Raw genomic sequence first — 227449 nt, 5'->3', positions numbered from 1 at the left:
CGGTCGTACCCCGGTTGACCAGGTCGTACGTGATGCTGTGGGCGTGCACGGCGAGATGCTCGACGGTCAGCGCGGCGAGCGCCGGACCGCCGACCCGGAGCCGGACCGGCACGCTCACGGTGCGCCCCTTCGCGTCCCGTACGACGACGGCGCCGGAGCGGACACCGGGCGCGTCCCCGGCCGGCACGGTCACCGTGAAGGGCACCTCGGCGCGAGTGCGGGCGGGGACGCGCAGCGTCGGCCGGGCGAACACGGTCCGCGGGCCGGTGCCGGAGAACCGGACGTCGAGCGGCGCACGCCCGGAGTTGGTGACGGACACCGCGTCCTGCAGGACCGTGCCGGGCGCGCCCTCGGCGTAGAAGGACGGCCGGCCGCCGCCGACGGGCGCGACGGACCAGCCCGGGTCCGCTGCGGCTGCGGGCGGCGGCGCGCCCAGCACGGCGAGCAGCAGACAGGCGGCCAGGGGCAGGGAGCGGGTCAGGGCACGGGCGGCGGACGGCATGGGCGGCTCCAGCGGTGGCCAGGGGGCGGCGTACGGCTCGACCGGGGTCAGCGGCGTACGGACTGCCCGCGGCGGGTCAGCCACAACGTGCCGGCCGCACCGGCGAGGAACACCGTGGCGCCGAGCGTGCCGAGGGCGACCGCCGAGTCCTCGGGGCCGGTCTGCGGGAGCTGTCCGGCGGAGGTGCCGCCCGAGGCGGACGACGAGGACGACCCGGCCGAGGACGATCCGCCGGAGGACGAGCCGGTCGAGCCGCCGGCCGCCGTCACGTCCAGGGTCAGGCCCGGCCCCGGGCTGTTGGTCGGCGTGCAGGTCGTCGTCGTACCGAGCGCCTTGATGGTGAGCGTGCCCGGTGTGAAGGTGACCTTGCCGGTCCTGTTCGGTGTGTACGTCCCGCTCAAGTCACTGATCTTGATAGGGGTGTTGGCGGGGATCGCGGCCGCGTTGGGGGGCCCGCTGACCGGGAGCGAGCCGCTGTCGGCACCGCCCAGCCGGATGGTGGCGCTCGGGGTCATCGCCCCCTTGCCCAGCTCGACCGGGCTGGAGGAGACGCCCTTCTGCCAGGACATCGTGATCTTGTAGTTGCCGCCGCTCCTGACGCCCGTCATGTTGATGGGCGAGACGGCGCTCTTGACCCCGATCGGCGTCTGACAGCGGTAGTTGACGTCGACGACATCGGCATGGGCCGCGGGCGCCGCCAGCAGCACCACCGATCCGGCGAGGGCCGCGGCGGACGCGAGCGCCGCGGTTCGTTTCGGGTACGACACGATCGGTCCACCCCATTCCTGACGGTTCATCAGATGAGCCGTCAAGGTACGCCGGGGCGCGTGAGGAAGGAAGAGACGGTACGGGGGAGGATTCGTGACGGAGGCGGTCCGCGGCCAGCAAGCCCGGGGAGCTACGCGAGCCCGACGGCGCTCACAGCGGAGCGCCCAGCTCCGCCCACACCGTCTTCCCCGCCCGCCCCGGGGTCCGGACGACCCCCCAGTCCAGGCAGAGCCGCTGCACGATGAACATCCCGTGGCCACCCGGGCGGCCGGCCCGGTGCGGGGTGCGCGGGGCCGGCTGGCCGGTGCCGCGGTCGGACACCTCCAGCCGGATCACCTTGTCGTCGCGGACGAGGACGAGTTCGTCGGGGCCCTCGGCGTGCAGGCAGGCGTTGGTCACCAGTTCGGAGACGACGAGCAGCACGTCCTCGGCGGCGGCGCGCCGGTCGGCGGTGGCGGCGGGCAGCCAGCCCCACGCGTACAGCGCCTGGCGCGTGAAGTCGCGGGCGAGCGGGACGACCCCGCTCTCGCCCTCCAGGGTCAGCCTGCGGGTCTGCCGCCCGCCGGCGCCCTGCGCGCCGTCGGCGTCCCCGGCCGGCGCGTCCGTCTCCGCCGGCACGTCCGTCTCCGCCGGCGCGTCCGCCTCCGCCCGCGCGGGCATGCCCGTCGCCGCCGGCGCGGCGGCCGCCGCCACGGGCGCGTCCGTGCTCGGCGCACCCTCCTCGGACGCCCCGGAAGCGCCGCTGGACTCCGGGCCGCGGTCGCCCGGCGAGCAAGGCCGGGTGGTGCTCATCAGCGCTTCACCTCACCGATCCACCAGTTCACGTTTCAAAGGACGACAGCGGTCCGCACCGACCGGCCGCCACCTGCCCATTCCTGCTTGCTTCTGCCCACTCCCGTGCCCACTTCCGCCTCCTCCTGCCCTCTCCTGCCCGGCCGATCCGGCGGAACACCCCCCGATTTCGCCACAAGGGGTGCGCGGGGCCCGCACGCCCTCCGCCGGAGCGGCGGGCGGGAGCGCGGGCGGGGCGGGGCAGGCCGGGAGAGCGGGGCCCGCGGACTCAGTCGGCGCCGGGCGCCAGGGCCGCGGCCACGGAGTCGTGCACGGTGAAGACCGCTTCGGCTCCTGTGATCTCGAACACGCGGGCCACCACCGGCTGCATCCCCGCCAGATGGATCCCGCCACCGGCGGCCTCGGCCTTCAGCCGGGCGCCGAGCAGGACGTTCAGGCCCGTGGAGTCACAGAACTCCAGGCGTGTGCAGTCCACGACGAGGCGCGAGAAGCCCTTGGCCAGAAGGTGGTCGAGGGGCTCGCGCAGCAGATCGGCGGTGTGGTGGTCAAGCTCACCCGCCGGCTGGACGACGGCACTGGAGCCCTCTTCCCGCACCTCCACCAGGAGCCGGCCCGACTGTGCGCTGCCGACCATCCCGTGGTCCATGCCGTTCTCTCTCCCGAGGTCGTGGCCGCTGATGCCCTCGAACATTACGCCTTCCGAACGCACTCCGACACCTGAACAACTTCACATATTCGGACATATACGAACGGAACGCACTTGCGATCGCCTCACGGAAGCCGGTAGGGCTAGTAAGGACACAAACCCCACCGGGCCGCGACGGGCCCACGTCGGCTTTGGAGGCGCCGCACTCCGCAGTGCACGCACGGCATCGGCAGCCATATGCCGAGAACGATGGAGGACACCATGTCACCCCGGCTCGACGCATCGCATACCCAGTCCGCGACGTCGACACCCCCACCGGAACAGCTGGATCGGACCATCGACCCCCTCGACCCCGTCGAGGGACTCCCGGAGATCCCCCCGTACGACGAGATCGGCCCGGTCGACGCGCGGGCCCTGTCCAAGACCCTCTTCGAGCGTCTCGCGACGCTGGAGGAAGGGACGCACGAGTACGCGTACGTCCGCAACACCCTCGTCGAGCTGAACCTCGCACTCGTCAAGTTCTCCGCCTCGCGCTTCCGCTCCCGCAGCGAGCCGATGGAGGACATCATCCAGGTCGGCACGATCGGGCTGATCAAGGCGATCGACCGGTTCGAGCTGTCGCGCGGGGTGGAGTTCCCCACCTTCGCGATGCCGACGATCATCGGCGAGATCAAGCGGTTCTTCCGTGACACGTCGTGGTCCGTGCGCGTCCCGCGCAGGCTTCAGGAGCTGCGCCTCGACCTGGCCAAGGCCGGGGACGAGCTGGCCCAGAAACTGGACCGCTCCCCCACGGTCGCGGAGCTGGCCGAGCGGCTCGGCCTGAGCGAGGACGAGGTCGTCGAGGGCATGGCCGCCTCGAACGCCTACACCGCCTCCTCGCTGGACGCCCAGCCCGAGGAGGACGAGACCGAGGGCGCGCTGGCGGACCGGATCGGGTACGAGGACCACGGGCTGGAGGGCATCGAGTACGTCGAGTCCCTCAAGCCGCTGATCGCCGAACTCCCGTCCCGGGACCGGAAGATCCTCTCCCTGCGCTTCGTGGCGAACATGACCCAGTCGGAGATCGGCGACGAACTCGGCATCTCCCAGATGCACGTGTCCCGGCTGCTCTCCCGCACACTGGTGCGCTTGCGCAAGGGGCTGACGGTCGAGGAGTGAACTCCGCGACCGCCGCCCCGCGCCTCCGCGACGCCGTACCGGGGTGACACCGCCGCAGCAGCGGCCCGGCCGCCGGCCCGCACCGGCCCCGGGCCGCTGCGGCATGTGCGGGCGGGGTGACGCGTGTGCCCCCAACCGTTATCCGGTTACCCCGGGAAACCTCTTTTCCCGCCCGGCCCCCTCCACCACCATGGGCCCACAAACCGGCCGGTAGGTCGGACAGGGGCCCGGGCGGCGCGATCGCCCGGCGTCGCGAGGAGGCGGGACGATGGCTCAGGGGGACGGCGCCGAGGACGCGGCGGGCGGGGCCGGAGCGGACAGGGCCGTGCCGGACGTCGGCATGCCCGAACGGCCCCTGCCGGAAGGGGACGTGGAGGACGTCCCGGACTCACGCCTCGCCGAACTGCTCCGCACCCCCGCCCCCACGGCGTACCCCGCGTTGCAGGAGCTGCGGCGGCGGCACCACCCGGCGGTCCTGGCCTACGCCCGGCTGTGCGCGGCGGGCGAGTCCGCCGCCCGCCGGCTGGCGGCCGAGACCTTCACCACGGCGGCCCGCGAAACGGCACGCGGCGTGGACCCGGCCGTCCCGCTGCGCCACCGCCTCCTGCTGCTGACCGCCCGGCTGGCGGCGGCCTGGGCGCACGACGAGCGCTCCACCGGCGTCGACCCAGGCCTGCTGCTCGTACGGAACGCGTCCGGCCTGCCCGACGGCTCCGCGCCGCCCCTCCTCCCGGCGTTCCGCTCGCTGCCCTCCCGCGCCCAGGGCCTGCTCTGGTACGGCGTGGTGGAACAGGAGCCGCAGGAGCGCACCGCCGCGTTCCTCGGCCTGAGCCGCGCGGACGTGACGTACGGCACCCCGCAGGCCCTCACCTCCCTGTCCCGGGCCTGCCTGCGCCTGCGCCTGGCCGCCTCCGACGACCCGCGCTGCGCCGACTTCCGCCGGCTGATCGAGGAGGCGGTACGGCCGGACGGCCCGCGCCACAGCGCCGACCTGGACGCCCACCGGGCGCGCTGCCCGCACTGCACGGCCGCCTACGAGGACCTGCGGGCCCTGCGGGACGCACCGCGGCAGACCCTGGTGGAGGGCCTGCTGCCCTGGAACGGCACGGCGTACCTGCGCACCGGGGAGCCGACGGCCACCGCGGACCCGCCCGCCGTCCGGCCGAGGGCGACGTGGCCCGCCGGGCGCCGCGCCCTGCTGACCTCGGCGGCCCTGGGCGTGGCCCTGATCCCGCTCCTGGTCCTCCTGCTCGCCCCGGACCGCACCCGGGGGCAGGAACCGGCGGCGGCGACCCCGACCCCTCCGCCGGTGACCGTGACGGCGACGGTCTCGCTGACCCCGTCCCCGCGCCCGTCGCCGTCCGCGTCCCCGTCACCCTCCGCGGACTCCCAGTCCCTCAGCGGGACTTCCGCCGGCCCGACCACGCCGGCTCCGGCGCCCACTCCGCGTCCCACGCCCTCGTCCACGCCCCCGGGAACGTCGTTCGCCCAGGTGGTGAACCTCGCCACGGGCCGCTGCCTGGACATCCGCGACGGCAACCCGGAGCAGGGCAACGACGTCGTCACGGCTCCCTGTTCCGACTCCCCGACCCAGCGCTGGCGCGTGGACACCCGCCTGGGTGTGCTCCGTTCGGCGGCCGACGACTCGTTCTGCCTGGACAGCCGGGGCGCGACCGACCGGGGCGTCGGCGTCTGGACCTGCGACTCGGTCTACGGCCGCAACGGCGACAACCTCCGCTTCACCGTCACCCCCGACGGCACGATCCGCCCGGCCATCGCCCCGGACACGGCGGTGACCCCCGACGGCCGCCACGACGTCTCCCTGGACCCGCTGGACGGGGGCGACGAGCAGCGCTGGCGGGCAGGGGCCGCCTGAACTCCGCGGACGGAACGGGCCGTTCAGACCACCCGCGCCCCCCGCCGCCACACCCCGCTGACCAGCGGCACCCCCGGCCGGTAGGCGAGGTGGACGTGGCTCGGGGCGTCCAGGAGGGTGAGGTCGGCGCGGGCGCCCGGGGTGAGGCGGCCGATGTCGGTGCGGCGCAGGGCCGCCGCACCGCCCGCCGTGGCCGACCAGACCGCCTCGTCCGGGGTCATCCGCATGTCGCGGACGGCCAGGGCGATGCAGAAGGGGACGGAGGAGGTGAAGGACGAGCCCGGGTTGCAGTCCGTGGACAGGGCGACCGTCGCACCGGCGTCGAGGAGACGGCGGGCGTCCGGCCACTGCGCGCGCGTGGAGAACTCCGCGCCGGGCAGGAGGGTGGCGACCGTGGAGCTGTTCGCGAGGGCGTCCACGTCCGCGTCGGTGAGGTGCGTGCAGTGGTCGGCGCTGGCCGCGTCGAGTTCGACGGCGAGCTGGACGCCGGGTCCGTAAGAGAGCTGGTTGGCGTGGATGCGGGGGTGCAGGCCCTTCGCCCGGCCGGCCGTGAGGATCGCGCGGGCCTGGTCGCCGTCGAAGGCGCCCTTCTCGCAGAACACGTCGATCCAGCGGGCGTGCGGGGCACAGGCGTCCAGCATCTCGCCGGTGACCAGGGCGACATAGGCGGCGGGGTCGTCGGCGTAGTCGGGGGAGACGATGTGCGCGCCGAGGTACGTCACCTCGTCGGTGTGCCGCGCGGCGATGCGCAGGGCGCGGGACTCGTCCTCGACCGTGAGGCCGTAGCCCGACTTCGTCTCGAACGTGGTGGTGCCCTGGCGGAGCGCCTCCGCCAGGTGGTGGGTCAGGTTCGCCTCCAGCTCCGCGTCGCTCGCCGCCCGGGTGGCCGCGACGGTGGTGCGGATGCCGCCCGCCGTGTAGGAGCGGCCGGACATCCGGGCGTTGAACTCCTGGGTGCGGTCGCCCGCGAAGACCAGGTGGGAGTGCGAGTCCACGAAGCCCGGCAGCACCGCCCGGCCGCCCGCGTCGACCCGGTTGTCAGTGGCGGGTGCTTTGCTGGATTCACCGGTCCACGCGACGCGGTCGCCGTCGATGACGACGGCCGCGTCCTGGATCAGCCCCAGAGGGGAGCCGTCACCGAGGGAGGGGTCGTTGGTGACCAGCGTGGCGATGTTGGTGATGACGGTGCTGCTGCTCATGGTGTCCTCGTGGGTGGTGGTCAGGAGCGGAGGGCTTCGACTGCCCGCGCGAGGGCCTGCGGCACATCGGGTACGAGGGTGTGCGCCCCGTCGCGTACGACCTGCCGCCCGCCCACGACCGTATGCCGTACGTCCGCCCCGGTCGCCGCGAATACGGCCGTCTCGGCGCCCAGCCGGGGCAGCGGGCCCGCTGTCCTGACCGAGTCGAGGGCGATCGTCGTGAAGTCGGCGAGGGCGCCCGCCGCCAGCGTGCCGGCCTCGTCCCAGCCGAGGGCGGCGTGGCCGTCGGCGGTGGCGGCCCGCAGCAGGGAGTTCGCGGTCCAGTGGCCCCGGGTGCGGGTGCGCAGCCGCTCGTTCAGCTCCATCGCGCGCGCCTCTTCGAGCAGGTCGATGACGGCGTGGCTGTCGGAGCCGAGCGAGAGCGGGGAGCCCGCCCGCTGGAGGGCGACGGCCGGGCCGATGCCGTCGGCCAGGTCGCGCTCGGTCGTCGGGCACATGCAGGTACCGGTCCGCGAGTCGCCGAGCAGCGCGATGTCCTCGTCCGTGAGGTGGGTGTTGTGCACCCCGGTGGTGCGCGGCCCGAGGACGCCGTGGTCGGCGAGCAGCCGGGTGGGCGTGCAGCCGTGGGCGGCCTGGCAGGCGTCGTTCTCGGCGGTCTGCTCCGACAGGTGCACGTGCAGCGGGGCCCGCCGCTCCTCGGCCCATCCGGCCACCGTCGCCAACTGCCCGGCGGGCACGGCCCGTACGGAGTGGATCGCCGCCCCGATCCGTGCGTGATCCCGTTCCTTGAGAACTGCACAGCGTTCGGCCCAGGCCTCCGCGCTGCCGTCGGAGAAGCGGAGCTGATGGGCGTCGGGGGCCTTGCCGAAGCCGGAGGACAGGTAGCAGGTGTCGAGGAGGGTGATCCGGATGCCGGCCTCGGCGGCGGCCGCGATCAGCGCCTCGCCCATGGCGTTGGGGTCCGCGTAGCGGGTGCCGCCGGGCGCGTGGTGCACGTAGTGGAACTCGCCGACGGCCGTGATGCCGGCGAGGGCCATCTCGGCGTACACCGCGCGGGCGAGCCGGTGGTAGGTCTCCGGGCTCAGCCGGTCGGCGACGGAGTACATCACCTCGCGCCAGGTCCAGAAGGTGCCGCTGCCGACCTGGACGGTGCCGCGCAGCGCCCGGTGGAAGGCGTGGCTGTGGGCGTTGGCCAGGCCGGGCAGGGTCAGGCCGCGCAGCACCTCGGCGCCGGGCGGCGGTGCGGTGGCACCGGTGCGGACGGCGGCGATCCGCCCGCCCTCCACGTCCAGGGCGACGCCCGGCTCGACGAGGGAGTCGAGCCAGGCGTGCTCCAGCCAGTAGGTCGCCTTGGTCACGTGCGGGCCAGCCCTTCCAGTACGTCGGCGAGCGCGTGCACCCCGGCCAGGCAGTCGTCCTCGGCGGCGGACTCGGCCGGGGAGTGCGAGACCCCGGTGGGGTTGCGCACGAACAGCATGGCGGTCGGAATGCTCCCGGAGAGGATTCCGGCGTCGTGTCCGGCGCCGGTCCCGAGGACGGGCACGGTCAGGCCGGTGTCCTTGCCGAGGAGGCGGCCGAGTTCGTCGCGCAGGGCGTGGTCGAACTCGACGACGGGGGTGAACGACTCCCGGACGACGTCGAGGTCGATGCCGTGGGCGTCCGCGTACTCCCGGGCCGCCTTCTCGATGCCGCCGACCACCGTGTCCAGGGTGCCCTGGTCGGCGGCGCGGGAGTCGAGCCAGCCGCGCACGAGGGAGGGGATGGCGTTGACCCCGTTGGGCTCGACGGAGATCTTCCCGAAGGTGGCCACGGCACCGGCGAGCGCGGCCTCCCGGCGGGCGGCGAGCACGGTCTCGGCGTAGGACAGCATCGGGTCGCGCCGGTCCACCAGCCGGGTGGTGCCGGCGTGGTTGGCCTCGCCCCGGAAGTCGAACCGCCAGCGTCCGTGCGGCCAGATGGCACTGGCGATGCCGACCCGGTCGCCGGACAGGTCCAGCGCCCGGCCCTGTTCGACGTGCAGCTCGACGAAGGCGCCGATCCGGGCCAGCCGCTCGGGGTCGGCCCCGATGGCGTCGGGGTCGTACCCGGCGGCCTCCATGGCGCGCGGGAGCGTGACCCCGTCCGCGTCGGTCAGCCGGTGCGCCTGCTCGACGGTCAGCTGCCCGGCGGTCAGCCGCGACCCGACGCAGGCGAGCCCGAACCGGGCGCCCTCCTCGTCGCCGAAGTTGACGATGGCCAGGGGCTTGTCGAACCGCGTTCCCCGGCCGCGCAGTTCATCGAGCGCGGCGAAGGAGGACACGACCCCGAGGGGCCCGTCGAAGGCCCCGCCGTCCGGCACGGAGTCGAGATGCGAGCCGGTGACGACGGCGTCCCCGGCCGTCGGGTCCCCGAGCCAGGCCCACTGGTTCCCGTTCCGGTCGACCTCGTAGGCCAGCCCGCGTGCCTCGGCCTGCTCCTTGAACCAGGCCCGGCACTCGGCATCGGCCCCGGTCCAGGCGTACCGCCGGTAGCCGCCGGAGTCGGGGTGCCGGCCGACGGGGAGAAGCTCGCGCCACATCTCCTGGAAGGAGGGCGTGCGGTGGCCGGCGGGGCCGACGGACGGTGCGCCGTCGGCCCGCACCGGCCGGGGCGCGGCGGAGCGCTGGGTCACGCGCCGTCACCCTCACGCATCGGCACCCGGACCCCCCGCTCGGCGGCGACCGACTCGGCGATGTCGTACCCGGCGTCCACGTGCCGGATGACGCCCATGCCCGGGTCGTTGGTGAGCACGCGGCGGATCTTCTCGCCGGCGAGCTTCGTGCCGTCGGCCACACTGACCTGCCCGGCGTGGATGGACCGGCCCATGCCCACGCCGCCACCGTGGTGGATGGAGACCCAGGAGGCACCGGAGGCGACGTTGACCATGGCGTTCAGCAGCGGCCAGTCGGCGATGGCGTCGGAGCCGTCGAGCATGGCCTCGGTCTCGCGGTACGGCGAGGCCACGGAGCCGCAGTCCAGGTGGTCGCGGCCGATGGCCAGCGGGGCGGCCAGCTCGCCGGAGGCGACCATGTCGTTGAAGCGCTCGCCGGCCCTGTCGCGCTCGCCGTAGCCGAGCCAGCAGATGCGCGCGGGCAGGCCCTGGAAGTGGACGCGCTCGCGGGCCATCGTGATCCAGCGGGCCAGGGACTCGTTCTCCGGGAACAGCTCCAGGATCGCCTTGTCGGTCTTGGCGATGTCGGCCGGGTCGCCGGACAGCGCGGCCCAGCGGAAGGGGCCCTTGCCCTCGCAGAAGAGGGGACGGATGTAGGCGGGGACGAAGCCGGGGAAGGCGAACGCGCGGTCGTACCCGGCGAGTTGGGCCTCGCCGCGGATGGAGTTGCCGTAGTCGAAGACCTCGGCGCCGGCGTCCATGAAGCCGACCATGGCCTCGACGTGCTGCGCCATGGACTCGCGCGCACGCGTGGTGAAGCCGGCCGGGTCCTTGGCGGCGGCGTCGGCCATGTCCTCGAAGGCCACGCCCACCGGCAGGTACGACAGCGGGTCGTGGGCGGAGGTCTGGTCGGTGACGATGTCGATGGGGGCGTTCATCGCGAGCAGCTGCGGGACCAGCTCGGCGGCGTTGCCGAGCACGCCGATGGAGAGCGGACGGCGGGCGTCGCGGGCCTCGGTGGCGAGCTGGAGGGCGTGGTCGAGGGAGTCGGCCCTGACATCCAGGTAGCGGTGCTCGATGCGGCGCTCGATGGCGCGCGGGTCGCAGTCGATACAGATCGCGACGCCGTCGTTCATGGTCACGGCGAGCGGCTGGGCGCCGCCCATGCCGCCGAGGCCGGCGGTGAGGGTGATCGTGCCCGCGAGGGTGCCGCCGAACTTCTTCGCTGCGACGGCGGCGAAGGTCTCGTAGGTGCCCTGGAGGATGCCCTGGGTGCCGATGTAGATCCAGGAGCCGGCGGTCATCTGGCCGTACATGGTCAGGCCGAGGGCCTCCAGGCGGCGGAACTCCTCCCAGTTGGCCCAGTCGCCGACCAGGTTGGAGTTGGCGATGAGGACGCGCGGGGCCCACTCGTGGGTCTGCATGACACCGACCGGGCGGCCGGACTGGACCAGCATGGTCTCGTCCTGCTTGAGGGTCCTAAGGGTGCGGACCATCGCGTCGAAGGAGCGCCAGTCACGGGCGGCCTTGCCGGTGCCGCCGTAGACGACGAGCTTGTCGGGGTGCTCGGCGACCTCGGGGTCGAGGTTGTTCTGGAGCATCCGCAGGGCGGCTTCCTGCTGCCATCCCAGGGCACTGAGTTCCGTGCCGCGCGGGGCTCGTACGGGGCGGGGTCCCGACATCGTCTGCCTCCTCCTGTTGCTACGTCTATTCACATCCTGACTTCCTGAATAGAACTAGTCAATACATCGGGGGGAGCGCGTTCACGCGCCGTCGGTGTTTGGCTGGAAGCACCTGAGGCCGACCTGATGGGAGACGCCGTGGAGCGGGATGCCGACGCCGAGGCGCGCGAGCGCGCCGCCCGGCGGGACGAGGCGGTACGCGCGGCCGTGGAGCAGGGGCTGCTCGGTCCGGACGCGGCCGTGGTGGGGCTGCTGGACGTGACCGGGATCCGGCGGTCGGCGGCGGCGCTGCGGGCCGCGTTCGACACGGCCGTACCGCCCGGCACGCCGGTGCTGCACGCCTTCGCGGTGAAGGCCACCCCGCTGGTGCCGGTGCTGCGGCTGCTGCACGAGGCCGGGCTCGGCGCGGAGGTGGCGAGCCCCGGCGAGCTGGCGCTGGCGCGGGCGGCCGGGGTGCCGGCCGGGCGGACGGTGCTGGACGCGCCCGCGAAGACCCCGGCCGAGCTGCGCGAGGCGCTGGCCCTCGGCATCGCCGTGAACGCCGACAACCCGCAGGAGCTGGACCGGCTGGACGCACTCGTGCACACGGGGTCCACCCGCTCCCCGCTGGGCCTCAGGGTCAATCCGCAGCTCGGCGGCGGCTCGATCCGGGCGACGTCCACGGCGACGGCGACCTCGAAGTTCGGGGTGCCCCTGCGGGACGAGGGGGCGCGCGACTGGGTCGTGCGGGCGTTCCTGGCGCGGCCGTGGCTGACCCGCCTGCACGCGCACACCGGCTCGCAGGGGATCCCGCTGCCGCTGCTGGCACGGGGCGTGGCGGAGACGTACGCGCTCGCGGAGGAGATCAACGCGCGCGCCGGACGGCGGCAGGTCGACACGCTCGACATCGGCGGCGGGCTGTCCGTGGACTTCGCCTCGGAGGCGGCGGAGCCGACGTACGCGCAGTACGCACGCGCGCTGGCCGATCGAGTGCCGGGACTGTTCGACGGGCGCTACGGGCTGGTGACCGAGTTCGGGCGCTCGCTCATGGCCCGGCACGGGACGGTGGTGGCGCGGGTGGAGTACGCCAAGAGCGCGGGCGGCCGGCGGATCGCGGTGACGCACGCGGGCGTGCAGGTGGCGACGCGGACGGTGTACGCGCCCGAGGCGTGGCCGCTCAGGATCGCCGCGTACGACGCCGAGGGGCACCCCAAGCGGGGGCCGGAGGTGGTGCAGGACGTGGCCGGCCCGGCCTGCTTCGCGGGCGACCTGCTCGCCGAGGGGCGCGCGCTGCCCGCGCTGGAGCAGGGCGACCACGTGGCGGCGCTGGACACGGGCGCGTACTACTTCGCCCACCACTACGCCTACAACTCCCTCGCCCGGCCCGGCATCTACGGCTTCGCGCCGGACGGCGCGGGAGGCGTCGCCCTCACGGTCGTACGGGAGCCGCAGACCGTCGCCGAGGTGGTGGCGGAGTCCGGAGGGGCGCACACGGCCGCGCTCACCGCGCTGGGGGCACCCGGGAGCCGTTGACGCGCGCCCGCTCCCCCGCGCACAACTGGACCAACTCACCTGTCACAGAGGTCAGTTGACCCACATTAGTACGCCGGACGCATGTTCCACTGGAAAATGCCAAAGGCCTCACCCGCGGCGCGCACGGTGCGTAGTGTCGACGTCACTCAGCCGGAGTCCCAGGCGGGAGGGGAGCCACGGTGCCCGGAATCGACGAGTGCCTGCTGGAAGCGATGCGGTTGCCCGGTGCGCGGGGCGCCGCGCTCGTGGACTGGACGAGCGGACTGGCGCTCGGCACGGTCGGGGAGGCGCCCGGCGGCGATCACGAGACGACCGCCGCCGAGGCCGCCGAGCTGGCCCGGATGGCCGCCGAGCACGGCGCGTTCGCCCTCCACGGCGACGGCGCCGACGACGGGCGGCCACCCGTCGAGGACATGATCGTCAGCAACCGCGACAGCTACCACCTGCTGCGGTTCCTGGACACGTCCTTCGACAGCACCGTCTTCCTGCACCTGTGGCTCGGCCGCGAGGACGGCAACCTCGCGCTCGCCCGGATCCGCCTCGGCGAGATGGCCGCCCGGCTGGTGCTGGGATGACCGTGACGCACATACCTCCGCTGCCGGTGCGCGACAAGGCGGCCGGCCGGGCCCTGTCGCCGATGCTGACCCGGCTGGCCGAGGAGCGCGCCACCGGCGTCCTGGTGCGCGAGCACGGCGTCCTGCACCTCGCCGAGGGCCGGGTGGTGCACGCCGAGAGCCCCTGCTCCCCGGGCCTCGGCGTGCTCCTCACGGCCCACGGCACCCTCGCCACCGCCGCCTGGCAGCAGGCCGCCGCGCACACCACGAGCCCGCCCCGGGCCGCCGAACTCTTGCTGGAATCAGGGCTGTTGCCCGTCGGCGCGCTGGAGCTGTGCCACCTGGACGCGCTGTACGACGCCGGGTACTTCGCGCTGGCCCCGAGCAGCACCCCGGGCCGCTTCCGCTACGACCACACCCCCCGGCCCGGACCGCTGCCCTCGGTGCCGGTCGTGGCGTTGGAACGCGAGACGCTGCGCCGTCGGCTGCTGCTGCACCGGCTGTGGCCCGACCCGGCCGCCGACAGCGCCCCGCTGATCCGGGCCGACCCGCCGGCGCCGGCGCCTCTCACGCCCCGGCAGCGGGCGGTCCTGGACCGCGTGGACGGCGTCCGCACGGCCACCGGGATCGCCCTGGACCTGGGCCGGCAGGCCTTCCACACGCTGGTCGACGTGCGCCGGCTCGCGGCGGCCGGCCGGCTCGCGGCGGCGCCCGGCGCGGTCCCGGACCCCGTACCGCCGTACCCACCCCCGGTCGCCGACCCCGACATCGCGCTGCTGAAGAGGCTCAGGGATGCGCTGGAGGCGCTTTGAACGGCACCGCCCCGCCGAGCGGCAGCCCGCCGAGCACCGACCCGCCGAGAGGAGAGAGCTGATGGTGTCCGAGGAGGACCTCCAGGCGGTCCTGGAGGAGCTGCGTCGGCTGCGTACCCGAGTGCCGCAGCTCACCGGCGCTCTGGCGGCCGGCGTCGACGGACTCGTCGTCGCCCACGACACCCCCGGGGTCGACCCCGAGGGCCTGTCCGCGCTGACCGCCGCCGCGCTCGGCGTGGCCGTCCGGGTCAGCGACGCCACCGGACACGGCGGCTTCCGCGAGCTGCTCGTACGCGGCGAGGGCGGCTACGTCGCCACCTACGCCGCGGGCCGCACCGCCGTACTGACCCTGCTCGCCGAGGGCCGGGTCAACGTCGGGCGGCTGCACCTGGAGGGCCGCCGGGCCGGCGCCCGGATCGGGGAGCTGCTCGACGCCGCCGAGGCCACCGCCCGGGTCGGCCGCCCGCCCCGCAGGGCGCTCGGCGCCGTCAGCCCCGCACCCCCGACCCGCCCCCGTACGACCCGCACCCCGAGCGCCGACGTGCGCACCGCAACCGACGGTTGAACGATCCGAGAGGACCCACCATGGCCAACACCGAGACCGCGCTGAAGGAAGCCCTCACCACCATCGAGGGCGCCACCGGCGTCGCACTCGTCGACTACACCAGCGGGATGGCGCTGGGCACGATGGGCGGCAGCAAGAGCTTCGACCTGAACGTCGCCGCCGCCGGCAACACCGACGTGATCCGCGCCAAGATGCGCACGATGGAGATGCTGGGCCTCAAGGGCGAGATCGAGGACGTGCTGATCACGCTGACGGACCAGTACCACATGGTCCGTCTGCTCAAGAGCCGCGGCGGCAACGGCCTGTTCCTCTACCTGGTCCTGGACTCCTCCCGGGCCAACCTGGCGATGGCCCGGCACCAGCTGAAGCGGATCGAGGAGCAACTGGAGGTCTGAGACCTCGTAGGCCCTGTCGGACCTAGACGAGTGCCGCGCTGCGGCGGCGGGCTCCGCCCGGGGCCGCGTCGCCGGCCGCGATGCCCGTGCCGCGCAGGCCCGTCACGGCCTTGCCCACCGGATTCCCGCCGCGCGGGCCGAGCCGGTCGACGCGCACCCACAGCAGCGTCTGCTCGGCCCGCTCGCGCCGCCCGATCCAGGCCGCCTTCAGCCGCAGTCCGGTGCCGAGCCCGGCGAGCAGCAGGCCGCCGGCCGCGGGGAGGACGAAGGCCGAGCCCAGCGCCAGGGCGAGGGCGAGCAGCAGCCACCAGCGGTGGCCCCGGCGCCAGACGCGCACGGTCACCGCGCGGTCCTGGAGCACGTCGTACTTGCCGGCGCGGGCCGCGCCGCGCGCGAGGACGTCGTACCGCCCCCGCCGCCCGAGCGGCACGGCGGCCGCGGCCACGAGGAACAGCGCGGCCCCGGCCAGCATCCCGGTCCGGCGTCCGGTCAGTCCGGGCGGCAGCACCCCGATCCCGGCCGCGACCACCCCGGACCACCACAGCGGCGCGGCCCCGGCCCGTACGACGACGGCCACCCGGGCCAGTCCGCGTCCGCCGCGTCCCTCTCGTCCCGCGCGCGCCACGTCGGCCTCCCGTGTCACGTGTTCCCACAGCGCCTGTATGTCGCAGGGAAGCTAGCGGGCGAACGTGAGACGAGTCTGAGAGCAGCCTTGAGAGCGCGCAGGCGGGTCACTCCACGAACAGGCCCCGGGCCGCCGCCTTCGCGTCGAACTCCTCCAGCCGGGCCTGTGCCTGCGGCAGGTCGTCACAGACCGCCTCCAGCAGGACCCGGCCGAGGAGCATCGGCGCGCACGCGGTGTCGAAGGCGAGCCCGGTGCCGACTGCCGCGGGGAGGAGGAGGTCGGAGTACTTGGCGACCGGCGCGAACGCGGAGTCGGCGACCGTGACCGTGGTCAGCCCCACGTCCCTGGCGTAGGCGAGGGTGTCGACGACCTCGCGCGGATGCCGGGGCAGCGCGAAGCACAGCAGGGCCGAGGCGCCCGCGCGGACGGCGGCGTCGATGCGGTCCTGGAGCATCGTGCCGCCCTCGTCGAGCAGCCGGACGTCCGGGTGGACCTTGGCGGCGAAGTAGGAGAAGCCGTACGCCTGCGAGGCGGCCGCGCGCAGCCCGAGCACCGGGAGCGGGCGGGAGGCGGCCAGGACCCGGCCGGCCTTCTGCACCGGGCGCGGGTCGGCGAGCAGTTCGGCGAGGTGCCGCAGGTTCTCGATCTCGGCCTCGACGGCCTGCTGGTACTCGTTGAACGCGCCCGCCTCGGCGGCCGGTTCGGCGGGCACGACCTCGCGCAGGTGCCTGCGCAGCGCCGGGTAGCCGTCGAAGCCGAGCGCGACGGCGAACCGCGTCACCGACGGCTGGCTGACCCCGGCCAGTTCGGCCAGCTCCACGCTGGACAGGAAGGCCACGTCGGCGGCCCGCCGGACCATGCTGTGCGCGATCCGGCGCTGGGTCGGGGTGAGCCGGTGTCCCTCGAAGAGGGCCTGCAGCCGGCCCGCGGGGCTGTCCGGGGTGCCGGGCGCTGTGCCGGACGCCGCCCCGGAGGCCTCGCCGGTACTCCTGTCCACGCTCATGACGCGCTCCCCCTCCAGATGTCCGTGAACCGGTCGAGCAGCGCGGCCGCCGCCGCCACGTCGTCCGTGAGCGGCCGGTCGGCCGCGTCGGTGCCGAGGACCGGCTCGGCGAGCGCGAAGGCCCGGCCGGCCGGCAGCCCCGGATCGGGCCGCAGGTCTCGCAGGCGCAGCGCGCGGACGGCGGCGACGAGTTCGCAGCCGACCACCAGACGATACGCACCGCACGCGCGCAGGGTCTGCCGCGCGGCGAGCGAGGCGAAGCTCGCCTGTTCCTCGACGCCCCGGGAGAGTACAGCGTGGCCGAGCGAGGCGGGCGCGGAAAAGGCGCGCAGGTCACCGAGGGCGGCGGCGGCCGCGTACTCCAGGATCATCACGCCGGAGGCGGCCGGCTCGGCGTCCGCGAGGAAGGGCCGCAGCCGGGTGTAGGCGGGCTCGTTGAGGGTGGACAGGCGGGAGGTCGACAGCCGGGCCACCTGGGTGAGGGCGAGCCTGAAGTGGTCGAGGGCGAGGGCGAGTCGGGCCGCGTAGAAGCCGCCGTGATGGTAGGCGGCCTGGTCCTCGGGGACGATGAGCGGGTTCTCGGCGGCCGCGTTGATCTCCACGTCCAGCACCCGCTCCAGGGCGTCGGCGGCGTCGTACGCGGGGCCGTGGATCTGGGGCAGGCAGCGGAAGCCGTAGGGGTCCTGGATCCGGCCGAGCGGCGGGGTGGGCCGGTCGGCGGCGCCGATCAGCGCGCGCATCCGCCGGGCCGCCTCGGCGCTGCCCCGGTCCGGGCGGGCGGCGTGCACGGGGGCGGCGTAGGCCTCGTGGGAGCCGTCGACGGCGAGCAGCGACAGCGCGGCGACGACCTGGGTGGCGCCGACGAGCCCGCGCAGTTCGTGCAGGGCGAGCGTGGACTGGCCGAGGGTCAGGGCGTTGCTGCTGATCAGGGCGAGGGCGTCGTTGTTGTCGAGGCGCCGCGGGGCGGGGGCGCCCGCGCCCCGCCACGGGTGTTCCCCGGCGAGCGCGAGGCCGACCTGGGCCAGGCCCGCGATGTCTCCGGTGCCGACCGAACCGAACTCGTTGACGACCGGGTACGCGCCCGACTCCAGCGCCTCGCACAGCGCGGTGACCACGCTCGGCCGCAGCCCGGCACCGCCGGCCAGCAGCTGGTTGGCGCGGACGGCGAGGGCGGCGCGCACCTGCCGGGCGGGGAGTTCCTCGCCGACCGCGCCGGCGTGGCTGCGCAGCAGCCGCATGCCGTGATCGGCGGCGGCCTGCGGGGGTCCCCCCTGTGCGGGCGGGGCGGAAGGCGCGAGGGAGGGCACGTCCTCGTTCCGGTTGGCGCCGACGCCGGTGGAGCGGCCGTAGACGCGCCCGGTGGCGGCGAGCCGCCGGGCGGCGTTCCAGGACTCCTCCACCCGCCGCATCGCCTCGGGCGCGGGGACCGGCCGCGCGCTCCCGTCGGCGAGGCGTACGACGTCCTCGACCCCGAGTCCGGACCCGTCCAGCACCACGGTCGCGGAGCGCGTGGCCGGCACGGACGGCGACGCATCCACCATGCGAGACGACAACACGCACACTCCCCTCGATCCCGACAGCCGGTCCTGCCCGTCGGTCGTCCGTTGCCGCGGACGGACACCGACCCCGTTGACAGGCTATTCACACACCAAGAACTGTGCATGAGACTATGCAGTCGAGCAAGGGGCATCCCGACGGGTCCGCCCCACTGTCCCCGCCCCGGACAGGGGGGCTATCCCCAGTGCGGCGCAGGCGGCCGCTCCCTAACCTGAACGGCATGAGCACTCTGGACCCACAGGACGTGGACCTGCGCAAGGATCTCGACGCCACGGTGCGGGCCCGCCGCGAGCTGGGCGAGGACTACGACGCCGCGCTGCTGGACTCCTTCATGGAGAAGGCCGAGCGGCGCATCGACGACATCGTGGCCCGCCGGGTGCAGCGGCACCTGGCCGAACAGCGGATGGCGAGCGTACGTGGCGCGCGACGGCCGAAGGACGCCGACACCTGGGGGGAGCGCTTCGGGTTCGCGATCATCTCGCTGGTCCTCGCGATCCCGCTGACCGCCGTCTGCGGCGGCATCGCGGGGACGACCGGGACGATCGCCGCCTGGGTGGGCATCGTCGGCGTCAACTTCGCCCAGGCGGTCCGGCTCAACCCCGAACTGCTCTCCGGCCGCCGCGACCGCTCCCGCGACGACGGCTGACCGGACGCCGGGACCGGATCAGGCCTGCCGGGTCGGAAGGACCATGATCTGGCGGAGGTTGACGTGCCGGGGACGGCTGGTGGCGTAGGCGACGACGTCCGCGACCTCCGCCGCCGTCAGGCTGCCGATCGCGTCGAGCATGCCGTCCAGCTGGCCGGAGAGTTCCGTGCTGTCGATGTGCGTCGCCAGCTCGGTCTGCGTCAGCCCCGGCTCGATGTTCGTCACCCGCACGTCGCGCGGCCCGAACTCGCCGCGCAGGGACTGCGAGAGATAGGTGACCGCGGCCTTCGTGGCGCCGTACACCGCGTAGTTGGGGAACGGGACGTGGGCGCCGATCGAGGAGATGTCGACCAGGTCGGCGGCGCGGCCCTCGCCGGCGGCGGCCACCAGGTCGGCGCCGAAGGCGCGGATGACCCGCAGGACGCCGCCGACGTTGGTGTCGAGCATTCGCTGCCACTCGTCGATCCGGCCGTCGGCGACGGGGTTCGGGAGCATGACACCGGCGTTGTTGACGACGAGGTCGACGGTTCCGAACGTCTTGTGCACCAGGTCCCGGGCGGCGTCCACGGACGCGTCGTCGGTGACGTCGGCGGCCACGGCGAGCGCCTCGCCCCCGTCGGCCCGGATCTTCTCCACCAGCGCGTGGAGCCGCTCGGCGCGCCGGGCGAGCAGCGCCACCCGGGCGCCCTCGGCGGCGAGCTGGACGGCGATCGCCTCGCCGATGCCGCTGGCGGCTCCGGTGACGACGGCGGTGCGGCCGGACAGGTTCGTGTACGACATGGGTGTTCCCCCTGGGGATCGGCGCCGGGGCTGCTCCCCGGCGGCTGGCACCACCCTCGCCGGGCCCGGCGGCCGTATCCAGGGATGCGCTTTTCCTGGGTATGCCAGTACCAGGTTCGCGGCCGCCCGCTCCTCTACGATCGAGCCATGAACGGGGACTGGCTGGACGGGGAAGTCGGCGACTTCCTGCGCTCGCGACGTGCACGGATCCAGCCCGAGGAGGTGGGGCTGCCCAGCCATGGGCGGCGCCGCGTACCGGGCCTGCGCCGCGAGGAGGTGGCCCAGCTCGCGGGGGTGAGCGTCGACTACTACATCCGCCTGGAGCAGGGCCGGGGGGCTGGGGGCACCTCCCGGACGAAGTCTGGGGGAGTCTCCGACGCCGTGCTGGACGCGATCGCGCGGGTGCTGCGGCTGGACGAGACCGAGCACGCCTACCTGCGGACGGTGGCCCGCCCGCAGCACCGGCACAAGGGTGAACGGTCCCCGCGCCGGCCCGCGCCCCAGGTCCGCCCCGGCGTGCAGAGCCTGCTCGACGGCATGGAGCACAGCCCGGCGTTCGTGCTGGGCCGCCGCATGGACGTGCTCGCGTGGAACGCGCTCGGCGACGCGGTGAACGGCTTCAGCCGCGTCCCCGCGGCCGGGCGGAACATGCCCCGGCAGGTCTTCCTGAACCCGTCCGCCCGTGAGCTGTACCCGGAGTGGTCGGCGGTGGCCGCCACGACGGTGGCCAATCTGCGGCTCGCCGCCGGCCGGCACGCCGACGACCCCGAGCTGTGCGCCCTGGTCGGCGAACTCTCCCTGAAGAGCGAGGACTTCCGCCGGCTGTGGGCGGACCACGAGGTCCGGGAGTGCGCGTACGGCGTGAAGAGGATCCGGCACCCGGTCGCGGGCCTGCTGACGCTGCCGTACGAGACGCTGACGGTCGGCCAGGAACCGGAGCAGACGATCGTGGTCTACACCCCGGAGAAGGGCTCGGAGACGGCGGAGCGCCTGGCGCTGCTGGCGAGTTGGACGACCGTCTAGAGAGCTGACGGCCGTCCGGAAAGCTTTCGCGGGGACCGCCGCACCCCCGTTTCCGGGGGGCGGGACGACGGCGGTCCCCGCGAGGGACGCGGGCCGGGTCAGGGCCGGGCATCACGCGTCCGTGGCGTCCATGGAGGTCCGGGAGCCGCTCCGGAGGTCCTTGGCGCCGTTCGGCGCCGGCCTGGGCGGGGAGCCGCTCCCACCCCTGCCGACGCCCACTAATGTGCCGGACCCGTGTTAAGCGTGTGCTGCGTGGACGTGACACGCTCGTACCACTTCCGCGAAGTCCGCCCGACCGGCAGACCACCCGCAAGTGCCGCACGGAAACCGGCGGTTCACCGCGCGTTCGGCTACTGCTTGCCGCCCTGGGCGAGGAAGGCCAGCAGGTCCTGGCGGCTGACCACGCCGGTCGGCTTGCCCTCGACGAGGACGATCGCCGCGTCCGCCGAGCCGAGCACCTGCATCAGGTCGCCGACGGCCTCGCCGGAGCCGACCTGCGGGAGCGGCGGGCACATGTGCTTCTCCAGCGGGTCCTCCAGGGAGGCTCGCTGGGAGAACAGGGCGTCCAGCAGCTCCCGTTCCACGACCGAGCCGACGACCTCGGCGGCCATCACGTCCGGGTGACCTGCGCCCGGCTTGACGACCGGCATCTGCGAGACGCCGTACTCGCGCAGCACCTCGATGGCCTGGCCGACGGTCTCCTCGGGGTGCATGTGCACGAGGGAGGGGATGGTGCCGCCCGCCTTGTGGTTCAGGACGTCGGCGACGCGGGCGCTGGGGCCCTCGTCCTCCAGGAAGCCGTAGTCGGCCATCCACTCGTCGTTGAAGATCTTGCTGAGGTACCCGCGCCCGCTGTCCGGCAGCAGCACGACCACGACGTCGTCCGGGCCGAGCCGCTCGGCGACCCGCAGCGCGGCGACGACGGCCATGCCGCAGGAGCCGCCCACCAGCAGGCCCTCCTCCTTGGCCAGGCGGCGGGTCATCTGGAAGGCGTCCTTGTCGGACACGGCGACGATCTCGTCGGCGACGGTGCGGTCGTAGGCGGTCGGCCAGAAGTCCTCGCCGACGCCCTCGATCAGGTACGGCCGCCCGGAGCCGCCGGAGTAGACGGAGCCCTCCGGGTCGGCGCCGACGACCTGGACCGTGCCGTCACTGGCGTCCTTCAGGTAGCGGCCGGTGCCGGAGATGGTGCCGCCGGTGCCCACGCCCGCCACGAAGTGGGTGATCTTCCCCTCGGTCTGCTCCCAGAGCTCGGGGCCGGTCGAGTGATAGTGGGAGAGCGGGTTGTTGGGGTTGGAGTACTGGTCCGGCTTCCACGCGCCCGGGGTCTCGCGGACGAGCCGGTCGGAGACGTTGTAGTAGGAGTCGGGGTGCTCGGGGTCCACTGCGGTCGGGCAGACGACGACCTCCGCGCCGTACGCGCGCAGCACGTTGATCTTGTCGGTGCTCACCTTGTCGGGGCACACGAAGATGCACTTGTACCCCTTCTGCTGAGCGACGATCGCGAGCCCCACACCGGTGTTGCCGCTGGTCGGCTCCACGATGGTGCCGCCCGGCTTCAGCTCGCCGCTCTGCTCGGCGGCCTCGATCATGCGCAGGGCGATGCGGTCCTTCACGGAGCCGCCGGGGTTGAAGTACTCGACCTTGGCAAGGACGGTCGCCTGGATGCCCTTGGTCACGTTGTTGAGCCGCACCAGCGGGGTGTTGCCGACGAGGCTGATCATCGAGTCGTGGAATTGCACCGTTGTCTCCGGTTGCTGTGCACAAAAACAGTGGTCGTAGTGGTTCCGCCAGCCTACGGCCCAGGCGTGCGACGTGGTGGTCGTTCACTCCCCGTTGAGATTGGCGCACGGGCTGTACGGGGCAAGGAGTGGGTGTACGGCTACGAGGGAGGTGGCGGCGACGCATGACGAGCATGTCGAGGGCACGGGTGGCCCGGCGCATCGCGGCCGGAGCGGCGTACGGCGGCGGCGGGGTCGGCCTGGCCGGCGCGGCCGCCGTCGGCCTGCTGCTGGCGGAGGTACGGCTGGCCCGGCGCCATGTGGGCAACGGCAGCGGCGGCCGGGTCCCGACGGCCGACGGGATCTACGGCCACGCCTACGACGTCCCCGGCGAGCCGCCCCTCAGGCTGGCCATGCTCGGCGACTCGACGGCGGCCGGGCAGGGCGTGCACCGGGCGGGCCAGACCCCGGGGGCGCTGCTGGCCTCGGGGCTCGCGGCGGTGGCGGAACGCCCGGTGGAGCTCCGTAACGTCGCCCAGCCCGGAGCGCAGTCGGACGACCTGGACCGGCAGGTGGCCCTGGTCCTCGGCGCCCCCTCCCCCGTCCCCGACATCTGCGTGATCATGGTCGGCGCGAACGACGTCACCCACCGGATGCCGCCGACCCGTTCGGTACGGCACCTGTCGTCGGCGGTACGGCGGCTGCGCACGGCCGGGGCCGAGGTGGTGGTCGGCACCTGTCCCGACCTCGGCACGATCGAGCCGGTGCAGCAGCCGTTGCGCTGGCTGGCCCGGCGGGCCTCACGGCAGCTGGCGGCGGCCCAGACGATCGGCGCGGTGGAGCAGGGGGGCCGCACGGTGTCGCTGGGCGACCTGCTGGGCCCGGAGTTCGAGGCGAACCCCCGGGAGCTGTTCGGCCCGGACAACTACCACCCCTCGGCCGAGGGCTACGCGACGGCGGCGATGGCCGTCCTGCCCACGGTGTGCGCGGCGCTCGGCCTGTGGCCGGCGGAGGAGGAGCGCCCGGACGTGATGCGGCACGAGGGCTTCCTGCCGGTGGCCCGGGCCGCGGCCGAGGCCGCCTCGGAGGCGGGTACGGAGGTCACCGCGGCGATGCCGACAGGCCCTCGCGGCCCCTGGGCCCTGCTGAAGCGCCGACGCCGCCGCCGCGTCCCGGAAGCCGAACCGGCGACTCCGTCAGCGTGACCTCGGGCCGATGGACGATCAACCCAAGCAAGCGCTTAGTAAATTGCGGCCAGTGTCACACCACCACACACGTGACCCGGACCATACGGAGCGGTAACTTCCCAGACGGCCCTGCCCGAAAGCACCAAGTCCACTGGAGCCGTGATGCCCGAAGCCGTCATCGTCTCGACCGCCCGCTCCCCCATCGGCCGCGCCGGCAAGGGTTCCCTCAAGGATCTGCGCCCCGACGACCTGACCGCCACGATCATCCAGGCCGCCCTCGCCAAGGTCCCCGAGCTGGACCCGAAGGACATCGACGACCTGATGCTCGGCTGCGGCCTCCCCGGCGGCGAGCAGGGCCACAACCTCGGCCGCATCGTCGCCGTGCAGATGGGCATGGACCACCTGCCGGGCTGCACGATCACCCGGTACTGCTCCTCCTCCCTGCAGACCTCCCGCATGGCCCTGCACGCCATCAAGGCCGGCGAGGGCGACGTCTTCATCTCGGCCGGTGTCGAGACGGTCTCCCGCTACGTCAACGGCAGTTCGGACATGCCGAGCGGACGCAACCCGCTCTTCGCCGAGGCCGAGGCCCGTACCGCCGCCGTGGCCGAGTCGACCGGCTCCACCTGGCACGACCCGCGCGAGGACGGCCTGCTGCCCGACGCGTACATCTCGATGGGCCAGACCGCCGAGAACCTGGCCCGGATCAAGGGCGTCACCCGCCAGGAGATGGACGAGTTCGGCGTCCGCTCGCAGAACCTCGCCGAGGAGGCCATCAAGAACGGCTTCTGGGAGCGCGAGATCACCCCGGTGACGCTGCCCGACGGCACGGTCGTCAGCAAGGACGACGGCCCGCGCGCCGGCGTCACCATGGAGGGCGTGTCCGGGCTCAAGCCGGTCTTCCGCCCCGACGGCCTCGTCACGGCCGGCAACTGCTGCCCGCTCAACGACGGCGCCGCGGCCGTGGTCATCATGTCCGACACCAAGGCCCGCGAGCTGGGCCTGACCCCGCTCGCCCGCATCGTGTCCACCGGCGTCTCCGGCCTGTCCCCCGAGATCATGGGCCTCGGCCCGGTCGAGGCCAGCAAGCAGGCGCTGCGCCGCGCCGGCCTGGGCATCGGCGACATCGACCTGGTCGAGATCAACGAGGCCTTCGCCGCCCAGGTGATCCCCTCCTACCGGGACCTCGGCATCGACCTCGACAAGCTGAACGTCAACGGTGGCGCCATCGCCGTCGGCCACCCCTTCGGCATGACCGGCGCGCGCATCACCGGCACGCTCATCAACTCCCTCCAGTGGCACGACAAGCAGTTCGGCCTGGAGACGATGTGCGTCGGCGGCGGCCAGGGCATGGCGATGGTCATCGAGCGCCTCAGCTGAGCCACCATCCGTAACGGGACGGGCGCGTCCCGTCATGAAACGGCCCGGAACCGAGGAAACGCCTCGGTTCCGGGCCTTTTCGTGATCCAATCTCCCCCAGGATGTGACCTATCTCGCCTGACGGTCACATCAGTGCAGGTCAACGCAGGTCAGTGCGGTGCCGGGGGAGTCCACGAGGCCAAAGTCCTGTCCGTTTCGTGACGTTACGCACTGACAGCTGGATAGTCCACCCTTCAAGCTGATGTAGGAAGTCGGGGGTCGACTTTGAACCGGGAGTACGTCAGTGAGCGCCATGCCGATCGCCCTGCTGCTCACCACGGTCGCCACCGGCGCCGTGGGCGTCGCCGTCCTGCGCACCGTTCTGCAGCTGCGCCGCCAGCTGACGGCGCTGCAACAGCGGCTCGCCGAGGACCGGGCCGCCGCCACGCGTGCCCTGCTGCCGAGTGCCCGCACGCATGCCGACGCCGAGCAGATACGTGCCGCCGTGGCCGAGGCGCTCGCCGAGGAGCGGGAGCGCGAGCTGGCCGAGGCGCGCGCCTTCTGGGCCGCCCAGGAAGCCCGTGACGCCTCCGACGCGCCGCCCCTGCTCGGACTGGGCGACACCGAGCTGTTCCTGCCCCGGCAGAGCGACTTCGCCGGTCTGGAGCCGGTGTCCGAGCCGACCGCCGAGCCCGACGAGTTCGCGGGAGAGTCCCCGGAGCTGGCCGCCGCCCGCCGCCGGCACCCCTCGCACCCCGACTTCGTCCCGGTGCAGTCCCCGGTCATGGGCGACCACGAGCGCACGGTGACCACGCTGGAGCAGCTGGCCGCCGACCGCGTCGAACTGGCCGACGTCCGCCCGGGCCCGCTCGGCACCCTCGACGTCTACGTCTTCGCCGACGGCACCACCCTGTGCATGACCCCGGGCCACCGCGAGACCGCCGAACGCCTGGCCACGGCCGTGGAGTCGGGCGACACCCCCTACCTCCTGGGCGGTTCGGGCATCTCCGGCGCCTACACCCTCACCTTCGCCTGCGGCGAGGAGATGGTGTACATCCTGGCGGACCGGGTCATAGCGTCCCTGTGAGGCTCCTCGCGTCCCTGCGGGGCGGCTCCTTCGGCGCGGACCGCTAGACGCCCGCCTTCTGCCGCGCCTCCTCCACCAGCCGCACCGCTTCGGCGACCTCGTCCTCGGTCCGCAGCACCAGTCCCACATCATGTGCGGCCACGAGAATCTGGTCGGCGGCGGCGAACATCCCCGCATCCGGCATCTCCCGGGGCTCGCTCCCCGGCTCCTCGACGCGCTGCGCCCACCGGGCCAACTGCCGGGCCAGCGCCAGCGCCTCCGCGGCCGCGCCTCGTTGCAGCCGGCTCTGCGGAGCGGCCCGCAACCGGTCGGCGAAGAACTCCACTGCTTGGGTCAAGGGCGTCGTATCAACCACGCGCCGAGCGTAACCCGCCGCACTGTTGCCAACACGCGAACGCTCAGGCACGGTGACGTGAAGGACCGGCTTACATCCCCTTTGCGTTCGGAGGCGCCGATGTCCCAGCTCTTCTCCGAGGAGACCCACCGCAATCTGCTCGCCCGCATCCCCCACTGCACCGGTCGTGAAGTCTCCGACTGGCTGCGCACCGTAGAAGAAGGCCCCGCCCTGTTCCGCTTCGAGGAGAAGGTCAGCTGGCTCAGGCACGAGTACGACCTCGCGTACGGCCACGCGAAGGCGATCGTGCACGAGTACGACTTGAGGAGGGCGGCCCGCAAGCTGCTCTGAACGTCGAAGGGCCCCGGGCGGTGAAGCCCGGGGCCCTTGCCGACGTGGTCGTCAGTCCCTGCTGAAGATGGCGACCAGTCGCAGCATCTCGACGTAGATCCACACCAGGGTCATGGTGAGACCGAACGCGGCGAGCCAGGACTCGTTCCGCGGAGCGCCGTAGGCGATGCCGTCCTCGATCTGCTTGAAGTCCAGCGTGAGGAAGAACGCGCCGATCAGGATGGCGATGATGCCGACCAGCGCGCCGAGCGGGCCGAAGCTGCGCAGGCCGCCGTTCTCGGCGACGCCGAACGCGACCAGCAGCAGGTTGATCGCCATGACGACCATGAAGGCCATCGCGATGGCGAGGCCCATCCGGGCGTAGCGCGCGGTGACGCGGATCCAGCCCGCCTTGTAGACGAGCAGGGTGGCGCCGGCGACCGCCATCGTGCCGAGCACCGCCTGGAACGGGGCGCCGCTCCAGCGGCTGTTGTACATCTCGCTGATGACGCCGAGGAAGACGCCCTCGAACGCGGCGTACCCCAGGATCAGGGCGGGGGACGGGGTGCGCTTGAAGCTCTGGACCATCGCCAGGACGAACGCGATCAGCCCGGAGCCGAAGGCCAGGCCGTAGCTCGTCAGCGTCACCGGCAGCAGCGCCCAGGCGAGGACGGCGCCGAGGGCGACCGTGCCGAGCGTCATGGCCGAGCGGACGACGACGTCGTCCATGGTCATCCGGTCGGTGGTGACCGGGGCCTGCGGGGGCGCGCCCTGCTGAAGGCCCTGTTGGGCATACGGGTTCTGCGCGTAGGGGTTCTGCGCATACGGGTTGCCCTGTGCGTACCCGGCCTGCGGTGCGGTGTTGAAGCCGGCGTAGCCGTTGTCGCGGCTGAACCCCCGTCGCGAGAAGACCGGGTTACTGCTCCTCATCTCACTCCTCCATGGCTGCCGAGCGCAGCCTTGGCTCAAAGCGTAATGGATTCGCAAAGGATCGACCATGATACCTGAGGAGGATCTTTCCCCTGCTGTGCTGCGCAACACGCTACGCGTGCAGGCGATTCCCGGCCACAGGTGATCGCGTTCCATGACAAACCTGGGACCTAACCGAGAGGAAACCCCGTGTACGCCTCGGCCAGATCGGTCTGTGCCGCGCGCGAGGAGGCGATCCGCGCCAGCCGCGCCCGCTGGATCCCGGCGTCGAAGGGCGTGGCGTCCGGGGCGGGATGGAGCAGGGTCGTCATGTCGTAGGAGAAGCGCTCGGCCTGCCACACGCGGCGCAGGCAGGTCGCGGAGTAGGCGTCGAGGAGGTCCGGCGAGCCGGTCTCCCGCTCGTGGATGAGTGCCCGGGCGAAGGTGACGACGTCACCGACGGCGAGGTTCAGCCCCTTGGCGCCGGTCGGCGGGACGATGTGAGCGGCGTCACCGGCGAGGAAGAGGCGGCCGTGGCGCATCGGTTCGTGGACGAAGGAGCGCATGGGCGTGACCGACTTCTGGGTGATCGGCCCGCGCCGCAGCCGCCAGCCGTCGTCCGTCTCCAGCCGCCGGTCGAGTTCCGACCAGATCTCGTCGTCGGTCCACTCCTCGGCCCGCGTCCCCGCCGGCACCTGGAGGTAGAGGCGGGAGACGGACGAGGACCTCATCGACAGCAGGGCGAAGCCGCGGTCGTGGCGGGCGTAGACGAGTTCGTCGTGCGAGGGCGGGACGTCGGCGAGGATGCCGAGCCAGGCGTAGGGGTACGTGCGCTCGGACACGCGGGCGACCGCGGCCGGTACGGCGGCCCGCGCCACGCCCCGGAAGCCGTCGCAGCCGACGACGTAGTCGCACTCCAGCACGTCCTCGCGCCCCTCGCGGCGGAACCGCACCCGCGGGCGCTCGCCCCCGGCCCCCTCGACGGCGAGCGCCTCCGCCTCGAACAGCAGCGGTCCGCCCTCCTTCAGCTGGAGGGCGATGAGGTCCTTGCAGACCTCGGTCTGGGCGTAGACCGTCACGGACCGTCCGCCGGTGCGGGCGGGGAAGTCGACGCGGTGGCGGGTGCGGTCGAAGCGCAGCTCGATGCCGTCGTGCCGCAGGCCCTCGCGGTCCATCCGCTCCCCGGCGCCCGCCGCGCGCAGCACGTCCACGGTCCCCTGCTCCAGGATCCCGGCGCGCTGGCGGTGTTCGACGTAGGACCGGTCGCGGCTCTCCAGGACGACCGCGTCGATGCCCGCGCGGTGCAGCAGCCGTGCGAGCAGCAGCCCGGCCGGCCCCGCTCCGATGATCCCGACGGTGGTGCGCATGGATCCTGCCCCTTCCCACAGTGACGAGCCCGTTGTCCGCCATTGGCCACGTTGTTCGTCTGGTGAAATTTCCTTCACCGTCTGGCGGGCATGAGTCTCCGCCGGGGTGTGGGTGATGTCAATGGCTGAACGCCGAAGGGGGAGAGAGGCGCGGTGGTGCCCGGAGCCGGACTTGAACCGGCACGCCCGCGAAGGGGCAGCGAGGTTTAAGCTCGCCGTGTCTGCATTCCACCATCCGGGCAGGCCATGGGCTCCGCGTCGAGGATCCGAGCCTATCGGGGCCCATCCCCCGAACAGCGGAAGGGCAGACCGATGTTGTCTTATTTTATTGACGTCTGAGGGTGCATCAGCCCATGGAACGCGCCATCCGCACTTGCCAGACAGCGTGGCGCGAGGGGGGCACGCGTGTACGTGAAATGACGGAATTTCACCGTCCGAACGAGGGCGCTCCACCCGTTCTCGACATGGTCGGGACCACCACGCGCGCGTGCCTCCTTCGACTCGGTTCCTCAGGGTCCGCCGTCCTCCCCAGGTATGACACGGCGCCCTCGCGTCCGACCCGAGTCCCCCTCAGGAACCGGAACAGCGACTGACGCCACGCGCCGCTCGCGCCGAGACGATGGAGCAGTCCCCACGAACACACGTCGTCCCGACAGGAGCACCTTCCCGTGACCACCACACCCACCGCAGGCCGGACCACCGCCGTGGCCGCACGCGCCACGGAGCTGTCGAAGATCTACGGGCAGGGTGAGACCCGGGTGGTCGCCCTGGACCGGGTCTCCGTCGAGTTCCGGCAGGCCGAGTTCACCGCGATCATGGGCCCCTCCGGCTCCGGCAAGTCCACGCTGATGCACTGCGTGGCGGGCCTGGACACCTTCTCCTCGGGTTCCGTGCGCGTCGGCGAGACCGAGCTGGGCTCCCTGAAGGACAAGCAGCTCACCAAGCTCCGCCGGGACAAGATCGGCTTCATCTTCCAGGCCTTCAACCTGCTGCCGACGCTGACCGCGCTGGAGAACATCACCCTCCCGATGGACATCGCGGGCCGCAGGCCCGACAAGGCCTGGCTGGAGAAGGTGATCGAGATGGTCGGGCTGTCCGGGCGGCTCAGCCATCGGCCCTCCCAGCTCTCCGGCGGCCAGCAGCAGCGCGTGGCCGTCGCCCGCGCCCTCGCCTCCCGGCCCGACATCATCTTCGGCGACGAGCCGACCGGAAACCTCGACTCCCGCTCCGGCGCCGAGGTGCTGGGCTTCCTGCGCAACTCCGTGCGCGAGCTGGGCCAGACCGTCGTCATGGTGACCCACGACCCGGTGGCCGCCGCCTACGCGGACCGTGTCGTCTTCCTCGCGGACGGGCGGATCGTGGACGAGATCCACGGCCCGACCGCCGACGCCGTGCTCGACCTCATGAAGCAGTTCGACGCGAAGGGCCGTACCAGCTGATGTTCCGCACCGCCCTGCGCAACGTCCTCGCGCACAAGGCCCGGCTCCTGATGACCGTGCTCGCCGTCATGCTCGGCGTGGCGTTCGTGTCCGGGACGCTGGTCTTCACCAACACCATCTCCGACGCCTACCAGAAGAGTTCGGCCAAGGGCTTCGACCAGGTCGACGTCGCCGTACGGGCCACGTACCAGGACTCCGAGGGCGACAAGGTCGGCAGGACGCCGGATCTGACCCAGGCCGTGCTGGACAAGGCCGCGAAGGTCCCCGGCGCCGCCTCCGCGACCGGTGTCGTCAGCGGCTTCACCGCCGTCGCCGACAAGGACGGCAAGCTGGCCGGCGGCGACTGGCAGTCCGCCGGCGGCAACTACTGGGGCACCGAGGACGCCCGGTACCCGCTGGTCAGCGGCCACGCCCCGCACGGCAGGGGCGAGGTGCTGCTCGACTCCGGGACCGCGAAGCGGGCCGGCTACAAGGTCGGCGACACCGTGCGGCTCTCCGTCGACGGCCCGGTCCTCACCCCGACCGTCGCGGGCATCTTCACCACCGACGACGGCAACGTCGCCGCGGGCGGCAGCCTCGCCCTGTTCGACACGCCGACCGCGCAGCAGCTCTTCGGCAAGAAGGGCGGCTACGACGAGATCGACGTCAAGGCGGCGGCCGGCACCAGCCAGACCGCGCTGAAGTCCGCGCTGGACTCGGCGCTGCCGAAGCACCTGGTGGAGACCACCACCGGCAAGCAGCTCGCCGACGACCAGGCGAAGATGATCGCCGACTCGATGAGCGGTCTGAAGCAGGCCCTGCTGGTGTTCGCCGGCATCGCGCTGTTCGTCGGCACGTTCATCATCGCCAACACCTTCACCATGCTGGTCGCCCAGCGCACCCGGGAACTGGCCCTGATGCGCGCGGTCGGCGCCTCGCGCCGCCAGGTCACCCGCTCGGTGCTGATCGAGGCGTTCGCGGTCGGCGCGGTCGCCGGTGTGGCCGGTCTGGCCGCCGGTATCGGCATCGGCGCGGGCCTGCGTTCGCTGCTCGGCTCCTTCGGCGCGAGCGTGCCCGACGGGCCGCTGGTGATCAGCTCCGGCACCGTGGTGGCCGCGCTCGCGGTCGGCGTCCTCGTCACCATGCTGGCCGCCTGGCTGCCCGGCCGCCGGGCCGCGAAGATCCCGCCGGTGGCGGCGATGAGCAGCGTGCACGCCAAGGCCACCACCAAGTCGCTGGTGCTGCGCAACACGTTCGGCGCGCTGTTCTCCGGGGCGGGCATCGCCGTGGTCCTCGCGGCCACGTCGATGAACGCCGACTCCGCCCAGGGCCCGATGGGCATCGGCGCGGTCCTGCTCATCATCGGTGTGTTCATCCTGACCCCGCTGCTGTCCCGCCCGCTGATCGCGGCCGCCGCTCCGGTGCTGCGCGTCTTCGGCGTCTCGGGCAAGCTGGCCCGGCAGAACTCGGTGCGCAACCCGCGCCGTACGGCGGCCACGGCCTCCGCGCTGATGATCGGCCTGACCCTGATCACCGGCATGACGGTGATGGCGGGCAGCCTGCAGACCGCCATCGACAAGATGGCCTCCTCGGCGATCCGCGCGGACTACGTCGTCTCGATGGCCAACCGCTCCCCGCTCTCCCCGGAGGTGGCGACGAAGCTCGCCGCGGCCGACGGCGTCACCGCCAGCAGCCCGCTGCGCAACGCCCCGTCCCGCATCGACGGCAAGACCGAGTTCCTGACGGGTGTCGACGGCGCGTCCATCACGAAGCTGACGGACCTGAAGGTCGACGACGGCACGTTCAAGGTCGGGGGCTCGCAGGTCGTCGTGGACAAGGACCGGGCCAAGGAGTACGGCTGGACGCCCGGTTCGCACTTCACCGCGCACTTCGAGGACGGCAAGGCCCGGCAGCTGATCGTCGCCGGTGTCTACGAGGGCAACGACATGATCAACGGGATCATGCTCGACAACAAGGTCCTCACCCCGCACCTGAAGAACCCGGCCGACATGCAGGTCATGGTCAAGACGGCGGACGGCGCCTCCGAGGCGACGAAGGACCGGCTGACCAAGGACCTGGGCACCAACCCGGCGATCAAGATCCAGGACAAGAAGGACATCTCCAACCAGATCGCCCAGATGTTCACGACGATGCTGAACATGCTCTACGGCCTGCTCGGCATGGCGGTGATCGTCGCGGTCCTCGGCGTCATCAACACCCTGGCGATGTCGGTCTTCGAGCGCTCCCAGGAGATCGGCATGCTCCGCGCGATCGGCCTGGACCGCAAGGCGGTCAAGCGGATGGTCCGCCTGGAGTCCCTGGTGATCTCCCTGTTCGGCGGCGTGCTCGGCATCGGGCTGGGCGTCTTCTTCGGCTGGGCGGCCGGCCAGCTGCTCGGCACGAAGATGCCGACGTACGAACTGGTCCTGCCCTGGGGCCGGATGGCGCTCTTCCTGCTGCTGGCGGGCACGGTCGGCGTGCTGGCCGCCCTGTGGCCGGCCCGGCGCGCGGCCAGGCTGAACATGCTGGCGGCGATCAAGGCCGAGTAGCCGTACGGCACCGGACCAGGAACGAGGGGGCCTCGCGGCTGCGAGGCCCCCTCGTCGTACGCACCGCCGGACAGGCACTCAGGCGGTGTTCCAGGTGCGGGTGCGCGGCGGCAGCCCCGAGGCGCCCGACTCCGGGGTGCGCACGGCCAGGACCTGGTTGACGCCGATGCGGTTGCGCTCGAAGGACAGTGCGGAGGCGGCCATGTAGAGCCGCCAGACGCGGGCGCGGCCTGGACCGGTGAGGCGGACCGCGCGGTCCCAGTCCGCCTCCAGGTTGGCGACCCACCGGCGCAGGGTGCGGGCGTAGTGCTCGCGGATCGCCTCCACGTCCCGCACCTCGAACCCGGCACGCTCCAGCTGGGTGACGGTGGTGCCGACGGGGGCGAGTTCGCCGTCGGGGAAGACGTAGGCGTCGATGAAGTCGTCCACCTCGTACGCCGTCTCGTCGCGCTGCGGGCGGCGGGCGATCTGGTGGTTGAGCAGCCGTCCGCCGGGCTTGAGCAGGGCGTACAGCTGGCTCGCGTACTCCAGATAGCGTTCGGCGCCGACGTGCTCGGCCATGCCGATGGAGGAGATGGCGTCGAAGGGGCCGTCCGCGACGTCCCGGTAGTCCTGGACGCGGATCTCCACCAGGTCGGTCAGCCCCTCGTCGGCGACCCGCTTGCGGGCGTAGGCGGCCTGCTCCTGGGAGAGGGTGATCCCGACGACGCCCACGCCGTGCTCGCGGGCCGCGTGGATCGCCATCGAGCCCCAGCCGCAGCCGACGTCCAGCAGCCGCTGCCCCTCCTTCAGGCCGAGCTTGGCGCAGACGAGTTCGAGCTTGTCGCGCTGGGCGGACTCCAGGGTCCCGCCGTCCTCCCAGTATGCGCAGGAGTAGACCATCGAGGGCCCGAGGACCAGCTCGTAGAAGTCGTTGCCGACGTCGTAGTGGTGGCTGATGGCCCGCCTGTCGGTGTGCCGCGTGTGCAGACGCCGGCGGGGCCGGCGGGCCTCCTCGCGCGGCGGGGCGGGCGGCAGCGGGGGCCCGGCGAGCCGGAGCAGGTCGCGGGCGCCGGCGCGTACGACGGGGTCACGCAGGGCCTGGCGCAGGGTACGGGCGTCCTCGCCGCGCTCCCACACCAGGGACGCCATCGCCTCCAGCGCGGAGTACAGGTCGCCCTCGACGTCCAGGTCACCGGCCACCCAGGCGCGGGCGAGGCCCAGTTCACCCGGTTTGAACAGGATGCGGCGCAGGGCACGGCGGTTGCGCACGACCAGCGCCGGGGCGCCCGGCGGCCCGGCCTGCGATCCGTCCCAGGCCCGGATCCGCACCGGGAGCGGAACTCCCAGCATCTGCTCGGCAAGACGACTCAGCCGCGACGCGGCGTCGGCCATGGCGCACACCTCCAAGACGACGATCCCGGATGCCGGTTACCACGTAAACACCACGACGGCCTCGGCGCAGTCCCGCAAAGGAGTTACGACTGGGCAAAAACGGTGTAGCGGCCATGCAGTTGCCGGGGTCCCGGTCCGGGTCCCCGCGCGTACCCGGGAACGCCGAAGGACCTCCCGCACCACGGATGGCGGGAGGTCCTTCGGGGTGTGCTCAGGTGACCCGAGGTCAGGAGGCCTTGGCCTTCTCCTCGGTCTTGGCGGCGACCGGAGCCGGCTTGGCGGCCTCGTAGAACTCCTCGCGCGGGTTCTCCATCGCACCGAGGGAGACGACCTCGCGCTTGAGGAACATGCCGAGGGTCCAGTCGGCGAAGACGCGGATCTTGCGGTTGAAGGTCGGCATCGCCATGCCGTGGTAGCCACGGTGCATGTACCAGGCGAGGCGGCCCTTGAGCTTGATCTTCATCTTGCCCATGACGATCATCGCCACGCCCTTGTGCAGGCCGAGACCGGCGACCGCACCCTTGTTGGCGTGCTCGTACTCCTTCTGCGGGAAGCCCCGCATACCGGAGACCACGTTGTCGCCGAGGACCTTCGCCTGGCGCAGCGCGTGCTGGGCGTTCGGCGGGCACCAGGCGTTCTCGTTGCCCGCCTTGCGGCCGACGAGGTCCGGGACCTGCGCGTTGTCGCCGGCGGCCCAGATGTAGTCCGTGCCCTTGACCTGGAGCGTGGGCTCGCAGTCGACGTGGCCGCGCGGGCCGAGGGGCAGACCGAAGCGGGCGAGGGCCGGGTTCGGCTTGACGCCGGCGGTCCACACGATCGTGTTGGAGTCGACCTCGAGGCCGTTCTTCAGCACGACGTGGCCGTCGACGCAGGAGTCCATGGAGGTGGAGAGGTAGATCTCCACGCCCCGGCTCTCCAGGTGCTCCTTGCCGTACTGGCCGAGCTTCGGGCCGACCTCGGGCAGGATCTTGTCGGCGGCGTCGACGAGGACGAACCGCATGTCCTCGCGGGAGACGTTCTTGTAGTACCTGGCCGCGTCCCGGGCCATGTCCTCGACCTCGCCGATGGTCTCCGCACCCGCGAAGCCACCGCCGATGAAGACGAAGGTGAGCGCCTTGCGGCGGATCTCCTCGTCGGTGGTGGACTCGGCCTTGTCGAGCTGCTCCAGCACGTGGTTGCGCAGGCCGATGGCCTCCTCGACGCCCTTCATGCCGATGCCCTGTTCGGCGAGGCCGGGGATCGGGAAGGTGCGGGAGACCGCACCGAGGGCGATCACCAGGTAGTCGAAGGGCAGTTCGTACGCCTCGCCCACCAGCGGGGCGATCGTGGCGACCTTGCGGTCCTGGTCGATGGTGGTGACCCGGCCGGTGAGGACCTCCGCCTTGGGGACCACGCGTCGCAGCGGGACGACGACATGGCGCGGGGAGATGTTGCCGGCGGCGGTTTCGGGGAGGAAGGGCTGGTAGGTCATGTACGACCGGGGGTCGACGACCGTGACGGTCGCCTCTCCGAAGCGCATCTTCTTGAGAATGCGCCGAGCTGCGTACAGGCCTACGTACCCACCGCCTACTACGAGGATCCTGGGACGCTCCGTGGTGCTCATGGCATCGAGTATCCACCCGCTCCTGGAGGGGTGCTCGTGCGCCCCTTCACAAGGTTCGACAGTGCCCGTGCTACACTCCGCGGCTCGCGTGACGCAGGTCATGACGGGCGAGGGGAACCGCAGCACCCCGATGTCCGTTGTCAAGGCCGCGTGAGCTGCTCCTCCGGGTCCCGACCGAGGGCGCGAGCCGGTCGGAACACCCCCCTCGGTACGCGATCCGAAGGCAGCGTACGGCCTCCATCTGAACACGTTCAAAGGGCTCTTCGGCCCCCGAAAGGCCCAACAAGACCCCTTGAACGCCCCGGCCGGGCCCAATTCCTTGTGAAGAACTTCACGAAGTTTTCCGACGGCATGTCACCGGGGAGCCCCGACGATCCCGGGAAGCCGCTCAAACGTTATCCGACCTGCTCAGCAGAAGGCTACCGGGGAGTAATAAAAGAGAGCCGCGCAACAGCGCATCACCCGGGCGGCCCGCCGTTCACCCGTCAGCCACGCACCGCGCGAGAGCCGACAGAAGCTCCCCTAGCGTGCCAAGCATGAACACTTCACAGAAGGCCTCCCGGAAGGCCACGAAGCGTGTAGGCGCGATCAGCGCGGTCCTGGGTATCGCTCTTGCCTCGGGGGCGGCGACGGCCGCATCCGCCGTGGCGGCGACACCCGCCTCCCACCCCACCACCCAGGCGGCCGCCCCGGCCGGCGGGCACGGAGGTTGCCACGCTCTCATCGGCATCCTCTGCGCGTGACGGTCGTACCCGTGACCGAAGCGGCGGCCCTGGCTCCTCCCCCGGGCGGAACCGGGGCCGCTCCGCGTCACCGCGGCCCTACTGGAGCTCCTGCGCCACCGCCCACGCGATGCCGTCGAGGATGTCGTGCTCGCTCACCACGACCTCCTCGGCGCCGATCCGCTCCATGATCGCGAGCAGCACGAGGGCGCCCGCGCCGATGACGTCGACCCGGCCCGGGTGCAGGGACGGGATCGCGGCGCGCTCGGCGTGCGTGGAGCGCAGCAGCGACTCGGTGATCTCGCGGACCCGGTCGTAGGAGACCCGGGAGTGGTGGATGCGCGCGGAGTCGTACTCCGGCAGGTCCTGGGCGATGGCCGAGACGCTGGTGACGGAACCGGCGAGACCCACCAGGGTGTGCGCCTCGCGCAGCGGGACGGTCTGTTCGGCGAGGTCCAGGGCGGCCTCGATGTCGGCCCTCATGGCGGCGATCCGGTCCGCGGCGGGCGGGTCGGAGACCTCGCCGCCGTGCACCAGGTGGCGCTCCGTCATCCGCACACAGCCGACGTCGACCGAGCGCGCGGCCCGCACGTGCTCCTCGCCGACGACGAACTCGGTGGAGCCGCCGCCGATGTCCACGACCAGGTACGGCCGGGCCAGGTCGGCGCGGCCGGTCAGCTCCTTCGTGGCGCCGGTGAAGGAGAACTCGGCCTCCTGGTCGCCGGTGATCACCTCCGGCTCGACCCCGAGGATGTCCAGCACACCGCGCACGAACTCGTCGCGGTTCTCGGCGTCGCGGGAGGCGGAGGTGGCGACGAAGCGGAGCTTCTCGGCGCCGTGCTCCTTGATGATCGCGGCGTACTCGCGGCAGGCCGCGAACGTCCGCTCCAGCGCCTGTGGCGCGAGCCGCCCGGTGCGGTCGACGCCCTGGCCGAGCCGCACGATGGTCATCCTGCGGTCCAGGTCGACCAGTTCGCCCGTGGCCGGGTCGCAGTCCGCGACCAGCAGCCGGATGGAGTTGGTACCGCAGTCGACGGCGGCGACCCGCGTCACTTCTCGTCCCCCTCGGTGACCTGGGTGGCCTCGGCGGCCCCGGTGAGCGTCACACACGTGCCCTTGCGCCACCACTCCGGCAGCATCGCCAGGGCCTCGTCACCGAGCGGGTTCACGCCCGGGCCGGCGGCCAGCGAGTGGGCCACCAGGACGTGCAGGCACTTGACCCGGTCCGGCATGCCGCCCGCGCTCGGGAAGCCCTTCAGCTCCTCGATCTCGTCCCGGCGCCGGATGTAGTCCTCGTGCGCGGCCCGGTAGGCGGCGGCCAGCTCCGGGTCGGTCGCCAGGCGCTCGGTCATCTCCTTCATCACGCCGTTGGCCTCCAGCGTGCCGATGGCGGAGGACGCCTTCGGGCACGTCAGGTAGTACAGCGTCGGGAAGGGCGTGCCGTCGGGCAGCCGCGGCGCCGTCTCCACGACGTCCGGCTGGCCGCAGGGGCAGCGGTGCGCGATGGCCCGCAGGCCCCGCGGCGGGCGGCCGAGCTGCTGCTTGAAGGCCTCGACGTCCGCGTCGGTGGGCTCGGTGCGCGAAGTGGGCGGCGGAGGGGTTTCCATGACTGCTTTCAGAGCGGCTTTCTCAGAAGGGATGGTGGAGAAGGGGCGTGCCGTCGGTTCACTGGTCGGAGGCGTCGGACTTGTCGACCCCGTCCCATACATTGGCGTACCAGGGCCGCTGGGCGGCCTTCAGGTCGGCGCGGGACTGCCTGGCCGTGCCGGGATCGACGACCGTGTACCCGGTCTCCCCCGGCATCACATAATGCAGCCGGCGCCGGATCTCCTGCTCGGCGTAGGCGTCGTCCTGCCAGCGTGCCTTGAGGTCGCGCAGCTGCTCGACGCGCTGCTCGGCCTGCTGCTTCTGGCGCTGGAGGTCGGAGATCTGCGCGCGCTGGGTGACGTACTGGCGCATCGGGTACGCGAGCGCGACGATCATCGTGCACAGCACCAGCACGAGCAGCGCCGCGCGCCCGGTGAGCCGGGAGCGGCGGGCCTGCCGCTTGGTCTGGGAGCGGTAGACCCGGGCCGCCGTCTGCTCACCGAGCAGCCGCAGCCTGGTCGCGGTGGAGAAACGGTCCCGGTCCCTCGCGGCCATCTGGCTCTCCGCCTCCCCTTGCCCTGTGCCTGGCACGCTGCACACGTGCGTACGTCCCCGGACACGGTACGGGACCGGTACGGGGACGTACGTACGACTGGCTAAGACTTACCTCTTAACGGCTCAGCCCTTGAAGCGGGGGAAGGCGCTGCGGCCCGCGTACACCGCGGCGTCGTCGAGGATCTCCTCGATGCGCAGCAGCTGGTTGTACTTGGCGACGCGCTCGGAGCGGGCCGGGGCACCGGTCTTGATCTGGCCGCAGTTGGTGGCGACGGCCAGGTCGGCGATGGTGACGTCCTCGGTCTCGCCGGAGCGGTGCGACATCATGCACTTGAAGCCGCTGCGCTGGGCCAGCTCCACGGCGTCCAGGGTCTCGGTCAGGGAACCGATCTGGTTGACCTTGACGAGCAGGGCGTTGGCGGTGCCCTCCTCGATGCCTCGGGCGAGGCGCTCGGGGTTGGTGACGAACAGGTCGTCGCCGACGAGCTGGACCTTGTCGCCGAGCTTGTCGGTGATGACCTTCCAGCCGGCCCAGTCGTCCTCGAACAGCGGGTCCTCGATGGAGACGAGCGGGTACGCGGAGACGAGCTCCTCGTAGTACTCCGTCATCTCGGCGGCGGAGCGCTCCTTGCCCTCGAAGAGGTACTTGCCGTCCTTGTAGAACTCGGAGGCGGCGACGTCGAGCGCGAGGGCGATCTGCTGGCCGGGGACGTAACCGGCCTCCTTGATCGCCTCCAGGATGAGGTCGAGGGCGGCGCGGTTCGACTCCAGGTTCGGGGCGAAGCCGCCCTCGTCGCCGAGGCCGGTGGACAGGCCCTTGTTCTTCAGGACCTTCTTCAGCGTGTGGTAGACCTCGGCACCCCAGCGCAGCGCCTCGGAGAAGGACTCCGCGCCCACGGGAGCGATCATGAACTCCTGGATGTCCACGTTGGAGTCCGCGTGGGAGCCGCCGTTCAGGATGTTCATCATCGGCACCGGCAGCAGGTGCGCGTTCGGGCCGCCCAGGTAGCGGAACAGCGGCAGGTCGCTGGCCTCGGAGGCGGCGTGGGCGACGGCGAGGGAGACGCCGAGGATGGCGTTGGCGCCGAGGGAGCCCTTGTTGTCGGTGGCGTCCAGGTCGAACATGGCCTGGTCGATCAGGCGCTGCTCGGTGGCGTCGTAGCCGACGAGCTCCGGGCCGATCTGCTCGATGACGGCGAGGACGGCCTTCTCGACACCCTTGCCCTGGTAGCGGTTCGGGTCACCGTCGCGCAGCTCGATGGCCTCGAAGGCACCGGTCGAGGCGCCCGACGGAACGGCGGCACGACCCGTGCTGCCGTCGTCGAGGCCGACCTCGACCTCGACCGTGGGGTTGCCTCGGGAGTCCAGGATTTCCCGGGCTACGACGACGTCGATGGACGGCACGAGCATCTCCTTCTTGGATGTGACGCTGGAAGTGCGGGGCGGTGCGCCTTACGGCGGCGCCGTGCGACTAGAGCCTAACCGTCTCCGGGGGATCGGCCCGCGACCGACCGCCCCGTGGACGCGGTGGGACACGCAGACGGTACCCATTGTTCACCCTCGGAACAAAGGGGGGTGTCGATGAGGCCCGACTGAAATGCGGGGAAACAGAAAGCCCCGCCCCGGCGCGTACGGGGGAACACGCGCCGGGACGGGGAGCCCGTGGGGACGGGGGTGACCCTCACGGGGTCCTCGGTGTGGGGGGCGGGGACGTGAGGGCGCTGTGCGTCCGGCCGGAGCCGGATGTCACTTCAGGTGCAGCTGCTGACCGGGGTAGATGAGGTTCGCGTCCTCGACGATGTCCTTGTTCAGCTCGAACAGCTTCTGCCAGCCGCCGGCGACGTGGTGCTTCTCGGCGATGGCGCTGAGGGTGTCACCCGTGACGACCTTGTACTCGCCGTCGCCCTTCTTGACCTTCTTGCCGGTCGGGGTGGTGACGGTCTTGCTCGCCTTCGGGGCCGTGCGCTCGGTGGAGCGGGTGGCGGCCTGCTGGTCGGCGGAGCGGGTGGCGGTGCTGCCCGACGAGCTGCTGCCGGCGGAGGAGCCGCTGCCGGTGGAGCCGGAGCCGGCGCTCGGGGCGGAGCCGTTGTACGCGGCGGAGGACAGGCCCGTGCCGCAGACCGGCCAGGCGCCCTTGCCCTGCGAGGCGAGGACCTTCTCGGCGACGGCGATCTGCTGGGCCTTGGTGGCCTGGTTGGCGGTCGAGGCGTAGGCGGAGCCGCCGTACGCGGCCCAGGTGGAGGCGGAGAACTGGAGACCGCCGTAGAAACCGTTGCCGGTGTTGATGGACCAGTTGCCACCCGACTCGCACTGGGCGACGGCGTCCCACTCGGAGGCGGTGGCGGCGGAGGCGTTGCCGGCCGCCATCAGCGGGGCGGCGACGGCGGCACCGGTGACACCGGCCAGCGCGACGACGCGGACGGCCTTGGACGGACGACGGTGCTTGCCCTTGCCGGAAAACAGCATGGATCGATCCCCTCACCGACGCCTGCGAGGTGAGCTGTCGGGTTCGGGCCGGTTGAGTTGCCCGGCCGCACGCCCGCTTTCACGGGCCTGCGGCTCCACCCCAAGCCGGTTCCGGCGTCAACTGCCGGTTCCAGCACCTACCTTGGGTCCCCCGCTCCTGCCTACGGCGCTTGACGCGACGACTGTTCCCGGACGGCCGCTGGCAGGATTCGGCGTTGCGGCAGCCGGGGCTCGTGGTGACGAGCGGTCCTGACCGTAGACAGGCGATCGACGGAATTTCAAAGACGATCAGGGCTTCTGAGACTCATCCCACACTTTCGCCAAAACGGACATTAGCGATCAAGCGGGGCGTCAACTCGCCCTACTCCGCGTCCGTTTCGTGACCGACTTCCAGGGTCTGACCGGCGGTGATCTGGTTCGGGTCGGCCCCTATCACCTTCTTGTTGCCGTCGTAGAGCGCACGCCATCCGCCGTCGACGCCGAGCGAGTCGGCGATGGAGGCGAGCGTGTCGCCCTCGCGGACCGTGTAGGTGTCCGTCGGGTGGCCCGCGTGGCGACCCGGGGACGCGGCACCCTGACCGTTTGTCACCTTTTCGTCCGCACTTCCGCCGCGGTGACGTCCGCCACTGCTGAGCGCCCCCGTGTCGACGAGACTCCAGGAGCCGGCGCCCTGTCCGTAATTGTCCGACTCATCGGTTCCGGGGGTGGCGCTGGGAGAGCTGTCGCCGCCCTGCGAGTTCCCGCCACCGGTGGAGCCAGAGTCGGACGTACCAGCTTTGTCGGTCTTGTCGGACTTGGGGGAGCTGGAACCGTGCGACGCACCCGGCGCCTTGCCCGCGCCGCCGCCCTCGCCCGTGCTCGGGCCGGGCGTGGCGCCGGGAGCCGAGGAGGAGTCCGAGCCGGAGCCGGACTTCGAGCCGGAGGGGGAGCCCGAACCGGTGCCGGAGCCCGCACCGGATCCGGATGAATCCGACAGGCCGGACGAGTCGGAGTTGCCGGCTGCCGTGGAGTCACCACCCGCAGCCTTGCCGTTCCCGGAGTTCCCGACACCCGTGTCGACGTCGACCGAGCCCGAGTTGGACGTCAGCCCGGCGGTCAGCGCGCACATGGTCCACGGCTTGGTGCCCTGGTCGGCGAGGATCTTCTCGGCGACGGCGATCTGCTGGTTGCGGCTGGCCTGGTCGGCGCTGTCGGCGTACTGCGTGCCGCCGTACTTGTCCCAGTCGTCCTGCGATATCTGGAGACCGCCGTAGTACCCGTTGCCGCTGTTCTGGCTCCAGGAGCCGCCGCTCTCGCACTCGGCGACCTTGTCCCAGGTGGTGCCGTCGGCCGCGTGGGCGCTCGCGGCGCCGAGCAGCGGGAGGGCGATGGCGGAGCCGGTCACGCCGGCCGCGACGAGGAGGGCCGGAGCCTGACGGGGGCGACGGTGACGACCGTTCCCGGTGAGCATGCGGAAACCTTTCGTGCGACAGCAGGACCGGCGCGGCGGTGGACGGTGCCGGTCGCCACGCTGATGGGTGAACGTATCGGCACTCGATCACTTGTCACAAGTTAATGCCGCGCAGATCACGTGAAGATCACAGAGTTGAACCCCTGTCATGATCCGCTCTCCACAAGGCCGTTACGCCGGTTTCGCCCACCCCTACGACGCTTCTGCGACAGCCGCGGTTCCGCCGCCCGCGGGGGCCGGGGTGAACTCCACCGGCAGGGTGCGCAGCCCCCGCATGATCAGCCCGCCGCGCCAGCGCAGATCGGCCGGATCGGCGGCGAGCCGCAGGTCGGGCAGCCGGGTGAACAGCGTGGCGAGCGCGCTCTGGCCCTCCAGGCGGGCGAGCGGAGCGCCGAGGCAGTAGTGGATGCCGTGGCCGTAGCCGAGGTGCTGGTTGTCCCGGCGGGAGAGGTCCAGCACATCCGGCGCGGCGAACCGCTCCGGGTCCCGGTCGGCCGCCGCGAGCACCACGAGCACCGGGTCGCCGGGCGCGATGTCCTGCCCGCCGATGACGAGCGGCTCGGTGGCGAACCGCCAGGTGGCCAGCTCCACCGGGCCGTCGTAGCGCAGCAGTTCCTCGATACCGGTCTCCAGCAGGTCCCGCTCCCCGCGCGCCAGGGAGTCCTGGAGGCGCCGGCGCTGCTCGGGGTGGGTGAGCAGGGCGTAGGTGCCGTTGCCGATCAGGTTCACCGTGGTCTCGAAACCGGCGAACAGGAGGATGAAGGCCATGGCGGCGGCCTCGTTCTCGGTGAGGTGCTCGCCGTGGTCGGAGGCGCGGATGAGGCCGGAGATCAGGTCCTCACCGGGCACGGGCTCGGCGGGCAGCGCCTCGCGCTTCTTGTGGATCAGCTCGGCGAGGTAGCCGCGCATCTTCTTGACGGAACGCGCGACCCCGCCCCTCGGCCCGCCGCCGTGCCGGATCATCATGCCCGCCCAGTCCCGGAAGTCGTCCTGGTCCTCGCGCGGGACGCCGAGCATGTCGCAGATGGCGTAGATGGGCAGGGGGAAGGCGAACTCGTGGATGAGGTCGGCGGACCCCCTTTCCGCGAACCGGTCGATGAGGTGGTCGGTCAGCTCCTGCACCCGGTGCGCGAACTCGGCGACACGGCGGGGTGTGAAGGCCTTGCTGACCAGCCGGCGCAGCCGGGTGTGGTCCGGCGGGTCGATGTTCAGCAGATGTGTCATCAGCTCGGCCTTGCGCTCGCCGGGGATACCGGTCTTGCCCTTGGCGTGCGCGGGCTCGTCGTGATGTGCCGGGTTCTTGCTCAGCCGCTGGTCGGCGAGGGCCTGCCGGGCATCGGCGTACCGCGTGACCAACCACGCCTCGACCCCGCTGGGCAACCGCGTCCGGTGCACGGGGGCGTGCTCCCGCAGCCAGGCGTACGCCGGGTACGGGTCGGTGGCGAACTCCCAGGAGAACAGCTCGGGAACGGGTCCCGGGGCGCAGGTCGCGGCGGAGTCGGCCGGGGTGCCCGGGCTGCCGGGGGCGGTCGGGGGGTGGTGCTGGTCGGTCACCCCTCGACGGTATCCGGACCCGCCCGTCACCCCTGCTCCGGTGCCGTGCCTTCCGCCTGGCGTATCGCGTCCCGGTACACCCGCGCCACCGCGCGCAGGGCCGCCTCCGGGTCGACGCCGGCCGCCTCGGCGCGGACCGCCAGGGCCAGCAGCTCGTAACCGACGCCCTCGCCGCGCGGGAGGGGGACGTCCAGGCCCGCCGTACGGGCGCGGGAGGCGAGCTTGGCGGCGAGGGCCAGGCCGGGCTGGCCGAGCGGGACGCCCTCCGTGACCGAGGTGCGCCGCTTCTCCTCGGCCTTGGTGCGCAGCCAGTGCTCCTTGACGTCCTCCGGAGTCTCGGCCTTCTCGTCGCCGAAGACGTGCGGGTGGCGGTGGACGAGCTTGGCGACGATGCCGCCGGCCACGTCGTCGACGGAGAACGGCGCGTCCGGGTGCTCCTCGGCGATCCGGGAGTGGAAGACGACCTGGAGGAGGACGTCGCCCAGCTCCTCGCGCAGCTCCTCGCGGTCGCCGGCCTCGATCGCCTCGACCAGTTCGTACGCCTCCTCGATGCCGTACTTGGCGAGGCCCTCGTGGGTCTGCCGGGAGGACCAGGGGCATTCGACGCGGATCCGGTCCATGACCTGCACGAGGTCCAGCAGGCGGGCGCCGGGCAGGTCGTAGGAGGCGGGCAGCAGCTCCAGCTCCGGCATGGCGACGCGGCCGGAGCCGGCCAGCCGGGCCAGGCCGTCGGTGAGCGCGGGCTCGCCCTCGCCGGTGGCCACGACCACCACCGTCCGCCCGCCGGCGCACGCGTCGACCAGCTCCTGCGCGGCGGGGGACGCCTGCGCCACCGCTATCCCGGCCTCGCGCAGATACGGCAGCTGCGGATGCGCGCCGTCCGCGCACAGCACGGCGTCGGCCGCGCGCAGGGCCTGCCAGGCGGGCCAGGACAGCAGGCCGGGAGCGACGCGGTGGCTGGTGGTGAGCAGGACGATGCGGCCGGGGCCGGCCATGGGGGCGAGGTCGGAGCTGGATGCGTTCACGATCCGAACGTAACCCACGGCGCCGACGAGCGGATTCGGTTATCCACAGGCTGAGGAGAGTCGTGTGATCGTATGCCCGACACGCCGACGCCTGTGGACGGTGGGTCCGCGGGCCCGTACTACGCCGTCACCGGCTCCCCGCCCCCGGCGCTCGTCGTGACCTCCCGCACCCAGGGCGTCCTGGCGTCCACCCGGCTGCTCTTCTGCACGTCCCAGGTGCCGTAGCGCGGATTGAGATCGATGCGCAGTTCCTGGGACGCCTTGGACAGCGCCTTCCAGAAGGCGGGCTGGCTGGTGTCGGTGCCCAGCTGCTTGGCCAGCTGCTGCGCCTCCAGCTGGAGCCGGAGGTTGTCGTCGAGGCGGGCCGGGGCGATGCCGTACTTCTGGAGCCAGGCCGTCTCCAGCGCCGTGGCGCCGCCCGCCTGCTGCTCCAGGTTCGTACGCATCTGCTCGACCTGGTGACGGGTCACCGAGATGCCCTGGTCCTGGGCGGCGCGGTGCAGCACCTGGTCGAGGACCATGTTGTGCAGGGTGTCGCGGGTGAGGCTGCTGGTGGAGGCGAGGACCTGCTGGTACTGCGCCTCGTCCGGCACCGCGGCCCGCTGTGCCCTGCGGACCTCGTCGACCCGGTTCTCCAGCTGGGAGACGGTGATCCGCTGTCCGCCGACGACGGCGGCGGCGCCCGGGTGCGCATCGCTTCCGCAGGCGGTCAGCAGGGGTGCCGCGGCGGCGATCGCGGCGGTGAGGACGAGCGCGGTGCGACGGCGGCGGTGCAAGGAAACCTCCAAGGGGAGATTGTGCGACGGAGCACAAAGTCTTGCGGTGATCGATGGTAGGCAGTGGGAGGGCCGGGGCCAACCCATGGGACCAACGATTCACGCGCGCTTCGGGCACCGGCGCACACGCCCCTTGTGCCGCAGGGCTCAGCCGACGATGGCCACGGGCGCGTCCCACGCGTCCCGGTCGACGGTGAGCGTGACGCCGCCGTGCGCCTCCTTGCTGTCGACCATGTACTGATGGCCGCGGCTGTGACCGGTGAACCGGCTCGTCCCCCACGGCCAGTCCGCGGTGGTCGTGTTCTGCTTGTCCCACAGCGCGTACCAGAGGTTGCCCGGCAGGTCCGTCCCGTCCTTGGCGGTCGCGATCGCCTTGGCGCTGGAGCTGGTGAAGCCGTAGAAGCCGGTGCGGTACGTCTTGGCGCGCAGCCCCTTGTCGAAGGCGCGCACGTACGTCAGCACGGCGTTGTCGCACGACGTGTTCGTGGTGTCGTACGCCTCCATGTCGAGGTAGACCGGGCTGCCCGCCTTCATGCCGAGCGCGGAGGTCTTGGCCACGGCGTCGGCGGCGTCCCGTGTACCCAGGGAGGCCGCCGTCGACGCGGTCAGCTTCTCCGGGTTGGAGCCGGACTGGCAGGGCGGCTGGGCACCGACGTAGATCGGGATGAGCTTCCAGCCGAGGGAGTCGACCGACGTCACCCAGGAGGCGGTGAGGTTGGGCTGGGCGCAGCCGCGGTTCGCGCCGCCCACGTAGACGGCGGCGGCGCCGTAGAAGCCGGTGTGCCAGGCCTTCATCGCGGACAGCGAGGGCGCGGTGCACGTGTCGAACGCGCGCCCGGTGAAGGTCCGCTGCGCCGGCCAGGCGGTCGCGGCCATGGAGGTCTGCGCGGCGATCCCGGCCCCGGCGACCACGGCGGCGCCGACCGCCGCCCACGTGATGTGTCTGCGCTTCTTCGACTTCCGGTGACCGGCCATGATTCCCCACCCCTTGCGTGTGTCGCCCCTGCCGCACCCGGCAGAGCGAAGCGCAAGGTATCAACTGCTCCCGCTAGCCGCGCACCTGGCCCAGCCATTGCAGGGTGCGCCGGATCTCCAGGGCCATCGGGTAGCCGGGGCCGTGCAGCCGCTCCACGTCCATCAGCAGGCGCGCGAGCGTGTCGTGGGCGGAGGGCCGGTCGCCGAGCGCGAGCAGGAGATGGCCGACGCGCCGGCGTACCTCGTGCGCGAGCTTGGGGTCGCCGGAGACGTACTGGTTCTCGTAGTACGGCAGCAGCGCGCGGAACTCGGCGAGCGCCGCGGCCGGTTCGCCGAGCTGTTCCAGACACTGCGCGGACTCGTAGCGGTAGCGCAGCGACTGCGGGTCGGCCTGGCCGGCCTCGGCGGCGCGCTCGGCGGCCAGGCGGCGCAGTTCGGGCAGCGCGCGCCGGTACTGGCCGTCGTCCATGAGCGTGGCCGCGTACTGCTTGCGCAGGGAGCGCACGACCGGGGAGTGCTCGCCGTGCTGTGCGGCGGCAGCGGGCAGGATCGCGCCCAGGATGTCCACGGCCTGGGTGATGCGCCCCTCCCCCAGCAGCCGCTTGACCTCGTCCACGGCCGCGGCGACGTCGGGCTTCCCGTCCACCGGGGGCGCGGGCGCGACGGGGGCGGGCTGGGGCGCGGGCGTCCGCGCGCGGTCCGGCCAGGGGGCGTGCGGGCGCAGGAAAGGACGTGTGGGGTCCAAAGGCGCCCCCGTGGGCGTCCCTCGCGCGGGCAGGAGCGGCGCCAGGTCCTCGTACACCTCCTGCGCGGAGCCCGGCCGGTGCTGGGGGTCCTTGGCGAGCAGCCGCAGGACGAGCGTCTCCAGCGCCTCGGGGACCTCGGGGCGGATCCGGCGCACCGGCTGCGGGGGCTCGTACAGATGCCGGTGCAGCACGCCGAGCGCCGTGGAGCCCGCGAACGGCACGTCCCCGCTGAGCAGTTCGTGCATCAGCACCCCGAGCGCGTACAGATCGGTGTACGGGCCCACCGCGCCGCCCATCGCCTGCTCCGGCGCCATGTAGGCGGGTGAGCCGATCGGGGAGCCGGTGTGGGTCAGGCGGGTGGTGTCGGAGTCCATGACCGAGGCCACGCCCAGGTCGAGCACGGTGACCGTGCCGTCCTGCTTCACCATCACGTTGCGCGGCTTGAGGTCGCGGTGGACGATCGGCACGGCGTGCACGGCGCTCAGCACGGCGCACAGTTGCGCGGCCACCGCGACCGCCCACGGCCACGGGTACGGGTCGCGCTCGGCGAGGTGGTCGGACAGGTCGGCACCGTCGACGTACTGCATGACGAGGAACAGCTCCTCGCCCTCGCTGCCCGCGTCGTGCACGGTGACCAGGCCGGGGTGGTCGACCTGCGCGGTCACCCGGCACTCGCGCAGGAACCGGCGGCGCAGCTCGTCCGCCTCCTGGCCCGCCACCTTGTCGGGGCGCAGCAGCTTCACCGCCACGCGCCGGTCCAGCCGCCGGTCGTACGCCGTCCACACCTGGCCCATGCCGCCCTGCCCGATGAGCGTGGACAGTTCGTACCGGCCGGCGACGACTCGTCCTGTCGCCACGCTCACCTTCCGCCCTCATGCCCGTCGTGCCGGCCGTCGTGCTTGCGCAGGTAGTCGCTCAGCTCGTCCAGTTCGGCGCGGACCTGCTCGATGTGGCTGGGCGCCGGGCGCCGGGGCGGTGCGGGGACGTGCGGCTGGGGCGGCACGGGCGCGTGCGACAGGGGCGCGGCGGAGTGCGGTACCGGGCCGGGGGCGTACGGGAGTTGCGCCGTGGTCGGGGCGGTCGGGGTGCCCGTCGCGCTGAACGGCCCCATGGGCCGCGGGTATCCGTAGCCCGGCGCCGACGGCACCCGGCCGGCGTAGGCCCGGCGGAGTCCGTGGAAGTGGCGTATGTCCGCGTAGAGGTAGTAGCCGGCGCAGGCGACGGCGTTCAGCAGGATCATGCTCATGCCCAGGTTGCCGTTCGCCGAGCTGAAGTCGTCGGTGTGGTCGGTGCTGAAGAGGCCGAAGCAGATGCCGAGGACCACCAGGGAACCACCGAAGAACCACCACTCGGCGGGCCTGCGGGACACGATCGCCGCGCGCAGCGGCGCCACCCACGCCAGGAATCCGAGGCTGCCGAGCGCCACCACCACGAAGATCACGCGCAACACGACCAGCACCCCGGTCGAGGGTGGCTTCGGCGGAGGCGGCGCGTAGCCGTGGCCGTGCATGGCTGCTCCTGGAGACCTGATACGTGCGGACGTGTGTGCTGTGTCCGAGCGTATAGGCCGACACGGACAGCCGGTCCCGGGTGTACCGAACCGTTGCCGCAGCGCCCGCTCGAACGCGTCGCACGGGAGACACGCGCCCTCACACCGCGTGCCGCATCCACACGTTGGGCTCGACGTAGACGCCGTACCCGCGCTCCGCCTCGCAGCGGACCGGGACGAGCGCGCCGGGGACCTCGACGTCCCCGGTGGCGTCGAACGGCAGCCCGGTCCAGCGGCGCCACTCCTCCAGTGCGGCGCCGACCGTCATGGAGGCCGGGGCGACGGAGTCGATCGTGCCGCCCACGCGCGCGTGCACGCGCAGCCACGGGTCCTCCGGCAGTCCGTCGGGGCGCACCCGGGAGGCGTACTCGGTCATCGGGGTGTGCGGTTCGAGGTGTTTGGCGCTCGGGCGGACGGGGGCGACGAGCTCGCGGAAGCCGTGGGCGCGGGCGTTGTCGCGCATCGCCGAGAGCATGACGGCGGACAGGCCGTGGCCCTGGGCGTGCGGGGCGATGGTGACGGCGATGGCGCTCACCGTGTCCGGGCGGGTGCCGCGGCGCAGGTCGGCGAAGGCCCACAGCAGGACCTGGTCCCAGCCCCGCGCGGGCAGCGCGCCCCGGCCCTCGGCGCCGAGGGCGAAGGGCACGCTGAAGGCGTGGGCGAGGATCTCGCCGTGCTCGTCCTCGGCGAACAGCGCGTGCTGCGGCAGCTCGGCGGCGATACGGCCGTAGTGCGCGGTGCCCACGGGGTCGTTGGTCACGAACTCGGGCCACGTGTCGGCCATCTCGAACATCTCGCGGAGCCGGTCGGGCCGTTCGGCGATGCTGCTCACCCTGACATCCATGCCGGCCACGGTAGGCGGCACCCCGCCCGGCCCGGTACCGGATTACCCGCCGCACGGCGTACGGCGCCGCCCTCGCTCGCGCGTACGCCGGGTCCGGCTCACTTCGCCGTGAAACGCCCCGGCGCCCTGGTCGGGTTGCCGCCGGAGGGGAGAGTCTGGCTCGGGCAGCCGGCCAGGACCTTCTTCATGGCGGCCTTCTCGGCGTCGGTGACCCACAGGCCGTACTTCTTCTTCACGGCGACCTGGGTGGCCACATAGGTGCAGCGGTACGCCCCGTTCGGCGGCAGCCAGGTGGCCGCGTCGCCGTCGCCCTTGCCACGGTTGGTGCTCGCGTCCACCGCGACGAGGTTGAGGGGGTCGTTGGCCAGCGCGATGCGCTTGCCGGCGTCCCAGTACTCGGCGCCCTTCTGCCAGGCGTCGGAGAGCGGGACGACATGGTCGATGTCGACCTGGCTGGCGCCGCGCCGGTAGGTGATCTCCTTGCCCGAGTAGGGGTCGGGTTCGAGCAGGCCGTACGTGACCTTGCAGCTGCCGCCGGTGGTCTTCACGCTCTTCAGGTCCCGCTTGAGGATGTCGTCGCGGGTGTCGCAGGAGTTGGAGTCGGTGTCCGCCCAGGCGGTGCCGAACCGGGCACGGGAGTAACCGGTCTTCGGGGCACGCCCCTTGACGGTCAGTGAGTCGACGGCGGCCATGACCGCGCCCCCGCCGCCGGACCGCTCGGACCCGGAGGCCCCCTTGGTCCTGTCCGTGTTGCAGCCGGCCACGGCGGTCACCACCACCACGGCGGCGGCCGCGACCGCCCCGCCCCTCAGACGCGTCACGGTACGTCCCCCTCGCTCGCTCACCCCGGCCCGCTCGCGGACACAGGCGGAATCGTTCCTTCCCTTACGGTAACCGCCCTACGCGCAAGGGAAGATGGGGCCCAAAGGGGCGTATCCGCGCAATTCGCAAGCGAGTTGGGGCATACGGGCGCCTCTCGGGGGGAGTACGGCCGCGGCACCCGTGCGCCCGGTCACCCCGCACCCCGCCCGCCCGGCCTTGACGCCGCCCTCGGGGTCCGCTCGCTACGACCCGAGGACCGAGGCGAGGAACTCGCCGACCCAGCCCAGCAGTTCGCGGCCGACCAGCGGCTTGCCGCCGATCTTCGCGGGCTTCGGGCGCGGGACGAGCACCTGGTGCACGGCCGGCTTGATGACCGTGCCCGGGTAGAGGCGCTTGAGCCGCAGTTCCTGGGACTCGCGCAACTCCACGGGCGCGAAGCGGATGTTGTTGCCCTGGAGCACGATCTCGCCGACGCCGCACGCGCGCGCGAGCATCCGCAGCCCGGCCACCAGCAGCAGGTTCTCCACCGGCTCGGGCAGCTTGCCGTAGCGGTCGGTGAGTTCCTCGCGGACGGCCTTGATGTCCTCGCCGCTGGTGGCGGAGGCGATGGCGCGGTAGGCCTGCAGGCGCAGGCGCTCGCCGGGCGCGTAGTCGTGCGGGACGTGCGCGTCGACGGGCAGCTCGATCTTGACCTCGAGCGGTGCCTCCTCCTCGATCTCCCCCGTCTCCAGCTGGCGCCGGTAGTCCGCGACGGCCTCGCCGACCATGCGGACGTACAGGTCGAAGCCGACGCCCGCGATGTGGCCGGACTGCTCGCCGCCGAGGAGGTTGCCCGCGCCGCGGATCTCCAGGTCCTTCATCGCCACGTACATGCCCGCGCCCATCTCGGTGTGCTGGGCGATGGTGGCGAGGCGTTCGTGCGCGGTCTCGGTCAGCGGCTTCTCCGGCGGGTACAGGAAGTACGCGTACCCGCGCTCGCGGCCTCGGCCGACGCGGCCGCGCAGCTGGTGCAGCTGGGAGAGGCCGAAGGTGTCGCCGCGCTCCACGATGAGGGTGTTGGCGTTGGAGATGTCGATGCCGGACTCGACGATCGTGGTCGAGACGAGCACGTCGAACTTCTTCTCCCAGAAGTCGACGACGACCTGCTCCAGCGCCTGCTCGGACATCTGGCCGTGCGCGGTGGCGATGCGGGCCTCGGGGACGATCTCACGCAGCCGGGCCGCGGCCCGGTCGATGGACTCGACGCGGTTGTGGATGTAGAAGACCTGGCCCTCGCGCAGCAGTTCGCGGCGGATGGCGGCGCCGATCTGCTTCTCCTCGTACGGCCCGACGAAGGTGAGCACCGGGTGGCGCTCCTCCGGGGGCGTGGTGATCGTGGACATCTCGCGGATGCCGGTGACCGCCATCTCCAGGGTGCGCGGGATGGGCGTGGCCGACATGGTCAGCACGTCGACGTTGGCGCGGAGCTTCTTCAGCTGCTCCTTGTGCTCGACGCCGAAGCGCTGCTCCTCGTCGACGATGACCAGGCCGAGGTCCTTGAACCGGGTCTCGGAGGAGAAGAGGCGGTGGGTGCCGATGACGACGTCCACCGCGCCGTCCTTGAGACCCTCCAGGACGGCCTTGGCCTCGGTGTCGGTCTGGAAGCGGGACAGGGCCTTCACGTTGACCGGGAACTGGCCGTACCGCTCGGAGAACGTGCCGAAGTGCTGCTGCACCAGCAGGGTCGTCGGCACGAGGACGGCGACCTGCTTGCCGTCCTGCACGGCCTTGAAGGCGGCCCGCACCGCGATCTCGGTCTTGCCGTAGCCCACGTCGCCGCAGATCAGGCGGTCCATGGGGACCGTCTTCTCCATGTCCTCCTTGACCTCGGCGATGGTGGTGAGCTGGTCCGGGGTCTCGGCGTAGGGGAAGGCGTCCTCCAGCTCGCGCTGCCAGGGCGTGTCGGCGCCGAAGGAGTGGCCGGGGGCGGCCATGCGCGCGCTGTAGAGCTTGATCAGGTCGGCGGCGATCTCCTTGACGGCCTTCTTGGCGCGGGCCTTGGTCTTGGTCCAGTCCGCGCCGCCCAGGCGGTGCAGGGTGGGTGCCTCGCCGCCGACGTACTTGGTGATCTGCTCCAGCTGGTCGGTCGGGATGTAGAGCCGGTCGCCGGGCTGGCCGCGCTTGGCGGGCGCGTACTCCACGACGAGGTACTCGCGCGTGGCGCCCTGCACGGTGCGCTGCACCATCTCGATGTAGCGGCCGACGCCGTGCTGTTCGTGGACGATGTAGTCGCCGGACTCCAGGGTCAGCGGGTCGATCGTCTTGCGGCGGCGGGCCGGCATCCGCGCGCCCTCGCGGCCGGCGGTGCGCTGGCCGGACAGGTCGGTCTCGGTGAGCACGGCGAGCTTGAGGCCCGGGTCCACGAAGCCGTACTCGATCGAGCCGCAGGAGACGTGCACGATCGACGGGGTCGGTTCGGTGAGGTCGGCGTCCAGGCGGGCGGCGATGCCCTCGCCGCCGAGGACCTCCACCGTGCGGGAGGCGGGGCCGTGGCCCTCGGTGACGAACACCGCGCGCCAGCCGTCGGCCAGCCAGCCCTTGGTGTCGGCGAGGGCCCGCGCGGTGTCGCCGCGGTAGGTCTCGGGCGCGTGCATGCCGAGCTTGAGGGTGTCCCCCGCCGCGTCAGCGGCAAATGGATCCGTCAGCTCTTCGTCGGCGGCGAACGGGGAGACCGACCACCACATCATGTCCAGCTCGCGCGCGCGGTCGCGGACGTCGGCGATGGACCACAGGGAGGCCGCGCCGACGTCGATCGGGGCCTCGCCGCCGCCGGCCGTGGCCGCCCAGGAGGCCTGCAGGAACTCCTGGCTGGTGGCCACGAGGTCGGCGGCGCGCGTGCGGACCCGCTCCGGGTCGCAGACGACGGCCATCGAGCCCTTGGGGAGGACGTCGAGCAGCAGCTCCATGTCGTCCACGAGGACCGGCGCGAGGGACTCCATGCCCTCGACCGCGATGCCTTCGGCGATCTTGTTCAGCAGCTCGCCCAGCTCCGGGTGCTCCTCGGCGAGGGCACGCGCGCGTGCGCGGACGTCGTCGGTGAGCAGCAGTTCGCGGCACGGCGGGGCCCACAGGCCGTGCTCGGCGACTTCGAGGGAGCGCTGGTCGGCGACCTTGAAGTAGCGGATCTCCTCGATGTCGTCGCCCCAGAACTCCACCCGCAGGGGGTGTTCCTCGGTGGGCGGGAAGACGTCCAGGATGCCGCCGCGCACGGCGAACTCCCCGCGCCTCTCGACCAGTTCCACGCGCGCGTAGGCGGCCGCGGCGAGGGCTGCCACGACGTCGTTCAGGTCGGCGCTCTGCCCGGTCCGCAGGGACACGGGCTCCAGCTCGCCGAGGCCCTTGACCTGCGGCTGGAGCACGGAGCGCACGGGCGCGACGACGACGGAGACCGGGCCGGTCTCGGGGTCGTCGGGGCGGGGGTGGGCCAGGCGCCGCAGGACGGCGAGGCGGCGGCCGACGGTGTCGCTGCGCGGGCTGAGGCGCTCGTGCGGGAGGGTCTCCCAGGAGGGGTACTCCACGACGCCCTCTTCGGGCAGCAGGGAGCGCAGGGCTGCGGCCAGGTCCTCGGCCTCGCGGCCCGTCGCCGTGACGGCCAGCACCGGACGGCCCGCCTCGCGGGCGAGGGCGGCGACCGCGAAGGGGCGGGCCGCCGGAGGGCCGACGAGGTCGACGTGCATGCGGTTGCCGTCCGCGGCCGCCGTGATCGCTTCCGCGAGGGCGGGGTCCTTGACGAGGGCGTCGAGCAGACCGTGCAGGCTCATGTGGGCTTTCCGTCCGAGGGGTGGGCAACGTCCCCCAGCGTACGACGCTGCCGACGTCGCCGTCGGGCCTGTGGACAACCCGGTGCCGGGGAGTCCCGCAGAACTCCCCGGCACCGGGTCTTTCCCCCGCAACCCCCGTATGCGGTGGTCGTAGGACCAGCTGCGGCGCAGCTGGTCGCCCCTGTGGGCGCTAGGTCCAGTCGTCAGACTCCCGCCGTCCGCCCGGAGGGGCGGGCCTCGCGGCGTCAGGTGCGTGCTGTCGGCGTGCCGGGCCTTGGCCCTCGTACTGGATGTACTTGGGCCGGGGCCCGGTGCGGCGAGTGGGGGCACCCCCGGCCGAAGGCTGGGGGAGCGTGCATGGCGTCGCGGGGCACGCGGGAGTGTGACGACAGGGCCTAGTCCGTCGCGATGGCGTTCAGGACGTTCATGCGGCCCGCGCGGAACGCCGGGATCAGGGCGGCGAACAGGCCCACGAAGGCCGAGGCGACGAAGACCGTGATGATCGTCGGCCAGGGGATCTCCAGGATCTTCAGGCCCTGGAGGGCCAGGAGTTTCTGGGCGGTCGCGCCCCAGCCCATGCCCAGGCCGAGGCCGAGCAGGGCGCCGAAGAGGGCGATCACCACGGACTCCAGGCGGATCATGCGGCGCAGCTGGCGGCGGGAGAGTCCGATGGCCCGCATGAGGCCGATCTCCCGGGTCCGCTCGACGACCGACAGGGCCAGGGTGTTCACCACGCCCAGGACGGCGACGATGATCGCGAGGGCGAGGAGGCCGTAGATCATGTTGAGCAGCTGGCCGATCTGGTCCTTCAGGGCCTTCTTGTAGTCGGTCTGGTCGCGCACGGTCAGCTGCGGGAAGTCGTCGTGCAGGGCCGACTTCATCGCCTTGTAGGCGGCCGCCTGCTGTCCGTCCCTGGCGGTGGCGAAGACCATCTGGTCGAGCGGCATCCGGTCGGCGGGGACGTGCCGCGCGAGCGTGGTGATCGACGTGTACATGGCGCCCTGGTCGATCACGTCGTCGCTGCTGGTGACCGCGCGGACCGTCAGGCGGGCGGCGGAGCCGTCCTTGAACGCCACGGTGATCTTCGAGCCGAGGTGGATGCCGTGCGCCCTGGCGAACTTGTCGTGGACGGACATCGAGTCGGGCCGGTAGGCGTCCTTGAGGTCTCCGGCGACGGTCTTCTTGCGCAGGTCGGTCGCGTACGTCGGGTCGGCCGCCGTGATCTCCGTGTCCTTGAGCGTCCGGCCGTCCGGGGTGGTGAGGTCGGCCTGGGCCGGCCGGTACTCGGTGACCCTCGCGAGCTGCGGGGTGGCCTTGATGAGCCTGACCGCCTGGGGGGTGATGAGCTGCTGGTTGTCCGGCTGGACGATGAAGTCCGTGCCGACGGTCTTGTCGAGCTGGTCGGTGGCGGAGGCGACCATGGAGGAGCCGACCACCGACAGGCAGGCCACCAGGGCCAGGCCGATCATCAGGGCCGCGCCGGTGGCGCCGGTGCGGCGCGGGTTGCGCAGCGCGTTGCGCTCGGCCATGCGGCCCACCGGGCCGAAGACGCGCAGGACGACCGCGCCGAGGACCCGGACCAGGCCGGCGGCGAGCAGCGGGCCGATGACGACGAAGCCGATCAGGGTGGCCACCACGCCGAGGCCCAGCCAGCCGGAGCCGGCCTTGGCCTTGTCGGCGGTGGCGGCGACGTACAGGCTGTAGCCGCCGGCGCCGGTGAGCAGCAGGCCGAGCACGGCGCGGACCGCACCGGCCTTGGCGTCGGCCGGGGTGCCGGCGTCGCGCAGGGCGGCCATCGGCGAGATCTTGCCGGCGCGCCGGGCGGGCAGGTAGGCGGCGAGGACGGTGACCACGACGCCGAGGAGCAGGCCGACCGCGGGAGTCGTCCAGGCGATGGTCAGGTCGTCGGTGGACAGGTGCATGCCCATCTGGCCCATGAGCTTCATCAGGCCGACCGCGATGCCGACGCCCGCGCCGACGCCGAGCACGGAGCCGATCACCCCGAGCAGCAGGGCCTCGATCAGCACGGACCGGTTGACCTGCTTGCGGGAGGAGCCGATGGCGCGCATCAGGCCGATCTCGCGAGTGCGCTGGGCGACCAGCATCGAGAAGGTGTTGATGATGAGGAAGATGCCGACGAGGAGGGCGATCCCGGCGAAGCCGAGCATCGCGTACTTCATGACGTTCAGGAAGCTCTTGACGCTCTTCTGGTTGGCGTCGGCGACCTCCTTGGCGGTCTGCACCTTGTAGCCGTGGCCGAGGGCGGCCGTGACGTTCGTCTTCAGCTGGTCGTTCGTCACGCCCTGGGCGGCGGTGACGTTGACGTTGGTGTAGACACCGGTCCGGCCGACCAGGGTCTGCTGGGCGGTCTTCGTGTCCAGGTAGAAGATGGCCGCGCCCGGGTTGGTGACCTTGAAGGCGGCGATGCCGGACACGCGCGCGTGGTGCGTGCCGACGACCGAGATCATCCCGATGTCGGAGCCGATCCTCAGGTGGTGCTTGTCGGCGGTGTCCTTGTCGACCATGACCTGGTCCGGGCCCCTGGGCGCCGCGCCCTCGGTGATCTGCATGGTGCGGGCGTCGTTGCCGTTCCAGCTGCCCACGATGGTCGGGGCGCCGCTGCTCGGCGACAGCTTGTCCTTGTTCGCGTCGATCACGGTGACCGACGTGGAGAACACGGTGCCCTCGGCGGACCGCACGCCCCGGGCGCCGCGGACCGTGCCGACCACGGCGGCCGGCAGGACCGGGGGCTTGCCGGTGGCGGAGGTCGTCTGGCCGGTGTCGGAGGAGCCCTTCGCGCTGACCGTCACGTCCGAGGCCGTGGCCTGGAACAGCTTGTCGAAGGTGGTGTTCATCGTGTCGGTGAAGACGAGGGTGCCGCACACGAACGCCACCGACAGCAGGACCGCGACCGCCGAGAGCGCCATCCGGCCCTTGTGCGCGAAGAAGTTGCGCATCGAGGTCTTCAGAACGGTCATGACGTACGTCCCCGGGCGTCGAAGTCCTTCATGCGGTCCAGGACCTGATCGGCCGTCGGCTGGTACATCTCGTCGACGATCCGGCCGTCGGCGAGGTACAGCACGCGGTCCGCGTAGGAGGCGGCCACGGGGTCGTGGGTGACCATCACGATGGTCTGGCCGAGTTCGTCCACGGAACGGCGCAGGAAGCCGAGCACCTCGGCGCCCGCGCGCGAGTCGAGGTTTCCGGTCGGCTCGTCCCCGAAGATGATCTCCGGGCGGGCGGCGAGTGCGCGGGCCACGGCGACGCGCTGCTGCTGCCCGCCGGAGAGCTGGGTCGGCCGGTGCCTGAGCCGCCCGGCGAGCCCGACGGTCTCCACCACGCGGTCCAGCCAGGCCCGGTCCGGCTTGCGGCCGGCTATGTCCATGGGCAGCGTGATGTTCTCCAGCGCGTTCAGGGTCGGCAGCAGGTTGAACGCCTGGAAGATGAAGCCGATCCGGTCGCGCCGCAGCCGGGTGAGCTTCTTGTCCTTGAGGCCGGTGATCTCGGTCTCGTCCAGGTAGATCTGCCCGGACGTGACGGTGTCGAGGCCGGCGAGGCAGTGCATCAGGGTGGACTTGCCGGACCCAGAGGGGCCCATGATCGCGGTGAACTGGCCGCGGGCGATGTCCACGTCGACGTGGTCGAGGGCGACGACACGGGTCTCTCCGGACCCGTACGCCTTCACGACCTGCCGCGCCCGCGCGGCAACGGCCGTAGTCCCTCCAGTACCCCCGTGCCTGGGAATGGTCACAGCCGATGTCACTGTATGTCTCCTATGTCGGTTGACAGGTCGGTGCGGGGTGCCCCGCGGTGCGGTGCGTCGTCCTGAGTACGTCGATGAGTCTCGCGGTCGGAGGCGGTGCCTCGCGCTGGTGCGAAGCCCCGTCTTTCCCGGGGGTAAACCCCACCCCCGCCGGTCCGGCCGGCCGCCCCCCAGCGGCGTAAAGCCAGGTTAAGGAAGGCTCCCGGTCCCTCTCCTCCTCCGCCCGGACGAACCCTCCCCGAGCCTTGGTACGGAGACACCCCTAGGGGTCCTCCGCCCTGCGGCGGAGACGGTCTCGGGGTCGTCTCCACCCTTCGACGCCCCGAGCCTCCACCCTCCCGTCGCGTCAGGGTCAAGTCCGCCGGCGCGCGGGGGCCTCGCGGAGGCCTCGCTGAGCGCAGATGGTTGCAAGGGGCACGGGGTAGGTTTCCCGGGGATCCGGGGACTCCCGGGTGCCCGGGACACGTGGGGAGGGGTCAGCGGTGGGGAGTGCACAGCCCGCGATACGCGGCGGCACCGGCGAGCGGCACGGCACCCGGCGGCGAGGGGCGGTCGTCGCCGCGCTGATGCTGTCGATGGCGCTGGCGGCGCTCGACTCCACCATCGTCTCCACGGCCGTACCGCAGATCGTCGGCGACCTCGGCGGGTTCTCCGTCTTCTCCTGGCTGTTCTCCGGCTATCTGCTCGCCGTGACCGTCTCGCTGCCCGTCTACGGCAAGCTCTCCGACACCTTCGGCCGCAAGCCGGTGCTGGTGGTGGGCTCGGCCGTGTTCCTGCTGGGCTCGCTGCTGTGCGCGGCCGCGTGGAACATGGCGGCGCTGATCGCGTTCCGGGTCGTGCAGGGCCTGGGCGGCGGGGCCTTGCAGGGCACCGTGCAGACCCTGGCCGCCGATCTGTATCCGCTGCAGGAGCGCCCGAAGATCCAGTCGAAGCTGTCCACGGTGTGGGCGGTGTCGGCGGTCGCCGGGCCGGGGCTCGGCGGACTGCTCGCCGCGTACGCCGACTGGCGCTGGATCTTCCTGGTCAACCTGCCGATCGGCGCGGCCGCACTGTGGCTGGTCGTCCGCCATCTGCACGAACCCGCGCGGGAGTTGCCGAAGACCGCGGAAGAGGCCGGGGGCGCGGAGAAGAGGGCACGCGCGCGCGTGGACTGGGCCGGGGCGCTCGCGGTGTTCGCGGCCGGCGGGGTGCTGCTGACCGCGCTGGTGCAGGGCGGGGTCGCCTGGCCGTGGCTGTCGGCGCCCTCGCTCGCGCTGTTCGCGGCGGGTCTCGCGCTGGCCGGGGTGGTGATGTGGGTGGAGCGGCGGGCGGCGCAGCCGATCATCCCGGGGTGGGTGTGGCGGCGCCGGACGATCGCGGCGGTCAACCTGGCGCTCGGCGCGCTGGGGCTGCTGATGGTGGCGCCGAGCGTGTTCCTGCCGACGTACGCGCAGTCGGTGCTCGGACTCGCGCCCGTGGCGGCCGGGTTCGTGCTGTCGGTGTGGACGCTGAGCTGGCCGGTGTCGGCGGCGCTCAGCCAGCACGTCTACCGGCGCATCGGCTTCCGCGACACCGCCCTGCTCGGCATCGGCCTGGCGACGCTGATCCTGTTCGCGTTCCCGTTCCTGCCCTATCCGGGGTCGTGGTGGCAGCCGACGCTGCTGATGCTGCTGCTGGGCGGCGCGCTGGGGCTGTTCCAGCTGCCGCTGATCGTCGGGGTGCAGTCGACGGTGGGCTGGTCGGAGCGGGGCACCACAACCGCGTCCGTGCTGTTCTGCCGGCAGACCGGACAGACCCTCGGCGCCTCGCTGTTCGGCGCCGTCGCCAACGGGGTGCTGGCCGCGCGGCTGGGCGGCGCGGGCGATCTGGACTCCGTCACGCGCGCGTTGGACGCCGGTACGGCCCCGGGCGCGACCCGGCGGGCGATCGCGGACGCGGTGCACGCGGTGTACCTCGGCGCGGCGTGCGCGGCGGCCCTGGCCTTCCTGGTCCTGCTGTTCCTCGCGCCGCGGCGGTTCCCGGTGCGCACCGAGTGAGCGACAGTGCCCGGCAGGGCAGGGCACGGCCTGGTTAACGCGGGTAACACCCCAGGTCGGAAACGTTTTTGCGAAGTAAGCGCATACCGACCGGCCAGTTCGGTGAAAACACCGCGCGGCCCGGGACCCGCGAGTAGCGTGCGTGGCTCCGCACGCCCCCCACCTCCCTGCGGTCCGCCGCCACGGACCCGAGCCACGCAAGGAGCCCCGGGATGTCCCACGACCCGTCGCACTCCCCACAGCCGCCCTACGAGCCGCGGCCCTCCGCCCCGCTCACCTACCCCTGGCAGCCCCCGCTCCCCGAACCGGCGCACGTCCTCCACCGCCCGCCCCGCACGCCCGTCGGCCACCATCGCGATCTGCGCGTCCTGCGCGGCGCCTACCGCTGGCAGCGGCGCACCGCCACGCTCACCGCGCTGGGCTACTTCACGCTGTTCCTGGTGCTGTCCGCGGGCGCGCCTGGCGTCATGACCCGGCCGGTCGTCGACGGCATCCCGGCCGGCCTGCTGCTCGCCCTGCTCCAACTGCCCGTCACCTGGCTCGCGATCGCCCTGTACGAGTACACCGCGCGCGTGCACGTCGATCCGCTCGCGGACCGCATCCGCGCGGAGGCCGCGCTGGACGCCCGGCGCGGAGCGGTCCGATGAGCGCGGCCCCCGTCTCCCCCGCCGTGTGGGGCCTGACCGCTTTCAGCGGCCGGACTCAGACCATGTCCCTGGTCGCCTTCTCCGCCGTCGCCACGGTGACCCTGCTGCTGTGCGTGATGACCGGCCCCGACCACGACGACCTCGACGAGTTCTACACGGGCTACGGCTCGCTGTCCCCGCTGCGCAACGGCCTCGCCATCGCCGGCGACTACATCTCCGCGGCCACCGTCCTCGGCACCGGCGGCGTGATCGCCCTGTGCGGCTACGACGGGCTCGTGCTCGCCCTCAGTACGGCGCTGTCACTGATGCTGCTGATGTTCCTGCTGGCCGAACCGCTGCGCAACGCGGGCCGGTTCACCATGGGCGACGCGCTCGCCCGGCGGCTGCCCGGACGCTGCGTGCGCGTCACGGCCTGCGTGGTGACCATCGCCGCGCTGCTGCCGCTCATGCTGGTCCAGCTCGCCGGAGCGGGGCAGCTGATGGCGTTCATCCTGGGCTTCTCGGACGCGTCGCTGAAGACCGCGTGCGTCGTGGCGCTGGGCGCCCTGATGATCGCGTACGCGGCGATCGGCGGCATGAAGGGCACCGCCCTGATCCAGATCCTGAAGATCGTGACGCTGGTCGGTTCGGGCGCCGTGGTCGCCGTACTGATCCTGCGCCGCTTCGACTGGGACCCGGGCGCCCTGTTCTCCGCCGCCGCCCGGCAGAGCGGTGCCGGGCCCGCCTTCCTGCACTCCGGGCTGGAGTTCGGCACGTCGGGCCGCTCCCGGCTCGACATGATCGCCTCCGAGCTGACCGTGGTGCTCGGCGGCGCCTGCCTGCCCCACATCACCATGCGCATGTACACCGCCTCCAGCGCCCGCCAGGTGCGCCGCTCGATGTCCTGGGCGGTGTCGATCGTCGCCCTGTTCGTGCTGGTCATCACGGTGGTCGGGGTCGGCGCCACCGCGCTGCTCGGCCGCGGCGTGATCGCCGGGGCCGATCCGCAGGGCAACACGGCGTACCTGCTGGGCTCCCGGGCGGCGTTCGGGGCGGACGTGTCGATGCCGGAGACCTTGCTGTTCACCCTGGTCACCACCGCGATCTTCCTGACCCTGCTCGCCTCGGTGGCCGGGATGATCCTCGCCTGTGCCAACTCCCTCGCCCACGACGTCTTCGCCGCGCGCGTGCGGGAAATGCCGCCCCGGCGCGAGATGGCCCTCGCGCGCGTTTCGGCACTCGCGATCGGCGTGCCGACGATCCTGCTCGCCACCCTGGTGCAGCACCACAGCCTGCAGCCCCTGGTGACGCTCTCCTTCTGCCTGGGCGCCTCGGCCCTCGCGCCCGCCCTGGTCTACGGCCTGTTCTGGCGGCGCTACACCCGTGGCGGACTGCTGGCCACGCTGATCGGGGGCACGCTGAGCGTGCTGCTGCTCATGCCGGGCACCAAGCTGGTCTCCGGCTCGCCCCTCGCGGCGTTCCCGCACGCCGACTTCGTCTACTTCCCGTTCACCACGACCGGCATCGTCACCATCCCGGCCGGCTTCCTGTTCGGCTGGCTCGGCACGCTGGCCTCCGGGCGGGCGAAGGCGGAGCAGCAACGACGCCAGTACGAGGCGGTGGAGGGGTGGATCCTCGCAGGGGCCGTACGCAGGGAAAGTTGACGGAGAGTCACATATTTTCAGCCACCGAGGCATGTGGACGTTCGGTGATGACCAGTTAAACAGCAACAGGTGCAAGCTTGTTGACACCTTGTGACTGATACGATCATGCCACTTTTCGGTAGGCTGACGGCGCGTCGTGATGACGTGCACGGGGGAAGTCTGCAAGGCCCCGTCGCTAAGGAGTGGATGTTGGTCCGCCTGTAGGACTGAGGCCTGTTCCCCCGCGCGACGCGACTTGAAGAGAGTCTCATGACGTCATTGATCCAAGATCCACTCCTGTGGATCTTGATTGTTGTGCTCGCCGCTGCGGTGATCGCAGTACTGCGGGCCAGGAGAACCAACCAGGCTCTCCGAAGAAAGAAGAACGACCTCGAAGCCGGCCTCACCGCCGCCCGCGGCGAGGCCGGCCACCTGCACGCGCACATCGCGACGCTGAGCGCGCAGCACGACCACGACCTGGCCGGCGTCCGCGCGGACGCCGAGGCGGCGACCAAGGCCGTGCTCAAGTCCGCGATGGGTACCCTGCAGTCCCTCGCGGAGGAGCAACAGGTCCTCCTGGACGGGCTGTTGAAGAAGTACGGCGACGACACCGGTGTGCTCGCCGACCTGATGTCCGTCGACCACACCGGCAGCCAGTTCGGCCGCCGCGCCAAGGGCATCTCGGTGCTGTGCGGCGGCTGGCTGGGCCGCCGCGACAGCGCCGCCAGCGTCTACGACGTCGCCCGCAGCGCCCAGGGCCGCATCAAGGACTTCAGCCGCGTCGGCGTCCACTCCCAGGTCAGCATCTCCATCGCGAACAAGGCCGTGGAACCGGTGGCCGTCGTCCTCGCCGAGCTGCTGGACAACGCGACCAACTACAGCGCCCCCGGCACACCGGTCGAGGTCAACATCCAGGCCGTCCCCACCGGCGTGTGCTTCATCGTCGACGACGCGGGTCTCGGCATGGACCAGGAGACCAAGGACCGCGCCGCCGCCCTGCTCTCCCCCGACCGCCCCGTGGACATCACCGCGCTCGGCGACCCGCCCCGGTTCGGCTTCGCCGTCTGCGGCATGCTCGCCGCCCGCTACGGCTTCGCCGTGTCCGTCGGCTCGGTCTCGCCCTACGGCGGTGTGCGCGCAGTGATCCGTGTCCCGGAGGACCTCCTGACCCCCGACGTCCCGCAGCCCGAGCCCGTCCAGGAGCCCGGCATCGAGGAGACCCCCGCCCCGCAGCGGCTGGCCCCGGTCCCGGTCGTGGGCCCCTCGCACGTGGTGGGGACCACACAGGGCGGTCTGCCCAAGCGCCGCCGGCGCAAGGGTCCCGTGTCGGTGGCGGCCGTGCCCGACGCCGTGGCCCCCGCACAGGACGGCACGTCCGTACCCGCCAGCGAGGTGACGGCGTCGCGGATCGGAGCGTTCGCCCGCGGCACGCTGCTCGGCCGGGACAACACCACGGAAGGACCTCAGAACCAGTGAACACCGACCTGTCGTGGGTGCTGAACGACGTGCTCGAGGTGCGCGGGGCCCGCCACGCCATCCTCGTCTCGGGCGACGGCCTGCTGCTGCAGCGCTCCGACGACATCAGCCGGGACGACGCGGAGACCAACGCGGCCGCGATGAGCTCCATGCAGTCGCTCAGCCGTGCCGTCGCCCACTTCGTCGGGGCGGGTCACGGGATCTGGAAGCAGACGCTGCTGGAGTACGACGGCGGCTGGATCTTCCTCAGCGCCGCCGGCCAGGGCTCCTACCTGGCGGTCTCGGCCGCGCTGGACGTCGACATGGAGGCGGTGTCGTTCCGGATGCAGAAGACGGTGAACGCCCTCAGCAAGGCGATGAGCGTGGCGCCCCGCTCGGAGAGCGGTGCCCGCTCATGAGGACGCCCGGCGAGGAAGCGGTCACCAGCGACTTCGTCCGCTCCTATGTCATCACCGGCGGCCGGAGCCTGCCCACGTCCGAGGACCTGGCCCTGCACACCCTCGTCACCCTGGCTCCCGAGCGGACCCTTCCGCTGGGGGCCGGTCCCGAGGTCCGGGCGATCTGGGAGCTGGTCTCGGGGGGATACCTGTCCGTCGCCGAGGTGGCCGGCCACCTCGAACTGCCCGTCGGCGTCGTCCGGTTGCTGCTGACCGATTTATCGGCGCAGGGGCATCTGCTGCTGCGCGCCGCCCCGCCCCGACACCAGAACGTAGACAGAGCGACCCTCGAAAAGGTTCTGAATGGACTCCAATCCCTCATCGGCTGAGACGGCGGACGGGAGCACAGGCGGCTCCATCTACGTCTCCAGCGAGGTGACCAGCGCGGCGAAGATCCTGGTGGTAGGGCACTTCGCCGTGGGCAAGACGACCCTGATCGGCTCGCTGTCGGAGATCACCCCGCTGCGCACCGAGGAGAAGATGACGCAGGCGTCGCTCCACGTGGACGACCTGCACGGCGTGACCGGCAAGACCACCACCACCGTGGCCCTCGACTTCGGCCGGCTCACGCTGAGCGACGAACTCGTGCTGTACCTGTTCGGCACCCCGGGCCAGCAGCGGTTCATGCAGCTGTGGGAGGACATGGCCCGCGGCGCGCTCGGCGCCCTGCTGCTGGTCGATCCCGGCCGGCTGGAGGAGACGTTCCCCGTCATCGACCTCATCGAGAGCTACGGGCTGGAGTACGCGATCGCGGTCAACACCTTCGAGGCCGACCGGGTCTACGCGGAGGCGGAGGTCCGCGAGGCGCTCGACCTGCTCCCGGACACCCCGGTCGTCTACTGCGACGCCCGCGACCGCCAGTCCTCCGGCCACGCGCTGATCGCGCTGGTCCGTCATCTGCTCGACCGCGCGGCCTGACCAGCCCGCCGGCCCACCCCCGGCCCCCGTGCCGGGAACTGGAGGAAGAAGTCTCATGGACAGCCCGATCGCATCCGCCGCCGTCGGCGGCAGATGCCCCATGCACGACGCCGCGTTCGCCGCCGACCCGCACGAGGTCTACGACCGGCTGCGCGCGAAGGCGCCGGCCGGACCCGTCGAACTCGCGCCCGGGGTCGACGCCACCCTGGTCGTCGGGTACGAGACGGCGCTGCGCGTCCTGCAGAACCCCACGCTCTTCGCCCGCGACGCGCGCCGCTGGAAGGCCCTGGCCGAGGGGCGCATCGGCCTGGACAACCCGGTCCTGCCGATGATGGCGTACCGGCCCAACTGCCTGTTCACGGACGGCGCGGTGCACCTGCGACTGCGCAAGGCCGTCACCGACAGCCTGGGGCGGCTCAACATCAGCCGGATCCGCCGCGACGTCGAGCCGATCGCCGACTACCTGATCGACCAGTTCAGCGAGCGCGGCCGGGCCGACCTGCTCAACGACTACGCCAAGCTGCTGCCGCTGCTGCTGTTCAACAAGCTCTTCGGCTGCCCGGCGGACATCGGCGACACCCTCACCAGCGCCATGTCGGCGATCTTCGACGGCAAGGACGCGGTGCGCGCCAACGAGGAACTCACCGCCTGCCTCATGGCGTTGATCGCCCTCAAGCGCCGCCAGCCCGGCGACGACGTCACCTCCTGGCTCATCCAGCACCCGGCGGGCCTGACCGACGAGGAACTCAAGGACCAGCTGGTCATGCTGATGGGCGCGGGCGTCGAACCCGAGCGCAACCTCATCGGCAACGCCCTGCTCCTGCTGCTCGCGCCCGACGAGGACCACGGCGCCGGCATGCTGGTGGAGGAGGCGATCGACCATGTGCTGTGGCACCAGACGCCGATCGCCAACTACGCCACCCACTACCCGCTCCAGGACGTCGACCTCGGGGGCGTGGTGGCCGAGACCGGCACCCCGGTCGTCATCAGCTTCGCCGCCGCCAACAGCGACCCCGTGCTGGCCGAGGCCCGGCGCGCCCACGGCAAGGGCGCCCACCTGGCCTGGGGCGCGGGCCCGCACGCCTGCCCGGCCAAGGACCCGGCACAGGTCATCGCGGTCACTGCGGTCGAGCGGCTGCTCAACGCGCTGCCCGACCTGACCCTGGCCGTGGCCGAGAAGGACCTCCAGTGGCGGCCGGGCCCCTTCCACCGGGCGCTGGCCACCATGCCGGTGGCGTTCAGCCCGGCGCCGGCCACCCGGATGGCGGCGCACCTCCAGAAACGGTCCGCGCACGTCCCGGCGGAGCAGCCGCACCCGGTCGCGCCGGCCGTCGCGGCCACGCGTCAGGAACCGGCCAGGAAGAAGGGTTTCTGGAGCTCGTTCCTGGACATTTTCCGCGTCTGATGCGGAACCGGGCGCCGCGCTTGTGGCGGAAAAGTGACGGCGGTGAAATCCGGCCACCGCATGTGACAGGAGCAACACACAGAGGCGCATGATGCGGGGGAGGGGAAGGGTAGGTTCCGGCGGTATCGGTAGCGCCCATGCCACAAAGGAGCTTCGCGTGACCGCCGTTGGCGACATACGCGGTACCACGACCGACCGCCGGGCCGTCATCTCCCTCCTCCGTCGCCTGCGTTCCGGTGAGGGGCAGGCCAACCCCCTCCCCGTCTGGGCCGGTTTACGCGCTCTGGGCGATGTGGTCCCCGCTCCCTGGGGCGGCTTCTTCGTCACCGGATTCGACGCCTGCAACCAGGTCCTGCGCGGCAGGAACTGGCTGGTCCCGGACTTCGCCTGGCAGCAGCGGCAGCCCGACACCAGGCGTTGGCATGCGCCTGCCACCCAGGAGATGACCCGGACCCTCTCCCGGCTCAACGCGCCCGCTCACACGAGTCAGCGCCGCGCCCTGGGCAACCTCTTCGACCGCCGCACGCTGGAGGTCATGGAGCCGCAGATCACCGCCCACGTCACCCGGCTCCTGGACCGCCTCGACGACGAACTGCGCACCCGGGGCGAGGCCGACTTCGCCGCCGTCGTCGGCGAACAGCTCCCCCTCCACACCGTCGGCCGGTGGCTCGCCGTCCCCGAGGAGCACTATCCGCGCATCCTGAGCTTCACCCACCGCCAGGTGCACGCCCAGGAACTGCTGCCGACCAAGAGCGAACTGGCCGTGTCCGCGAAGGCCACCCTGGAGATGCGGGCCTTCTTCACCCGCCTGATCAGCGAGCGGCGCGCCCGCCCCGGGGACGACGTCCTGTCCGGCTGGATCCGCTACTGGGACGCCGTGCACGCGGGCGACCGCACGGCCGCCGACCAGATCCTCTACGACCTGACGATGTTCGTCACCATCGCCTCCCTGGAGACCACGGCGACCCTGCTGGCCAACGCCGTCTGGCTGCTGACCGGCGAGCCCGCCCGGGCCGAGCGGCTGCGCCGCCACCCCGAGGACCTCGACGACGCCATCGACGAGGTCCTGCGCTACGACCCGCCGATCCACCTCAACTCCCGTGTCGCCGCCGACGACACCGTCCTCGCCGGAGTGCCGATCGCCCGGGACACCACCGTCCACGTCCTGTACGGCGCCGCGAACCACGACCCCCGCCGCAACCCCGAGCCGCACGTCTTCGACATCCGGCGCCGCGGCGGCCACCTCACCTTCGGCGGCGGCGCGCACTACTGCCTCGGCGCGGCCCTCGCCCGGCTGGAGGCCCGCGTCCTGCTCACCGAACTGCTGCGCCGTTTCCCCGCGTTGCGGCCCACCGGGCCACCCGTCTACGCCCCTCGCATGGTCTTCCGACGCGCCGCCTCCCTGAAAGTGACGACATGACGCCCGCCCCGCCCCTCAGCGCGCTCCCGGCCGGCCGGATACTCAAGACCCTGCGCACCGACCGGCAGGGTCCCGTGCTGACCATCGAACTGAACCTCCCCGAACAGGGCAACGCCGTCACCGACGCGATGCTGGACGACCTGCTGACCGTCCTCGGCGACGAGGACCCCGCCGTCCGGGTGCTGGTGCTCCGCGCGGCCGGCCCCGACTTCTGTCTCGGCGGCGACCGGAGCGAGTTCGCCGAGCACCTCGCCGCCGACCCCGCGGCGAGCGGCATCCGCCTGTCCGGCACCAAGGCGCGCCGCGTCTGCGACGCGCTCACCGCCAACCCCGCCGTCACCATCGCACGCGTCCAGGGCAAGGCCATCGGGGCCGGCCTCGCCCTGGCCCTCGCCTGCGATCTGCGGGTCGGCGCCGACGACGCGACCTTCCGCCTCCCCGAACTCGCCCTCGGCCTGCCCACCGCCTGGGGCGGCCTGCTCCCGCGCCTGATCAGCGAGGTCGGCGCCGCCCGCGTACGCGAACTCATCCTCACCGGACGCGTCTTCGGCGCCGCGGAGGCCGCGACCCTGTCCGTCCTCCAGAAAACCGTCCCCGCCCGCGAACTCGACGCGGCCGTGAGCGCCTGGGCCAGGCCCATCGTCCGCCGCCCCCCGACCGCCCTGAGGGTCACCAAGACCCTCCTCAACTCCCTGTCCGCCGCCACCCGCCTCGCCGACGCCTCCGCCTTCGACGCCGAGCTGATGGCGGCGGTGGTGGCGGAGCAGTTCCGCTCCCACGACACCCGCTAGTCCACGGCTCGCCCCGTCAGCATCATCAGGCGGTTGCGCACGGTGTCCATCTGCGCGTGCACGACGTCCCAGGCCTCGCCGTGCTCGCGCAGCACCTGTTCGGTCTCGCCGGCGATGCGTTCCTCGCGCACGCGCGCGTGCGCGAGAATCTCGTCGGCACGCACGCGTGCCTCCTCCTGGTTGCGGACCGCCGCCTCCTCGACCTCTCGCAGGGCCCGCTCGGCCGCGGCCAGCTCGGCCTCGGCCCGGCTCATCCGCTCGGTGTACCGCGCGTCCAGCGCGGCGGCCCGCTCGGCGTGCTCGCGCTCCATCTCGGCCCAGCGCTCGGTGTGCTCCCGGGACTGCTCGCCGAGCATGCCCTCGGTGCGCCGCCGTACCTCGCGCACCGCCGAGAGCGCCTCCGTACGGCCCGCCTTCACCGCGCGCCGGCTGCCGATGCGGAAGTCGTCGGCCTCGGCGCGCGCGGCGAGGAGGAGCCGGTCGGCGTAGTCGTCGGCCTCCGCGCGGAGCGCGTCCGCGGCGTCCCGCGCCTCCTGGAGCGTACGCGCGGCGTCCGCCTCGGCCTGCGCGATCCCCTCGTCCGCCGCACGCCGCGCGCGCTCTCGCAGGTCCGCCGCCTCCTGCTGCACGACCTGGAACAGGCGCTGCGCGGACTCCCCGAGCGTCTCGTACGTCTGCGGTGCGAGCCGGGCGACCCTCTCGCGCGCGCGGGCGGCCTCCTCCCCCATCTCCCGGGCGAGCACGGTCAGCCGCGCGGCGCGTTCCCACGCGGCGTCCCGGTCGTCGAACAGCGCCCGCACGAAGGCCTCCACCTGTTCGGGACGGTAGCCGCGCCCCCGGACGGTCACGAAGCCGTGCGGCGGCATCGATGCACTGCTCACCGTGGGAACCCCTCTCCACCAGACATCCATGACATACCCGACAGGTTGATTTCGCGCACATCTTGATGGATCGGGCGTAAGTGTTCATAACGCGACACTCCGCAGCCACGTCACGCTCGAATACCCGCACACCGCGATCGGCGTCGTACGGACGGCCGTTCCCCGCGCCTCCCCGGCACGGCAGACGATCAGGCCGGGAACCCGTTCGGCCGACGGGCTCCCGGGCACAGCGCGAAACGGCCGTACAACGCGGGATGCCCTTCACGCACGCGTGAAGGGCATCCCGGATTCACCACCGGACGGCGTCCGCTACAGCAGGCCGTCCCACATCTGCTCCAGCAGCACCGACCACCAGCTCTCCGGCGAACCGAGCGCCGCCGGGTCCAGCGCGGCCAGCTGCGCCTGGAAGTCGACGGTCCAGCGGCCCGCCTGCTCCTGGTTGAGGCCGTACCGCAGCCGCCACATCCGGCCCAGCAGGGCCAGACAGCGGGCGAACTCCGGCAGCCCGGTGTTCACGAACTGCGGCGGCACCGGAGCACCGCCCGGCCCCGCCTCCACAGGGACGGCCACGATGTTCGCCGTGCCGTACTGCACACAGATCGCCCGGCCGAAGTCGGTGCCCATCACGAGGTACGAGCCCGCGTCCGCCGCCGGCTGCACCCCCCGCTCGGCCGCCAGCTCCGCCAGCGTCGGCACCGGCCGGCCCGGCTGGGCCTGCGCCCAGAAGAACGGCCCCATGTCCACCGGCAGCCCGGCCACCACCAGCGTGTGCGCCACGACCGGCGGCACGCCCTGCCGCGACACCGCCTGCTGCTCGAACCGGAACACCGCCGGCCCGAACGCCGCCGCCAGCTCCTGCGCGATGGCATCCGGCGGGACGGGCGGCGCGGCCTGCACCGGCGGTAGCGGCGCGCGCACCGGCGCGGGCCGCGCGGGCCCGTCCGCCACCTGGTGCAACTCGCCCTGGTGCGCCAGCAGTTGCTGCATCCCCTGCTGCCGGCTCGCGTGGTCCGTGCCGTACGGCGCGATGCTCGCGATCCGTGCCTGCGGCCACTGCTCCCGGATCATCCGCGCGCAGTAGGCACCCGGCAGCTCGCACGACTCCAGCTCCGTGTGCAGCTCCAGCACCTGGTCCGACGGCACGTTCATCGCCCGCAGCTCATGGAAGATCTGCCACTCCGGATGCGGCGTGCCGGGCGCCGAACGCCGGATCAGCTGCTGCTCCGAGCCGTCCTGCGCGCGGTAGCGCAGCACGGCCTGGTAGCCGGGGCCGACCGTCGGCTGCCCCTGCGGCGGATACCCGTACGCCGGCTGCTGCCCCGGGACGGGCCCGCCCGGCGGCATCGGCTGCGGAGCGCCCGGCGGCATGCCGGGGGCGCCCGGACCGGGCGGGGCGGGCGGCACGGGCGCGCCCGGCCCGCCCACCGGCGGCGCGGCGAGCATGGTCTCCGCCTGGTGCACGGCACCCCGGCCGCCACCGGGCGCACCGGGTCCGGCGGGAGCACCCGGGGACTGCGGAAGGCCGGGGGCACCAGGGGCCCCGGGGGCTCCCGGAGGCTGGGGCGCGCCGGGCGCGGGAGGCACACCCGGAACGCCGGGGGCACCCGGTGCGCCCGGCGGCTGCGGCGCACCCCCGCCCAGCTGGCTGGGATCGGCCAGCATCGTGGCCGCCTGGTGCACGTTGCCCCCCGGCGGGGCAGGCGGGGCAGGCGGGTTGGGGGCACCCGGCGCATTCGGCACACCCGGAGCACCCGGGGCACCCGGGCCCCGGAGTCCCTCCGGACCGAGCGCCGGCGCGAACTGCGTCGGCACATAGGCGTTCGCGGACGCACCCGGCGCGGGCGGCGGCATCGGACCCCCCGGGCGCGCACCCGGTGTGCCCGGCGCACCCGGCGGCGGAGGCGGCGCGCCCGCGCCACCACGCGCCTTCCTCGGCGGCGGTGCGGCCTTGCTCGTCGCGGCGTCCGCGATGTCCCCGGCGTTCGGCGCGAGCGACCGCCCGGACGTGCCGGAGTCCGCCGACATCAGCGACGCGTCCGAGGCACCGCCCGGCGCCTGCGGATAGCCGTACGAGGGGCCGCCCGGAGGCGGCGGGGACGGGTGGGCGCCCGGGGGCGGGAACGGGGCGCCGGACGCCGGCGCCTGAGCCGGTACGCCCGGCGGAGGCGTGCCGGGTGCGCCCGGCGCCTGCGGGTAGGCGTACGGCGGCGTACCGGGCGGCGGGGGCGGGGGCGTGCTGGTCTGCGCGGCACCCGGCGCGGCAGGAGCCGCGGGCCCCCCGGGCGCACCCGGCGCACCACCCGGAGCGGGCGGACCGCCCTGCGCGCCCGGCACTCGGGAAGCGTCGAGCGCCGGCGCGACCGCCGTCGGCGGCAGCTGGCTTCCTCCCGACATCAGCGCCGTCTTCGCCTCCGGCGTGGACGCCGGAGGCCGGGGAACGTCGGGCTCGCTCAGCGGCGGCGCGAACACCGTCGCGGGCAGCGGAACGGAACGGTCCTCCTCACCGGGGTCCGCGTTGGTGTCCGTACCGGCCCACGGCGTCGACCCCACCGGCACCTCGGCAGCAGGCACACCCGGGGCAGGCGCGGCCGCGGGGGGCGCGGCCGCCGGCACCCCGGCCTGCGTCTCCGCCAGCCCCGCACCACCGGCGGCCGAAGCCCCGGCACCCGCACCCGCACCGGACCCGGCCCCCGGGCGCCGTTCGCCGATGCCCAGCTTGTCCGCCGCCTCCTGCAGCCACTCCGGCGGAGTCAACAGGAACGACGTCTGGTTCAGGTCGACACGGGCGGGCGCCGGTGCCGGTGCCGCGCCCTGCGGACCGTCGGGACCGCCGTACTCCTCCTCGAAGCGGCGGATCACCTCGCCCACCGGCAGCGCCGGCCACAGCGTCGCCTCCCCACTGTCCCGGGCGATGACGAGCCGCTGCCCGCCCCCGTCCGAACGCGGACCCTCCGCCCGGTCCTCGCCCCACACCACGAAACCCAGCTCGAACTCCCGCACCCGCACCTCACGATGCTGGTACGCGGGCACGTCGCCGTTGATCCACTCCTCGGCGCGCTCCTGCGCCTGCGCGTAGGTCACCATCGCCTGAAGCTCACTCCCCCACCGGACCGGACGACGCCGAACCGGACGACACCGGGACGACATGGGCGAAACCGCCGTCGACCATCAGATTCGCCACCGTCTCCAACTCCGGCGGACTACCCGCCAACCGGGACAGGAACGCGTCGAAGTCGTCACCCGCGGGCAGCAGCAACCGCTCCACCCGCTCCGCCGGCGACCACGACGGATCCACATCCCGCACATCGTCGTACGCGCAGAACCACACCGAACCCGGCCGCGCGCCCTTCACCTTCACCGCGAGCAGGCCGCCCTGGACGAAGGCCACACCGAGGTAGTCCTTCGTCAGGTGGTCACGCAGACACTTGTTGACGTACACGAGGTCGTTGACCGCCGCCTCGTCCCGCACCGTGAAGAACGGCTGGTCCACCAACAGACCCAGCTCGGCGTCCAGCGCCGTGCCCACCGGCGCGCAGCCGCCCGCCGCCTTCAGGAACGAGCGGTACGCGCCCGGCAGCCGGTAGCCGAGATCCTCCTCGACCCCCAGCACCTGCGCCTCCGACACCGCCACACCCGACTTCGGCAGCCCGAAGTGCGCCGGCCGCGTCTCCTGCAACGGCCGCGTACCGCGCTTGCCGTGGTCCACCGGCGCCGTCGCGATCCCGCCGTGGTGCCGCAACAGCGCCTTCACCTCGACCGGGACCAGCTCCAGCCGCCGCGTACCCGCGACGTGGTGCCAGGTCCAGCCGTGCGGCGTCGCCACGTCCGGCACCGTGTCCCACAACTCGTGCCGGTCCGCGGCCAGCGCGGCGTTCGCCGACACGAAGTCCGTCAGCCGCAGCTCGTCCACCCCGAACCCGTCCGGCGGCTCGGCGATCTCCACCGCCACACGCGCGTACGGAGCGAAATCCGGGTAACCGCGCTCGTCGACCCGTACTCCTCTCGGGTGACGCGCCGCCCGGACCGGATCCGGGAAATGCACGACCTGCCCGGCATAGGCCGCGTTCGGCGGCGCGGCTTGCTGCCCGAGCCGACCTGTCGTCATGGCGGTAGCCCCCTGGGCGTTCTCTCAGGCCTCAATCGGCGGTATCGATCGGCGGATGGCGACAGCCTATGCGGTACACGCACCCCGGTCACCGGCCCACCGCAACCCCACGGAAACCACGCCTCCGCTTCCGTGACCCGCCGTCACTCCACCGTGACGACCAGCCCCGGTCCGGGCGTGTCGCACCGCCCCAGCTTCCGCACCAGCCACGGCATTTGGCACCCTGTGTCCTTCGGGGGGATGCCCGGGAGGGGAAGACGATCATGAATACCTTGCACCACGGAGGTACCGACGTGCGCTCCGGCGACCCCCGGATCGGCTGGAGCGGACCCGACACACCCCCCGTCCCCGCGCTCCGCCACCGCCGCGACGGCATCCTGCCCACCGTCGCCGCCGCCCTCTCCGTCCACGGCGCCACCCTCACAGGCACCGCCGCCCGCGGCGACACACCCCCCGCCCTGCACCCCCTCGTCCAGGACTTCCTCGACACCCTCACCAGCGCCCAGCGCGACCGCTTCACCGGCCGCTGCGCCGAGACGATCCTCATCTCCCGGCACATCACCGCCGCCGACGCGACCCGCAGCAAACGCGCCGCCCGCAAACCCATGACCAACAGCGAGGCCCGCAAAGCCCTCAAACACGCCAAACTGACCGCCCGCCGCATACGCGAGGACGGCGACCCCCTCCACGGGAGCTTCGCCACCCCCTGCCGCGCCTGCACCGCCCTCAGCTCCCACTTCGGCGTCCGCATCGTCGACCCCACGGCAACCGACGACTGACCCGCGGCAACCGACGGCCGAAAACCGCCGTCACACCCCGTACCAACGCCGCACCACCGCCGGCACGACGAACGAAGGGCAGATGCACCCCGACCACGCCACCACCCCCAAGCTCCCCCGCCCAGCCGCCGAGCACGGGGCAACCGCACCACGCTTCTCCGTCCCCGTCGACGCGGCCCTGCGCTCCGCCGGCTGGCAACCCGGACGCTGGGACATAAAACAAGCCGAGTTCTGGGCCGACACCCTGCGCGAGCACACCTCACCCGCCGGCCACCGGCACACCGTCTTCCCCGCCGCCGTCGAAGCCTGGGCCGAATTCGGCGGACTCCGCATCACCCCCGGCGGACCCGGCCGCCAGATCGCGCCCGCCACCCTCCACCTCGACCCGCTCCACGGCCGCCACCTCGCCCGCACCCTCGGCGACCTCGGCCTCGCCCTCGGCACCGAACTGTGCCCCCTCGGCCAGGAGACCGACACCACCGCCGCGCTCGCGATCGACGCCGAAGGCCGCGTCTACACCCTCGACCACACCGGCGACTGGTACGTCGGCCCCGACATCGACCACGCCCTCGCCACCCTCATCACCGGCATCGAACCGGTACGCCTGACCGCCGGCTGACACACGGGAGCGGGGCAGCCCCCGGGCAGGCGCCTACGCCGCCGGAATCACCGCCGACACCCGGAAACCCCCCGCATCCGTCGGACCCGACACGAACACGCCGCCCAGCGCCGCGACCCGCTCCCGCATTCCCACCAGACCGTTCCCGCCCGACGGCAGCCCCGCCGCGGACGCGGAACCCGGCTCCGGCGGCGCCTCGTTCTCCACCTGCATCGCGATCTCCGACACCCGGTGCGCCAACCGCACATGCGTCTTCGCACCCGCCGCATGCTTGTGGACGTTCGTCAACGCCTCCTGCACCACCCGGTACGCCGTCTGCTCGACCTGCGCCGCATACGACCGCACCTCCCCCATCACCGACAACTCCACGACCATCCCCGCCGCCGCCGACTGCCCGATCAACTCGTCCAGCTCGGACAGGCACGGCCCGTCCCCGGACACCGTCTCGCCCACCGCCCGGTCCGCCGCCGCCGCGGCCGCCTCCCCCACCGCCGCCAACGGCACCCCCGCACCCCGCCGGCCAACCACATCCTCACCGGCCCGCAGCACCCCGAGCATCTCCCGCAGCTCCGTCAGCGCCTGGCGCCCCATGTCCCCCACCAGAGCCGCGTTGCGCACCGCCTTCTCCGGATCCTTCCGCGCCACCGCCTGCAACGCCGCCGCATGCACCACCATCAGGCTCACCCGATGCGCCACGACGTCGTGCATCTCCCGCGCGATCCGCGTCCGCTCCTCGCCCCGCGCCCACTCGGCCCGCTCCTCCGCCCGCTCCGCGAGCAACTGGAGCTCGCGCTCCAGACTGTCCGCCCGCTCCCGCAGGCTCTCCATCAACCGCCGCCGCGCACCCACGTACAGCCCGAACAGCAACGGCGGAGCCGTCAGCCCCAACGACGTCGTCACCGCCGCGAACGGCACGAACCAGTCGCCCAGCGTCAGATCCCCGCTCGCCATGCTCTGCCGCACCCGCACGAACGTCACGATCATCGTGCCCAGCAACGACATCCCCGCCAGCGCACCGATGACCCGCCGCGGCAGCTCGCAGGCCGCCAGCGTGTACAGACCGACGATGCCCATCAGGAAGCCCATCTCGGCCGGCGTGATCGCGATGGCGACCAGCACGACGGCGATCGGCCACTTCCGCCGCACCAACAGCACCGAACCGGCGATCACCCCGAACAGAACCCCGAGGAACACCGGTATCCCCGCGTCCCGAGCGAACGGCACCCCCTCGGCACCGCACTCCACAGCCGACACCAGCGCGAGACTCCCGTCGAGCACCGCACCGCGCCACCTGGCCCACCACCAGGGGCCGGTCGGGCCCCCGGTGTGCTCTTCCCCCGTCGTGGTCATGCATCCAGCCTACGGGCGACCGGTCCGCCGTTTCCGGCGACTTTCGCCTACCGCAACACACCACACTCCGTGACCGAGCGACCTCGAAACGATCCGATATCCCTCGAACTGGTGAACCACACCCGTTCACGTCCGGAACGGATCATTCCGCCAGGACGATATGCCTATGACACATACACATGGCAAATACGCCGACTTCGAGGGATTACGGGAACAGGCGGTGGCCTTGCGGCGGGCGGGCTACAGCCTCCGGCAGATCCGGGACGAGCTGAAGATCTTCAACAACGACATCCTCAACCAGCTCGTGAAGGGCGAACCGCCCCCGGGGTGGACAAAGCGCCCGAACGCGAAGGACGATCTGCGGGCAAAAGCCCGGGAGCTACGGCTCCAGGGCTGGACGTACGACCAGATCGAGGCGGAGCTGGGCTGCTCGCGCAGTTCGGTGTCGCTGTGGGTGCGGGACCTGCCGAAGCCGGAACCGCGCTACACACCCGAAGCGCAGAGGGCTCTCATGCACGAGGGGCTGGCGCACAAGCGCGCTGTCCAGGACCTCGAGCGAGAAGCGGCCAAGCAGGCAGCAGCGGCAGCAGTCGGCAAGCTGTCCGACCGTGAACTGTTCCTGTTGGGCGTCGGCCTGTACTGGGCAGAGGGCGGCAAGGACAAGCCGTACGACCGCCGAGAGAACGTCGTTTTTGTCAACAGCGACCCTGGCATGATCCAGGTCTTCCTGGCCTGGCTCGACCTGCTGGGCGTTGAGCGCGAGCGCCTCCGATACACCGTCATGATCCACGAAAACGCGGACGTCACAGCCACCGAGAACTACTGGGCAGACCTCGTCGGCGCTGACCACTCCGCGTTCAACAAGACAACGCTCAAGAAACACAACCCCAAGACCGTCCGCAAGAACGTCGGCGACTCCTATCGAGGCTGCTTGGCCATCAAAGTCCTGAAGGGTGCGGACTTGTACCGTCGCATCGAAGGCTCCTGGTGCGGCATAGTGGTCTCTGTGCGCGAAGCCGATCAATCAAATCGGACATAGCGTGCTATTCATCCCGGATCGTCTAAGGGCAGGACAAACGGTTTTGGTCCGTTGAATGAGGGTTCGAATCCTTCTCCGGGAGCCACAGCACACAAGACCAGGGTTCGGGTCCTGACCGGTGTCATCACCGTCAGGGCCCGCTCTCATGTCCTCCACGAAACGCCCCGGTATCCTGCGGCTGTATCCCCACCCATCCAGAGCCGAAGGGCAACCCCGTGAGCGCCATTCGCCCGGCCGCCGTCGTCGTTCTCGCAGCGGGTGAGGGCACCCGTATGAAGTCGGCCACACCGAAGGTCCTGCACCAGATCTGCGGCCGTTCCCTCGTGGGCCATGTGCTGGCCGCCGCCCGTGAGTTGGACCCGCAGCACCTCGTGGTCGTCGTCGGTCACGCCCGTGAGCAGGTCGCCGCGCACCTCGCCGAGATCGACCCCGGCACCAGGACCGCCGTGCAGGCGGAGCAGAACGGCACCGGGCACGCCGTGCGGATGGGTCTGGAGGAGCTGGGCGGGACCGTGGAGGGGACCGTCGTGGTCGTCTGCGGGGACACGCCGCTGCTCACCGCCGACACCCTGAAGCAGCTCGCCGGGACGCACGCCGCCGACGGCAACGCCGTGACCGTGCTGACGGCCGAGGTGCCGGACGCGACGGGGTACGGGCGGATCGTGCGCGACGAGGCCACCGGCGCGGTCACCGCGATCGTCGAGCACAAGGACGCGTCCGAGGCCCAGCGGGCGGTCCGGGAGATCAACAGCGGGGTGTTCGCGTTCGACGGGCAGCTGCTGGCGGAGGCGCTCAAGAAGGTGCGGACGGACAACAGCCAGGGCGAGGAGTACCTGACCGATGTGCTCGGGATCCTGCGGGAGGCCGGGCACCGGGTCGGGGCGTCGGTGGCGGGCGATCACCGCGAGATCGCCGGGATCAACAACCGGGTGCAGCTCGCCGAGGCGCGCCGGATCCTCAACGACCGGCTGCTGACGGCCGCGATGCTCGACGGGGTCACCGTCGTCGACCCGGCGACGACCTGGGTCGACGTGACCGTGACCTTCGAGCGGGACGCGGTCGTGCATCCGGGTACGCAGCTGATTGGTGCCACGCACGTGGGCGCGGGTGCGGAGGTCGGGCCGAACAGCCGGCTGAAGGACACCGAGGTGGGCGCGGGTGCGCGGGTGGACAACACCGTGTCCGACTCGGCCCAGATCGGTGCGCACGCGACGGTGGGGCCGTATGCGTATCTGCGGCCGGGGACGCGGCTGGGTGCCAAGGGCAAGATCGGGACGTACGTCGAGACGAAGAACGCTTCGATCGGGGAGGGGACGAAGGTGCCCCATCTCTCGTATGTCGGTGACGCGACGATCGGTGAGTACACGAACATCGGCGCGGCGAGTGTGTTCGTGAACTACGACGGGCAGGACAAGCACCACACCACCGTGGGGTCGCATTGCCGGACGGGTTCGGACAACATGTTTGTGGCTCCTGTCACGGTCGGGGACGGTGCCTACACCGCCGCGGGGTCCGTGATCACGAAGGATGTGCCGCCCGGTTCGCTGGCCGTGGCCCGTGGTCAGCAGCGGAATATCGAGGGTTGGGTGGCCCGGAAGCGTCCGGGGAGTGCCGCGGCGAAGGCGGCTGAGGCGGCGTCCCGGCAGGGCGAGAGCGAGGACTGACCGGAAACGTGTGCGCCAAACACGGCGTACCGTGATAAGTGCACATCCGCACGCGTGCATCCGACCCCTACCAGCTGGTTCGGCCTCTCATGCCCAGACGGGAGGCCGTACGAGCAGCCGGCTGGATGAGACAACCTCTGAGGAGACAGTGCTGTGACCGGGATCAAGACGACCGGCGAGAAGAAGATGATGTTCTTCTCCGGCCGCGCCCACCCCGAGCTTGCCGAGGAGATCGCCCACGAGCTGGGTATCGGGGTCGTCCCGACCAAGGCCTTCGATTTCGCCAATGGTGAGATCTATGTCCGGTACCAGGAGTCGGCACGTGGTGCGGACTGTTTCGTGATCCAGAGCCACACGGCTCCGATCAACCAGTGGATCATGGAACAGTTGATCATGCTGGACGCGCTGAAGCGTGCGTCGGCGCGTTCCATCACGGTGATCGTGCCGTTCTACGGTTACGCGCGGCAGGACAAGAAGCACCGGGGTCGTGAACCGATTTCGGCGCGTCTGATCGCCGACCTGATGAAGACGGCGGGTGCGGACCGCATCCTGACCGTGGATCTGCACACCGACCAGATCCAGGGTTTCTTCGACGGTCCTGTCGACCATCTGTTCGCGCTGCCGCTGCTCGCCGACTACGTGGGCGACAAGGTGGACCGGGACAAGCTGACGGTCGTGTCGCCGGACGCGGGCCGGGTGCGGGTCGCGGACCGCTGGTGCGACCGGCTGGGCGCGCCGCTGGCGATCGTGCACAAGCGGCGTGACAAGGACGTGGCGAACCAGGTGACCGTCCACGAGGTCGTGGGTGAGGTCAAGGGCCGCGTGTGCGTCCTGGTGGACGACATGATCGACACGGGGGGCACGATCTGCGCGGCCGCGGACGCGCTGTTCGCGCACGGCGCCGAGGACGTCATCGTGACGGCCACGCACGGTGTGCTCTCCGGTCCTGCTGCGGACCGGCTGAAGAACTCGCGGGTGAGTGAGTTCGTGTTCACGAACACGCTGCCGACGCCGGGTGAGCTGGCGGCGGACCTGGACAAGATCAAGGTGCTGTCGATCGCTCCGACGATCGCGAGCGCGGTGCGTGAGGTCTTCGAGGACGGTTCGGTGACGAGTCTGTTCGACGAGCAGTGAGTCGCTGAAGATCCTTTTGGGTGCGGCCTCTCCGCCGAGTAGACTGTCCGGGTTGCTCGGCGAGGGAGGCCGTACTCGTGTGTACGGCGGTCCGTTATCGACGCGCTCTTCGTAGCAGGCCGTTCGTGGCCGGGTGACCCCGTCCGTCCTACCTCTACGAGGAGTGATCAGTATGTCCGAGGTGAAGCTCGCCGCCGAGAGCCGTACCGAGTTCGGCAAGGGTGCCGCCCGTCGCATCCGCCGCGAGAACAAGGTTCCGGTTGTCCTGTACGGCCACGGCACCGACCCGGTCCACCTGACCCTGCCGGGCCACGACCTGCAGATGGCGCTGCGTACGCCGAACGTCCTGATCTCCCTGGACATCGACGGCAAGACCAACGAGCTGGCGATCCCGAAGGCCGTCCAGCGTGACGCGATCAAGGGCTTCCTCGAGCACGTCGACCTGCTGCTGGTCAAGCGTGGCGAGAAGGTCACGGTCGAGATCCCCGTGCACACCGAGGGCGAGCTGGCCCCGGGCGGCAACCTGCTGGAGCACGTCCTGTCCGCGCTGCCGGTCGAGGCGGAGGCCACGCACATCCCCGAGTCCGTGACGGTGTCCGTGGCGGGTCTGGAGGCCGGTGCGTCCGTCCTGGCCAAGGACATCGCGCTTCCCAAGGGCACCACGCTGGCCGTCGAGGAGGACGCGGTCGTGCTGCAGGTCCTGGCCGCGCAGGCCGAGGAGACCGAGGGTGAGGCCGCCGCGGGCGAAGAGGCCGCCGAGGCCTGAGCGCCGTAGGCGTCGTCAACTGTTCAGCCGTCGCTCCCTTGTCCGGGGGCGGCGGCTGGCGCGTATCAAGGAGACATGGACGTGACCACCGCCGCCAGTGACCCCTGGCTGATCGTCGGGCTCGGCAATCCCGGGCCGGAGTACGCCATGAACCGGCACAACGTCGGCTTCATGGTGGTGGACCTGCTCGCGGCGCGGATCGGGGGGAAGTTCAAGCGGGCGGGCAAGGCGCAGGCGCAGGTGCTGGAGGGGCGGATCGGGCCGGCGGGGCCGGCGAGCCGTCGGGTGGTGCTGGCGAAGCCGACGTCGTACATGAACCTGTCCGGCGGTCCGGTGAACGCGCTGAAGGACTTCTACAAGGTGCCGGTGGCGAATGTCGTCGCGGTTCATGACGAGTTGGACATCGACTACGGCGTGCTGCGGCTGAAGCTGGGCGGCGGGGACAACGGGCACAACGGTCTGAAGTCGATGACGAAGGCGATGGGCGCGGATTACCACCGGGTGCGGTTCGGGATCGGGCGGCCGCCGGGGCGGATGCAGGTGGCGGACTTCGTGCTGAAGGATTTCTCGTCGGCGGAGCGCAAGGAGCTGGACTACTTCGTGGACCGCGCGGCGGACGCGGTGGAGTGCCTGCTGGCGGAGGGGCTGGAGCGGGCGCAGAGCGCGTACAACTCCTGACATGTACTTCTACGGCGGACAGGCGGGTTGACCTGTCGCGTGGGTATGGCCAATGATCCCGGCCATGCCTGCCACCGCCACCACTGCCCGCCAGGTGTCCGTGTCCGCGTTGCGCCTCGGGCGGGTCGCGGCGATGGGCGCGGTCGCCGTGTTGATCGTGTTCGCCGGGGTGTGGGGGTCCTGGGGGACCGCGCAGCACGTGATGCTGTCCAGGGGGCGGGAGGCGGGCACGGTGCGGGTGGCCTCCTGTGCGGGGAGCACGTGTGCCGGGCCGTTCACGCCGACGTCGTCGGGTTCGCGGGCACGCGCGCGCGTGGAGTTGCCGGAGTCGGTGGCGGTGCGCGCGGGGCAGACGTACGACGTGGTCCTGAAGCCGGGTACGACGGACGCGGTGCGCTCGGGGCCGGCAGGGATCCTGTACGCGTGGGTGCCGCTGGGCGGGGCGCTGCTGCTGGCCTCGGTGGTGGTCGCGGGCGGGATGCGGCTGACGCGGGTGGCCTGGGTGCTGGGGCTGTGCGGCGCGGGGCTGCTGACGGCGGCGTTCGTGGCGATCCAGTGAGCTGGGGAAGATGCTGAGGGAGAAGAGGGTGCCCCCGGGGTCGTACGACCTCGGGGGCACCGTCTGTCTCGGGGCGCCGGGTCAGCCGGTGTTGCGCAGGCCCGCCGCCACGCCGTTGACGGTGAGGAGCAGGGCGCGGGAGAGCGTGGGGTCGGGTTCGGTGCCGGCGGCGGCCGCGTCGCGCTGGCGCTTGAGCAGGGCGACCTGGAGGTAGGAGATCGGGTCCAGGTAGGCGTCGCGGATGGTGAAGGTCTGGCGCAACGCGGGCTGGGCGTCGAGGAGTTCGCGTTCGCCGGTCACCCGCAGGACCTCGCGGACGGTGAGCTCGTGTTCGGCCCTGATGGTGTCGAAGACGTGCTTGAGGTCGTCGGGGACGAGGGTGTCGACGTAGTGCTGGGCGATGCGCAGGTCGGTCTTGGCGAGCGTCATCTCGACGTTGGAGATGAAGTTCTGGAAGAAGTGCCACTGCTCGTGCATCTCGTCGAGCACGGTGTCGAGGCCCGCCTCGCGCAGGGCCTTCAGGCCGGAGCCGACGCCGAACCAGCCGGGGACGATCTGGCGGGACTGGGTCCAGCCGAACACCCACGGGATGGCGCGCAGGCCGTCGAGCCCGGCGCCGGAGTCGGGCCGCCGCGAGGGGCGTGAGCCGAGGTGCAGGTCGGCGAGCTGGTCGACGGGGGTGGAGGCGAAGAAGTACGCGGGGAGGTCCGGGTCTTCCACGAGCCTGCGGTAGGCGCTGTGGGCGGCGTCCGAGACGACGTCCATGGCGGCGTCCCAGCGGGCGAGGGCCTCGTCGGACTGGCGGGGTGCCGTGTGCAGGGCGGAGGCCTGGAGGGTGGCCGCGACGGTCAGTTCCAGGTTCTCCCGGGCGAGGGAGGGGATCAGGTACTTGTCGGAGATGACCTCGCCCTGCTCGGTGACCTTGATCTCGCCCTCCAGGGTGCCCCAGGGCTGGGCGAGGATGGCGTCGTGGGAGGGGCCGCCGCCGCGGCCGACGGTGCCGCCGCGGCCGTGGAAGAGGCGCAGGCGCACGCCGTAGCGGTGGGCGACGTCGCGCAGTCGGCGCTGGGCGCGGTGGATCTCCCACTGGCTGGTGGTGATGCCGCCGAACTTGGAGGAGTCGGAGTAGCCGAGCATGACCTCCTGGACGTCCCCGCGCAGCGCGACCAGGCGCCGGTAGGACGGGTCGGAGAGCATGTCCTCCAGGATGGTGTCGGCGGCGCGCAGTTCGTCGGTGGTCTCCAGCAGTGGCACGATGCCGATCTTGGCCCAGCCCGCGTGCAGGTCGATCAGGCCGGCCTCGCGGGCGAGGACGGCGGCGGCGAAGACGTCGTCGGCGCCCTGGCACATGGAGATGATGTACGACTCGATGACTTCGGGGCCGAAGACCGCCAGGGCCTTCTTGACGGTCTCGAAGACGCCGAGCGTCTTGGCGCCGGCCGCGTCGACGGGGGCCGGGGTGGGCGCGAGCGGCCTCCTCGACCTGAGCTCCTTGGCGAGGAGCTTGGCGCGGTACTCGCGGGGCATGTCGGCGTAGCACCAGGACTCCTCGCCGAGCCGGTCGAAGAGCTGGCCGAGGGCGTGGTGGTGGGCGTCGGCGTGTTCGCGGACGTCCATGGTGGCGAGCTGGAGTCCGAAGGCGGCCAGGGTGCGGATGACGCGGCCGAGGCGGCCGTCGGCGAAGAGGCCGCCGCGGTGCTCGCGCAGCGAGGTCTGGACGAGGCGCAGGTCGCTCAGCAGCTCGCCGGTGCCGAGGTAGTCGCGGCCGTCCTCGTGCGGGGTGCCCTTGGCGAGGCGCTCCTTGGTGTTCTCCAGCTTCTGCCGGATGCAGGTGGCCTTGAGCCGGTAGGGCTCCTCGGCGTTGAGGCGCTTGTAGCGGGGGCTGATCTCGGGCAGCCGCTCCAGGTCGGTTGCGAGGGAGGCCAGCAGTTCCTCGGTCGCGCCGGCGTAGCGGATGGAGTTGGAGAGCAGGCCGCGCAGTTCGTCGATCGTCTCCAGGGCGTCGTTGATGCCGTGCTCGTGCTGGAGGATGAGGACGTCCCAGGTGACCTGGGGGGTGACGTTGGGGTTGCCGTCGCGGTCGCCGCCGATCCAGGTGCCGAAGGTGAGGGGGCGGGTGTCGTCGGGCAGCTTCACGCCGACCCGCTCCAGCTCGGCGGTCAGGTCCTCCAGGACGTCGCCCACCGCCTCGGCGTGCAGCTCGTCGAGGTAGTAGATGGCGTTGCGGGCCTCGTCCGCCGGTTCCGGCCGTACGACGCGCAGTTCGTCGGTCTGCCAGACCAGGTCGATGTTCTCGGCGAGGCGGACGTCGTGGCGGCGGCGGTCGGAGTCCAGGACGGGGGTGTCCAGGAGGGCGGCGATGCGCCGGAGCTTGTTGAGGACGGAGCGGCGGGCGGCCTCGGTGGGGTGCGCGGTGAAGACCGGGCGCACGTTGAGGTGCTGGACCGTCTGCTTCAGGTGCTCGGGGTCGGCGTCCTTGAGCCGGTCGGCGGTGCGGGCGAGCAGGCCGCCCTCGGCGGCGCGGCGGGCGCGCAGCTCGCGGCCGCGGTGCACCTGCTCGGTGACGTTGGCGAGGTGGAAGTAGGTGGAGAAGGCGCGGACCAGCTTGGCCGCGGTCTGCAGTTCGGTGCCGCGCAGCAGCTCGGCGGCGGCCTCGCCGTCCTCGCGGGTGAGGCGGCGGACCTTCTCGACCAGGTCGAGCAGCTCCGGTCCCTCCTGCCGTACGAGGGTCTCGCCCAGGAGATCACCCAGGCGGCGGATGTCGGCGCGCAGCTCGCTGCCGGTCGTGGTGGTCTGGTCGTCGGCACTGCTCACAGGTGCGGCTCCTTGCAGTGTGGAACGTCTGGCGGGAACCCGGCGGTCTGCCATGCGGCGGGGAGCCGCATACGGGCCGGAGCGTCCGGGAAGGAAACTTCAGCGGACCGCGCTGTCCGACCGAGACCAAGGATAGGTGTCGCTACGGACGCGCAGGCTGTGGGGCTCTTGCCGCCGTGTGACACGCTGCCATACTTACGACGCCGTAGGTTACGGAACCGTAGGGAATACCGTCGAGTCCGTCCGGTTCCGGCCGCCCGGCATCCGCCCCGGCCCTCGACCCCACAGGGGACGCGCATGACCTCCAGTTCCGATGTGATCGACGAAGCCCGTAAGGCCACCGACACCGCCGCTCCCTCCGCCACGCTGGGCGGCGAGCAGAAGCGTTCGATCGAGCAGATCACGCTGCTCCTGTTCATCGTCGTGCCGTTCCTGGCACTGGTGGCGGCCGTTCCGCTGGCCTGGGGCTGGGGGGTGAGCTGGCTCGACCTGGGTCTGCTGGTCTTCTTCTACTTCCTGGGGTGCCACGGCATCACGATCGGTTTCCACCGGTACTTCACGCATGGTTCGTTCAAGGCGAAGCGGCCGCTGAGGATCGTGCTGGCGATCATGGGGTCGCTGGCCGTCGAGGGCCCCCTGGTGCGGTGGGTCGCCGATCACCGCCGGCATCACAAGTTCTCCGACGCCGAGGGCGACCCGCACTCGCCGTGGCGGTTCGGGGAGACGGTGCCGGCGCTGATGAAGGGCCTGTGGTGGGCGCACATCGCCTGGATGTTCGACGAGGAGCAGACCCCGCAGGACAAGTACGCGCCGGACCTGGTCAAGGACCCGGCGATCCGGGCGATCTCCCGCCAGTTCGTGCTGTGGACGGCCGTGTCGCTGGCGCTGCCCGCGCTGATCGGCGGTCTGGCCACGATGTCCTGGTGGGGTGCGTTCACCGGGTTCTTCTGGGGTTCACTCGTCCGGGTGGCGCTGCTCCACCATGTGACGTGGTCGATCAACTCGATCTGTCACGCGGTGGGCAAGCGGCCGTTCCGGTCGCGGGACCGCTCGGGCAACGTGTGGTGGCTGGCGGTGCTGTCCTGCGGGGAGTCCTGGCACAACCTGCACCACGCCGACCCGACCTCGGCGCGGCACGGGGTGATGCGCGGCCAGCTCGACTCCTCGGCCCGCTTCATCCGGATCTTCGAGCTGCTCGGCTGGGCGTACGACGTGCGCTGGCCGTCACGCTCCCGTATCGATTCGCGCCGTAACACCGGTGATGACGGCTCCCGGCGCCGGAAGGTGAGCGCCGAGGCGGCATGATGGAGGCCGTGGCGACCGACTCCAGCAGCACTTCCAGCACCGACAAACCGCGGCGGACCCGCCGGACCCGTATGACCGGCGCCGAGCGCCGCCAGCAGCTGCTGGAGATCGGCCGCACCCTCTTCGCGGCGAAGGGCTTCGAGGGCACGTCGGTGGAGGAGATCGCGGCGAAGGCCGGGGTGTCCAAGCCGGTGGTGTACGAGCACTTCGGCGGCAAGGAGGGGCTGTACGCGGTGGTGGTGGACCGCGAGATGCGCCGCCTGCTGGACATGGTCACCGGCTCGCTGACCGCAGGCCACCCGCGCGAACTGTGCGAGCAGGCCGCCTTCGCCCTCCTGGACTACATCGAGGAGTACACGGACGGCTTCCGCATCCTGGTCCGCGACTCCCCCATCCCGCAGTCGACGGGCTCCTTCGCCTCGTTGATCTCCGACATCGCCACCCAGGTGGAGGACATCCTGGGCCGCGAGTTCAAGAGCCGGGGCTTCGACCCCAAGCTCGCTCCTCTCTACGCCCAGGCGCTGGTCGGCATGGTCGCGCTGACCGGGCAGTGGTGGCTGGACGTGCGCCGCCCGAAGAAGGCGGAGGTCGCGGCCCATCTGGTGAACCTGGCGTGGCACGGCCTGGACGGACTGGAGCAGAAGCCGCGGCTGATAGGGCACCGCAAGGCGTAGTCCTGGGCGGTCACCGGGGCTGGAGGAACTCCAGCCGGTTGCCCACCGGGTCCTGTGAGTAGAAGCGCAGATGGCCGGGGAGGTTGTCGTCCCAGGTCACCGGGGCGCCGAGCGATTCGAGGCGGGCGGCGTACTCCTCGATCCGCGTGACCCTGAGCCCCGGATGCGCCTTCTTCGCCGCCCGGAAGTCCTGCTCCATACCGACGTGCAGCTGGACGTAGCCCGCCTCGAACCAGCAGCCCCCGCGCGCCGCCAGCACCGGCGGCTTGGGGATCTCCGTCATGCCGAGGACGCCGACGTAGTACGCCCGCAGCGCGTCCTCCGACCCGGGCGGGGCCGCGAGCTGGACGTGATCGACCGCGACGAGCATGCTCAGGCCTCCTTCACGGCGACGGCGAACAGCCGGCGGAACGGCATGACCGTGCCGTACGGCGCGCTCGGGTAGGCCTCGCGCAGCAGGTCCCGGTACTCGGCGAGGAACGCGTCGCGCGCCTCGGGGTCGTCGGCGAGCACGGTCAGCGCGGGCCGCAGTCCGGTGCCCTTCACCCAGTCCAGGACGGCGTCCTCGCCCTGCAGGACGTGGCAGTACGTCGTCTGCCACACGTCGGTGGCGCAGCCGAGGCGGGCGAGCCGGTCGAGGTAGGCGACGGGGGTGTGCACGGAGTCGGTGCGGCGCAGGACCTCGGCGAGGCGTGCCTTCCAGCGGAGCGTGGCGGCGAGGTCGCGCATCAGGGCGTGCAGCGGGGCGTCGATGTTGTCGGGTACCTGGAAGGCGAGGGTGCCGCCCGGCTTCAGGGCGCCGATCCAGTCGGCGAAGCGGTCGGCGTGGCCCGGCACCCACTGGAGGGTGGCGTTGGAGACGATCAGGTCGCACGGCTCCGCGGGCGTCCAGGTGCGCGCGTCGGCGGCGGCGAAGTCCAGCAGGCCTCCCTGGGCCGTGGGGCCCGCGTGGTCGGCGTGGGCCGCGTCGAGCATCGCGGGCGAGTTGTCGTACCCGGTGACGTGCGCGCTCGGCCAGCGCTCGGTGAGCTGCACGGTGACGTTGCCGGGGCCGCAGCCGAGGTCGGCGATGCGCGGGTCCGGTGTCGGGAGGGCGGGGACGCGGGCGAGGAGGTCCGCGAAGGGGCGGGCCCGATGTCCGGCGTGGCGCAGGTACTGACAGGGGTCCCAGGTGGGGTTCGTCATGCCCCTTACTCTCCTCCCCGATTTATCTCGATGTCAAGAGACTTGAAGTCAAGAGACTTCATGTCGACACAACCACTACACTGATCGCATGGAGGACGAGGTCGATCGGCTGGTCGCAGCGTGGCGCCGGGAGCGCCCGGACCTCGACGTGGAGCCGCTGGAAGTGCTCAGCCGGGTGAGCAGACTGGCCCGGCACCTGGACCGCGCACGTCGACTCGCCTTTTCCGAGCACCAGTTGGAGCCCTGGGAGTTCGACGTGCTGACCGCGCTGCGCCGCGCGGGAACGCCGTATCAGCTCTCGCCCGGGCAGCTGCTGACGCAGACCCTGGTCACCTCGGGCACCATGACCAACCGGATCGACCGGCTGGCCCAGAAGGGCCTGGTGGAACGGCTGCCCGACCCGAGCGACCGGCGGGGTGTGCTGGTGCGGCTGACCGAGACCGGCCGGGACCGCGCCGACCAGGCGCTCGCGGGCCTGCTGGAGCAGGAGCGGGCGATCCTCGCCGAGCTGTCCCGCACCCAGCGCGCCGAACTGGCCGGGCTGCTACGCCAGTTGACCGCCCCGTTCGACAACATCCCCGGTTAGGTCTGCCGGGCCGACGCCCGCACGCCGGGCGAGCGCCACGGCGGCCAGCGTGGAGTGGACCCCCAGCTTGCCGAGGACGTTCTGCATATGGGTGCGCACGGTGTGCGGGGAGAGGAACAGCCGCTCGGCGACGGCCTTGCGGCCCAGCCCGGCGACCATGCAGCGCAGCACCTCCCGCTCGCGCGGGGTGAGGGACTGCACCAGCCGCTCGCTCTCGGTACGGTGCCGGCGGGCCGCGGTGAGTTCACGCAGGACGCCGGTGAGCAGGGCGGGCGGCAGATGGGTCTCGTCGCGCAGCACGCCCCGGATCACGGTGAGCAGCCGGGACAGCGAGCAGTCCTTGGCGACCCAGCCCGAGGCGCCGGCCTGGAGCGCGAGCGCCGCCCGCCGGGGATCGTCCTTCTCGGCCAGCACGACGATCCGCACGGCCGGCTGAGCGGTCCGGACCCCGCTCACCAGCGAGATCCCGTCGACGAGCCCCTCCGCGTTGCCCTCCTGCACGGGCACGGCCGGGCGGCTGCCGGGCACGTTGCCGCCGAGGTCGGCGTCGACCAGCAGGACGTCGAAGCGGCGCCCCTCGCCCGCCGCCCGCTCCAGGCAGCGCAGCGCGGCGGGACCGCTGCCGGCGGCGGAGACCTCGACGTCGGGCTCGGCGGCCAGCGCGGCGGCCAGCGACTCGGCGAAGATGCGGTGGTCGTCCACGACCAGGACTCGGATGCGAACCACGAAACCCCCTTCCCCAGGCTCCGCACGGAGCAGGGGATACCCAAGGTTGGGAAAACCCGGCCGACCGGCCAAAGTCCGGCGAACGCCGGCCCACGTCGGGCACGACACTCACGGAGTACGACACCCGCGGAAAGGACGCCCCGCACGGCCGCCGCCGTCGCGGGACTGCTACCCCCACCGCGGGCGCCGTACCCGCATGTCTCGCCCCCTGATCGACACCGGCCCCCACCGGTGCTGCTCCTCAGAGTACGGATGCGAGCACGCAGCGGAAGGAGATTTACAGAACTGGCCGTCCGGCGCGTTTATCGTGTGCCGCATGTTTCGTATTGAGGCGGAAGTCGACAAAGCCCGACGCGATCTGCTCCGCTCCCGGCTGCGGGACACCAACACGGCGGCGTCCCCGGTGCTGGCCGCCCTGCGCGGCACCCCCGGCGCGCGCGAAGTCCCCCTCCACGTCTGGGCGTTGGACGAGACCGGCGGCCTGGCGGGCGGCCTGGTCGGCCACACCTGGGCGACCTGGCTGCACGTGACCTATCTGTGGGTCGACGCGGTCCACCGCGGTGCGGGCCTGGGTTCGCACCTGCTGGCCAGGGCGGAACGGATCGCCGCCACCGACCGCGCCTGCACTTCCGCCCGCCTGGAGACCTGGGACTTCCAGGCCCCGCGCTTCTACCGGAAACAGGGCTACGAGGTGGTCTGCGTGATCCCGGACTATCCGCCGGGGATCACGGAGTACACGCTGACGAAGCAGCTACCGGTACGGTGAAACCCTCACCGTGAAGGGAGTCCTGACCGTCATGACCGCAGACCCGGCAGCCTCCGGCTCGTCCCGTCTCCCTGCCATGCGCACCATCGGTGAACTCCGTGCGGCCCTCACTCTGGGCTACGGCTTCCCCGGCGACGCCGATGACTTCGAGGCCGAGCTGGCGCGCGAGATCAACCACGCCGACCCGGCCGATCTCAGCGGCGTCGTCCGTCTGGTCGAGGAGTTCCGCGGCCGGATCATCGCCCGGCAGGATCCCGGTTTCGATTCCGCCGTGGCCGCGGCTGTCGCCGAGATCCGGGCCGCCCGAGGATCCGACCGTTGACCGAGAACCAGCAGCCGGTCGTCGCCGAGATCACGCATGAGGCCCTCGCGCGCTGTCGGGCCATCGGCCACGGGGCCCTCGGAGCCGTCGAAGCCCTCCGCGCCGAACTGGAGAAGAGCCCGGCCCTCGGCCGGCAGGCTCGCAGCGCGGTCGGCGGCATGAAGCTGTACACGACACGCATCGAAGCCACAGACACCCGCCCGGCGCTCACGGTCACATACGTCTACGACGCCCCGCCACCCGAGCCCGGACTGATCCGTATCGCCCTCGTTTCACCGGTCCGCTTCGCGGGCGGCGACGCCGGCTTCTGACACCGGCGCCGTCGCACCCCGGGGCTGCGGAACTCAGACCACCCGCCGCGCCCCCGCCGACGGCACCGCCTCGAAGACCCGCGGAGCCGTGAAGCCGGCCCTGGCGAAGGCCTCTTCGACCGTCTTGGCCAGCGTGTCCACCTCGGTGGCGTCCGCCAGGACGATCGCCGAGCCGCCGAAGCCGCCGCCCGTCATACGGGCGCCCAGGGCGCCGGCCGCGAGCGCCGTGTCGACGACCAGGTCCAGCTCCGGGCAGGAGATGCGGAAGTCGTCACGCAGGGAGGCGTGGCCCTCGGTGAGGACGGGGCCGATCGCGCGGGTCTCACCGGCGCGGAGCAGGCCGACGACCCGCTCGACCCGCTGGTCCTCCGTCACCACGTGGCGGACCAGACGGCGTACCTCCTCCTCGTCGCCCAGCCGCTCCAGCGCCGCGTCCAGCTCCGCGTACGGGATGTCCCGCAGGGCGTCGACACCGAGCAGGGCCGCGCCCTTCTCGCAGCCGGCCCGGCGCTTGCCGTACTCGCCGCCGCTGTGCGCGTGCTTGACCTGGGTGTCGACCACCAGCAGGCGCAGTCCCTCGGCCCCGAGGTCGAAGGGAATCTGCTGCTGGGACAGGTCACGGGTGTCGAGGAAGAGCGCGTGCCCGGCCTCGCAGCAGGCCGAGGCCGTCTGGTCCATGATGCCGGTCGGCGCGCCGACGTAGACGTTCTCGGCGCGCTGGCACAGTCGGGCCAGCTGCCAGCGCTTGAGGCCCAGGTCGTAGAGGTCGTTCAGGGCCAGGGCGATCACCACCTCCAGCGCCGCCGAGGAGGACAGGCCGGCGCCCGTCGGGACGGTCGAGGACAGGTGGACGTCCGCGCCCGTGATCGGGTGGCCGGCCTCGCGCAGCGCCCAGACCACCCCCGCCGGGTACGCCGTCCAGGCCGCGTCGCTCCCGGGGGCGAGGGCGTCCAGCCGCAGCTCCACCGCGTCGCCCTCGACGTCCGCCGAGTGCAGGCGCAGGACGCCGTCGTCCCGGCGCGAGACCGCGGCGGTCGCCCGGTGCGGCAGCGCGAACGGCATGACGAAGCCGTCGTTGTAGTCGGTGTGCTCGCCGATCAGGTTGACCCGGCCCGGCGCCGCCCACACCCCCTCGGGCCCGGCGCCGTACAGCTCGGCGAAGCGCTCCACGGCCTGCTGTGCCCCCACGGGTGTCACTCGTGCTCCTCGGCGATGTGCTGCGCGAACTCCCAGGCGTCCGCGACGATTCCCGCGAGGTCCGCGCGGGTCGGGTTCCAGCCCAGTCTCTCGCGGGCCGTGTGCGCCGAGGCGACCAGGACCGCCGGGTCGCCGCCGCGGCGCGGGGCCGCGACCTCGGGGACGGGGTGGCCGGTGACCCGGCGGACGGTCTCGATGACCTCGCGGACCGAGAAGCCGTTGCCGTTGCCGAGGTTGCAGATCAGGTGCTCGCCCGGGCGGGCCGCCGCGACGGCCAGCAGGTGGGCCTCGGCCAGGTCCGCCACGTGGATGTAGTCGCGGACGCAGGTGCCGTCCCCGGTCGGGTAGTCGTCGCCGTAGACCGAGATCGCCTCGCGGCGGCCCTGGGCGACCTGGAGGACCAGCGGGATCAGGTGCGACTCGGGGTCGTGGCGCTCGCCGAAGGCGCCGTACGCGCCCGCCACGTTGAAGTAGCGCAGCGACACCGCGGCCAGGCCGTGGGCGGTCGCCTCGCTGGTGATCATGTGGTCGACGGCGAGCTTGGTGGCGCCGTAGGCGCTGGTCGGCCTCGTCGGGGCGGTCTCCGGGATCGGGACCTGCTCCGGCTCGCCGTACGTGGCCGCCGTGGAGGAGAAGACCAGGCGGCGCACGCCCGCCTCGCGCATCGCGCCGAGCAGGGCGAGGGAGCCGGCGACGTTGTTGTCCCAGTACTTCTCCGGCTTCACCACCGACTCGCCGACCTGCGAGAACGCGGCGAAGTGGAGGACGCCGTCGTAGGAGGGGTCGAGCCACTTGGCGGCGTCGCGGACGTCGCCCTCGATGAAGGCGGCCCCGGCCGGGACGCCCTCGCGGAACCCGGTCGAGAGGTTGTCGAGGACCGTCACCTCGTGGCCGGCCTCCAGCAGGTGCTGGGCGACCACGCTGCCGACATAACCCGCTCCGCCCGTCACCAGGTACTTCATGAACTCGCTACCTCTCGCAGTCGCTCGGCCGCGCGCTCCGGCGGCACGTCGTTGATGAACACACTCATGCCGGACTCGGAACCCGCGAGAAACTTCAGCTTGCCGGAAGTGCGGCGGACGGTGAAGAGCTCGAGGTGGAGCGCGAAGTCGTCGCGCGTGACACCGTCGAACTCCTCCAGCGCGCCGAACGGGGCCTGGTGCCAGGCCATGATGTACGGCGTACGCGGCTCAGCCGCGGAGTCCTCCCCTCCGTCCCGCCCGTCGAAGATCCGGTCGAAGCGCCTCAAGAGTTCCAGATAGACCTGGGGGAACTCTGTGCGTGCCGCCTCGTCGAGCGCGAGCAGGTCGGGCACGCGACGCTTGGGGTACAGGTGCACCTCGTAGGGCCAGTGCGCCGCGTACGGCACGAAGGCGATCCAGTGTTCACTCTCCAGGACGACCCGCTCACCGGCGAGCTCCCGCCCGACGACCGCGTCGAACAGGTTCTCCCCGCCGGTCGCCTCCTTGTGGGCGGCGAGCGAGCGGAGCATCAGCGCGGTGCGCGGGGTGGTGAAGGGGTAGGCGTAGATCTGCCCGTGCGGGTGGCCCAGGGTCACGCCGATCTCCTCGCCCCGGTTCTCGAAGCAGAAGACCTGCTCGACGGCGGGCAGGTGGGACAGCTCCGAGGTGCGGTCCGTCCAGGCGTCCAGCACCAGGCGGGCGTGGTCCTCGGTGAGGTCGGCGAAGGAGGCGTCGTGGTCGGAGGTGAAGCAGACGACCTCGCAGCGCCCGGAGTCACCGGCGAGCGAGGGAAAGCGGTTCTCGAAGACGACGACGTCGTACGACGAGTCCGGGATCTCGCTGAGCCGCTCGCCCCGCGTCGGGCACAGCGGGCACTCGTCGGCCGGCGGGTGGTACGTGCGGCCCTGGCGGTGCGAGGCGATGGCCACCGCGTCGCCGAGCAGGGCGTCCCGGCGGATCTCGGACGTGGTGACCGTACGGTCCAGGGGACGGCGGTCGACGGCGTCGCGGACGGTGTCGTCCCTGAGGTCGTAATAGATCAGCTCACGACCGTCGGCCAGCCGTGTCGAGGTCTTCTTCAACGCCGGACTCCTCTGCGTCCCACTGCATCCCGCACCCAATCACTCAACACAATCAAACATAACAGACCACAACCCACCACCCCCAGGATCATCACAATCAAACAAAGAACACCAACAGAAGTGTTCAATTACTAAACGCGGAGGCGTAGGTTCCGCTGAGGATCAGTTCGCGCAACGAAGCGAGTACTCATGCAAACCCCCACATACGGACCGACGTATCTGGCGGCGGGGCTACAGCTCCCCGTCAACTGGCTGGACTACACGATCCTGGCGATCTACTTCGTCGTCGTGCTCGGCATCGGCTTCGCGGCCCGCCGCTCGGTCAAGACCAGCCTCGACTTCTTCCTCTCGGGACGCTCGCTGCCCGCCTGGATCACCGGCCTCGCCTTCATCTCGGCGAACCTGGCGGCCACCGAGATCCTGGGCATGGCCGCGAACAGCGCCCAGTACGGTGCCTACACCGTGCACTGGTACTGGATCGGCGCCATCCCGGCCATGGTCTTCCTGGGCCTGGTGATGATGCCCTTCTACTACGGCAGCAAGGTCCGCTCGGTCCCCGAGTTCCTGCTGCTGCGCTTCGACCGGGCCGCCCACCTGCTCAGTTCCATCCTGTTCGCGCTCGCCGCCATCCTCATCGCGGGCGTGAACCTCTACGCCCTCGCGATCGTCGTCGAGGCGCTGCTGGGCTGGCCGCAGTGGGTCGCGATCGTCGTCGCCGGCGCGTTCGTCCTCGCGTACATCACCCTCGGCGGCCTCTCCTCGGCGATCTACAACGAGGTGCTCCAGTTCTTCGTGATCCTGGCCGCCCTCATCCCGATCGTCGTGCTGGGCCTGAAGAAGGTCGGCGGCTGGGGCGGGCTGACCCACAAGCTCACCGAGACCCACGGCGCGAACTTCACCACCGCGTGGGGCGGGACCGGCATCGGCAGCGTCAACCCGCTCGGCGCGAACTGGCTGACCATCGTCCTCGGCCTCGGCTTCGTCCTCTCCTTCGGCTACTGGACGACGAACTTCGCCGAGGTGCAGCGCGCCCTGTCCGCGAAGAACCTCTCCGCCGGCCGGCGCACCCCGCTGATCGCCGCCTACCCGAAGATCTTCATCGTCTTCCTGGTGATGATCCCGGGCCTGGTCGCCGCCGCGGTCGTCCCGCACTTCGGCACCGCCGCCTCCGGCTACCAGTACAACGACGCCATCCCCTACCTGATGCAGGAGCTGCTGCCCAACGGCGTGCTCGGCATCGCGGTCACCGGTCTGCTCGCCGCCTTCATGGCCGGCATGGCGGCCAACGTGTCCTCGTTCAACACCGTGTTCACGAACGACATCTGGGCCAAGTACGTGGTGCGCGGCCGCGAGGACGCCTACTACGTCCGCTTCGGCCGCCTGATCACCGCGATCGGCGTGGCCGCCTCGGTCGGCACGGCGTTCCTGGCGTCCTCGTTCTCGAACATCATGAGCTACCTCCAGACGCTGTTCTCCTTCTTCAACGTGCCGATGTTCGTCGTCTTCATCGTCGGCATGTTCTGGAAGCGCGCCTCCGCCAAGTCCGGCTTCTGGGGCCTGCTCGCCGGCACCGTGACCGCGATGGTCAACTACTTCGTGCTCTACAAGAAGGGCATCATCTCGCTCCCCTCCGACCAGGGCGCCAACTTCGTCTCCGCGATCGCGGGCTTCGTCGCCGGAGCGGTCGTGATGATCGCGGTGTCCTTCTTCACGAAGCCGAAGCCGGCGGAGGAACTCCAGGGCCTGGTCTACGGCACCCGCTCCCCCGGCATGGCCGAGGCACCCGCCGCCGGCGACGACGCCTGGTACCGCAGGCCGGCCCTGCTGGGCTGGGGCGCGGTCGTCCTGGCCGCCGCCTGCTACATCCCGTTCTCGTTCTGACGCGGAAGGACCGAGGAAACCATGAGCGACAACGCGCACGACGGCTTCCACTACAGCGAGCAGGACGTCCAGCGGGAGGTCACCGAGCTGGAGGGCAAGTCCGCGACGGCGGCCCGCATCTTCGACCTGCGGCGCATCATCGGCGGCCTGTTCGTGCTGTACGGCGTGATCGTCACGATCACCGGCATCACGGACTCGCAGTCGGCCATCGACAAGGCCCAGGGCGTCAACATCAACCTGTGGACCGGGATCGGGATGCTGCTGCTGGGGCTGTTCTTCCTGGTGTGGCTGAAGTTGCGCCCCACACAGACGCCTCCGGCGGTTTCGCCGCAGGAGAAGCAGGGGGAGTAGCACCGCTTTCGTCCGCCGCCGCGTGGGGGCCGGTCGCGCCCACGCGGCGGAGCCGCACACCAGCACAGCCCCGCACCCCTTCGGGGCGCTGCCCCAACGCGCTTACTCCGGGGCGGCGTTCAAAGGGCCCGCGCGGTCCAGCAGCCCCGTCCTCGCGGCCAGCGCCGCCGCTTCCAGCCTCGACCCCACCCCCAGTTTCATCAGCACCCGCTGCACATGCGTGCGTGCGGTGCTCGGGGCGATGCCCATGCCGGCGGCGATCAGGCGGGTGTCCTCGCCGTCGGCCACCCGGACCAGGACCTCCACCTCGCGCGGTGTGAGCATCTCCAGCAGCCGCTGCGCCTCGTCGTCGGGCTGGGCCGCCGGGTTGAGCAGGTCCCCGAACGCGCCCTGGAGAAGCTGCGGAGCCACCGCGGCCTCCCCGGCACGGGCCTTCATGATGGCCCGCTCGACGCCCTCGATCCGCTCGTCGTGCCGGACGTACCCGGACGCACCCGACGCGAACGCCGCCGCGATGCCGCGCGGCGACGGCACCGGGCCGAGCACCACCACCGCCACCTGCGGCCGTTCCCGCTTGATCTTCACCACGGGGTCGAAGACTCCCGGTTCGGCCGGTGCCGCCGTACCCAGCAGGCACACCTCGGGCGCCCGTGCGATCACCAGGTCCGCCGCGCCCGCGGCCGGCGCCGCGGCGGCGAGCACCCGGTGCCCGCGCAACTTGAGCGCCGACGCCAGCGCCTCCGCGAGCAGGCGATGGTCGTCGACGACCATGAGCCTCACTCCCATAGAGCCACCCCCCAGTCCCCCCATGGATGCCCCACTATGGACGCCCACCGGTCCGCAAGGACAGAGGGCCCCCCGGCACCTCGCCCTTCATGCCCCCGGAAGCTACACGCTTGTTCGACGTATTGCTGCCCCTCTTGATGAGAAGTGCCCCGGATCGATGAAATCCGGGGCACTTCTTGGTATGTCACCCATTCGGGCGAAGGTGCGAGAGGCTCAGCCCTTGGTGCCGAACGCCGTCACCAGATACTGCTTGCCGGCCCCCGCGTACGGCTTGTTGGCGAACACCGCCGACATGAACAGCCGGCCGTCGCCGAAGAGGATCTCCGCGGAGTCCGGCAGCATGCTGGTCTCCGCGTTCCGCACGTCCTGGGCGGAGGGGTTCTCCAGCAGCTCGGTGGCCTTGGAGCCGACGCCCTCGATGCTGACGATCTGGCCGCCCTTGTTGTACGGCGGCCGCTTGTAGGCGAGCAGGTTCGGGCCGTCCATGCGCAGCGGGGAGAGCGTGTAGCCGTCCCCGGCCTCGACGCGCTGACCGGTCGGCTTGCCGGTGGTCAGGTCGAAGGAGACGATCTCGTTGGTGCTGCCGAGCTCGCCGTTGCCGTCGTGCTCCGCGGTCGGCAGGTACAGCTTGCCGCCGCCGACGACGATCTCCTTGCAGCTCTCGACGGTGGTCGTCTCGCACCGGCCGCCGTAGGTGTCGTTCGGCGCGGAGATGTGCGCGAGCAGCTTGCCGGTCTTGTCGTCGAGGGAGAAGTACTCCAGGGACTTGCTGTCGGCACCGGCCTGGGCGGCCACCACCAGCGGGTCGGTGGAGACGACGGACGCGTAGTCGATGCCCGAGTCCATCGTGTAGTCGGCGATCACCTTGCCCGACCGCGGGTCGATGTTCTGGATGTGCACCTGCTGGCTGCCGAAGTCGCCGCACTTGCGCACCGCGACCAGCTTGGCGCCGCCGCCGTAGCCGGCGTCGTAGCAGGTGTCGTCCGTCTTGGGCTGCCACAGCAGCTTGCCGGAGTCCAGGTCGAGCGCGGCGCCGCCGCTGGTGCTGCCGACCGCGACGGTGTGCTGAGCGACCGTCACATTCTCGAAACTGATCGGAGAATCACCCGAGTTGACGGTCTTCGTCCACAGCTTCTTGCCCGCGTCGAGGTCGATCGCGGCGATCTGGCTGCAGCCCGCGAAGGAGTTCTTCGCGGGCATCTTCGGCTGGTAGGCGATCGCCGTCAGGTCGTTCGCGCCGATGTGCTCGCTGGCCTGGCAGACCGGGCCGGGCAGCTTGATCGTCCACCGCTTGGCACCCGTGGCCGGGTCGTAGCCGACGACCTCGGCGATGCCGCTCTTCGCGTACACCTTGTCGGTCAGCCATGAGCCCGGGGTGCTGACCAGGTCGTCCGTCGTGGGCATCGGGACCTGGAACAGCACGCTGGAGGCGGGGTCGGCGGGCACCTTCTCCTTGGCGTCGCCGGTGCCGCCCGAGCCACTGGTAGCGCCGGTGCCGCCGGTGCCGTTCTTGCCGCCGCTGGAGGCGGTGTCGCTCTTCTTGCCGTCGCCGCCGGAGGAACCGGCGTACCAGATGCCGCCGCCGACGATCAGCGCGATGGCGACGACCGCCGCGACGACGATGAACAGGGCGGTGTTGTTCCGCCCGCCACCGGCCGGCGCCGGCTGTATCGGCACGGTCTGCGGCTGGCCCGGATAGCCGTAGCCCGGCTGCGCACCCTGCATCGGCGGCGTGGGCTGCGCGTACGGGTTCTGCGCTCCGGGAGCGCCGTAGGGGGCGGCGGCCGGCTGCCCGCCCGGGTAGCCGTACCCGGACTGCGGCGGCTGCGGGGCCGGAGGCTGCTGCGGATAGCCGTAGCCGGGCTCGGGCTGCTGCGGGTAGCCGTATCCCGGCTGCGGCTGCTGGACCGGCGGGGCGGGGGGCGCCGGCGGGGCGGCCGGCTGGTCCGGGGGCGGGGTCGGGGTCGGGGGGCCGAAGCCGGGCTGCTGCGGGGGCTGGTTCGGCGGCGGAGGGGGCGGCTGGGTCATGACGCGGGTACCTCGGTGAGGCTCGGAAGGCCGGACGGCACAGCGGACGTGGGCGAAGAGGAAGGAGAGGCAGAAGAGGCCGCCTCGGCGGTTCAGTTGCCGAAGGCCATCATCAGCTTCTCCTTCGTCTGGTTGTTGCCGGTCAGCTGGCCGGTGGAGATGAAGAACCGCCCGTCGGCCCAGTCGATGTCGCTGCTGAAGAAGGTGTCCTCGATCTGCGCCGTGCCCGAGGGGTTCTGGAGCAGCTTCGTGGTGGTGTGCGTCGAGCCGCCGAGCGGGATCGAGACCACCTGGCCGCCCGTGTCGTACGACGGCTGCACATAGGCGATGAGCTTGCCGCCCTCGATCTTCATCGGGGACATCGGCTCGGCGGCCGGGGACTTGACCCGCCACTTCTCCTTGCCGGTGGCGAGGCTGATCGCGACGATCTCGTTGGCGCTGCTGGTGGTGTCCGTCGGCAGGTAGAGCGTGTCGGCGTCGGCGGCGACGCCCTGGCAGCCCTCCAGACTCTGGCTGAGGAAGCCGCAGCGCGGCGCGAACTTCTCGTTGACCTTCACCTCGGAGCGGAACTTGCCGTCCTTGGTGAACGTGGAGATGTTCCAGGCCTTCTTGTCCTGGTTCGTCAGGTACACCACCAGCGGGTCCAGGGAGTACACCTTCGCCACCTGCCAGCCCTTCTTGACCGGCTGGGTCCACTTGACCTTGCCGGTGGCCGGGTCCAGCTCCTGGATCTCGTCGTGCTCGTCGGGCTGGAACGCGGCGCAGGATTCCGTCTGGATCAGCCGCCCGGCACCGCCCGCGTACCCGGACGGACCGCAGGACCCGCCGTCCTGCCCCGTGTTGTACAGCTTCCTGCCGCTGTCGACGTCGTACGCCGTGCCCGCCCCCGAGCGGCTCGCCATCAGCGTCTTGCCGCTGATGGCGAGGTTGATCTCGACCTGGATGTCGAACGCCCCGTGGTGGTCGAGCGTGCCGCTCCAGCCCTTCTGACCGGTGTTCAGGTCGATCTGCTGCAGCTGGTTGCACTGGGCGTTGTCGCTGACACCGCTCATGTACGCCACGACGACCTTGTCGTCGGCCGACTTCTGCGGGGTGACCGCGCAGATCTTCTGCGGGAAGCTGATCGGGCTCCAGGCGGGCTTGCCGTCGCCGACGCCGTAGGCGAAGACCTGCTTGTACGCCGCCTTCACCGCCACCTTGTCGGTGATCCACATACCGGGTGCCTCGGCGCCGGAACCGGGCGCCTGAGGGGCCGACTGGTACCAGAGCACCTTCGCCTCGCCGGCCTTGCGGCCCGCGTTGAGGTTCTCCGGGTCGTCGCCGCCGCTGCTGGAGGGGCTCGGCGAACCGGAGGCGTTCTTGGGGTCGTCGCTGTGCTGGGCGACGGGCTTCTTCTTGCCGTCGCCGCCACTGGTGACCGCGTACACGGTGCCGCCGATGACGGCCAGCGCGGCCACCGCGGCGCCGACGATCAGCGCCGTCCGCTTCCTGCCGCCCCCGGCGCCCGGCGCGGGCGCGCCCGGGTACGGCGGCTGCTGCGGGTACCCGAAACCGGGCTGCTGCGGCTGCTGCGGGTATCCGTAGGGGCCCGGGGCGCCGGGCGGCGCCGGGGCGTTGTACGGGTTCTGGGCGCCGGGTGCGGCCGGGGCGCCGTACGGGCCGGGCTGCTGGGGGTAGCCGTAGCCGGGCTGCGGTCCGGCCGGGGGCTGCGGCGGGGCCGCGGGCGGCGGAGGGGTGCCCTGCGGGGCGGCCGGAGGTGTCGGCGGAGTGCTCGGGGGGCCGAAACCGCCCTGGGCCGGCGGCGTTTGCGGGGCTCCGAATCCACCGCCCTGCGGCGGTTGATCCTGCGGCGCTCCGAAACCGCCCTGCGGCGGCTGGTTGGGCGGCTGAGTCATCAGCGCTCTTCCCCCTCGTTCACTGATTTTTAGCCACGCCCTGAGGTTCTTGACGGACCCTGGGTCGTTACTCAGACAGTTCTCAGACGGCCCTTTCTATCACCCGCCTCTGACAGCGCACGGGCCCGGATCCGCCGCTGTTCCCAAGGGAGAACCGGCCCGTGATGCCGCCGTTACGCGCCTTCACGCCCCCTTCACGCGGTGCGCGCGAGGTGGGGGCGTGAGGTGGCTGGTTCACGTCAGGGACGGGGAGGGCGTCCGCACTGCTCCTCCCCGCTTCCCGCTGACCGCGCTACGCGTCCTCGGCCAATTCCAGCCAGCGCATCTCGAGTTCCTCGCGCTCTGACGCGAGGTCGCGCAACTGGGCGTCCAGGTCGGCGACCTTGGCGAAGTCGGTCGCGTTCTCGGCGATCCGGGCGTGCAGTGCGGACTCCTTCTCGGAGATCTTGTCCAACTGGCGCTCGATCTTCTGGAGTTCCTTCTTGGCGGCGCGCTGGTCGGCGGCGGTCTTCTCCGGCGTGGCCGCCTTGGGCGCCGCCGCGGAGGCCTGCGCGGCGACCGTCTCCTCCATGCGCCGGCGCCGCTCCAGGTACTCGTCGATACCGCGCGGCAGCATCCGCAGGGCACCGTCGCCGAGGAGGGCGAAGACACGGTCCGTGGTGCGCTCGACGAAGAACCGGTCGTGGGAGATGACGATCATCGAGCCGGGCCAGCCGTCGAGGACGTCCTCGAGCTGGGTGAGGGTCTCGATGTCGAGGTCGTTGGTGGGCTCGTCCAGGAAGAGGACGTTGGGCTCGTCCATGAGGAGGCGCAGGAGCTGGAGGCGGCGCCGCTCACCACCGGAGAGGTCGTCGACCGGCGTCCACTGCTTCTCCTTGTTGAAGCCGAACGTCTCGCACAGCTGCCCGGCGGTCATCTCGCGGCCCTTGCCGAGGTCCACGCGCTCGCGTACCCGCTGCACGGCCTCCAGGACCCGCCAGGCGGGGTCGAGTTCGGCGACCTCCTGGGAGAGGTAGGCGAGCTTGACCGTCTTGCCGACGGCGACACGGCCCCCCGCCGGCTGCGTCTCGCCCTCGGTGCGGGCCGCTTCGGCCATGGCGCGCAGCAGCGAGGTCTTGCCGGCGCCGTTGACGCCGACGAGGCCGATCCGGTCGCCCGGGCCGAGCTGCCAGGTGACGTGCTTGAGCAGCACCTTCGGCCCGGCCTGCACGGTGATGTCCTCGAGGTCGAAGACGGTCTTGCCGAGCCGCGAGGAGGCGAACTTCATCAGCTCCGAGCTGTCCCGGGGCGGCGGCACGTCCGCGATCAGCTCGTTGGCGGCCTCGACCCGGAAGCGCGGCTTGGACGTACGGGCGGGGGCGCCGCGGCGCAGCCAGGCCAGCTCCTTGCGCACCAGGTTCTGCCGCTTGGTCTCCTCGGTGGCGGCGATCCGCTCGCGCTCGGCGCGGGCGAAGACGTAGTCGGAGTAGCCGCCCTCGTACTCGTACACGTCGCCGCGCTGGACGTCCCACATGCGGGTGCAGACCTGGTCGAGGAACCACCGGTCGTGCGTCACGCACACCAGCGCGGACCGCCGGTTCTGCAGGTGCTGGGCGAGCCAGGCGATGCCCTCGACGTCGAGGTGGTTGGTGGGCTCGTCGAGGACGATCAGGTCCTGTTCCTCGATGAGCAGCTTGGCGAGCGCGATCCGGCGCCGCTCGCCACCGGACAGCGGTCCGATGACGGTGTCGAGACCCTTCGGGAAGCCGGGCAGGTCCAGCCCGCCGAACAGGCCGGTCAGTACGTCCCTGACCTTGGCGTTGCCGGCCCACTCGTGGTCCGCCATGTCGCCGATGACCTCGTGCCGGACGGTGGCGGCGGGGTCGAGGGAGTCGTGCTGGGTGAGCACGCCGAGGCGCAGCCCGCCGGAGTGCGTGACACGTCCGGTGTCGGCCTCCTCCAGCTTGGCGAGCATCCGGATGAGGGTCGTCTTGCCGTCGCCGTTGCGTCCGACGACCCCGATGCGATCACCCTCCGACACGCCGAGTGAGACGCCGTCCAGCAGCGCACGGGTGCCGTACACCTTGCTGACGTTCTCGACATTGACCAGGTTGACGGCCATTTCACTCCTGTGCGCGGGGGTCGGTCAGCCTTCTAGCGTAGGGCAGCGAGGGGTGAGGGCGGGGCGTGAGGAGGTTGTCACTCTTTGTGATGACGTGATTCCGGAAGCAGCCGCTACGGTGGAGGGCAGGCGCCAGGATCTTGCCCATGGGAGGAACCATGACAGCCCAGCGTGCTGAGCAGCCCGGATGGCGAATGCCCCCGCTGGACGGCTACACCGTCGACGATCTGCTCACCTTGCCGGATCTCCCGCCGCACACAGAGTTGATCGACGGGAGCCTGGTCCTCGTGAGCCCGCAGCGCTACTTCCACTTCGCCACGATTGACTTGCTGGTGAGCGGCCTGCGCCAAACCGTGCCGTCCGATCTGAAGGTCGCTCGTGAGATGACGGTCGTACTGGATCGCCGCAATGGCCCCGAGCCCGACATCTCCGTGATCAAAGCCGCCGCGAAGAAGGGACCGGACCAGACGTACTTCGAGGGAAAGGACGTGGTGCTCGCCGTAGAAGTCATCTCTCCGGAGTCCGAGGCCCGCGACAGGCTCACCAAGACGCACAAGTACGCGGCGGCAGGTATCCAGTACTACTGGCTGGTCGAGATGACCGAGCCGCACGACCACCCTGTCATCGAGGTCTTCGAACTCTCGGCGGACACAGGCACGTACCGGTCGACCGGCACCTACCGGGACCGCGTCAAGGTCGACAAGCCCTACCCCATCGACATCGACCTGACGGCGATCGACGAACTCTGAAGCCCTAGAGAACCGTCGCCCCCGCCACCGGCCCCTCCGCCGTCCGTACGGCCCTGCACGTCCCCGACGACCGCAGGGCCGCCGCCACTTTCTCCGCCGACCCGGCATCACGCGCGAGGAACGCCGTCGTAGGCCCGGAACCCGAGACCAGCGCGGTAAGCGAACCGGCCCCGCGCCCCGCCTCCAGCGTGTCCGCCAGCTCCGGGAACAGGGACAGGGCCGCAGGCTGAAGGTCGTTCGACACGGCCGCCGCCAGCGCGTCCGCGTCCCCCTTCGCCAGCGCCTCCAGCAGTTCCGCCGACGCCACCGGCTCCGGAACGTCCCGTCCCTCCGCCAGCCGGTCGAACTCGCGGAAGACCGCCGGGGTCGACAGGCCCCGCTCGGCCATCGCGAACACCCAGTGGAAGGTGCCGCCGGTCTCCAGAGCCGTCAGCTGCTCGCCGCGCCCGACCCCCAGAGCCGCGCCCCCCACGAGGCTGAAGGGCACGTCACTGCCCAACTCGGCGCACACGGCGAGGAGTTCGGCCCGCGACGCACCCGTGCCCCACAACGTGTTGCAGGCGAGCAGCGCGCCCGCGCCGTCCGCGCTGCCGCCCGCCATGCCGCCGGCGACCGGGATGTCCTTGGCGATGTGGATGTGGACGTTCGGTTCGATGCCCCGGCGCGCGGCGAGCGCGATCGCGGCGCGCGCGGCGAGGTTCGTGCGGTCCAGGGGGACCTCGGCGGCGTCCGGGCCCTCGCAGGTGACGCGGAGCTCGTCCGCGGGGGTCACCGTCACCTCGTCGTACAGGCCGACGGCGAGGAAGACGTTGGCGAGGTCGTGGAACCCGTCGGGGCGCGCGGCGCCCACCGCGAGCTGGACGTTGACCTTGGCCGGGACCCGTACGGTGACGCTCACTTGCCGCTCTCCCCCTGCTGCTTGTGCTCGGCGATCCGCGCGAACTCCTCCACCGTCAGCGCCTCCCCGCGCGCCTGCGGCGAGACCCCGGCCGCGACCAGGGCGGCCTCGGCGGTAGCGGCGGACCCGGCCCAGCCGGCGAGCGCTGCGCGCAGCGTCTTGCGGCGCTGCGCGAAGGCCGCGTCGACGACCGCGAAGACCTCGGCCTTGGAGGCCGTGGTCCTGATCGGCTCGGTCCGCCGGACCAGCGAGACCAGGCCGCTGTCGACGTTCGGCGCGGGCCAGAAGACGTTGCGGCCGATGGCCCCGGCCCGCTTCACCTCGGCGTACCAGTTGGCCTTCACGGACGGCACGCCGTACACCTTGGAGCCGGGCGCGGCGGCCAGCCGGTCGGCGACCTCGGACTGCACCATCACGAGGGTGCGCTCGATGGTCGGGAACGTGGCCAGCATGTGCAGCAGCACGGGGACGGCGACGTTGTACGGCAGGTTCGCGACCAGGGCCGTCGGGGCCGGGCCGGGCAGGTCGGTGACGTGCATCGCGTCGGAGTGGACCAGCGCGAACCGGTCGGCGCGCGCCGGCATGCGCGCGGCGACGGTCGCGGGCAGCGCGCCGGCCAGGACGTCGTCGATCTCGACGGCGGTGACCCGGTCGGCGGCCTCCAGCAGCGCGAGCGTGAGGGAGCCGAGCCCCGGGCCGACCTCGACGACCACGTCGTCGGGGCGGACCTCGGCGGTGCGGACGATGCGGCGGACCGTGTTGGCGTCGATCACGAAGTTCTGGCCGCGCTGCTTGGTGGGACGGACACCGAGCGCGGCCGCCAGCTCGCGGATGTCGGCGGGGCCGAGGAGGGCGTCGGGGGTGGGGCTGCTCACGGGACAAGGGTACGGGGCGGTGACCCCTGGTCCGCCCGCTGATCCGAACGCGGCTGCCCAAGCGCTCCGCCGGAGGTGCCGCAATGCGCCGTCGGTCATCCGCCGGTCCGTCGTGCCTGGTCGCGCCACGCGGCGGAGCCGCACATCGGGGAGCCCCGCGCCCCTCCGGAGCGCCGCCGGACCGCGCCGGACTTCGCCGGACCCGCTCAGCCGTGCAGCTTCGCCCCGCAGTGCGGCCAGGGTGTCGTCCCCCGCCGCGTGTAGAGCTTCTTCGCGCGGAACGTCTGTTCCTCGGCCGACGCGTCCTGGGGGCGGCCGTTGCCGCCGAGGCTGTGCCAGGTGTGGTTGTCGAACTGGTAGAGCCCGCCGTACGTCCCCGAGGCGTCGACCGCGTCCGGGCGGCCGCCGGACTCGCAGGCGGCGAGGCCCTGCCAGTTGAGGCCGTCGGCGCCGTCCACGGAGGCGGGCGGTTTCTTCGTGCCCACCTTCACGATCTGCGGCCGCGGCTTGCGGACGATCTCGGAGGTCTCCCGGCGCGGCTTCTCCTGCACCCCGTTGACCGTGCGCAGCAGGTAGACGTCGCGCCGCAGTCCGGGCCGGCCGGGCTGGGTGACGACCTCGGTGCCCTGGAAGAGGGTGGGGTCCTCGGTCCGCTCGGTCGCGAAGGGGATCTGTTCCTCGCGGATCTCCCGGACGCCGCTGACCCGCAGCACGGTGATCGTCTGTCCGTCGCGCGGGAAGCTGTCCAGCGGGACGGAGGTGGTGTCCTGGCCGCTCAGGGTGACCCCGGCCTCCTCGACCACCTGCCCGGCGGTGGCCGCGTTGGTGCGGATGGTGCGGGCCTGGCCGTCGGCCATGACCGTGACGGCGCGCTCGGTGCGCACGTCGAGCGCGAGCCCGGTGCGCCCGATGGGCTGGGCGCGCGAGGTGGACAGGTACGCGCCCTCGGCGCGTACGCCGAGCTCCGCCAGCGCTCCCGCCACGGTGTGCGCCGTCGTCCACACCTCGCGCTGTTCGCCGTCCAGCGTGAGCCGGACGGGGCGCCCGTAGCGCACGGCGATGGCATCGCCGCTGGCGAGCACGGCGTCGGGGGCGGGCGCGACCATGTCGTGCGACCCCACGCGTACGCCCTGGTCCTCCAGCAGCTCGCGCACGTCGTCGGCGAAGGTGTGCAGGGTGCGCGGCTTGCCGTCGACGGTCAGCTCGACCGCCTTGTCCTTGGCGATGAACGCGGTGGTGCCGCCGGCCAGGAAGGCCACGACCAGCGCCTGCGGCAGCAGACGGCGCGCGGTGGACTCCGGGCGCGCGGCACCGCGCCCCCTGCGTCGGCGCGCGGCACGCCCGCCCGCTCCGGCGGGCTCCTCGGTGTCGCACTCCGTCGTGTGCGCCTCTTCCTCCAGCGCACTCCCGGCGCGCACACCACCCGCGTCCCTGTCCGCGTCCCAGCCCGCGCCGCCGCCCTGCCGGGGCAGCACCGGCTCCGTGACGTAGTACGCCTGCGCCTCGTAGGCGGGCCGGTAGGTGTCCTCGTACGGCCCGTACGTCAGGGTCTCCGCGTGGTGCACGGAGGCACCTCGGCCGTACACCAGGGCGGAGACCCTGTCGTACGGGCCGTACGGCGGGGCGGAGACGTCAGGGCCGTACGGCTGCTCGTACTGCTCGTACTGCTCGAACGCCTCGTACTGCGACTTGCTCACACCGACACGCTCCAGAGGTGCCAGAGGGGTCCGGATCGGGCCCCCAGAACCTAGCGGAGCGGTCGTCACTCTCCAAAGCGACGCGACTACGCACAGTTGGCCGTACGCGCGCGTGTGCCGTGCGCGCTCAGTAGCCGAAGGCGCGGGCGGTGTTCGCGGCCAGGGCCGTGGCCAGCGTGTCCTCGTCGATACCGCGCACGGCGGCCATGGCACGCACGGTGACCGGGATCAGATAGGGCGCGTTGGGTCGGCCCCGGTAGGGCGCCGGGGTCAGGAAGGGCGCGTCGGTCTCCACGAGGACCAGTTCCAGCGGGGCGACGGCGAGGGCGTCCCGCAGGTTCTGGGCGTTCTTGAAGGTGACGTTGCCGGCGAAGGACATGAAGTAGCCCTCGCGCGCGCAGATCTCCGCCATCTCGGCGTCGCCGGAGTAGCAGTGGAAGACGGTGCGCTCGGGGGCGCCCTCCTCCTTCAGGACGCGCAGGACGTCGGCGTGCGCGTCGCGGTCGTGGATGACGAGCGCCTTGCCGTGCCGCTTGGCGATCTCGATGTGGGCGCGGAAGGAGCGCTCCTGGGCGGCCTTGCCCTCGGGGCCGGTGCGGAAGTGGTCCAGGCCCGTCTCGCCGACGCCCTTGACCTGCGCCAGCCCGGCCAGCCGGTCGATCTCGGCGAGGGCCTCGTCCAGCGCCGCGTCTCCGCCCGGCTCGCGGGCACCCTGCCGCGACCAGCCGTCGGGATCGCCGTGCACGATGCGCGGGGCCTCGTTGGGATGCAGGGCGACGGTGGCGTGCACGCTGTCGTGGGCGGCCGCGGTCTCGGCGGCCCACCGCGAGCCCTTGATGTCGCAGCCGACCTGGACGACGGTCGTCACCCCCACCGACGCGGCCTTCGCGAGGCCCTCCTCGACCGTGCCCGACTGCATGTCGAGATGGGTGTGGGAGTCGGCGACGGGCACCGTGAGGGGTGGCGGCAGCGGCGGTGCGCTGTTCTTGTCGTCCTTGGTGCTCTGGCCGGCGTTCGAAGGCATGCCCCGATCCTACGAAAGGGGCATGCCGTCGGCCGCCGGCGTCCGCTCAGCCCGCCTTGCGCTGGAACGGGTGCAGGAGATCCGACAGATGCCAGTGGTGCGGCTCCCGCGGCACCCTGGGCACCGCGGGCGTCACGGCCCCGGAGGGCACCGCGGGCGTCTCGACCGGGCCCGCCTGCGGCACGCTGTGCCCGCGCTCCGCCGTGCCGCACACCGAGGAGACCTGCCCGGCGCGCATGATCCGCACGACATGGCCGTCGCAGTTGAGGCAGCTGGGCCTGCTCAGCGGCGACGGCACGACCCGGCCGTCGGCCACGTAGAGCACGAACTCCTGCCCGTCGGCATCCTTGTGGTGCTCTATCTCGTACGACTGCTCCCAGCCGTGCCCGCAGCGCATGCAGGCGAACGAATACGACTCGTGAACGACGGCTGTGGCCGTACCGCGGAGGCCGGTCTGCCCTGCGATCTCGCTCATGCCAGCTCCTCTGGTCCGCTGGACGAGGGACCCTTGTGCGTCCCTTCGACCAGTGGACGCTTCCGCGGAGCCGAATGCATCCGGCCTGTCGAGTGTTGGAGGCGATTTGGCGCTTCCTTGCCGAATACGCCCCGTCCGGTCCCTTTTCGCTTTGCCATCGGCGACAGCCTTTTGCCGTCCCATGGCCCGCCCGCTCACCCGAGAACACCCCTGCTCAGAGGGGGTTTTCCCGCAGGTGGGGGCGTGTTCGCGAACGCCTCACCCGGCGGCGCGCTTGGCCGCCACCACAGCGTCGAAGACGATCCTCTTCGGCAGCCCCGCCTCCACCGCCACCGCCGCGATCGCCTCCTTGCGCCGCTCCCCGGCCTCCTCCCGCACCCGCACGCGCCGCACCAGCTCCTCCGCGTCGAGCTCCTCGGGCCCGGCCTCGGGCGCCCCCTCGACCACGACGGTGATCTCCCCGCGCACCCCCTCCGCGGCCCACCGCGCCAACTCGCCCAGCGGACCGCGCCGTACCTCCTCGTACGTCTTGGTCAGCTCGCGGCAGACGGCGGCCCGCCGCTCCGTGCCGAAGACCTCGGCCATGGCGGCGAGGGTGTCGTCGAGCCGGTGCGGGGCCTCGAAGTACACGAGGGTGCGGCGCTCGTCCGCGACCTCCCGCAGCCGGGACAGCCGCTCGCCCGCCTTGCGCGGCAGGAAGCCCTCGAAGCAGAACCGGTCGACGGGCAGCCCGGACAGGGCGAGCGCGGTGAGCACGGCGGACGGGCCGGGCACGGCGGTGACCTTGATGTCCTTCTCGACGGCCGCCGCGACGAGCCGGTAGCCCGGGTCGGAGACGGACGGCATCCCGGCGTCCGTCACGAGCAGCACGCGCGCGCCGCCGAGCAGCTCCTCGACCAGCTCCGGGGTGCGGGCGGTTTCGTTGCCCTCGAAGTACGACACCACGCGCCCCTTGGGCGTGACGCCGAGCGCCTGGGTGAGCCGGCGCAGCCGCCGGGTGTCCTCGGCGGCGACCACGTCGGCGCCGGCCAGCTCCTCGGCGAGCCGGGGCGGCGCGTCCGCGATGTCGCCGATGGGGGTACCTGCGAGGACAAGGGTTCCAGTCACACCCCCATCCTCCCAGGAACCACTGACAGTCCGGCCCGGGAAGCCGGCCGCGTTCCGTCCGGTACCGCACATGCACGGGACTCCCACAGAACCGTTCCCTACGATGGCGCGGTGACCAGTACCGCGTCCTCCATGGACCTCCGGCAGGGCCAGTCGCCGCACGACCGGCGGCCGGCGTGGCAGCAGCGGCTGCGCCGATTCGGGTACGTACCGGCCAAGGACGCGCCGTCGGGCGACGTGCGCGACCGTCTGGTGCCCCCGTACGCCGAGCCGAGCCCGCGGCTGTGGCAGGCGCTCGGGGTGCCGCCGGTCCTCGCCGGGCGGATCACCCGCTGGGCGGCCTGGCTCGGGCCGCTGCTGGTGACGCTGGTGACGGGCCTGACGCGGTTCTGGAACCTGGGCAGCCCGCGCGCGGTGATATTCGACGAGACGTACTACGCCAAGGACGCGTGGGCACTGGTCCACCGCGGTTTCGAGGTCAACTGGGACAAGAACGCCAACGACCTGGTCCTGCAGACGCACGGCCACCTCGCGATCCCGACGGACGCGTCGTACGTCGTGCACCCGCCGGTCGGCAAGTACGTCATCGGGCTGGGCGAGCTGCTCTTCGGGTTCAACCCGTTCGGCTGGCGGTTCATGACCGCCCTGCTCGGCACGCTGAGCGTGCTGCTGCTGTGCCGGATCGGGCGCCGGATCTTCCGCTCGACGTTCCTCGGCTGCCTCGCGGGCGCGCTGATGGCGGTGGACGGGCTGCACTTCGTGATGAGCCGGACGTCGCTGCTGGACGGCGTGCTGATGTTCTTCGTGGTGGCCGCGTTCGGCTGCCTGGTCCTCGACCGGGACCGGTCACGGGCGCGGCTGGCCGCGGCCCTGCCCGCAGACCGCGACGGCCGGGTACGCCCGGACGCGCGCGTGGCCGACACGTTCCGCTTCGGCCCGCGCCCCTGGCGCTGGGCGACCGGACTGATGCTGGGCCTGGCCATCGGCACCAAGTGGAACGGCCTGTACATCCTGGTCGCGTTCTGTGTGATGGCCGTCCTGTGGGACGTCGGCGCCCGGAGGACGGCCGGTGCCGATCACCCGTATGCCGCAGCTCTCAAGTACGACACCGGCCTCGCCTTCGTCGCGACCGTTCCGGTGGCGATCGCCGTCTACCTGATGTCCTGGCTCGGCTGGATCCTCTCCCCGTCCGACGGCACCGGCGGCTACTTCCGCAACTGGGCGGCCACCGACGGCAGGGGCGGCAGCTGGACGTTCCTGCCGGACTGGCTGCGCAGCCTGTGGCACTACGAGCACGAGGTGTACGAGTTCCACGTCGGGCTGACCTCCCCGCACACCTACCAGTCCAACCCCTGGAGCTGGATCGTGCTGGGCCGCCCGGTGTCCTACTTCTACGAGTCCCCGAACCCCGGCGCGGACGGCTGCCCGGCGGACGCGGGCCAGAAGTGCGCGCGCGAGGTGCTGGCGATCGGCACGCCGCTGCTGTGGTGGGCGGCCTGTTTCGCGATCCTCTACGTGCTGTGGCGCTGGGCGTTCCGCCGCGACTGGCGGGCCGGCGCCATCGCCTGCGGCATCGCGGCCGGCTGGCTGCCCTGGTTCATGTACCAGGAGCGGACGATCTTCCTCTTCTACGCCGTCGTCTTCCTGCCGTTCCTGTGTCTGGCGGTGGCGATGCTGCTCGGCGCGATCATCGGCCCCCCGGGCTCCTCCGACACCCGCCGCGTGATCGGCGCCTCCGCGGCGGGGGTGCTGGTGCTGCTGATCATCTGGAACTTCATCTACTTCTGGCCGCTCTACACCGGCACGGCGATCCCCATCGACCAGTGGCGGGCGCGGATGTGGCTGGACACCTGGGTCTAGTCGCGGACCGCGCGGGACGCTCCGAGTGCGGCGAGCGTGAAGCCGTCCCGCAGTTCTCCCGCGCGGATCGCCTGTGCGATCTCCCGGGGGCTCCACCAGCGCGCCGCGGCGATCTCGCCGTCGCCGACCGCGCCGGGGCGCAGCCGTGCGTCGCCCTGGACCGAGACCTCGACGACGGCGACCTCGCTCTCCAGCAGGCCGGAGTCGACGTCCAGGTAGGCCACCGCGGCCGCCGCGGAGCCGACCAGTCCCGTCTCCTCGACGAGTTCGCGCAGGGCGTCCGAGAGGGGATCGGTCTCGCCGAAGCCGCGCGGAAGTTCCCAGGCCCACCGGCCGGTCGTCGGCCGCCACTGGCGGACCAGCAGGATGTCCTCACCCCGTCGGGCCAGCACGACGACTCCTGTGCGGCCCCCGCCGACGCGGACGCGGTGCCGGACGGTCTCGGCGCCGGAGGGCAGGCGGTAGGTGTCGAGGTAGACCTCGCACCATCGGCCGCCGTCGGCATCGGTGTAGGCCTGGTGGCTGTGTGTGCGCGGTGCCTCGATGTCCATCAGGCCGTCCTCCCCAGGATTCCTGGAAGCTCTATCACGTCGTACCGCCCGCGGAAGTCGGTCAGGCGGGTCACCCCGGCCGCCACGGCCGCGACGACCACCGGCGCGAGCGCGCCCCCCGCGCCGGCCGCGAACACCCCGGGCGTCCCCTGGCCGAGCAGGCTGGTCGCCAGGCTCATTCCGCCGCCCGCGACCATCTGGGCGGTGACGCCACGTGCGCCCTGGGCCATCCGCTGGAGCCGGGTCACCGGCACCGCGTCCACGGCACCGGCCGGCGGCTCCTTCGTGCGCTCCGCGAGCAGGTCGCCCACCTCCTGGAGCGCGGCGAGGTCGCGCCGGTGCCACCAACGGGCGAGGGCGTCGGCCGCGTCGTCCGTGTACCGCTGCCACTGCTCGCCGCTCATCAGGCCGAGGCGCAGTTCGAAGCGGGTCGGATAGGTCACGACCGGTGTCTGCTCCACGAGCGTGGCCGCCTCGCGGCGCCGGACGCCGCGTCGCGGCGAGGTCAGCCCGAGCATGCAGCCCTCGCTCGCCGCGATGGCTCGGTAGTAGGTCTCGTCGAAGGCCTCGCGCAGCGTCTGTGCGTCCGTTCTGGCCGCGGGGTCGCCGGAGTGCAGCAGGGGGTCGAGGCTCTCGTACAGGCGGCTGCGGCTGGGCATGCCGTTCACGTCGAAGTCCCCGCCGGTCCAGGCGGCGAGCACCGCCCGGCCGTCGTCACCGGCCATTTCCTCCGGGCGCGGGGCGGGACGCTGCGCGTACGCGGTGGCGTAGTCGGCCGGTGTCAAAGGGCTGACCTCGATCAGGCCACGCTCGGCGGCCTCCAGCCAGTCGGCCCACCGGGCGACCGTGCGCCGCCGCAGCGGCGTGTCGAGAACGCCTGTGGCCGCCAGCAGCCGGTCCGCCATGCCGACCGGTCCCTCCGCGGCGAGGGCCGCGACGGCGGCCTCGGCGTCCGCGCGGACGGCCAACTCCCGCTGGAGCCACAGGCACTGTTCGTCGGGGATCGGGAGGGAGGAGAACAGGAAGCCGGTCGAGAGCATCGCGATCAGCTGTCCGGCCAGGTCCGCGTTCCGGGAGTTCACCCGGATCGGCAGCACTGCGCCGCCGCCGATCGCGCGTATCGCCAACTCGTCCAGGAGCGCGGCGGGCCGCAGCACGGCGAAGACGGCGCCGTCGAGCAGTTGGGGATAGGTCAGGAACAGGGAGCCGCCCTGGATGACTTCCCAGCGCAGCCGCCCGAGCAGTTCCGCCCGCCTGAACACGGTCAGCCGCTCCAACGGTGCGCCGGTCCCGGGCACTTGGGGGCTGAGCCGGGCCCGCTGCCGTACGCTGTCCCATCCTGTGCTGAGCACCGCGGTCATGCGCCGGCCCTCTCTGTGGCGTCCCTGGGGGAGCCAGTTCAGCATGCGCGGACGGGCGGAACAACGCGGAACCCGGCGGCCCACATCACGGTTTCGACAACACCGGTCACAACTTCCCCACAAGCTCGTAGAGTTCCCCCTGCGACCATTTTTGAACGCGTTCAACTCAGTTCGGTTCACGGGGAACGGGTAACAGGGAAGGGGATGCGCGCGATGCGCAACGGGGTGAAGGGTGCCGTCATCGGCACCGTGTGCGCGCTCATGCTGGGCGGTGCCGGCTACGGCGCCTACAACGTGCTCACCACACTGAGCGGCGGGGGTACGAGCGGCCACGCGGGCGTGCGGACCGGCCCGCCCAGCGGCTCCGAGGTCGCGGAGGCCGCCAAGGGCTTCTTCGCGGCCTGGGAGAAGGGCGACGCGGCGACGGCGGCGTCGTACACGAACTATCCGCAGGCCGCCCAGGAGTTGCTGACGGCCTACGCCGGCGCCGCGCACATCGGCACGGTGCGCGTCACGCCGGGCACGGCGGCCGGCACGCGCGTGCCGTTCACGGTCCGGGCGACGGTGTCCTACGGCGGGAGGAGCCGGCCGCTGTCCTACCGGAGCACGCTGACCGTCGTACGCGGCGAGACCTCGCACCGTCCGCTGGTCGACTGGCGGCCGTCGGTCGTCCATCCGCGGCTGCGCCCTGGGGACACGCTCACCACCGGCGAGTCGGCGGCCCCGCCGATCGAGGCGGTGGACCGCGACGGCACCGTGCTGACGAAGGAGAAGTACCCGTCCCTCGGTCCGATCCTGGACCAGCTGCGCGAGCGGTACGGCGACAAGGCGGGCGGCACGGCCGGCGTGGAGCTGGCGATCCGGCACGGGGGAGGCGACGCCGACACCCCGCTCCTCACACTCGCCGAGGGCATACCGGGCCGGGTGCGCACGACGCTCAGCGCGAGCGCCCAGGCGGCGGCCGAGACGGCTGTGCAGAAGTACGCCGAGTCGTCGGTCGTGGCGGTCAAGCCGAGCACGGGAGAGGTGCTGGCCGTCGCCAACCACCGCGCGGACGGCTTCGACGCGGCCTTCCTCGGCGCTCTCGCGCCCGGCTCCACGATGAAGATCATCAGCGCCGCGACCCTCATCGACACCGGCCTGACCACCGCGAACGGCCCGGCGCCCTGCCCGCCGTCGGCGGTCTGGCAGAGCCAGACCTTCCACAACCTCACGGGCCTCGCGCCGGACGAGCACGCCACCCTCGCGGAGAGCTTCGCCCGGTCCTGCAACACGGCGTTCGTGAAGTTCGCCGACTCGGTGAAGGCCGACTCGCTCACCCGGGAGGCCGAGCAGCGCTTCGGGCTCGGCGGCGACTGGAAGGTGGGCGTGCCCTCCTTCGACGGCCGGGTGCCGGCCTCCGGCGGCCCGGACACGGCGGCCGACCTGATCGGCCAGGGCCAGGTCCAGATGAACCCTCTGAACATGGCTTCCGTGACGGCAACCGCGGCGACCGGAACGTTCCGCCAGCCGGTCCTCGTACCGCTCTCCCTGGACGGCCGCGAACCGGCACGCGCGCGTGGGCTGTCACCGAGCACGGTCCAGCAGCTGCGCGCCATGATGAGCCGCACCGCGCACAGCGGCACGGCGGCCGGCGTCATGGCCGGGCTCGGCGGCGACATCGGTGCCAAGACCGGCTCGGCGGAGGTCGACGGACAGGCCAAGTCCAACAGCTGGTTCACCGGGTACCGGGGCGACGTCGCCGCCGCCGCGATGGCCCAGGACGGCGGGCACGGCATCGACGCGGCCGGGCCGATTGTCGCAACCGTGCTACGAAATGCCGACTGACGTCACCCTCAGAGGTGGGGACTTTAAGGTGATTGCCGTCGTTGGGGAGAGTGAAGGGGTGGCGGGGACCCTGGGGATCGCACGGAGGAACTGAGGCTGTGGGCAACAGAAGGCGCGTCGCCGAGCGACGGAGGACGACGAAGCCGGCGGTGCTCGGCGGGATGATCGCCGTGGTCGCGGCCGGTGCCGGATTCGCCGTCTACGCGGTGGCGGACGGCGGCGCGGCGGCCGACGAGCGCACGTCCGCCTCGGCCGACCACAAGGCCGTCAGGACCGGTCCGCTCAGCGCCGCCGAGGTCCACACGGCCGCCATCCGCTTCCTGACAGCCTGGCAGCAGGGCAAGGCCGCCGAGGCGGCAGACGCCACGAACGACACCTCGGCCGCCACCGCCCTGCTCACCGGCCTCACCAAGGACGCCCACCTGACGGGCGTCACCCTCACCCCCGGCGCGGCCACGGGCGCGAAGGTGCCGTTCTCCGTCAAGGCGACGGTGTCGTACGACAAGCTCAGCAAGCCGCTGGCGTACGGCAGTTCGCTCACCGTGGTGCGCCGGGCGAGCGACGGCAAGCCGCTGGTCGACTGGCACTCCTCCGTCGTCCAGCCGGACCTGCAGGACGGCGACACCCTGGTCACCGGCGCGTCGGGCACCCCGCCCGTCAAGGCGCTGGACCGCGACGGCGGCGAGCTGACGGCCGCCAAGTACCCGTCTCTGGGCCCGGTGCTGGACGGGCTGCGCGCGAAGTACGGCAAGTCGGCGGGCGGCAAGGCGGGCATCGAACTGCGCGTGGTGCGCGGCAAGGCCTCGCAGAAGGCCGAGCTGTCCGACAAGACACTCGTCGCGCTGAGCCAGGGCACGCCGGGCACGGTGCACACGACGCTGAACCCCACGCTCCAGGCGGCCGCCGAGCAGCAGGTGAACAAGCAGCAGAAGGCCTCGGTGGTGGTCGTGCGGCCGTCCACGGGCGAGATCCTCGCGGTCGCCAACAGCGGGCACGGCTTCAACGTCGGCTTCCAGGGCTCCCTCGCGCCCGGCTCCACGATGAAGATCGTGACGTCGACGATGCTGTTCGAGAAGAACCTCATCACGCCGGACGCCTCGCACCCCTGCCCCAAGACATACAAGGTCGCCGGCTGGACGTTCCACAACGACGGCGACTCCGAGATCAAGAAGGGCACGTTCCGGCAGAGCTTCGGGGCCTCCTGCAACAACGCCTTCATCGACTTCGCGCCGAAGCTGTCGAACGACGACCTGACGAAGGAGGCGCAGCAGGTCTACGGCCTCGGCATGGACAACTGGGCCATCGGCGTCCCGTCGTTCGACGGCTCCGTGCCGGTGCAGAGCGGCGCGCAGATGGGCGCCTCGCTGATCGGCCAGGGCGCGGTGCGGATGAACCCGCTGAACATGGCGTCGGTGGCGGCGACGGTCGAGGCGGGCTCCTTCCACCAGCCGTACCTGGTCGCGCCCTCGGTGGACCACCGCACGCTGGCGAAGGCCGCGCGCACGATGTCGGCGAAGACCCAGTCCCAGCTGAAGGACGTCATGAAGTTCACGGCGGACTACGGGACGGCGGCCAAGGCGATGGCGGGCATGAGCGGGGACTACGGCGCCAAGACGGGCTCCGCCGAGGTCGACGGCCAGAAGAAGCCGAACGGCTGGTTCACGGCCTACAAGGGCGACCTCGCCGCGGCGGGCGTGGTCGAGGCGGGCGGCCACGGCGGCGACACGGCCGGGCCGATCGTGGCGGCGCTGCTGAAGACGGGCGGCTGATCAGGTCCGCACGGGTTCCGCGGTGTAGGTGCGCCGCAGGAACCTGAGCAGCGCCTTCGACTCGAACTGGACGACCTCGACACCGTTGTCCGAATGGAACTCCACGACGGCCTGCACGCGCCCGCACGGCCACACACGTACGTCGCCGCTCTCGGCCGGGGTCCGCAGTCCCTGCTCCAGCAGGGAGCGGGAGAAGGTCCACTCGTGGGTACCGGGCAGGTCGATCCGCACCGAGCGCGGATCACTGTCGGGGTCGTACCGCAGCAGCACCGGTACGGCCTCCGGATCCTCCTCGTCCTCTTCCGTGACGATGTGGACGCGCGCGTACTGTTCGACCACAGACATCGGACTGCCCTCTCACCCTGAGTGACCTTCACGGAAGCCCCGAATCCGCTTTCTCTCCAATGTGCCACATTTTCCGGTTTGCACACTTTTGGGGCACGAGGGGGCGGGCAGGTGCTTCGGGACGCGCGCCGCTCGGCGCGTCACGCGTCCGCGAGAATGGGGCGCGTGACGCCTCAAGACGACCGAGACGACAAAGGGGCCGCCGGGTCGCTGCTGCTGGACGACCAGCTCTGCTTCGCGCTGTACGCCGCACAGCGCGCCGTGACCGCCGCATACCGTCCACTTCTGGACGACCTCGGGCTCACCTACCCCCAGTACCTGGTGCTGCTGGTGCTCTGGGAGCACGGCGAGACCAGCGTGAAGGAGCTGGCGAGCGCCCTGCGGCTGGACTACGGGACCGTCTCGCCGTTGCTGAAGCGGCTGGAGGCGGCGGGTCTGGTGCGCAGGGAGCGCGCGGCGGACGACGAGCGCTCGGTGCTCGTCGCGTGCACCGGGCGCGGGGAGGAACTCAGGGAGCGCGCAGCGCGGATACCCGGCGCGCTGCTCACCACGACGGGGCTCGGCGCCGAGGACGTCGCGCGGTTGCGCGCGGAGTTGCGGGACCTCGCCGAACGCGCCACGGCGGCGGCCGACCGGCACCGGGCGCACTGAGCTCGCCTTACCCGCGGTCGCCCACCCTGACGGCACGCACCGACGTACCGGCCAGTACCTTGTGCACGATGTATCTGTGCGCCATGTATTCCGGGGAAGGCCGGCCATGACTGAGGACTCCGCCGTCGACACGCGTCCGACGAAGATCATGTATGTCGCCGAAGCCACCGCCCACGGCGGCCGGGACGGCCATGTCACCAGCCAGGACGGCCGCCTCGCACTGAAGGTCGCGATGCCGCCGCAGCTGGGCGGCGACGGCGACGGCACCAACCCGGAGCAGTTGTTCGCGGCCGGATACAGCTCCTGCTTCCACAACGCGCTGATCCTGGTCGGCAACCGCGCGGGCTACGACCTGACCGGCTCCACGGTGGCCGCGAAGGTCGGCATCGGCCCGAACAGGCAGCGCGGCTACGGCCTCGCCGTCGCCCTCAGCGTCTCCCTGCCGGTCCTGGACGCCGGCCTGGCGGCCCGGCTGGTGGACGCGGCGCACGAGGTCTGCCCGTACTCCAACGCGACGCGCGGCAACATCGACGTAACGATTCTGCTGGGCTGATCCCGCCGAGGAATCGCAGGCGCACGGGCGGCGTTGCACGCACTGTCGCAGGGGATGGGACCGTACGGGAAAGGACGGCGGACGTGGACGTGGACGTGCACGGCGCAGTGGCCGAGGGCTTCGAGCCGGTCAGGGAGGCGTTCGCCGCGAACTTCGCGCTGCTCGGCGAGCGCGGCGCGGCGGTGGCCGTGTACCGCGACGGGCACAAGGTCGTCGATCTGTGGGCCGGCGCGAAGGACGTCGACGGTACGGCCGACGGGCCGGCCTGGGAGCGCGGAACGGCGCAGATCGTGCGCTCGGCGACCAAGGGCGTCGCCGCCGCCGCGCTGCTGCTCCTGCACCAGCGCGGCGAACTGGACCTGGACGCCCCGGTCGGCGCGTACTGGCCCGAGTACAAGGCGGCCGGCAAGGAACACACCCTCGTCCGGCATCTGCTGGCGCACCGCGCGGGCATACCGGCGCTGGACCGCCCGCTGACCCCGGCCGAGGCCGCCGACCCCGACCTGGGCGCCGCCGCGGTCGCCGCGCAGCCGCCGGTGTGGGAGCCGGGCACGGACCACGGCTACCACGCCCAGACCTACAGCTGGCTCGCCGGCGAGCTGATCCGGCGGGTCACCGGCCGCCCGGTCGGCGACTGGATCGCGGACGAGATCGCCGGACCCGTCGGCGCGGACCTCTGGCTCGGGCTGCCGGAGTCGGAGCACGCGCGCGTGGGCTGCGTCGGGCCGGTCGAGGCGCCGGAGACCGCGGGCACGCTGAAGACGCGCCCCAAGCGCGCGGTGGCCGAGGCCTACGCCGATCCGGACTCGCTGACCCGGCGGGCGTTCGCCGCCATCACCCCGCTCCCCGACGAGAACGACCCCGCCTACCGCGCGGCCGCCCTGCCCGCCTCCAACGGCATCGCCACCGCCGACGGGCTGGCCCGCGTCTACGCGTCCCTCATCGGCGACGTGGACGGCGGCACGCGCCTGTTCACCGCCCGGACGACGGAACTGGCCCGCGCCGAGCAGTCCGCCGGACCGGACCGGGTCCTGGTGGTGGGCACCCGGTTCGGCCTCGGCTACATGCTGCACGGCAGCGCGTCCCCGCTCCTCGCCCCCGGTTCCTTCGGCCACCCGGGCCGCGGCGGCGCCCTCGCGTTCGCCGACCCGGAGTCCGGCATCTCCTTCGGCTACGTCACCAACGGCTTCCGCACCAGCGTGACGGCGGACCCGAGGGCGCAGGCGCTGGTCCGGGCGCTGCGCACGGCGCTCGCGTAACGCGCGCCGCCGGGCCCGCCCGGCGTCACACGTTGATCGGGTGCGAAGTCCGTCCGGACGCCGCGTCGATCTCTCCGTGGGCCTTGGTGAGCAGTTGCATGGCCAGTTCGTTGAGGGCGCGCGCGCCCGCGATCTCCTCGCCGACCCTGGGCTGGTTGGCGTCGACGGTGTGCCTGCTGGCCCGGCCGTGCGCGCGCATCTCCGAGCCGTCGGGCAAGCGCACCATGGCCACCGCGCGCGTGTGCAGATCGTCCTCCACGAACTCCATCTCGACATGCCATCCGACAGCGGTTTGCAACATGACGACCACCTCCGAAGACCGCTGCTTCCAGGGTGCGCCCTGGAAGCCCCGGCCGTCATGTCGGCGTCTGCGCGCCCTTCTCGTCGAAGCTGGCGAAGTACGCGGCGGCCATGTCCTCGTCGGCGTGGCCCTGGGCGGCGGCGCGGGCGAACCGCTCGGCGGTCGCGGCGGCGACGTCGAGGCGTACGCCGCCGCGCTCGCCGGCCTGCACGATCAGCCGGGCGTCCTTCTCTGCGGTGGTCACGGCGAACGACGCCGGTGACAGCTTGCCGTCGAGCACCAGCGCGGCCTTGGCGCGCAGATAGCCCATGTCGAGCGGGCCGCCCTCGATGAGGTCGAAGAAGCCCTGCGGATCCACGCCGAGGGCCCGGGCGAGGGCGAGCACCTCGCCGGTCGCGGCCGTGGCGGCGAGGACCCAGCTGTTGGCCACCAGCTTCAGCCGGCTGGCGCTGCCCGAGGCACCGTCGTCCCCGGTCCACACGGTCTTCGCGCCGACCGCGTCGAAGACCGGCGCGAGTGTGGCCCGCCCCTCCTGCGGCCCGGCGGCCAGCACGGTCAGCTGACCGGCCTCGGCGGGCTGGCGGGTGCCGAGGACGGGAGCGTCGTAGAAGACCAGCCCGTGCTCGCGGGCGAACGCGGCCAGGTCGCCGACCAGGTCGGTGCCGGCGGTGGTGCACTGCGCCCACACCGTGCCGGGGCGCAGCGCCGGGGCGGCCTCGCCCAGGGTGTCCAGGACCGTCCGGCCGTCGTAGAGCATCGTCAGGACGACGTCGGCGCCCTCGACGGCCTCGGCGGGCGTGGCGGCGACGCGGGCACCGTCGGCGGCGAGCGGTTCGGCTTTCTCGCGCGTCCGGTTCCAGACCCGCACGTCCAGCCCTGCCCGGCACAGATTGCGGGCCATGGCGGCCCCCATGATGCCGGTGCCCAGCACGCTCACGGTCGGCTTGTCGCTCATTGACGGCTCCCTGTCGTCGTCCGGCTGCTGTCTCGTGGTCCCCTGCCATCTTCGCGACGCCGACGGACACACGCACGCGTGCGTACCACCCGGCGTGCGGCATCGGTCCGGACCGCTCCCCGAAGAACAGTGCTCCGATCGGCGCGTCGCCGACGAGTGCGGGCGTGACCAGGGCGGACAGTTCGCCGGGGTCCTCGCGAACTCCCGTGCCGCATACCGTAACTTGGCTCCGTTCGGGGCCAGTCGGCCCCCTCTGAAAGGCGACGACTTCATGGGCTCGTCCTCGTCACACAGACCCCGCCCCAGGCGCACCACCACGACGACGGCAGCGCTCGGCCTGCTGATAGCCGCGGGGATCGTGCAGTCGACCGCTGCCTCGGCCACGACACGGGACAACCCCCCGGCCGTTCCAGCCGACTTGAGCACCTCGCCGGCCACCTCATGCCAAGGCGACACCCTCGTGGGCGACGGCGACGTCACCCTGTACGCGAAGGTCTCCGACCCCGACGGCGGCACCCTGGGCGCCGATTTCCGCCTGTCGCCGCACGGCAGCGAATCCGGCGACGCGACCGCCGAATCGGACCCGGCGAAGCTGACCGTGCAATCCGGCGACAGTGCCGTCTACGTCATCCCGAAGGCCACCCTGGAGTCGGCGGCAGGAGGTTCCGTCACCGAGTTCGACTGGAAGGTCCGGGCCACCGACCTCCACCGCACCGGCGACTGGTCGACCGTCTGCCACTTCTCGTTCGACCCGACGCGCCCGGGTACGCCCGTGATCGCCCCGCCAGGGGCGTCCACCGTCGGGCGGCCGTTGAGCGTCGCCGTCACCGCGCCCAGTGGCGGGACCGTACCGAGCAGCTACCGATACCAGCTCGACGCGGGCGCCCCGGCCACCGTGACCGCGGACGCCTCCGGCAACGCCACCATCACGGTCACCCCGACCAGCCGCACCAACACCCTGTCGGTCACCAGCATGTCCGCGGGAGGCAACTTCGGCGGGACGACGACCATTGCCTTCGACTCCACCGCGCCGACGACCGGTCAGGCCGACGGCGACCTGACCGGCGACGGCATCCCTGACCTGCTCACCGTCGGCGCCCGCAACGGACTTCCCTCGGGGCTGTGGCTGGCCCCCGGTACGGGTGACGGGCACGTCGGTACCGCGCCGAGAGACATCGGCGTCAACGGCAACGGCTTCAACACCGTCGGCTCGCCTTCGGACTTCGACGGCTCGGATGTCGTCGCCGGACGCTTCACCGGCGGCACCGAACAGGACGTGCTGGTCTACTACCCCGGTGGCAACGACGCGGGCGGCGGCGAGATCGTCAAGGGCAACGGAGACGGCTCGCCGCTCAACCCGGTCAGCGGGACTGCTGTCGGCATCCCGGCCGGTGCGTTCCAGGACATCAACGGCGACAACCCCGTCCAGCTCGCCGACGCCGGAAACACATCCGGCGGCAACACCGGGTTCCCCGACCTCGTCGGTGTCTCCGGCGACAGCGTCAACGGTTATGCCCTCGACCTCTACCCGAGCGGCGCCGGCGCCGGCGTCTACCAGTTCCCCGTCGCGCTCAACGCCCACACGCCCGACGGCACCGCGGACTGGAACAACTGGACCGTCGCCACCACGCAGCTGCCCACCACGGGCGGCGCAAGCAGCACCGCGATGTTCCTGTGGAAGAAGTCCACCGGCGAACTCGACCTGTGGAAGAACCTGGCCGCCGACCCCAACACCGGCAACCTCACCTACACCGCCTACCCGGTCGCCACCGGGTGGAACACCGGTGCCGCACTGGACCTGCAGGCCGCCGACGCCAACAGTGACGGCGTACCCGACCTGTGGACCGTCTCCGCGGGTGGGACGGTCACGGCCAACCTGTTCACCGACCTCTCCACCACCGCCCCGGCCACGGTGACGCGCGTCACCGAGGCTCTCACCGCCAACTGAAATCCGGGGGCCGGGGCGCTGATCGGGCCGGCCGTGGCAGCACGGCGGGCCCACCGGACGGCGGCCGTGACGAGCGGCGTCACGCGGTCTGCTCGCGCACGTCCACCACGGTCGCACCGGCGTGTGCCACCAGCGCCTCCGGCCCGATCGGGAAGACGGTGTGCGGCGTGCCGGCCGCCGCCCACACCTCGTCGTGCGCGAGCAGCGAGCGGTCGGCGAGGACGCGCGTGCGCGTGCGGTGTCCGAAGGGCGGGACGCCGCCGATGGCGTACCCGGTGGTCTCGCGCACGACACCGGCGTCGGCCCGCGTGACCTTGCCCGCTCCCAGTTCCGCGCGCACGCGCTCCACGTCCACGCGCGAGGCACCGTCCATCAGGACGAGCACCGGGACACCGTCGGCGGCGAAGATCAGCGACTTGCAGATCTGGCTCAGCCCGCACCCGATCGCGGCTGCGGCCTCGGCGGCCGTCCGGGTGGCCTCCGGGAACCGCCGGGTCCGCGCGAGGACGTCCTCCAGCCCGCGCGCACGCATCGCTTCGGCAAACCGGGGGTGGGCACCGGACTCCCCGGTGCCCGTGGCGGTCGTCGTCATGCCCGGCACGCTACGGCATCGATCCGGCCGCGCTCACGGGGTTTTCGGCCGCCACCGGGTGCCCGCCGCGGGCGAGGCGAAGCAGCCGGTGAGGGTGCAGCCCCGTCCCCACGGGCACCCTCACCGGCCGGTCGTACCGGCCGGGGCCGATACGGGCTAGACGCGGTACGTCACGCGCGTACCAGCTCCCGCTCCCCGTCGGGGTCCGTGTCCCTGCCGTCCGCGGCGGACCGCGTGCGCAGGCCCTCGCCCTCGACGTCGACGTTCGGCAGGGCGCGGTCGAGCCACCTCGGCAGCCACCAGGCCCGCTTGCCGAGCAGGGCGAGCACCGCCGGGACGATCGCCATGCGGACGATGAACGCGTCGAAGAAGACGGCGATCGCGAGGCCGAAGCCGATCATCTTGATCATCGACTCGCTGGAGCCGATGAAGCCCGAGAAGACGGCCATCATGATGACCGCGGCGGCGGTCACGACCCGTGCCCCGTGCCGGAAGCCGGTGACCACGGCCTGGGTCGGCTTCTCGCCGTGGACGTACGCCTCCCGCATCCGGGTGACGAGGAAGACCTCGTAGTCCATGGCGAGACCGAAGACGACGCCCACCATGAAGATCGGCATCATCGACATGACCGGGCCGGTCTCGGAGACGTTGAACAGGCCGGACAGCCAGCCCCACTGGAAGACCGCGACCACGGCGCCGAGCGCCGCCGTCACGCTGAGCAGGAAGCCGAGGGCCGCCTTCAGCGGGACGAGGACGGAGCGGAAGACCACGATCAGCAGGAGGAAGGCGAGGCCCACGACCAGGGCCAGGTACGGCAGCAGCGCGTCGTTCAGCTTCTGCGAGACGTCGATGTTCATCGCCGTCGAGCCGGTGACCAGGATCTTGGAGTCGGTCTGCCGCGCGACCTCCGCGCCCTTGCCGCGGATGGCGTGCACCAGGTCCTCGGTCGTCCTGGACGACGGCTTGGACCCGGGGACGACCGTGATGGTCGCGGTGTCGCCGGCCTTGTTGGGCACGGCCGGCGTGACCGTGACGACGTCCTTCAGGCCCTTGATCTCGTCGCCGACCCTGGTGAAGGCAGCCTTCGCGTCGTGGCTGCCCTTGGCGTCGACGACGACCATCAGCGGACCGTTGAAGCCCGGCCCGAAGCCCTCGGAGAGCAGGTCGTAGGCGCGGCGCTGGGTGGTGGAGGTCGGCTGGGAGCCGTCGTCCGGCAGGCCGAGTTCGAGGGAGGCGGCCGGGACCGCCGCCGCGCCGAGGCCGATCACACCGAGGAGGAGGACGGCGACCGGACGGCGTACGACGAAGCTCGCCCAGCGGGTGCCCATGTTGGGCCTGCCCGGATTCTTGGGCTTACGGCCGCCGCCGAGCAGCTTGCTCTTCTCGCCGGCGGGCTTGACCCTGCGGCCGGCGTAGCCGAGCAGCGCCGGGATCATCGTCAGCGCGATGAGGACGGCGATGGCGACCGTGCCGGCGGCCGCGATGCCCATCTTGGTCAGCATCGGGATGTTGACGACTGACAGGCCGACCAGGGCGATGACGACGGTCAGGCCCGCGAAGACCACCGCCGAGCCCGCCGTGCCGACGGCGCGTCCGGCCGCTTCCTCGCGCTCGCGGCCCTCGGCCAGTTCGGCGCGGTAGCGGGAGACGATGAACAGGGCGTAGTCGATGCCGACGGCCAGGCCGATCATCGAGGCCAGGGTGGAGGTCGTGGAGCCCAGGTCCAGGGCGCTGGCGAGCGCGGTGATCGTGGAGACGCCGATGCCGACGCCGATGATCGCGGTCAGCAGCGGGAATCCGGCCGCGAGCAGCGAGCCGAAGGTGATGACGAGGACGACGGCGGCGATCGCGATGCCGATGACCTCGCTGGAGCCGGTCTCCGGGGTCGCGGTGAGCGCGTCACCGCCGACCTCGACGGTCAGCCCGGCGTCGCGCGCGTGCTGCGCGGCCTCCTTCAGGGCGTCCTTGGAGGAGGCCTTGAGCTCCATCCCGGAGACCTTGTACTTCACCGCGGCGTAGGCGATCGAGCCGTTCCGGCTGACGGCGTGCCCCGCGTACGGGTCGGCGACGGAGACGACCTCGGGACCGCTGCCCAGCTCCTTGACGGTCTTCTCGACGGCCGCCTTGTTGAGCTGGTCGGTCATCTTCTCGCCGGCCGGCGCCTTGAAGACGACGCGCGCGGTGGCGCCGTCGGCGCTCATCCCGGGGAAGCGCTGTTCGAGGAGGTCGAAAGCCTTCTGCGCCTCGGTGCCGGGGATGGAGAAGGACGTGCTGCCGGCGGGCGGCGCGGAGGCGGCGCCGACCCCGGCGAGGGTCAGCAGCGCCACCCATATGAGGGCGACGAAGTGCCGTCGCCGGAAGGCGAGACGGCCAAGTTTGTACAGGAATGTGGCCACGGAGGCGTACTCCCGGTCAGGTCGTGGGGTTGATCAGGGCAGGGGTGGTCAGCCCGACGACGTGAGCGGTGACGTCAGAAGGTGGGCTTGCTGGGGAGAGAGGTCAGTCGGTGGGAACGCCGAGGGCGGGGAGGACCACGGCGTCGATGTACGACATGAGGAAGGACTGCGTCGGCGGCAACTCGTCGATCATGGTGCGGGCGGCGAACCCTCCGAGCATCATGTGCATCATGAACTCGATCGCCGGGTTGTCCGGCCGGATCTCACCCCGGTCGACGGCCCGCTGCACCACGCGGCGGAACGACGCCATCTCGGGCTCGATCAGATGGTCCCGGAACGCCCGCAGGAGGTCCGGGTTGCTGTGCACCGCCATGGCCAGGCCCCGCATCAGCGCGGAGTTCTGCTCCATCTCGCAGTCGTCCGAACGCAGGGTGAGAGCGCGCAGGTCGCCCTTGAGCGATCCCGTGTCGATCCCGTCGAGGCCCATGCCGCCCGGCTTGTTGTGCCGCACCGCCTTCGCCACCAGCTCGGCCTTGCCGCCCCACTGGCGATAGAGCGTCGCCTTGCTGGACTTGGTACGGGCGGCGACGGCGTCCATGGTGAGGGCGTCGTAGCCGACTTCGCGGAGCAGGTCGAGCACGGCCTCGTACAACTCGGCCTCCCGCTCGGGCGTGATCCGACTGCGGCGCGCCGTTGCGACCACCTCGGTCATGCCACTCACCCTTCCGCTCCGGAGCCTCCTGTTTCGTACTCCATGAAGATACCCCGAGAGCGAGCGAAACGAAACCGTTTCGTACGTGGGTTGGATCACGGTTGTCTGCTTTCCATAAGCAGCGACGACGAGCGTACGAGTTGCTCGTGCCGTTTGCCCGGAAAAGCATAGGGAGGTGAGCTATCTGCGCCTTCCCCACCTCAGCGGCGATCTGCTGTGCTTCGTGGCCGAGGACGATCTCTGGCTGGCCCCCCTCGACGCGCCGGGCCGCGCCTGGCGCCTCACGGCGGACCGCACCAAAACCGGCCACCCGCGCTTCTCGCCCGACGGCCGCCGTATCGCCTACACGACCTGGCGCAGCCTCGACCCCGAGATCCACCTGGTCGGCGTCGACGGCGGTCCCGCGCGGCAGCTGACGTACTGGGGCAGCTCCGACACCCGGGTCTGCGGCTGGACGCCCCCCGAGAACGGGGAGAGCGACATCCTCGCGGTCGCCTCGCACGACCAGCCCTTCTCCTACTTCACCTGGGCCTACAAGGTCCCCACCGCCGGCGACCCCGGCGCGCGGCTGCCCTGGGGCCCGGTCACCGACATCCAGGTCGCCGACGTCGACGGTGAACACAGGACGCTGCTGCTCACCGGCACCCCGCCGCACGAACCGGCCTCCTGGAAGCGCTACCGCGGCGGCGCCATGGGCCGCCTGTGGCTGCACGGCACGCAGCTCGTGCCCGACATCGGCGGCCATCTGGCCTGCCCCATGTTCGTCGCCGGCCGCGTCGCCTTCCTCTCCGACCACGAGGGCGTCGGCAACCTCTACTCCTGCGCGTACGACGGCACCGACCTGCGCCGCCACACCGACCACGACGCCTTCTACGCCCGGCACGCCGCCGGCGACGGCACCCGGGTGGTCTACCAGTGCGCGGGCGACCTGTGGCTCGTGGACGACTTCTCCCCGAACGCCGTACCGCACAAGCTGGACATCCGGCTCGCCGGACCCGCCACCGGCCGCCGCCGCTATCAGGTGCCGGCCGCGCAGAACGTCGACGGCATCTCCGTGGACGAGACCGGCCGGGCCAGCGCCGTCGTCGTCCGCGGCAGCCTGTACTGGCTCACCCACCGCGACGGCCCGGCCCGCACCATCGCCGACACGCCCGGCGTCCGGGTACGGCTGCCGGAGATGCTGGGCACGACCGGCAAGGTCGCGTACGTCACCGACGCCGACGGCGAGGACGCCGTCGAGATCGCCCAGCTGCCGCGCGCGTCCGGCGACCGCGCCCCGCACCGGCTGGCCTCCGGGGCGCTCGGCCGGGTCCTGGAGATGGTCTGCGATCCGCTCGGCGAACGGCTCGCCATCGCCTCGCACGACGGACGGCTGCTGCTGCTCGACACGGGAGAGGGGGAGGGCGGCGAGGCCGCGGAGACCCCGGCCGCGGAGGCCGCCGAGGGCCCCGCGAACGCGGAGGGGGCCGAGGGGGCCGAGGAGACCGGGCAGGGCGAGGTGCCGGGAGGTGCGGCCGGCCAGGTGACCGAGCTGATCCGCTCCGTCAACGGCCCCGTCCGCGACCTCGCCTTCTCCCCCGACGGCGCCTGGCTCGCCTGGTCCCACCCGGGCATCGGCCGCTCCCTGCGCGAGATCAAGCTGGCCCGGATCAAGGACCGGCTCATCGTGGACGTCACCAACGGCCGCTTCGAGGACGAGAACCCCGTCTTCACCCGCGACGGCCGCTACCTCGCCTTCCTCTCCTGGCGCGGCTTCGACCCGGTCTACGACGTCCACACCGGCGACCTCTCCTTCCCGCTCGGCTGCCGCCCGTACCTCGTCCCGCTGAGCTCGGCGACCCCCTCCCCCTTCGCGCTGAACCCCGAGGGCCGCCCGGCCGCCGGCGGGCTCGACCCGGTCGAGGAAGAGGAGACCGGCGAGGCGGGCACGGTGACCGTCGAGGTGGAGGGCCTGGCGAACCGGGTCACGCCGTTCCCGGTCATCGCGTCCAAGTACTCCGCGCTGCACCCGGTCGCGGGCGGCGGCCTGGTCTGGCTGCGCTGGCCGATCTCCGGCGCGCTCGGCGAGACCTTCGCCAACCCGGCCGACACCAGCGGCCGTCCGACGCTGGAGTACTTCAACATCACCAAGGCCAAGAAGTCCGAACTGGTCGACCACCTGGACTGGTTCGCGGTGAGCGGCGACGACACCCGCCTGGTCGTCGTGGACGAGGGCGAGCTGCGCGCGGTCCCGTCCACGGAACCGGGCGACGGCGACACGACCGTGTGGATCGACCTGCGCCGCATCCTGCACGAGGTGGACCCGCCCGCCGAGTGGCGCCAGGCCTACGAGGAGGCGGGGCGCATCATCCGCGGCTACTTCTGGGACCCGGGCATGTGCGGCATCGACTGGGACGCGGTGCTCGACCAGTACCGCCCGCTGGTCGAACGCGTCGCCTCCCCCGACGAGTTCGCGGACCTCCTGCGCGAGGTCCTCGGCGAACTGGGCACCTCGCACGCGTACGTCACCGCCGCCCGCCGCAACGAGGGCCCGCCGCACTACCAGCGCCGGCAGGGCCTGCTCGGCGCCAACTTCGTCCGCCGCGAGGCCGGCTGGGCCCTCCGGCGGATCCTGCCCGGCGACTCCTCCGACTCCCGGGCCCGCTCACCGCTGGCCGGCACGGGCATCCGTGAGGGCGCCGTGCTGACCCATGTCGACGGCCGCCCGGTCGACCCGGTGACCGGGCCGTATCCGCTCCTCGCCGGCGCCGGCGGGACGACCGTGGAGCTGACGTTCGTACCCGCGGACGGGGGCGCCGAGCGGGCCCGGCGGGTCGCGGTCGTCCCGCTCGTCGACGACCGCCCCCTGCGCTACCAGGACTGGGTCGCCAAACGCCGCGGTGTCGTACGGGAGTTGAGCGGCGGCAAGTGCGGCTATCTGCACATCCCCGACATGGGCGGCTCCGGCTGGGCCCAGTTCAACCGCGATCTGCGCATGGAGGTGTCCCGGCCCGCGCTGATCGTGGACGTGCGCGGCAACGCGGGCGGGCACATCAGCGAACTCGTCATCGAGAAGCTGACGCGGACGATCCTGGGCTGGGACCTGACCCGGGACGCCCAGCCGGTGTCGTACACCTCGAACGCGCCGCGCGGTCCGGTGGTGGCCCTCGCCGACGAGGCGACCTCCTCGGACGGCGACATGATCACGGCCGCCTTCAAGCTGCTGAGGCTCGGCCCGGTGGTCGGCCAGCGCACCTGGGGCGGCGTGGTCGGCATGACCGGCCGCCACCGGCTGGGCGACGGCACGGTCATCACGGTCCCGATGAACGCGGCCTGGTTCGACGCCTACGGCTGGTCCGTGGAGAACCACGGCGTCGCCCCCGACCTGGAGATCATGCGCACCCCCCTGGACTGGGCCGAGGGCCGCCATGCCCAGATGGACGACGCGATCCAGCTCGCCCTGGACCTCCTGACCTCCACCCCCGCGGCCGTCCCCCCGGACCACAGCGACGTCCCGAACCGCTCCCGCCCGAAACTGCCGCCGCGGAAGAACGGTTAGGGCGCCCTCCGCGAGCGAAGGGCGCCCCATGCCGACAGGCCGGCCGAAGCCGAGCGCAGCGGCTACGCGTCGTAGTCCCGGTCGAACCGGTCCTTCATCTCCTGGTCCGAGTCCTCGATGTCACGCATGTTCTCGTGCTTGAGTCCCCGCTCGGACGAAGCCTGCTGCTTACCGCGCTGCCCGGCCTGCTGACGGGCCTGGTCGCCCTTGCCCTTCGCCCGCTGCTTCAGCTCGCCGGCCTTGTTCTGGGACTGGTCCTTCATACCCATGAGGGTTCACTCCTGTGGTGAGTGAGAGGGAATTCGGGGGAAACGGCCCCGCTGGGGCCTCGACCAGACTCACACGGCGGACCGGGGAACGCATGTGGATCAGTTACGGTGCGTAGCCCGCGCCGCTTCGTCCGCCGCGCCGCCCGCACCCACGAGCCCCGAGCTCATCCCCTGCAGACGGGGCGCGAACCGCTTCATCTCGCGCTGGCCGACGGTCCCGATGAGCGCCGGCAGATATCCGCGCACGCCCTGCATGCCGCGCAGCCACCACTGTCCGTACACATGCGCCGAGCGCCGCTCGATGCCCTCCACGATCCGCTCCACGGCGGGGCCCAGCGGGTACGTCTTGTTCGACGGCCACGGCAGACGCTGCCTCAACTCCCGCATGACGTCGTCCTGGTCGGCACCGCGCACCATGTCGGTGTCGGTCCAGGACAGGTAGCCCACGCCGACGCGCACGCCCTGGTAGCCGACCTCGGCGCGCAGACTGTGCGCGTACGCCTCCACGCCCGCCTTGGAGGCGCAGTACGCCGTCATCATCGGCGCGGGCGTGATCGCGGCGAGCGAGGCGATCTGGAGCAGATAGCCCCGGCTCTCGACCAGCACCGGCAGGAACGCACGCGCGGTCACCGCCGAACCGATCAGGTTGACCTCGATCACCCGCCGCCAGGCCCGCGGATCGGAGTCGACGAACGGCCCGCCCGTCGCCACACCGGCGTTGGCGACCACGATGTCCACCTTCCCGAACCGCTCCTTCACCTCCCGCGCGACCCGGTCCATCGCCTCGTGGTCGGTGACGTCGGCGTACCAGTACGCGCTGTCGCTGTGCAGCCGCCCGGAGACCTCCTTGAGCGCCTCCTCCTCCAGCCCGACCAGCGCGACCTTCGCGCCGCGCGCCGAGAGCTTGCGCGCCAGCAGCTCACCGACGCCGCGCGCGGCCCCCGTGACGACCGCGACCTGCCCTTCGAGGCTGACCCTGCTCATGCGCCCTCCTTGATCTGCGCCGTGACATACGTGGTGACGAGTTCCCGGATCCTGCCGATCACCAGGTCGGGAGCCTCGATCGGGGTCATGTGCCCGACGCCGGTCAGCTCGGTGAGACCGACGCACGCCGGCAGCGCGGCGGCCAGCGCGCGGGCGTGCACCGGGGGCGTGAGCCGGTCGGACGCGCCGTGCACGATCGCGGTGGGCGTGTGCAACTCCCGTACGCCGTGGTCGAGATCGAGCGTCGCGAGCACACCGGCCCACGCATGGCGCACGGCACGCGGGCAGGCGTGCACGATCCGCGCGCACGCCTCCACCATGTGCGGGGCGGAACCGGCGCCCATGGTGGCGTACTTGAGGATGCTCTTCGCGACCGGCGTGACCGGCCCGAGGGGAGCGCGCGACCCCAGAATGTGCCCGGTGATCCAGGTGCGCACGCGCCCGGCGCGCATCGGCACCACACGCGATTCCGCGACCAGCCGCGAACTGCCCGTGCTGCACAGCAGGACGGCGGCGGCGTGCTCCTGGAAGCGGGGGCGCGTGGCCGCGGCCATGACCGTCATGCCGCCCATGGAGTGGCCGACGACCAGCGCCTTCTCCCCGCGTGCGAGCGTCCGCGCGAGCACCGCTTCGAGGTCGTCCGCCAGCGCCTGGGTAGTGCACGCGGAGCTCGCGGGACTGCGCCCGTGCCCCCTCTGGTCGTACGCGATCACGCGGTGGTCGGTCGCCAGGTCCCGTATCTGCGCCGCCCAGAAGGCGGTCGAGCAGGTCCAGCCGTGGGAGAGGACGACCGGGGGCGCGTTCTCGGGGCCGTGCACCTCGACGTGCAGCGGCGCGCCGTCGGCGGAGACGACGGTGAGTTCGCGGGCGGGGGCGGGCGGGACGTAGCGGCCGTCGGTGGCAGGGGCGGTCGCGGGGACGGGCCGGCTCATGCGGCGCCCCCGCTCTCCGTGACGGCGGCCGGCGTCTGCGGCACGGCCGTACCGGCCGGCTTGCCGTCGCTCTTCCGGAGGACCTCGTACTCCGCCAGGTCCACACGCCGGGTCGCGGTGCGGAACTCGGACGTCGTACCGGGCCAGATCGTGGTGTTGCGGCCGCTCGCGTCCAGGTACCAGCTGGTGCAGCCGCCGGTGTTCCACACGGTCCGCTTCATGCGCTCCTGGACTCGGTGGTTCCAGGTCTCGACGGCGGCGGGCCGGGCGTCCAGGGCGGTGCGGCTGCCGAGGACGTCGAGCTGGCGCAGATAGTCGGCCATGTAGTTCAGCTGAGACTCGATCATGAGGATCATGGAGGAGTTCCCGAGGCCGGTGTTGGGCCCGATGATCGTCATGAAGTTCGGGAACCCGGCGGCGGTGGCACCGCGCAGCGCCTGCATGCCGTTCTTCCAGGAGTCCGCGAGCGTACCGCCCTCCGCGCCCACCACCCGCTCGGCGATCGGCATGTCCGTGACGTGGAAGCCCGTACCGAAGACGATCGCGTCGGCCTCGGCCTCGGTACCGTCGGCGGCGACGAGCGTCGAGCCGCGGATCTCGCTCAGCCCGCTGGCGACGACGTCCACGTTCGGCCTGGCCAGCGCCGGGTAGTACGCGCTGGACAGCAGGATCCGCTTGCAGCCGATGCGGTAGTCGGGGGTGAGCTTGGCGCGCAGGGCCGGGTCCTTGATCGCGCGGGCCATGTTGCGCTTGGCGAGCTGCTCGACCAGGCCGAGTTCGTCGGGGTGTTTGGTGAACGCCTGGACCTGGAGCTCCCGGATGCCCCACAGCAGTCCGCGCCGCACCTGGGTCGTGAAGGGGAGCAACCGGTGCAGCCCGCGCTCGGCGGCGCTGATGGCGCGGTCCACGCGGGGCATCACCCACGGCGGCGTGCGCTGGAAGAGGGTGAGCCGGCCGACCTGCGGCTGGATGGTGGGCACGATCTGGATCGCGGAGGCCCCGGTGCCGACCACCGCGACGCGCTTGCCGCGCAGGTCGTAGTCGTGGTCCCAGCGGGCGGAGTGGAACACCTTGCCGGGGAAGGACGCGAGGCCCGGGATCCCGGGGATCTTCGGGTCCGACAGCGGTCCGGTGGCGGAGACGACGACGTCGGCGGTCAGCGTGCCGCGCGTGGTCTCGATGGTCCAGCGCAGGTTCTCGGTGTCCCAGGTCATCAGCTTGACCTCGGAGTCGAGGCGAAGGTGCGGGCGCAGTCCGAAGAGGTCGGTGACGTGCTCCAGATAGGCCCGGATGTGCTGCTGGCCCGAGAAGGTGCGCGGCCAGTCCGGATTGGGCGCGAAGGAGAAGGAGTAGAGGTGGGAGGGCACGTCACAGGCGCACCCGGGGTAGCTGTTGTCCCGCCAGGTGCCGCCGACGCTGTCGGCCCGCTCCAGGACGGCGAAGTCGGTGATCCCCTCGCGGCGCAGCCGCACGGCGGCCCCCAGCCCGCCGAACCCGGACCCGATCACCGCCACCCGTACATGCTCGTGCTCGGCCATCCCGAAGCCTCCACGCATCGCCTTCGACTCTGCCAGTGAACACTGGCGCAATGGGACTGTAGAGCAGCTCCGTACCGAGCGGTAGGGGGCGGGGCCACGAAAGTTACCGGCGGTACAACATAGGCTGCGGACGTGGCAGAGGACGCAGAACACTCGGGGGCACGGCCGCGGGAACGGCGCGAGTACCGCATGGAGGAGCTGGCCCGGCTCGCCGGGATCACCGTGCGCACCCTGCGCTTCTACCGGGAGCGCAAGCTGATCCCGCCGCCCCGGCGCGAGGGCCGTATCGCCTGGTACGACGACCACCACCTGGCGCGCCTGCGCACCATCGCCGCCATGCTGGAGCGCGGCCACACACTGAACGGCATCGCGGAACTCGCGGAGGCCCTCGACCAGGGCCGCGACGTTGCCGACCTACTCGGCGTCGGCACCCCCACCGAGGAGGAGCCGGTCCGCCTCACCCCCGAGGAACTCGCCGCCCGCTTCGAGGGCGAGGTCACCCCCGAGAACCTCGCCGCGGCCATGGCACTGGGCTACCTCGGCACCGACGGCGACGAGATCGTGCACATCAGCCGCCGCCTGCTGGACGTCTCCTCCGCCCTGGTCCGCGAGGGCATCCCGCTCGGCGAGGTCCTCACCGCCGCCGCCCGCGTCCGCGAGCACGCCGACGCCCTCGCCGAACTCTTCGCCGACGTGATCCTGCGCCACGCCCCCGAGGAGGACCTCCACCGCCTGCGCCCACTGGCCCGCAGCGTGGTGGAGGCGGAACTCTCCCTGGCCCTCGACCGCCGCCTGACCAAGAAGTCCGGCGAACGCGACATCTGATCCCGCCCGCCACCGACGGGCGGGGCCGACGGGCGGGGCCGCGCCTACAGGTCGTAGACGACGGTCACCGGCGCGTGGTCCGACCACCGCTCGGCGTGCGTGGCCGCGCGCTCCACGAGCGCCTTGACCGCCTTGCCGGCGAGCCCGGGCGTGGCGACGTGGTAGTCGATGCGCCACCCCGAGTCGTTGTCGAAGGCCCGACCGCGGTACGACCACCAGGTGTACGGCCCCTCGACGTCGGGATGCAGGGCGCGCACGACGTCGACGTAACCGCCGTCCCCGGCGGCGAGCACCCGGCCGAGCCACTCCCGCTCCTCGGGCAGGAAGCCGGAGTTCTTGGTGTTGCCGCGCCAGTTCTTGAGGTCGGCCTGCTGATGGGCGATGTTCCAGTCGCCGCAGACGACCACCTCGCGCCCGTCGGCGGCGGCCCGCGCGCGCAACTCCTTGAGATGGACGAGGAACTCGTCCATGAAGCGCACCTTCTCGTCCTGCCGCTCGGTGCCGACCTCGCCGGAGGGCAGATACAGGGAGACGACGGTCACACCGGGCAGGTCGGCCTCGACGTAGCGGCCGCTGCCGTCGAACTCGTCCGAACCGAAACCGACCCGGACCCGGTCCGGCTCCCGCCGCGTGTAGAGGGAGACGCCCGCGCGCCCCTTGGCGGCGGCCGGGGCGTGCACGACGTGCCAGCCGTCGGGCTCCCGGACCTCCTCGGGCAGCTGGTGCGGTTCGGCGCGCACCTCCTGCAGGCAGACGACGTCCGCCTCCGTCCGGGCGAGCCACTCCACGAAGCCCTTCTTGGCGGCGGCCCGCAGCCCGTTCACGTTCACCGAGGTCACAGTCAGCACCAGGGCACGATACCGGCACACTGGACGGAGTCCGCCCCCACCGTCCGACGAACACCGTCCTGCATAGAAGTACGATACAAAGTATGAATATACGCCGCGTCCGCTTCGATCACCCCGACGCCGTCACGCTCAACGACGAAGTCCAGGCCGAGTACCAGCTGCGCTACGGCGACGGCGGAGACGCCACGGTTCTCGACACCATGGACTTCGACCCGCCGCGCGGCGCGTACCTGATCGCGTACGACGAGCTCGACCGCCCCGTCGCGACGGGCGGCTGGCGCAGCCAGGACCTCAACAGCGAGGGCAACGAGAACGGCGACGCCGAGCTCAAGCGCATGTTCGTGATCGAACGGATGCGGGGCCATGGCCTGGCGCGCCGCATACTCTCGGTCCTGGAGGAGGACGCCCGCGCCGCCGGCCGGGTCCGCATGGTGCTGGAGACGGGCAGCAAGCAGCCGGAGGCCGTCGCTCTGTACACGTCGAGCGGTTACGAGCCGTGCGCCAAGTTCGGCTACTACCGCTTCCACGAGGAGAGCCTCTGCTTCGCGAAGAAGCTCTGAGCCGGTAACTCGGATCACACCAGGCCCGCTTGAGCCCCGGCAGGCCTGGCCGCGGTCCGACACTCCGTCCGGACACACGATGAAGCCCCTGTCGACTACTGCCGACAGGGGCTCCATGCTGCGTGGACCTGAGGGGATTTGAACCCCTGGCCCCCTCGATGCGAACGAGGTGCGCTACCGGACTGCGCCACAGGCCCTTGCAACGAGTGAAACTCTAGCATCCCCATCGGGGTGCTTGGAAATCCGTTCCGTGACTGGTCACGGCGGGGGTCTCCGGAGGGGGCGCGCCCGACGGGGAGCGCGCCGAGGGGCGTGCGAGCGCGGTTACTCGTTCGCCGCGCGCGGGCGGTCGCCGTCCTCGTACTGATCGAACAGGGGCGTGCGTCCGCGCTCACGCGCCCGGCGCGCGGACGCGGCGCGGCGCGCGTCGCTGCGGCCGCCCACCGGCTTGTCCTCGGTCACGGGCGCCTGCTCGCCGGCGCCGGACTCCGGCGCGTGGACGGCCTCCTGCCCCGGCGCGACCGAGCTGGAACGCGCCGAGCTCCAGGTGTCCGGCGCCCCCAGGTCCACGTCGGAGGTGGCACGCGGCGCCACCGGCGCGGTCACATAGGTCGGCAGGGGAACCGGCACGGGCTCCCAGCTGTCCCCGCCGGGCCGCCGCTGGCGCTCACGCTGCTGGTCGACCCACTCGGCGTGGTCGGTCTGCTCGACCAGGGCACGCCGGTCCGCGGCGAGCGCGGAGAGACCGGGATCCGTCTCGGCCTCCTGGACCTCCTCCGCTTCGTCCGCGCCGGCGCTCGTCGCGTCGAGGGACACGCGCCGACGCGGCTGACGCTCGCGCTCCCGCAGCCGCTGCGCGGCGACCTCGGCCCGCCGGCGGTCCATCTGGTAGGCGAAGCGACGGCGCTCCTGGGAACGCAGATACGCGATGTACCCGCTGAGCATCACGGCCGGTACGGCGGGCGCCCACAGGAAGGCGAGCCCGCCGACGGCGGCGACGATCGCGCCGAGTGTGAAGCCGAGGAAGAGCATCACGGTGGTGCGTCGGCGGCGCGCCAGGACCTTCAGGCGCCGGTCGCGCGCCGCGGCCGCCTGTGCCGAGGCCGAACGTCGCGCGGCCGGCACCGGCCGCTGCGGGGGCGCGGGCACCGACTTGGGCGCCCGTGCGGGCTCCTGTTCACGTGCCGCTTCCGCCCTTCCGGGTGACTCGCCCCCGGCGTCCGCGTGCGCCTGACGGCGGGTCGGAGGCATGGCGAAGGCCCGGACGTCCACCGAGTCGGTGGCGGCGTCCGGGTCGCCGGCGTCCGGCTCCCCCTCCTGGGCGGAGCGCGCCCGCAGGTCCCTGGCGTACCGACGCTCCATGCCCGCCCGTCCGGACAGCAGCCGGATGGCGGTGCTGAAGCGTTCCGTCGGACGGGCCTCGTTCAGCTCGTCCTGCCTACGGAGCCACATAGGCACCAAGTAGGCGGCCCAGGCCCCGACAATGACTGCGTAGATGAGGCCGCTGCTGCTCACGTCTCACACCGTAGAGGGGTTTGCCTGAGGCCATCCGCCAATTGAGCCGGTGTGTCGCACGATCTGGCTGATATTTCCAGCTTTTTTTGCGATCCATGCGATCAGAGGACCGCCTCAGTCGCGAATTCAATGCCCCGAGACGGTCAGCATCCGATCAATTTCGAACACATATTCCATTTCCGGGGCCTAGGCGGGATTCCCCGGCGTGTTCTGCGGATTCCACGACGGATCCGCCTCGTCCGCCGGACGCTCGATGTACCGCTCCCTCTGGGAGCGTGCCCGCTGCCAGCGCGCGAGCAACCCCTCGGGCACCTCTTCCGCGGTGAGCGCGAAGACCAGATGGTCGCGCCAGGCCCCGTCGATGTGAAGATAGCGCGGCCGGAGCCCCTCCTCGCGGAATCCGAGTTTCTCCACGACCCGCCGGCTGGGCCGGTTCTCGGGCCGAATGCAGACCTCGATGCGGTGCAGCCCGACAGCGCGGAAACAGTGGTCCACCACGAGCGCGACCGCCGTCGGCATCACGCCGCGGCCGGCCACCGCCTCGTCCACCCAGTACCCGACGTGCCCCGAGCACATCGACCCCCAGGTGATCCCGGCGACCGTCAACTGCCCGACGAGCCGCCCCTGGTACTCGATGACGAACGGCAGCATCCGGCCCGCGTTGGCCTCCGACCGCAGGTGCCGGACCATCTGGCGGTACGTCGGCCGGTGGGTGATCGGCCCGCTCGGCGTGGGCGGCGGAATGGTCGCCTCCCACGGGCGCAGCCAGTCCCGGTTGCGCCGGTTCACCTCGCGCCAGGCTCGCTGGTCGCGCACCTTTATCGGCCGCAGGACGACATCGCCGTCCGCCAGCACGACGGGCCAGTAAGGGCTGTTCAGCTCGCACCCCCGCTCCTGGGTCTGGGGTGGTCGCCGCCGCGGATCTGGTCGACGGCGTGGACCAGCAGGGGCTCCAGCACGGCGAGGCCGTCGCGCACCCCGCCCGTGGAGCCCGGCAGATTGACGATCAGGGTCCGTCCCGCCACCCCGGCCAGGCCCCGGGACAGCACGGCGGTCGGCACCTTCTCCCTGCCGAACGCCCGGACGGCCTCCGCGATGCCCGGCACCTCGTAGTCGATCACCGCACGGGTCGCCTCGGGCGTGCGGTCGGTCGGCGAGATGCCGGTGCCGCCGGTGGTGACGATCGCGTCGTACCCGGCCGCCACGCCCGCGCGCAGGGCCTCGCGCACGGGATCCCCGTCGGGCACGACCCGGGGGCCGTCCACGGCGAACCCGAAGCCCGTCAGGCCGTCGACGATCAACGGGCCGCCCTTGTCCTCGTAGACACCGGCCGCGGCCCGGTTGGAGGCGGTGACCACCAGAGCCCGGTAGCTCATGCCCGGCTCCAGTCGCCCGATGCGCCGCCCGTCTTCTCCTCCACCCGTACGTCCGTGATGACCGCTCCCTTGTCGACCGCCTTGACCATGTCGATCACGGTCAGCGCGGCGACCGTGACGGCGGTGAGGGCCTCCATCTCGACGCCCGTGCGGTCCGTCGTCTTCACGGTGGCCTGGATCTCCACGGCGTCGTCCGCGACCGACAGATCCAGTTTCACACCGGACACCGACAACGGGTGGCACAGCGGGATCAGGTCCGGGGTGCGCTTGGCGCCCATGATGCCCGCGATCCGCGCGGTGGCGAGGGCGTCCCCCTTGGGTACCCCCTCGCCGCGCAGCAGCTCGACCACGCGGGGCGAGACGAGCACGCGGCCGCTGGCACGGGCGGTGCGCGCGGTCACGTCCTTCCCGGATACGTCGACCATACGGGCGGCGCCCGCCTCGTCGATGTGCGTCAGTCCGTCCTGCGTACTCATGCTCTGTGCCGCTCCCGGTCCGGGCCCGTCACAGTGCGGTGCGCGGGCCTGTTGTGCGCGCCACGGTACCGCCAAGTCGGCGCACGCACCGGGCCAGGACCCCCGTGGGTCCCGTCGCGCGCTCACGCGCGCGTGCGTCAGCCGAGCAGGACGACCTCCACCTCGTCGCCGGGCTCGACGCGGTCCGCGTCCTCGGGGACGACGATCAGCGCGTCGGCGTGCGCCAGCGCCGCGATCAAGTGCGAGCCGACGCCGCCCACCGGGGTCACCTCGCCGTCGGCGTAGGCGCCCCGCAGGAACTGCCGGCGCCCCTTGGGTGAGCGCAGCGCCTCGTCCGCCTTCAGGGTCGCGCGCGTGCGGGGCCGGTGCAGGTCCGCGAGACCCATCAGGGCGCGGATGGCGGGGCGGACGAACAGCTCGAAGGAGACGTACGACGACACCGGGTTGCCGGGCAGGGCCAGCAGCGGCGTGTGGTCGGGGCCGATCGAGCCGAAGCCCTGGGGCTTGCCGGGCTGCATGGCGAGCTTGCGGAACTCCACGCCCGCGCCCGCCTCGTCCTCGTCGCCGACGTGCGACAGCGCCTCCTTGACCACGTCGTACGCCCCGACGCTCACGCCGCCCGTGGTCACCAGCAGGTCGGCGCGGACGAGCTGGTCCTCGATGGTCGAGCGGAGGGTGTCGGCGTCGTCGGCGACCGCGCCCACCCGGTAGGCGATGGCGCCGGCGTCCCGCGCGGCGGCGGTGAGGGCGAAGCTGTTGGAGTCGTAGATCTGGCCGGCGGCCAGATCCTCGCCGGGCTGGACGAGTTCGCTGCCAGTGGACATGACGACCACGCGCGGGCGCGGGCGCACGCGTACCGTGCCGCGGCCGATCGCGGCGAGGAGCGCGATCTGCGGCGGGCCGAGGATCGTGCCGGCCTCCAGGGCGCGTTCGCCCGCCTTCACGTCGCTGCCCTTGGCGCGCACGTGCGCGCGTGCCTCGGCGGGACGGTGCACGCGCACCTGTCCCTCGGCGCCCTCGGGAGCCAGGCTGCGCGCCCGCATGCCGCTCACCGGTCCCTCGCCGAGCCCGCCGTCGGTCCACTCGACGGGGACCACGGCCTCGGCGCCGGGCGGCAGCGGCGCGCCGGTCATGATGCGGGCGGCCTGCCCGGGACCGACCCGGACCGGATCGGCCGCACCGGCCGCGACGTCCCCGACGACGTCCAGGACGGCCGGGAACTCCTCACTGGCGCCCTCGACGTCCGCGACCCGCACCGCGTACCCGTCCATGGAACTGTTGTCGAACGGCGGCAGGGACACCGGCACCATGACGTCGTCGACCAGGACGCAGCCCTGGGCGTCGAGCAGGTGCAGCTCGATGGGCTCCAGGGGGCGGACGGTGGAGAGGATGTCCTCCAGGTGCTCGTCGACCGACCACAGATGGTCCGGGCCGGCGGGGCGGGTCACGGCGCTGCTCAAGACTGCTGCATCTCCTCGGCTACGTAACTGCGAAGCCAGGTCCGGAAGTCCGGGCCCAGGTCTTCACGTTCGCACGCGAGTCTGACAATGGCACGCAGATAGTCGCCCCGGTCGCCGGTGTCGTAGCGGCGGCCCTCGAAGACGACGCCGTGCACCGGTCCGCCGACCTTCTCGTCCTGCGCGAGCTGCTGGAGGGCGTCGGTGAGCTGGATCTCGCCGCCGCGGCCGGGCTCGGTCCGGCGGAGTACGTCGAAGATGTGCGGGTCGAGGACGTAGCGGCCGATGACCGCGTAGTTCGAGGGGGCGTCCGCCGGGTCCGGCTTCTCGACCAGCCCGGTCACCTTGACGACGTCGCCGTCGGCGGTGGCCTCCACGGCCGCGCAGCCGTAGAGGTGGATCTGCTCGGGCGCGACCTCCATGAGGGCGATCACGCTGCCGCCGTGCTGTTCCTGGGTCTCGATCATGCGCCGGAGCAGCGGGTCGCGCGGGTCGATCAGGTCGTCGCCGAGGAGGACGGCGAAGGGCTCGTGGCCGACGTGCGGGGCGGCGCACAGGACGGCGTGGCCGAGGCCCCTGGGGTCGCCCTGGCGGACGTAGTGCATGGTGGCCAGGTCGCTGGACTCCTGGACCTTGGCGAGCCGGCCGGCGTCGCCCTTCTTCTGCAGGGCCGACTCCAGCTCGTAGTTGCGGTCGAAGTGGTCCTCCAGGGGACGCTTGTTGCGTCCGGTGACCATGAGCACGTCGTCGAGCCCCGCCGCCACGGCCTCCTCGACCACGTACTGGATCGCCGGCTTGTCGACGACCGGCAGCATCTCCTTGGGAGTGGCCTTCGTGGCCGGCAGGAACCGGGTCCCGAGGCCTGCCGCAGGGATGACAGCCTTGCTGATCCTGGGGTGCGACTGAGTCATGCCCGCCACCTTAACCGGTGCCTTTGTACGGAATCCGTAGCCCCGATTGGCTGGCCCTTTATGACTGCATCGAACAATCAGGAAGGACGCGAGACGACCCGTGGAACACGAGGGACGCATGAGCGAGCCTGACAAGCGGACGTTGCGACGGGAGCTCCTCACGGTGAGGAACAGGTTGACACCGGATGACGCCGACGCGACGGGGCGCGCGCTGGCGGAGCGCGCCCTGGAGCTGCCCGAACTGGCGCGTGCGCGCACGGTGGCGGCGTACGTCTCCGTAGGGAGCGAACCCGGCACGCGGGCGCTGCTGGACGCGCTGCGCGCGCGGAGCGTGCGGGTCCTGCTCCCCGCGCTGCTGCCGGACAACGATCTCGACTGGGGCGAGTACACCGGCCCGGACTCTCTCGCCCGGGTCCAACACGGCCGAAAGACGGCGCTCTTCGAGCCCGCGGGCGCGCGCCTCGGACCGGACGCGGTGACGGGCGCCGACGTGGTCCTGCTGCCCGGGCTCGCGGTGGACGCGCGCGGGATGCGCCTGGGGCGGGGCGGAGGGTCGTACGACCGTGTGCTGGCCCGCCTGGAGCGCGCGGGCGTACGGCCGCGACTCGTGGTCCTGCTCTACGACACGGAGGTCGTCGCACACGTCCCGGCCGAGGCGCACGACAAGCCGGTGCACGCGGTGGTGACGCCCTCCGGCGTGCGCCGCTTCCCGGGCGCCTGACCCGACGGAAGGAGAACGGCCCTCCACGCGTGCGTGGAGGGCCGTTCCCGGGTGCCGTGCTGCCGTCAGGTGCTCACGGCTTCAGGGTGAGCGTGTCGCTCGTGTTCTTGTCGACCGCCCCGGCCGAGAACGACCAGGACAGCAGCTCGCCCTTGGCCCACAGGCTCGTCTGGTCCGTGTAGTGCGCGCTGAAGGCGTGCCCGGAGGCGCCGGTCAGGTTGATCCACTTGGACTTGTCGAAGTCGGCGAGGTTCACGACCATCCGCATCGACGGCACCCAGACGACCCCGTAGCCGCCCGCGGCGTTCCAGCCGGTCGCGTTGACCGTGGCCTCGCCGCCGCTGAGCCTCCAGGGGCCGCGGTTGAGGATGTACTGCAGGATCTGGGGGCCGTCGGTGCCGAGCGTCTGGTTCTTCAGGAACAGGCGGTGCAGCCGGCCCCAGCTCCAGGTGTCGATGTCCTTGCCGAGCTTGGCGGTCAGCTCCCAGCGGGCGTCGATCATGGCCCGCGCGAAGAGCTGGTCCATGTTGTTCGCGGCAGGGCGGGTGCCCGACTTGGGCGTCTTCCACCAGTCACTGTCCGGCTTGTCCATCAGGGTGCGCACGACCTCGAACCAGCGGTCGCCGCCGTCCGGCTGCGCCTGGTCGGCGTCGCGCTCACCGCACTCGCGCACCTTTGTGTTGTCGTCGACCGGACCGGTGCTGTCGATCCTGTCGACCCACAGGCACTGCCCCTTGACGCGCAGCTCCTTGGGCATCTTGTTGCCGAAGGCGAGCTTGAGGACGTTGCGCCAGACGGCGTTGAAGTACGCGGCCGCCGCGGAGTCGGAGTCCTGGGTGTAGTCCCAGCCCTCCAACAGCTTCTGCGCCTGGCGCACGTTCTTGTCGTCCAGGTTGATCTTCAGCAGCTTCGGCACCAGGAGCTTGGCGATCTCACTGCTGTTGTCCAGCTGCATCTGCCGCATGTCGTCGGTGGAGATCTTGCCGCCGTCCTTGATCTTGGACTCGATCAGGTCGGTGATGCGCTGGCTGCGCGTGCCGTAGCCCCAGTCGGTGGTCAGCGTGTACGGGTACTTGTCCTTGTCGACCACGGCCTGGTTGGCGGTGACGATGTAGCCGCGCTTGGGGTTGTACTCGTAGGGGAGCTCGTCCTGCTTGACGAAGCCGGTCCAGCGGTACTTCGACTCCCAGCCCGGCGCCGGGACGGAGCCGTCGTCCACCGAGGAGCGCGTGGGGATCTTGCCGGGCAGCGTGTAGCCGATGTTGTTGTTGGTGTCCGCGTAGACCAGGTTCTGGGACGGCACGTCGAACAGCGCGGCGGCCTGGCGGAACTGGCTCCAGTCGGAGGCCCTGTCGAGGGCGAAGACGGCGTCCATGGAGGTGCCCGGGTCGAGCGCGGTCCACCGCAGGGCGACGCCGTAGCCGTCTCCGCGGTCGGGCGCGGCGGTGTTGACCGTGGCCTTCCTGCCGACCTGGACGAGTTCGTCGTCGCGGTCGGACAGCAGCGGCATCCCGTCCTGGGTCTGGCGGACGACGATCGTCTTGGACGAGCCGCCGGCGACCTCGATGGTCTCCTCGCGGGTCTTGAAGGGCCGGACCTTGCCGTCGTACAGGTATCCGTTGGCGGTGACCTTCTCCAGGTACAGGTCGGTGACGTCGACCCCGGAGTTGGTCATGCCCCAGGCGACGTCGGCGTTGTGACCGATGATCACACCGGGCATGCCGGCAAAGGTGTACCCGCTGACGTCGTACTGGCACTGCGCGGAGACGGTCCGGCAGTGCAGGCCCATCTGGTACCAGACGGACGGCAGCGACGCCGACAGGTGCGGGTCGTTGGCGAGCAGGGGCTTGCCGGTGATGGTGTACTTCCCGGCGACGACCCAGGAGTTGGAACCGATGCCCTGGCCGTTCACGCCGACGGCGGTCGGGACGTTGTCCAGGACGTTGTAGAGGCCCCCCAGCTGGCTCGTGAGCGACGATCCGGTCGCGCCCGAGGCGGTGGCGCCGGTCGCCCCCGTCGTGCCCGCAGAAGCGCCCGTGGAGCCGGCGGAGCCCGTGCCGCCGCCGGCCGCGCCGGTCGTACCCGTGGTGCCGGTCGTACGCGTCGCGCCCGTGCCCTGGGAGGTGCCCGTGCCGCCGCTCTGCTGGAAGGTCTTGGTCAGCTCGTTGTACTGACCCTCCTGCACGATCGGCTTGTTGCGGCTGTAGGGGTACTCGGGGTACAGGTCCTTGATCTGCTGCGGGCCGAGCCGGCTCGTCATCAGCGCGCGGTCGATCTCGTCCTGCATGTTGCCGCGCAGGTCCCAGGCCATCGCCTTCAGCCAGGAGATGGAGTCGACCGGAGTCCACGGCTGCGGCGTGTAGTCGTTGGTGAAGCCCAGCGCCGCGTACTCCAGGGAGATGTCCTTGCCGTCCTTGCCCTTGAGGTAGGCGTTGACACCCTTGGCATACGCGTCGACGTACTTCTTCGTGGAGGCCGACAGCTTGGTGTCGTACTCCTGCTTGGCGATCCGGTCCCAGCCGAGGGTGCGCAGGAACTCGTCGTTCTTGACCTGGCTCTTGCCGAACATCTCCGACAGGCGCCCGGAGGTCATGTGCCGGCGCACGTCCATCTCGTAGAACCGGTCCTGCGCCTGGACGTAGCCCTGCGCCATGAACAGGTCCTCGTCGGAGGACGCGTAGATCTGCGGGATGCCGTTGCCGTCCCGCTTCACGTCCACCGGCCCGGACAGGCCCTGGAGCGTGAGCGAACCCGTGGTCTGCGGGAAGGAGGCGCGCACGGTGCTGATCGACCAGTACGCCCCGTAGGCGATGCCGCCGATGATGGCCAGGACCAGCACCAGCACGATCAGTCGGGCTCTGCGCCCCTTCTTCCTGCCGGACTTGGCGGGCTTGTCACCCGTTGTGGCGGTGGTTTTCGGGGGCATCGCTGTCCTTGCTGTCCTAACGCGAGCGGCAGGTCGGGCTGTGACTTTGAATGAGCGCTGGAGCAACCATAGGCGCAGGGCCCTGTCCCGCTTGACGCGGAGTGGGGAACCAGCGTGCACGAACGTTCGATCTTGCCTCGACGAGCGTCAAGAAAGCGTCAAGAGTTAGGTAAGGTAACGAAGTACTTGGGTGCGGCGTGCCGCAGCCTCGGGTCTTGTGTACGTGCGTCCGCGCGCCTCGCGCGCGGGCCAAGGAAGGGAACCGCCGCTGACTGTCCACCACCTCGACCAGCTCCTGCTCGTCTGCTCCCTGGTCCTGCTCGTCGCCGTCGCGGCCGTCCGGATCTCCTCCCGCAGCGGGCTCCCCAGCCTGCTCGTGTACCTGGGGATCGGCGTCCTCATGGGCCAGGACGGCATCGGGCACATCCACTTCAGCAGCGCGGCGACGACCCAGGTCATCGGGTACGCGGCCCTGGTCGTGATCCTCGCCGAGGGCGGTCTCGGCACGAAGTGGAAGGAGGTCCGCCCGGTCCTGGCCTCCGCCTCCGTCCTGGCGACCGCCGGCGTCGCCGTCAGCGTGGGCGTCACGGCGGCGGGCGCGCACTACCTGGTCGGGCTGGAGTGGCGGCAGGCGCTCATCGTCGGCGCGGTGGTGTCGTCGACGGACGCGGCGGCGGTCTTCTCCGTGCTGCGCAGAATTCCCCTCCCCGCGCGCGTGACGGGCACGCTGGAGGCGGAGTCCGGCTTCAACGACGCCCCGGTGGTCATCCTGGTCGTCGCCTTCTCCACGGCCGGACCCGTCGACCACTGGTACGTCCTGCTGGGCGAGATACTCCTGGAGCTGGCGGTCGGCGCCGCCATAGGGCTCGCCGTGGGCTGGGCCGGCTCCTGGGCGCTCAAGCGCGTGGCCCTGCCCGCCTCGGGCCTCTACCCCATCGCCGTGCTGGCCATCGCCGTCACCGCGTACGCCGCCGGCGCCCTGGGGCACGGCAGCGGCTTCCTGGCCGTCTACCTGGCCTCGATGGTGCTCGGCAACGCCAAGCTCCCGCACTGGCCCGCCACGCGCGGCTTCGCCGAGGGGCTCGGCTGGATCGCCCAGATCGGCATGTTCGTCCTGCTCGGCCTTCTGGTCACCCCGCACGAGCTGGGGGACGACATCTGGCCCGCCCTGGTCATCGGCCTGGTCCTGACCATGGTGGCCCGCCCGCTGAGCGTGACCCTCAGCCTCGCGCCGTTCCGCGTGGCGTGGCAGGAGCAGACGCTCATGTCGTGGGCGGGACTGCGCGGCGCCGTGCCCATCATCCTGGCGACCATCCCGATGGTGAACGGCGTCGCCGGCAGCCGCCGCATCTTCAACATCGTCTTCGTCCTGGTCGTGGTCTACACCCTGGTCCAGGGGCCGACCCTGCCCTGGCTGGCGCGCATGCTGCGCCTGGGCGAGAAGGGCGAGGCCGCCGACCTCGGCATCGAGTCCGCGCCCCTGGAGCGGCTGCGCGGACACCTGCTGTCCGTCTCGATCCCCGAGGGTTCCCGGATGCACGGCGTCGAGGTCAACGAACTGCGGCTGCCGACCGGGGCCGCCGTCACGCTCGTCGTCCGCGATGCAAAATCGTTCGTTCCGATGCCGACGACCGTGCTGCGCCGGGGTGACGAACTGCTGGTCGTCGCCACCGACCCGGTGCGCGACGCGACGGAACGGCGGCTGCGCGCGGTCGCCCACGGCGGCAAGCTGGCGGGGTGGCTGGGCGTGAGCGGGGCGACCGCCTGGCGGTGAGCGCGGGGGCGGTGAGTGCGGGGGCGGTGAGTGCGGGGGCGGTGAGCGCCTGGCGGTGAGCGCGGGGCGGTGAGCGCGGGGCGCACGGGATGGGGAAAGCGTGCGTTACGGGTGCGTTTCGCGTGATTCACACTCGCGTCAATCACAGGTGAACAGGCCCGGCCGTGCTCATTTTCACAGGTGCACAAGCCCTTGCTCCCTGTAGTATCAAGGCACCCAGATCGAACCAACTCTGTCTGATGCAGAGCTGGCGCGACCGTATGGCGGCCGGAACGCCCTCCGCAGTGGCACCGGTATCTACCGCAGTTCCGCGCAAGAGGACAGCTCTCGGCGCCCCCGCACGGGCGCGCTACCAGGCGGAAGAAAGGCACGGGCCGTGGAATCCACGGTCACCACCGAGTCGGCGGAGAACCCGTCGGCGTCGTCCCGCCCGGGCTACGGACAGCTGCTGCGCACCCGCGGCGCCTGGACGTTCCTGCTCCCCGGTTTCGCCGCGCGCCAGCCGTTCGCGATGCTCACCCTCTCAATCGTGCTGCTCGTGCAGCACACCACCGGCTCCTACGGTGCGGCGGGCGCCGCCGCCGCGGCGACCGGTGTGTCCATGGCGCTGTTCGCGCCGTACAGCGGCCGGCTCGCCGACCGCTACGGCCAGCGCGCCGTACTGGTCCCCGGCGTTCTGGTGCACACGCTGTCGGGCCTGTCCCTGACGGCGCTCGCGCTGGCGCACGCGCCGCTGTGGGCGCTCTTCCTGGCGGCCGTCCCGACGGGCGCCTCGGTGCCGCAGGTCGGCCCGATGGTGCGGGCACGCTGGGGCGTGAAGCTCCAGGGTTCGCCCCTGATGACCACCGCGGCGGCGTTCGAGTCGGTCACCGACGAGCTGACCTTCGTCTTCGGTCCTCTGCTGGCGACCGCGCTGTGCACCGCCGTGACACCTGCGGCGGGCCTGGTCACGGAGGGCGCGCTGACGCTCGTCGGCGGTCTGCTGTTCGCGGCGCAGAAGAGCACGCAGCCGCAGGTCACCGCGGACGGCGGGCACACGCGCGTGAAGCACGCCTCCGCGCTGCGCGTGCCGGGCGTGCGCGTGCTGGTCGTGACATTCCTCGGGATCGGTTCCGTCTTCGGCGGCATGCAGGTGTCGCTGGCGGCGTTCACCGAGTCGATCGGCGAGCCCGGCCTGAACGGCGTCCTGTACGGCGTCTTCGCGGCCGGAAACATGCTGTCCGGCATCGTCTGCGGCGCCATCGCGTGGAAGATCGCGCCCCAGTACCGCCTGGTCGCCGGCTACACGGCGCTCGCGATCACCGCCTCCGCCCTGTGGACGGCGCACTCGGTGCCGCTGCTCGCCGGTCTCGGCCTGCTCGTCGGCATGTCCATCGCACCGGCGCTGATCACCGGCTACACGCTGGTCGAGGGCCTGGTACCGGCCGCTGCCCGCACCGAGGCCTTCACCTGGCTGACCGGCGCGGTCGCGCTCGGGCAGGCGGCCGCCGTCACCGTCGCCGGCCAGCTCGAGGACCGGCTGTGGAACGGTGCCGGATTCCTGGTGCCGGCGGCGGGCACCGTGCTCGCGCTGGTGACCCTGGTGACGCTGCGATCGCGGCTGGTCGCCCGCCGGCGGAACGTCACCGTCGCACGTGGCGTCGGTCACCGCGTGCCGGTGACGGTGGACTGATCCCCGGGAATACGTCACTATGGACCGTCGTTAGCACTCATCGAGTCAGAGTGCCAGGAGGAAGACAGTGCCGACCTACCAGTACCAGTGCACCGAGTGCGGCGAGGGCCTCGAGGCGGTGCAGAAGTTCACCGACGACGCCCTGACCGAGTGCCCCACCTGCGGTGGCCGCCTGAAGAAGGTGTTCTCCGCGGTCGGCATCGTCTTCAAGGGCTCCGGCTTCTACCGCAACGACTCCCGCGGCTCCACGTCGAGCAGCAGCGCGCCGTCCAAGCCGTCCGGCTCGTCGTCGGCCACTGCCGCCTCGTCGAGCACCACGTCCTCGTCGTCCGACGCGAAGCCGTCCTCCTCCTCGTCGAGCTCCGCCAAGAGCTCCGCCGCCTGACCCGCTCGCACCGCACCCTGCCGTCGCACGACGGCAGGGTTCTCGGCGTTTCCGGGCACCGCCTCCCCCGCTCTTTCGTCGACGGCTACTGTGCTGACCATGGCGAACGCAGAGATCGGTGTAATCGGCGGCTCGGGCTTCTACTCGTTCCTCGAGGACGTGACCGAGGTCCAGGTGGACACTCCCTACGGGCCGCCCAGTGACTCCCTCTTCCTCGGCGAGATCGCCGGCCGGCGAGTCGCCTTCCTGCCCCGGCACGGCCGCGGCCATCACCTTCCGCCGCACCGCATCAACTACCGGGCCAACCTGTGGGCGCTGCGCTCCGTCGGCGCCCGGCAGGTGCTCGGTCCGTGCGCGGTGGGCGGGCTGCGCCCCGAGTACGGCCCCGGCACCCTGCTCGTGCCGGACCAGATGGTGGACCGTACGAAGTCCAGGGCGCAGACGTACTTCGACGGGCTGCCGCTGCCCGACGGCACGGTGCCGAACGTCGTGCACGTCTCCATGGCCGACCCCTACTGTCCCGCCGGACGCGCCGCCGCGCTGAAGGCGGCCCGCGGCCGGGACTGGGAACCGGTGGACGGCGGCACGCTGGTCGTGGTCGAGGGGCCGCGCTTCTCGACGCGCGCCGAATCGTTGTGGCACCAGGCGCAGGGCTGGTCGGTCGTGGGCATGACGGGCCACCCGGAAGCGGCGCTCGCCCGGGAACTGGAGCTGTGCTACACGTCGCTGACCCTGGTCACCGACCTCGACGCGGGCGCCGAGACCGGCGAAGGTGTCTCGCACGAGGAGGTGCTGGAGGTGTTCGCCGCCAACGTGGACCGGTTGCGCGGCGTGCTGTTCGACACGGTGGCGGCGCTGCCCGGGACCGGCGAGCGGGACTGCCCGTGCGGGAACGCGCTCGGCGGGATGGACCCGGGCTTCGAACTGCCGTAGCGCACCAGCCGGTTACGGGCCGGTGCACGGCCGAACCTGTGGACAACTCAGTGACCAACCCGGTGGCCAGCACGCCGGAATTCCCCGTTCGGGCGGCCGAGTTGTCCACAAGCCGTCCGTCGTCCACCGACTCCGACGGGATTCGGCGGGATGTCCCATCGTGGCATCGCAAACCGAATTCCTCGTCGCAGGCGGTGGTTTCCCATGCCCTGGCCCTCGTCCTCCCCCACTCCGTCGTCACCTCCTCCCGCTCCTCCCGCTGCTTCCTCCTTCCCGTTTCCCGTCCGGCTCCCGCGTCCGCTGGGCACGGACGCCCCCGCGACGTGTGAGGTCCCGCAGTTCCCTCCGGTGCGGGTGCGCGGCGGGCGGTATCAGCTGCAACGGCTCGTACGGCACCGCAGGCGGGCCATCGCGGCCGGCCTCGCGGTGACCGCGGCCGCCCTCGTCGCGGCCGGACCGCGCACGGCGGCCGAACCGCACCGCGCGGAACAGCCCCGCGGTCATCCGGTCACCGCCCCTGTACGACGGCACGCACCGGTGGACGTGGTGACGGCACCCGTGCGGATCGCCGACGCCGCCACGGTCCGGCTGCTGCGGCCCGGCGACCGCGTCGACGTGATCGCCGCCGAGGACCCGTCGGCCGGGGGCGTCGCCCGCGTGCTCGCGCGCGCTGTGCGCGTGACCGAAGTGCCGGAGCCTTTGGCCGGCGGGGGCGAGAGCGGGGCGCTGGTGGTGCTGTCGGCACCGCGCGCCACGGCGGCCCGGCTCGTCGGCGCGAGCGCCACGGCGCGCCTGGCGGTGACGCTGTGCTGAACCGACTGGGACGCTTTTCCGGCGGCTTGCTGTCACGTCGCTCGATCAAGCGACGCGACTGGACACAGGGGCGGCACCGTGCCGTAGGTTGCGGAGCGTTTCGTTCCACAACCTGTGCATGCGAGGAGTGTCCCCGAGGTGAGCGCGAAGCAGGAACCGAGCGTCTGGCAGGGCTTCAAGACCTTCCTGATGCGCGGCAACGTCGTCGATCTGGCAGTCGCGGTGGTTATCGGCGCGGCCTTCACGAGCATCGTGAACTCGGTCGTGAAGGGGGTCATCAACCCGCTGGTCGGCGCCTTCGGCACCAAGAGCCTGGACAACTACAGCTCCTGCCTGACCGACACGTGCACGGGCGGCCGGGGCATCCAGATCATGTGGGGCTCCGTCCTCGGTGCGACACTCAACTTCCTGATCACCGCGGCGGTCGTGTACTTCCTGATGGTCCTGCCGATGTCGAAGTACCTGGCCCGGCAAGCGGCGCAGAAGGCGGCTCGGGAGGGCACGAAGGAGGTCATGGAGGTGACCGAGCTGGAGGTGCTCAAGGAGATCCGCGACGCGCTGGTCGCCCAGCGCGGGTCGGGGCACGACGAGCGCTAGCGGCGCCGCCGCGGACGGCTCAGAGGTGGTGGGGCGGCTTCTCGTCGAGGAAGCGCTTCAGGTCGGCGGCGCTGTCACCATCCGTGCGCTCGCCCCATCCGCGGTCGGTGTCGTCCGAGGACTGCTGGTCCAGCGGGTCGTCGAAGACCAGAGCGGGCTTCGGGGCGCGGGGCTCGGATTCGGGGGCGGTGCTCATGCCCCAAGGGTACGGCCCCGCTCCCGACGGCCCCGCAGTCCGCGCGCGGGGAAGGCATCTGGCCTGGGCCTTCGGCCGGGACGTTGAACCCCAGCGCGTTTGTGAACTCGTTCACAAGATATCGGACCGGTTTTCTGCTGTCCTGGGAGGCATGACGTCGAGTTCCGCTCCGGCGCCCGCTTCCCCGGGCGCACCCCAGTCCCCCGGACTCCTGCGCCGGCTCACCTCGCGCGGGCGCGACGAAGCGCACCGGGTCTCCTCGCCGCTAGAGCTGTTCTTCGACCTGTGCTTCGTCGTGGCGATCGCGCAGGCGGGCGTACAACTGGTGCACGCCGTCGCCGAAGGGCACGCCGGCGGCGGAATCCTCAACTACGCCATGCTGTTCTTCGCCATCTGGTGGGCCTGGATGAACTTCACCTGGTTCGCCTCGGCGTACGACAACGACGACGCCCTCTACCGGGTCGTCACCCTGGTGCAGATCGCCGGTGTCCTGGTGCTGGCCGCCGGTGTGTCCCGGGCCTTCCAGCACCACGACTACCTGGCGGTCTGGCTCGGCTACCTGATCATGCGACTGGCGATGGCCGCACAGTGGCTGAGAGCCGCGAGAGCGGCCACGGGCACAGAGAGAACCATGGCGCTCCGTTACGCGTGCGGCGTGCTGCTGTGCCAGGTCGGCTGGACCGGGCTGGTGGTACTGCCCGGGCCCGCCCGGCCCTGGGTGTTCCTCGTGATGGCGATCGCGGAAATGTGCGTGCCGCTGTACGCCGAGAAGGACAGCACGACCGCCTGGCACCCGCATCACATCGCCGAGCGGTACGGCCTGTTCACCATCATCGTGCTCGGCGAGACGATCTCCGCGGCGACGGTCGCCGTGAAGTCGGCGGTGGACGAGCACAGCGCGCTGGGCGAGCTGCTGCCGATCGCGGCGGGCGGCCTGCTGATCGTCTTCTCCGCGTGGTGGATCTACTTCGTGGTCCCCATCCACGGTCACCTGCGCTCCAACGGCCAGGCGTTCCTCTGGGGTTACGGCCACTACCTGATCTTCGCGTCGGCCGCGGCGATCGGCGCCGGCCTGGAGGTCGCGGTGGAGCAGGCGGTCGGCAGGACCCACATCTCCACGCTGGCCGCCTCGGCCGCGGTGACCCTGCCCACGGCGCTGTACCTGCTGACCGTCTGGGCGCTGCATTCGCGGCACTTCAAGGTCGGTATCGCGCAGCAGCTGGTACTGCCGGTCACGGCGCTGCTGATGATCTGCTGTACCTTCCTGGGCCACTGGGCGGTGTTCGCGGCCGGGCTCGTGTCCGCCGCCGCGGTGGCGACCGGAGTGACGCTGACGGCGCGCATGGCCGGCCGGGAGCGTGCGGCGAGCGCGGGCGCATCGGCGGACTGAGCCCTCGCCGGTGCCCGGGCGGGCCACACTTGCCCCCATGACAGTTGACGCATTGACGGACGTCACCGGGGTGCGGGTGGGGCACGCCACCCGCCGGGGGGACGGCTGGCTCACCGGCACCACCGTCGTTCTCGCTCCCGAGGGCGGCGCCGTCGCCGCCGTGGACGTGCGTGGCGGGGGCCCGGGCACGAAGGAGACCGACGCGCTCGACCCGCGCAACGTGGTGCAGCGGGTCGACGCGATCGTGCTGACCGGGGGCAGCGCGTACGGGCTCGACGCGGCGTCCGGGGTGATGGCCTGGCTGGAAGAGCAGTCGCGCGGAGTGCGGGTGGGGCCGGATCCGGCGCACGTCGTGCCGGTCGTGCCCGCCGCGTGCCTCTTCGACCTGGGGCGCGGGGGAGACTTCCGCGCGCGGCCCGACGCGGCGACGGGCCGCGCGGCGGTGGAGGCGGCCGCGGTGACCGCCCCGGGCGCTCGTGTGCCCGAGGGGTGTGTCGGGGCCGGTGCGGGCGCCGTGGCGGGGCGGCTCAAGGGCGGTGTGGGCACCGCGAGCACGGTGCTCGACTCGGGCATCACCGTGGCCGCGCTGGCGGTCGTGAACGCCGCGGGCGCCGTGGTGGATGCCGGTACGGGGGCGCTGTACGGGGAGTTGTTGGTGCAGGGACGGGTGGAGTATCCGCAGGAGCGCGTGGTGGAGGCCGCGCGCCGACGGCTCGACGAAGCCGCCGCCAAGAACGCGCCGCCGCCGCTCAACACGACACTGGCGGTGGTCGCGACCGACGCGGAGCTCTCCAAGGCGCAGGCGCAGAAGCTGGCCGGGACGGCGCACGACGGCATCGCGCGCGCCGTGCGTCCGGTGCATCTCCTGCACGACGGGGACACCGTGTTCGCGCTGGCGACCGGCGCGCGCCCGCTCGACGGACATCCCCTGGCGCTCAACGACATCCTGGCCGCCGCCGCGGACCTCGTGACGCGCGCGATCGTCCGGGGCGTGCGGGCCGCCGAGTCGGTCGACGGGCCAGGCGGAGTGTGGCCGTCGTACGGGGAGTTGTACGAGGAGCCGTAGGGCGGTGCCGGGCGTCGGGCGAGCCCGATTGTCGCGGTTCTGTCACGTGATGGCGTTCAGGGAAGCCGGCGGGAACCTACCCGGGGCTCTGTGCACTCTTTCTCCACGCACTGGAACGGATCACGCACATCACATGAACCTGGAGCAGCCCGTGACAACGCCGGACATTGCAGCGCGGCGCGTACTGGGGGCCTGTGCCGCCCTGATGGTCGGCACCCTCACCCTGACCGCCTGCGGTGGCAGCGCCAACGCCACCGACGACAAGGGCGGCAAGGACTCCCCCAAGACGTCGACCGCGAAGATCACGATCTCGGCGAAGGACGGTTCGACCAGCGCGTCCATCAACGCCACCGGCGTGAAGGTCAGCGACGGCAAGCTGACCGACGTGAAGATGACCGTGTCGGGGTCCGGGCAGACCGTGGCCGGGGCGATATCCGCGGACGGCAGCACCTGGAAGCCGAAGGAGCAGCTGGACCGCGGGACGAAGTACCAGATCGCCGCGACCGCGAAGGACGCGAACGGGCTGACCGCGGCGGCCAACTCCATCTTCACCACCGTCACCTCGGCGAACAGCTTCATCGGCACCTACACGCCGGACGACGGCAGCACGGTCGGGGTGGGCATGCCGGTGTCGTTCACCTTCGACAAGGCGATCACCGACAGGAAGGCCGTGCAGTCGCACATCACGGTCAACTCCAGCAGCGGTCAGCAGGTGGTCGGGCACTGGTTCGGGAACCAGCGCCTGGACTTCCGCCCGCAGGACTACTGGAAGGCCGGCTCCAAGGTCACGATGAAGATCGACCTGGACGGGGTCCAGGGCGCGAACGGTGTCTACGGGGTGCAGAAGAAGACCGTCTCCTTCACCGTCGGCCGGTCGCAGGTGTCCACCGTCGACGCCAACACGCAGACGATGACGGTCGTGCGGGACGGCCGAACGATCAAGTCGGTACCGATCTCCGCGGGCAGCGCGGAGCACACGACGTACAACGGGCAGATGGTGATCTCCGAGAAGTTCGTGCAGACGCGCATGAACGGATCGACGGTCGGCTTCGGCGGGGAGTACGACATCCCGGACGTGCCGCATGCGATGCGGCTGACCTCGTCGGGGACGTTCATCCACGGCAACTACTGGTACAACAAGGGCAATCCGCCCTTCGGCCGCTCGGGCACCAGCCACGGCTGTGTCGGGCTCGCGGACGTGCAGGGGGCGCAGGGTGACACCCAGGCCAAGTGGTTCTTCGACAACACGCTCGTCGGGGACGTCGTGATCGTGAAGAACTCTCCGGACACGACGGTCTCCCCGGACAACGGGCTGAACGGCTGGAACATGTCGTGGAGCGCCTGGACCGCCGGAAGTGCCGTCTGAGCGGCGACTTTTGACGAGATGTGGGGCCGCGCGGGAACTTCTCGCGCGGCCCGCGCGTTTTCCCGGCGTACGTTTTCTCGGTTCCCGGACATGATGTCCGACCGAGGGGCTACGGTATGCACCCACAAGGTGACATGCAGCAACGCCGGGAGATGTCTTGAGCGTTCCGTACGAGACGGCAGCGTACGAACCAGCCGAGTCGCCCGAGTCTCCGGAGGAGCATCTCGCGCGACTCCTCGGCCGTGCCCTGAACTCCTTCGAGCTGCCCGACGAGGTGATACGGCAGCTCGACTGCGCGCTGGCGCACGACAGTTCGCTGCACTCCGCGTACCACAGCGCGGGGCTGCACCGGGAGACGTACCGGCACACCTGGCTGCTCGCCGACGGCTCGGCGGTCACGCTGTGGGAGCTCGTCCACAACCCTGCCCCGGGCAGCGCACCGGAACACGAGGTGTACGTCGACGACGAGGAGCTGCAGACGGCCACGGCCCGGCTCGGGCTGCCGCCGGACGCGCCGGAGTTCGAGCTGCCCGCGCTGATGCGGCTGTGGGCGATTCCCGAGCCCCGGCACGTGTTCGCCTCCGGCGACTCCGCGGACCACGCGCGCCGGCTGCTGCGCCGCGCGGAGAATCCGGACCGGCCCGGCGCGGAGACTGCGGCGCTGCTGGCGACGGCGACCGCGCACGAGATCACGCAGGCGTTCGGGCGCCCGGGGCGGGCCGGACGCGTCGGTTTGAGCTACGCGCTGTACGAGCACGCGTTCCTGCTGCCGGACGAGAGCGAGATCTCCCTGTGGGAGACCGAGCACACAGCGACGCCCGACGGACGGCACATGTGCGAGGTCTACATGTCGGAGGACGAGGCGCGGGACGCCATGGAGCGGCGGGCGGCGCGGCAGGGGTAGCCCCGTAGGGGGTGCGCGGGCAGCGGAGGTGACGTGTGCCGTCAGCCGTCGGCGAGTTGCCGTGCCAGGCCCGCGAACGCGGCCTGTTCCGCGGGGGTCAGCTCGACGGACTCCAGCTCGGGGCCGACCCGGGTCTGGCGCGGCAGGGCCGGCAGCGGGGTCGTGGCGCGCCCGGCGGAGGGCCGCAGGCCGGCGCGGTCCAGCAGGCGCAGCAGGGTGAGGGCCCAGATGACGGCCGCCACGGCGAGGACGGCCACGCCGATCAGCTGGAGAATCGGGACGTGCTCAGGCATGCGTCCCAGTACACACCACGGTCCGGGACTTTGATCCCGGACCGTGACGTATCTCGCAGGTGCCGTGAACAACTCACAGCGAACTAAAGGGACAAGGCGCGGGGCAGGGCGCGACCGGCGGTCAGGCCGCCACCGGCTGCTTGGCCCCCTTCGCGGTCGTGGTGTCCGCGGGGCCGCCGGGCGTGGACTCGGGGGTCTGCCTGCGCATGCCCTTGAGGAGGACGACCAGGGCCGTGGTGGCGCAGACGCCGGCCGCGATGGCGACCAGGTACAGGAACGGGTTGCCGATCAGCGGGACCACGAAGATGCCGCCGTGGGGGGCGCGCAGCGTGGCGCCGAAGGCCATCGACAGGGCGCCGGTGAGCGCGCCGCCCACCATCGAGGACGGGATGACCCGCAGCGGGTCGGCCGCGGCGAACGGGATCGCGCCCTCGGAGATGAAGGAGGCGCCCAGGACCCAGGCGGCCTTGCCGTTCTCGCGCTCGGCCGGGGTGAAGAGCCTGCCGCGCACGGTGGTGGCCAGGGCCATCGCCAGCGGCGGGACCATGCCGGCCGCCATCACCGCGGCCATGATCTTCATCGCGGAGTCGCTGGGGTTGGATACCGCGATGCCGGCGGTGGCGAAGGTGTAGGCGACCTTGTTGACCGGGCCGCCCAGGTCGAAGCACATCATCAGGCCGAGCAGGGCACCGAGCAGGACGGCGTTGGTGCCGGTGAGGCCGTTCAGCCAGTCGGTGAGGCCCTTCTGGGCGCTCGCGATGGGCTTGCCGATCACGACGAACATCAGGAATCCGACGATCGCCGAGGAGATCAGCGGGATCACCACCACCGGCATGATGCCGCGCAGCGCTGCCGGGATCTGCACCTTCTGGATCGCGATCACCACGCCACCGGCGATCAGACCGGCCGCCAGGCCGCCGAGGAAGCCCGCGTTGATGGTCAGTGAGATCGCGCCGCCGACGAAACCGGGGACCAGGCCGGGCCGGTCGGCCATGCCGTAGGCGATGTAGCCGGCCAGGACCGGGACCAGGAAGCCGAAGGCCACGCCGCCGATCTGGAAGAGCAGGGCGCCCCAGCTGTCGGCCTGGGTCCACACGAAGTGGTCCATCACCGACGGCGCCTTGTTGATCTTGTAGCCGCCGATCGCGAAGCCCAGGGCGATGAGGAGGCCGCCCGCGGCGACGAACGGGACCATGTAACTGACGCCGGACATCAGCCACTTGCGGAGCTTGGTGCCGTAGCCCTCGGTGGAGTCGCCCGTGCGCTCGACCGGCGTGCCGCCGGACGCGGACGCCGGGGCACTCCTCTCGCCGCGCGCTGCCTTCTCGCGCACCTCGCCGATGAGTTCGGCGGGGCGGTTGATGCCGGCCTTCACACCGACGTCGACGGTCGGCTTGCCGGCGAAGCGGTCCTTGTCGCGTACCGGGACGTCGTGCGCGAAGATCACGCCGTCCGCCGCCGCGATCGCCTCCGGGTCGAGCCGGGCGAAGCCGGCCGAACCCTGCGTCTCGACGACCAGCTCGACGCCCGCGTCGCGACCGGCGTTCTCCAGGGACTCGGCCGCCATGTAGGTGTGGGCGATACCGGTCGGGCAGGAGGTGACGGCCACGATACGGAAGGGGCGCGCGCCGGAGTCCGGGGCGGACGCGCTCTGCTCCCGCCCCGTCGTGGTGACCGCTGCGGCGCCGGCGGAGGCCGCCACCGGCGTCGCAGCGGTGTCCTGGGAGGCGCTCACGGCGCCCTCAGCAGCGCCCGGGGCCGCCTTCGTGCCCCCATCAGCGCCTTCGCCGGCTCCCGCGCGCCCGGCGCTCGCCGTAGCGGCCGCGCCCTCCCCCGAAGGAGTCGCCGTCCGCGCCGCCGACGGCTCCTCGTCCCCGCGGATCAGTGCCGCCGCCGTCTCCGCGTCCGACACCGCCCGCAGCGCCGAGGTGAACTCGGCGTTCATCAGCTGGCGGGCCAGGGAGGAGAGGATCGTGAGGTGGGCGTCGTCCGCGCCGGCGGGGGCCGCGATCAGGAAGATCAGGTCGGCCGGGCCGTCCGGGGCACCGAAGTCGATACCGGCGGCGCTGCGGCCGAAGGCGAGGGTCGGCTCGGTGACATGGGCGCTGCGACAGTGCGGGATGCCGATGCCGCCGTCGAGGCCGGTCGGCATCTGGGCCTCGCGGGCGGCCACGTCGGCGAGGAAGCCCGCCAGGTCGGTCACCCGGCCCTGGGCCACCATGCGCTCGGCGAGGGCACGGGCCGCCGCTTCCTTGGTGTCGGCGGACAGGTCGAGGTCGACCAGGTCCGCGGTGATCATGTCGCTCATCGCGGGCTCCAATGCACGCGTATCGCCCGGGGGAAGGGGTGGGCGGAAAGGGGGACGGGGGTGCGGTGGGGGCATGGGACCGGGCGGGAGGCGGGGCCGGGGAAACCTCGCCTCCCGGGGGTGGCACCGTGGCTCGGCCGGTGGTGCCGCCCGGTGGCCGCGGCGAGTGACGGGGAGTCCCGCCGCTTCGGGGCCGGTGGGGTGCGCGCTTCCGGGGGTGTCGGTCGGGGGCGCGCGCCAAGGTGCCGGGTACCGGGGCGTGCGCCATGGAGCGCGATCCAGGTCATGACACCGGATCCGTCAGTTCGCGGTCGAGGGGGATCTCGGCCGTGACGGTCACCACCGACGGGTCCAGGTCGGCGGGCGTCGGCATCACACTGCCGGGGAGCTGGACGGCGGCGGCGCCGTGGGCGACGGCGGAGGCGAGGGCCTCGGGGCCGCTGCCGCCGGCGATCAGGAAGCCGGCGAGGGAGGAGTCGCCGGCGCCGACGTTGCTGCGGACGGTGTCCACACGCGCGTGGGCGAACCAGGCGCCCGTGTCCTCCACGAGGAGCTGCCCGTCGGCACCCAGGCTCGCGAGCACGGCGCGCGCGCCCATGCCGCGCAACTCCTCGGCCGCCTTCAGCGCGTCACCCACGGTGGCCAGGGGGCGCTCGACGGCCTGCGCGAGCTCCTCGGCATTCGGCTTCACCACATCGGGCCGCGCGCGCAGCGCCTCCAGCAGCGCACGTCCCGAGGTGTCCAGGGCGATGCGTGCGCCCCCCGCGTGAGCCCGCGTGACGACATCGGCGTACCACGAGGGCGCGAGACCCCGGGGCAGACTGCCGCAGCACGCGATCCAGTCGGCGTCGCGCGACTGGTCCCGCACCGTGTCCAGGAGGAGTTCCTGCTCCGAGGGCGACAGCACGGGCCCCGGCGCGTTGATCTTGGTGAGCACCCCGTCGGACTCGACGAGCGCGATGTTGGAGCGGGTGGCTCCGGCGACCGGGACCGGCGCGACCTCGATGCCCTGCGCGTCGAGCAGCTCGGCGATGAGCGCCCCCGGCGCACCTCCCAGGGGCAGGACCGCGACCGTGCGCTGTCCGGCGGCCGCCACGGCGCGCGAGACGTTCACGCCCTTGCCGCCCGGGTCCATGCGCTCACCGGTGGCGCGGATGACCTCGCCGCGCTCCAGCGTGGGGACCTCGTAGGTGCGGTCGAGGGAGGGGTTGGGGGTGACGGTGAGGATCATGCGCGCACTACTTCCGTGCCGCCGCGCTCGATGGCGGCGGTGTCTTCGGGGCTCAGCCCGCTGTCGGTGATCAGCAGGTCCACGTCGCTCAGGTCGGCGAAGCGGGCGAAGTGCTCCTGGCCGTGCTTGGCGGAGTCGGCCAGGAGCACCACGCGGCGGGCGGCGGCGACCGCGGCCCGCTTCACCGCGGCCTCGGCGAGGTCGGGGGTGGTCAGGCCGTGCTCGGCGGAGAAGCCGTTGGCCGCCACGAAGAGCACGTCCGCCCGGATCTCGCCGTACGCGCGCAGCGCCCAGGCGTCCACGGCGGCGCGCGTACGGTGCCGTACGCGCCCCCCGACGAGGTGGAGCTGGATGCCGGGGTGGTCCGCGAGGCGGGCCGCGATCGGCAGGCTGTGCGTGACGACGGTGAGCGAGGACTCCAGCGGGATGGCGGCCGCCAGCCGCGCAACCGTCGTACCGGCGTCGAGGATCATCGTGCCCTCGGTCGGCAGCTCCGTGAGGGCCGCCTTGGCGATGCGGTCCTTCTCGTCGGCGGAGGTGCCCTCGCGCTCGGCGAGGTCCGGTTCGAAGTCGAGGCGCCCGGCGGGGATGGCGCCGCCGTGGACGCGGCGGACCAGACCGGCGCGGTCGAGGGCCTTCAGGTCACGGCGGATCGTCTCCGCCGTGACCTGGAACTCCTCGGCGAGCGACAGCACGTCCACCCGGCCGCCGTCACGGGCGAGCCGGAGGATCTCCTGCTGCCGTTCCGGTGCGTACATCCCGCTCGCCTCCGCCTCGATGTCCGTTCACTTCCGAGTAATGCCCGAACGTGTGGTTTCACTGCGAGGCTACGCGCGGCTTTCCGGAATGTAAACAGGTTCAGACTCCAATCGGGCATGAACGGACTTCCGGACCAACAGAAAGGCCCGGCACCTGACCGGTGCCGGGCCCGTCACGTCGCGGGTCGGGACATCTCACCGCCCGGTCAGGACACCAGCTCGGGTTCCTTCTCCAGCGCGGGCAGTTCCCCGTCCTCCGCGCCCTCGACGTGCTGCGCCGGCCGCTTCGGCAGGGCGGACATCAACAGGAAGATCGCGCCCATGATCCCGGCAACCCACCACAGCGCGTACTGGAAGGCGTGCACGAAGGCCGGGCCGACCTGGGCCGGAGCCAGCCGGTCGCCGATCCGCCCGAAGAAGACGACCGACACGAGCCCGAGCCCGAGCGCGTTGCCCATCTGCTGCACGGTGTTGATCAGCCCGGACGCGGAACCGGCGTGCTCGCGCGGCACCTCCGAGAGCACCGCGTCCGTCAGCGGGGCGACGATCAGGCCCATGCCGGCGCCCATCACGACCAGCGGCAGGGCCATCTGCCAGGACGCGATGGCAAGGCCGTAGCGGTGGGCCTCCCAGAGGTAGAGCAGCACGCCGGTGCCCATCACGAGCGCACCCGCCTGGAGCACCTTGCGGCCGAAGCGCGGGACCAGTTTCTGCACGGACATCCCGGCGGCCACGGACACCGCGATCGAGAAGGGCACCCCGGTCAGCCCGGCCCGCAGCGGGCTCCAGCCCAGGCCGATCTGCATGTACAGCGTCCAGACCAGGAAGAAGATGCCGAGCGCGACACCGAAGACGGTCTGCACGGCGATGCCCGCGGCGAAGCTCTTCACCCGAAAGAGGGACAGTTCGATGAGCGGGGAACCGTCCCGAACGGCCTTCCGTTTTTCGTACGACAGCAGGGCGGCGAAGACGACGAGGGCGCCGGCCATGCAGAGGTACCCCCACAGCGGCCAGCCCAGCTCCCGGCCGCGGGTGAGCGGGTAGAGCAGCATCAGCAGGCCCAGCGAGACCAGGGTGACACCGACGAGGTCCAGCTTCAGCGCCTTGGGCGCCTTGGACTCGGTGATGAAACGGCGGCCGAGGAGGAAGGCCGCGATACCGACGGGGAGGTTGATGAGGAAGATGGGCCGCCATTCGAGGCCGAACAGGTTCCATTCCGTCAACAGCGCGCCGAGCAGCGGACCGGAGACCGCGCCCAGACCGACGACGGCGCCGAACAGACCGAAGACCTTGCCGCGCTCATGAGCCGGGAAGGTGGCGTGCACGATCGACAGCACCTGAGGCACCATCATCGCCGCCATGCTGCCCTGAAGGATGCGGGAGGCGACCAGCATGTCCGGGTTCACGGCGAAACCGCACAGAGCGGAGGCGAGTGTGAAGCCGCCGATGCCGACCAGGAACAGCCGCCTGCGGCCGTGGATGTCGCCGAGCCGGCCGCCGGTGATCAGGGCCGCGGCGAAGGCGAGGGCGTACCCGGCCGTTATCCACTGGATCTGGCTGACGGACGCGCCGGCGTCCCGCTGGATGGACGGGATGGCGATGTTGACGATCGTCACGTCCACCAGGTCCATGAAGGCCGCCGTCATGACGATGGCCAGGGCGAACCAGCGGCGCCGGTCGCCCGGAGCCGGCGCGTCGTCCGGAGACGGCCGAGGGGTGAGGGTCTGTTCCGAGGAGGTCATGTCCGAAAAGTTAGGAGGCCATTAGGCCAGATCGTGTCCTAGTCGTACGGCATTCTCATCCGTATGACTACCGACACACCGGCTCGGCTGTTGCAGTTGCTCTCACTCCTCCAGACCCCGCGCGAGTGGCCCGGCGGGGAGCTGGCCGAGCGGCTCCGGGTGTCGCGCCGCACCGTGCGGCGGGACATCGACCGGCTGCGGGAGCTGGGCTATCCGGTGCAGGCGACGAAGGGCGCGGACGGCGGGTACCGGCTGGTCGCGGGCAAGGCGATGCCGCCGCTGGTACTGGACGACGAGGAGGCGGTGGCGATCGCCGTGGGGCTGCGGGCCGGAGCCGGGCACGCGGTGGCGGGCGTGGACGAGGCGTCGGTGCGCGCCCTGGCCAAGCTGGAGCAGGTGCTGCCTTCCCGGCTGCGTCACCGGGTGTCCACCTTGCAGGCCGCGACCACACCGCTGACCAGCGGGGACGGCGCGAGCATCGCGCCGGAGACGCTGACCGTGATGGCGTCGGCGGTGGCGGGACACGAGCGGCTGCGGTTCGCCTACCGCGACAAGGAGGGCGGCGAGACGCGGCGGCTGACCGAGCCGCACCGGCTGGTGTCGACGGGAAGGAGGTGGTACCTGGTCGCCTATGACCTCGACCGGGCGGACTGGCGCACGTTCCGGGTGGACCGGGTGAGCGAGCCGTTCGCGACCGGAGTGCGGTTCGCGCCACGGGAGTTGCCGGCGGGGGACGCCGCCGAGTATCTGCGGCGGTCCATCAACCGGCGGCAGGAGACGTACGAGTTCACGGTGGGCTTCGCCGCGCCGGCCGGGCAGGTCGCCACGCGGGTGCCGGCCTGGCTCGGGGAGCCGGAGGACGACGGGAAGGGCGGCTGCGTCCTGCGGGGCACCTCCGGTGATCCCGTGGAGTGGCTGGCGGTACGGCTCGCGATGGCCGGGTTCGAGTTCACCGTACGGGGACCTGGGGAACTGGCCGAGTGCGTACGGGAGTTGGGCGGACGACTGAGCCGGGCGGGGCGGGGGGAGGGTGGGCGGGGGGAGGGGGAAGGGGAGAGGGAAGAGCGAAGGGCCGAGGAACCCGACTCCGGGTCCGCGCAGCCCTGACCCCGGCTCCGCCCCCTATCGGACGCCCCGGCTCCACCCCCGTCAGATGGCCCGGCCCTGCTCGCCGCCAGGTGGCCCGGCCCTGCTCGCCGTCAGTTGGCCGGGCCGTGCTCGCGCCAGTCGAATCCGCTCAGCGCTCTGAGGTTGTGCAGTGCCAGGGCCGCCGGGCCCTCGGGGCCGGTCGGCGGTGAGGAGGTGGCCGCCCAGGACTCCACGGCCACGCGGACAGCCGCACCGGCGACGGCGGCGGCGAAGCGGAGCGCAGGGGCGATGGTGGCCGGTCCGTCGGGCGCCAGGCGCGTCGCGAGGATCTCGACCAGGGTCGCCTCCGACGTCTGGCACACCTCGGCCCAGACCTTGCGCAGGGCCGGGCTGCTGTCGGCCAGCCGGATCAGGGTGCGGACCCACTCCCAGGAGGCCGCCGAGACCCCGGCACCGGGAGTGAGGGTGTGGCGGACGGCGTGTTCCAGTGCCTGCGGGACGCCGAGGTGGGCCGGAGCCGCACGGACCGCTTCCGCCCAGCGCTGGGCGCCGGCGGCGTAGAGCGGGGCGACCGCTTCCTCCTTGGTGGCGAAGTAGCGGTAGAAGGTGCGGGGTGCGATGCCCGCGGCCTGCGCGATGTCCTCGGCGCGGGTCGCCCGCAGGCCCTGGCGGACGAACAGCGCGCCCGCCGCCCGGGCGATCTCCATCCGGGTCTCGGCCTTCCGGCGCTCGGTCAACGAGACCGGTGGGGAGGCGGAAAACTGCTGGTGGGAGTCGCTGGGGGTGGTGCTCATTCCGGCAGGCTATGCCCATGTGGCAGAATCTGCCATCCGCGCGGTCCACCCCGGGGTTCAGGTACGGGGTGGGCCGCCGTTCCAACGTTTTCCGCCGTTCCAACGTTTTCCGCCGTTCCCGCAGTCCCCGTTCGCACGTGTCCCGCCGGCTGTTCCCACTTGTCCGCCGTGTGCACGTGTCCCGCCGTCGTCGGCGCGTGTGCTCTAGGTGTTCAGGGGCTAACCGGACTACGCCTCAGTCACCACCACGTAGAAGGTGACCGTGGCGAGGAACGGCTCCCGGCCGAGGTGGCTCAGCCAGGATTGCGCCGCCTCGCCGGGGACGGTGAAGCCCGCGTCGGCCGCCAGTCGGGCGGCCTGCAACTCGCCCTCCCGCACACTTGATTCTCCCCCGGAGGGAGACCGGAAGGTGGGTCCATGCGCGACGGCACCCCGCACGCGTCGTGCGGCTCGATGTACTCGATCGGTGAGCCGGCCCGGCATACCGGGCTGTCGGTCAAGACGATCCGCCTGTACTCCGACCGCGGTCTCGTCGTACCGGCGCACCGCACCGCGGCAGGCCATCGCCGGTACGGGCCGGACGCCCCGGCCCGGCTGGCGCTCGTACGGGCGCTGCGTGAACTGGGCCTCGGGCTGGAGGTGATCCGGCAGGTGCTGGACCAGCCGAGCAGGCGGCGGCGCTGGATGTGCAGATCAGCGTGCTGCGCCTGCGCCGGGCGGTGCTGTCGGTCGTGGCCGGACGCGCGCCCACCCTGGAGGAGACGGGACTCATGCACCGGTTGGCGACCCTGTCCGAGAACGAGCGGCGACGGCTGATCAACGGCTTCCTGGACGCCGTCTTCGACACCCCCGAAGGCGGCCCCGGAGGCGGTGACTCCCCGGTGGCGACTCCGGCCCGTGGTGGCCCTCATGCCGCGGTCCGCCGTTCCACGACCCCCGAGTTGCCCGCCGAACCGACGGACGAACAGCTCGCGGCCTGGCTGGAGTTGGCCGAGTTGGCCCTCGACGACGGCTTCCGCGCGGCCGTGCGGCGGCTGGTGCACGAGCACGCGCGGACGCAGAGGCAGACGCAGAGGGGAGATGTCTCAAGTCCGCCGCGTCCGGACCCCGTTGCCCTCGCTCGCGAACTGGCCGGACCCGCCCTGACCGCCTGTACCAGGCCGGACGCGCCCCGGGCGGAATCCGTCGTCACGGCTCTCCTCGCCCGGTGCCAGCCGACCGAGCAGACCGGGCCGAGCGCGCAGACCGGGCCGACCGAGCAGACCGCGACAGGAGCGGTCACGGGAATGGCCACGGGAACGGTCGGCGGGCTGATCCGACACCTCGAAGCCGTGCGCGCTCCCCGCCGGGACCGCTACTTCCGCCCGCTGGCCCGGATCAACGGCTGGCCGGCCCCGGAGCCCACGACTCCCCTGATCGACTGGACGGTCACGGCACTGCGCGTCCACGCACCGGCCGCCTGACCAGCCGCCGACGGACTCTCCGCAGGCGGGAGCCGACCACCGCGCACACAAGAGAGCCGGGCTCCGGCACCCAGGGGGGATGGGTGCCGGAGCCCGGCTTCGGAAGGTCCCGGCGCCGGGGGGGATGGTGCGTCGGGACGTGGTTCGCGTGGGGACGTGGTTCGCGTGGGGACGGCCGGCGGCGCTGGATCGGCTGCCGTGTGCGGTGCGGCTGTCAGGTGTGTAGGGCGGGCGGTGTGTCAGACGCTCTGGGGAGTGCGGTCCGGGTTCCCGGGGGGGGCTTGCTCTGGGCCCGCATGGGTTGTTCCCGCGGGCCCGGGCGTTGAAGCGACAGGACCACGCCATGTTTGCGCCGTCTTTCGCCACCGGCGTGCGCGGTCCCGGGCATCGCACGCCCACGACCACCCCCACCCTCCGCAGCGCACACACCCCGCCCACCGCGCGCAGCGCGCACACGACTCCGCAGACGCCCCCTCCTGTTCCGTCGACGCCTCGTCCTGACTGCCGTTCGTCCCGTACGCCGCTCCCCGACGGGAGCGGCGTACCACCGCGGCGTACGACCGTTACGCCGCCGCGTCGAATCCGGTGTCCCGCGCCAGCTTCTTCAGTTCGAGCAGCGCGTGCTTCTCGATCTGGCGGATGCGCTCGCGGGTCAGGCCGTGCTCCTTGCCGACCTCGGTCAGGGTGCGCTCGCGGCCGTCGTCGATGCCGTAGCGCATCTTGATGATGGAGGCCGTGCGCTGGTCCAGGCGGCCGATCAGGTCGTCCAGTTCCTCGCTGCGCAGCAGGGTCAGGACGGACTGCTCGGGGGAGACCGCGGAGGTGTCCTCCAGCAGGTCGCCGAACTGGGTCTCGCCCTGGTCGTCCACCGACATGTTCAGCGACACCGGGTCGCGGGCCCAGTCGAGGACGTCCGTGACGCGCTCCGGGGTGGAGCCCAGCTCCGCGGCGATCTCCGCGGGCTCCGGCTCACGGCCGTGCTCGCGGTTGAACTCGCGCTGGATGCGGCGGATGCGGCCCAGCTCCTCCACCAGGTGGACGGGGAGCCGGATCGTGCGGGACTGGTCGGCGATGGAGCGGGTGATGGCCTGACGGATCCACCAGGTGGCGTACGTCGAGAACTTGAAGCCCTTGCGGTAGTCGAACTTCTCGACAGCGCGCACCAGGCCGGCGTTGCCCTCCTGGATCAGGTCCAGCAGGGGCAGGCCGCTGCGCGGGTAGCGCCGGGCCACGGCGACGACCAGGCGGAGGTTGGACCGGATGAAGACGTCCTTGGCCCGCTCACCGGCGGCGACCAGCGCCTCCAGTTCCTCACGGGTGGCGTCCGACGCGGACTCCTCCTCGCCGTCGAGGACCTGCCGCGCGAACACACCCGCCTCTATGGTCTGGGACAGCTCGACCTCCTTGGCGGCGTCGAGCAGCGGCGTACGCGCGATCTCGTCGAGGTACATGCCGACCAGGTCACGGTCGGCGATCTCGCCGCCGTGTGCGCGAAGCCTGCTTGCCGAGTCGGCCGTCTCGCCGGAGGCGGACTGACGACGGGCGACGGCACGGGTTGCCATGCGTGCTCCCTTGCGATGGTGGGCTGGCAGGTGGTCCTGTGGACGCTCAGCGCTCCGGGGACTGTGTGGGGACTCTCCTCGGCTGCCCTGCGTCCGATGGAAACAACGACTGGAATCCGGACAGAATTCCCAACCCGCCCTCCGATTTTTCTGATCATGCAGTACCCTGTCCCGCCACGTGGGGCGAGAGAGGCCGCCGAACCTGCAGAGACGCAGGTCAGACCGGGAGTCGAGGTGGATCTCGACACGCTCGCGGTGATCTACGAGTCCTGCGTCCGCGAGACGCTCGTCACACTCGGTGTCGCACCCCTCACGCCGAAACGAGCCCGGAAGAACAAGCCCGGAAGACCGTCACCGTCGACCGCCCTCCCGACCCGGAAGACGGCCCGCACCGCCCGATGGTTGTCACGTAAGCGGAATCACGGCAAATCCTGAGCTAGGCCATATCCGGCCCTTACCGGTCGAAGACCGCGCACGCCCCCGCCACCCGCCACCCACCGGCCACCGCCCATCACCCGCCGCCCATCGCCCACCGCCCATCACCCGCCGGCCACCACTCACCGGCCACCGCCCATCACCCGCCGCCCATCGCCCACCGCCCACGGCAGCCGGCACGCGACACCCCCGACTCCGGCACCGCCCGCCCCGGCTCCGGCGCCCCCGGGCGGAACCTCAGCCGAACTGCACCGACCGCTTCGCCATGCCCATCCAGAACCCGTCGATCACAGAGGTCACGGACTTCTGCGCGTCCAGTCCGCCGCCCGCCTCGGCGGCGCCCATCGTGACGAAGAGCGGGGCGAAGTGCTCGGTGCGCGGGTGGGCGTAGCGGCCGGCCGGGGCCTTGTCGAGGAAGTCGAGCAGGGCGTCCCAGTCGCGGGCCTCCAGGGCACGCCGGCCCCAGTCGTCGAACTCGGAGGACCAGCTCGGCACGCCGCCGCCGGTGTGCCGCAGGGCGGCGAGGTTGTGCGTGAAGAAGCCGGAGCCGACGATCAGCACGCCCTCGTCGCGCAGTGGGGCGAGCTTGCGGCCGAGGTCCATCAGGCGGACCGGGTCGAGGGTCGGCAGGGAGACCTGGAGGACGGGGATGTCGGCGTCCGGGTACATCTCGACGAGCGGGACGTAGGCACCGTGGTCGAGACCGCGGTCGGGTATGTCCTGGACCGGGATACCGGGGGCGTGCAGCAGTTTGCGGACGGACGCGGCCAGTTCGGGCGCGCCGGGGGCGGCGTACCGGACGCGGTAGTAGTGCTCGGGGAAGCCCCAGAAGTCGTAGACGAGGGGGACCGTCTCCACCGCGCCGAGCGCGAGCGGGGCCTCCTCCCAGTGGGCGGAGACCATGAGGATCGACTTCGGGCGGGGCAGGCCGGCGGACCAGGCGGCGAGCTGGCCCGGCCAGAGGGGGTCGTCGGCGAGGGGCGGCGCGCCGTGGCTGAGGTACAGGGCGGGCATGCGCCCCGGCGACGCCTCGGCGGGCATCTCCTGCGGCACGGCGGACATGGCGGACATGGCGGACATGGCGGCGGCTCCCAACGGCAGGTCCAACGACGAATCCAACGACGGGTCTTCGCGAGGCCCCCTCGGCCCCCCGACAGGCCCCCGGCAGGCCTCCGAGAGGCCTCTCGGCAGGTGCCCGTCGGGCTCCCGACAGAATTGCGGGAGCGCTTCGGAAAGGCTCCGGAAAGGACCCGGAAAGGACCCGGAGGGACTCGGAGGAACTTCGGACGAAGATCCCGGAGTTACTTTAACTCTCAAGTTCTATTCGCAGCATACGACCGACTTGTTCAAGTTTCAAGGAGACGCCTCGTACAGTGGGACACATGAACACGGCACCCGACCCCGCCGCCGCGCGGCACCGCTGGCTCACCGACGAGGAACAGCGCGTCTGGCGCGCGTACATGCACGCCACCACCCTGCTGGAGGACCACCTCGACCGGCAGCTCCAGCGCGACGCCGGGATGCCGCACATCTACTACGGCCTGCTCGTCGGCCTCGCGGAGGCGCCCCGCCGGCGGCTGCGGATGACCGAGCTGGCGATGAAGTCGAAGATCACCCGCTCCCGCCTCTCGCACGCGATCGCGCGGCTGGAGAAGAACGGCTGGGTGCGCCGCGAGGACTGCCCCTCCGACAAGCGCGGCCAGCTCGCGGTGCTCACCGACGAGGGCGCCGAGGTGCTCGCACGGACCGCGCCCGGCCATGTGGCCACCGTGCGGCAGGCGATGTTCGACCGGCTCAGTCCGGAACAGCAGAAGGCCCTCGGCGAGATCATGGGGATCATCGCCGAGGGCCTCCAGCCGAACGAAGCGGGTGCGGACCTGCCCTGGCTCCGCTGAGTCATCCCGCAAGGCGGCCCGTGAGCCGGCCTGCGGACGGGGTCAGTGGGCCACCACCGGCACCGGAAGCTCGTCCTCGACGCCCTCGCCCTCGCCCTCGCCGGAGGTCACCGGGGTGGAGCCCGGACGGCCGGCGTTGACGAAGGTGAAGGCGATCAGGGAGGCCGCGGCCAGGATGCCGACGGCGAACCAGATCGCGCTGCTGTAGCCGTGCACCATGCCCTGGAGCTTGACCAGCTGCTGCTGCGGCTTGGCGGCGGCACCGGCGATGTGGTCCTTGATGTAGGACGTGGTCGCCGAGGCGGCGATGGTGTTCAGCAGGGCGGTGCCGATCGCGCCGCCCACCTGCTGCGAGGTGTTGACCATCGCGGATGCGACACCGGCGTCCCGGGGCTGCACGCCCTGGGTGGCCAGGGACATCGCCGGCATGAACGCCGTACCCATGCCGAGGCCGAGCAGCAGCATCGCGGGCAGCAGCTGGGTGCCGTACGACGAGTCGACCTTCAGCTGGGTGAGGATCAGCATGCCGAGCGCGGCGACCAGGAAGCCGGGGCCCATCAGGAAGCGGGCCGGGACCCGGGTCATGAGGCGGGCGCCGATCTGGGTGGAGCCGGTGATCATGCCGGCCACCATCGGCAGGAACGCGAAGCCGGTCTTGACCGGCGTGTAGCCCTTCACGACCTGCAGGTAGTAGGTCAGGAAGAGGAACAGGCCGAACATGCCGATGATCGCGAGGCCGAGGGAGAGGTAGATCCCGCCGCGGTTGCGGTCGGTCACCACGCGCAGCGGCAGCAGCGGGGCCTTGACCCGGGACTCGACGGCCACGAAGGCGAGCAGCAGCACCGCGGACGCGACGAACATCGAGACGGTCACGGTGTCGCCCCAGCCGTCGGACTCGGCGCGCGTGAAGCCGTAGACGAGCGCGATCAGACCGAGCGAGGACAGGATCACGCCGGGGATGTCGAGCGGGGAGCGGTTGCGGCCGCCCTGGGGCTCACGGATGACGAAGAGGGCGCCGAGAGCCGCGACGACGGCGAACGGGACGTTCACGAAGAACGTCCAGCGCCAGTTCAGGTACTCGGTGAGGAAACCGCCGACGATCAGGCCGACGGCACCGCCGCCGCCCGCGATGGCGCCGTAGATGCCGAACGCCTTGGCGCGCTCCTTGGCGTCGGTGAACATCACCGCGAGCAGGGAGAGCGCCGCCGGGGCGAGCAGCGCGCCGAAGACACCCTGGAGGGCGCGGGCACCGAACATCATCGGGCCGGTGGTGGCGGCGCCGCCGAGCGCGGAGGCGAGGGCGAAGCCGACGAGGCCGGTGACGAAGGCGCGCTTGCGGCCCCACTTGTCGGCGATACGGCCGCCGAAGAGGAGCAGGCCGCCGAAGGCGAGGGCGTAGGCCGTGACGACCCACTGCCGGTTGCCGTCGGATATGCCGAGATCGGTCTGGGCGGAGGGGAGCGCGATGTTCACGATGGTGGCGTCGAGGACGACCATCAGCTGGGCGAGCGCGATGAAGACGAGCGCCTTCCAGCGGTTGGGGTCGACGCCGGGGGCGGTGACGCCGAAGGCGCCCTTGCGGTCCGTTTCGGACATGGGATTACCCACTTCGGGACTTTCGTGACGGAAAAATCTGAAGTAAAGCGAAAAAACGGGAAGACGGAGGCGTGGCTCGTCGACGGCGGTGGCGACGGACCGGTCGGACGGCCGGGTCGGACGGGATGTGAGGGTGGACTGGGGCGCGGGGCCGAACTAATCGGTCAGGACTGATCGGTCAGGGCTTGCGCAGCTCCCTGACGGTCACGGCCTCGCCCGGCAGGGCGGAGCGGGCGGGGGCCCGCAGGCCGTCGAGGAGGAGTTGCAGGTGCCGGTGGACGAACCGGTCGCCGCGCAGGCAGTCCGTGCCGGCCGGGGGCCGGCTCAGCTGCGCCACGGCGATCATCACGTCGCCGACACCGACGTCCGGCCGGAGCTGCCCGGCCGCCCTGGCCCGGCCCATGACCTCCTCGATGAGCTGCTCCAGGCGCTCGCGGGAGGCTTCCAGGTCGGGGTGGTGCTGGTCGAACGTGCTGGAGACCATCGGGCACAGCGCGCTGATCCGCTCGTCGGCGGAGGCGTGCACGAAGCGCTCCAGCGCGGCGAAGGCGTCGCCGGTCTCGGCCAGGGCCAGCTCGGCCGCCTCGGCCGTACGGTCCACGACGGAGCAGACGACCTCGCGGACGAGGGCCTCGCGGTCGGGGAAGTTGCGGTACAGCGTGGCGTTGCCGACGCCGGCCCGGCGGGCGATCTCGTCCAACGGCACATGCGGGCCGTCCTCGACGAACATCTCCCGGGCGGCGGTGACGATCCGCTCCCGGTTGCGCACGGCGTCGGCCCTGGGCCGGGGCACCTTGCGCACGGCCGGGGTGGTCGCGGTCGACACGGCGTACTCCTCACTGTCGAAGCGACGGGGCCCGGCGGAAGCGTCAAGAGCTCCTGGAGCTCCCGGATCTTCGGCGGGCGGTGATCACGATCCGGGGAAGCCGTCCCCGTTTCGCTCGGACGCAGGGTTAAACGGGGAACGGGTCCCCGGATATTTCCCGACCGCGCCAACAATCCCTGTGACCTGAGCCACACTCATCTCGGGCCGGGATTCACCCTCTTGCGGCCCCGCTTTCCCACGTTCGGCCTCCCCGACGCGCGCCCCGCACCCCGCCGACACAGGGTGATCGCAAGGGTGCAGTCGGCGACCGGCGGCTGCCGTGGAGCGAGAGGCCCGTGCATGCAGCCGCAGCCGCCCCGCCGCATACGTCTCCCCCACGAGAACATCCCCCACGACCACCCGACCGCGGGCCGCGGGCCGCACGAGGGCCGGCGCGAGAGTCGTCGGCACGCGTGTCCGCCCGACGGCCTGTACGACGAGGACGAGGCCCCCTCCCTGGCCCCCTCGACCCCTTCGACCCCGTTGGCCCCGTGCCGCGGAAGATCCCGGGCCGGCCGGGCGCGCAGCCGGCGCCGGATACGCACGCGCCGGGTGGCCGCCCTCACCGCGGTGACCGCACTGACCCTCGCGGTCAGCACCTCGGCCGGGACCGGACATCTGACGGCGCCCACCACCGCCGGGCCCATCGCCCTGGCCCACTCCTCCGCCTTCGCGCCCTGCATGATCCACGGCAGCCCCGACATCCAGATGGCCGAGGGCGTCCCCACCCCGCACGGCTACTCCCGCTCCACGGGCACGGTCCACGCGCTGACCCTGATGATCGACTTCTCCGACGCGCCCGGCCAGGGCAGCGCCATGGACCGCTTCCACGAGTTCTTCCCGCAGACCCAGGAGTGGTTCCGCACCGCGTCGTACGGCCGGCTCGACTACGTGCCCGAGACCCCGATCACCGGCTGGCTGCGGATGCCCAAGCCCTTCAAGGCGTACGGCATAGACCGCGGCGCCCCCTTCGACCCCGGCTACCGCCAGCTGGTGCAGGACATGGTGGCCGCGGCCGACCCGGCGGTGGACTTCCGCTCCTACGACCTCCTCAACGTCCTGGTCACCCCGAACGCCGGCCCGTCCGCCCTCGACACCGTGCTGTCCGTGACCTTCGCCGGGAACGGGGACGCCCCGGTCGCCGACGGCGTGCCCGTCGCCAACGCGTCCTTCATCTACTCCCGCCAGGACGACGGCTCCGGCTCCTACGCCCACACCGGCTACCGCGTCCTGCCCCACGAGAACGGCCACACCTTCGGCCTGCCCGACCTCTACACGCAGGAGGGCGGGGGCGTTGTCGGGCACTGGGACATCATGAGCGAGGACTGGGGGGCCGACAACGATCTGCTCGGCTGGCACAAGTGGAAACTGGGCTGGCTGGACGCCTCGCAGGTGCACTGCGCGGTACGGCGGGGCAGCACCGAGTACACGCTGACGCCGCTGTCGCGGGCGGGCGGCGAGAAGCTGGTGTTCATACCGACGGACTCGCACGGCGGATACGCGCTGGAGCTGCGCACCCAGGGCGGCAACGACGAGGCGGTGTGCCACCCGGGCATCCTGATCTACCGGGTCGACGCGACGGTCGACACCGGCCGCGGCCCGATCAAGGTCCAGGACAGCCACCCCAGGAGCGGCGGCTGCACCCGCTCCCCCAACGTCCAGGCGGAACTCTCCGACGCCCCCTACTCCCCCGGCGAGACCTTCAAGGACCCCGGCCATGGCATCACGGTCCAGGTACGGGAGAAGGACGAGGACGGGGACTACCGGGTGCGGGTGACCCGGAGCTGAGGGAACGGTCCGGACGGACGGCGCCGGGCGGGGTTTACCGTAGGCGTGCCCGAACGCCGTACCGGAGAGCCGATGCCCGCTGCTGACCCCGCACTGCACGCCGACGTGGCCGCCGCGGCAGGACCGCCGGATGAAGCGGTCGGGCCACTGATCCGCGGGGTCGGTGTGCTGCGGCGGCTGACCGAGGCAGGCGGCACGCTCGGTCCGAGCGCGCTGGAGCGGGCCACCGGGCTCGCGCGCTCCACGGTCGACCGGATCACCGCGACCCTGGCCCGCATGGACTACGTCCGCCTCGACGGCCGGGACGTCGTCCTCGCCCCGCGCGTGATGGAGCTGGGCAACTCCTATCTCGCCGCCCTGCGTCTGCCCGTCCTGCTCGGCGCGCGCGCCGACGCCCTCGCCGACGAGCTGGACGAGTCGGTGTCCCTCGCGGTCGCCGACCTCGACGGGATCCGCTTCATCCACCAGGCCACCCGGCGCCGCGCGCTGTCGGTGAGCTTCCGTATCGGCGACCTGCTCCCCGCCGAACGCACCGGCCCCGGCCCGCTGTTCGCGACCGAGTGGACCGAGCGGGACTGGGCACGCTGGCGGGACCGCCGGTCCGCCGACCCCCACGACACGGCCTTCCCCGCTCTCCCGCCCCGGCAGGCACCCGCCGACGCCCCCTCTCCTCCGGCTCTTTCCCCGTCTTTCCCGTCTCTCCCGTCTTTCCCGGAACGGGTGGAGCGGGCGCGCGAGGACGGCTGGGCCCTGGACGACCAACTGATCGAACCGGGCCTGGTCGCGGTCTCCGTACCCGTGCGGGACCCGTACACCGGCCGCCCGGTGTGCGTGGCGAGCGTGGTCAGCCACACCAGCCGGCACTCTGCGGCCGACCTGCGCACCAGCCTCCTGCCCCGGCTGCGTACGGCGGTGGCGGCGATGGAGTCCGACCTGCGTACGGCGCCCGCGCCCGAGCCCGGCCCGCCGCCCTCGGGCCTGGCGTCCTGGACGACGGCGTCGAAGCACCAACTGGGCCGCGATTTCGTGGAGTCGCTGGCCCGGGGCCTCACCGTCCTGACCGCGTTCGGCGCGGGCCGCCCGGCGCTGCCGCTGACCGAGGTGGCCCGGGCGACGGGCCTGTCCCGGGCCACGGCCCGGCGCGCCCTGCTCACGCACGAACACCTGGGCCTGGTGGCCGCGGGCCCCGACCGCACCTTCACCCTCACCCCCCGCGTCCTGGACCTGGGCTTCCCTCCCCTGTCCCGCGCCACCCTCGCCCGCCTGGCCGAGCCCCATCTGCGGGCCCTGGCACAGGCCCTGCACGAGCCGGCCGCACTCGCGGTCCTCACCCCCGACGGCACGGAGATCCAGTACACGGCCGGGGCGGGCACGAGCCGTGTCCTCACGGTCCACATCACGGTCGGCGCCCGCCTCCCCGCCGCCGCGACCTCACTCGGCCGCGTCCTGCTGGCGGACGCCTCCCCCGCCTTCCCGGAGGTCCGCGCGCAGGGCTACGCCCTCGCGGACGAGGAACTGGAGTCCGGCCTGCGCTCCATCGCCGTACCGGTACGGGACCGCACGGGCCGGGCGGTCGCCGCGGTGTGCGTGGCCACGCACACGGCCCGCCGCACCCTGGAGTCCTGCGTCCACGACGTCCTGCCCGCCCTGCGCACCACCACGGACCACCTGCGGGCCGACCTCCACACCGCCTCCCGCTTCACCCCCGTCCCGCCGGTCTGACGACCTCACCCCCGCGGCGCGGACGGCGAGAACATCGGCCAGGATGACGGACAACGACCAGCCGTCCAACGGAATGTGACGGTGAGTCAGTCAGCACAAGTGCGTGCCGGGGTCGAACCCACGCCGCCGCTCGTCGGACTTTTGCCGTCATGGCACCGGTAGTTGTCCGGCACCGTGTTCGAAAAGGCCGGTCACCACTTCGACACCCTGACCGGCTTCGGGTACCTGGCGATCTCCTTCGGGGTGACGCTGCCGGCGCGTACCGCGGGTACAGCGCTGCGCGCCAGGCCACTGGCCCCGGACACGCCAGCGGCCGACCCGGCACGGCGCGGAGGGCGTGCCGGCCCTCGCGCCCTGCCTCGCTGCGCCGCATGGCACGCGCACCACCACGCCGGCCGTGCGACCCCGGTGGTGTCCGAGCAGCACGGGGGGCGCCCACTGCTTCGGGATGCCCAGTTCGCGCAGGCGTGCCTCCAGGCTCTCGGCGAACACCATGCGGCCGCGCACCTCGGGCCCGTCGCCGAACGGCCCAGCACATACAACTGCGGCAATGGATGCGGACCCGCCCACGGCACCCCGCCCGAGCCGGGGCCGCCGCCCTCGGGCCCCCCGACCAGGCGGCCCGGGCGACGGTCCTCGCCGACACCGCGTCCCCGTGCCGTCGACCCTCGCCAAGGCCCGCGCGCAGGGTGTGCCGCGATCTCGGCGAGGCCGGATTCCTTGAAGCAGAGCATGTAGTGGCCCGCTCCGAAGCGACACAGGGTGGGCAGGGGCGACAGGCCGGAGCACGACCAACGGTCCCTGACCGGCCTCGGCGATGCGGATACGGCAACCGCCGACACGGACCGTGCGCTGGGTGATGCCGGGCAGGTCCGGGTGCTCGGGCACGGGTGCTACCGAGGCGGCGAGTACCCCATCGGGATCGTCCCCCGCGGTGTCCAGGGCACGGACGTGCCACGAGGCGAACCGCTCGACGCCCACCCGCTCGAAGAGGGCGGCGTCGCACCGGAGGTCGAGGGCCGGTGCGGGACCTGTTGACGCTACGGGTCAGCAGGGCGAACGGGGGGCCATCCTCTCCTGACGACCCCAGCAGCTCACCAGACCGGCCACCCGCAGCACCCCGGCAAGCCACATCCCCGGTGCGCCGAGCGCACCACCCGCTACACTGGCGACGGCGAGCAGACCCTCACCGGTCCATCACCACCTGTCCAAAACATGCCAAGAACGGGCTCACGTACGCGATCTCGTTTTAGACACGTCTATCGACAGATCCCCGCCTTCGTAGCTCAGGGGATAGAGCACCGCTCTCCTAAAGCGGGTGTCGCAGGTTCGAATCCTGCCGGGGGCACCATGCATTACCGCTCTGACCTGGGGGTTTATCCCCCAGGGAGGGGTCCTGCTCGGCCTCGGACGTCTCGTCCGGGGCCGTTTGCGTGAGCGGTGCGTGAGCGCGGGCTGGTGCGCCGGAGACATGCGGTATGCAGATGGGGGCGGGGTGATCGCCCAGCAGCGCAAGCGCGGGGAAGATGTACGGATGTGGGCCGCCGACCTCTTCCAGGAGGGCGTGGAAGCCCCACGCGTCGCATGGCAGTTACGGGTGAGCGAGAAGTCGGTCTACCACTGGCGTCGCTGCTGGAAGGCCGGCGGCTGTAAGGTGCTGCGCTCCAGGGGCCCATCTGGCTACGACTGTGGCTCGGCCCGCACCTGCAGTCCAAACTCGCCGGCTGGCTGGACGAGGGGCCGATCTCGCACGGCTGGGCGGACGACCAGGTATGGACAGCCCCCTGGGTGCGCGCGCTGATCGGCCGGACGTTCCACCGCTCATACAGCGTCTCCGGCGTCACCCGGCTGCTGGACCGCATGGGCTACAGCGTGCAGATGCCCGGCCGGCAGTTGAACGCGATGAGGACGCAATCACCGCATGGCGGCAGGTGACCTGGTGGGAGGTAGAACCTTCTGGGCAGCGATCGGCGCTTTCATCTGCTTCGCGGACGAAACGGGTGTGACCGGCCGTTTGTCCAAGGGCCTCACCTGGGGCAGGCGCGGCATCACCCCTTGACGGTCTTGGTGGCCATGAGAGGTCTTTCCTGTTGAAAATGCCCCCTACACGCCGTCGCACGGCGGCGACCGAGGCCACGGCAGCCTGGGCACTGCGGCCGTTGGCCGAGGCGGCGTCGGGGTCGATGCCCGAGGTGACGTCGGGGGTGGATCAGGGGCAGTTCGGGGTTGATCCCGATACCCGGCGAGTCGGCGGCCGAACAGGATTGATCACGTCGCTGAGGACCGCTCAGCCAAGTGATCTCACGGAGTGCCCCCACATGAAGCCGCTCACCCGTCGTGCCGCCGCCCTCGGCCTGGCCTGCTCCGCCCTCGTCGGTGTCACCGCTGGATCGGGCGCATCGGCCTTCGCCGCCGACGGCACAAGCTCCAGCGCCGCGACGGCCTTTCCTGCGCTGAACCCGTCCGCGCTGGAGGCCGCCATCCAGACGCGGCCCTCCGACAACGCCTCCGGCGCGATCGCCCGGGTGGCCGAGCCGGGCCAGCTGTGGAAGGGCTCCACCATCGACAGCCAGACCGGCCGGAGAATCCCGGCGAACGCACACTTCCACGCCGGCAGCATCTCCAAGGTCTTCGAGACCACCGTCATCCTCCAACTCGCGGCAGAAGGCCGGATCGACCTCGACCAGACCGTCCAGCACTACATGCCCGGCCTGCTGCCTGACACCTTCCAGCCGATCACCGTCCGCGAGCTGATCAACTACACCAGCGGCCTCCCGAACGTGGACGAGGGCAAGCCCGCCGACAGCGCCGACGACACGATCGCCAACCGATACACCTACCGGACCTTCGACGAGATCATCCAGGACACCTTGCGCCCCGCCGACCGCCCGTGGCCCGGCCCGCACTTCGCCCCCGGTACCAAGCAGGAGTACAACTCCCTCGGCTTCCGGATCGCGGGCAAGCTCATCGAGCAGATCACCGGCAACTCCTTCAAGGAGGAGGTCACCGGCCGCATCCTGGAGCCACTGCACCTCGAACAGACCTCGGTGCCCGAGGACAACCCCACGATGCCCCGGCCCTACCTGCACGGCTACATGACCGACAGCCAGGGCGAGGCGGAGGACGTCAGCGAGCAGGGCGGCGACCCGTCCAACATGATCTCCACCCCGGCCGACCTGGACCACTTCATGACCGCGCTGTTCCGAGGCCGTCTGCTGCCCACCGCGCAGCAGAACGAACTGTTCACCCTGCCCAAGGACAACGAGGGCAAGCTCGTCCCGTTCGTCGGTGGCACCTCCTGCAACAAGGTGGCCTGCTTCGGCGCCGGCCTGATGTCCACACCGCTGCCGAACGGTGCCGTGCTCTGGGGAAAGACGGGCCACGACGACGGCTACGCCAACGGCATGTTCGCCACCCGTGATCTGTCCGTCCGCGCGGTCTACTCGGTCTCCAACCTGAGCCTCGACTTCGGCGCTCCCACCCCCCTGTCCAACCGCCTGCTTGCGGCAGTCCTGAATCCCACCACCTCGCACAACTGACTTCGCCCTGCACACCCAGCCGCCCGCGACATGGCCCGCCTGAGTGGCCTGACCTGGCCGCCAGCCGCACCTTTGCCCTCCAGGAGACGGACTTCGTGCGTGCGCGATGCGTGAGCGGACGGGGCGGCACAGGGCGTCACGAGCCGGATGAGGTGCGCCGCCGCAGGGCGCTGATCAGGGAGAACAGCAGACATCAACGCGGGCGGTCGCCCACGGTCGGGGCGGGCGTGATGCGGGCGGACGTCGCGGAGGCCGCGGGCTCGGTGACGCGGGTGAAGGAGCGACGGTTCTCGGGGTCAGAACGGCTTGGTCGGCAGGTACTTGCCGTCCAGCGTGATGACGGCGCGCTCGCCACCCTCGGGGTCGGCGACCTTGCGCACGTCCAGCTTGAAGTTGATCGCGGAGATGATGCCGTCCCCGAACTCCTCGTGGACCAGGGCCTTGAGGGTGGTGCCGTAGACCTGGAGCATCTCGTAGAAGCGGTAGATGGTCGGGTCGGTGGGGATGCCGCCGGGGATCGAGCCGCGGGTCGGGATGGTCCGGAGCAGCATCACCGCGTCCTCGTCCAGGCCCAGCAGCCCGGCGACGGCCCGGGCGGACTCCTCCGGCAGGGCGTGCTGGCCGAGCACCGCGGCGGTGGTGAACGCGACGGACAGGCCGGCGGCGTCGGCGATCTGCCGCCAGGAGAGGTTCTTGCGGGTCTTGGCGTCCACGGCGGCGTTGGCCAGGGCCTGACGGGCGGCGGGGTCGAACTGGGCGTGCGTCATGATCAGTACTTCCTTGTCTTCGCGGTGGGGGGTCGGGCAAAGGGGTCAGGCAGCCGGGGCCGGGGCCTCGGTGGGCAGGGGCGTCACGCGGCCGGTGCCGATGTCGTACACCCAGCCGTGCAGGGTGGCCCTCCGCTCCGCCAGGGCGCGGGCGACCGACGGGTGGGTGGCCAGGTTCGCCAGTTGCGCGAGCACGTTCTGCCGTACCAGGGACGGCACGTCTCCGGGGGCGGCGGTGCGGGCCCGGGAGGCGTCGGCGTGCCGCAGCCAGGTGGCGACCGCCGGGGCGTCGCTGAGGTCGTGCTCCTCGGCCAGGGCGGTCATCGCGCCGCACGCCGAGTGGCCGCAGACGACGATGTCGGTGACGCCGAGTGCGCCGACGGCGTACTCGATGCTGGCCGCCACTCCGTCGGCACCGGGGGTGTGCGGAGGGACCAGGTTGCCGGCGGTGCGGATGACGAACAGCTCACCGGGCTCGCACCCGGTGATCAGCTCGGGGACGACGCGGGCGTCGGAGCAGCCGATGAACAGCGTGTGGGGTGTGTGATGCGTGGCCAGACGGGCGAAGAGCTCCGCCTTGGCCGGGAAGACGTCCCGCTGGAAACGGGCGACGCCCTCGGCGAGGTCCTGCATGGGTCACTCCCTTCGGTGGTGACCGGCCCCTGCGGGCTGGCGAGATCCACCATGCACGACCTGCATCTATAGAGTCCAAGAGCTGTTGGCCATAGGAGTCAGTGGCCGTATCTATGGCCATGGCTACAGTGGTGCCCATGGCCGTCCTGGAACTGCGTCACCTGCGCTATCTGCTCGCCGTCGCCGAGCACGGCAGCTTCACCCGCGCCGCGGAGGAGCTGCACATCTCCCAGCCCACGCTCTCCCAGCAGGTCAAGCAGCTGGAGCGGACCCTGGGCGTGCAGCTGCTGGACCGCACCGGCCGCGCGGTACGGCTCACCGACGCCGGCGCCGTCTACACCGACCACGCCCGCCGCGCGCTGCGCGACCTGGCCGCCGCCGAACGCGCCGTCCACGACGTCCAGGACCTCTCCCGCGGCCATCTGCGCCTGGGCGTCACCCCCACCTTCACCGCCTACCTCGTCGGCCCGCTCACCGCCGCGCTCCACGCCCGCCACCCCGGCGTCAGCCTGGCCCTGACCGAGACGACCCAGGACCGTGTCGAAGCCGCCCTGCTCGCCGACGACCTCGACCTCGGCATCGCCTTCAGCGGCACCCACCTGCCCGGCGTCACCCCGACGCCGCTGTTCACCGAGACCCTCGGCCTCGTCACCGGCACCCACCACCTGCGGACGCTGCCGGAGCCCCTGCCGGTACAGGACCTGAGGGACGTGCAACTCGCGCTGCTCAGCGGTGACTTCGCCACCCGCGCCCACATCGACGCCTACTTCGCGCAAGCGCGGGCCGCCCCGCGCATCGCGGTCGAGGCCAACTCCGTGCAGGCCCTCACCGAGATCGTGCGGCGCACCCCGGTGGCGACCGTACTGCCCGACGCCGTCACCCACGACCACCCCCACCTCACCCCCGTCGCCCTCGACCCGCCGCTGCCCCCGCGCACCGTCACCCTCCTGCACCGCGAAGGCGCCTACCGCAGCGCCGCCGCCCGCGCCTTCGCCGAGCTCACCCACGACCTCGTCCGGACCCGCGGCTACGCCCCGCCTCGCTGACCCGATGTCACGGCCCGTACCCATGACGCGTTTTGACGGAGTCCTGACGCGGGGGTCGCATCCGGCCGGGCGCGGGTGGTGTCCTTTCCGGTGTCCGTACCGGCGCTCGTGCCGGTCGCGAGGAAGGGAGTGCCATGGAGGGCACCGTGGTGGCGGTCGTCGTGGTGGCATTGCTGCTGTTGCTCGTGCTGAAGAGCGGGATGCGGGTCGTCAACCAGGTGGAGCGCGGGGTGGTGTTCCGGTGGGGGAAGGCACTGCCGAACCACCGGCAGCCCGGTGTCACCTTCCTGATCCCGTTCGCCGACCGGATGCGCAAGGTGAACGTGCAGATCGTGACCATGCCCGTGCCCACCCAGGAGGGCATCACCAAGGACAACGTGTCGGTGAAGGTCGACGCCGTCGTCTACTTCCGGGTGACCGACCCGGTGCGGGCGGCCATCGAGGTGCAGGACTACGTCTTCGCCGTCGGGCAGGTCGCCCAGTCCTCCCTGCGGTCCATCATCGGCAAGAGCGATCTGGACGACCTGCTCAGCGACCGGGAGCGGTTGCACGAAGGGCTGGCGCTGATGATCGACAGCCCGGCCGCCGGGTGGGGCATCCACATCGACCGCGTCGAGATCAAGGACGTCCAGCTGCCCGAGTCGCTGAAGCGGTCCATGTCGCGGCAGGCCGAGGCCGAGCGGGAGCGGCGGGCCCGGGTCATCACCGCCGACGGCGAGTTCCAGGCCGCGCAGCAGCTCGCCAACGCGTCCCGGATCATGTCGGACACGCCCGAGGCCATGCAGCTGCGTCTCCTCCAGACCGTCGTCGAGGTGGCCGCCGAGAAGAACTCCACGCTCGTCATGCCGTTCCCCGTCGAGCTGCTGCGCTACTTCGACCGGGCCGTGCAGAAGATCGACGCGGACCTCAACCCCGACGCACCCCAGCCGTCCCGGTCGCCCCAGCCGTCCCAGCCGTCCCAGCCGTCCCAGCCGCCGCAGCAGGCCCCGGCTCCTGCTTCAGCGCCGGCTCAGGCCCCGGAGAGCGGCGGCCGGCCGTAACCAGCGCCAGTGTGACCAGGACCGAGCCCGCCGCCATCGTCGTCATCCCCGCGGCGGGCGAGGTGACCTGGGCCACCGTGCCGGCCAGCGTCGCGCTCACGCCCTGCATGGTCAGCATGCCCGCGGAGTGCAACCCCAGGGCCTGACCGGCGAGTTCGTCAGGCGTCAGCTCCATCAGCCGTTCCTGCTGGACGAGGCTCGCGCCGAAGCCGGCCGACGCGAGCGTCACGCACACCATCGCCACCGGCAGCGGCGGGTGCGCGGCGAACAGCAGGTACGGCGCCGCCAGCAGGAGCAGCAGCGGGGCGGCGAGGCGGCGGCGCACCGTGGGCGGCAGCAGCCGGCCCACCGTCACGTCCCCGGCGAACATGCCGAGCGCCCCGCAGGCGAACAGGGTGCCGGCCGCGTGCGGGGCGTACGACACGTAGAGCGACTCGCAGCCGACCACCAAGCCGTTGGGCAGCCACAGGCCCAGATAGGTCAGGCGGCGCGAACGGGACGACCACAGCAGGGCGTTGGCGCGCCAGGTCGCCCACGCGGAGGGGCGGCCCGTGGTGCGGGGCGGGCGGGCGGTCAGGGCGAGGCGCAGCACCAGCGCCGCCGTCAGGTACAGGGCGGCCGACAGCAGGAGACAGACCCTCGGGGAGAGCGCGGTCAGCAGGACGCCGCCGGTGGCGAACCCGGCGATCTGCATGAGTCCGCTCATCATGTTGAACAGCGAACGCCCGGGCAGATAGCCCTCCTTGGCCAGGATCTCGTTCAGCAGGCCCCAGCGGACCCCGCCGCCGAGCGAGGCCACAAGGCCCAGGACGAGGACGACGGCGAAGACCACGCCGATCGGCAGACCGGGCAGCGCCTGGAACGCCGTACCGGCCGCGAAGGCCAGCGCGATCGCCGACAGCGCCGTACGCGGCGGAAGGCGGTCGGCGCCGGACAGCAGGACCGTCGCGCCCAGCACCTGGGCGAGCGACGGGCCGAACACGCTCACCGCGGACAGCAGCGGGGAGCCCGTCGCCCGGTACACGAGCGTGGCGAGGGCGAGCCCGCCGACCGTCTGCGCGGCGGTCTGCGCGGCCGTGCCGAGGAAGAGGGGGGTGAACTCCGGGGTGCGGAAGAGGTCGCGGTAGGAGGGCATGCTCCGGAGTGTCGGGGCGCTGCGGCAGGGCCGTTATTGTTTCGCCACCACGCGAAAGGTCGTACCGGGGGTGTGTTGTGGGGTGGTGGCAGCTCAACGCGGACACGCTGGCCGGGAGCCGGTTCGTGATCTCACGGCTCGCCGAGACCTTCGCGTCGCTGCGGCTGCTGCACGTCGGTGACGTGGCGCATCCCGGCGAGCGGACGTGGCTGGGCCGTCATCTGCCCGGCTACCGTGCGCTGTTGGCGGCGGACCCGGTGACGGAGCCGCTGGTACGGGCCGGGCTCGGGCGGGAGTGGATAGCGGACTTCCTGACGCCCGCCCCGCGCGGCGGGGAGGCCTTCGCGGAGGAGGTCGCCCGGGTCCGCTCGACGCCGCCCGCCGTGGCCCGCGCCCATCTGCGCACCGCCCTCGCCGGTCCGCTCCCGGCCGGGCTGGAGCGGGACGATCTGCCCGAGCGGGCGGCCGTGCTGCTGGAGTGGGTGTGGGAGGAGACCGTACGGCCGTACTGGGAGCGGCGCCGGCGGGTGCTGGAGGCGGACGTGGTCGCGCGGACGGCGCAGGTGAGCCGGGGCGGCTGGGCGAGTGTCCTGGACGCGCTGCGGCCCGGGCGGACGCGCTGGCTGGGCGAGAACCGGCTCCAGATCAATCTGCACGAGTACCCGCCGCGCGAGATCTCCGGCGCCGAACTGCTCTTCGTGCCGGTGACCGTGCAGCGGGCGGGGTGGGTGGCCTGGGACGACGGGGTGCGGTACGCGGCGGTCTACCCCTGCGCGGGCGTTCTCGCCGACACCGGCGCCCGCACCGTCCCGGCGGGCCTCGGCGCACTGCTCGGCCCGGCCCGGGCCGCCGTCCTGGTCCTCCTCGGCTCCCCCGTGAGCACCACCCAGCTGACCGCGCTGACCGGCCAGGGGCTGGGCTCGGTGGGCCGCCATCTGAAGGTGCTCCGGGAGGCCGGCCTGGCGGAGCGGTGGCGGGCGGGCCGCTCGGTCCTGTACGGGCGGACACCGGCGGGCGACGTCCTGGTGGAGGCCGCGGGCACGGGCCCCGACGAAGACCCCGGGGGGCAGGGCTAGCCTTCGGGCATGACGACTGCTGACCACACCCCCCTGAATGTCGAGATCGGCGCGCTCACCGGCGGGCCCGCCGAGCTGACCCGGTACGCCGGCCAGGCCGTGCTCATCGTGAACGTGGCCTCCAAGTGCGGCCTGACGCCGCAGTACACGGGCCTGGAGAAGCTCCAGGAGCGGTACGGCGCGCAGGGCTTCACCGTCCTCGGTGTGCCCTGCAACCAGTTCCTCGGGCAGGAGCCCGGCAGCGCCGAGGAGATCGCGGAGTTCTGCTCGGCGACGTACGGCGTGACCTTCCCGCTCACCGAGAAAGTGGAGGTGAACGGCGAGGGCCGGCACCCGCTGTACGAGCGGCTGGTCGGCTTCGCGGACGCCGAGGGGCACAGCGGGGACATCCGCTGGAACTTCGAGAAGTTCCTGATCGGCCGGGACGGCCAGGTCGTGGCGCGCTTCTCGCCGCAGACCGAGCCGGAGTCCGCCGAGGTCGTGACGGCCATCGAGGCCCAGCTGGGCTGACCGGTTGACCTTGCCCCTGGGGCAAGGCCGAGCGTCCCTGTCACCGGGCGGACCGCGCCCGGTGACGGAGGATGCTCTCGTGGACGACGAACTGCTCACGATCGGCGCGTTCGCCGCACGGGCCCGGCTGTCGGCCAAGGCCCTGCGGCTGTACGACCGGCTCGGCCTGCTGACCCCGGCGCATGTCGACGAGGTCAGCGGCTACCGCCGCTACCGCGCCGACCAGGTCGAACGCGCCCGTCTGGTGGCCCTGCTGCGGCAGCTGGACATGCCGCTCGCGCGGATCGCCGAGGTGGTCGGGGCGGAGAGCGGCGCCCAGGCCGCCGAGCGGCTGGCCGGCTGGTGGGCGGGCGTGGAGACGCGGGTGGCCGGGCAGCGGACCCTCGCCGAGTACCTCCGTGGACGACTGTCGGGGAGGAGCTCCGAGATGTACGGGAAGTTCGTGGTCGAGACCGTCGACGTACCGGCACAGCTGGTGATCACCGAGTCGCGGCACACGCTCGCGGACGAGCTGCCGACGTGGATCGGCGGGTCGCTGGAGCGGCTGGTGGGCGCCGCGCGGGAGTGCGGGGGCGTGACCGGGGCGCCGTTCGTGGTCTACCACGCCGAGGTGTCGATGGAGAGCGACGGGCCGGCCGAGTCCTGCGTGCCGGTGGCCGACGAGGCGGCGGCGCGGGTGTGGGCCGAGTCCGCCGGGTGGGCCCGGCGGACGCGGGTGCGGGTGGAGCCGGCCGCGCGGCTGGCCTTCACGCGGATCACCAAGGCGCAGGTCGCGCATCCGCAGATCCTGGCCGCCTTCGAGGCGGTGGAGCAGTGGATGGCGGGGCAGGGGCTGGAGATGGCCGGGCCGTGCCGAGAGGTCTACTTCGCCGACTGGGACACGGCCGGGCCGGAGGACCCGGTGTGTGACGTGGCCTTTCCAGTGACCCGATAGGAGTCGCCGGACAGCACCGAGCCCTCTCGGCAAGGACGGCGACCGGTCGAGAGGGCTCTGTGGGAGGTGGTGCTGTGCGGTTGTGTCGTCGGTGGGCTCTACGGACGTTGCGGTCCTCGTCAGCGACGCCGAAGGTCAGGGAGAGCCCCCTAGGCCTTGACCGTGGCCACGAAGGCGTTCCAGGCGTCGGCGGGGAAGGCCAGGACCGGCCCCGCGACGTCCTTGGAGTCACGGACGGACAGCTCGGCGGCGGTGGCCGACCTGACCTCCACGCAGGCGCCGTTGCCCGCCGAGTAGGAGGACTTCATCCACGTCTCCGAAGCGCCCTGAATCAGTGCCATGTCCACTCCTGTTGTGCGAGTTGCGATGGTGCGGTTCACGCCAACCTTCTTGGCTGATTGGCGTGATCGACGCTACCGGGCAACTGCCACTGCTGGAGTAGTCGTTCACTCGACCGGATGGCATATTCCAGGTGGGCCTTCCAATGGAGTGGACCGGCGGTGTAAGATCTCGCGCCTTTCGTGACACCGGCTCAGTCCGCGTACTCCTTGGCCACCTTCGCAATGAACTGCCGGGATTGCTCCACATTGAGGGACTGCGCCCGCAAGTGCTCGTACATCACGGCGTACTTCTGCACGTCCTGGGCCTTCTCCAGGTACAGGTCGCTGGTGACGCCCTCCAGGTAGACCACGCTGGAGTCGGCCGCGTCGGTGAACTCCAGGATCGCGTACTGCCCGTTGAGCCCCGGATGCGCGCCCACCTCGAACGGCAGGACCTGCACGGTGACATGCGGCAGCTGCGACATCTCGATGAGGTGGTCGAGCTGTTCGCGCATCACCAGCCTGCTGCCGACGACCCGGCGCAGCGCCGCCTCGTCGAGCACCACCCACAGCCGGAGCGGGGTGCCCTCGGCGGTGATACGTTCCTGTCGGCGCAGGCGCACCTGCACACGCTTCTCGATGTCGGCCGGCGACGTCTCCGGCAGGGCACCCTGGACGAGCGCCTCGGCATAGGCGTGGGTCTGCAACAGACCGGTCACCAGCTGGGGTTCGTACACCCGCAGCGACTCGGCGTCGGTCTCCAGTCCGATGTACACGCTGTACGGGATGTCCCCGAACGTGTGCCACCAGCCCTGCTGGCGCGAGTCCCTGGCCATCTCCATCAGCGAGTCGACGATCCGCTGGTCCTCGACCTCGTACACCCCGCACAGGTCACGCACGTCGCGCTGGCTGATGCTTCTGCGGCCGTTCTCCAGCCGACTGATCTTCGACTGCGAAACGAGCAGCCGCTCCGCAACCTCCTCGGCCGTCATGCCCTTGAGCTCGCGGAGCCTGCGCAGCTCCTGGCCGAGCCGGCGCCGCCTGACGGTGGGATTGACATTGGACGCCACGGGACGTGCACCTCCGGCTGCCTGCCTGTTGCTTAACACTTTCCGTATCTGCTGTTGAGCAGACTGCCACCAAGGTGCTTTCTACCGCTGGGAAACGAGGGATATGCGGCGCGTGCACGTCAGTTCGCCACCTCCCGCCACACATGCAGTCGAGCGGGACGGCGAGACGCCTCTCGAATCGAGGGTCTCACCGTCCCGCTCCGACCAGCGGCTCCCGAACCGGGTCTGGGGGGACCGGCGTTACGGCCTAGTGGGCCACGGCGCGTGCCATGGACCCGCGGTGCGGCTGCATCGGAACCCCGCGTGCGGGTTCCGGCGCGGTCCTGGCGCCGACCGCGCCCTGCCGCCCGGCGGCGGCGGGAGCGCGGCGCGGCTGTGCGGCCGCACCGTTCTGGACGTCCATCACGGCGTGCGCGACGAGCCCGCCCATCGGATCGTGCCGGATCAGGTCCCGCAGCCGGGAGCGGGACGAGCGGCCCTCGTTCCCCGGATACAGGTGCTTTCCGAGCCCGACGGCGTGCGCCAGCGCGGCGAGTGCCGCGGTCCGCGGGTCCGGCGGTACGCCGGTGCGGATCGCGGAATCCAGCCGGGCCCTGATCTCCCGGCTGATGGCGGTGTCCGTCGCCTGGTAGCGCGTCGTCGGCAGCACCCCGCACATCTGACCCGGCACGGCGGCGACCATGCCGCACCGCTCCAGATGCGAGAGATACGTCTGCCGGAGCCCCAGCCGGGGCCCGCCGATCCAGTGGACGGCACGCACGGGAGCGCCGCGCCTGCGCAGCAACTCCAACGCGGAGTCCAGTGTTGGATCTCCAGTCGGCCGTGGGGCTACCACGGCGATACGATCCCCGTCTGGGGCTATCCGTCCGGCCAGCGCCAGCTCCACTAGCTGTGCTCCGGCCAGACCGAGGTCGAGCGACTGCGGCTGCGCAGTGGTACCCGTGGCCGGGTCCAATGCGAGCAGCAGAAGCTCCTCCGGAATTGTTCTGCGGCTCCTGCCCATCCATGCCTCCCCGCGTGGATGAATGACAGGGTGACCCCTCTCACATTGGTCTGTCGAGGGCGCGTGACCGGTTCGTGAGGGAACCGGTAGGTATGTCGTTCTCGTCTACCGCAGTGGCCAAGCCCTCACACAGGACACTGGTACATGGTTCGGACAGGGCGCGCGGACAGAGCCGTGCGCCGCACGGAGGAGGCATCGGTGGCGGGCGAGTCCCCCGACAGGTCGAAGCAGCGCGAGTCGTCGGCGGAACCGACGCCGGGGAATGGGGGCTCGGTTCCCGAGACCCCCGATCCGCGCCTCGCGGTCTCCCGGGAAAAGGATTCCTCGGGCGGCGGCGTGGACACGGCGACGAAGATCCTGACGGTGCGGGACACCGCCGAGTCCGATGCCGACGCGGCCGATACGACCGACGCCGCCGACCCGGCCGACTCCGGTGAGCGCGCCGAGACCGAGTCGACGACCGCCTCCGAGGCGGACGCCGCCCTGCGCGACGCGGTGTCCGCCTGGGTGCGCGGAGCCGACGGGGACACGAAGTCCGCTGACCCGAAGAGCGCGAAGAGCACGGAGCCGGAGGACACCGCGGACACCGCCCCGGAGACCGAGGCCGACACGGCCGCCGAGACCGACACAGAAGCGCTTGCAGATGCGAAGGACAGCATCGAGGACGAGGACGGGGATACCGAGAAGGCCGACACCGAGGCGGAGTCGAAGGCCGAGGACGCCGTGACGGCCGACGCCGAGGCCGACGCGGAGGCCGAGGACGCCGAGGTCGAGGACGCCGAGGTCGATGCCGAGGCTCCCGAGGCTCGCGAGGCGGCCGAGAAGACCGAGGCGGGCGCGGAGGCCGAGAAGATCGAGGCGGGCGCGGAGGCCGAGAAGGCCGAGGCGGGCGCGGAGGCCGAGAAGACCGAGGCCGCCGAGGCCACTGAGGCCGACGGCGCCCCCGAGAAGCCTGAGGACGGCGGCGGACCGGGTGCCGACGACGGCGAGGACGCCCCGTCGAAGGCGTCCGCAAAGGACGACGAGGCCGAGGCGGCCGACGGTCGCGCCGACGCGCCGCAGGCGAAGGCCGTCGACCAGCCGACCGCTGTTTTCAAGACCGTGCGCAAGCCGCAGGTCGACCAGCCGACGACCATGCTCAAGCTGGGCGGCGCCGCCAAGTCCCCCAAGGCCCCCGAGTCTCCGCAGGACCCCGCGTCCGACCCCGAGCGCACCAGCAAGTTCGTCGCGCTCAAGCCGGATCTGCGGGAGCCGAAGCCGGAGGCCAAGGCCGATGTCACCACCCCGGTCCCGCAGGTCGGCCCGGAGCGGACGACGCAGCAGCCCCTGCCGCCCAAGCCCCCGCTGGACCTGCTGGCGGAGCTGACGAACACGCCGCCGCCCCCGGAGACCCCGGTCCGCACGCTCGTGCGCCGGGTCAAGATCTGGACCCCGCTCGTCGCGCTGCTGGCGATCGTCTTCGTCGTCGTACAGGCGCTGCGCCCGCTGCCGTCCCCCACGCTCGCGCTGACCGCGAAGGACAGCTACACCTTCGACGGCGGCGCGGTGAGCCTGCCCTGGCCGAGCGAGGGCCAGGGCTGGATGGACGGCGACGGCATCGGCACGATGGGCCACTTCGGCACGCAGACGCCGGTCGCGATCGGCTCGGTGGCCAAGACGATGACCTCGTACATCATCCTGCGCGACCACCCGCTGAAGCCCGGCGAGGAGGGCCCGAGGATAAAGGTCGACTCGACGGCCGAGAAGGAGGGCGGCTACGACAAGAGCGGCGAGTCCACCCTCAACACGATCAAGGCCGGTGACTACCTCACCGAGAAGCAGGCCCTGTCGGCCGTCATGATCCCCTCCGCGAACAACATCGCCCGGCTGCTGGCGCGCTGGGACGCGGGCTCGGAGGCGGCGTTCGTCACGAAGATGAACGCGACCGCCAAGGAGCTGGGGATGACGCACACGACGTACACCGACCCCTCGGGTCTGAAGGAGACCACGGTCTCCACGGCCGAGGACCAGGTGAAGATCGGCCGCGCGGTCGTGAAGATCCCCGCCCTGGTGGCCATCACCAGCGCGGCCAGCTGGACGGACCCCTCCGGCAAGAACTGGCCCAACTGGAACGCGCTGCCCTACCGCATGGGCGCGATCGGCATCAAGACCGGCAGCACCACCGCGGCCGGCGGCAACCTGCTCTTCGCCTCCCGCAAGTCGGTCGGCGGCCAGACGGTCACGATCGTCGGCGCGATCCTCGGCCAGCACAAGCCGTCGATCCTCGACACGGTCAACCAGGTCAGCCAGACCGCGCTGACCGGCGCCCAGCAGGCGCTGACCGGCGCGAAGATCCTGAAGAAGGGTGACGTGGTCGGCTACGTGGACGACCAGCTCGGCGGGCAGACACCGATCGTGGTCACCGAGGACGTCACCGCGGTCGGCTGGTCCGGGCTGAAGGTGAAGCTGTCCTTCGCCTCCGACACCGTTCCGCACACCGCGAAGGCCGGCACCACGGTGGGCACGCTGACCGTGGGTGACGGCTCGGCCGGAGCGGTGAAGGTTCCGGTGGCCCTCCAGAAGGATCTCGCCGAGCCCGGTTTCGGCGCGAAGCTCATGCGCGTGAGCTGACCCGCCCGGGCGGCCGCGCCGCCCCGCACCGCCCCCGCACCCCGTCGTCGGAGCCCCACCCGGGAGCCCGGCGGCGGGGTGCGTGCTAGCGTCACGAATCGGGGCAGGTCGTCGGTCACGGGACGGGGCGGCCAACAGGACGAGAAGCGGCCGAGAACACCTCGGGACCCACGGGGAACCTCCGAGGGACGCGGCCGAGAACAGAAGACGGGACACGGGGAGTGCCTTCAGGTGGCCACAGCGGAGCCGACACGCGCCGACGACGCCGATCCGGGCCCGGGAAACCCCCCGGGGTCCGGCCCGCGAATACGCGTGCCCGCAGCTGACGCGGACCTGTCCACGGCCGACGCGGACGGTCGTGGCGACGACGTACGGCCGGGCAGGCTCGCGCGTCTCCTCGTCGCCGCCGAGCCCCTGCGGCAGCGGATGCTCCGGCATCCCGTGCTGTCGGTCACCGCGCTCGCGGGGGTCCTGCACATCATCTGGTTCTTCACGTTCGCGAACAGCGGTGGCGATCTCGCGGCGCAGGACGCCTGGGCGGAGTTCGTCGGCCGGCACCCGGACTCGGCGTACAACCTCGCCTGGTACGGCGGCATGCACCCGGTGTCGTACAGCGTCGTCTCGCCGTATCTGATGGCCGTCCTCGGCGTGCGTACGACGATGATGATCGCCGGGACGGTCTCGGCGGGCCTGCTGACCATGGTCCTGATCCGCAGCCGGGCGGTGCGCAACCCGCTGTGGGCCTCGCTCGCCGGGGTCTTCGCGCTGCTGGCCAACGCGGTCTCGGGCCGGGTGACCTTCGGTCTCGGCACGATGTTCGGGCTCGGCGCGGTCGCGGCGGTGTTCTGCTGGCCGCACCGGTGGCGGCACAGACGCCGGTCGAAGGCGGCGGTGGCCGCGACGCTGGCCGCGCTGTCGACCATGGCCTCGCCGGTCTCGGGACTGTTCGTGGGGTTCGTGGCGGTCGCGCTGTTCCTGCAGAAGCGGCGGCCGGGCACCTGGTCGCTGGGGCTCGCCCCGGCAGCGGTGGTCGCCGCCTCCTACTTCCTCTTCCCGTTCTCCGGCACCCAGCCGATGACGTTCGGGTCGGTGGTCATGCCGCTGCTGTACGGCCTGCTGTGCCTGTTCCTGGTGCCGAAGCAGTGGATCACCGTGCGGCTGACGGCCGCCGTCTACAGCCTCAGCGTGGTGCTGGTGTGGCTGATCAGCTCGCAGATCGGGTCGAACATCGCGCGGCTGCCGATGCTGTTCGCGGGTGCGGCGCTGATCGCGGCGCTGCCGTTCACGGTGCCGAAGTCGCGCCAGTGGTATCTGACCGTGCTGGCGTTCCTGGGCTTCGTCGGCTGGGTCGGCTACAAGTCGGTCGACGACATCATCCACACCACCCCGGCCGCGTCGTGGGCGCGCGAGCTGGCGCCGCTGGTGAACCAGCTCCAGAAGGCCGGCGCCGAGAAGGGGCGGGTCGAGGTGGTCCCGGCGCGCTCGCACCGGGAGGCCTCCGCGCTCGCGCCGTACGTCAACCTGGCGCGCGGCTGGAACCGGCAGGCCGACATGGAGCGCAATCCGCTCTTCTACGACGACACGCTCAACTCGGCGAACTACCACGAGTGGCTCCAGCGGTGGGCCGTGCACTTCGTGGTGCTGCCGAAGGACAACCCGGACGGGGACGGCGGTGTGCGGGAGCGGGCGCTGCTGCAGCGCGGGATGCCGTATCTGAAGCAGGTCTGGGGCGATGCCAACTGGCAGCTGTTCCAGGTGACCGACCCGACGCCGCTCGCCGAGCCGAACGCGGTGGTGGACCGGGCCGAGCAGGGCGAGATGACGCTGCGGGTGCGCAAGGCCGGGCGGATCCTGATCCGCATCCCGTACTCGCCGTGGCTGAGCATCGTCGACGAGCACGGCAAGAGCGTGAAGCCGCCGCAGGAGACGGACGCCTCCAAGCACCGGGCCGACGGCACGCCGAAGTCGTACGACAACCTCAACGGGTGTCTGGCGGAGACGCCGCAGGACGCGAACGGCGACAAGTGGACGATGCTGCTGGCGCCGCGGGCGGGAACCTACCGGCTGGCGGCGCCGTACCAGCTGCCTCGCGGCACTCCCTGTCCGGATGAGCTGAGGCCGCGGTGAGGTTCAGCGCAGCCGGTCGACGTACCGGTCGGTGCCCGGCACCGTCGGGATGAAGGGGGCCAGCAGTTCCAGGCGGCCCAGACCCGAGTCGGAGATGTCCTTCTCCCGTCCCGTGAAGTGCTCCTGCCAGCACTCCCGCGGGTCCTGCTCCAGGAACCACAGCAGGGTCAGCCGGGTGCCGGTGCCCTCGACCTGTTTGACGTAGGTCATGCGGTCGCCGGGCAGCGGGGTGGGCCGGAAGACCGTGACCAGGGCGGCGGGGGAGCCGGCCAGGCGGCGGGGGAGGTTCCGGATGCGCAGCCAGTCGAGGAGCCGCGGGCGCTGCTCGGGCTCGTGCGCGTCGATCACCTCCAGGACCAGGCCGGCGTACGGGTGGTCGAGGGCGTGGAAGTCGCGCGGACCGGCGGCGCCGTCGCGGTAGACCGTGGTCTCGTGGTCCTGGAAGGCCGTGAAGACGTGGGTGCGGGCGTGGTGGACGCGGGCGTCGCGGTTGAGGCGCTTGTTGATGGCGACGGTCCACCTCATGTGGTCGTCGTAGCGGCCGGCGGTGATCCAGTACGTGGAGAGGTAGCAGCCGGCGGTGACGGGCTGGGCGATCGCCGACTTCTCGGGGGAGCGGAGCAGTTGCAGGTCCCTGGTCGCCACCCAGCGCCGGCCCGCGTACATCCAGGGCATGGCCATGGCGCCGGCGTAGTAGTGGTCGTCCTCGTACCAGCGGTTGTAGGCGTACTCGTGCCCGGGGTGCGGCTCGACCATGGTGATCAGGGCGTGGCCGGGGCGCACGCCGTAGGGGCCCAGGGCGGCCAGTTCTCCGTACACCTCGCTGCGGGTGTCGCTCTCCTCGCTCATGCGGTTCCCCTTTCCTGCCGTGGCCCATATCCTGACGCCCCGTCAGATGAAGCGCCAGACCGCGGGAGGCACCGATGTCCCTGCTCGCAGGCAAGACAGTGGTCGTATCGGGAGTCGGCGCCGGACTCGGCCACCAGGTCGCCGCGGCCGTCGTACGGGACGGGGGGAACGCCGTCCTGGGCGCCCGCACCGGGCCGAACCTGGCCAAGAGCGCGGCGGAGATCGATCCGGCCGGCGCGCACACGGCGTACCGGGCGACGGACATCACCGACGAGGGGCAGTGCGAGGCGCTGGCCACGCTGGCGCGGGAGCGGTTCGGCGGGATCGACGCGGTGGTGCACGTGGCGGCCTGGGACTCGTACTTCGGCGGGGTCGAGGACGCGGACTTCGCGACCTGGCAGTCGGTCATCGACGTGAACCTGCTGGGCACGCTGCGGATGACCCGGGCCTGTCTGCCTGCGCTGCGGGAGGGCGGGGGCGGCTCGGTCGTCTTCATCGGGACGCAGTCGGCGGTCGCCGCGCCCTCACAGGTGAGGCAGGCGGCGTACGCGGCGTCGAAGGGGGCGCTGACGAGCGCGATGTACTCCCTGGCGCGGGAGCTGGGACCGCAGCGGATCCGGGTCAACACCGTGCTGCCCGGCTGGATGTGGGGCCCGCCGGTACAGGCGTACGTCCGTTTCACGGCACAGGCGGACGGCGTGCCGGAGGCCGAGGTGCTGGGGCGGCTGACGGAGCGGATGGCGTTGCCGGAGCTGGCGACGGACGGGGACGTGGCGGACGCGACGGTGTTCCTCGCCTCGGACCGGGCACGGGCGATCACGGGACAGTCATTGCTGGTGAATGCCGGGGAGTTGATGCGGTAGCTGTTCATATCAGTGAACAGAAATCATCAAGTCGAACGATTTTACGGCGACTTGACCTGACGCTTGCTTGTCGCGTTCATGCGGCCGCACTCACGATCGAGCACATGAACAGTCTCGACTGGGCCGTGCTCATCGGCTACTTCGGCGTGATGGTCGCGATCGGCGTCTGGTCGCACAAGCGCGTGGACAACGTCTCCGACTTCTTCACGGCCGGCGGCAAGATGCCCTGGTGGCTGTCCGGCATCTCCCACCACATGTCGGGCTACAGCGCGGTGATGTTCACCGGGTACGCGGGGATCGCCTACACCTACGGCGTCACCTCCTTCGTCACCTGGTCCTTCCCCATCGCGCTGGGCATCGCCATCGGGTCGAAGCTGTTCGCGCCCCGCGTCAACCGGCTGCGCTCCCGGCTCCAGGTGGCATCCCCGCTGGAGTACCTGAAGAACCGCTACAACCTCTCCACGCAGCAGGCGCTCGTCTGGTCCGGCATGCTGCTGAAGATCGTGGACGTGGCCGCCAAGTGGGCCGCCATCTCCACCCTGTTGTCGGTGTTCACGGGCATCACCCTGAACCAGGGCATCCTCATCACCGGCGCGATCACGGCCGTGTACTGCACGATCGGCGGCCTGTGGGCGGACGCGCTGACCGAACTCGGCCAGTTCGTCATCCAGTTGCTGGCCGGTGCCTCGATGTTCGTGGCGGTCGTGCTGAAGCTGCACGACCGCCACATCGGCTTCTTCGACGCGTGGAACCAACCCGCCCTGGGCGGCCACGGCAAGCCGCTCGTCGGCCCCTACGGCACCGTCTTCCTGCTGGCCTTCCTCTTCATCAAACTCTTCGAGTACAACGGCGGCATGCTCAACCAGGCCCAGCGCTACATGGCGACGGGCAGCCCGCGCGAGGCCGAGCGCGGGGCCCGGCTGTCGGCGGTCCTGTGGCTGGTCTGGCCGGTCGTCCTGTTCTTCCCCATGTGGATGTCCCCGCTCCTGGTGCACGCGCAGAAGCCGGACGGCTCCGACTCCTACGGCCTGATGACCGAACAGCTGCTCCCGCACGGCCTGTTGGGCCTGGTCGTCGTCGGCTTCTTCTCCCACACCATGGCGATGTGCTCCTCCGACGCCAACGCGATCGCCGCCGTCTTCACCCGGGACGTCGCGCCGGTGCTGTCACGGCAGGCCCGGGCGTGGAGCGAGCGCTCGGGGCTGGTCGCGGCCCGCGTGACGACGGTGGTCTTCCTCGGCCTGTCGATGGCGGTGGCGACCCAGGTCGACTCCCCCACGTTCAAGGACATCATCACGGTCGTCATCAAGTGGGTGGCCGGCCTGATGGGTCCGATCGCGATCCCGATGATGCTGGGCCTGCTCCGGCCGCTGCGCCGCTCCGGTCCCACGGCGGCCCTCGTCAGCTGGGCGGCCGGCCTGCTGGCCTTCTGGCTGGTCAACTACCCCGTCAACTGGCAGATCCCGGGTGGGGTCCCGCTCCAGTACCAGGTGTCCGTCCCGCTGGCCGTCTCGCTCGTCCTCTACGTCGTCATCGGCTACCTGAAGCCGGAGGACACCCCCGAGCGGCTGGCGATCATCGAGCAGGTCAACTCGGACGGGGACGCGGCGGCCGCCGTGCCGGTGCCGTCCGGGGCGGGCGACGACACCCTGGGAGCCTCCACCCAGCCGTCGTAGGGGACGGTCCGTCGGCGGCGCGCCGCCCCTCAGCCCCGCGGGCAGCGCGCCGACCACCCGGGCGAGACCCCACACCCCAGACGCGGGGGGCGCGTCACGGCCTACCGCGGATAGCGCGCCAGCCAGCCGGGGGAGGATCCCGCGGGCCCGTGCAGTGCGGGGCCCTGGGTCATCTCCATGGCGAAGTCGTCGGCGAGCTCCAGGATCGTGGGGCGGCCCTCCAGCTCCGCCAGCCAGCCCGGCGGCAGCGCCGTCTCGCCGTGCAGGGCGCCCAGGAGGCCGCCGGTGAGGGCGCCCGCGGCGGCCGACGGGCCGCTCTGGTTCACCGCCAGGCACAGCCCGTGCCGCACGTCCTCCCCCACCAGCGCGCAGTACACGGACGCGGCCAGCAGCCCGTCCGCCGTCCCGTCCCCGGCCAGCTCCTCCACCCGCGTCGGGCTCGGGATGCCCTGGCGCACCGCGCCCAGCGCGTGCTGGAGGGCGTCGGAGACGGGCTGGTGGCCGGGGCGCGCGGAGAGCAGGCCGAGGGCGCGCTGCACGGCACCGTCCAGGCTCTCGCCGCGGGCCAGCGCGTGCACGATCACGGCGTACGCGCCCGCCGACAGGTAGGCGATCGGATGCCCGTGGCTCTGCGCCGCGCACTCCACGGCGAGCTGGGCGACGAGCTGCGGCTCCCAGCCGACCAGCAGCCCGAACGGCGCCGAGCGGGCGACCGCCTCCGGCCCCGACTCCCCCGGGTTCTTGGGCTTCTCCAGCGTCCCCATGGTCTCGTCGCCGAACCCGGTGAGCAGGCCCCGGCTCGGCTCGCGGCGGGCGTACAGCCACTCCTCGCGGGCCAGCCAGCCGTCGTCCTTGCGGCGCTCGTCGGGCCCCCAGTCCCGCTGGGTCGCCGCCCAGCGCAGATACGCCCGGTGCAGGTCGGTCGGCGGATGCCAGGCGCCGGTGTCCCGGCGCACCTGGGCGCGTATCAGCCCGTCGACCGTGAAGAGGGTGAGCTGGGTGTGGTGCGTGACGGAGCCGCGCCGACCCTGCCCGAAGGCGAGGTCGAGCAGTCCCTCGGGGCCGTAGGCGGCCCGGATCTCCTCCAGGGACAGCGGATCGGCGGGCCCGCCCAGCGCGTCGCCCACGGCGGCCCCGAGCAGCGTGCCGCGCACCCTGCTCCGGAAGTCCTGCTGCTCGGCGCGTCCCCAGACGGCGCCGGACGTCGTACCCACTGAAGACCTCCTCACGGCACCGTCCGTCCGTACGACGCTCAGCACTGTAATCGACCTGGAACGGCCCGTTCAGTGGGGCAAATCGGCACCGAAGGTTCATTCCCGCCCAGTCATGAGCGCTTCGACCCCGTCAAGAATGCGGTCGAGCCCGAATGCGAGCGCGTCGGTGCCGTCCGGCTCGAAGGCGCCCTCGGCGACGGCCCGGGCGAGCGCGGGGAAGCGGTCGGCGTGCCGGGCGAGCAGCTCAGCGCTCAGCCGGTCCCACTCCTCGCTGCCCTCCTCGTCGTGGTCACCGAGCTGCTGGGCGAGGTTGCGGACGAGCCCGATCAGCAGCAGGAAGACCTGGTGGCGCTGGGCGGCGCCGAGACCGGTGGGCTCCAGGGCGGCGAGCGCCGCGTCCAGCCAGGACAGCTGGCAGGGGCCCATCAGCTGCCGCCGCATGGCGGTGGCCCCGAGCAGCCAGGGATGGTCGGCGTAGACGCGCGCGCAGCAGCGGGTCCACTCGCGTACGGCCGCCCGCCAGTCCCCCTCCGGCACCCGGGACAGGTCCGGGGCCTCGGCCAGCACGGACTCGACCATCAGCGCGACGAGTTCGGTCTTGCCGGGGACGTACCGGTACAGGGCCATCGCCGAGACCCCGAAACCGCCCGCCACCCTGCTCATGGAGACGGCGTCCAGCCCCTCCGCGTCGGCGAGTTCGGCGGCTGCGGCGGCGATGCGCTGCGGCGACAGCCTGGGCTTGGGCCCGCGCGTGGGCCGCCCCTGCTCGCCCCACAGCAGCGCGAGGCCCGCCGCCGGATCGCGCGGCCGGTCCTGCTCCCTATCACTGCGCCCTGCCATGCCCCACTCCCCATCACTTCGCTCGTCATCCCGTTGACGCCACAGACAACTGTATATACCGTAAGCACATCCAAACAGCTGACGACATAAACAGTTTAGGGAGAACACCATGCTGCTGACCTACCGCGCCCTCAAGCGCCGGGCGAACGCGAAGAAGCTGGAGATCCGGACGCCGAACGGCATCGACGAGGCGTCGTACGTCCGCATCGGCGGCATCGACCAGTGGATCTCGGTCCGGGGCGAGGACCTGTCGAACCCGGTGATCATGGAGCTGCACGGCGGCCCCGGCGCCTCCAACCTGGTCTTCGCACCGCGCACCCGCGCCTGGGAGCGGCACTTCACGATCGTCCGCTGGGACATGCGCGGCGCCGGCAAGACCTTCGCGGCGGGCGGCCCCGAGGGCCAGGGCGAGATGACCCTCGACCGCCTGTACGCCGACGCCCTGGAGGTGACGCACCACATCCGCAACCGCTTGGGCGTGGACAAGGTCGTACTGCTCGCCAACAGCTTCGGCACGGTCACCGGCCTGCGCCTCGCCCGCGACCACCCCGAGCTGTACTCGGCCTACGTCGGCACCGACCAGAACATCATCGGCGGCGGCCGCGACGCCTCCTCCTACGAGGCGCTGCTGGCCCGGCTGGCGAAGGCCGGCAAGAAGAAGGAGCGGGCGAAGGTGGCGGCGATGGGTCCGGACCGCACCGCCTGGAGCCCCGAGCAGTGGTCGGAGTGCGCCAAGACCGTGGTCACGACCGACCCCCTCACCTACGACACGATGAAGACGGTCGTGATCCGCTCCCTCTGGTTCTCCCCCTCCCACAACCTGCGCGGCCTGCGCGCCTACCTCAAGGGCATGACCTTCTCCGAGCGACTCGGCCCCCAGGCGATGACGATCGACGAGTACGCCGAGGGCACCGCCTTCCGCCTCCCCTTCTTCCTCTTCCAGGGCGACAGCGACGTCCTCACCCCACCGGAACCGGCCCGCCGCTTCTACGAGGCGGTCACGGCCCCCGTGAAGGACTTCGCCCTGATCCGCGAGGCGAGCCACTTCGCGTCGTTCCGGCACCCCGAGCAGTTCCTGGACCTGCTGCTGACGAGGGTGCGGCCGGTGGTGACGGGGGAGGCGGCGGGCCGCTGAGGACAGGGAGTCAGAGGCCGGCTTCCGCCTCGGCCGCCTCGCGAATCGCACGGATCTCAGCGATGACTGCCGCCGGATCCTCCTCCCCCGCATCCACAATCTGCTCCAACTCCCTTAAGCGGGCTGCACGTTCCGGGCGTCCTTCGATGGCGACGAACACCGCCCAGCTGTGCACGAAGGCACGCAGCGGGGCGAGACTCCGGGCCCGCTGGGCGTTCGTCGCGGCCTCGAAGAGGTGCTGGGTGAGGGCCGGGGTCCTGCTCCGGGCGAGGCGCGCGACCGCTGCCCGCAGCGCATCCGGAGTCGGCTCGGGCACGGGGCCGTCAGGCCTTCGGCAGGAAGCCGTGGTCCCGCAGTTCCTGGAGGGCGGCGGCGATCTCGAACTCGCTCTCCAGGGCGTGTTCCATCAGCGTCCTGACGCTGATGGGGGTCCCTTCGGGCAAGGCACGGATGGTGACCCCGATACCGATCGCCATGAGGGACAGCCCCGGGTGCAGGGCGAGGTCCTCGTGTCCCGAGAAGGCGCGCACAGCCTTGGGCGTGGGCCGGGACCTGTAGGTCAGTGGCCGGTACTGGTAGGTCATCGGAAAGAACTCCTCTCTCGAAGGGGTACGCCGGTCAAGCCGCTCTCTCGGACGGCGCCCGGCAGTCACGGCACCGCCCGGGTTGTGCCGACCGGAAGGCCCGGTCGCAGCCCTCGCAGGTCTGGAGGGGATCCGGGCGTGAGGACGGCGCCGCGGGCATGTCGCGCGCAACCGGGGGCCGGGTCGGCAGCTGGGGAGGCAGCTGGGCCGTGAGGCGATGAGTCAGAAAGGCCGCCGGGTGCTTGATCCGCCCCTGGGGCAGGCCGGTGGTGAGGGCGCGTAGGACGGCTGTGGGCGGTACGCCCCGCTCCAGCCACCTGGTGACGAGTGGCGCCAGGCGTTGTACGTCCCGCTCGCTGAGGATCAGGCGGGAGTCGTACGCGCGGAGCCCGGCGAGCAGTTCGGCGGCCTTGCCCGAGGGCGCGGGAGCCGGGGCCTTCGGCGGGGCGGGGGTGGAGGCGGCGGCCGGCTCGGGGCCCCGGGCGGCTTCGACCATCGCGTGACGCGGCCTGTTGTACGAGTATGTCCGGGTCACCACCTGGCCCGACTCAAGCCGCTCCCTGTTGCGCCAGTGCCACCCGTGCGCCTCCAGCTCACGCAGGGCGGAGGCGATGCTGATCTCTCCCTCGGGCAACTGCTCGGCCAGCGCCTTGATGCCGACCGGGGTGCCTTCGGGCAGCGACTGGATGTAGCCCCCGATGCCTTTAGCCAGCGTGGACAGCTCCGGGTGCTGGAGCAGCTCGTTGCTGATCACGGTGAAGTTCCCGTCAAGGCGTTCCTTCACATGGGTGACGCCGTAGTGGGAACGGGAGGTCTTCGCGGGCGGGCGCGCGTTACGCTGCTCGTACGTCATCGGGAAGTTGTTGCCTTCCTCGGTGATCAGGCCCTCGCACTGGGATTGCCGTCCCGGCGAGGGCCGATGCATGTCTGGACTTGCTGTCGCTGCCGACGCTGCACCACAACTACCCGTCCGCGCCAGTTGCGTTGGGCATATTCACTCCGGCGAGTGAGCGACGGGGGCGGTGGGGGTGGGATTGGTTCTTTCCCCGGTTCTTTGGTCTTTGGCGTCGGGCGCCACCGGGTCACGGCCCACCGCGACCCGGTACGAGTTCCGTCCAGACGATCTCGGCCCCGGCCGGCGCCTCCGCCACGCCCCAGCGGGTCGCGTACGCCGCCACGATCCGTAGACCCCGGCCGCGTTCCGACTCCTCGGCCACCGGGTCGCGAAGCACCGGGACCCGGTCGCCCCGGGCATCTCCAAGGAGACGGAGCAGCTTCTCCGGGCGCCGGGCGATTCTGGCTCAATGCGCATACCCGGAAGCGGTGTTCGTCGGAGAGAATCCAGCCATGACCACCACCCCCACGCGTAACTCCAGCCTCAGGCTTGCCGCCGGTGTCCTCACCGGGATACTCGCCCTCTACATCGCCCTCGTCGCCCTCGGGAACATCACCGACTTCGGCACGAACCAGCAGTTCGTCCGGCATGTGCTGGCGATGGACACGACGTTCAAGGACCACGACCTGATGTGGCGGGCCGTCACCAGCAAGGGTCTCCAGGACACGGCCTATGTCCTCATCATCGTGTGGGAGACCGTGGCGGCGCTCGTGCTGATCGGGGGGACCTGGTTCTGGGCGTGGCGCAAAGACGACCTCGCCCGGCGTATCTCCACCTACGGCCTGCTGATGCTGCTGCTGCTCTTCGGTGCCGGGTTCATCGCGATCGGCGGCGAGTGGTTCTCGATGTGGCAGTCGAAGACGTGGAACGGCGAGGAGGCCGCGATCCGCGTCTTCACGCTCGCCGGTGTCGCCCTCATCGTCAACCTCATGACGGGCGGACGGCAGGAGGACGCTAGCTGACGACCGTCACCGCCGTGCCCTGGTCGCCGAAGGACCACAGGGCGGTCCCGTCGCCCTTGTCCATCCGGATGCCGCCCAGCTTCTTGCCGTCCGCGGGCGGTGGCGAGGCGCCGTCCAGGGCGTTGGAGAAGGCGACGTTCACGCCGTCGACCTTGGTGAAGTACATGACGTGCTCGATCTCCACGCCGTCCGAGCCCTTGAGGGACTGGATGCGCAGGGTGACCGAGTAGCGGCCGGGCTGCGGGCTCACCGTGCCCGGCCACACCGGGAAGGTGCGGGCGGCCCGGCCGGTCGCGTCGACCAGCCACACCCGCTTCGCCCCCACGGAGTAGACGATCCGCCGCCCCTCGCCGGACCCGCCCGGCAGGGCGGGCGGGGCGGAGGAGTGCGGCGTGGCGGACGCGTGCGCGCCCGCCGAGGCCGACGGGCCCGGCTTCGCCACGGCGGCCGTGGGATGCGGCCCGTGGTTCGCCTGTACGGCGAGGGCGACGACGGCCGCGGTCGCACCGGCCGTCAGACCGGTGACCCAGGCCCAGGAGGGCAGTCGGGCAGCCACGGGTACGCATCTCCTCCGCTACGGGTCCCCGTCCCTACGCGGTCCGGGGTCGGATCATCGTACTCAGTCCAGGACGGGCAGCAGTTCCGGCAGGTGTCCGTCGGAGGCCTCGGCCGCGCGCTGCCGCTCCGCCGGGACGTCGCCGTAGAGCGTGGTGCGCGGCTTCGCCGGGCGGCCGGCCGCCTCGGCCACCGCCACCAGGTCGCGGACGGACTTGTAGGAGCCGTAGGAGGAGCCCGCCATCCGGGAGATCGTCTCCTCCATCAGCGTGCCGCCGAGGTCGTTCGCGCCCGAGCGCAGCATCTCCGCCGCACCCTCCGTGCCCAGTTTCACCCAGCTTGTCTGGATGTTCGGGATCCAGGGGTGCAGGAGGAGCCGGGCCGTCGCGGTCACCGCCCGGTTGTCCCGCGTCGTCGGGCCGGGCCGGGAGATGCCCGCCAGGTACACCGGCGCGTTCGTGTGGATGAAGGGCAGAGTGACGAACTCCGTGAAGCCGCCCGTCCGCTGCTGGATCCCGGCCAGGGTGCGCAGATGGCCGAGCCAGTGGCGGGGCTGGTCGACATGGCCGTACATCATCGTCGAGGACGAGCGGATGCCCAGCTCGTGGGCCGTGGTGATCACCTCGATCCAGGTGGCCGCCGGCAGCTTGCCCTTGGTCAGCACCCAGCGGACCTCGTCGTCCAGGATCTCGGCGGCGGTCCCGGGGATGGAGTCCAGGCCCGCCTCCTTCGCCGCGCTCAGCCACTCCCGGATGCTCATGCCGGTGCGGGTGGCGCCGTTCACGACCTCCATCGGGGAGAAGGCGTGCACGTGCATGCCGGGGACCCGCTCCTTGACCGCCTTCGCGATGTCGAAGTACGCCGTGCCCGGCAGGTCGGGGTGGATGCCTCCCTGCATGCACACCTCGACCGCGCCGACGTCCCAGGCCTGCTGGGCGCGGTCCGCCACCTGATCGAGCGACAGCGTGTACGCGTCGGCGTCCGTCCGGCGCTGGGCGAAGGCGCAGAAGCGGCAGCCGGTGTAGCAGACGTTGGTGAAGTTGATGTTCCGGGTGACGATGTACGTCACGTCGTCCCCGACCGCCGACCTGCGGACGTCGTCGGCCACCCGGCACAGCGCGTCCAGCGCCGGGCCGTCCGCGTGCAGGAGGGCGAGCGCCTCGGCGTCGGTCAGCCTGGTCGGGTCGTCGGCCGCGGTGCGCAGCGCCTGGCGTACGTCCGTGTCGATCCGCTCCGGGACCATCCCGGGCGCGGCCGCTTCGCGCAGCGCCTCCCAGTCGCCGTATACCTCGTCGAAGTCGTCGCGCCGGTCGGCGCTGCGGCCCTCGGTGTCGATCGACGCGTGCAGGTCCGTGCGGCCCGAGGCGACGAACGCCTCCTCCGGCTCCTGCCACGGGTGGCCCTCGACCACCGCGTCCTCGCGCGCGAGCCCCGTCTCCGGGTCGGCGAGCGCGTCCACGTGCGGGCGCAGCCGCGGATCCAGCCAGGGCTCGCCACGGCGCACGAACTCCGGGTAGACACACAGGCGTTCGCGCAGCTCGAAGCCGGCCGCCGCGGACCGCTCGGCCAGGTCCTCGATCTGCGGCCAGGGGCGTTCGGGGTTGACGTGGTCGATGGTGAGCGGCGAGACGCCGCCCCAGTCGTCGATGCCGGCGCCGATCAGCCGCTCGTACTCGCTGTCCACCAGGTTCGGCGGCGCCTGCAGGCAGGCGCTCGGGCCCATGATGAGCCGGGCGACGGCCACCGTGGCGACCAGGTCGTCCAGTTCGGCGTCCGGCATGCCGCGCATCGCCGTGTCCGGCTTGGCGCGGAAGTTCTGGATGATCAGCTCCTGGACGCCGTGGTAGGCCCGGGAGACCTTGCGCAGCGCGAAGACCGACTCGGCGCGCTCCTCGTACGTCTCGCCGATGCCGATCAGCAGACCGGAGGTGAAGGGCACGGACGAGCGGCCCGCGTCCTCCAGCACCCGCAGCCGTACGGCCGGTTCCTTGTCCGGGGAGCCGTAGTGGGGGCCGCCCGGCTCGGACCAGAGCCGGTCCGCGGTCGTCTCCAGCATCATGCCCATCGACGCGGCGACCGGCTTGAGGCGCTGGAAGTCCGTCCAGGTCAGCACGCCCGGGTTGAGGTGGGGCAGCAGGCCCGTCTCCTCCAGGATGCGGATGGAGACGGCGCGGACGTAGGCGATCGTGTCGTCGTAGCCGTGCGCGTCGAGCCACTCGCGCGCCTCGGGCCAGCGGTCCTCGGGCTTGTCGCCGAGGGTGATCAGGGCTTCCTTGCAGCCGAGGGCGGCGCCCTTGCGGGCGATGTCCAGCACCTCGTCCGGGGACATGAACATCCCGTGCCCGGCGCGGCGCAGCTTGCCGGGGACGGTGACGAAGGTGCAGTAGTGGCACTTGTCCCGGCACAGCCGGGTGAGGGGGATGAAGACGCTCTTCGAATACGTGATGACACCGGGCCGGCCCGCCTGTTCGAGACCCGCGTCGCGCACCCGGGCGGCGGACGCGGCGAGGTCGGTCAGGGCCTCGCCGCGCGCCTGGAGGAGCACCGCCGCCTCGGCGACGTCGAGGGCGACGCCGTCCCGGGCGCGTTTGAGGGCGCGACGCATGGAGTTCTCGGTCGGGCCGGTTCCGGAGGTCGCGGAAGTCGTCATCCTTCAACCATACGTTCGGGCTCCGCCGGTTCAGCGAGGTCGGGAGCCGCTCGGCGGGTACTGTGCGTCGCCGGGTGCGGATGCGTTCCGGCTGGTCGCGCAGTTCCCCGCGCCCCTGGGTCGGTCCGCTGCCCCGGCGTCTACAAGAACGCCGCGTACGCGTCCAGCACCTCCAGTACCTCCTTCTCCCCCGCCGGCGGCAGCTGGAGCACGGCCTCCTCGATGCCCAGGTCGGCGTAGTGGGCGAGTTTGCCGGGGGTCGGCAGGACCGCGTACGGGACGACCTGGAGGGCGGCCGGGTCGCGACCCGCGTCCGCCCAGGCCGTGCGCAGCACCGGCAGGGACTCGGCGAGGCCGCGTCCGCCGATCGGGAGCCAGCCGTCGGCGTACTCCGCGATGTGCGCGAACAGCTTCGGCCCGGCCGCCCCGCCGACGAGCGTGCGCGGGCCGGTGACCGGGCCGCGCGCCTTCTGCACCGGCTTGGGGTGTGCCTCACTGGCCCGGACCGAGCCGAACTCGCCCTCGTAGGCGGTCGGTTCCGCCGCCCACAGCGCCTGCATCAGCCGTGTCCGGTCCCGGACCAGCTCGCGGCGGGTGCGCCAGTCGACGCCGTGGTCGGCGGCCTCCTCGACGTTCCAGCCGTAGCCGAGCCCCAGTGTGCAGCGGCCGCCGGAGAGGTGGTCCAGGGTGGCGATCTGCTTGGCGAGGGCGATCGGGTCGTGCTGGGCGACCAGGGTGATGCCGGTGCCGAGGCCGAGCCGTTCCGTCACGGCGGCGGCCTGCCCGAGGGCGACGAAGGGGTCGAGGGTGCGGCCGTACTCGCGCGGCAGGTCGCCGCCGGCCGGGTACGGGGTGGTCCGCTCGACGGGGATGTGGGTGTGTTCGGGCAGGTACAGGCCGGCGTAGCCCCGTGCCTCCAGCTCGCGGGCGAGCCGGACCGGAGCGATGGTCTCGTCGGTGAGGAAGATCGTGACGGCGATGCGCATGACCCATCTGTACCGGGGATGGCGCGAAGTGTCCATACCGACTGGTCGGCATCTGACGCCGCCCCGTGTCCCGCCTTCCGTGTCGCCGCGCACAGGGATACGGATGCCTGTGGATTCCCTTTCCTTCCGGGGAAGTTCACGTCGAGAGGGGACAGTGAGCACCATGTGTGACGGCACGCACGATCACGCCCATGGCATCGGCAGACGCGCGCTGTTCGTGACGGGCGCCGCGGCTGCCCTTACGTTGGGAAGCGTGAGCTTCGCAGCGGCGGACGGGCAGGACCACGAGACACGGACGGTACGCGGAACGCTGCCGCCCGGCTCCCCCGACTTCGTGTACGTTCCGGTCGAAGTCCCGGCCGGCGTACGGGAGATCAAGGTCTCCTACACCTACGACAGGCCCTCGGTCCCGGCCGGCACCCAGGGCAACGCGCTCGACATCGGCCTCTTCGACGACCACGGCACCGAACTGGGCGGCCGGGGCTTTCGCGGCTGGTCCGGCGGGGCGCGCACGGAGTTCTTCGTCCGGGCCGACGACGCGACCCCCGGGTACGTCCCCGGCCCCGTGCGGGAGGGCACCTGGTACGTCGCGCTGGGCCCCTACACGGTGGCGCCGCAGGGCCTCGCCTACGAGCTGACGATCACGCTGACCTACGGCTCGGCCGGGGCGACCCCGCGGCCCGTCTATCCGCCCTCCCGGGCGAAGGGGCGCGGCCGGGGCTGGTACCGGGGCGACTGCCATCTGCACTCCTGGTACTCCGACGGCCGCCGCACCCCGGCCGAGATCGCGGCCCTCGCGCGGGCGGCGGGCCTGGACTTCATCAACTCCTCGGACCACAACACCCACTCCGCCCACCCGCACTGGGCGGACCAGGCGGGCGACGACCTGCTGATCATGCTCGGCGAGGAGATCACCACCCGCAACGGCCACGTGGTCGCGCTCGGCACCGAGCCCGGCACCTTCGTGGACTGGCGCTACCGCGCCCGGGACAACCGCTGGGCCCGCTTCGCCCGGGACATCCGCCGCGCCGGCGGCCTGGTCGTCCCCGCCCACCCGCACGCCACCTGCGTCGGCTGCGGCTGGAAGTTCGGCTTCGCCGAGGCGGACGCCGTGGAGGTGTGGAACGGCCCGTACACCCCGGACGACGAGATCACGCTGGCCGACTGGGACAACCAGCTGGTCGCCTCCGTGCGGCAGGGGCGGGCCTGGCTCCCGGCGATGGGCAACAGCGACGCCCACCGCGACCCGGACGCGGTCGGCAGCCCGCAGACGGTCGTCCTCGCCGACGACCTGACCCGGGCGGCGATCCAGGAGGGCATCCGCGCGGGCCGCTCCTACGTGGCCGAGTCGAAGAACGTGACCCTCGGCTTCACGGCGACGGGCGGGCGCGGGCGGCAGGCGGGCATCGGGGAGCGGCTGGACGTGGCCGCCGACACCCCGGTGACCGTACGGCTGGAGGTCTCCGGCGCGCCGCGCTGCTCGGTGCGGTTCGTCACCGACCAGGGCGTGCTGTTCACCAGCGATCCCCTGCCGGTGGCGGGCACGGGCACGGTCGAGTGGCGTACGACGCCCTCCTACGCGGCCTACGTGCGCGCCGAGGTGCGGCACGAGACGGCGGCCGGACCGGTACCGGGGGCGCTGGCCGCGTTCACGAACCCGGTGTTCCTCGGGACGCGCGGCGGGTCATGACGGTCAGCCGCGTGCGGTCCTCGTCAGCTGCCGCAGTTCGATGAGCGTCGCGACGGCGCGCAGCCAGCGGGCGGCGGTGTCGTCGGCGGTGACACCGGCCGCGAGTCCGGTGCCGGCGGCCAGCCAGTCGCGGACGACGGCGCTCGCCTCCGGGCGCGGCAGCGGCTCGGGAAGTCCCGCGGCGTAGGCGAGGCCGCCGGCGCGGACGGTGTCGGCGAGGAAGGCAACCGAACGCGGGCGGGTGCCGAGGCGGTCGAGCAGCACGGCCGCGCCCGCGGCGCCGTCGCCGAACAGGGCGGTGCGCCGGGGGCCGGGCGGTGCGGTCAGGCCGTAGCGGAGCAGCACGCCCATGTCGAGCCGGGCCAGTTCGTCGTCCGTGCGGTCGGGGTTCATCGTGGTCTCGGAATCGCTCTCGAGGGGGTCGGCTCAGCGGACGGTGACGGTGTAGACGACGCGCTCGGGCGCGGACTCCCGGTACGGTGCGGTCGACGCCGGAGCCGGCGTGCCGTCGCCGTCGCCGCAGGTGGTGGCGAACGTGCAGTGGGTCAGCACGATCCGGGTGCTGCCCCTGCCGGTCGCCTCGAAGGTGAACGTGAGGCTGCTGCCGCCGCCCACCAGGTGCTTGTCGCCGGAGTCCGACGCGCTGTGCTGCCCGCGGTCGCGGACCACCGCGGTGTCGGGCCGGGGGGCGGACAGGTACCAGTGCTCCCGGGTGGAGGCGTTCTCGTGGACGGTGAGCGTGAAGCGCTCCCCGGCCTTCGCGGTGATGCGGGATTCGCCGGTGGGGTGCGCGACGGGGGCGGGCGCGGCGCTGCCCGACCCGCAGCCCGCGACGAGCGCGAGCAGCCCGGCCGCCGCGACGGCGCCGCCCGCCCTACTTCGCCGTCGGGAGGTACACGCTGTACGCGTCGTTGAGTCCACTGTCCGCTGCCTTGCTCATGTGTCCGTTGATGAAGTCGTTCTCGCTGACCCAGGTCGTCGTGCCCCAGGGGTTGTAGATCTGCAGCTTGTCGCCCTGCTGCGCGATGACGGTCATCGCGTGGGCGCCGTCCTTGCCCTTGACGTCGACGGGGACCGGGCGGCCGTCCGCGACCGCCTTCTCGACATCGCTCAGCACCGCCCTGCGGTCGGCGGCGCCCGCCAGGTCGTGGCGCTGGTAGTCGTCGCCGGTGGCGGCGCCGATGGTGGTGTCGTCGATGTGCTGCTGCCCGTCGGGGCCCATGCCCTCCCAGTGGTCACCGCCGTGGCCCTCCGTGTGCAGCCGGTGCTGCTCGGCCACCAGGCGCCGCTTGAACGCCTCGGGGTCGTCCTCCTGTCCGCTGGGGCCGCCGGTGATGCCGAGGGCGTAGAGGGGGTCGACCATGGCGCGGGCGGTGACGGTGGACGAGGCCACGCAGGTGCCCTCCGAGCCGTCGCCGCCCTGGATCCACCGCTGCCCGTCGAAGGTGACGTAGTCCTTGTTGTTGTTGGAGCCGTCGGACGCCAGGCCCTCGTCGTTCATGCTGTCCACCTCGGTGACGACGGGCGTGAGGTGCCTGCGCAGCCACTCCGGGTCGTGGCCCTGGATCTTGCCCTGGAACTGCTCGATCTCCGCCACGCTGTGCCCGGCGGCCAGGACCTTCATCAGATAGGCCCGCTCCTGCGGGCTCTGCGACCCGGCCAGCATCTGGTCCATGGCGGCCCGGTCGGCGGCGCTCAGCTGGTCCATGCGCCGGCCGGCGCGCTCCAGCTCGTGCGCGCTGAGGATCTCGTTCGTCACGGAGTCGCCGTCGACGGCGCTGGTCTCGGCCAGCATCAGCTTGTCGACGGCGGTCAGGTCGCCCGTGCCCAGCTTGCGCATGCGTGCCTCGGAGACCCACTTGTTCAGGTCCCTGGCGGCGGCGTGGGCGGCGTCGTCGGCGGCGATCGCGGCCTTGTGCATGTCCTCGGCGCCCAGAGAGGCGAGGGAACGCGCGTTCAGCCGGACGGCCTTGTCGGCGTCGGACTCGAAGAGGTCGTCGAACCAGTCGTCCTTGCCGCCGAGCGTCCCGAGCGCCTCGCGCAGCGAATCCCGCCCGTCGCTGTCCTGCCTCTTGGCGTCCTTGAGGGCGTCGGAGAACGTGAGCAGCGCCAGTCCGCCGCCGTAGAAGGCCCGGCCCATCGCCCCGGCGGCCACCCCGGCAGCGGCCACCGCGTCCGAGGCGAGGACGCTCGTGTTCCCGGCCCAGACGTCCGGCAGGCCCTTCTTGGCCACCCTGTCGATGCGCTTGTAGAGGTCCTCGAGGTCCTGCTTCTGGTACAGCTTGCCGAGGGACTCCAGCGTCGCCGTGTCGCCGACCGGGGCGGAGACGGCGAGCGCGTCGTTGATGGCGTCGATCAGGTCGTTCTTGCTGTCGGCGGAGGCAATGGTCTTGCACAGCTCGCCCAGCCGCGTGCGGCGGTCGCCCGTGGACTCCGTCATCGCCCGCCCCCTCAGTAGTCGGCCAGCGCCGACGGACGTGTGCCGTGGGCGGGCATGGTGGAGACGTAGCCGTCACCGACGGGAGCGGGCATGGTGCTGACGGAGCTGTCGCCGACCCGCACACTGCGGACACTCGTGTCGACGAGGCTGTCACTGCCGTGGTACGCCCCCTTCGACAGCCGTACCTTGTCGGCCAGTTCGTGCAGCGCCGATTCCAGGGCCTTGGCCTCCGCCTCCCAGGCGGCGGCGTACGCGTTGAACGCCGCGGCGGCGTCGTGACCGCCGAGCGCGTCGTCCATGTAGCACATGCCGGGCTGGATCGCCTGGCCGATCTTGCCCGCGTCGTCGCCCGCGGCGTCCAGCTCCTTCGCCTGTCCTGACATACCGGACTTGACCGTGTAGCCGTCCGAAGACGCGCCCATCAGGCTCCCCCGTTGAAATGATCACGACCGCGGGGGAGGCTAACACGCGACAGCCGACGGAAAGTCCGGGCATCACATGCCCCGCACCGAGCCGACACACCATCCCCGCCGCGACACCGCGCCGGCAGACCAGGAGAGCAACCGGCATGCCAGCCTCCGCAGACCGCAAGCACCGCATGGTGACCGCCTTCCAGCGGCACATCGCCAACCCCCTCAACCGGCGGCTGCCGTTCCAGACCCTCCTGGAGACCACCGGCCGCACCTCCGGCCTGCCCCGGCGGACCCCGGTCGGGGGCCGCCGGGTCGGGGACGCCTTCTGGCTGGTCTCCGAGTTCGGCCACAAGTCGCAGTACGTCCGCAACATCCAGGCCGACCCGAGGGTCCGCGTCCGCCTCGCCGGCCGCTGGCACCACGGCACCGCCCACCTCCTCCCCGACGACGACCCCCGCGCCCGCCTGCGCGCCCTCCCCTTCTTCAACAGCACGGCGGTCCGGGCGTTCGGCACGGACCTGCTGACGGTGCGCGTGGATCTGGAGGACTGAGACGGGGCGACGCGGGAGCGGCGGGAGTCACCCCGGCCACACGATCGCCTGCACCTCGCTGTAGGCGTGCAGGGCGTACGAGCCCACGTCGCGGCCCACTCCGCTCTTCTTGAAGCCGCCGAACGGGGCCTCCATGTTGCGGCCGACCGTGTTGATGCCGACCCCGCCGGCCCGCAGGCGCCGGGCGACGCGGAAGGCGCGGGCGACGTCGCCGGACCAGACGTAGTCGATGAGGCCGTAGTCGGAGTCGTTGGCGAGGGCCACCCCCTCGTCCTCGTCGTCGAAGGGGACGACGCAGACCACCGGGCCGAAGATCTCCTCGCGGGCCACCCGCATGTCGTTGACGCAGTCGGCGAGGAGGGTGGGAGCCACGTAGAACCCCCGCTCCAGCGGCGGCCGTTCGCCGCCGGTGACCACCGTCGCGCCCTCTTTGCGGCCCAGGTCGACGTACGACTCGACCCGCGCCCGGTGCTCCGCCGAGATCACCGGACCGACCACCGTGTCCGGCGCGGCCGGGTCGCCGATCCTCAACCGGCGTGCGTACTGCGCCAGTTGGTCGACCAGCCGCTCGTACACCCCGCGCTGCGCCAGCACCCGCGTCGGCGCGGTGCAGATCTGGCCGCTGTAGAAGGAGAACGTGGTGCCGATGCCCGCGACGGCCGAGGCGAGGTCGGCGTCGTCGAAGACGAGGGCCGCGCCCTTGCCGCCGAGTTCCATCAGCTGGCGTCGCATGTCCCGCCCGCACACCTCTGCGATGCGCCGGCCGACGGCCGTGGAACCGGTGAAGCTGACCATGTCGACGTCCTCGGACGCCACCACCGCCTCGCCCACGGCGACGTCCCGCCCGGAGACCACGTTCACCACGCCCGGCGGCGCGCCGGCCGCCTGAAGCGCCTCGGCCATCCGGTAGACGGACAGCGGGTCCTGCGGGGCGGGCTTCACCACCACCGTGTTGCCCATGGCCAGCGCCGGGGCGACCTTCCCGGCCGGGTTGGCCCAGGGGTTGTTGTACGAGGTGACGCAGGTGACGACGCCGACGGGCTGCCGCAGCGCCAGCGCGCCCGTCACCCCGGCCTTCCCCATCGGCCCGGCCTCGTTGATCTGCGGGGCGATCGCCCACTCGGCGCTCTCCACGCTCGCGTACCGGCGGAACCGGGCGGCGGCCACCCCGACCTGCAGGGACCGGGCGGTCGCGGTGGTCGCCCCGGTCTCGGCGCGGGCGAGGTCGGCGTACGGCACCAGCCGGCCGCGGATGATCTCCGCCGCCCGCGCCAGCACCGCCGCCCGTTCCTCCGGCCGGGTCCGCGACCACGGCCCGAACGCCTCCCGGGCCGCCGCGCAGGCCTCCCGTGCCTGCTCCGGCGAGGCCTCCGGCGCCCGGCCGACGCTCTCCTCGGTGGCCGGATCGGTCACCGGGTAGTACCCGCCGTCGGGTTCCACCCACGCCCCGCCGACGAACAGCCGCTGCCCGTCGCTCACCGCGTCCCCACCGTCCGCGTGTCGGTCCCCGAGCGCAGCACCCTGCCCGGTACGGCGCCGCTCACCACGTCGTCCCGGATCGCCTCGACGCCGTTGACCCACACGGCCCGGACGCCGATCGCCGCCGAGTCGAGGCGGGGGCTGTCGCCCGGCAGGTCGTGCACGAGCCGCGCCTGCCCGGCGTCGATCCGCTCCGGGTCGAAGAGGACCAGGTCGGCGTGGAAGCCCGCGCGGATCCGGCCCCGCTCCCGCAGCCCGAACAGCCGCGCCGGATCGTCGGTCAGCATCTGCACCGCCCGCTCCAGACCGACCAGCTTCCGCCTGCGCAGACAGTCCCCGAGGAACCGGGTCGTGTACGGCGCCCCGCACATCCGGTCCAGGTGCGCCCCGGCGTCGGAGCCGCCCAGCAGGACGTCCTCGTGCTGCCAGGTCTCGGCGCGCAGCGCCCAGGAGGCCGGGTCGTTGTCGGTCGGCATCGGCCACAGCACCGTGCGCAGCTCGTCGGCCGCGCAGATCTCCACCAGGCAGGCGAAGGGGTCCAGTCCGCGCTCCTCGGCGATGTCCCGCACCACCCGGCCGCTCAGGCCCCGGTTGGCCTCGCTGTAGGTGTCCCCGATGACGTACCGCCCGAAGTTCGCGAGCCGCCGGAAGACCCCCGCCTCCTCGGACCGGGCCCGCCGCAGCATCTCCGCCCGGACCTCCGGGTCCCGCAGCCTGGCGATCCGCTCGGGGACCGGCAGCCCGAGGACCGGCCCCCACCCGGGGATCAGGTTGAGGGCGCAGAACGTGCCCAGGGACATGTTCATCGGGGTCAGGATGGGCATGGTGAGCGCCACGATCCGCCCACCCGCCTTCCGTGCCCGCTCGCTCGCGCTCAGCTGCCGGGGCACCCGCTCGGGTACGGCCGCGTCGACGGTGAGCACGTTCCAGTTGAGCGGCCGCCCGGCGACCGCGCTCATCTCCACGAGCAGATCGATCTCGTCGTCGCTGAACCGGTCCAGGCACCCGGCGACGATCGCCTCGATCTGCGTGCCCTCGTGCTCCCCGACCGCGCGGGCCATGGCGAGCAGTTCGGCGGGCCGTGCGTGCCGGGAGGCGACCGGCCTGCCGTCGCCGTCGGAGTGGGTGCTGGACTGGGTGGTGGAGAACCCCCAGGCGCCCGCGTCCATCGCCTCGTGCAACAGCCGTACGATCTCGGCCAGTTGCTCCTCGCTCGGCTGTCCGCCGACCGCGTCCGGTCCCATCACGTGCCGCCGCAGCGCGCAGTGCCCGACCATGAAGCCCGCGTTGACGGCGATCCGGCCGTCGAGCGCGTCCAGGTACTCCCCGAACGAGTTCCAGTTCCAGGGCGCCCCCTCCTCCAGCGCCACCAGGGACATCCCCTCCACCTTGGACATCATCCGGCGCGTGTAGTCGGCGTCCTCGGGGCGGGCGGGGTTCAGCGGGGCGAGGGTGAACCCGCAGTTCCCGGCGGCGACCGTGGTGACCCCGTGGTTCAGCGAGGGCGTGGCGTACGGGTCCCAGAAGAGCTGGGCGTCGTAGTGGGTGTGGGGGTCCACGAAACCGGGGGCGAGGACGAGGCCCGCGACGTCCTCGGCGGTGCGGGCCTCCTCGGTGACCTCGCCGACGACGGCGATACGGCCGTCCCGGATGCCGACGTCGGCGGTGCGGGCGGGGGCGCCGGTGCCGTCGACGACGGTGGCGCCCTTGATCACGTGGTCCAGCATTCCCGCGACCCCCTCAGACCGCTTGCCGGAACCGGCTCGTCCGGTGCACGGGATCCGTGTCGATCTTCGGGATCACGTGCTCGCCGATCAGCCGTATCGTCTGCAGCGTCTCCTCCTTCGGCACCCCCACCGGCAGCCCGAAGCTGAGCTGGTCCGCGCCCGCCTGCTCCCAGCGCTTGCACTGGCGCAGCACCTCGTCCGGGTCGCCGCAGATCAGCAGCTCCTCCTCGATCAGAAGCTCCACGAACTCCGGCGTGTACGGGGGCAGCGTCTCGGGCCAGACCGGGAAGCCCTCCGGCCGGGGGAAGGTGTCGTGGTACCGGAAGACCAGCGACGGCAGGTAGTGCAGCCCGCCGCCGACCGCGATCCGGATGGCCTCCTCGTGCGTGGGCGCGCAGATCGCGGTCGTCGTCACCATCACGTTGTCGTTGACGAAGTCACCGACCGGCTCGGCGTTCACGACCGCCGTCTTGTACTGCTCCAGCACCCACTCCATGTCGGAGACCTTCTGGATGCTGAAGCCGAGCACGCCGAGCCCCTTCTTCGCGGCCATGGCGTACGACGCCGGCGACCCGGCCGCGTACCACATCGCCGGGTGGGACTTCCCGTACGGCTTCGGCAGGACCTTCCGCGGCGGCAGCTGCCAGTGCTTGCCCTGGAAGCCGCCGTACTCGTCCTCGCGCCACATCTTCGGGAACTCGGCGATCGTCTCCTCCCAGATCTCCTTCGTGTGGTTCATGTCGGTCACACCCGGTATGAACCCGAGGATCTCGTGGGACCCGGCGCCCCGCCCGCTGCCGAACTCGAAGCGGCCCTCGCTGAGGTGGTCGAGCATGGCGACCTTCTCGGCGACCTTCACGGGGTGGTTGACCTGGGCGAGGGGGTTGAAGATCCCGGAGCCCAGGTGGATCCGGTCGGTCGCGTGCGCCAGGTAGCCCAGGAACACGTCGTTGGCGGACAGGTGCGAGTACTCCTCCAGGAAGTGGTGCTCGGAGGCCCAGGCGTACTTGAAGCCGGACCGGTCCGCCTGGATGACGTACTCGGTCTCCTCCATCAGCGCCTTGTGCTCGGCGAGCGGGTCGGCCTCGGCGCGCTTGCCCACGTATCCCTGTACAAAGAGCCCGAATTCCACGGCGGTTCACCATCCCGGTCCAGGTGGTCCTGTGAGTCCTACGCACTTTCTGACGTAGCGTCAGATTCGTCAATAGTTGACACCCCGTCAGATCGCGCTGGGGATGTCCGTCAGATGACACTGACCCCCGCCAGCCACCCGCCGTCGATCACGAACGGCTGCCCGGTGATGTACGAGGAGTCCGCCGAGGTCAGGAAGAGCGCCAGCCGGGCCACCTCCTCCGGCTGCCCGACCCGCCCGAGCGGCACGAGCCGCCGGTACAGCTCGTCCAGCGCCCGGCTCATCTCCTCCGGGTCGGCGTCCGGGTCCAGGCGGGCCGGGTTGGACATCGGGGTGTCGATGGCGCCCGGGCAGACCGCGTTGACCCGGATCCCCCGGCCGGCCAGCTCCAGCGCCGCGACCCGGGTCAGCCCCAGCACGGCGTGCTTGGTGGCGGCGTACGTGCCGACGGCCGCCATGCCGGTGAGCGCCGTGTAGGAGGCGGTGTTCACGATCGTGCCGCCGTCCGGCAGCTCCGGCACGACCGCCTTCATGCCCAGGAAACAGCCGACCTGGTTGACCCGCACGACCTGCATGAACTCGTCCAGCGGGGTGTCCGCGAGGGCGTTGAAGCGCAGGATGCCCGCGTTGTTGACGAGCCCGTCGATGCGCCCGTAGGCCTCCTTCACGGCCCCGACGGCCGCTCTCCAGCCGTCCTCGTCGCCCACGTCGAGGTGGACGTACAGCCCGCCGATCTCCTTCGCCAGGGCCTCGCCCTGCTCGTCCAGCACATCGGCGACGGCCACCCGCGCGCCCTCCGCCCTGAAGAGCCGCGCCTCCTGCTCGCCCTGCCCGCGGGCCGCCCCGGTGATGACGACGACCCGACCGTCCAGCTTGCCCATGGAGCCCTCCTCAGCGGAGCCGGGGTGCGACCTCGGCCCCGAACGCGGTGATCTGCTCGACGAGTTCGGCCCGGCTCCGGCTGCGGAACCGCACCTGGATCTGGTCCACGCCCATCGCCCGGTACGCCCGCAGCGACGCGGCGATCTCCTCCGGCGCCCCGGTGAGGGTCCGCCGCCCGACCTCCCAGCCGGCCCGCCCGACGTACAGCGGCTCGGTGATGGCCCCGACGGTGAACGCCCCCTCGACGCCCGCTTCTTCGCGCAGCCGCCGGATGCGGGCGATCCGCGCGGGCAGCCGCTCCCGGGGATCCCCCTGCGGCAGCCAGCCGTCGCCCTTCAGGGCGGCCCGGCGCACAGCGGGAGGAGACGAGCCCCCGACCCAGAGCGGGACGTGCGGCTGAGCCGGCCGGGGCAGCTGGCCGAGCCCGGCGAAGTCGTAGAACTTGCCGTGGTGTTCGGGGAACTCCGCCGGCCCGAGGGCCGCCCGCAACGCGTCGATCGTCTCGTCCAGCACTGCCCCCCGCCGCTCGAAGTCGGCCCCGACCGCCTCGAACTCCTCCCGCACGTGTCCGGCGCCCACCCCGAGGATCAGCCGGCCGCCGGCGAGGTGGTCGAGGGTGGCGTACTGCTTGGCGGTGAGGAGCGGGTGCCGCAGGCCGACGACGGCGACGTGGCTGAGCAGGCGCACCCGCTCGGTGACGGCGGCGAGGTGGGCGAGGGTGGCCACGGGGTCGTACCAGACCGTGCTCATGGCTCCGGCGAGGCGGCGCGGGATCGCCACGTGGTCGCAGACGGCGAGATAGCCGAACCCGGCCCGGTCCGCCGCCCGCGCGATCTCCACCAGGTCGGCGGGCCCGGCCCCGGCCTCCCACTCCTCGGCGTAGATCGTGCTCTGCGACTGGACGGGCAGCTGCATGCCGTAGGCGCCGTGGAGGGGCGCCTGGGCGGTCACCTGGGCCCCCGCCACAGCCCGTCCTCCGTCAGCCCCAGCAGCTCGATGGCGTTGCCGCGCACGATCCGCTCGACCACGTCGTCCGCCAGGTGCCCCATCTGCGTCTCGGCGACCTCGCGGGACTTGGGCCAGGTGGAGTCCGAGTGCGGGTAGTCGGTCTCGTACAGGACGTTGCCGACGCCGATGGAGTCGAGGTTCCGGAGCCCGAAGGCGTCGTCGAAGAAGCAGCCGTAGACGTGGCCGGCGAAGGTCTCGGACGGCGGCCGGGTGACCTTGTCGGCGACCCCGCCCCACCCCCGGTTCTCCTCCCACACCACGTCGGCGCGCTCAAGGATGTACGGGATCCAGCCGATCTGCCCCTCCGCGTACATCACCCTGAGGTTCGGGAAGCGCTCGAACTTCCCGCTCATCAGCCAGTCCACCATCGAGAAGCAGCAGTTGGCGAAGGTGATGGTGGAGCCGACGGCGGGCGGGGCGTCGGCGGAGGTGGAGGGCATCCGGCTGCTGGAGCCGATGTGCATCGCGACGACCGTGCCGGTCTCGTCGCACGCCGCGAGGAACGGGTCCCAGTCGTCGGCGTGCACGGACGGCAGGCCCAGGTGCGGCGGTATCTCGGAGAACGCGACGGCCCGCACGCCCCGTGCCGCGTTGCGCCGCACTTCCGCGGCGGCCAGCTCGGCGTCCCACAGAGGTATGAGGGTGAGCGGTATCAGCCGGCCGCGCGCCTTCGGCCCGCACCACTCCTCCACCATCCAGTCGTTGTAGGCGCGCACGCACAGCAGGCCGAGTTCCTTGTCGGCGGCCTCCGTGAAGGTCTGTCCGCAAAAGCGCGGGAAGGTCGGGAAGCAGACGGCCGACTGGACGTGGTTGACGTCCATGTCGGCGAGCCGGGCGGGGACGTCGTACGACCCGGCCCGCATCTGCTCGTAGGTGATGACTTCGAGCCTGACCTCGTCGCGGTCGACGCCGACGGCGGTGTCGAGTCGGGTGAGCGGCCGCCGCAGGTCCTCGTAGACCCACCAGTCGCCGAGGGGCCCGTCCGTGCCGCCGGGATCGCCCATGACGGGCCTGAACCGTCCGCCGAGGAAGGTCATCTCCTTCAGCGGCGCGCGCACGATCCGGGGTCCGACGTCCAGGTACTTCTTCGGCAGCCGGTCCTGCCAGACGGCGGCGGGCTCCACGGTGTGGTCGTCGACGGAGATGATCAGCGGGAACTGTGGTGTCTCCATGTTCCTCACGGTAGCGCTGATCTGACGACCCGTCAGCTAGTGGGATACGGTCCACTGTGTGCGAAGACCGTGTGAGGGCCTTGTGCACTCCGCCGCGCCGACCTGTGATCGCCGTCTCCCACGGCTGACGCAACCGCCCGGAACAAGGCAAACTGACGGGGTTGTTCGTGGACCCGAGGGGGACCAACGCATGGACGATGGGCCGCGAGTGCCTGAGCAGCGGCGCCCCGCCTCCGTGAACGTCACGGAGCCACAGGCGCTGCGGTTCGGCGTGCTCGGTCCGGTACGGGCCTGGCGCGGCACCGAGCCGATCGGCACGGGCTCCCCGCAGCAGCGCGCCCTGCTGGCCGCCCTGCTGCTGCGCGAGGGCCGTACGGCGACCGCGGCGGAGCTCATCGACGCCCTGTGGGGCGCCGAGCCGCCCTCGCAGGCGCTGGCGGCGCTGCGCACGTACGCCTCCCGGCTGCGCAAGGTGCTGGACCCCGGCGTGCTGGTCAGCGAGTCCGGCGGCTATGCCGTACGGGGCCTGCGCGAGGGCGCCCTGGACCTGGCGCAGGCGCAGGAACTGGCGGCGCGGGCGGAGAAGGCGCGCGCGGCCGGCGATCTGTGCCGCGCCCGCGAGCTCCTGAACGAGGCCCTGGGCAGGTGGGACGGCGAACCGCTGGCCGGCGTCCCCGGCCCGTACGCCGAGACCCAGCGCGTCCGCCTGGAGGAATGGCGCCTCGGCCTCCTCGAATCCCGCCTGGACATGGACCTGGAGCAGGGCTGCCACGCGGAGGCGGTGTCGGAACTGACCGCGCTGACCGCCGCCCACCCCCTGCGGGAGCGCCTGCGCGAGCTGCTGATGCTGGCGCTGTACCGCAGCGGGCGACAGGCCGAGGCACTCGCCGTCTACGCCGACACCCGCCGCCTGCTCTCCGAGGAGCTCGGCGTGGACCCGCGCGCGGGCCTCAGCGAGTTGCAGCAGCGCATCCTCCAGGCCGACCCGGCGCTGGCGGAACCCTCGTCCCCGTCTTCGGAACCCTCCGTCGGCGCGGTCCGTCCCGCCCAACTGCCGGCCTCCGTACCCGACTTCACCGGACGGGAGTCCTTCGTCGCGGAACTGAGCGAGGTACTCGCATCGGCGTCGGAGTCGGCGGACGCCGGCAACCGGGTGATGGCGGTCTCCGCGCTGGCGGGCATCGGGGGCGTGGGCAAGACGACCCTGGCGGTGCACGTGGCCCACCGGGCCCGCACGGCCTTCCCCGACGGCCAGCTCTACGTCGACCTCCAGGGCGCGGGCCCGCGCCCCGCCGAACCGGAGACGGTCCTGGGCTCGTTCCTGCGCGCGCTGGGCACGGCGGACTCGGCGATCCCGGACAGTATGGAGGAACGGGCGGCCCTGTACCGCTCGGTCCTGGACGGCCGGCGGGTACTGGTCCTGCTGGACAACGCCAAGGACGCGGCCCAGGTACGCCCGCTCCTGCCGGGCACGGAGGGCTGCGCGGCGCTGGTGACGTCCCGCGTCCGCATGGTCGACCTGGCGGGCGCCCACCTGGTGGACCTGGACGTGATGTCCCCGGAGGAGGCGCTGGCCCTCTTCACGAAGATCGTGGGCGAGGAACGGGTGGCGGCGGAGCGGGAGGCCGCACTGGACGTGGTCGCGGCGTGCGGCTTCCTCCCTCTGGCGATCCGCATCGCGGCGTCGCGTCTGGCGTCCCGCCGTACGTGGACGGTCTCGGTCCTGGCCGCCAAGCTGGCGGACGAACGCCGCCGGCTCGATGAGTTGCAAGCCGGGGATTTGGCGGTGAAGGCGACGTTCGAGCTGGGCTACGGGCAGTTGGAGCGCGCCCAGGCACGGGCGTTCAGGCTGCTGGGGCTGGCCGACGGCCCGGACATCTCCCTCGCTGCCGCGGCCGCGGTCCTCGACCTTCCGGTGGTGGACACGGAGGACCTCCTGGAGTCCCTCGTGGACACCTCGCTGCTGGAGTCGGCGGCGCCTGGACGGTATCGCTTCCACGACCTGGTCCGGCTCTACGCGCGTGCGTGCGCGGAGAGGGACGAACAGCCGCCGAGCGAACGGGAGGCGGCGATGTCCCGCCTGCTGGACTTCTATCTGGCGACGGCGGCGCAGGTGTATGCGATGGAGCGGCCGGGGGACCGGTTGGTGGATCATCTGGAGCCGACGGAGTATCCAGGGTTGCGGTTCGAGGACCGGAATCAGGCACGGGACTGGTTGTACACCGAGGCGATCTGCCTGCTGGCCTGTGTACGGCAGTCGACGCGGCCCGATCAGCTCAGGCGGGCCGTCGATCTGCTGTGGGCGGCCATCGACCTTGCCGAATCGGGCGCCAACTCCAAGGAGTACGAGGCCACCGGGGCGGCCCTGCGCACTGCCGCGCAGGCCTGCCGTGATCGACGCGCCGAGGCCCGCTCCCTGGTCACGCTCGCCAACGGCCACCACATGTCCGGCCGCTTCGAGTTGGCGGATCAGGAAGCCGCCGAGGCCGTGCAGCTCGCCGAGACCGCCGACGACCCCCTCCCCCAGTGCTGGGCGTCCAACATGCTCGGGGTCATCTCGCTGTATCAGAACCGCTATACCGCCGGTGAAGGCCACCTCACCCGAGCCATCGAGAGTTTCCGCGCCGCCGGCGACCGGCCGGGCGAGGCGAGTGCCCTGTGCAACCTTTCGAGGATTCGCCTTGCCATGGGCCGTACCGAGAGCGCGGTGCAGCTGGCCCAGCAGGGTACGGACATGTACGACGACATGGGCCACGCCCTCAAGGGCGCCAACGGCCGTTACGCCCTGGGACTCGCCCTCACTCAGAGCGGGCAGCTCGGGCTCGCCACCGAACGCCTCGAAGAGGCCCTCGACGTGTTCCGCGACAGCCGCCAACGGTTGTGGGAGGGGATGACCCTGTTCCGCCTCTCGGAGGTGGACCTCGCGGCCGGCCGCCTGACACAAGCAGCGACCAATGCGGAATGGGCGTTGGCCCGTCTCCGCGGAATCGGCGGCGAATGGCGACGCGGAAACGTCCTCACCGCGCTCGGCCGGGCGCTGACCGGCATCGGACAGATCGGGCGCGCACAGGTCTGCCTGCAGGAAGCTCTCGCTGTCTACGAGACGCTGCACGCACCGGAAGCGGACGAGGTCCGGGCTCTGCTCAAGCCACTCGCGGTGGCCTGAATCCATATGCCTGCACGTTCATCATTCGTTTATCCCCGTCCGACATTCTCAGTCGTGTCGTTCCGCCGCGTCGGGGGGCAGACGGGACGTCACGCGGCCGCGCCTTAGGGTGGACCGGCCCATCGTGTCCTGCTCGGCGACAACTCGGGGGAGTTGCCGGGCAGGACACCCAGACCTTTCGCACAGAGCCTCAGGGGAGCACTCATGAGCGACACCGAGAAGAAGACGACCGCAGCCACGACCGGCACCGAGGTCACCACGCTGAACACGCACGCCACCAGCGAGCCCATCAAGCCGGTCACCCTGGCCGCGGGCGAGGAGATCGGTGCGGTCACTCCTGACAACACGCACGCCACGGACGAGAAGGCCTGACCGGGCCCCACATCCGACGGGGGAGTCGGCCGCGACGGCACCGAGGGGGAGCCGTCGCGGCCGACGTGTGTCCGGAATCAGCACCCTCACCATCGACTCTCCGATCTCCGAGGAAACCGCCATGACCCGTATCGCGAAGATCGTCGCCACCACCGCCCTGATACTCGGCACGACCGCGACCGCGGTAAGCCCGGCCCTGGCCGACAGCCACCAGCCGGTGAGCCCGGACAACGCTCACGCCACGCTCGTGGTCCCCCACAACACCCACGTCACGGACAGCGACAGCTGAGTCAACCGGCACCACCCAGTTCGCACCACACCGTCTTGGCCTCCACCCCCCGCTCCACACCCCAGCGCAGAGCCACCGCCTCCAACAGGGCGAGTCCGCGTCCTTCCTCGTCGTCGAGCTCCGCGGGCCGGGACAGGGGGAGGGCCTGCCCGGCCGGGTCCGTCACCTCGACGCGGATGCGATCACCGTCCGTCCGGACCACCCGCACACGGACCAGGACCCCCTCCCCCACATGCCGGATCACGTTGGTGACGAGTTCGGTGACGCAGAGTTCGGCGTCCGGGCAGGGTCCGCTCAGGTAGCGGCGAACGGTACGCCGAAGCCCCCGCAGCGCCTCCGGTACGGCGGGAAGCTCGACATCCAGCGGTGTCGTCCGGCCCGGTGCCGCATCGGAGCCCCGCAGCGCCGCCGCCAGCCTGCGCGCCACGGCGGCGTTGCAGTTGCCGAGCGCGACCAGGCCTGCCGGTGCCCGGTACGACCCCGCGAAGCTCGGCAGGTCCACCCGGAGGGACGGCAGGGTGATGCCGTGGGCGGAGAGGGCGGCGCGCAGGTCATCCACGCAGAGGGTGATGTCGTAGGCGGAGTTGTCGGATTCGGACGACGGCATGGCGGCTTACGCCTCCCTGTGCTTTCTGTGACAAAACAGTCACACAATGACGCGACCGTCGGTACCGTTTGAAGAGCTTTCGACTACGCAGAGCAACAGGCAAACGGCGGTGATGAGTTGTGCCCCCACGCAAGGACCCCGACGCATCGGCCAACGTCCCCTCGTTCTACGGCGCCGAGTTGCGCTACCGACGGGAACTGGCGGGACTGACCCTGGAGCAACTGGCGGAAGGAAGCTTCCGTGGCGTCCCTTTCCTGAGCCAGATCGAACGCGCCGAGCGGCGCATGCCGGTGGATCTGGCCCGGCACGTCGACAAGGTCCTGAAGACGGACGGGTTTTTCGAGCGGCGTTGTGAAGACGCGCGCAGGGCACGGCAGTCGGGGCATGCGGAGTACTTCGCGGATGTGGCGGAGATGGAGCAGCATGCGGAGACGATCGAGGACTGGGCGCCAACGCTGGTGCCGGGGCTGCTGCAGACGCAGGCCTACGCCGAGGCCGTCGTACACACGTCGCTGCCGTGGCTGCCGCCCGAGAGGGTCGACAAGCAGGTCCGGGCCCGGCTGAAGCGGGCGGAGATCTGGAAACGCGACGAGCGGCCGTCGTTCTGGGCTGTCCTGCACGAGTCCCTCATTCGCAAGCCTCTCCTTCCGTCGGCGGAGATGGCGGTGCAACTGGAGCACATCGCTGACGTGATCGGCTCCACGCAGGGTGTTCTGCAGATCCTCCCGGAAACGGCGCACGCCCACCCGTTCATGATGGGCATGATGCGGGTCATGACCTTCCCGGACGCACCACCGGTCGCCTACACCGAGGGCCTCCACAATGGCCAACTCATCGACTATCCGGCGCTCGTGAAGAACTACCGCAGGTCGTACGATCTGCTCAGGGCCGCGGCACTACCGCCAGAGGCGTCCCTGGCCATGGTCGAACAAGCGGCAGAGGACTACCGAGATGGCAAGCACCGGGATTGACCTGAGCACCGTCGTGTGGCGCAAGAGCAGCTACAGCAACGGAAGCGGTGGCGAGTGCGTCGAAGTCTGCGATGCCCACCCCGGTGTGATCCCCGTCCGCGACTCGAAGAAGGCCGAGGACGGCCCCGTACTCCTCTTCCAACCCCTCGTCTGGGACGCCTTCGTCGGCTCGCTCAAGGGCTGACCAGGGTTATCCACAGGGCGAGCGGCAGGGCGGGGTTTCTGCGATCTTGCCCTGGTGGAGCGCAGGGACTTGAGGGCGCTGGCGGACAGGGGCGTCCTGCTCACCTCACGTGCCGTCGAGGCCGGCTGGCCCCGGCGCAGTCTCACGCGTGCGCTGCGCGCGGAGGGCTGGACCCAACTCCGGCACGGCGCCTGGGCGGAGCCGGGGCAGAGCCCGGACCTGCTCACTCGGCTCCGGGCGGTGCTGTTCCGTGAACCCCGGCTGATCGTGAGCCATGGTTCGGCGGCCACCCTCTGGCGCATCGAGTTGCTCGGCGACAGCCGTGGTAGCCGTAAGGCACCGTTGGAGTTCACCGACCCCCAGCTCACCCTCCGCCGCCTGAGCAGCGACGTACACGTACACCGCCTCCAGCTCGACCCGGCCGACGTGGTGGAACGGCAGGGACTGCGCCTCACCAACCCCACCCGCACGGTCACCGACCTGCTCCGACGGGGTCCGAGGGACGAGGCGGTCGTCGCAGTGGACTCGGCGCTGACCTACCGCAGGGTCGGGCACGTCCGCCGCGCACCGCTCACCCGGTGGGACGACATCGTCGCCGCGCTGGAGTCGGCTGGGCAGGCTCAGGGCTCGGCCCGGGCCCGGCGCCGGCTGCCCCTGTGCGACCCGCGCTCCGGTTCCCCGGCGGAGACGGTTGCCCGACTCCGTATGTACGACGCCGCTCTCCACCCCGAGAGCCAGGCCGAGCTGCGCACACCGGACGGACGCCGCCGCACCGTCGACTTCCTGTTCCGGGCGCCGGGGTTGGGCGTGGAGATCGAGGGCTACGCCTACCACGGCACCCGTGACGCCCACCGCCAGGACATCGCCCGCTTCAACCAGCTCCTGCGGTGCCCGGAGATCCGCAGCCTCCTCCGCTTCAGCGCCGAGGACGTTTTCCACCGCCCTGCGTACATGGTCGAGGAGATCAGGTCCACCTTGGCCGACCTGACCGGTGCCTCCAAGTGACCGTGGGGCCGCCCGCTTCTCTCTCAGTGTCGTGCTTCCGCGAGGTGTGTA

At 71.9% G+C, this 227449-nt stretch carries 201 protein-coding genes, 4 tRNA genes, 3 pseudogenes and 1 riboswitch (1 of these 209 cut by a window edge); of the genes and pseudogenes, 92 read left to right on the top strand and 116 right to left on the bottom strand.

Features of this window, described 5'->3' with window-relative positions; translation table 11 throughout:
* The 4 genes from BIV23_RS04615 to BIV23_RS04600 form a co-directional block, all read right to left on the bottom strand.
* Positions 1-502: the 5' portion of a hypothetical protein gene (locus BIV23_RS04615; RefSeq protein ID WP_071379417.1), read on the bottom strand. The gene continues 380 nt to the left of window position 1, outside the view; only the first 502 of its 882 coding nucleotides appear in the window; it begins with the start codon at positions 500-502; its stop codon lies beyond the left edge, outside the window.
* Positions 503-549: 47 nt separating this feature from the next.
* Positions 550-1269 carry an LPXTG cell wall anchor domain-containing protein gene (locus BIV23_RS04610; RefSeq protein WP_177239709.1) on the bottom strand — a complete coding sequence of 240 codons (720 nt, stop codon included), beginning with the start codon at positions 1267-1269 and terminating at the stop codon, positions 550-552.
* Positions 1270-1420: 151 nt separating this feature from the next.
* Complete coding sequence (locus BIV23_RS04605) at positions 1421-2062, bottom strand: ATP-binding protein (protein WP_071379415.1); 642 nt, start codon at positions 2060-2062, stop codon at positions 1421-1423.
* Positions 2063-2330: 268 nt separating this feature from the next.
* Positions 2331-2708, bottom strand: coding sequence for an STAS domain-containing protein (locus BIV23_RS04600; protein WP_071379481.1), 378 nt, complete (start codon positions 2706-2708; stop codon positions 2331-2333).
* A 249-nt stretch (positions 2709-2957) separates the two neighbouring features.
* Here BIV23_RS04600 and BIV23_RS04595 point away from each other — a divergent pair, with 249 nt between their 5' ends.
* Together BIV23_RS04595 and BIV23_RS04590 are read left to right on the top strand one after the other, a co-directional pair.
* A complete protein-coding gene (locus tag BIV23_RS04595) occupies positions 2958-3866 on the top strand; it encodes an RNA polymerase sigma factor SigF (protein ID WP_071374639.1) in 909 nt (302 codons plus the stop codon).
* Positions 3867-4206: 340 nt separating this feature from the next.
* Positions 4207-5742, top strand: a complete 1536-nt coding sequence (locus BIV23_RS04590; RefSeq protein WP_071379480.1) for an RICIN domain-containing protein — start codon at positions 4207-4209, stop codon at positions 5740-5742.
* A 23-nt stretch (positions 5743-5765) separates the two neighbouring features.
* Here BIV23_RS04590 and hutI read toward each other — a convergent pair whose 3' ends face one another.
* The 4 genes from hutI to hutU form a co-directional block, all read right to left on the bottom strand.
* Entirely contained in the window at positions 5766-6941 is a 1176-nt protein-coding gene (hutI, locus tag BIV23_RS04585; protein ID WP_071379414.1) for an imidazolonepropionase, read from the bottom strand.
* A gap of 20 nt (positions 6942-6961) precedes the next feature.
* A complete protein-coding gene (locus BIV23_RS04580) occupies positions 6962-8299 on the bottom strand; it encodes a formimidoylglutamate deiminase (RefSeq protein ID WP_071379413.1) in 1338 nt (445 codons plus the stop codon).
* Positions 8296-9498 (bottom strand): allantoate amidohydrolase, encoded by a 1203-nt coding sequence (locus BIV23_RS04575; RefSeq protein WP_107471075.1) that lies wholly within the window; start codon positions 9496-9498, stop codon positions 8296-8298. Before BIV23_RS04575 ends, BIV23_RS04580 begins: the two co-directional genes overlap by 4 nt.
* Positions 9499-9587: 89 nt before the next feature.
* Positions 9588-11252 (bottom strand): urocanate hydratase, encoded by a 1665-nt coding sequence (hutU, locus tag BIV23_RS04570; protein WP_071379412.1) that lies wholly within the window; start codon positions 11250-11252, stop codon positions 9588-9590.
* A 126-nt stretch (positions 11253-11378) separates the two neighbouring features.
* On the opposite strand from hutU, the gene BIV23_RS04565 reads away from it, so the two are divergent.
* From BIV23_RS04565 to BIV23_RS04545, 5 genes are all read left to right on the top strand, one after another.
* On the top strand, positions 11379-12764 hold the full coding sequence (locus tag BIV23_RS04565) for a type III PLP-dependent enzyme domain-containing protein (protein ID WP_071379411.1): 1386 nt from the start codon (positions 11379-11381) through the stop codon (positions 12762-12764).
* A gap of 179 nt (positions 12765-12943) precedes the next feature.
* Positions 12944-13339, top strand: a complete 396-nt coding sequence (locus BIV23_RS04560; protein ID WP_071374644.1) for a hypothetical protein — start codon at positions 12944-12946, stop codon at positions 13337-13339.
* Complete coding sequence (locus BIV23_RS04555; protein WP_071379410.1) at positions 13336-14130, top strand: hypothetical protein; 795 nt, start codon at positions 13336-13338, stop codon at positions 14128-14130. The genes BIV23_RS04560 and BIV23_RS04555 overlap by 4 nt, the downstream gene beginning before the upstream one ends.
* A 61-nt stretch (positions 14131-14191) precedes the next feature.
* The gene (locus BIV23_RS04550) at positions 14192-14695 is read left to right on the top strand and encodes a roadblock/LC7 domain-containing protein (RefSeq protein WP_071379409.1); all 504 of its coding nucleotides are present in this window, start codon (positions 14192-14194) and stop codon (positions 14693-14695) included.
* A 20-nt stretch (positions 14696-14715) separates the two neighbouring features.
* On the top strand, positions 14716-15090 hold the full coding sequence (locus BIV23_RS04545; RefSeq protein WP_071379408.1) for a roadblock/LC7 domain-containing protein: 375 nt from the start codon (positions 14716-14718) through the stop codon (positions 15088-15090).
* A 22-nt stretch (positions 15091-15112) separates the two neighbouring features.
* On the opposite strand, the gene BIV23_RS04540 is transcribed toward BIV23_RS04545, so the two are convergent.
* The 3 genes from BIV23_RS04540 to BIV23_RS04530 form a co-directional block, all read right to left on the bottom strand.
* Entirely contained in the window at positions 15113-15715 is a 603-nt protein-coding gene (locus BIV23_RS04540) for a hypothetical protein (RefSeq protein ID WP_245790357.1), read from the bottom strand.
* A gap of 106 nt (positions 15716-15821) precedes the next feature.
* Entirely contained in the window at positions 15822-16718 is an 897-nt protein-coding gene (locus BIV23_RS04535; RefSeq protein WP_245790355.1) for a MurR/RpiR family transcriptional regulator, read from the bottom strand.
* Positions 16715-18259, bottom strand: coding sequence for an aromatic amino acid ammonia-lyase (locus tag BIV23_RS04530; protein WP_107471068.1), 1545 nt, complete (start codon positions 18257-18259; stop codon positions 16715-16717). Before BIV23_RS04530 ends, BIV23_RS04535 begins: the two co-directional genes overlap by 4 nt.
* Positions 18260-18495: 236 nt before the next feature.
* Here BIV23_RS04530 and BIV23_RS04525 point away from each other — a divergent pair, with 236 nt between their 5' ends.
* Positions 18496-18921: a hypothetical protein gene (locus BIV23_RS04525; protein WP_071379406.1), complete on the top strand. Its 426-nt coding sequence runs from the start codon at positions 18496-18498 to the stop codon at positions 18919-18921.
* An 18-nt stretch (positions 18922-18939) separates the two neighbouring features.
* Here BIV23_RS04525 and BIV23_RS04520 read toward each other — a convergent pair whose 3' ends face one another.
* Positions 18940-19701: an SDR family oxidoreductase gene (locus BIV23_RS04520; RefSeq protein ID WP_071379405.1), complete on the bottom strand. Its 762-nt coding sequence runs from the start codon at positions 19699-19701 to the stop codon at positions 18940-18942.
* A 162-nt stretch (positions 19702-19863) separates the two neighbouring features.
* Here BIV23_RS04520 and BIV23_RS04515 point away from each other — a divergent pair, with 162 nt between their 5' ends.
* Complete coding sequence (locus BIV23_RS04515; protein WP_071379476.1) at positions 19864-20724, top strand: helix-turn-helix transcriptional regulator; 861 nt, start codon at positions 19864-19866, stop codon at positions 20722-20724.
* Positions 20725-21074: 350 nt separating this feature from the next.
* Here the strand turns inward: BIV23_RS04515 and BIV23_RS04510 are convergent, their stop codons facing one another.
* A complete protein-coding gene (locus tag BIV23_RS04510; protein WP_071379404.1) occupies positions 21075-22466 on the bottom strand; it encodes a cystathionine beta-synthase in 1392 nt (463 codons plus the stop codon).
* A gap of 164 nt (positions 22467-22630) precedes the next feature.
* On the opposite strand from BIV23_RS04510, the gene BIV23_RS04505 reads away from it, so the two are divergent.
* The 3 genes from BIV23_RS04505 to BIV23_RS04495 all read left to right on the top strand — a co-directional run bounded on the left by BIV23_RS04505 (position 22631) and on the right by BIV23_RS04495 (position 26078).
* Positions 22631-23650, top strand: coding sequence for an SGNH/GDSL hydrolase family protein (locus BIV23_RS04505; protein ID WP_177239708.1), 1020 nt, complete (start codon positions 22631-22633; stop codon positions 23648-23650).
* 144 nt (positions 23651-23794) lie between these two features.
* Entirely contained in the window at positions 23795-25012 is a 1218-nt protein-coding gene (locus BIV23_RS04500; protein WP_071379402.1) for an acetyl-CoA C-acetyltransferase, read from the top strand.
* A gap of 283 nt (positions 25013-25295) precedes the next feature.
* Complete coding sequence (locus BIV23_RS04495) at positions 25296-26078, top strand: hypothetical protein (RefSeq protein ID WP_071379401.1); 783 nt, start codon at positions 25296-25298, stop codon at positions 26076-26078.
* 43 nt (positions 26079-26121) lie between these two features.
* On the opposite strand, the gene BIV23_RS04490 is transcribed toward BIV23_RS04495, so the two are convergent.
* Positions 26122-26433 carry a hypothetical protein gene (locus tag BIV23_RS04490; RefSeq protein WP_079172946.1) on the bottom strand — a complete coding sequence of 104 codons (312 nt, stop codon included), beginning with the start codon at positions 26431-26433 and terminating at the stop codon, positions 26122-26124.
* Between the two features lie 99 nt (positions 26434-26532).
* Between BIV23_RS04490 and BIV23_RS04485 the strand changes: the two genes are divergently transcribed.
* Positions 26533-26763: a DUF4287 domain-containing protein gene (locus BIV23_RS04485; RefSeq protein WP_020940491.1), complete on the top strand. Its 231-nt coding sequence runs from the start codon at positions 26533-26535 to the stop codon at positions 26761-26763.
* A gap of 51 nt (positions 26764-26814) precedes the next feature.
* Here BIV23_RS04485 and BIV23_RS04480 read toward each other — a convergent pair whose 3' ends face one another.
* From BIV23_RS04480 to BIV23_RS04470, 3 genes are all read right to left on the bottom strand, one after another.
* A complete protein-coding gene (locus tag BIV23_RS04480) occupies positions 26815-27672 on the bottom strand; it encodes a Bax inhibitor-1/YccA family protein (protein WP_071379400.1) in 858 nt (285 codons plus the stop codon).
* A gap of 170 nt (positions 27673-27842) precedes the next feature.
* The gene (locus BIV23_RS04475; RefSeq protein WP_071379399.1) at positions 27843-29018 is read right to left on the bottom strand and encodes a 4-hydroxybenzoate 3-monooxygenase; all 1176 of its coding nucleotides are present in this window, start codon (positions 29016-29018) and stop codon (positions 27843-27845) included.
* Between the two features lie 154 nt (positions 29019-29172).
* Positions 29173-29259 (bottom strand) — tRNA-Leu (locus BIV23_RS04470).
* A gap of 427 nt (positions 29260-29686) precedes the next feature.
* Here BIV23_RS04470 and BIV23_RS04465 point away from each other — a divergent pair.
* Positions 29687-30457 (top strand): ABC transporter ATP-binding protein, encoded by a 771-nt coding sequence (locus BIV23_RS04465; protein WP_071379398.1) that lies wholly within the window; start codon positions 29687-29689, stop codon positions 30455-30457.
* Positions 30457-32985, top strand: coding sequence for an ABC transporter permease (locus BIV23_RS04460; RefSeq protein ID WP_071379397.1), 2529 nt, complete (start codon positions 30457-30459; stop codon positions 32983-32985). The genes BIV23_RS04465 and BIV23_RS04460 overlap by 1 nt, the downstream gene beginning before the upstream one ends.
* A gap of 78 nt (positions 32986-33063) precedes the next feature.
* Here BIV23_RS04460 and BIV23_RS04455 read toward each other — a convergent pair whose 3' ends face one another.
* Positions 33064-34359: an SAM-dependent methyltransferase gene (locus BIV23_RS04455; RefSeq protein ID WP_071379396.1), complete on the bottom strand. Its 1296-nt coding sequence runs from the start codon at positions 34357-34359 to the stop codon at positions 33064-33066.
* Positions 34360-34585: 226 nt separating this feature from the next.
* Positions 34586-35962, bottom strand: coding sequence for an NAD(P)/FAD-dependent oxidoreductase (locus BIV23_RS04450; RefSeq protein WP_079172945.1), 1377 nt, complete (start codon positions 35960-35962; stop codon positions 34586-34588).
* 536 nt (positions 35963-36498) lie between these two features.
* Between BIV23_RS04450 and BIV23_RS49510 the strand changes: the two genes are divergently transcribed.
* Positions 36499-36705, top strand: a complete 207-nt coding sequence (locus tag BIV23_RS49510) for a hypothetical protein (protein ID WP_143079046.1) — start codon at positions 36499-36501, stop codon at positions 36703-36705.
* 78 nt (positions 36706-36783) lie between these two features.
* Here BIV23_RS49510 and BIV23_RS04440 read toward each other — a convergent pair whose 3' ends face one another.
* The 17 genes from BIV23_RS04440 to BIV23_RS04360 form a co-directional block, all read right to left on the bottom strand.
* Complete coding sequence (locus BIV23_RS04440; protein ID WP_071379393.1) at positions 36784-37737, bottom strand: Ppx/GppA phosphatase family protein; 954 nt, start codon at positions 37735-37737, stop codon at positions 36784-36786.
* The gene (locus BIV23_RS04435) at positions 37734-38291 is read right to left on the bottom strand and encodes a DUF501 domain-containing protein (RefSeq protein WP_071379392.1); all 558 of its coding nucleotides are present in this window, start codon (positions 38289-38291) and stop codon (positions 37734-37736) included. The genes BIV23_RS04440 and BIV23_RS04435 overlap by 4 nt, the downstream gene beginning before the upstream one ends.
* Before the next feature lie 58 nt (positions 38292-38349).
* Entirely contained in the window at positions 38350-38826 is a 477-nt protein-coding gene (locus tag BIV23_RS04430; RefSeq protein WP_071379391.1) for an FtsB family cell division protein, read from the bottom strand.
* A gap of 123 nt (positions 38827-38949) precedes the next feature.
* A complete protein-coding gene (gene eno / locus BIV23_RS04425; protein ID WP_071379390.1) occupies positions 38950-40236 on the bottom strand; it encodes a phosphopyruvate hydratase in 1287 nt (428 codons plus the stop codon).
* A 336-nt stretch (positions 40237-40572) separates the two neighbouring features.
* Complete coding sequence (locus BIV23_RS04420) at positions 40573-41292, bottom strand: LysM peptidoglycan-binding domain-containing protein (RefSeq protein ID WP_071379389.1); 720 nt, start codon at positions 41290-41292, stop codon at positions 40573-40575.
* 4 nt (positions 41293-41296) lie between these two features.
* A riboswitch (cyclic di-AMP (ydaO/yuaA leader) is annotated at positions 41297-41471 on the bottom strand.
* Between the two features lie 182 nt (positions 41472-41653).
* A complete protein-coding gene (locus BIV23_RS04415; RefSeq protein ID WP_071379388.1) occupies positions 41654-42742 on the bottom strand; it encodes a LysM peptidoglycan-binding domain-containing protein in 1089 nt (362 codons plus the stop codon).
* Positions 42743-42934: 192 nt separating this feature from the next.
* Positions 42935-44296: a cytochrome P450 family protein gene (locus tag BIV23_RS04410; protein ID WP_425443460.1), complete on the bottom strand. Its 1362-nt coding sequence runs from the start codon at positions 44294-44296 to the stop codon at positions 42935-42937.
* A gap of 26 nt (positions 44297-44322) precedes the next feature.
* Positions 44323-45291: a nucleoside triphosphate pyrophosphohydrolase gene (locus tag BIV23_RS04405; RefSeq protein WP_425443463.1), complete on the bottom strand. Its 969-nt coding sequence runs from the start codon at positions 45289-45291 to the stop codon at positions 44323-44325.
* A 149-nt stretch (positions 45292-45440) separates the two neighbouring features.
* On the bottom strand, positions 45441-46097 hold the full coding sequence (locus BIV23_RS04400; protein WP_071379387.1) for a SurA N-terminal domain-containing protein: 657 nt from the start codon (positions 46095-46097) through the stop codon (positions 45441-45443).
* A gap of 147 nt (positions 46098-46244) precedes the next feature.
* Positions 46245-47072: a glycoside hydrolase domain-containing protein gene (locus BIV23_RS04395; protein ID WP_071379386.1), complete on the bottom strand. Its 828-nt coding sequence runs from the start codon at positions 47070-47072 to the stop codon at positions 46245-46247.
* A gap of 73 nt (positions 47073-47145) precedes the next feature.
* Entirely contained in the window at positions 47146-48639 is a 1494-nt protein-coding gene (locus tag BIV23_RS04390; protein ID WP_281250097.1) for a serine/threonine-protein kinase, read from the bottom strand.
* 38 nt (positions 48640-48677) lie between these two features.
* Complete coding sequence (locus tag BIV23_RS04385) at positions 48678-49328, bottom strand: hypothetical protein (protein ID WP_071379384.1); 651 nt, start codon at positions 49326-49328, stop codon at positions 48678-48680.
* A 139-nt stretch (positions 49329-49467) separates the two neighbouring features.
* Complete coding sequence (locus BIV23_RS04380; protein WP_071379383.1) at positions 49468-50211, bottom strand: N-acetyltransferase; 744 nt, start codon at positions 50209-50211, stop codon at positions 49468-49470.
* Between the two features lie 98 nt (positions 50212-50309).
* A complete protein-coding gene (locus BIV23_RS04375) occupies positions 50310-51032 on the bottom strand; it encodes an HNH endonuclease family protein (RefSeq protein ID WP_071379382.1) in 723 nt (240 codons plus the stop codon).
* A gap of 243 nt (positions 51033-51275) precedes the next feature.
* The gene (gene mfd / locus BIV23_RS04370) at positions 51276-54833 is read right to left on the bottom strand and encodes a transcription-repair coupling factor (RefSeq protein ID WP_071379381.1); all 3558 of its coding nucleotides are present in this window, start codon (positions 54831-54833) and stop codon (positions 51276-51278) included.
* Between the two features lie 395 nt (positions 54834-55228).
* Positions 55229-57811 carry an ABC transporter permease gene (locus BIV23_RS04365; RefSeq protein ID WP_071379380.1) on the bottom strand — a complete coding sequence of 861 codons (2583 nt, stop codon included), beginning with the start codon at positions 57809-57811 and terminating at the stop codon, positions 55229-55231.
* The gene (locus tag BIV23_RS04360) at positions 57808-58596 is read right to left on the bottom strand and encodes an ABC transporter ATP-binding protein (protein ID WP_071379379.1); all 789 of its coding nucleotides are present in this window, start codon (positions 58594-58596) and stop codon (positions 57808-57810) included. The genes BIV23_RS04365 and BIV23_RS04360 overlap by 4 nt, the downstream gene beginning before the upstream one ends.
* Before the next feature lie 482 nt (positions 58597-59078).
* Here BIV23_RS04360 and BIV23_RS04355 point away from each other — a divergent pair, with 482 nt between their 5' ends.
* From BIV23_RS04355 to BIV23_RS04310, 10 genes are all read left to right on the top strand, one after another.
* Positions 59079-60611, top strand: a complete 1533-nt coding sequence (locus BIV23_RS04355; RefSeq protein WP_071379378.1) for an MFS transporter — start codon at positions 59079-59081, stop codon at positions 60609-60611.
* Positions 60612-60823: 212 nt separating this feature from the next.
* The gene (locus BIV23_RS04350; RefSeq protein ID WP_071379377.1) at positions 60824-61258 is read left to right on the top strand and encodes a DUF485 domain-containing protein; all 435 of its coding nucleotides are present in this window, start codon (positions 60824-60826) and stop codon (positions 61256-61258) included.
* On the top strand, positions 61255-62901 hold the full coding sequence (locus tag BIV23_RS04345; protein WP_425443459.1) for a sodium/solute symporter: 1647 nt from the start codon (positions 61255-61257) through the stop codon (positions 62899-62901). Before BIV23_RS04350 ends, BIV23_RS04345 begins: the two co-directional genes overlap by 4 nt.
* Before the next feature lie 249 nt (positions 62902-63150).
* Positions 63151-64356 (top strand): ATP-binding protein, encoded by a 1206-nt coding sequence (locus tag BIV23_RS04340; RefSeq protein WP_177239706.1) that lies wholly within the window; start codon positions 63151-63153, stop codon positions 64354-64356.
* On the top strand, positions 64353-64754 hold the full coding sequence (locus tag BIV23_RS04335; RefSeq protein ID WP_071374680.1) for a roadblock/LC7 domain-containing protein: 402 nt from the start codon (positions 64353-64355) through the stop codon (positions 64752-64754). Before BIV23_RS04340 ends, BIV23_RS04335 begins: the two co-directional genes overlap by 4 nt.
* Entirely contained in the window at positions 64751-65122 is a 372-nt protein-coding gene (locus tag BIV23_RS04330; protein WP_071374681.1) for a DUF742 domain-containing protein, read from the top strand. Before BIV23_RS04335 ends, BIV23_RS04330 begins: the two co-directional genes overlap by 4 nt.
* Complete coding sequence (locus BIV23_RS04325) at positions 65097-65711, top strand: GTP-binding protein (protein WP_071379375.1); 615 nt, start codon at positions 65097-65099, stop codon at positions 65709-65711. Before BIV23_RS04330 ends, BIV23_RS04325 begins: the two co-directional genes overlap by 26 nt.
* A 100-nt stretch (positions 65712-65811) precedes the next feature.
* A complete protein-coding gene (locus tag BIV23_RS04320) occupies positions 65812-67116 on the top strand; it encodes a cytochrome P450 family protein (RefSeq protein ID WP_071379472.1) in 1305 nt (434 codons plus the stop codon).
* A gap of 157 nt (positions 67117-67273) precedes the next feature.
* Positions 67274-68536, top strand: a complete 1263-nt coding sequence (locus BIV23_RS04315; RefSeq protein ID WP_071379374.1) for a cytochrome P450 — start codon at positions 67274-67276, stop codon at positions 68534-68536.
* Positions 68533-69327 (top strand): enoyl-CoA hydratase/isomerase family protein, encoded by a 795-nt coding sequence (locus tag BIV23_RS04310; RefSeq protein ID WP_071379373.1) that lies wholly within the window; start codon positions 68533-68535, stop codon positions 69325-69327. Before BIV23_RS04315 ends, BIV23_RS04310 begins: the two co-directional genes overlap by 4 nt.
* Here BIV23_RS04310 and BIV23_RS04305 read toward each other — a convergent pair.
* From BIV23_RS04305 to BIV23_RS04295, 3 genes are all read right to left on the bottom strand, one after another.
* Entirely contained in the window at positions 69324-70208 is an 885-nt protein-coding gene (locus BIV23_RS04305; RefSeq protein WP_071379372.1) for a coiled-coil domain-containing protein, read from the bottom strand. The two genes, BIV23_RS04310 and BIV23_RS04305, sit on opposite strands and share 4 nt — an antisense overlap.
* Positions 70209-70517: 309 nt before the next feature.
* Complete coding sequence (locus BIV23_RS04300; RefSeq protein ID WP_071379371.1) at positions 70518-73292, bottom strand: SUKH-4 family immunity protein; 2775 nt, start codon at positions 73290-73292, stop codon at positions 70518-70520.
* Positions 73293-73302: 10 nt separating this feature from the next.
* The gene (locus BIV23_RS04295; protein ID WP_079172944.1) at positions 73303-74313 is read right to left on the bottom strand and encodes an SMI1/KNR4 family protein; all 1011 of its coding nucleotides are present in this window, start codon (positions 74311-74313) and stop codon (positions 73303-73305) included.
* A 263-nt stretch (positions 74314-74576) separates the two neighbouring features.
* On the opposite strand from BIV23_RS04295, the gene BIV23_RS04290 reads away from it, so the two are divergent.
* On the top strand, positions 74577-75092 hold the full coding sequence (locus tag BIV23_RS04290; RefSeq protein ID WP_071379370.1) for a YwqJ-related putative deaminase: 516 nt from the start codon (positions 74577-74579) through the stop codon (positions 75090-75092).
* A gap of 82 nt (positions 75093-75174) precedes the next feature.
* Positions 75175-75711, top strand: a complete 537-nt coding sequence (locus tag BIV23_RS04285) for an SUKH-3 domain-containing protein (protein ID WP_071379369.1) — start codon at positions 75175-75177, stop codon at positions 75709-75711.
* A gap of 33 nt (positions 75712-75744) precedes the next feature.
* On the opposite strand, the gene BIV23_RS04280 is transcribed toward BIV23_RS04285, so the two are convergent.
* Positions 75745-77061, bottom strand: a complete 1317-nt coding sequence (locus tag BIV23_RS04280) for a sensor histidine kinase (protein WP_071379368.1) — start codon at positions 77059-77061, stop codon at positions 75745-75747.
* Between the two features lie 166 nt (positions 77062-77227).
* On the opposite strand from BIV23_RS04280, the gene BIV23_RS04275 reads away from it, so the two are divergent.
* The 7 genes from BIV23_RS04275 to BIV23_RS04245 all read left to right on the top strand — a co-directional run bounded on the left by BIV23_RS04275 (position 77228) and on the right by BIV23_RS04245 (position 82901).
* The gene (locus BIV23_RS04275; protein WP_071379367.1) at positions 77228-78100 is read left to right on the top strand and encodes a helix-turn-helix domain-containing protein; all 873 of its coding nucleotides are present in this window, start codon (positions 77228-77230) and stop codon (positions 78098-78100) included.
* 11 nt (positions 78101-78111) lie between these two features.
* A tRNA-Gln gene (locus BIV23_RS04270) sits at positions 78112-78185 on the top strand.
* Positions 78186-78315: 130 nt separating this feature from the next.
* Positions 78316-79764 carry a bifunctional UDP-N-acetylglucosamine diphosphorylase/glucosamine-1-phosphate N-acetyltransferase GlmU gene (gene glmU, locus BIV23_RS04265; RefSeq protein WP_079172943.1) on the top strand — a complete coding sequence of 483 codons (1449 nt, stop codon included), beginning with the start codon at positions 78316-78318 and terminating at the stop codon, positions 79762-79764.
* A 153-nt stretch (positions 79765-79917) separates the two neighbouring features.
* On the top strand, positions 79918-80898 hold the full coding sequence (locus tag BIV23_RS04260; protein ID WP_071379365.1) for a ribose-phosphate diphosphokinase: 981 nt from the start codon (positions 79918-79920) through the stop codon (positions 80896-80898).
* A 172-nt stretch (positions 80899-81070) separates the two neighbouring features.
* Positions 81071-81664 (top strand): 50S ribosomal protein L25/general stress protein Ctc, encoded by a 594-nt coding sequence (locus BIV23_RS04255; protein ID WP_071379364.1) that lies wholly within the window; start codon positions 81071-81073, stop codon positions 81662-81664.
* 75 nt (positions 81665-81739) lie between these two features.
* Positions 81740-82342: an aminoacyl-tRNA hydrolase gene (gene pth, locus BIV23_RS04250; RefSeq protein ID WP_071379363.1), complete on the top strand. Its 603-nt coding sequence runs from the start codon at positions 81740-81742 to the stop codon at positions 82340-82342.
* A 52-nt stretch (positions 82343-82394) separates the two neighbouring features.
* Positions 82395-82901, top strand: coding sequence for a hypothetical protein (locus BIV23_RS04245; protein WP_177239704.1), 507 nt, complete (start codon positions 82395-82397; stop codon positions 82899-82901).
* Between the two features lie 81 nt (positions 82902-82982).
* On the opposite strand, the gene ppc is transcribed toward BIV23_RS04245, so the two are convergent.
* On the bottom strand, positions 82983-85715 hold the full coding sequence (gene ppc / locus BIV23_RS04240) for a phosphoenolpyruvate carboxylase (RefSeq protein WP_071379362.1): 2733 nt from the start codon (positions 85713-85715) through the stop codon (positions 82983-82985).
* Between the two features lie 297 nt (positions 85716-86012).
* On the opposite strand from ppc, the gene BIV23_RS04235 reads away from it, so the two are divergent.
* Together BIV23_RS04235 and BIV23_RS04230 are read left to right on the top strand one after the other, a co-directional pair.
* Positions 86013-87020: an acyl-CoA desaturase gene (locus BIV23_RS04235; protein WP_071379361.1), complete on the top strand. Its 1008-nt coding sequence runs from the start codon at positions 86013-86015 to the stop codon at positions 87018-87020.
* The gene (locus BIV23_RS04230) at positions 87017-87694 is read left to right on the top strand and encodes a TetR/AcrR family transcriptional regulator (protein WP_071379360.1); all 678 of its coding nucleotides are present in this window, start codon (positions 87017-87019) and stop codon (positions 87692-87694) included. The genes BIV23_RS04235 and BIV23_RS04230 overlap by 4 nt, the downstream gene beginning before the upstream one ends.
* Before the next feature lie 10 nt (positions 87695-87704).
* Here BIV23_RS04230 and BIV23_RS04225 read toward each other — a convergent pair whose 3' ends face one another.
* Both BIV23_RS04225 and BIV23_RS04220 read right to left on the bottom strand, forming a co-directional pair.
* Positions 87705-88064: a VOC family protein gene (locus BIV23_RS04225; RefSeq protein WP_071379359.1), complete on the bottom strand. Its 360-nt coding sequence runs from the start codon at positions 88062-88064 to the stop codon at positions 87705-87707.
* Between the two features lie 2 nt (positions 88065-88066).
* On the bottom strand, positions 88067-88879 hold the full coding sequence (locus tag BIV23_RS04220; protein ID WP_071379358.1) for a trans-aconitate 2-methyltransferase: 813 nt from the start codon (positions 88877-88879) through the stop codon (positions 88067-88069).
* 88 nt (positions 88880-88967) lie between these two features.
* Between BIV23_RS04220 and BIV23_RS04215 the strand changes: the two genes are divergently transcribed.
* Positions 88968-89465 (top strand): MarR family winged helix-turn-helix transcriptional regulator, encoded by a 498-nt coding sequence (locus BIV23_RS04215; protein ID WP_071379357.1) that lies wholly within the window; start codon positions 88968-88970, stop codon positions 89463-89465.
* Here BIV23_RS04215 and BIV23_RS04210 read toward each other — a convergent pair.
* Positions 89424-90191 carry a LuxR C-terminal-related transcriptional regulator gene (locus BIV23_RS04210; protein ID WP_071379356.1) on the bottom strand — a complete coding sequence of 256 codons (768 nt, stop codon included), beginning with the start codon at positions 90189-90191 and terminating at the stop codon, positions 89424-89426. The two genes, BIV23_RS04215 and BIV23_RS04210, sit on opposite strands and share 42 nt — an antisense overlap.
* Positions 90192-90507: 316 nt before the next feature.
* Here BIV23_RS04210 and BIV23_RS04205 point away from each other — a divergent pair, with 316 nt between their 5' ends.
* From BIV23_RS04205 to BIV23_RS04195, 3 genes are read left to right on the top strand one after another with little or no spacing between them, the layout of a single operon-like run.
* On the top strand, positions 90508-90957 hold the full coding sequence (locus BIV23_RS04205; protein ID WP_071379469.1) for a GNAT family N-acetyltransferase: 450 nt from the start codon (positions 90508-90510) through the stop codon (positions 90955-90957).
* A gap of 31 nt (positions 90958-90988) precedes the next feature.
* Complete coding sequence (locus BIV23_RS04200; RefSeq protein ID WP_071379468.1) at positions 90989-91279, top strand: hypothetical protein; 291 nt, start codon at positions 90989-90991, stop codon at positions 91277-91279.
* The gene (locus BIV23_RS04195; protein WP_071379355.1) at positions 91276-91590 is read left to right on the top strand and encodes a hypothetical protein; all 315 of its coding nucleotides are present in this window, start codon (positions 91276-91278) and stop codon (positions 91588-91590) included. The genes BIV23_RS04200 and BIV23_RS04195 overlap by 4 nt, the downstream gene beginning before the upstream one ends.
* A 33-nt stretch (positions 91591-91623) precedes the next feature.
* Here the strand turns inward: BIV23_RS04195 and galK are convergent, their stop codons facing one another.
* The 3 genes from galK to galT are packed head-to-tail and all read right to left on the bottom strand — an operon-like array spanning position 91624 to position 94831.
* Positions 91624-92778 carry a galactokinase gene (gene galK, locus BIV23_RS04190; RefSeq protein ID WP_071379467.1) on the bottom strand — a complete coding sequence of 385 codons (1155 nt, stop codon included), beginning with the start codon at positions 92776-92778 and terminating at the stop codon, positions 91624-91626.
* Between the two features lie 5 nt (positions 92779-92783).
* Entirely contained in the window at positions 92784-93749 is a 966-nt protein-coding gene (galE, locus tag BIV23_RS04185) for a UDP-glucose 4-epimerase GalE (RefSeq protein WP_071379354.1), read from the bottom strand.
* Positions 93746-94831 (bottom strand): galactose-1-phosphate uridylyltransferase, encoded by a 1086-nt coding sequence (galT, locus tag BIV23_RS04180; RefSeq protein ID WP_071379353.1) that lies wholly within the window; start codon positions 94829-94831, stop codon positions 93746-93748. The genes galE and galT overlap by 4 nt, the downstream gene beginning before the upstream one ends.
* Before the next feature lie 189 nt (positions 94832-95020).
* Between galT and BIV23_RS04175 the strand changes: the two genes are divergently transcribed.
* Both BIV23_RS04175 and BIV23_RS04170 read left to right on the top strand, forming a co-directional pair.
* The gene (locus tag BIV23_RS04175; RefSeq protein ID WP_071379352.1) at positions 95021-96712 is read left to right on the top strand and encodes a sodium:solute symporter family protein; all 1692 of its coding nucleotides are present in this window, start codon (positions 95021-95023) and stop codon (positions 96710-96712) included.
* A gap of 21 nt (positions 96713-96733) precedes the next feature.
* Positions 96734-97063: a hypothetical protein gene (locus BIV23_RS04170; protein ID WP_071379351.1), complete on the top strand. Its 330-nt coding sequence runs from the start codon at positions 96734-96736 to the stop codon at positions 97061-97063.
* A 102-nt stretch (positions 97064-97165) separates the two neighbouring features.
* Here the strand turns inward: BIV23_RS04170 and BIV23_RS04165 are convergent, their stop codons facing one another.
* The 4 genes from BIV23_RS04165 to BIV23_RS04150 all read right to left on the bottom strand — a co-directional run bounded on the left by BIV23_RS04165 (position 97166) and on the right by BIV23_RS04150 (position 103873).
* Complete coding sequence (locus BIV23_RS04165) at positions 97166-97849, bottom strand: helix-turn-helix transcriptional regulator (protein WP_079172941.1); 684 nt, start codon at positions 97847-97849, stop codon at positions 97166-97168.
* A 213-nt stretch (positions 97850-98062) separates the two neighbouring features.
* On the bottom strand, positions 98063-99877 hold the full coding sequence (locus BIV23_RS04160; protein WP_071379349.1) for an outer membrane protein assembly factor BamB family protein: 1815 nt from the start codon (positions 99875-99877) through the stop codon (positions 98063-98065).
* Between the two features lie 92 nt (positions 99878-99969).
* Positions 99970-101772, bottom strand: coding sequence for an outer membrane protein assembly factor BamB family protein (locus BIV23_RS04155; RefSeq protein WP_071379348.1), 1803 nt, complete (start codon positions 101770-101772; stop codon positions 99970-99972).
* A gap of 292 nt (positions 101773-102064) precedes the next feature.
* Positions 102065-103873, bottom strand: a complete 1809-nt coding sequence (locus BIV23_RS04150; RefSeq protein WP_071379347.1) for an ABC-F family ATP-binding cassette domain-containing protein — start codon at positions 103871-103873, stop codon at positions 102065-102067.
* Positions 103874-104031: 158 nt separating this feature from the next.
* On the opposite strand from BIV23_RS04150, the gene BIV23_RS04145 reads away from it, so the two are divergent.
* Positions 104032-104622, top strand: a complete 591-nt coding sequence (locus BIV23_RS04145; RefSeq protein ID WP_071379346.1) for a Uma2 family endonuclease — start codon at positions 104032-104034, stop codon at positions 104620-104622.
* A 4-nt stretch (positions 104623-104626) separates the two neighbouring features.
* Here BIV23_RS04145 and BIV23_RS04140 read toward each other — a convergent pair whose 3' ends face one another.
* The 6 genes from BIV23_RS04140 to rsmI form a co-directional block, all read right to left on the bottom strand.
* Positions 104627-105520 (bottom strand): 4-(cytidine 5'-diphospho)-2-C-methyl-D-erythritol kinase, encoded by an 894-nt coding sequence (locus BIV23_RS04140; RefSeq protein ID WP_071379345.1) that lies wholly within the window; start codon positions 105518-105520, stop codon positions 104627-104629.
* Positions 105517-106395 carry a 16S rRNA (adenine(1518)-N(6)/adenine(1519)-N(6))-dimethyltransferase RsmA gene (gene rsmA, locus BIV23_RS04135; protein ID WP_071379344.1) on the bottom strand — a complete coding sequence of 293 codons (879 nt, stop codon included), beginning with the start codon at positions 106393-106395 and terminating at the stop codon, positions 105517-105519. Before rsmA ends, BIV23_RS04140 begins: the two co-directional genes overlap by 4 nt.
* A gap of 206 nt (positions 106396-106601) precedes the next feature.
* Positions 106602-108092, bottom strand: coding sequence for a resuscitation-promoting factor (locus BIV23_RS04130; RefSeq protein WP_079172940.1), 1491 nt, complete (start codon positions 108090-108092; stop codon positions 106602-106604).
* A gap of 127 nt (positions 108093-108219) precedes the next feature.
* Complete coding sequence (locus BIV23_RS04125; RefSeq protein ID WP_071379343.1) at positions 108220-109116, bottom strand: TatD family hydrolase; 897 nt, start codon at positions 109114-109116, stop codon at positions 108220-108222.
* Between the two features lie 46 nt (positions 109117-109162).
* On the bottom strand, positions 109163-109591 hold the full coding sequence (locus tag BIV23_RS04120; RefSeq protein WP_071379342.1) for a hypothetical protein: 429 nt from the start codon (positions 109589-109591) through the stop codon (positions 109163-109165).
* Between the two features lie 258 nt (positions 109592-109849).
* The gene (rsmI, locus tag BIV23_RS04115) at positions 109850-110698 is read right to left on the bottom strand and encodes a 16S rRNA (cytidine(1402)-2'-O)-methyltransferase (RefSeq protein ID WP_071379341.1); all 849 of its coding nucleotides are present in this window, start codon (positions 110696-110698) and stop codon (positions 109850-109852) included.
* Positions 110699-110809: 111 nt separating this feature from the next.
* Here rsmI and BIV23_RS04110 point away from each other — a divergent pair, with 111 nt between their 5' ends.
* Positions 110810-112558: a dolichyl-phosphate-mannose--protein mannosyltransferase gene (locus BIV23_RS04110; RefSeq protein WP_071379340.1), complete on the top strand. Its 1749-nt coding sequence runs from the start codon at positions 110810-110812 to the stop codon at positions 112556-112558.
* On the opposite strand, the gene BIV23_RS04105 is transcribed toward BIV23_RS04110, so the two are convergent.
* Together BIV23_RS04105 and BIV23_RS04100 are read right to left on the bottom strand one after the other, a co-directional pair.
* Complete coding sequence (locus BIV23_RS04105; RefSeq protein WP_071379339.1) at positions 112555-113109, bottom strand: NUDIX hydrolase; 555 nt, start codon at positions 113107-113109, stop codon at positions 112555-112557. The genes BIV23_RS04110 and BIV23_RS04105 overlap by 4 nt on opposite strands.
* Positions 113109-114470 carry a hypothetical protein gene (locus tag BIV23_RS04100; protein ID WP_143079045.1) on the bottom strand — a complete coding sequence of 454 codons (1362 nt, stop codon included), beginning with the start codon at positions 114468-114470 and terminating at the stop codon, positions 113109-113111. Before BIV23_RS04100 ends, BIV23_RS04105 begins: the two co-directional genes overlap by 1 nt.
* Positions 114471-114683: 213 nt before the next feature.
* Here BIV23_RS04100 and BIV23_RS04095 point away from each other — a divergent pair, with 213 nt between their 5' ends.
* Positions 114684-116297, top strand: a complete 1614-nt coding sequence (locus BIV23_RS04095; protein WP_071379465.1) for a penicillin-binding transpeptidase domain-containing protein — start codon at positions 114684-114686, stop codon at positions 116295-116297.
* Between the two features lie 98 nt (positions 116298-116395).
* Positions 116396-118066, top strand: coding sequence for a penicillin-binding transpeptidase domain-containing protein (locus tag BIV23_RS04090; RefSeq protein WP_071379337.1), 1671 nt, complete (start codon positions 116396-116398; stop codon positions 118064-118066).
* On the opposite strand, the gene BIV23_RS04085 is transcribed toward BIV23_RS04090, so the two are convergent.
* A complete protein-coding gene (locus BIV23_RS04085; RefSeq protein WP_071379336.1) occupies positions 118067-118411 on the bottom strand; it encodes an SsgA family sporulation/cell division regulator in 345 nt (114 codons plus the stop codon).
* 156 nt (positions 118412-118567) lie between these two features.
* Here BIV23_RS04085 and BIV23_RS04080 point away from each other — a divergent pair, with 156 nt between their 5' ends.
* The 3 genes from BIV23_RS04080 (at position 118568) to BIV23_RS04070 (ending at position 120874) form a co-directional block, all read left to right on the top strand.
* Positions 118568-119062, top strand: coding sequence for a MarR family winged helix-turn-helix transcriptional regulator (locus BIV23_RS04080; protein ID WP_071379335.1), 495 nt, complete (start codon positions 118568-118570; stop codon positions 119060-119062).
* Positions 119063-119168: 106 nt separating this feature from the next.
* The gene (locus BIV23_RS04075) at positions 119169-119615 is read left to right on the top strand and encodes an organic hydroperoxide resistance protein (RefSeq protein ID WP_071379334.1); all 447 of its coding nucleotides are present in this window, start codon (positions 119169-119171) and stop codon (positions 119613-119615) included.
* Positions 119616-119704: 89 nt separating this feature from the next.
* Positions 119705-120874 carry a serine hydrolase domain-containing protein gene (locus BIV23_RS04070; protein WP_071379464.1) on the top strand — a complete coding sequence of 390 codons (1170 nt, stop codon included), beginning with the start codon at positions 119705-119707 and terminating at the stop codon, positions 120872-120874.
* A 25-nt stretch (positions 120875-120899) separates the two neighbouring features.
* Here the strand turns inward: BIV23_RS04070 and BIV23_RS04065 are convergent, their stop codons facing one another.
* Together BIV23_RS04065 and BIV23_RS04060 are read right to left on the bottom strand one after the other, a co-directional pair.
* Complete coding sequence (locus BIV23_RS04065; RefSeq protein ID WP_071379463.1) at positions 120900-121175, bottom strand: DUF1876 domain-containing protein; 276 nt, start codon at positions 121173-121175, stop codon at positions 120900-120902.
* A gap of 55 nt (positions 121176-121230) precedes the next feature.
* Positions 121231-122130 carry an NAD(P)-dependent oxidoreductase gene (locus BIV23_RS04060; protein ID WP_071379333.1) on the bottom strand — a complete coding sequence of 300 codons (900 nt, stop codon included), beginning with the start codon at positions 122128-122130 and terminating at the stop codon, positions 121231-121233.
* A 460-nt stretch (positions 122131-122590) separates the two neighbouring features.
* On the opposite strand from BIV23_RS04060, the gene BIV23_RS04055 reads away from it, so the two are divergent.
* A complete protein-coding gene (locus BIV23_RS04055; RefSeq protein WP_071379332.1) occupies positions 122591-124078 on the top strand; it encodes a hypothetical protein in 1488 nt (495 codons plus the stop codon).
* 79 nt (positions 124079-124157) lie between these two features.
* On the opposite strand, the gene BIV23_RS04050 is transcribed toward BIV23_RS04055, so the two are convergent.
* From BIV23_RS04050 to BIV23_RS04040, 3 genes are all read right to left on the bottom strand, one after another.
* A complete protein-coding gene (locus tag BIV23_RS04050; protein ID WP_071379331.1) occupies positions 124158-124670 on the bottom strand; it encodes a YbaK/EbsC family protein in 513 nt (170 codons plus the stop codon).
* 170 nt (positions 124671-124840) lie between these two features.
* Complete coding sequence (locus BIV23_RS04045; RefSeq protein ID WP_071379330.1) at positions 124841-127066, bottom strand: MMPL family transporter; 2226 nt, start codon at positions 127064-127066, stop codon at positions 124841-124843.
* Positions 127067-127169: 103 nt separating this feature from the next.
* The gene (locus tag BIV23_RS04040; protein ID WP_071379329.1) at positions 127170-127778 is read right to left on the bottom strand and encodes a TetR/AcrR family transcriptional regulator; all 609 of its coding nucleotides are present in this window, start codon (positions 127776-127778) and stop codon (positions 127170-127172) included.
* A gap of 175 nt (positions 127779-127953) precedes the next feature.
* On the opposite strand from BIV23_RS04040, the gene BIV23_RS04035 reads away from it, so the two are divergent.
* A complete protein-coding gene (locus tag BIV23_RS04035; protein WP_071379328.1) occupies positions 127954-131316 on the top strand; it encodes a S41 family peptidase in 3363 nt (1120 codons plus the stop codon).
* 62 nt (positions 131317-131378) lie between these two features.
* Here the strand turns inward: BIV23_RS04035 and BIV23_RS04030 are convergent, their stop codons facing one another.
* From BIV23_RS04030 to BIV23_RS04015, 4 genes are all read right to left on the bottom strand, one after another.
* Positions 131379-131585 (bottom strand): hypothetical protein, encoded by a 207-nt coding sequence (locus tag BIV23_RS04030; RefSeq protein WP_071379327.1) that lies wholly within the window; start codon positions 131583-131585, stop codon positions 131379-131381.
* 99 nt (positions 131586-131684) lie between these two features.
* Positions 131685-132569: an SDR family oxidoreductase gene (locus BIV23_RS04025; protein WP_071379326.1), complete on the bottom strand. Its 885-nt coding sequence runs from the start codon at positions 132567-132569 to the stop codon at positions 131685-131687.
* The gene (locus tag BIV23_RS04020; protein WP_071379325.1) at positions 132566-133501 is read right to left on the bottom strand and encodes an alpha/beta fold hydrolase; all 936 of its coding nucleotides are present in this window, start codon (positions 133499-133501) and stop codon (positions 132566-132568) included. The genes BIV23_RS04025 and BIV23_RS04020 overlap by 4 nt, the downstream gene beginning before the upstream one ends.
* Positions 133498-135039, bottom strand: coding sequence for a flavin-containing monooxygenase (locus tag BIV23_RS04015; RefSeq protein WP_071379324.1), 1542 nt, complete (start codon positions 135037-135039; stop codon positions 133498-133500). The genes BIV23_RS04020 and BIV23_RS04015 overlap by 4 nt, the downstream gene beginning before the upstream one ends.
* Positions 135040-135228: 189 nt before the next feature.
* Here BIV23_RS04015 and BIV23_RS04010 point away from each other — a divergent pair, with 189 nt between their 5' ends.
* On the top strand, positions 135229-135864 hold the full coding sequence (locus BIV23_RS04010; RefSeq protein WP_071379323.1) for a MerR family transcriptional regulator: 636 nt from the start codon (positions 135229-135231) through the stop codon (positions 135862-135864).
* Between the two features lie 44 nt (positions 135865-135908).
* Here the strand turns inward: BIV23_RS04010 and BIV23_RS04005 are convergent, their stop codons facing one another.
* Positions 135909-136712 (bottom strand): exodeoxyribonuclease III, encoded by an 804-nt coding sequence (locus BIV23_RS04005; protein WP_071379462.1) that lies wholly within the window; start codon positions 136710-136712, stop codon positions 135909-135911.
* Between the two features lie 83 nt (positions 136713-136795).
* Between BIV23_RS04005 and BIV23_RS04000 the strand changes: the two genes are divergently transcribed.
* On the top strand, positions 136796-137272 hold the full coding sequence (locus tag BIV23_RS04000; protein WP_071379322.1) for a GNAT family N-acetyltransferase: 477 nt from the start codon (positions 136796-136798) through the stop codon (positions 137270-137272).
* A gap of 123 nt (positions 137273-137395) precedes the next feature.
* Here BIV23_RS04000 and BIV23_RS03995 read toward each other — a convergent pair.
* The 7 genes from BIV23_RS03995 to galU all read right to left on the bottom strand — a co-directional run bounded on the left by BIV23_RS03995 (position 137396) and on the right by galU (position 143007).
* A tRNA-Ala gene (locus BIV23_RS03995) sits at positions 137396-137469 on the bottom strand.
* A 127-nt stretch (positions 137470-137596) separates the two neighbouring features.
* A complete protein-coding gene (gene sepX, locus BIV23_RS03990; protein ID WP_079172939.1) occupies positions 137597-138787 on the bottom strand; it encodes a divisome protein SepX/GlpR in 1191 nt (396 codons plus the stop codon).
* 186 nt (positions 138788-138973) lie between these two features.
* On the bottom strand, positions 138974-139642 hold the full coding sequence (locus tag BIV23_RS03985; RefSeq protein ID WP_071379320.1) for a GNAT family N-acetyltransferase: 669 nt from the start codon (positions 139640-139642) through the stop codon (positions 138974-138976).
* 20 nt (positions 139643-139662) lie between these two features.
* Positions 139663-140163, bottom strand: a complete 501-nt coding sequence (locus BIV23_RS03980) for a MogA/MoaB family molybdenum cofactor biosynthesis protein (RefSeq protein ID WP_071379319.1) — start codon at positions 140161-140163, stop codon at positions 139663-139665.
* Positions 140160-140639 carry a cyclic pyranopterin monophosphate synthase MoaC gene (gene moaC, locus BIV23_RS03975; protein WP_071379318.1) on the bottom strand — a complete coding sequence of 160 codons (480 nt, stop codon included), beginning with the start codon at positions 140637-140639 and terminating at the stop codon, positions 140160-140162. The genes BIV23_RS03980 and moaC overlap by 4 nt, the downstream gene beginning before the upstream one ends.
* A 137-nt stretch (positions 140640-140776) precedes the next feature.
* A complete protein-coding gene (glp, locus tag BIV23_RS03970; RefSeq protein ID WP_071379317.1) occupies positions 140777-142099 on the bottom strand; it encodes a molybdotransferase-like divisome protein Glp in 1323 nt (440 codons plus the stop codon).
* Positions 142096-143007, bottom strand: coding sequence for a UTP--glucose-1-phosphate uridylyltransferase GalU (gene galU, locus BIV23_RS03965; RefSeq protein ID WP_071379316.1), 912 nt, complete (start codon positions 143005-143007; stop codon positions 142096-142098). The genes glp and galU overlap by 4 nt, the downstream gene beginning before the upstream one ends.
* Before the next feature lie 118 nt (positions 143008-143125).
* On the opposite strand from galU, the gene BIV23_RS03960 reads away from it, so the two are divergent.
* Positions 143126-143728 (top strand): 5-formyltetrahydrofolate cyclo-ligase, encoded by a 603-nt coding sequence (locus BIV23_RS03960; RefSeq protein ID WP_079172957.1) that lies wholly within the window; start codon positions 143126-143128, stop codon positions 143726-143728.
* Positions 143729-143801: 73 nt separating this feature from the next.
* Here BIV23_RS03960 and BIV23_RS03955 read toward each other — a convergent pair whose 3' ends face one another.
* The gene (locus tag BIV23_RS03955) at positions 143802-146654 is read right to left on the bottom strand and encodes a penicillin acylase family protein (RefSeq protein ID WP_071379314.1); all 2853 of its coding nucleotides are present in this window, start codon (positions 146652-146654) and stop codon (positions 143802-143804) included.
* A gap of 217 nt (positions 146655-146871) precedes the next feature.
* Between BIV23_RS03955 and BIV23_RS03950 the strand changes: the two genes are divergently transcribed.
* The 6 genes from BIV23_RS03950 to mscL all read left to right on the top strand — a co-directional run bounded on the left by BIV23_RS03950 (position 146872) and on the right by mscL (position 152828).
* Positions 146872-148428: a potassium/proton antiporter gene (locus tag BIV23_RS03950; protein WP_071379461.1), complete on the top strand. Its 1557-nt coding sequence runs from the start codon at positions 146872-146874 to the stop codon at positions 148426-148428.
* 376 nt (positions 148429-148804) lie between these two features.
* Positions 148805-150100, top strand: coding sequence for an MFS transporter (locus tag BIV23_RS03945; RefSeq protein WP_071379313.1), 1296 nt, complete (start codon positions 148805-148807; stop codon positions 150098-150100).
* Positions 150101-150167: 67 nt separating this feature from the next.
* The gene (locus BIV23_RS03940) at positions 150168-150485 is read left to right on the top strand and encodes an FmdB family zinc ribbon protein (protein WP_071379312.1); all 318 of its coding nucleotides are present in this window, start codon (positions 150168-150170) and stop codon (positions 150483-150485) included.
* A gap of 99 nt (positions 150486-150584) precedes the next feature.
* Positions 150585-151418, top strand: a complete 834-nt coding sequence (locus BIV23_RS03935) for an S-methyl-5'-thioadenosine phosphorylase (RefSeq protein WP_071379460.1) — start codon at positions 150585-150587, stop codon at positions 151416-151418.
* A 204-nt stretch (positions 151419-151622) separates the two neighbouring features.
* Positions 151623-152231 carry a hypothetical protein gene (locus BIV23_RS03930; protein WP_079172937.1) on the top strand — a complete coding sequence of 203 codons (609 nt, stop codon included), beginning with the start codon at positions 151623-151625 and terminating at the stop codon, positions 152229-152231.
* Positions 152232-152369: 138 nt separating this feature from the next.
* Positions 152370-152828, top strand: coding sequence for a large conductance mechanosensitive channel protein MscL (gene mscL / locus BIV23_RS03925; RefSeq protein ID WP_071379311.1), 459 nt, complete (start codon positions 152370-152372; stop codon positions 152826-152828).
* A gap of 19 nt (positions 152829-152847) precedes the next feature.
* Here the strand turns inward: mscL and BIV23_RS48320 are convergent, their stop codons facing one another.
* On the bottom strand, positions 152848-153024 hold the full coding sequence (locus tag BIV23_RS48320) for a hypothetical protein (RefSeq protein WP_107471064.1): 177 nt from the start codon (positions 153022-153024) through the stop codon (positions 152848-152850).
* Positions 153025-153175: 151 nt separating this feature from the next.
* On the opposite strand from BIV23_RS48320, the gene BIV23_RS03920 reads away from it, so the two are divergent.
* The 4 genes from BIV23_RS03920 (at position 153176) to BIV23_RS03905 (ending at position 157750) form a co-directional block, all read left to right on the top strand.
* On the top strand, positions 153176-154414 hold the full coding sequence (locus BIV23_RS03920) for a low temperature requirement protein A (protein WP_071379310.1): 1239 nt from the start codon (positions 153176-153178) through the stop codon (positions 154412-154414).
* A 37-nt stretch (positions 154415-154451) separates the two neighbouring features.
* Positions 154452-155480, top strand: coding sequence for a P1 family peptidase (locus BIV23_RS03915; protein ID WP_107471063.1), 1029 nt, complete (start codon positions 154452-154454; stop codon positions 155478-155480).
* Between the two features lie 151 nt (positions 155481-155631).
* Positions 155632-156846, top strand: a complete 1215-nt coding sequence (locus BIV23_RS03910; protein ID WP_177239700.1) for a L,D-transpeptidase — start codon at positions 155632-155634, stop codon at positions 156844-156846.
* Positions 156847-157003: 157 nt separating this feature from the next.
* Entirely contained in the window at positions 157004-157750 is a 747-nt protein-coding gene (locus BIV23_RS03905; protein ID WP_071379308.1) for a DUF6227 family protein, read from the top strand.
* Positions 157751-157791: 41 nt separating this feature from the next.
* Here BIV23_RS03905 and BIV23_RS03900 read toward each other — a convergent pair whose 3' ends face one another.
* The 5 genes from BIV23_RS03900 to BIV23_RS03880 form a co-directional block, all read right to left on the bottom strand.
* Positions 157792-158043: a hypothetical protein gene (locus BIV23_RS03900; RefSeq protein WP_071379307.1), complete on the bottom strand. Its 252-nt coding sequence runs from the start codon at positions 158041-158043 to the stop codon at positions 157792-157794.
* A 121-nt stretch (positions 158044-158164) separates the two neighbouring features.
* Positions 158165-160351 (bottom strand): PTS fructose transporter subunit IIABC, encoded by a 2187-nt coding sequence (locus tag BIV23_RS03895; protein WP_071379306.1) that lies wholly within the window; start codon positions 160349-160351, stop codon positions 158165-158167.
* 283 nt (positions 160352-160634) lie between these two features.
* Entirely contained in the window at positions 160635-161582 is a 948-nt protein-coding gene (gene pfkB / locus BIV23_RS03890; RefSeq protein ID WP_071379305.1) for a 1-phosphofructokinase, read from the bottom strand.
* Positions 161579-162340 (bottom strand): DeoR/GlpR family DNA-binding transcription regulator, encoded by a 762-nt coding sequence (locus BIV23_RS03885; protein WP_071377144.1) that lies wholly within the window; start codon positions 162338-162340, stop codon positions 161579-161581. Before BIV23_RS03885 ends, pfkB begins: the two co-directional genes overlap by 4 nt.
* Positions 162341-162546: 206 nt before the next feature.
* On the bottom strand, positions 162547-164082 hold the full coding sequence (locus BIV23_RS03880) for an MFS transporter (RefSeq protein WP_071379304.1): 1536 nt from the start codon (positions 164080-164082) through the stop codon (positions 162547-162549).
* Between the two features lie 63 nt (positions 164083-164145).
* Between BIV23_RS03880 and BIV23_RS03875 the strand changes: the two genes are divergently transcribed.
* On the top strand, positions 164146-165189 hold the full coding sequence (locus BIV23_RS03875) for a helix-turn-helix transcriptional regulator (RefSeq protein ID WP_071379303.1): 1044 nt from the start codon (positions 164146-164148) through the stop codon (positions 165187-165189).
* 92 nt (positions 165190-165281) lie between these two features.
* Here the strand turns inward: BIV23_RS03875 and BIV23_RS03870 are convergent, their stop codons facing one another.
* Together BIV23_RS03870 and BIV23_RS50145 are read right to left on the bottom strand one after the other, a co-directional pair.
* Positions 165282-165878, bottom strand: a complete 597-nt coding sequence (locus BIV23_RS03870) for a TetR/AcrR family transcriptional regulator (RefSeq protein ID WP_071379457.1) — start codon at positions 165876-165878, stop codon at positions 165282-165284.
* A gap of 315 nt (positions 165879-166193) precedes the next feature.
* A complete protein-coding gene (locus BIV23_RS50145) occupies positions 166194-166343 on the bottom strand; it encodes a hypothetical protein (protein WP_177239698.1) in 150 nt (49 codons plus the stop codon).
* Positions 166344-166382: 39 nt separating this feature from the next.
* On the opposite strand from BIV23_RS50145, the pseudogene BIV23_RS03865 reads away from it, so the two are divergent.
* Positions 166383-167428, top strand: a pseudogene (locus BIV23_RS03865) (MerR family transcriptional regulator).
* Between the two features lie 563 nt (positions 167429-167991).
* On the opposite strand, the gene BIV23_RS03860 reads toward BIV23_RS03865, so the two are convergent.
* Both BIV23_RS03860 and BIV23_RS03855 read right to left on the bottom strand, forming a co-directional pair.
* Positions 167992-168990 carry a sigma-70 family RNA polymerase sigma factor gene (locus BIV23_RS03860; RefSeq protein WP_071379302.1) on the bottom strand — a complete coding sequence of 333 codons (999 nt, stop codon included), beginning with the start codon at positions 168988-168990 and terminating at the stop codon, positions 167992-167994.
* A 672-nt stretch (positions 168991-169662) separates the two neighbouring features.
* Positions 169663-170487, bottom strand: a complete 825-nt coding sequence (locus BIV23_RS03855; RefSeq protein WP_071379456.1) for a dioxygenase family protein — start codon at positions 170485-170487, stop codon at positions 169663-169665.
* A 320-nt stretch (positions 170488-170807) separates the two neighbouring features.
* Between BIV23_RS03855 and BIV23_RS03850 the strand changes: the two genes are divergently transcribed.
* The gene (locus BIV23_RS03850; protein WP_071377140.1) at positions 170808-171320 is read left to right on the top strand and encodes a MarR family winged helix-turn-helix transcriptional regulator; all 513 of its coding nucleotides are present in this window, start codon (positions 170808-170810) and stop codon (positions 171318-171320) included.
* 42 nt (positions 171321-171362) lie between these two features.
* Here the strand turns inward: BIV23_RS03850 and BIV23_RS03845 are convergent, their stop codons facing one another.
* Positions 171363-172916 (bottom strand): MFS transporter, encoded by a 1554-nt coding sequence (locus tag BIV23_RS03845; RefSeq protein ID WP_071379301.1) that lies wholly within the window; start codon positions 172914-172916, stop codon positions 171363-171365.
* Between the two features lie 178 nt (positions 172917-173094).
* Positions 173095-173742, bottom strand: a complete 648-nt coding sequence (locus BIV23_RS03840) for a TetR/AcrR family transcriptional regulator (protein WP_071379300.1) — start codon at positions 173740-173742, stop codon at positions 173095-173097.
* A gap of 591 nt (positions 173743-174333) precedes the next feature.
* On the opposite strand from BIV23_RS03840, the gene BIV23_RS03835 reads away from it, so the two are divergent.
* The 5 genes and pseudogenes from BIV23_RS03835 (at position 174334) to BIV23_RS03810 (ending at position 180830) form a co-directional block, all read left to right on the top strand.
* Positions 174334-175569 (top strand): M6 family metalloprotease domain-containing protein, encoded by a 1236-nt coding sequence (locus BIV23_RS03835; RefSeq protein WP_071379299.1) that lies wholly within the window; start codon positions 174334-174336, stop codon positions 175567-175569.
* Between the two features lie 72 nt (positions 175570-175641).
* Complete coding sequence (locus BIV23_RS03830) at positions 175642-177291, top strand: IclR family transcriptional regulator domain-containing protein (RefSeq protein WP_071379298.1); 1650 nt, start codon at positions 175642-175644, stop codon at positions 177289-177291.
* Between the two features lie 1275 nt (positions 177292-178566).
* Positions 178567-178642, top strand: a tRNA-Arg gene (locus tag BIV23_RS03820).
* Between the two features lie 120 nt (positions 178643-178762).
* Positions 178763-179347 (top strand): annotated as a pseudogene (locus tag BIV23_RS53840) (helix-turn-helix domain-containing protein); the annotation flags it as partial.
* 262 nt (positions 179348-179609) lie between these two features.
* Entirely contained in the window at positions 179610-180830 is a 1221-nt protein-coding gene (locus tag BIV23_RS03810; RefSeq protein WP_071379296.1) for a serine hydrolase domain-containing protein, read from the top strand.
* 296 nt (positions 180831-181126) lie between these two features.
* Here BIV23_RS03810 and cynS read toward each other — a convergent pair whose 3' ends face one another.
* Positions 181127-181597, bottom strand: a complete 471-nt coding sequence (cynS, locus tag BIV23_RS03805) for a cyanase (RefSeq protein ID WP_071379295.1) — start codon at positions 181595-181597, stop codon at positions 181127-181129.
* A gap of 45 nt (positions 181598-181642) precedes the next feature.
* Positions 181643-182230 (bottom strand): carbonic anhydrase, encoded by a 588-nt coding sequence (locus BIV23_RS03800; protein ID WP_071379294.1) that lies wholly within the window; start codon positions 182228-182230, stop codon positions 181643-181645.
* 137 nt (positions 182231-182367) lie between these two features.
* Here BIV23_RS03800 and cynR point away from each other — a divergent pair, with 137 nt between their 5' ends.
* Positions 182368-183276: a transcriptional regulator CynR gene (gene cynR, locus BIV23_RS03795; protein WP_071379455.1), complete on the top strand. Its 909-nt coding sequence runs from the start codon at positions 182368-182370 to the stop codon at positions 183274-183276.
* A gap of 134 nt (positions 183277-183410) precedes the next feature.
* Positions 183411-183935: pseudogene (locus tag BIV23_RS03790) on the top strand (SPFH domain-containing protein); the annotation flags it as partial.
* 247 nt (positions 183936-184182) lie between these two features.
* Here the strand turns inward: BIV23_RS03790 and BIV23_RS03785 are convergent.
* Positions 184183-185451: an MFS transporter gene (locus BIV23_RS03785; RefSeq protein ID WP_245790347.1), complete on the bottom strand. Its 1269-nt coding sequence runs from the start codon at positions 185449-185451 to the stop codon at positions 184183-184185.
* A 77-nt stretch (positions 185452-185528) separates the two neighbouring features.
* On the opposite strand from BIV23_RS03785, the gene BIV23_RS53115 reads away from it, so the two are divergent.
* From BIV23_RS53115 to BIV23_RS03770, 3 genes are all read left to right on the top strand, one after another.
* A complete protein-coding gene (locus BIV23_RS53115; protein WP_071379293.1) occupies positions 185529-186527 on the top strand; it encodes an ArsR/SmtB family transcription factor in 999 nt (332 codons plus the stop codon).
* A gap of 9 nt (positions 186528-186536) precedes the next feature.
* The gene (locus BIV23_RS03775; RefSeq protein ID WP_071379292.1) at positions 186537-187037 is read left to right on the top strand and encodes a glutathione peroxidase; all 501 of its coding nucleotides are present in this window, start codon (positions 186537-186539) and stop codon (positions 187035-187037) included.
* Positions 187038-187098: 61 nt separating this feature from the next.
* Positions 187099-187971: a MerR family transcriptional regulator gene (locus BIV23_RS03770; protein WP_071379291.1), complete on the top strand. Its 873-nt coding sequence runs from the start codon at positions 187099-187101 to the stop codon at positions 187969-187971.
* 149 nt (positions 187972-188120) lie between these two features.
* Here BIV23_RS03770 and BIV23_RS03765 read toward each other — a convergent pair whose 3' ends face one another.
* The 3 genes from BIV23_RS03765 to BIV23_RS03755 all read right to left on the bottom strand — a co-directional run bounded on the left by BIV23_RS03765 (position 188121) and on the right by BIV23_RS03755 (position 190364).
* On the bottom strand, positions 188121-188312 hold the full coding sequence (locus BIV23_RS03765) for a DUF397 domain-containing protein (protein ID WP_071379290.1): 192 nt from the start codon (positions 188310-188312) through the stop codon (positions 188121-188123).
* 191 nt (positions 188313-188503) lie between these two features.
* Positions 188504-189361, bottom strand: a complete 858-nt coding sequence (locus BIV23_RS03760; RefSeq protein WP_071379289.1) for a helix-turn-helix domain-containing protein — start codon at positions 189359-189361, stop codon at positions 188504-188506.
* Positions 189362-189608: 247 nt separating this feature from the next.
* Positions 189609-190364: a GOLPH3/VPS74 family protein gene (locus BIV23_RS03755; protein ID WP_071379288.1), complete on the bottom strand. Its 756-nt coding sequence runs from the start codon at positions 190362-190364 to the stop codon at positions 189609-189611.
* 174 nt (positions 190365-190538) lie between these two features.
* Between BIV23_RS03755 and BIV23_RS03750 the strand changes: the two genes are divergently transcribed.
* Together BIV23_RS03750 and BIV23_RS03745 are read left to right on the top strand one after the other, a co-directional pair.
* Positions 190539-192974 (top strand): D-alanyl-D-alanine carboxypeptidase, encoded by a 2436-nt coding sequence (locus BIV23_RS03750; RefSeq protein WP_245790346.1) that lies wholly within the window; start codon positions 190539-190541, stop codon positions 192972-192974.
* Between the two features lie 231 nt (positions 192975-193205).
* The gene (locus BIV23_RS03745) at positions 193206-195101 is read left to right on the top strand and encodes an MFS transporter (RefSeq protein WP_177239696.1); all 1896 of its coding nucleotides are present in this window, start codon (positions 193206-193208) and stop codon (positions 195099-195101) included.
* A gap of 3 nt (positions 195102-195104) precedes the next feature.
* Here the strand turns inward: BIV23_RS03745 and BIV23_RS03740 are convergent, their stop codons facing one another.
* Entirely contained in the window at positions 195105-195950 is an 846-nt protein-coding gene (locus BIV23_RS03740) for a hypothetical protein (protein ID WP_071379286.1), read from the bottom strand.
* A 74-nt stretch (positions 195951-196024) separates the two neighbouring features.
* Here BIV23_RS03740 and BIV23_RS03735 point away from each other — a divergent pair, with 74 nt between their 5' ends.
* Both BIV23_RS03735 and BIV23_RS03730 read left to right on the top strand, forming a co-directional pair.
* Positions 196025-196813: an SDR family oxidoreductase gene (locus tag BIV23_RS03735; protein ID WP_071379285.1), complete on the top strand. Its 789-nt coding sequence runs from the start codon at positions 196025-196027 to the stop codon at positions 196811-196813.
* Positions 196814-196917: 104 nt separating this feature from the next.
* A complete protein-coding gene (locus BIV23_RS03730) occupies positions 196918-198489 on the top strand; it encodes a sodium:solute symporter family protein (RefSeq protein ID WP_071379284.1) in 1572 nt (523 codons plus the stop codon).
* A 101-nt stretch (positions 198490-198590) separates the two neighbouring features.
* Here the strand turns inward: BIV23_RS03730 and BIV23_RS03725 are convergent, their stop codons facing one another.
* Together BIV23_RS03725 and BIV23_RS03720 are read right to left on the bottom strand one after the other, a co-directional pair.
* On the bottom strand, positions 198591-199703 hold the full coding sequence (locus BIV23_RS03725) for an ADP-ribosylglycohydrolase family protein (protein ID WP_071379283.1): 1113 nt from the start codon (positions 199701-199703) through the stop codon (positions 198591-198593).
* A gap of 96 nt (positions 199704-199799) precedes the next feature.
* Positions 199800-200543 carry a TetR/AcrR family transcriptional regulator gene (locus BIV23_RS03720; RefSeq protein WP_071379282.1) on the bottom strand — a complete coding sequence of 248 codons (744 nt, stop codon included), beginning with the start codon at positions 200541-200543 and terminating at the stop codon, positions 199800-199802.
* 109 nt (positions 200544-200652) lie between these two features.
* On the opposite strand from BIV23_RS03720, the gene BIV23_RS03715 reads away from it, so the two are divergent.
* Positions 200653-201678, top strand: coding sequence for an alpha/beta fold hydrolase (locus BIV23_RS03715; protein WP_071379281.1), 1026 nt, complete (start codon positions 200653-200655; stop codon positions 201676-201678).
* A gap of 10 nt (positions 201679-201688) precedes the next feature.
* Here BIV23_RS03715 and BIV23_RS03710 read toward each other — a convergent pair whose 3' ends face one another.
* The 3 genes from BIV23_RS03710 to BIV23_RS03700 are packed head-to-tail and all read right to left on the bottom strand — an operon-like array spanning position 201689 to position 203115.
* Positions 201689-201994 (bottom strand): hypothetical protein, encoded by a 306-nt coding sequence (locus BIV23_RS03710; RefSeq protein ID WP_071379280.1) that lies wholly within the window; start codon positions 201992-201994, stop codon positions 201689-201691.
* 7 nt (positions 201995-202001) lie between these two features.
* Entirely contained in the window at positions 202002-202262 is a 261-nt protein-coding gene (locus BIV23_RS03705) for a hypothetical protein (protein ID WP_071379279.1), read from the bottom strand.
* A 34-nt stretch (positions 202263-202296) separates the two neighbouring features.
* Complete coding sequence (locus BIV23_RS03700) at positions 202297-203115, bottom strand: helix-turn-helix domain-containing protein (protein ID WP_245790345.1); 819 nt, start codon at positions 203113-203115, stop codon at positions 202297-202299.
* Positions 203116-203609: 494 nt separating this feature from the next.
* Between BIV23_RS03700 and BIV23_RS03695 the strand changes: the two genes are divergently transcribed.
* Positions 203610-204119 carry a DUF2165 domain-containing protein gene (locus tag BIV23_RS03695; RefSeq protein WP_071379278.1) on the top strand — a complete coding sequence of 170 codons (510 nt, stop codon included), beginning with the start codon at positions 203610-203612 and terminating at the stop codon, positions 204117-204119.
* On the opposite strand, the gene BIV23_RS03690 is transcribed toward BIV23_RS03695, so the two are convergent.
* The 3 genes from BIV23_RS03690 to BIV23_RS03680 form a co-directional block, all read right to left on the bottom strand.
* Positions 204112-204675: a hypothetical protein gene (locus tag BIV23_RS03690; RefSeq protein WP_071379277.1), complete on the bottom strand. Its 564-nt coding sequence runs from the start codon at positions 204673-204675 to the stop codon at positions 204112-204114. The two genes, BIV23_RS03695 and BIV23_RS03690, sit on opposite strands and share 8 nt — an antisense overlap.
* Positions 204676-204738: 63 nt before the next feature.
* Positions 204739-207324, bottom strand: a complete 2586-nt coding sequence (locus BIV23_RS03685; RefSeq protein WP_071379276.1) for a bifunctional FO biosynthesis protein CofGH — start codon at positions 207322-207324, stop codon at positions 204739-204741.
* 140 nt (positions 207325-207464) lie between these two features.
* Positions 207465-208310: a TIGR03619 family F420-dependent LLM class oxidoreductase gene (locus BIV23_RS03680; RefSeq protein WP_071379275.1), complete on the bottom strand. Its 846-nt coding sequence runs from the start codon at positions 208308-208310 to the stop codon at positions 207465-207467.
* 163 nt (positions 208311-208473) lie between these two features.
* On the opposite strand from BIV23_RS03680, the gene BIV23_RS03675 reads away from it, so the two are divergent.
* Positions 208474-210000, top strand: coding sequence for a CehA/McbA family metallohydrolase (locus tag BIV23_RS03675; protein ID WP_071379274.1), 1527 nt, complete (start codon positions 208474-208476; stop codon positions 209998-210000).
* 3 nt (positions 210001-210003) lie between these two features.
* Here the strand turns inward: BIV23_RS03675 and BIV23_RS03670 are convergent, their stop codons facing one another.
* Genes BIV23_RS03670 through BIV23_RS03655 form a run of 4 tightly spaced genes read right to left on the bottom strand, consistent with a single transcriptional unit; the run spans position 210004 to position 212862 of the window.
* Positions 210004-210393 (bottom strand): hypothetical protein, encoded by a 390-nt coding sequence (locus BIV23_RS03670; protein ID WP_071379273.1) that lies wholly within the window; start codon positions 210391-210393, stop codon positions 210004-210006.
* 33 nt (positions 210394-210426) lie between these two features.
* On the bottom strand, positions 210427-210921 hold the full coding sequence (locus tag BIV23_RS03665) for a protease inhibitor I42 family protein (protein WP_079172931.1): 495 nt from the start codon (positions 210919-210921) through the stop codon (positions 210427-210429).
* The gene (locus tag BIV23_RS03660; protein WP_071379272.1) at positions 210875-212440 is read right to left on the bottom strand and encodes a peptidoglycan-binding protein; all 1566 of its coding nucleotides are present in this window, start codon (positions 212438-212440) and stop codon (positions 210875-210877) included. The genes BIV23_RS03665 and BIV23_RS03660 overlap by 47 nt, the downstream gene beginning before the upstream one ends.
* 11 nt (positions 212441-212451) lie before the next feature.
* Complete coding sequence (locus BIV23_RS03655) at positions 212452-212862, bottom strand: hypothetical protein (protein ID WP_071379271.1); 411 nt, start codon at positions 212860-212862, stop codon at positions 212452-212454.
* A gap of 146 nt (positions 212863-213008) precedes the next feature.
* On the opposite strand from BIV23_RS03655, the gene BIV23_RS03650 reads away from it, so the two are divergent.
* Positions 213009-213404, top strand: a complete 396-nt coding sequence (locus BIV23_RS03650) for a nitroreductase/quinone reductase family protein (protein WP_071379270.1) — start codon at positions 213009-213011, stop codon at positions 213402-213404.
* A gap of 27 nt (positions 213405-213431) precedes the next feature.
* Here BIV23_RS03650 and BIV23_RS03645 read toward each other — a convergent pair whose 3' ends face one another.
* The 6 genes from BIV23_RS03645 to BIV23_RS03620 form a co-directional block, all read right to left on the bottom strand.
* Positions 213432-214883, bottom strand: a complete 1452-nt coding sequence (locus BIV23_RS03645) for an aldehyde dehydrogenase family protein (RefSeq protein ID WP_071379269.1) — start codon at positions 214881-214883, stop codon at positions 213432-213434.
* Complete coding sequence (locus BIV23_RS03640; RefSeq protein WP_071379268.1) at positions 214880-216610, bottom strand: N-acyl-D-amino-acid deacylase family protein; 1731 nt, start codon at positions 216608-216610, stop codon at positions 214880-214882. Before BIV23_RS03640 ends, BIV23_RS03645 begins: the two co-directional genes overlap by 4 nt.
* Positions 216611-216623: 13 nt before the next feature.
* The gene (locus BIV23_RS03635) at positions 216624-217742 is read right to left on the bottom strand and encodes an LLM class flavin-dependent oxidoreductase (protein ID WP_079172930.1); all 1119 of its coding nucleotides are present in this window, start codon (positions 217740-217742) and stop codon (positions 216624-216626) included.
* Between the two features lie 110 nt (positions 217743-217852).
* Positions 217853-218623 carry an SDR family NAD(P)-dependent oxidoreductase gene (locus BIV23_RS03630; RefSeq protein WP_071379266.1) on the bottom strand — a complete coding sequence of 257 codons (771 nt, stop codon included), beginning with the start codon at positions 218621-218623 and terminating at the stop codon, positions 217853-217855.
* Between the two features lie 10 nt (positions 218624-218633).
* Positions 218634-219539 carry a TIGR03619 family F420-dependent LLM class oxidoreductase gene (locus tag BIV23_RS03625; RefSeq protein ID WP_071379451.1) on the bottom strand — a complete coding sequence of 302 codons (906 nt, stop codon included), beginning with the start codon at positions 219537-219539 and terminating at the stop codon, positions 218634-218636.
* Between the two features lie 32 nt (positions 219540-219571).
* Complete coding sequence (locus BIV23_RS03620; protein ID WP_071379265.1) at positions 219572-220804, bottom strand: amidohydrolase family protein; 1233 nt, start codon at positions 220802-220804, stop codon at positions 219572-219574.
* Between the two features lie 190 nt (positions 220805-220994).
* Between BIV23_RS03620 and afsR the strand changes: the two genes are divergently transcribed.
* From afsR to BIV23_RS50135, 3 genes are all read left to right on the top strand, one after another.
* Positions 220995-223970 (top strand): SARP-family global regulator AfsR, encoded by a 2976-nt coding sequence (gene afsR, locus BIV23_RS03615; protein ID WP_071379264.1) that lies wholly within the window; start codon positions 220995-220997, stop codon positions 223968-223970.
* Positions 223971-224174: 204 nt separating this feature from the next.
* Positions 224175-224342: a hypothetical protein gene (locus BIV23_RS50140; protein ID WP_177239694.1), complete on the top strand. Its 168-nt coding sequence runs from the start codon at positions 224175-224177 to the stop codon at positions 224340-224342.
* Positions 224343-224463: 121 nt separating this feature from the next.
* A complete protein-coding gene (locus BIV23_RS50135; protein ID WP_177239692.1) occupies positions 224464-224631 on the top strand; it encodes a hypothetical protein in 168 nt (55 codons plus the stop codon).
* Between the two features lies 1 nt (position 224632).
* Here the strand turns inward: BIV23_RS50135 and BIV23_RS53510 are convergent, their stop codons facing one another.
* Positions 224633-225238 carry an ATP-binding protein gene (locus tag BIV23_RS53510; protein ID WP_079172929.1) on the bottom strand — a complete coding sequence of 202 codons (606 nt, stop codon included), beginning with the start codon at positions 225236-225238 and terminating at the stop codon, positions 224633-224635.
* A gap of 119 nt (positions 225239-225357) precedes the next feature.
* Between BIV23_RS53510 and BIV23_RS03600 the strand changes: the two genes are divergently transcribed.
* From BIV23_RS03600 to BIV23_RS51530, 3 genes are read left to right on the top strand one after another with little or no spacing between them, the layout of a single operon-like run.
* The gene (locus tag BIV23_RS03600) at positions 225358-226209 is read left to right on the top strand and encodes a helix-turn-helix domain-containing protein (protein ID WP_071379262.1); all 852 of its coding nucleotides are present in this window, start codon (positions 225358-225360) and stop codon (positions 226207-226209) included.
* Positions 226190-226393, top strand: coding sequence for a DUF397 domain-containing protein (locus BIV23_RS03595; protein WP_071379261.1), 204 nt, complete (start codon positions 226190-226192; stop codon positions 226391-226393). The genes BIV23_RS03600 and BIV23_RS03595 overlap by 20 nt, the downstream gene beginning before the upstream one ends.
* 54 nt (positions 226394-226447) lie before the next feature.
* Entirely contained in the window at positions 226448-227398 is a 951-nt protein-coding gene (locus BIV23_RS51530; protein WP_071379260.1) for a hypothetical protein, read from the top strand.
* The last annotated feature ends 51 nt before the right edge of the window (positions 227399-227449 follow it).

This window comes from Streptomyces monashensis, assembly GCF_001866665.1.
Lineage (GTDB): Bacteria > Actinomycetota > Actinomycetes > Streptomycetales > Streptomycetaceae > Streptomyces > Streptomyces monashensis.
This window is presented reverse-complemented; position numbering and strand designations above follow the sequence as displayed.

What these genes read in the sequence shown, in the direction of transcription:
- BIV23_RS03855 (WP_071379456.1), bottom strand. Translation starts at nt 170,487, where the DNA reads ATGTCCGCCGTGCCGCAGGAGATGCCCGCCGAGGCGTCGCCGGGGCGC.
- BIV23_RS03740 (WP_071379286.1), bottom strand. Translation starts at nt 195,950, where the DNA reads ATGAGCGAGGAGAGCGACACCCGCAGCGAGGTGTACGGAGAACTGGCC.
- BIV23_RS04565 (WP_071379411.1), top strand. Translation starts at nt 11,379, where the DNA reads ATGGGAGACGCCGTGGAGCGGGATGCCGACGCCGAGGCGCGCGAGCGC.
- BIV23_RS03695 (WP_071379278.1), top strand. Translation starts at nt 203,610, where the DNA reads ATGACCACCACCCCCACGCGTAACTCCAGCCTCAGGCTTGCCGCCGGT.
- BIV23_RS04075 (WP_071379334.1), top strand. Translation starts at nt 119,169, where the DNA reads ATGACTGAGGACTCCGCCGTCGACACGCGTCCGACGAAGATCATGTAT.
- BIV23_RS03720 (WP_071379282.1), bottom strand. Translation starts at nt 200,543, where the DNA reads ATGGCAGGGCGCAGTGATAGGGAGCAGGACCGGCCGCGCGATCCGGCG.
- BIV23_RS03785 (WP_245790347.1), bottom strand. Translation starts at nt 185,451, where the DNA reads ATGCCCTCCTACCGCGACCTCTTCCGCACCCCGGAGTTCACCCCCCTC.
- BIV23_RS04325 (WP_071379375.1), top strand. Translation starts at nt 65,097, where the DNA reads ATGGACTCCAATCCCTCATCGGCTGAGACGGCGGACGGGAGCACAGGC.
- BIV23_RS50135 (WP_177239692.1), top strand. Translation starts at nt 224,464, where the DNA reads ATGACCCGTATCGCGAAGATCGTCGCCACCACCGCCCTGATACTCGGC.
- BIV23_RS04475 (WP_071379399.1), bottom strand. Translation starts at nt 29,018, where the DNA reads ATGCGCACCACCGTCGGGATCATCGGAGCGGGGCCGGCCGGGCTGCTG.
- eno (WP_071379390.1), bottom strand. Translation starts at nt 40,236, where the DNA reads ATGCTCGTGCCGTCCATCGACGTCGTCGTAGCCCGGGAAATCCTGGAC.
- BIV23_RS04230 (WP_071379360.1), top strand. Translation starts at nt 87,017, where the DNA reads ATGATGGAGGCCGTGGCGACCGACTCCAGCAGCACTTCCAGCACCGAC.
- galE (WP_071379354.1), bottom strand. Translation starts at nt 93,749, where the DNA reads ATGAAGTACCTGGTGACGGGCGGAGCGGGTTATGTCGGCAGCGTGGTC.
- BIV23_RS04290 (WP_071379370.1), top strand. Translation starts at nt 74,577, where the DNA reads ATGAATACCTTGCACCACGGAGGTACCGACGTGCGCTCCGGCGACCCC.
- BIV23_RS04340 (WP_177239706.1), top strand. Translation starts at nt 63,151, where the DNA reads ATGACGTCATTGATCCAAGATCCACTCCTGTGGATCTTGATTGTTGTG.
- BIV23_RS04065 (WP_071379463.1), bottom strand. Translation starts at nt 121,175, where the DNA reads ATGTTGCAAACCGCTGTCGGATGGCATGTCGAGATGGAGTTCGTGGAG.
- BIV23_RS04485 (WP_020940491.1), top strand. Translation starts at nt 26,533, where the DNA reads ATGTCCCAGCTCTTCTCCGAGGAGACCCACCGCAATCTGCTCGCCCGC.
- BIV23_RS04125 (WP_071379343.1), bottom strand. Translation starts at nt 109,116, where the DNA reads ATGCCTTCGAACGCCGGCCAGAGCACCAAGGACGACAAGAACAGCGCA.
- BIV23_RS03810 (WP_071379296.1), top strand. Translation starts at nt 179,610, where the DNA reads ATGAAGCCGCTCACCCGTCGTGCCGCCGCCCTCGGCCTGGCCTGCTCC.
- BIV23_RS04255 (WP_071379364.1), top strand. Translation starts at nt 81,071, where the DNA reads ATGTCCGAGGTGAAGCTCGCCGCCGAGAGCCGTACCGAGTTCGGCAAG.
- BIV23_RS04595 (WP_071374639.1), top strand. Translation starts at nt 2,958, where the DNA reads ATGGAGGACACCATGTCACCCCGGCTCGACGCATCGCATACCCAGTCC.
- BIV23_RS04505 (WP_177239708.1), top strand. Translation starts at nt 22,631, where the DNA reads ATGACGAGCATGTCGAGGGCACGGGTGGCCCGGCGCATCGCGGCCGGA.
- BIV23_RS04000 (WP_071379322.1), top strand. Translation starts at nt 136,796, where the DNA reads ATGAATATACGCCGCGTCCGCTTCGATCACCCCGACGCCGTCACGCTC.
- BIV23_RS04280 (WP_071379368.1), bottom strand. Translation starts at nt 77,061, where the DNA reads ATGACCACGACGGGGGAAGAGCACACCGGGGGCCCGACCGGCCCCTGG.
- moaC (WP_071379318.1), bottom strand. Translation starts at nt 140,639, where the DNA reads ATGAGTACGCAGGACGGACTGACGCACATCGACGAGGCGGGCGCCGCC.
- BIV23_RS04030 (WP_071379327.1), bottom strand. Translation starts at nt 131,585, where the DNA reads ATGGGTATGAAGGACCAGTCCCAGAACAAGGCCGGCGAGCTGAAGCAG.
- BIV23_RS04095 (WP_071379465.1), top strand. Translation starts at nt 114,684, where the DNA reads ATGCGCAACGGGGTGAAGGGTGCCGTCATCGGCACCGTGTGCGCGCTC.
- BIV23_RS03620 (WP_071379265.1), bottom strand. Translation starts at nt 220,804, where the DNA reads ATGGAGACACCACAGTTCCCGCTGATCATCTCCGTCGACGACCACACC.
- BIV23_RS04040 (WP_071379329.1), bottom strand. Translation starts at nt 127,778, where the DNA reads ATGACCGAGGTGGTCGCAACGGCGCGCCGCAGTCGGATCACGCCCGAG.
- BIV23_RS03595 (WP_071379261.1), top strand. Translation starts at nt 226,190, where the DNA reads ATGGCAAGCACCGGGATTGACCTGAGCACCGTCGTGTGGCGCAAGAGC.
- BIV23_RS04175 (WP_071379352.1), top strand. Translation starts at nt 95,021, where the DNA reads ATGCAAACCCCCACATACGGACCGACGTATCTGGCGGCGGGGCTACAG.
- BIV23_RS04105 (WP_071379339.1), bottom strand. Translation starts at nt 113,109, where the DNA reads ATGGACATCGAGGCACCGCGCACACACAGCCACCAGGCCTACACCGAT.
- BIV23_RS03775 (WP_071379292.1), top strand. Translation starts at nt 186,537, where the DNA reads ATGACGACTGCTGACCACACCCCCCTGAATGTCGAGATCGGCGCGCTC.
- BIV23_RS03955 (WP_071379314.1), bottom strand. Translation starts at nt 146,654, where the DNA reads ATGCCCCCGAAAACCACCGCCACAACGGGTGACAAGCCCGCCAAGTCC.
- BIV23_RS03685 (WP_071379276.1), bottom strand. Translation starts at nt 207,324, where the DNA reads ATGACGACTTCCGCGACCTCCGGAACCGGCCCGACCGAGAACTCCATG.
- BIV23_RS04550 (WP_071379409.1), top strand. Translation starts at nt 14,192, where the DNA reads ATGGTGTCCGAGGAGGACCTCCAGGCGGTCCTGGAGGAGCTGCGTCGG.
- hutI (WP_071379414.1), bottom strand. Translation starts at nt 6,941, where the DNA reads ATGAGCAGCAGCACCGTCATCACCAACATCGCCACGCTGGTCACCAAC.
- BIV23_RS04545 (WP_071379408.1), top strand. Translation starts at nt 14,716, where the DNA reads ATGGCCAACACCGAGACCGCGCTGAAGGAAGCCCTCACCACCATCGAG.
- BIV23_RS04555 (WP_071379410.1), top strand. Translation starts at nt 13,336, where the DNA reads ATGACCGTGACGCACATACCTCCGCTGCCGGTGCGCGACAAGGCGGCC.
- BIV23_RS04590 (WP_071379480.1), top strand. Translation starts at nt 4,207, where the DNA reads ATGCCCGAACGGCCCCTGCCGGAAGGGGACGTGGAGGACGTCCCGGAC.
- BIV23_RS03680 (WP_071379275.1), bottom strand. Translation starts at nt 208,310, where the DNA reads ATGCGCATCGCCGTCACGATCTTCCTCACCGACGAGACCATCGCTCCG.
- BIV23_RS04085 (WP_071379336.1), bottom strand. Translation starts at nt 118,411, where the DNA reads ATGTCTGTGGTCGAACAGTACGCGCGCGTCCACATCGTCACGGAAGAG.
- BIV23_RS04520 (WP_071379405.1), bottom strand. Translation starts at nt 19,701, where the DNA reads ATGTCGTACACGAACCTGTCCGGCCGCACCGCCGTCGTCACCGGAGCC.
- BIV23_RS04170 (WP_071379351.1), top strand. Translation starts at nt 96,734, where the DNA reads ATGAGCGACAACGCGCACGACGGCTTCCACTACAGCGAGCAGGACGTC.
- BIV23_RS04455 (WP_071379396.1), bottom strand. Translation starts at nt 34,359, where the DNA reads ATGGCCGACGCCGCGTCGCGGCTGAGTCGTCTTGCCGAGCAGATGCTG.
- BIV23_RS04350 (WP_071379377.1), top strand. Translation starts at nt 60,824, where the DNA reads ATGTCCCACGACCCGTCGCACTCCCCACAGCCGCCCTACGAGCCGCGG.
- BIV23_RS50140 (WP_177239694.1), top strand. Translation starts at nt 224,175, where the DNA reads ATGAGCGACACCGAGAAGAAGACGACCGCAGCCACGACCGGCACCGAG.
- BIV23_RS49510 (WP_143079046.1), top strand. Translation starts at nt 36,499, where the DNA reads ATGAACACTTCACAGAAGGCCTCCCGGAAGGCCACGAAGCGTGTAGGC.
- BIV23_RS04310 (WP_071379373.1), top strand. Translation starts at nt 68,533, where the DNA reads ATGACGCCCGCCCCGCCCCTCAGCGCGCTCCCGGCCGGCCGGATACTC.
- BIV23_RS04155 (WP_071379348.1), bottom strand. Translation starts at nt 101,772, where the DNA reads ATGACTCAGCCGCCCAACCAGCCGCCGCAGGGCGGTTTCGGAGCGCCG.
- BIV23_RS03715 (WP_071379281.1), top strand. Translation starts at nt 200,653, where the DNA reads ATGCTGCTGACCTACCGCGCCCTCAAGCGCCGGGCGAACGCGAAGAAG.
- BIV23_RS03850 (WP_071377140.1), top strand. Translation starts at nt 170,808, where the DNA reads ATGAACACGGCACCCGACCCCGCCGCCGCGCGGCACCGCTGGCTCACC.
- BIV23_RS03845 (WP_071379301.1), bottom strand. Translation starts at nt 172,916, where the DNA reads ATGTCCGAAACGGACCGCAAGGGCGCCTTCGGCGTCACCGCCCCCGGC.
- BIV23_RS04285 (WP_071379369.1), top strand. Translation starts at nt 75,175, where the DNA reads ATGCACCCCGACCACGCCACCACCCCCAAGCTCCCCCGCCCAGCCGCC.
- BIV23_RS04420 (WP_071379389.1), bottom strand. Translation starts at nt 41,292, where the DNA reads ATGCTGTTTTCCGGCAAGGGCAAGCACCGTCGTCCGTCCAAGGCCGTC.
- BIV23_RS04060 (WP_071379333.1), bottom strand. Translation starts at nt 122,130, where the DNA reads ATGAGCGACAAGCCGACCGTGAGCGTGCTGGGCACCGGCATCATGGGG.
- BIV23_RS04100 (WP_143079045.1), bottom strand. Translation starts at nt 114,470, where the DNA reads ATGACCGCGGTGCTCAGCACAGGATGGGACAGCGTACGGCAGCGGGCC.
- BIV23_RS04530 (WP_107471068.1), bottom strand. Translation starts at nt 18,259, where the DNA reads ATGGTGGATGCGTCGCCGTCCGTGCCGGCCACGCGCTCCGCGACCGTG.
- cynS (WP_071379295.1), bottom strand. Translation starts at nt 181,597, where the DNA reads ATGACGCACGCCCAGTTCGACCCCGCCGCCCGTCAGGCCCTGGCCAAC.
- BIV23_RS04435 (WP_071379392.1), bottom strand. Translation starts at nt 38,291, where the DNA reads ATGGAAACCCCTCCGCCGCCCACTTCGCGCACCGAGCCCACCGACGCG.
- BIV23_RS03870 (WP_071379457.1), bottom strand. Translation starts at nt 165,878, where the DNA reads ATGGAGATCGCCCGGGCGGCGGGCGCGCTGTTCGTCCGCCAGGGCCTG.
- BIV23_RS03640 (WP_071379268.1), bottom strand. Translation starts at nt 216,610, where the DNA reads ATGCTGGACCACGTGATCAAGGGCGCCACCGTCGTCGACGGCACCGGC.
- BIV23_RS03900 (WP_071379307.1), bottom strand. Translation starts at nt 158,043, where the DNA reads ATGCCTGAGCACGTCCCGATTCTCCAGCTGATCGGCGTGGCCGTCCTC.
- BIV23_RS03930 (WP_079172937.1), top strand. Translation starts at nt 151,623, where the DNA reads ATGCCCTGGCCCTCGTCCTCCCCCACTCCGTCGTCACCTCCTCCCGCT.
- BIV23_RS04480 (WP_071379400.1), bottom strand. Translation starts at nt 27,672, where the DNA reads ATGAGGAGCAGTAACCCGGTCTTCTCGCGACGGGGGTTCAGCCGCGAC.
- BIV23_RS04535 (WP_245790355.1), bottom strand. Translation starts at nt 16,718, where the DNA reads ATGAGCGTGGACAGGAGTACCGGCGAGGCCTCCGGGGCGGCGTCCGGC.
- BIV23_RS04345 (WP_425443459.1), top strand. Translation starts at nt 61,255, where the DNA reads ATGAGCGCGGCCCCCGTCTCCCCCGCCGTGTGGGGCCTGACCGCTTTC.
- BIV23_RS03625 (WP_071379451.1), bottom strand. Translation starts at nt 219,539, where the DNA reads ATGCAGCTGCCCGTCCAGTCGCAGAGCACGATCTACGCCGAGGAGTGG.
- BIV23_RS04025 (WP_071379326.1), bottom strand. Translation starts at nt 132,569, where the DNA reads ATGAGCAGGGTCAGCCTCGAAGGGCAGGTCGCGGTCGTCACGGGGGCC.
- BIV23_RS03670 (WP_071379273.1), bottom strand. Translation starts at nt 210,393, where the DNA reads ATGAACCCCGACCGCACGGACGACGAACTGGCCCGGCTCGACATGGGC.
- BIV23_RS03755 (WP_071379288.1), bottom strand. Translation starts at nt 190,364, where the DNA reads ATGGGCAGGAGCCGCAGAACAATTCCGGAGGAGCTTCTGCTGCTCGCA.
- BIV23_RS03920 (WP_071379310.1), top strand. Translation starts at nt 153,176, where the DNA reads ATGACGTCGAGTTCCGCTCCGGCGCCCGCTTCCCCGGGCGCACCCCAG.
- BIV23_RS04200 (WP_071379468.1), top strand. Translation starts at nt 90,989, where the DNA reads ATGACCGCAGACCCGGCAGCCTCCGGCTCGTCCCGTCTCCCTGCCATG.
- afsR (WP_071379264.1), top strand. Translation starts at nt 220,995, where the DNA reads ATGGACGATGGGCCGCGAGTGCCTGAGCAGCGGCGCCCCGCCTCCGTG.
- BIV23_RS04430 (WP_071379391.1), bottom strand. Translation starts at nt 38,826, where the DNA reads ATGGCCGCGAGGGACCGGGACCGTTTCTCCACCGCGACCAGGCTGCGG.
- BIV23_RS03660 (WP_071379272.1), bottom strand. Translation starts at nt 212,440, where the DNA reads ATGACGGAGTCCACGGGCGACCGCCGCACGCGGCTGGGCGAGCTGTGC.
- BIV23_RS04605 (WP_071379415.1), bottom strand. Translation starts at nt 2,062, where the DNA reads ATGAGCACCACCCGGCCTTGCTCGCCGGGCGACCGCGGCCCGGAGTCC.
- pth (WP_071379363.1), top strand. Translation starts at nt 81,740, where the DNA reads ATGGACGTGACCACCGCCGCCAGTGACCCCTGGCTGATCGTCGGGCTC.
- BIV23_RS03655 (WP_071379271.1), bottom strand. Translation starts at nt 212,862, where the DNA reads ATGGGCGCGTCTTCGGACGGCTACACGGTCAAGTCCGGTATGTCAGGA.
- BIV23_RS03935 (WP_071379460.1), top strand. Translation starts at nt 150,585, where the DNA reads ATGGCGAACGCAGAGATCGGTGTAATCGGCGGCTCGGGCTTCTACTCG.
- BIV23_RS04160 (WP_071379349.1), bottom strand. Translation starts at nt 99,877, where the DNA reads ATGACCCAGCCGCCCCCTCCGCCGCCGAACCAGCCCCCGCAGCAGCCC.
- BIV23_RS04120 (WP_071379342.1), bottom strand. Translation starts at nt 109,591, where the DNA reads ATGAGCGAGATCGCAGGGCAGACCGGCCTCCGCGGTACGGCCACAGCC.
- BIV23_RS03735 (WP_071379285.1), top strand. Translation starts at nt 196,025, where the DNA reads ATGTCCCTGCTCGCAGGCAAGACAGTGGTCGTATCGGGAGTCGGCGCC.
- BIV23_RS04165 (WP_079172941.1), bottom strand. Translation starts at nt 97,849, where the DNA reads ATGGGAGTGAGGCTCATGGTCGTCGACGACCATCGCCTGCTCGCGGAG.
- BIV23_RS04405 (WP_425443463.1), bottom strand. Translation starts at nt 45,291, where the DNA reads ATGGCCGGCCCCGGCCGCATCGTCCTGCTCACCACCAGCCACCGCGTC.
- BIV23_RS03880 (WP_071379304.1), bottom strand. Translation starts at nt 164,082, where the DNA reads ATGACCTCCTCGGAACAGACCCTCACCCCTCGGCCGTCTCCGGACGAC.
- BIV23_RS03860 (WP_071379302.1), bottom strand. Translation starts at nt 168,990, where the DNA reads ATGGCAACCCGTGCCGTCGCCCGTCGTCAGTCCGCCTCCGGCGAGACG.
- BIV23_RS04300 (WP_071379371.1), bottom strand. Translation starts at nt 73,292, where the DNA reads ATGGTGACCTACGCGCAGGCGCAGGAGCGCGCCGAGGAGTGGATCAAC.
- pfkB (WP_071379305.1), bottom strand. Translation starts at nt 161,582, where the DNA reads ATGATCCTCACCGTCACCCCCAACCCCTCCCTCGACCGCACCTACGAG.
- BIV23_RS04500 (WP_071379402.1), top strand. Translation starts at nt 23,795, where the DNA reads ATGCCCGAAGCCGTCATCGTCTCGACCGCCCGCTCCCCCATCGGCCGC.
- BIV23_RS04275 (WP_071379367.1), top strand. Translation starts at nt 77,228, where the DNA reads ATGACACATACACATGGCAAATACGCCGACTTCGAGGGATTACGGGAA.
- BIV23_RS04020 (WP_071379325.1), bottom strand. Translation starts at nt 133,501, where the DNA reads ATGAGCCGGCCCGTCCCCGCGACCGCCCCTGCCACCGACGGCCGCTAC.
- BIV23_RS03650 (WP_071379270.1), top strand. Translation starts at nt 213,009, where the DNA reads ATGCCAGCCTCCGCAGACCGCAAGCACCGCATGGTGACCGCCTTCCAG.
- BIV23_RS04245 (WP_177239704.1), top strand. Translation starts at nt 82,395, where the DNA reads ATGATCCCGGCCATGCCTGCCACCGCCACCACTGCCCGCCAGGTGTCC.
- BIV23_RS04050 (WP_071379331.1), bottom strand. Translation starts at nt 124,670, where the DNA reads ATGACGACGACCGCCACGGGCACCGGGGAGTCCGGTGCCCACCCCCGG.
- BIV23_RS03730 (WP_071379284.1), top strand. Translation starts at nt 196,918, where the DNA reads ATGAACAGTCTCGACTGGGCCGTGCTCATCGGCTACTTCGGCGTGATG.
- BIV23_RS03895 (WP_071379306.1), bottom strand. Translation starts at nt 160,351, where the DNA reads ATGAGCGACATGATCACCGCGGACCTGGTCGACCTCGACCTGTCCGCC.
- BIV23_RS04225 (WP_071379359.1), bottom strand. Translation starts at nt 88,064, where the DNA reads ATGCTCGTCGCGGTCGATCACGTCCAGCTCGCGGCCCCGCCCGGGTCG.
- BIV23_RS03830 (WP_071379298.1), top strand. Translation starts at nt 175,642, where the DNA reads ATGCCCGCTGCTGACCCCGCACTGCACGCCGACGTGGCCGCCGCGGCA.
- BIV23_RS03980 (WP_071379319.1), bottom strand. Translation starts at nt 140,163, where the DNA reads ATGAGCTACCGGGCTCTGGTGGTCACCGCCTCCAACCGGGCCGCGGCC.
- BIV23_RS04380 (WP_071379383.1), bottom strand. Translation starts at nt 50,211, where the DNA reads ATGGATGTCAGGGTGAGCAGCATCGCCGAACGGCCCGACCGGCTCCGC.
- BIV23_RS04330 (WP_071374681.1), top strand. Translation starts at nt 64,751, where the DNA reads ATGAGGACGCCCGGCGAGGAAGCGGTCACCAGCGACTTCGTCCGCTCC.
- BIV23_RS04385 (WP_071379384.1), bottom strand. Translation starts at nt 49,328, where the DNA reads ATGCACGGCCACGGCTACGCGCCGCCTCCGCCGAAGCCACCCTCGACC.
- BIV23_RS04365 (WP_071379380.1), bottom strand. Translation starts at nt 57,811, where the DNA reads ATGACCGTTCTGAAGACCTCGATGCGCAACTTCTTCGCGCACAAGGGC.
- BIV23_RS04295 (WP_079172944.1), bottom strand. Translation starts at nt 74,313, where the DNA reads ATGACGACAGGTCGGCTCGGGCAGCAAGCCGCGCCGCCGAACGCGGCC.
- BIV23_RS04220 (WP_071379358.1), bottom strand. Translation starts at nt 88,879, where the DNA reads ATGACGAACCCCACCTGGGACCCCTGTCAGTACCTGCGCCACGCCGGA.
- BIV23_RS04395 (WP_071379386.1), bottom strand. Translation starts at nt 47,072, where the DNA reads ATGGCCGGTCACCGGAAGTCGAAGAAGCGCAGACACATCACGTGGGCG.
- BIV23_RS04010 (WP_071379323.1), top strand. Translation starts at nt 135,229, where the DNA reads ATGGAGGAGCTGGCCCGGCTCGCCGGGATCACCGTGCGCACCCTGCGC.
- BIV23_RS03705 (WP_071379279.1), bottom strand. Translation starts at nt 202,262, where the DNA reads ATGACCTACCAGTACCGGCCACTGACCTACAGGTCCCGGCCCACGCCC.
- BIV23_RS03960 (WP_079172957.1), top strand. Translation starts at nt 143,126, where the DNA reads ATGAGCGAGCCTGACAAGCGGACGTTGCGACGGGAGCTCCTCACGGTG.
- BIV23_RS03800 (WP_071379294.1), bottom strand. Translation starts at nt 182,230, where the DNA reads ATGCAGGACCTCGCCGAGGGCGTCGCCCGTTTCCAGCGGGACGTCTTC.
- cynR (WP_071379455.1), top strand. Translation starts at nt 182,368, where the DNA reads ATGGCCGTCCTGGAACTGCGTCACCTGCGCTATCTGCTCGCCGTCGCC.
- BIV23_RS04460 (WP_071379397.1), top strand. Translation starts at nt 30,457, where the DNA reads ATGTTCCGCACCGCCCTGCGCAACGTCCTCGCGCACAAGGCCCGGCTC.
- galU (WP_071379316.1), bottom strand. Translation starts at nt 143,007, where the DNA reads ATGACTCAGTCGCACCCCAGGATCAGCAAGGCTGTCATCCCTGCGGCA.
- BIV23_RS04080 (WP_071379335.1), top strand. Translation starts at nt 118,568, where the DNA reads ATGGGGCGCGTGACGCCTCAAGACGACCGAGACGACAAAGGGGCCGCC.
- BIV23_RS04450 (WP_079172945.1), bottom strand. Translation starts at nt 35,962, where the DNA reads ATGAGCACCACGGAGCGTCCCAGGATCCTCGTAGTAGGCGGTGGGTAC.
- BIV23_RS04150 (WP_071379347.1), bottom strand. Translation starts at nt 103,873, where the DNA reads ATGGCCGTCAACCTGGTCAATGTCGAGAACGTCAGCAAGGTGTACGGC.
- BIV23_RS04600 (WP_071379481.1), bottom strand. Translation starts at nt 2,708, where the DNA reads ATGGACCACGGGATGGTCGGCAGCGCACAGTCGGGCCGGCTCCTGGTG.
- BIV23_RS04575 (WP_107471075.1), bottom strand. Translation starts at nt 9,498, where the DNA reads ATGTGGCGCGAGCTTCTCCCCGTCGGCCGGCACCCCGACTCCGGCGGC.
- BIV23_RS04145 (WP_071379346.1), top strand. Translation starts at nt 104,032, where the DNA reads ATGACAGCCCAGCGTGCTGAGCAGCCCGGATGGCGAATGCCCCCGCTG.
- BIV23_RS04215 (WP_071379357.1), top strand. Translation starts at nt 88,968, where the DNA reads ATGGAGGACGAGGTCGATCGGCTGGTCGCAGCGTGGCGCCGGGAGCGC.
- BIV23_RS03875 (WP_071379303.1), top strand. Translation starts at nt 164,146, where the DNA reads ATGACTACCGACACACCGGCTCGGCTGTTGCAGTTGCTCTCACTCCTC.
- hutU (WP_071379412.1), bottom strand. Translation starts at nt 11,252, where the DNA reads ATGTCGGGACCCCGCCCCGTACGAGCCCCGCGCGGCACGGAACTCAGT.
- BIV23_RS03885 (WP_071377144.1), bottom strand. Translation starts at nt 162,340, where the DNA reads ATGTACGCACCGGAACGGCAGCAGGAGATCCTCCGGCTCGCCCGTGAC.
- BIV23_RS03915 (WP_107471063.1), top strand. Translation starts at nt 154,452, where the DNA reads ATGACAGTTGACGCATTGACGGACGTCACCGGGGTGCGGGTGGGGCAC.
- BIV23_RS48320 (WP_107471064.1), bottom strand. Translation starts at nt 153,024, where the DNA reads ATGAGCACCGCCCCCGAATCCGAGCCCCGCGCCCCGAAGCCCGCTCTG.
- BIV23_RS03675 (WP_071379274.1), top strand. Translation starts at nt 208,474, where the DNA reads ATGTGTGACGGCACGCACGATCACGCCCATGGCATCGGCAGACGCGCG.
- BIV23_RS04205 (WP_071379469.1), top strand. Translation starts at nt 90,508, where the DNA reads ATGTTTCGTATTGAGGCGGAAGTCGACAAAGCCCGACGCGATCTGCTC.
- BIV23_RS04015 (WP_071379324.1), bottom strand. Translation starts at nt 135,039, where the DNA reads ATGGCCGAGCACGAGCATGTACGGGTGGCGGTGATCGGGTCCGGGTTC.
- BIV23_RS04235 (WP_071379361.1), top strand. Translation starts at nt 86,013, where the DNA reads ATGACCTCCAGTTCCGATGTGATCGACGAAGCCCGTAAGGCCACCGAC.
- BIV23_RS03630 (WP_071379266.1), bottom strand. Translation starts at nt 218,623, where the DNA reads ATGGGCAAGCTGGACGGTCGGGTCGTCGTCATCACCGGGGCGGCCCGC.
- BIV23_RS04320 (WP_071379472.1), top strand. Translation starts at nt 65,812, where the DNA reads ATGCACGACGCCGCGTTCGCCGCCGACCCGCACGAGGTCTACGACCGG.
- BIV23_RS53510 (WP_079172929.1), bottom strand. Translation starts at nt 225,238, where the DNA reads ATGCCGTCGTCCGAATCCGACAACTCCGCCTACGACATCACCCTCTGC.
- BIV23_RS03765 (WP_071379290.1), bottom strand. Translation starts at nt 188,312, where the DNA reads ATGGCACTGATTCAGGGCGCTTCGGAGACGTGGATGAAGTCCTCCTAC.
- BIV23_RS03700 (WP_245790345.1), bottom strand. Translation starts at nt 203,115, where the DNA reads ATGACGTACGAGCAGCGTAACGCGCGCCCGCCCGCGAAGACCTCCCGT.
- BIV23_RS04415 (WP_071379388.1), bottom strand. Translation starts at nt 42,742, where the DNA reads ATGCTCACCGGGAACGGTCGTCACCGTCGCCCCCGTCAGGCTCCGGCC.
- mfd (WP_071379381.1), bottom strand. Translation starts at nt 54,833, where the DNA reads ATGAGCCTGCACGGTCTGCTCGACGCCCTCGTCAAGGACCCCGCCCTC.
- BIV23_RS04525 (WP_071379406.1), top strand. Translation starts at nt 18,496, where the DNA reads ATGAGCACTCTGGACCCACAGGACGTGGACCTGCGCAAGGATCTCGAC.